Source organism: Streptomyces sp. NBC_00996, assembly GCF_045162675.1.
Classification (GTDB): Bacteria; Actinomycetota; Actinomycetes; order Streptomycetales; family Streptomycetaceae; genus Streptomyces.
Genome location: NZ_CP108723.1, coordinates 6,756,684 through 6,986,301, shown reverse-complemented (window position 1 = coordinate 6,986,301; position 229,618 = coordinate 6,756,684). Strand labels below are relative to the sequence as shown.

The window sequence follows — 229,618 nt, the reverse complement described above, 5'->3', positions numbered from 1 at the left end:
CGGCCGTACGGCGGATGCTGGAGCAGGCGCCGCCCCCGGTGCCGCCCGACCTGTACGCGGACGCCGTACGCCGTGGCGGGCGCATGCTGCGCCGCTGGACGGCGGCCCGGCGCCTGATGTGGCTGGTGCTGTTCGCCGCGGCCGTCGCCTTCATCGTCTGGGCGAGCATGGCCCGCCCGTGGGTGGAGCCGCCGTCGGAGACGACTCCACCGCTGACGGGCTGGTGACTGCCGGCCTAGCCGAGGGCCTGCTGGAGGTCCTGGAGCAGGTCGTCGACGTTCTCGATGCCCACGGAGAGGCGTACGAGATCGGCGGGAACCTCGAGCGCCGAACCGGCCGCCGAGGCGTGCGTCATGCGTCCCGGGTGCTCGATCAGGGACTCGACGCCGCCCAGGGACTCGCCGAGCGTGAACACCTTGGCGCGGTTGCAGACCTCGACGGCCGCCTCCTCGCCGCCCTCGACCTGGAAGGAGACCATGCCGCCGAACGCCCTCATCTGCTTGGCGGCGATCTCGTGACCGGGGTGCTCCGGAAGGCCCGGGTACAGCACACGCGTCACGCGCGCGTGCCGGGTGAGCATCTCGGCGACCTTGCCGGCGTTCTCGCTGTGCCGGTCCATGCGCACCGAGAGCGTCTTGGTGCCGCGCAGCACCAGCCAGGAGTCGAAGGGCCCGGCGACCGCGCCCATCGCGTTCTGGTGGTATGCCAGCTCCTCTCCGAGCGCCTGGTCGCTGACGATCAGGGCGCCGCCCACGACGTCCGAGTGGCCGCCCATGTACTTGGTCAGGGAGTGCACGACGACGTCCGCGCCGAGCGCGAGCGGCTGCTGGAGGTAAGGGGTCGCGAAGGTGTTGTCGACGACGAGCTTGGCGCCCGCCTCGCGCGCGATCTGCGCGACCGCGGCGATGTCGGTGATGCCGAGGAGGGGGTTGGAGGGCGTCTCGACCCAGACCGCCTTGGTCTTCGGGGTGAGGGCGGCTCGTACGGAGTCGGGGTCGCTGGTGTCGGCCACGGACCACTCCACACCCCACCGGGAGACGACCTTCGCGAAGAGGCGGAACGTACCGCCGTACGCGTCGTTGGGGATGACCACGTGGTCGCCGGGGCTGAGCAGCGTACGCAACAGGCAGTCCTCGGCCGCCAGTCCGGACGCGAACGCGAGGCCGCGGCGACCGCCTTCGAGGGCGGCGAGGTTCTCTTCCAGGGCGGTCCTGGTGGGGTTGGCGCTGCGGCTGTACTCGTAACCGCCGCGCAGCCCGCCGACGCCGTCCTGCTTGTAGGTCGAGACCTGGTAGATCGGCGGGACGACCGCGCCGGTGAGGGGATCGGCGGTGTTGCCCGCGTGGATCGCGAGGGTCTCGAAGTGCTGGCTGATGTGCCTGTCGCTCATGGGTCCCGAGCGTAGTGCGCCCGCGGGACCGATGACGGCCTACGCCCCCCGAAGCGCAGCCGGAACGACTGCGTCGGTGCCGCCGCGAAGGGTCTGTCCCGACCGGATCGGGGCCGCCGCGCGGGATCCTGACCGGCCGGGTCAGGGTCGCCGCGCGGGATCCTGACCGGCCGGATCGGAGCTTCCCCGGGATCCTGACCCACCAGATCGGAGCCGCCGCGAAGAAGCCGACCCGACCAGGTTGGCCAATTGTCGGACCCGTCTGGTTCGCTTGAGGCATGGAGATTCTCTGGGTGCTGATGGCGCTGGCCATGTTCAGCCTGGTCCTGCTGCCGGTATTCAGGCGCAGGCGCGCCGGTATTCAGCTGGTGTCGCCCGGCGACCCCGACGCGGCGGACCCGGCGAACTACGGGTTCCTGCGCCAGGAGGAGCTGGACATCCGCATGCCCGGCCCGGACCAGGACCTGCTGGACGTGCTGGACCTGGTACAGCGCACGCAGGACCACCGCTCCGCCTCGCAGCTGCTCGCGGGCACCGAGGTGGACGGCGAGCGGCGCTGGCAGCGGGTGCAGGCCTTCGCGGGTGCCGCGTCGCTGGAGCTGCAGCAGCGCCCCGGCGGAGTCAGCGAGACGCCCGGCGGACAGTGGCTGCGGGTGTGGCGGGCCGAGCAGCCCAAGGACGCGGGCGGCGCGGCGGTGCACGCGGAGTTCCTGGTGCAGCAGGCGTGGCGTACGTCGACGCCGGGGACGGACGAGTTCCGGATCATCATGGAGGAGGCGAAGGCGGCCTGCGGCGAGGCGGCTCTCCTCTCACCCGGTGACCCGGTCCCGTACATCATCGAGCTGTCGGTGGCCCGCGGACTCGGATACCCCCAGCCGGAGTTCGAGAAGCTCTGGCTGAAGATCCTGGACCGCGCGCCGTCCCACATGGGAGCGCACCTGGCGGCCCTGCACTACTGGTGCGAGAAGTGGCACGGCTCGCGCGAGGTGGCGTACTCGTTCGCGGAGGCCGCGGCCGCGCGTGCCCCGCAGGGGTCGCTGCTCGCCGCCATGCCGCTCTTCGCGGTCTTCGAGCACCTCCCCGAGGTGAATCTGGTCCGCAGCTTCTATCAGAGCGAGGTCGTGACCAAGGCGGTCCACGGCGCGCTCTTCGCGGTGCACGCGGCCCGCTCGGACGACCCGATGCTGGCCCACGTACGCCACCTGCTGGTGCTCTTCCTGGTCCGCAGCGAGCGCTGGTCCGAGGCCATGGACCAGCTGGTGCACGTGGACGGCCACGTCGGCGCGCTCCCCTGGACGCTGACCTCCGACCCGGCGGCGGACTACGCGATATACCGGGCGCTGGCGGTGGCGGGGTACGAGGCGAACGGCGGGAGCCCGGCCACACTGCCGCACTGAGGCCCCGGACGGCTGCCGCCCTGAGACTCCGGACGGCTGCCGCCCCGTGGCGCCCGAGGGCTGCCACACCGAGGCGTCGGAATGCCGGAGGCGGTTCACGCGTTGAGCAACACGTCCCCTCGGAACCCGTAACACCGTGGAGAGCGCATGTTCCTGCACAGCCGTACACCGCAGCTCCCGACCCCTGAGCAGGCCCTGCGCGGCCGCCCGGAGCCGATCTTCACGGTCCCCGAGCGCCACACGGTCCTCGGCACCCCGCTCCTTGGCCCCTACCCCGAGGGCCTGGAGATCGCCGACTTCGGCCTGGGCTGCTTCTGGGGCGCCGAGCGCAAGTTCTGGGAGCTCCCGGAGGGCGTGTACACGACCCTGGTCGGCTACCAGGGCGGCTCCACCGAACACCCCACGTACGAAGAGGTCTGCTCGGGGCTGACCGGCCACACGGAGGCCGTCCGCGTGGTCTACGACCCCACGAAGATCACGTACGAGCGTCTGCTCCAGGTCTTCTGGGAGTCCCACAACCCGACCCAGGGCTTCCGCCAGGGCAACGACGTGGGCACCCAGTACCGCTCCGCCGTCTACACCCACACCCCGGCCCAGGCCGCCACCGCGACCGCCTCCCGCGAGGCTTACCAGAAGGTCCTCACGGGCTCGGGCTACGGCACGATCACCACGGAGCTGCTCCCCGCGGAGGGGCGCACCTTCTACCCGGCCGAGGCCTATCACCAGCAGTACCTGGACAAGAATCCGGCGGGGTACTGCGGAATCGGGGGCACGGGCGTGAGCTGCCCCATCGGCGTAGCCAAGGCCGACGGCTGAGCCTTCGGGCATTGCTCCACCCCATCGAGCCTTCGGGCCCTGCTTCAGTCTTCGACGGGCAGTCAGCTCTGCTCGACGGGGAGATGGATGGGACCTCGCAGGACGGGGCTGGGCCGGTACGGCGGCGGGTCGGCGACCAACTGGGGCCGGTCCAGGCGACGTACCAGCTCGTTCAACGCGATCTGAGTCTCCAGCCGGGCCATCGGTCCACCGAAGCACAGGTGGATGCCGCTGCCGAACCCGAGATGCTGGTTGTCCTGCCGGTCGGGGTCGAAGCGGTCCGGATCGTCGAAGCGGTCCGGATCCCGGCTGCCCGAGGCGAGCATGAGCATGATCTGCGAGCCCTTGGGGATGACGGTGTCGGCGACAGTGATGTCGCTGTACGCCGCCCGCCACGGAATGATGTGCACAGGGGGCTCGTAGCGCAGTAGTTCCTCGACCAGCGGCACGACCAGCTCCGGATCGTCGCGCAGCCGCTGCAGCACCTGTGGGTGGCGCAGCAGCGTCAGCATGCCGTTGGCGATGAGGTTGACGGTGGTCTCGTGGCCGGCGATGAGCAGCAGGTTGGCGGTGCTGACGATTTCCTCGTCGGTCATCCGCCCGTCGGGCCCGTCATCGTTGGCCAGCCGTGTCAGCAGGTCGTCGCCCGGCCGGCCTTGGCGTTGCTCCAGCAGCCCGCCGAGGTACTGGTGCAGGTCTTTGGTGGCCTGCACGCCGTTGTCCAGTTTTTCCTTCGGGTCGGTCTTGGGGTTGTAGTCGATCGAGTCGATGATGGCGTTCACCCACAGGTGGAACCGCGGTTCGTCCTCGCGTGGCACGCCGAGCAGATGGCAGATCACAGTGACGGGGAACGGGTAGGCGAAGTCGTCGACGATGTCGATCTGCTGCTTGTCCGCGATGCCGTCGATCAGGCCTCTGACGATGGCGGTCAGGTCGGGTTCCATGCCGGTCACCAGCCCCGGAGTGTGCGGGGGGCCGAAGTGGCGCATCGCCAGACGCCGCAGGCGGTCGTGCTCGGGCGGGTCGACGTTGATGAACGACGGCGTGGTCCGTCCCTCGAGTGCGGCCATCGGCCGCGACAGGTTGCGGACGTCGGAGCTCAGGTGCGGGTCGTGCAGGATGCCCGTGAGCTCGCGGTAGGTGCTGATGACATAGCTGCCGTCCTCCTGCAGGGCCACCGGCGTCTTGCGCAGCTCGGCGTAGAGCGGGTACGGGTCGGCCCGGGAGGAGTGGTCGAGGATCCGGTGCAGTGTGTCGGGCGTCTCGGTCGTGGTCATCTCGCTTTCCCTCCTACCGGTGCTGCTGCACGGAGGTGACGCGCCGCTCACCCGGGTCATGGCCGGTGACGACAACAGTGGCGCCCTGGGCGAGCAGGGTGGGGCCGGGGAAGTCGACGGGCACCGGTTTCGCGTCGGCGGGCTCGTCGGGCGTGGGGTAGGGGGGCGGGAAGGGCGCGGCCGTCTCGATCAGCCGCCGGTAGTGGTCCAGCCACTTCGCGTTGTTGAAGCTGACAGCCGCGGTGACGCGGCCCTGGTAGCCGTATGCGGCGACGAAGCGGTGGTCGGCTACGGATCCCTGGGTGACGACGACCTCGTCGGCGTAGGTCGGTACACCGACGGACTTGATGTTGACTCCGAACTGGATCGACCAGAACGTCGGGATGGACAGGTGCGGCCAGCGGTCCGCCTGGGCGCTGACCATGTTGTGCGCCACGATCTCGGCCTGCTCCACGGCGTTGGCCCAGTGCTCCAGCGAGATGAACCGGTATTCGTAGATCGGGTTCGGGCAGCGTGCCACGTCTCCGGCGACGAAGATGTCGTCGGTGACCAGGCCGTTGAGGTCGAAGGCGCGGCAGCCCGCGTCGCAGGCGACTCCCCATACGCCCACCGCCAGTCCGGAGTCGCGCAGCCACTCGGTGTTGCGGATGCCCCCGAGCGCCACCACCGCCACGTCGGCGTCGACCGTGCTGCCGTCGGAGAAGTGGGCGCGGCGCAACCGCCCCTGCGCGTCGCCCTCCAGCTGAGTGACTTTGACACCGCAGCGCAGGTCGACGCCGTGGGCGCGCTGCATGTCCGCCGCAACCTCGCCGATCATGGCGCCGAGTCCCCCGACCAGCGGGGCCGGCGCGAGCTCGGCGACGGTCACCGGGATGTCCCGCTCGCGGCAGATGGAGGCGATCTCGGAGCCGGTGAAGCCCGCGCCGATGATCAGTACGCGGGAGGGCCCGGCGGCCATCGCCCGCTGCAGTCCGTCGGCGTCCTCGCGGGTGCGTACGACGAACACTCCGTCCAGGGCCGCCTCGGCCTCGATGGGCCAGGGCCGGGCCCGTACCCCGGTGGAGATCAGCATGCGGTCGAAGGGAACCCGGCGGCCGTCGGCGAGTTGCACGTGGTTGGCCGCCAGGTCCAGCCCGTCGGCAGGGACGCCCAGAAGCCACTCCGCATCGACGTCACGACGTCGCGGCAGCGTGGTGCCGTGGGCCGGCACCCATCCGGTCAGCACCTGCTTGGACAGCGGAGGGCGGTCATAGGGCTCGCCCAGTTCGTCGCCGATCATGGTCAATGTGCCGGTGAAACCCTCGTCGCGCAGAGCCTCCGCGGTGCGCAGTCCCGCAAGTGAGGCACCGACGATGACGATGCGGCCGTCGCGCTTGAATCCCTGCAGGGTGTCGGCGCTGCTCATGACTGCGACGCCCCCAGTGGCGCGTCCCGCTCGTCCAACTGGTCGACCAGAATGGCCTGGAGCGGGCAGGCTGCCGCGGCGCGCAGCACCTGCTCGCGCTGCGCGTCGTCGGGCTTCGGGTTGTACATCAGCGCTTCCTCGCCGTGCATCCGGAAAGCGTCCGGAGCCAGGAACGCGCACTGCGCATACCCCTGACACCGGGAAAGATCAACGACAACTTTCATCCCGAGCTCCATTTCAGGAACGCAAGGCTGCGGGCCCTGAGACAGCACCACTACGGCGCCCAAAGCGGGAGGCACGCCTTCGAAGAGGGGAATCGGGCTGTTGCTCACCCCTGCAGAATGCGAAAGGGCTGCACCACGCACGTCAAAGGTCTCCGCAGGAAGAATTGATCCTCGCGAATGCGGCCCGGGCGGGCGTCTGCAAAACCGCCCGGAGAACCTGACCTTGCCGTCAAAAGCCTATCCCGCGCCTACGTCGCCCGCACGCCGGGAAAGGGGCATGCGGACGTCGGGCAGCCCGGCAAGAGGCGAGGTTGTTGAGGTTGTTGTGGTCGCTGTCAGGGTGTGAGGATGCCGATGCCATCACCGATCAGTTTCAAGCCCAGGACGAAGAACAGGACTGCCATCACGGCGACGTTGTGCTGCGCGGCCCAGTCTTTCCAGTTGCCGAGCGTGGTCTTTGCTCGATCGCCCCCCATCAGGAAGACTCCCAGCGGGGCCAGCAGTCCGAGCGAGCCGATCAGCACGAAGATCGCCAGCGACGCGATCTGCTGCCCGACCGGAAGCCCGGCCGAAGCGATCGAGGCGCCTGCGGCGATGGTCAGCGGGGCGTTCTTGGCATTGAGCGCAGCCAGTGCGACTGCAAGCGCGAAGACCTTCAGCGGTGTGAGTCGGTCGAGCGTGGCCATCCACTTCGGCAGCTGTGCCTGCGAGGCATCCTTCGGGCGCCGATGCCACTGCCGAAGGCCGAAGAGGGCGAGCAGCACTCCCAGGGCAAGCTTGAGGCCGCCCACCCAACTGGCCGGCTGACTGTTGGCGGAGGTGCCGCCCGGCCCGACGATCGCCAGCACCACCCCGCCCAGCGCCGAGAGCCCGAGAACCCAGCCGGCGGCGAACAGTAACCCGTTGAGCCGTCCCCGGGGTGTGGCGAGTACGAGAATCATCGCGATGATCGGGAGCGGGCTGACGGCGACGGCGGCCGCAAAACCCAGGACATCACCGAGAACTTGACCCATGGCGGCCTCCAGCAGGGGATCAGAGCGATCGGACTGGACAGGGCTTGGCAGGAGTCGACCCGGCAGCCCGTACGGAGAGCCGCCTGACTGCCCTGGCCAGAGCACTGGGGCACAGAACCTTCAGACATCTCCACAGACATCGTCGACCGAATATCGCCCAGCCGCGCGATGCGGGCGCCCAAGGGGTGAGCCGCGCCGGACCACCGCGCGGCGGTCGGCCCCGCCCGCGGCGCTGCCGCCGGATTCACCACCCTGCGGGGGCAGCGCGGCGGTCGGCCCCGCCCGTGGCGCTGCCGCCCGCGGCGCTGCCGCCGGATTCACCGCCCTGCGGGGGCCTCGATGGTGAGGACACGATCGCGCAGGACGGGGAGGACGGAGCGGATCCGGGCAACTTGGACCACGACCCGGACGTGCTGACGCTGCCGGCCCTGGACTGCCATACGGGAGATGTTCCCGCCCTCAACTCCGAGGTCCCGGTGGACCACTGGGTGCTGCTCGGCACGGACGAGGCGCCGGAGGAGTGGGGCTTTCCCGTCGACTATGGCGAGGACATGCGCCACGACCTGCGGCAGTTCCTTCCCGGCACGGTGGTCGGGCGGTACTTCGACGGCACTCTGCCCAACGGGGACTTCTGCGTCAGGCACGAGGACCTGCTCGCCGGCGATCCCGATGGCCTTCCCGACCTGGATCTCCTCACGAGGACCGCGCTCTGACCGGTCAGTCGTCGCCGCTTCCGTACGGTCGGGTCAGTATCTCCAGGTTGTGGCCGTTCGGATCGTCGAAGTAGGTGCCGCGGCCGCCGTCGTTGGTGTTGATCTCGTTGACACGGCGGTGGGCCGGGTCCGCCCAGTAGGTGAGGCCGGCCGCCCTGATGCGGGCGAAGATCTCGTCGAAGTTCTCCTCCGAGACGAGGAAGGCGTAGTGCTGCGGGGTGATCGTCGCGCTCGTGTCCATGTAGTCGAGGGTGACGCCGTTGGGGATCGGGACCGGGATGAACGGGCCGTACTGCGGGCTCACCTGGAGGCCCAGGATGTCCGCGAGGAACTGGGCCGAGGCTTTCTTGTCGTGGGCGGCGACGATCGTGTGGTTCAACTCGACGGACATCGCGATGACCTCCCCGTGCGTGCCTGTACGTCGTTGTGTGCCTCGTGATTCCTTCTCCGTCCTTCCACAGTAGGCATCCCGGCCCCCTGGTCCCAGACCCCTCCCAGGAAAGCAAGGCCAGCCTTCCCTTAGGAAGGGATTGGAGTCCTGGTGGCTCCGACGGCTCCCGGAAGCTCGTCGCCGGCGCCTCAGAGGGGCCCTCCGTCGCCCCCAGTGCCGTAGCCGACCGGATGGGAGCCGGGAGCGCCGAGGACGGGGGAGTTCCCGCGGACCGTGGGACATTGGCCGGGAGCGTGCTCGCCGGACCGCTGTGGAAGTCGATGCGGGCCGTCGACACCGGGCACGCGGTGAAGGTCGACGACGACCCCTGGTACCTCAACGCCGGTCCGACCGCCGCACGGCTGGTCGTACGACAGCTCGCGGACACCCTCGGCAAGTGATACGTCACACGTGAGACGTCATACGTCGAGGTCGCCGCCCTGCTCGGCGACCCGGACGCGGACCCGCGCGCGCATCTGCGCCGCCAGCACGAGTTGCTGACCGCCCGGATCCCCGCCAGCCCGACGTTCACAGCGATGATCGGGGCTGCCGGGCCTGCTGCTGGCGGCCGCTCTGATGCTCGCGGGCGGCCCGAGCCTCGGCCCCGAGAGCCAGGGGCCGTACGTCCACCACAGGATGGACGGCCTGGCTGGCCGTCGCCCTCCTGCTCGCCGTCACCGCCGCAGCCCTCACGGTCCCCGGATCCCCGAGTCCTACGACGGGAACGCCGAGGGCGCCGACCGGCCGTACGACCCGTCGGCGCCCTCTGTGCACAAGAACCAGCGCTCAAGAACCAGCGCTCAGGAACTTAGTGCCCCAGCAGACAGCGTTCGCCCCGTCGCGACGCCCGGCCCGCTCCCCCACTGCCTCAAGGGCGTGGGAGGTGCCCCCACTCGCCGCACCGGCCGAAAGCCCAAGTACATCCAGTACGAGGACTTCCGGCCGGCACTCCCCCCAGCCTTCGGCCGGGGGGACCCCCGGAGCACGCACCGGACGCCGCTCCTTGACGGACAAATCTTGGCTGACGGGGCACTAGATCGTGGCGGTGTCGATCACGAAGCGGTAGCGCACGTCGCTGGCCAGTACGCGCTCGTACGCGTCGTTGATCTCGGAGGCGCTGATCAGCTCGATCTCGGCGCCGAAGCCGTGCTCGGCGCAGAAGTCGAGCATCTCCTGGGTTTCCCGGATGCCGCCGATGCCGGAGCCCGCGAGGGTCTTGCGGCCGCCGATCACCGAGAAGAGGTTGAGCCCGACGGGCTCCTCGGGCGCGCCCACGTTCACGAAGGCGCCGTCGGTCTTGAGGAGGGACAGGTAGGTGTCCAGGTCCAGCGGGGCCGAGACCGTGGACAGGATCAGGTCGAAGGTGCCGCGCAGCTCCTGGAAGGTCTTCGGGTCGCTGGTGGCGTAGTAGTGGTCGGCGCCCAGCTTCAGACCGTCGTCCTTCTTGCGGAGCGACTGGGAGAGGACCGTGACCTCGGCGCCCAGCGCGTGCGCGATCTTGACGCCCATGTGGCCGAGGCCGCCCATGCCGAGGACGGCGACCTTCTTGCCGGGGCCGGCGTTCCAGTGCTTGAGCGGGGAGTACGTGGTGATGCCGGCGCAGAGCAGCGGCGCGGCCTCGTCGAGGGAGATGCCGTCGGGGATGCGGACGGTGAAGTTCTCGTCCACGACGATCTTCTCGGAGTAGCCACCGTAGGTGGGCTCGCCGTCCTTGCCGACGGCGTTGTACGTGCCCACGTTGCCCTTGAGGCAGTACTGCTCCAGGCCCGCCTCGCAGTTCTCGCACTCGCGGCAGGAGTCGACCATGCAGCCGACGCCCACGCGGTCGCCGACCTTGAACTTGGTGACACCGGAGCCGACCTCGGAGACGATGCCGGCGATCTCGTGGCCCGGCACCATCGGGAAGATGGCCTCGCCCCAGCCCTCACGGGCCTGGTGGATGTCGGAGTGGCAGATACCGGCGAACTTGATGTCGATCAGGACGTCGAACTCGCCGACCTCGCGACGCTCGATGGTGGTGCGCTCCAGCGGAGCCTTGGCGGCGGGGGCGGCGTACGCAGCAACAGTGGTCATGCCGGGGGTTCTCCTAAGGAGTGGTCTGTCCTGTGCCCGGCTGCCTTCCGTCGGGCACGCGATCCAGGTTGCCCCGGCTCACAGCTTTCACCCAGGCCACAGTTCTGCGTACGTCCGCTGGTCCTATTACTGGCGGGGTCAGGCTTCTCTGCGTACGACCGTGAATACTGGACGTATGGATGAACATCCCTCTCCGGGTCCCGCGAGCGGAATGGGGCAGTCGCTGGACCGGCGTGCCGAGCTGAGCGAGTTTCTGCGCACCCGCCGGGCCCGGCTGAAGCCGGAGGACGTCGGGCTGCCGGACTTCGGCCGGCACCGTCGGGTGCCCGGGCTGCGCCGCGAGGAGCTGGCACAGCTGGCCGGGGTGTCCGTCGCCTACTACACGCGCCTGGAGCAGGGCAACGGGCGCAACGTGTCGCCCGAGGTGCTCGACGCCATCGCCCGCGCGCTGCGGCTCTCCGACGCCGAGCACGCGCATCTGACCCACCTCGCGAAGCCCAAGCAGCACAAGAAGAAGCAGACGGCTCGGCCGCAGCAGGTGCGGGGAGCCTTGCGGCAGCTGCTCGACACGTTGGACGGTGTCCCGGCGTACATCACCGGGCGGCGCTCGGACATCCTCGTCTGGAACCGGATGGCCGCGGCCGTGTTCGGGGACTGGTCGGAGCTGCCGCCGCAGGAGCGGAACTGGGCACGGATGGTGTTCCTGAAGCCCGAATACCGCGATCTGTTCGTCGAGTGGGAGCAGAAGGCGATCGACATCGTCTGTCTTCTGCGCATGGACGCGGGCTGTCATCCTGACGATCCGCAGCTCTCGGCCCTGGTCGGCTTGCTCTCCGTGAAGAGCGAGGACTTTCGGCGGCTGTGGGCCACGCACGATGTCAAGGAGAAGACCTACGGCGTGAAGCGGCTGCGGCATCCGCTGGTGGGTGACCTGGCGTTGCAGTTCGAGTCGTTCCGGTTGTCGGGCGACGGTGAGCAGGTACTGATCACGTATCACGCGGAGCCGGGGTCCGCCTCGGCGGACGCGCTGCGTCTGCTGGCGTCCTGGGGCACGGACGCGACCCGCGCGGGCGCCGCGACCCCGCCGTAGGCTTTTCGCCCCCCCTCCGCCCCTGCCCGTCCCGTACCTGGGGCTGCGCCCCGGACCTCGTTCGCACAGTTCCCCGCGTCGCTGAAAGGCGCGCGGGGAACTGCGCGAACCCACCCTCACCCCCGGTACGGCGGGGCCGCCCCCCATGTCCACTTCGGGATCGGCTGCTCCCCCGGAGGCACCGCGTCCGGCCCCGAGAAGTACACGGCCAGCCGCGTCCCCCACTCCGCGTACGCGACGAACGCGGAGCGGAACTCGGCATCGGTCGGCAGCCCCGCGTCGTCCGCCGCGTCCTGGAGGAGGTTCACCCAGCGGCGCCGCTGGGGCTCCGTGATCCCCTTGCCCAGGTGTTTGGCGACCATGTGGCCGTGCCCGCCCTGGGTTTCGGAGTACGCCGGCGGGCCGCCGAAGACCTCGCCGAGCCAGAGGGCGACATGCGCGGTGTGCTCGGGGACGAGGTCCGCGAACAGCGGCGCGAGGAGGTCGTCCTTGAGGACTTTGTCGTAGAAGACCTCCGTCAGACGTGTGAAGGCCTCGGCGCCCCCCGCCCAGGCATAGAGCGTGGGTACGGACGCTCCCGCGCCCCGCACCGTTGTCGGCTTGTAGTGGCGCATCTCCTCGATGTTGCCGATGTAGGGGCGGATCTCGGCGAGGAAGTCCGGGAAGAGCTCGGACTTGCGGAAGCCCTCGACGTGATCCTCGGTCGACGTCCATGTGATCCGCAGGATGAAGTGCTCGAAATCCTCCTCGCAGCGCGCCAGTTCGTAGTCGACGCACTGCGGGGCCGCGGCCAGTTGGGCGGCGGCCCGGGTGTAGGCGGCCAGGAACTCCGCCGACTGCTGCTCGGGAATCCGGTACCTGATGTATTCGACAGTCGAAACGGTCATGCCCCACACAAACACGGAGGGCCCGCCGGAAGCGCTCCTTCCGACGGGCCGTCCGGTCGTGTCAGCGGTCAGCGAAACCCGGCCGCCGACACCTCACGCCTCACTTGCCGTAGTACGCGTTGTAGATCGAGATCGTCGACTTGTTCCCCTTCTTGTCGGCGATCTTGGCGTGGAACGAGATGCCCTTGCCCTTCGCCGGGTTCTTGAAGGTGATCTTGCCGTTCCTGACGTCCAGCTTGGTCCACGTCTGGCCGTAGTCGTACGAGACGTACACGGACAGCGACTGGAGGTTGGAGCCCGCGGCCGCGCCCTGGACGGTGACCGGGATGGTGACCTTCCGGTCGGCGGTACCACGGCTGTCCGGACCGAGGGACGCGCCGAAGCGGGCCGTGGAGACCGGCAGCTTCGCCGTGTCGACCTTCTTGGAGCGGAACGTCCAGCTCGCGTCGATCCGCGTGGAGGCCGCGGCCACCTTCACGGAACGCTTGATGGACGTGGTCAGTTTGTAGGCCGCGTCCGCGTCCGGCACCTTGAACTGGCCGCTGCCGTCCAGTGGATCGTCGGTCTCGGCGACCTTGGTGCCGTTGCGGTACAGGGTCGTCCTGACCGAGGTGTAGAGAGAGGCGCCGGCGTGCGACTGGCCGTCGGCGAACACCGGCAGATAGCCGCTGAGGTACTTGCCGTCGCGGTAGACCCCGTAAAGACCGCCGATCTTCGGGCCGAAGACGCCGGTGTTGAACGTCTTCGTGTAGCTGTTGCCCGCCTTGAAGGTCTGCGGGTCGCCCAGGGTGTAGAAGGCCTCCGTGATCGGGAACCCCTCGGCGTCCTTGCCGCCGTACTGCTCGAAGTCGAGCCCCCACTGGACATGGTCACCGGTGGAGACGTGCAGCGTGCGCGTGCCCGGCAGCTTCTGCTCGACGGCGGTCCCGAAGGAGAAGTCGGCGGGCAGGAAACCGTACGCGGTCACCGCACCCGTCTTGCCGGAGGACGCCGCCCCCAGGTTCGTCCTCACCGTGGCCAGGTCGCTCACCTTGTAGTGCTTGACGTGCGCGCCCTGCAGCTTGGTGACCTTGCTGCCGGTGAACACGTCGTACTCGGTGTTCTCGCCCTTGGTCCACGTACCCGACCAGCTCTGGGACAGACCGGAGGAGACCGCCGGGCCGATGTGGCCGACCCGCAGGTCCTGGAAGGACTCCAGGCCCAGGCCGACGCCGACGCCCGCCGGGTCGAACATGTACGAGACCATCGCGGACACCGGCTTCGCCCGGGCGTCCGGCACCGTGATGTCGGCGGCCTTGGCCGTGCGCTGGTCAACGGTCACCGTGGTGTTCCTGGTGACGCTCAGCTTGGGCTGGACCAGCCAGTCGACGCCGCCCTCGATGGTGGTGAGGTCCTTCACCAGCTGCGAGTCGAGGATGTAGGTGCCCTTGGGCACGCGGATGGTTTCCGTGGCCCCGGTGCCCTGCGAGAAGAAGTCCCGCCCGTTGGCCACGCCCGAGTAGGCGTAGAGGTCGGTGAGGTGGATGGGCTGCTGCCCGTCACGCACGAGGTACTTCACCTTGACGTCGTACGACTCCACCTCCCGCTGCACCGCTGCTGCGGTCCGCACCGACTGGCCGCCGCCCGTGGCCGTCACATACGCCGAGTACGCGCCGTTCGTGGTGCCGCCCAGCTTGGTGTTGACGGTGACGTCGACCGAGGCCTTGCCGCCCGCCGGGACCTCGACCGTCTTCGATCCGAGCGTGAAGAAGCCCGAAGGAGCCGCCTGGCCCTTGGGGTTGGTGGCGGTCGCCGAGAGGGTCAGGGTGACGTCGGTCTTGCCGAGGTTGCGGTAGGTGAGCTGCTTGGTCACCGGCTTGTCGTCGGTGTGCGGCCACTGCTGGACGCCGAAGCTCACCGAGTTCGGGTCGGCGACCACGGACTGCTTGATCGCCTTGTCGACGGCGATACGGCCCGAACCCTGCTGGAACGGCGTGTACTTGCCGCCCTTGGCAGAGCCGGTCAGCGCGCCCTTGAGCTCGGCGAACGTCCAGTCCGGGTGCTCCTGCTTGAGGATCGCCGCCGCGCCCGCGACATGCGGGGTCGCCATCGACGTACCGGAGATCGTCAGATAGCCCGGGGGCTTCTCACCGACCTCCTTGTCGATGAGGCTGCCCGGAGCCGCGGCCGCCGTGATGTTGACGCCGGGGGCGGTCACGTCGGGCTTGATGGCGCCGTCGAGGCCGGGACCGCGGCTGGAGAAGGACGCCAGCTTGTCGTTGTCGTCGACGGCGCCGACGGTGAGCGCGTCGGCCGCGCTGCCCGGGGAGCCGATGGTCTGCTCGCCGAAGTCGCCATCGTTGCCGGCGGCGATCGCGAAGAGGATGCCCTTCTGCTCGGAGAGCTTGTTGACCTCGGCCTCGAGCGGGTCGATCTCGGGGGTGTCGCCACCGCCCAGGCTGAGGTTGACGACGTCGGCGCCCTGGTCGGCGGCCCACTCCATGCCCGCGATGATGCTGGAGTCGTCTCCGTAGCCGTCGTCGCTGAGGACCTTGCCGTTGAGGATCTTCGCGCCGGGCGCGACACCCTTGTACGTGCCGTTCGACTTGGCGCCGGTGCCCGCCGCGATCGAGGCGACATGTGTGCCGTGGCCGAACTTGTCGGTCGCGTCGGCGGAGGTGGAGAAGTTCTTGGCGGCGATCACCTGGTCCTTGAGGTCCGGGTGGGTCGAGTCGACGCCCGTATCCAGAACGGCGATCTTGACGCCCTTGCCGTCGTAGCCGGCCGCCCACGCCTTCGGGGCGCCGATCTGCGGCACCGACTTGTCCAGGCTCGCCCTGCGGACGCCGTCCAGCCAGACGTGCGCGATGCCGGAGGCCGCGCTGCCGCCGCTGGTGACCGCCGACCAGAGCTCCGCCGCGTCCTGCTTCGGCGTCAGCACCGCGTCCGCGTTCAGGGACTTCAGAGTCCGGCGGAGCGTGCCCGCCTCGCGGACGTCGGCCTTGGCGGCGGTCGCGGCTCCCTTGTAACCGACGATCAGTTTCAGGCCCTGCTTCTGGGCCTTGCGTGTGGCCGCCTTGTTCAACTCGGTGACATCGAAGAGCCGCTGGTCGAGCTTGCCGCCGGCTATCAGACGCTGGGCGTCGGCCGGCACCACGAGCGTGTGACCGTCCGTCCTGCGGATCGATACAGGTATGTGGGCGCGGCCCTTGGCCCGTTCGAAGCCGACGACGCGGCCCTTGGCGTCGACGGCCACCCGGTCGCCGGTGATCAGCGTGATGTGGTGCCGGGCCGCGAGTCCGGCCCTGGACGCGCTGCTCGCGTGCTCCTGCTTCGCGGACGCCGGGCTGGTCATTCCCGCCGCCAGAGCCACGGCGGCCGCCGTGGCGATGGTCGCCGCGCACGCTCTTTTCACTTGTCTGCGCAAGTCTCCCCCTGGAGATGAGGTCCGGGCGAATTCCCCATTCGTCCGGCCGGGGGACGTCCCGTACGCATGCGCGTGCACCCCCCGGAAAGCGCAAGTATGCCCGGGGGGTGATCGGCCGCTCAATAGAGAGGGAGCAGTGAAGAGTTGACGGACCTGTTCCGCCGAGTTCCCGCACTCCCCCCCTTTGCGCTTCCTTATGCTCCGGCGTTCTCCTTGACAGTGATCCGGCCCTTGCGGATCGTCGCAAGCCGCGGGGCCTTCTTCGCGATCGCGGAGTCGTGGGTGACCATGATGAAAGTGAGCCCGTGCTCCTTCCACATGGCTTCCAGTACGTCCATGATCTCGTCGCGCATGGATTCGTCGAGGTTTCCGGTGGGTTCGTCGGCGAGCAGCACCTTCGGCTGCTTGACCAGGGCGCGGGCGATGGCGACGCGCTGCTGCTGACCGCCGGACAGCTCGGCGGGCAGATGCCCGAGCCGTTCGGCCAGTCCCACCGACTCCAGTGCCGCGGCGGCCCGTTCACGCCGTTCCTTCGTCTTCACACCGAGGGGTACGAGGGCGGTCTCCACGTTCTCCTGGGCGGTGAGCGTGGGAATCAGGTTGAAGCTTTGAAAGACGAAGCCGATGTTCTCGCTGCGCAGCTTGGTGAGCCTCGCCTCGGACAGTTTCGCCATGTCCGTGCCGTCGAGTTCGACACTGCCCGCGGTGGGGCGGTCGAGCCCGCCGAGCATCTGAAGAAGGGTGGACTTTCCGCCACCGGTGGGGCCCTGGATGACGAGCCGGTCGCCGTCCCCGATGATCAGATCGATACCGGCGAGCGCGTCGACCGTTTCCTTGCCCCGCGCATAGCGCTTGGTGACGCCTCTGAGTTCGTACATGGTGCAACTCCTGGGATACGTAAGTACGACGCCCCCTGAGGGGGGCGCGGGGCTTATTCGACGCGGCGCAGGGCGTCCGCGGGCCGCAGCCGGGAGGCGCGCCAGCCGCCGAAGGCGCCGGCGATCAGACCGCCGGTGACGGCGAGGGCGACCGCGACGACGATGGTGTCGAGGCTGACGGGCGCGGTGAGCGCGACGTCGAGGGCCTTGGAAGCGGTCTGCCGGGCGGGACCGCCGAAGCCACCGCCACCGCCGCCGGGACCGCCGCCCGGGCCACCGCCCGAACTGCCCACCTGCGCCTGCAGGGTGGGGCTGATCTCGGTGACGACATAGGCGCCCGCGAGGCCGAGCGCGATACCGAGGGCGCCGCCGACCAGACCGTTGACGACGGCCTCGCCGACGACCTGACGGGTCACCCGGCCCGACTTCCAGCCGAGCGCCTTGAGAGTGCCGAACTCGCGCACCCGGCGGGAGACGGCCGAGGAGGTCAGCAGTCCCGCGACCAGGAACGCGGCCACGAGCACCGCGATGGACAACCACTTGCCGACGTTCGAAGCGAGGCTGGAGGCGGTCGACAGGGAACCGGAGACGGTGTCGGCGAGGTCGGCGGAGGTGGTGACCGTCGTACCCGAGATGTTCTTCTGGATGGTGCTCTTGACGCTGCTGATCTGCTGCGAGTCGGACGCCTTGACGTAGATCGTGGTGACCTTGTCCTTGGAGTCGCTGAGCGTCTGCGCCTGCTTGAGCGGGATGTAGAGGTTGGCCGCCGCGTCACCGCTGTCCGGCGTCGCGATGCCGATGACCTTGTACTTGACGCTCTTGATGGTGACCGTGCTGCCGAGCTTGAGCTTCTTCTCCTTGGCGTACGACTTGTCGGCGACGACGACCTCGGCGTCGGTCTCGGACGTCTTGAACGTACGACCGCTGGTGATCTTCGACGAGGTCAGCGGGCCCAGGGCCGGCTTGGTGACGTCGGTGCCGTAGACCGAGTAGTTGTTGACGTCGAAGTCGGCGCCGCCGCCCTTGACGGTGCCCTGGGGCGAGGGCTGGGCTCCGCCGCGGCCGCCCTGCTGGTTGCCGCCGTTCCGGTTCTGCTGGAACTGACCCCGGGTGAACTGGCCGTTGACGCGGATGACCTGGAGGCTCAGTCCGCCGACGGAGTCCGCGACGCCCTTCTGGGAGTCGACCTTGGAGACCGTCGAGGCTGCCAGGGTCTGGAAGCCCTGGACCATGACGCGGTCGCTGCTCTGCTCCTTGTCGGAGCCGTTGTCCTGGGCGTCGAAGTTGAAGCGCGGACGGTCGCTGCTGCTCGACGTGGGCGCCGCCGCCTTGGTGACCGTCATGTCCGTACCCAGCCCGTACAGCGACTGGAGGACCTTGCCCTGGGCCTTCTCCATGCCCGAGGACACGGAGCTGACCACGATGACCAGGGCGATGCCCAGGGCGAGTCCGGAGGCGACGACGAGGGCCGCCTTTCTGCGGCGGCGCAGTTCGCGCCTCAGGTAGGTGAAGAACATGGGCCGCAAGCTAGGTACGGCGCGTGATGAAGGGATAAGGCCGAAATAAGAGAACGATGAGAAGGCTGTGGCGGGCGGCGAATTCACCTGTGCGCCACCGAGGAACGCTGTGCGTCCGCCAAGACGAACGGCCCGCGCTCCTGGTGGAGTGCGGGCCGTCGTGCGGGGGGTGGGTCAGACTGCCGAACCGGCCTTCCAGGCCGCCCAGCCCAGGTTCCAGCCGTTGAGGCCGTTCTCCGGAGCGATCGTCTTGTCGCCGGTGTTCTTGACGACCACGACGTCACCGATCAGCGAGTGGTTGTAGAACCACGCGGCGGGCGTGTTCGGGTCGTTGGCACCCTTGGTGTCGGAGAGGCCGACACAGCCGTGGCTGGTGTTCACCGCGCCGAAGATGGACTTGGCGCCCCAGTAGTTGCCGTGGATGAAGGTGCCGGAGCTCGACAGACGCATGGCGTGCGGCACGTCCTTGATGTCGTACTCGCCCTTGCCGTCGTCGTTCGTGAAGCCGACCGTCGAGCCGTCCATCCGGGTCTCCTTGAACTTCTCGGAGATCACCATCTGGCCCTGGTACGTCGTGTGGTCCGGAGCGCCCGCGGAGATCGGGATGGTCTTGATGACCTTGCCGTCCTGGGTGACCTTCATCGTCTTGGTCTGGGCGTCGACGATGGAGACCTGGTTGCGGCCGATCTTGAAGGTGACCGTCTTCTGCTGCACGCCGTACACGCCGCTCGCGCCCTCGACGCCGTCGAGGTTCAGCTTGAGGGTGACGGTGGAGCCGCCGGTCCAGTAGTTCTCGGGGCGGAAGTCCAGGCGGTTGGCGTTGAACCAGTGCCCGACGACCTCCTGGCCGCTGCTGGAGGAGACGGTGATCCCCTTCTGCACCGCGGCCTTGTTCGTGATCGCCTTGTTGAAGTTGATCGAGACCGGCATGCCGACACCGACGGTGGAGCCGTCCTCCGGCGTGAAGTTGCCTATGAAGCTGTTGGCCGGGGAGACCGTCGTGAACGAGGTGTTCTCATGGGCGGTGCGACCCGCGGAGTCCTTGGCCTCGGCGGCGATCTTGTACGTGGTGGCTCGCGCGAGCTGGCCGGAGGGCTTCCAGCTCTTCTTGTCGGCGGATATCTGACCCGCGACGGCGGTGCCGGAGGCGGTCTGCATCGTGACGGACGTGAGCGTGCCCTTGCTCACGGTGACCGTCGTGCCGTTGTTGATCGAGGCGTTGTCGGAGCCGTCCTTGGGCGTGATCTCGATCTGGGCCTCGGAGGTCTTCTTGGCCGCGGCCTCGTCGACCTTGGCCTGCGACGTGCTGTCGCCGCCGTCCGATGCGCCGGCCTTGTCGCCGCCTCCGCTGCACGCAGAGAGCACCAGCACCCCGCCGAGCAGTGCGGACGCGGCCATCAGACCCTTGCGCCGCCTACTGTCCGTCATCACACGCTTCTCCATCGTCGCCGAATCACCAAAAGACACGAGAGCCCCGTAGAAACCATCAACGCTACGGCCGTTTCGTCCCGTTCCACATCTCGCGGAGGTGTGGGGCACACCACGTCCGGACAAGTGGACCGCGTGGTGCGGAGGTGGCCAGTGCGTCTACTGAGACGACGAAACCCCGGACGGCGGTTGCCGCCCGGGGTCACGTTTTCCCCAAGCCGCGTCAGCCGACTGCGTCTTCTTCGTCGTCCTCGGCAGCATCATCCTCGTCGAGGTCCCAATCCGGCGAATCGGGGTCGTAGTCGATGGGCTCGCTGCTCCAGGAGGCCTGAGCGAGGTCGATCCCCGGCACCTGGCTGACCAGGTCGAACGGATCCACCAGATACGCGAGGGCCTCGGCGGTGTCTTCCGTCACTGCGCTCTCGGCGTGCGTGCGCTCGTCGGCCGGCATGCCGGCGTCGTCGGCGATCCGGCGCAACGCGGCCTTGGTGACGGCGTCGGCGTCGTCGACTTCCAGCACCAGTTCGACACGAAGCCGCACAAACTGTGATGTCTCAGGAGTACTCATGGGACGGAGCGTACGACCCATGGGTTGCTCGACTTTCCCACGACCCGCGCCTTTCATTAGCATCGCCCCACACGGCCAATTCGCCAGCGCCACAAGGGGATCGATATTTCGTGTCCGCCGCACGTCGATCGTTGTTGACCGCCACCGCCGCGGGGACCCTCCTGGGGGCCCTGTGGTTCGTCCCGTCCGCCAGCGCGACCCAGGACGAACCCACTCCGAGCGTCTCGGCGTCAACCTCCGCGACGACGACGACCACCACCACCACCACCACCACCACCAACGCGGTGCAGATGTCCACGGAGTCCGGCGAGGGGCACGCCCAGCTCGCCGACACCGGAAGCGTCGACACGACGCCGTACATCGTCGGCGGCACGCTCTTCCTCGGCCTGGGCGCCGGATTCATCACCTATTCGGTGCGCCGCGAGCGCACGATGGCCTACTGAGCACGGTGCTGCGGCCCGGACAATCCACGGGGAATCCATGCGAGACCTGACCGAGCTGACCGACGTCGAGGAACCTGCCTGGCCGGTGCTGTCGGAGGCACTCGACACCAGCGGAGTGTCCATGGACGTGCTGCCCGGCGACCCGGCACAGGGCCGCTCCACCCTGCTCCAACTACAGGTCACCGCGCGGTCCTGGCTCGGCGGGATGGTGCTCAACTGCGGTGGGGTGGTGCTGGACAGCGGGTGGCTGCGGATCTACGGGAGCCCGGGCGCCGGTACGTCCACAGGGCTGCCGGGGGCGTCCACGGACCTGCCGAGCCTCGCCGAGGTCAACGCATTCCCCGGGCGGTTCGACCCCGCCTGGCGGCCCTTCAACGGGCTCGTCGTCGGCCACGACGTGCTGGGCGGGGTCTTCGTCATGAACGGGCCCGACCCGGAGGCGGCGGGCCGGCCCGGACGTCCCGGCGAGATCGTGTACTTCGCGCCGGACTCCCTGCGCTGGGAGGCCCTCGAAGTGGGCCACGGAGCCTGGCTCCACTGGTTCCTCAGCGAGGGCACGGACCACTTCTACGACACCCTGCGGTGGCCCGGCTGGCGCGCCGAGTCCGGAGCGCTGACCGGGCGGCAGGGGCTGTCCGTCGTGCCCTTCCTCTGGTCGGCCGAGGCCCGCCGGGACCTGCACTCGACCAGCCGCCGCGCGGTGCCGCTGGCCGAAATCATCGGCCTGCACCGGGACTTCGCCCTGAAGCTCGACTCCGTCGATCCGGGGTTCCTGGGCAACTTGTGATGCCCAGGGGGCGACGGGACCTCCCCCATCCGCAGTCGGTTCGTGGCTGGTCGCGCCCACGCGGCGGAGCCGCAGATGTCGCGGCCCCGCGCGCCCTACGGGCGCGACCCCGCGCCCCTGACGGGGCGCGGTTCACCGGATGCGCTCAGGCCGCCCTGCGTCCGCCGCCCTGTCCGCCACGCTCCGTGCGGCGCTGCGGGGCACGCCCGCGGCCGCCCGTGTCGTCACGGCGACCGGCAGCACCACCGGCACTGCCGCTACGGCGACCGGTGGCCGTGCCACCCGCCGTGCCCGCCGCGGGGCGACCACCACGGCGCGGCGGGCGGCCCTGGGCCTCCGTACCCGCGCCCGTGCCGGACGGCCGCCGGGCCCCGCCCCCGGCCCCACGCCGGGAGTTGGACCGCTGCTTCGGCTGCTCGGCAGGCTGCGGCACCTCGATGACCACCGGCACGCCGGAGGGCTCGCGTGCGCCGGTGAGGCGGGCCAGCTCCTCGTCGCTGGACTTGATACGGGCGGTGCGCGGGCTGATGCCGGCGTCCGCCATCAGACGGGTCATCTCCCGCTTCTGCTCGGGCAGTACCAGGGTGACGACGCTGCCGGACTCCCCGGCACGGGCCGTACGGCCGCCGCGGTGCAGATAGTCCTTGTGGTCGGTCGGCGGATCGACGTTGACGACCAGGTCCAGGTCGTCGACGTGGATGCCGCGGGCGGCCACGTTGGTGGCGACGAGCGCGGTGACCTGACCGTTCTTGAACTGGTCGAGGGTGCGGTTGCGCTGCGGCTGGCTGCGCCCGCCGTGCAGCGCGGACGCCCGTACGCCGCTCGCGAGCAGCCGCTTGGTGAACCGGTCGGCGCCCCGCTTGGTGTCCACGAAGAGGATGACCCGGCCGTCGCGCGCCGCGATCCGCAGGGCGACGGCCTTCTTGTCGGTCTCGTCGGCGACATGCAGCACATGGTGCTCCATGGTGGTCACCGCACCCGCCGACGGGTCGACGGAGTGCACCACGGGGTCCGTGAGGAACATCCGCACGAGCCGGTCGATGTTCTTGTCCAGCGTCGCCGAGAACAGCAGCCGCTGTCCGTCCGGCTGGACCTGCTGGAGCAGCGCCGTGACCTGCGGCATGAAGCCCATGTCGGCCATCTGGTCGGCCTCGTCGAGCACGGTGATCGCCACTTGGCCCAGCGAGCAGTCGCCCCGCTCGATGAGGTCCTTGAGCCGTCCGGGAGTGGCCACCAGCACCTCGGTGCCGCGGCGCAGCGCACCGGCCTGCCGGCCGATCGACATTCCGCCGACGGCCGTGGCGATGCGCAGGTTGACGGCGGTGGCGTACGGCGTCAGCGCGTCGTTGACCTGCTGCGCGAGCTCACGCGTGGGCACCAGGACGAGGGCGAGCGGAGCCTTGGACTCGGCCCGGCGGCCCGCGGTGCGCGCCAGCAGGGCGAGCCCGAAGGCGAGCGTCTTGCCGGAGCCGGTGCGGCCCCGGCCGAGAACGTCGCGCCCGGCAAGGGAGTTGGGCAGGGTGGCGCCCTGGATCGGGAAGGGCTCGGTGACGCCCTGGGCGGCGAGGGTCTTGGTCAGCGCGGCCGGCATGTCCAGCGCGTCGAAGGAGTCGACGGCGGGCAGCGCGGGCGTGATCGTCTCGGGCAGCGAGAACTCCTGCGGCGGCGCGACCTTGCGGGCACCGCCCCGGCCGGCGCCCCGGCCGGTGTTCCGGCCCGCGCTCCTCGCGGAGCCGCCGGTCTTCGCGGAGCCGCCGGTCTGGGCGCCGCGTGCGTTTGCCGGCCGCTTACGGACGGGACGTTCGGATCGAGTCATGCTGGATCTGGATTTCCTTCCTGGGCCCCACGGACTGCACGCACCGCGCTCACCACTCGCATGAGCATTCACAGCACGAGCCGGGACCCGCACCCGAAGGTGCGGCTCCCGGCTCTGGAAAAGCGCGTCCCGAATCAGGCGGGGACGATGTTCTCGGCCTGCAGGCCCTTCTGGCCCTGCGCGACGTCGAACGAGACCTTCTGACCCTCCAGCAGCTCACGGAAGCCGGAGCTGGCGATGTTGGAGTAGTGGGCGAAGACGTCGGGGCCGCCGCCGTCCTGCTCGATGAAGCCGAAGCCCTTTTCCGAGTTGAACCACTTCACGGTGCCTGTAGCCATTGTTTTCTCCTGAACAGGTAGAGGGCCCCATCCGGAGATGCACCGGGAAAAGCCGGAGATGCCGGTAAAACAAAACGCGCCTGCGGAAGATTCCGATCAGGCGCACAAAGTAAATGGGTACCAAAAACGTATCAACGCGACAGTATCACACCTCGGGCCGCCCTCCGGCACCGAGAGGCGCCGATGTGACGGGGGCCACCGTAGCCGACGGCGGCCCCCTCCACGTACGACGGACTGCCGCTAGGCCAGCGGACCCGTCACCGACTCCACCGCCGTCACCACGTGGCCACCGCGCACGAACGCGTCCGCGGTCTCCAGGTCGGGGGCGAGGAAGCGGTCCGAGCCGGGGCCCTGGACGCCGGCCGCGCGGACGGCCTCGATGACCGCCTGCGACGCCGGGGCGGGGGTCAGGCCCTCGCGCAGTTCGATCGCGCGGGTGGCGGCGTACAGCTCGATCGCGACGATCCGGGTCAGGTTGTCCACGGTCGTACGCAGCTTGCGCGCGGCCGACCAGCCCATGGAGACGTGGTCCTCCTGCATCGCGGAGGACGGGATGGAATCCGCGGACGCCGGTACGGCGAGCCGCTTCATCTCGCTGACCAGCGCGGCCTGCGTGTACTGGGCGATCATCAGGCCCGAGTCGACACCGGCGTCGTCCGCGAGGAACGGCGGCAGACCGTGCGAACGGTTCTTGTCGAGGAGGCGGTCGGTGCGGCGCTCGGCGATGGAGCCGAGGTCGGCGGCCGCGATGGCGAGGAAGTCGAGGACGTACGCGACCGGGGCGCCGTGGAAGTTGCCGTTCGACTCGACCCGGCCGTCCGGCAGCACGACCGGGTTGTCGACGGCGGAGGCGAGCTCGCGCTCGGCGACCGTACGGGCGTGGGCGAGGGTGTCACGTCCGGCGCCCGCGACCTGCGGGGCGCAGCGCACGGAGTAGGCGTCCTGGACGCGCGGGGCGCCGTCCTGGTGGTGCCCGGTGAGCTCCGAACCCTTCAGCACCGCCAGCATGTTGGCGGCGCTGGCGCCCTGTCCGGGGTGCGGGCGGATGGCGTGCAGCTCGGGCGCGAGGACCTTGTCCGTCCCGAGGAGGGCTTCGAGGGAGAGGGCAGCGGTGACGTCCGCCGACTTGTAGAGCGTCTCCAGGTCGGCGAGAGCCATGACCAGCATGCCGAGCATGCCGTCGGTGCCGTTGAGGAGGGCGAGACCTTCCTTCTCGCGCAGTTCGACGGGCGCGATGCCGGCCTCGGCGAGCAGCTGGCCCGCGGGCCGTACGACACCGTCCGGGCCCTCCGCGTCACCCTCACCCATGAGCGTGAGCGCACAGTGGGACAGCGGCGCCAGGTCGCCGGAGCAGCCGAGCGAGCCGTACTCGTGCACGACCGGGGTGATGCCGGCGTTGAGGACGTCCGCCATGGTCTGCGCGACCTCGGGCCGCACGCCCGTGTGCCCCGAGCAGACGGTCTTGAGCCGCAGGAACATCAGCGCGCGGACGACCTCGCGCTCCACGCGCGGGCCCATGCCGGCGGCGTGCGAGCGGACGATGTTGCGCTGCAGCTGGGCGCGCAGCTCCGGGCTGATGTGCCGGGTCGCGAGGGCGCCGAAACCGGTGGAGACGCCGTAGACGGGCTCCGGCTTGGCCGCCAGCGCGTCGACGATCTCGCGGGCCGCGGCGAGGGCCGCCACCGCCTCGTCGGAGAGCTCGATCCGGGCGCCGTGGCGCGCCACGGCGAGAACATCGGACGCGGTCACCCCGGACGTCCCCACCACCACAGTGTGCATATCCATATTCAGGAGCGTACGCAGTGAATTCGATGATGTCACTAGTGGGTCGCCGGTTTACCCCTTACTTCGACGTACGTCACAACGGGCGCCCGGGAGCAGGGCGCCGGCCAAGGTCACGGACGGGGTTCGTGACGTCCGCGGAAGCGGCGGCGCTCCCCTTCCGTGGGCGACGGCGCGTCCGCGAGACGCACGACCGGGTCGTCGGGGCCCTCGCGCCCGGCGACGACGGGCTTCGCCGCGCGCACGGCCTTGGCCCGGTACTGGGCGGCGTCGGCCAGCCGGAACAGCCGCCGCGCCGAGCGCACCGGGCCGATCGGATCCTCGGTCGAGGCGACCCCGCACGCCACTCCTTCCCCCAGCTCCATCTCGGCGGCGCGGCGGCACAGTTCGTCGGCGATACGGACGACCTCGTCCGCCGCCGGGCCCACCGCCAGCAGGCAGAACTCATCACCGCCGAGACGGGCCGCGAGGGTGCCCGGGAGCATCGCCCCACACAGGGAGAGCACCGATCCGAACCGCTCCAGGAGCCGGTCGCCGACCGCGTGCCCGCGGGTGTCGTTGACCCGCTTGAGCCCGTTGAGGTCACAGACCACGAGACTGACCACGACCCCGTCGCCCCTGTGCCGCTCGACGGCCTCGTCGAGGCGGACGTCCACGGCACGGCGATTGGCGAGCCCGGTGAGGGCGTCCGTGAACGCCAGCCGCCGGGCCTCCTCCAGACGCTCGGTCTGGGCGATCCCGGCCGCGACGACGGAGGCGAGGACGGTCGCGAAGTCGGCGTCGGCCCGGTCGAAGGCGGGGGCCGCGGCCGGGCGGGCCACATACAGCTCACCCCACGCGCGGCCGTGCAGGACGATCGGCGCGACGACGCAGCAGCCGCGGCCGCGGCGGCGCAGGGCTGCGACGCGTTGATGGCAGTACCCGGCGTGGCCGCCCGCCGGGCCGTCCGCCGTCTCCACCCAGGCATTGGGCCCGCCGCCCCCGGCCCAGCGTTCGTGCAGGAACTCGGTGATCTCCGGGAACTGGTGCACGGGGTAGGCCTCCCCGTCGGGGAACTCGTCCTCGCCCTCGGTCCGCTCGCCCACGTTGACGAGCACCCGCAGCCTGCCGAGTTCGCGCTCCCACACCGAGAGCGCGGCGAAGCTTCCGGCCAGCGCGTGACATGCGCCGAGCGCCGCGGCTCGCCACGAGTCGCGCGGGGTGTGTGCCGCCGCCATCCCCTGCGCCAGCGCCACCACGGCCCTCAGCCGTCTGTCCTCACCCATCACCCCAGGCTAGGTAAAACTGCAGCATTTCGGGACATTGATACGGCGAACAGGGGTCCGGGGCGGCGGTTCGGGGCGGGTTCTACTCCCCCGGCCACTGCGGCTTGCGCTTCTCGTTGAAGGCGGCGACACCCTCCGCCCGGTCCCCCGAGAAGGCGACGGACCGCCAGGCGGCGTCCTCGACCTCGAGCCCCGCACGGAGGTCGAGGCCCTGCCCGAGACGCAGCGCACGCTTGGCCGCCCGTAGCCCAACGGGCGAGTTCTGGGCGATGCGCGCGGCAAGCGCGAGGGCTTCCGCCCTGTCCCGCCCCTCGTCCACGAGCTCATCCACCAGCCCCAACTCCCGCGCCTCGACCGCCTCCAGCCGCCGCGCCGAGAAAATGAGCTCGGCCGCCCGCGCGGCCCCGACCCGGCGGGGCAGCAGCTGCGTACCGCCCCCGCCGGGGATCACCCCGACGGACACCTCGGGCAGCCCGACGACCGCCGTACGGTCGGCCACGATCAGGTCGCACGACAGCGCCAACTCGAACCCGCCGCCCAGCGCGAAACCGTGCACGGCGGCGACGGTCGGCATCGGCAGCTCCAGGACCCCGGTGTACGCGCCCCGCGCGACCGGGCGCTGCCGCACCAGGTCGGCGTCGGTGAACGAGTTCCGCTCCTTCAGGTCGGCGCCGACGCAGAAGGCGCGCTCATGGGTGGAGGTCAGCACGACCACGCGCACGTCGCGGTCGGCGGCGAGCGTCGCGCAGGCACCGGCGATGGACCGGGCCATGTCCGTGGACACGGCGTTCATGGCCTTGGGCCGGTCGAGGGCGAGCTCCGCGACGTACGCATGCCGCCGTACGACGACGAACTCCCCGAACCGCCGCTCGTCCCCTTGCTCCGCCATGGCACCCTCCCGGTTAACGCGGGTTAACAAACCGACGCCCCGATCATCGCAGCCGACGTCGTCCGACGAAAGCCGCCCCCCGCACCCCCGTCTCCCCGTCTCCCCGTTCGAGTGACATCCCGCCCAACTTCCGCCCGTCACCCCGAATCGGCACATAACCTGCGCACCGCCGGCGTATTCGGGGGACGCGGGCACATTGGGGAGGGACGACCATGACGAACCGAGAGACGACGCAGGTCACGAAGACCCGACCGGAGCCGCGACGCACGCATCCAACGGCGCGGCCGACGGCTCCCCGGGCGGCCTACGGCACAGCGGCGCGGCCCGCGGCCGACGACAGCCCACCGGTCCGCCCCGTCCGCGGGCGGCACCGCAGGCCCCGCCCGCGGCGGGTGCTCTTCGCCGTGGGTGGACTCGCGCTCGCCGCGGGGGTGTTGAGCTTTGTGCGGATGACGCCGGAGTCGGTGATCGGCGGTGGGGGCAGCGCGGAGGCCGAGCCGACAGGGGCGACCGTCACGGACACCGCGGGCAACGCCGTCACCACCGTCGAGGCCGTGCCCTCCGCACACCCCGACGCCGCCACGGCGACCGCCGCGATGGGCGCGTCGAGCGCGACGCCCACCGCGGGCGTAAGCGTCGTACCGACACCGTCGCCGACCACGCCCGCGTCGTTCCCCTCACCGCACGGGAGTGCCGCCGCGACCAGCGCACCGGACACCACGGGCATTCCGACCGCCCCGATGACCACGCCGCCCCCGGCCGCGACCGCTCCGGCGGCTCCGCAGCCCGCCCCGAGCACGACGACCCAGGGTCCGACCCCGCACCCGGATCCCCCGGGCGTGTGTGTGCCGATCGTCGGGATCTGTGTGAACGGTCTGGCGGCGCCGATCGGCCCTCGTTAGGACTCGGCGTCCCGGCGGGCGAGCAGCCAGGGTTCGATCACACCGAGGCCACGGACCGGGCGCTGCCACATCGGCTGGAGGGCGAAGCGGTAGGAGGGCGGTTCCTCGCCCTCCTTCTCCGCCGCGGCAGCGGCCTCGGCGGCGTCCGCCTCGGAGGCGGGCGCGTCCCCGGTGCGGATCAGTTCCTCCGCGAGGGCGCCGTCCACCAGGACCGCGTCACGGGGCGCTATGGACGTGAGGCGGCTCGCCAGGTTCACGGTGGTGCCGAACACGTCACCCATCCGTGTGGTCACCGTGCCGAAGGCGATGCCGACGCGCAGCTCCGGCATCGTCTCGTCGTTCGCCATCGTCTCGATGAGCCGCAGCGCGATCTCGGCGGCGATACCGGCGTCGTCGGCGGCGTACAGCACCTCGTCGCCGAGCGTCTTGATGAGCCGCCCGCCGTGCGCGGCGACCAGGTCTGCGGCGGTCGTCTCGAAGGCCTCGACGAGTTCGCCGAGCTCCTCCTCCTCCATGCGGCGGGTCAGCCGAGTGAACCCGACGAGGTCGGCGAAACCGACGGCGAGGCGCCGGTCGACCATCTCCTCGTCGTCGGCGGCCTGGATGACGCGGCCGGCCGAGGCGGCGAGCTGGCGCCGCCAGACGTAGACGAGGAACTCCTCCAACTCGGGCAGGAGCAGCTCGATGATCGGGTACGTCACCTCGGTGCGCGTCATCCCGGGTTCCGGCGGCTCGGTCAGTCCCTCCAGGAAGGAATCGATCTGCCACTCGGCCAGCCGGGCGGTGGTCTGCCCCGTGGAGCGCGCCACCTGGACGGCCATCGCCTCGCTGAGCAGGCCCGCCTCGACGAGACCGGAGAGTCGACGCAGCGCGAGCACGTCGGCCTCCGTGAGCGCCTTGGCCTGCCCGATGTCGGCGAAGCCCATCGCCCGCCAGAAGCGGGTGGCCAGTTCCACGGAGACACCCGCGCTGCGGGCCGCCTGGAAGGGGGTGTAACGGCGCTCGGCACCGAGGATGAGCCCCTCCAGGCGCAGCGCCAGCGGGTCACCTCCGGAGTCCGGGTCGAGGTGCACATCCACCCGGCCGTCCGTGCCGGACCGTGCGTCGGGCCCCGCTCCGGCGCCTGCTTCAACCCCGGCGAGGGATGCGTCGGTGACCGACTCGGCGGTACGGCCCGGCTCGCCGTCGGGGGCGGGGTGGGCACCCGTGTCGGAGCCGGTGTCGTCGACGGTCACGCCTGCTGCCCTTCCGATCTGCCGCGGTCAGGTATCGACCGCGCTCAACTCTACGGCAGGTGTGCGCTGGCTCACTCCTGACGCCGGGGCCGAGACCGGGAGGTTTCTCGCCCCCTCCACCCCTGCCCGTCCCGTCTCTGGGGGCTGCTGCTTCCAGCCTCCCGCCACAAGATCGCGCAGCTCTCCGCGCCGCTGAACGGGGGTCGGGACGGGCAGGGGCGACGCGGACGAGAAACCATCCCTACACCGCCCGCAGGTGCACCACGTCCCCCGCCCCCACCGGCTCCTGCACACCCTCCTCGGTGGCGATGACCAGCCGCCCGTCCCCGTCCACGGCCACCGCCTCCCCGGTGATCGACCGCCCCCCGGGCAGCTCGGCCCGGACGGAGCGGCCGAGCGTCGCGCACCCGGCGGCGTACGTCTCCTGAAGGCCGGACGCGGCCGGGTCGCCCTCGACGCCGCGCCAGCGCTCGTACCACTGCTCCAGGGAGCGGAGCACGGCCCGCAGCACGGTGTCACGGTCCGTGGACACCGCGCCCGCCAGGGCGAGGGAGCCGGCCCCGGGCACGGGGAGTTCGTCCTCGCGGAGCGTGACGTTGATGCCGATGCCGATCACCACCGCGTCGGTGCCCGCCCGCTCCGCGAGGATGCCTCCGGCCTTCCGCTCCTCCTCGCCGACGGTTACCAGGATGTCGTTGGGCCACTTGAGTGCCGTGTCGACGCCGACGGCGCGCGAGAGACCCGTCGCGACGGCGACGCCGGTGAGCAGCGGCAGCCAGCCCCAGCGTTCGACGGCGACCTGGGTGGGCTTGAGCAGGACGGAGAAGAAGAGTCCCGAGCGCGCGGGCGCGGTCCACTGGCGGTCGAGGCGACCGCGCCCGGCGTTCTGTTCCTCGGCGACGAGGACGGCGCCCTCCTCGGCCTTCCCCTCGGTGGCCCGGGCGACGAGGTCGGAGTTGGTGGATCCGGTGCGCTGGACCACCTCGACATCGCGCCAGAGCCCGTCCCCGCGGACCAGCGCCCGGCGCAGTGAGGCCTCGTTCAGCGGCGGACGATCCAGGTCGGACCATCGATTGCCGTTCGCGTTGTCGTTCGCGTCTGATGCATCTCGCGGCGTCATGCAACCCACCCTAGGTGTGGTAAACGCCGCACTGCCGAACGGTAGGCACCCCACTACGCTACGGATGAGTAGCAAGCCCCCCTTCTGAGCACCTCACCCTCACGTCCCCCTAGAGCAGGCAGGGAGCCGCATCCCGATGTCCGAGCCGGAAGAGCTGCAACACCCCGACATCCACACCACCGCGGGCAAGCTCGCGGACTTGCAGCGCCGCATCCAAGAGGCGACGCACGCCGGCTCGGAGCGCGCCGTCGAAAAGCAGCACTCCAAGGGCAAGTTGACGGCCCGTGAGCGCATCGAGCTGCTGATGGACGAGGGTTCGTTCGTCGAGTTCGACGAGTTCGCACGGCACCGGTCGACCGACTTCGGGCTGGAGAAGAACCGCCCGTACGGCGACGGTGTCGTCACCGGGTACGGCACGGTCGACGGCCGCCCGGTCGCCGTGTTCTCGCAGGACTTCACCGTCTTCGGCGGCGCCCTCGGCGAGGTCTTCGGCCAGAAGATCATGAAGGTCATGGACTTCGCGCTGAAGACCGGCTGCCCGGTCATCGGCATCAACGACTCCGGCGGCGCCCGCATCCAGGAGGGCGTCAGCGCACTGGGCATGTACGGCGAGATCTTCCGGCGGAACACGCACGCCTCGGGTGTGATTCCGCAGATCTCGCTCGTCGTCGGGCCCTGCGCGGGCGGCGCGGTCTACTCCCCCGCGATCACCGACTTCACGATCATGGTCGACCAGACCTCGCACATGTTCATCACCGGCCCGGACGTCATCAAGACGGTCACCGGCGAGGACGTCGGCTTCGAGGAGCTCGGCGGTGCGCGCACGCACAACGCGGTCTCGGGCGTCGCCCACCACATGGCGGGCGACGAGAAGGACGCCATCGACTACGTCAAGCAGCTGCTGTCGTACCTGCCGTCCAACAACCTCAGCGAACCCCCGGTGTTCCCGGAGGAGGCGGACCTCGCCCTCACCGACGAGGACCGCGAGCTGGACACGATCGTGCCGGACAGCGCGAACCAGCCCTACGACATGCACGCGGTGATCGAGCACGTCCTGGACGACGCCGAGTTCTTCGAGACGCAGCCGCTGTTCGCGCCGAACATCCTCACCGGTTTCGGGCGGGTGGAGGGCCACCCCGTCGGCATCGTCGCCAACCAGCCGATGCAGTTCGCCGGCTGCCTCGACATCGACGCCTCGGAGAAGGCCGCGCGGTTCGTGCGGACGTGCGACGCCTTCAACGTTCCCGTCCTCACCTTCGTCGACGTGCCCGGCTTCCTCCCGGGCGTCGACCAGGAGCACACGGGCATCATCCGCCGCGGCGCCAAGTTGATCTACGCGTACGCCGAGGCCACCGTCCCCCTGATCACGGTCATCACCCGCAAGGCCTTCGGCGGCGCCTACGACGTCATGGGCTCCAAGCACCTGGGCGCCGACCTCAACCTCGCCTGGCCGACCGCCCAGATCGCCGTCATGGGCGCGCAGGGCGCGGTGAACATCCTGCACCGCCGCACCATCGCGGCAGCGCCGGAAGCCGAGCAGGAGGCGACCCGGGCCCGGCTGATCCAGGAGTACGAGGACACCCTGCTGAACCCGTACACGGCGGCCGAGCGCGGCTACATCGACGGTGTGATCATGCCGTCCCAGACCCGCTCCCACGTCGTACGCGGTCTGCGTCAGCTGCGCACCAAGCGGGAATCACTTCCTCCGAAGAAGCACGGCAACATCCCCCTCTGAGCCCCCTGTGGACCCGGATCATTCTTGGGAGCAGACATGACGATCAAGGTCGTACGGGGCAATCCGACCCCGGAGGAGCTGGCCGCCGCACTCGCGGTGGTCAGGGCGCGCGCCGCGGCGGCGGCCTCCACCCCGTCCGGCGCGCCCGGCCCGCGGGACTCCTGGGCCGACCCGGCCCGCATCGCCGCGCACCGGCTACGCCGGCCGGGCCCGACGGCGTGGGGCCGCACGTACTGGCCCGACTAGTTGCGCAGCAGGTCCGCCACGGCTTCGGCCATCACCGCGTATCCCGCGTCGTTCGGGTGCAGGTGATCGCCGAAGTCGTAGGCGGGGTGCAGCCGGTCCGGATCGGCCGGATCGGCCGGCACGCGGTTCAGGTCCACCACCGCGTCCCACTCCCCCGAGCGGCGGATCCACTCGTTCACCTCGTGGCTCACCTTCGCGGCGTGCTCGCCCCAGTGGTCGGAACCGCCGAAGGGCAGCAGGGTCGCGCCGATCACCCGTAGCCCCCGGGCGCGGGCCTGGCGTATCAACTCCCGGTATCCGTCCATGAGTTCGTCGGTCTCGACGACCGGAGCGGGCCGGTACGTCGGCTGCTCGTCCGTCTCGCTGAAGCCGATGTCGTTGAGGCCCTGGAGCACGACGAGCGTGTCCACACCCAGGTGGTCGAGGACGTCCCGTCCGAGGCGGTGGACGCCCTTCTCGCCGTACCAGGCGGAGTCGTTGAGGAGCAGGTTTCCACCGATGCCCGCGTTCAGCACGGGCCGGCCGGTGCGTTCGGCGAGCGCGTCGGACCAGCGGCGGTTCGCGTCCGGGGTCGAGCCGAAGCCGTCGGTGATGGAGTCCCCGAAGAGCGCGACGGCGTCCGTACGCCCGCCCGCGTCGACCTCGACGGCCGAGAGGAAGTACCAGGACTCGGTCGCCTCACCGAAGCCCTGACCGTCGATGTCGTCGAGGCGGTTCCCCGCACCCCGGTAGCTGGTCGCGAAGGCTTGTGCATGGAAGGTCGCGGGCCCCGTGACGGCGTCGAGGTGGAGGGTGACGGCCACCGACTCCAGGGATTCCAGGGCGAGTTCGACAGGATCGCTGACGACGGGCCCGCGCGCCGCGATCTCGACACCGGTGGCCCCCTGGAAGGTGAGCCGGCGCACCGAGCCCGCCTCGACGGCGGCCGCTTCGCCCGCACGCGCCACGGTGGCGCCGGCGATCCGCAGCGCCGAGGTTCCGTACGCGTTCGAGAGCCGGACTCGGATCCGGTCGCCGCCGACGGTGAGACGTACGGCCTGACGCAGCGACTGACGCCAGAAACCCTCCCGCGACCAGTTGGGAGTGAAGCCTTCGCTGGGGAGCTGGGGCGATGCGGTCCAGGCGGTGGTGAACACGGCAGTTGCCTCCCGAAGATCCCACTAAAGGGGACCAGAGTTCCTTTAGCAATGCTCACGACCGTAGCAGGCGCTCGCCCACTAAAGAAACCCCAGCCCCATTTACACACGGCGTACGCAAGTTGAGTACGCGTACTCAGGCGCCCGGGGCCACTGCCGCCGCACGATCGAGGACATGCTGTGGTCCGACCCGGAGGACGAACCTCCCAAGGAACTCCGCGACATGCAGGACATGTTGCGGCGCCTGGGCGTTCTCATGGCGCTGGCCATGGTGCTCGCGATGATCGTCCTCGGCATCAGGTGAGGTACGCCGATACCCTGACCGCATGACCGATCAGCCGCGCCGCCGCCTCGTGCTCGCCTCGCAGTCCCCCGCCCGGCTCAACCTGCTGCGGCAGGCCGGACTCGCTCCCGAGGTGATCGTGAGCGGAGTCGACGAGGACGCCGTGACCGCGCCCACCCCCGCCGAACTCGCGCTCGCGCTGGCCGAGGCGAAGGCCTCCGTCGTGGCGGCCAAGCCCGAGGTCCAGGGCGCGCTGGTGATCGGCTGCGACTCGGTGCTCGACCTGGACGGCGAGGCGCTCGGCAAGCCCGCGGACGCCGAGGAGGCCACCGCCCGCTGGAAGTCGATGCGCGGCCGGGCCGGGACCCTACAGACGGGTCACTGCATCTACGACACGGCGGCCAAGCGCTACGCCTCCGGGACAGCGTCCACCGTGGTCCGCTTCGGCGACCCGACCGACGCCGAGATCGCCGCGTACGTCGCCTCGGGCGAACCCCTCTACGTGGCGGGTGCGTTCACGCTCGACGGCCGCTCGGCGCCGTTCATCGAGGGCATCGACGGCGACCACGGCAACGTCATCGGGATCTCGCTGCCGCTGGTACGCCGCCTGCTGGCCGAACTGGGCATCGGCATCACGGAGTTGTGGACGCCGCGGGAGAAGTGATCAGGAGGCCGACGGGGCCGGTGGAGCGGCGACCGGAGCTCCACCTCCGTTGTCGCCGTTCTTGCCGTCCTCGGGCGCGGCGTCGGCGGGGCCGCCGGTGGCCTCCCGGCGGTCGTACGCCATGAGGGTGAACACGATCAGCCCGAGCACGACCATCATGAAGGCGAACGCCCCCCAGCCCACCAGGCCCACCGTGAAGGCGCCGAGCAGGGCGTGCACGACGGCGGCGCTGATCAGCAGGATGCGGCCGAAGAGGCGAGGGGCGCGGTCCCGGAGGGCGACCAGCAGGGCCGCGAAGCCGCACGCCGCGAAGTAGAGCCCGAAGACCAGGCCCCCGACCTTCGACGACACGGACATCATGTCCGAGTCGAGACCCGCCAAGGACATGTCCTGACGGTCGACGACGACGCCGAGGAACCAGTTCAGCAGCGCGATTCCGATCGCTTCCACGAAGAGCACGATCGCCGCCACCCACGCCACCGGTCTGCGCACCACCGGTCCCCACCCACTTCCGAGTGCTGTTACCCCAAGTACGTTCGGTACATCCCGAACGCTACTAACGGGTAAACCCCCGGACAAGGGTTCTGCCGAAGGCAAAGAATCGTTGGGCCATTCGTAGGGACTCCACAAAGAAACGTTGTGGGCCGCAGCACGGAGTCACAGAGACCTTGGCCACATTGGAGGGCTAGGGTTCAGGGAAGGATTCCTGCGTGCCACGGTGCGACAAGGGATTTTGAGGGTCGGGCGAGCCTCGCATCACGCTCCGTGTGGGCAAGCTCACCATTGGGGACGGGTCGAGAAGCCGTGTCGGCAGTCCCTAAACTCGGCTTGTTTCAAGGAGGGAGCCATCGTGCGCAAGGTGCTCATCGCCAACCGTGGCGAAATCGCTGTCCGCGTGGCCCGGGCGTGCCGGGATGCCGGGATCGCGAGCGTTGCCGTTTATGCGGAACCGGACCGGGACGCTCTGCATGTCCGTGCGGCGGACGAAGCGTTCGCGTTGGGCGGTGACACCCCGGCCACCAGTTACCTGGACATCGCCAAGGTGCTGCAGGCCGCCAAGGACTCCGGCGCGGATGCCATTCATCCGGGTTACGGCTTCCTTTCCGAGAACGCGGACTTCGCGCAGGCCGTTCTCGACGCGGACCTGATCTGGATCGGCCCGCCGCCGCAGGCCATCCGCGACCTCGGTGACAAGGTCGCCGCCCGGCACATCGCCCAGCGCGCCGGTGCCCCGCTGGTGGCCGGCACCCCCGACCCGGTGAGCGGGGCCGAGGAGGTCGTCGCGTTCGCCGAGCAGCACGGCCTGCCCATCGCCATCAAGGCCGCCTTCGGCGGTGGCGGACGCGGTCTGAAGGTCGCCCGGACGCTGGAAGAGGTGCCCGAGCTGTATGAGTCCGCGGTCCGTGAAGCGGTCGCAGCCTTCGGGCGCGGCGAATGCTTCGTGGAGCGCTACCTGGACAAGCCCCGGCACGTGGAGACGCAGTGCCTGGCCGACCGCCACGGCAACGTGGTCGTGGTGTCCACCCGTGACTGCTCCCTGCAGCGCCGCCACCAGAAACTGGTCGAGGAGGCCCCCGCCCCGTTCCTCTCCGACGCCCAGGTGGCGGAGCTGTACTCCTCCTCCAAGGCGATTTTGAAGGAGGCCGGCTACGTCGGCGCGGGCACCGTGGAGTTCCTCGTCGGCCAGGACGGCACGATCTCCTTCCTGGAGGTCAACACCCGCCTGCAGGTCGAGCACCCGGTCACCGAAGAGGTCGCCGGCATCGACCTGGTCCGCGAGATGTTCCGCATCGCCGACGGCGAACCACTGGGCTACGGCGACCCCGAACTGCGCGGCCACTCCTTCGAGTTCCGCATCAACGGCGAGGACCCCGGCCGAGGCTTCCTGCCCGCCCCCGGCACCGTCACCGCCTTCGCCCCGCCCTCGGGACCGGGCGTGCGACTGGACGCGGGCGTGGAGTCCGGCAGTGTCATCGGCCCGGCCTGGGACTCCCTGCTGGCCAAGCTGATCGTCACCGGCGCCAGTCGTGAGCAGGCCCTGCAGCGGGCCGCCCGCGCGCTGGCGGAGTTCCAGGTCGAGGGCATGGCGACCGCGATCCCCTTCCACCGCGCGGTCGTCACCGACCCGGCGTTCGCCCCCGAGCTCACCGGCAGCCAGGACCCCTTCACCGTCCACACCCGGTGGATCGAGACCGAGTTCGTCAACGAGATCTCCGCGTTCGCGGCCCCCGCCGACGCCGAGACCGACGAGGAGCCGGGCCGCGAGACCGTCGTCGTCGAGGTCGGCGGCAAGCGCCTGGAGGTTTCCCTGCCGTCCTCGCTGGGCATGTCGCTGGCCCGCACCGGCCTGGCCGCCGGCGCCAAACCCAAGCGCCGCGCCGCCAAGAAGTCCGGCCCGGTCGCCTCCGGCGACACCCTCGCCTCCCCCATGCAGGGCACCATCGTCAAGGTCGCCGTCGAGGAAGGCCAGCAGGTCAACGAAGGCGACCTGGTCGTCGTCCTGGAAGCCATGAAGATGGAACAGCCCCTCAACGCCCACCGCTCCGGCACCATCAAGGGCCTCACCGCGGAGGTCGGCGCCTCCGTCACCTCCGGCGCCGCCATCTGTGAGATCAAGGACTGATCCGCAGGTCTCCCTGTGACACCCCGAAGCGCCCGGTGGACTGGACCAGCCAGTCCACCGGGCGCTTCGTTCTCCCCCGTCCCGGTGGCCCTCCCGCTGCTGCTCCGCCAAGGGACGCAAAAGGGCGTACAAAAAGGGGCGTACAAAACGATGCGCAGGGGGCCGAGCCGCAGGGACGTACTCGAAGCAGGGGCGGCTTTCGCCCAGCCCGGGGAGCCGCTCAGGGGCCCCCGATGGCATGCTGGAGCCGCTCGGGAGCCCCTGATGGCATGCTGGACCGCAGCCGCGCGGCAGGAGAGGGCAGGTGGATGCCATGGCGGGCGCGACCGCACCTGAGAGAGCGGGGACACAGGGCCCCGTGGAGCACCCCGAGGTGCCGCGCGCCATGCGTGCCGACGCCCGGCGCAACTACGAACGGCTGCTCGCCGAGGCGCGGTCCGCCTTCGCCGAGCACGGCACCGGCGCGTCCCTGGAGGACGTGGCCCGGCGCGCGGGCGTGGGAATCGGCACGCTGTACCGCCACTTCCCGAACCGGCACGCCCTCATGAGCGCTGTCTTCCAGGACGCGGTCGACGCGCTGCTGGCCCGCTCGCGCGAACTCCTCGACGCCCCTCAGCCGTGCGCCGCCCTCGTGGACTGGCTGCGCGACATCATCACCCACGCGAGCGAGTACCGCGGCCTCTCCCGCGCCCTCATGTCGGCCTCGCAGGACAACGGTTCGGACCTCGCTCGATGCAGCGGCCCGATGCACGAGGCGGGCAGCGCCCTGCTGCTCCGCGCACAAAAGGCAGGCGCGGTACGTCCTGACATCTCCATCGGCGACCTCCTCCAGCTGACCAACGCCATCGCGTTGGCGGCCGAGGAAACCCCGGACGAGCCGCAACTGGCCAACCGCCTCTTGACCCTGACGCTACGGGGCCTGAAGCCCTGAGGTGTCCTTCGGCGATTCCGGGCCACGTGAAGCCGAGCATCGCGGTCACTTCGTGGCCCACGTCTGCCCACCCCTCCGCCCTTGGGGGGAGGAGGTCAGCGGCGGCGGAGGTCGGCGACCCTGGCGCGTTCCGGTTGGGGCTGGTCGCCCAAGGCAGTGGCGCTGCGTAGCTGGGGGCCTGCGCCGGGGATCGGCTGGCCGCGGCGGGGGCCGGGGAGCGGTACGTCCCGGCGTGGCTGGCGCCCCGCCGGGACGGGATCGCCTCCCGCGCCGCCCGAGGCCGATGACCCGGCCACCGCGATCTGTACGCCCTGGTCGGCCACGGCCTGCAGTTCGGTGACCGCGCGGTCGTCGTGCCCGGGTGGCTCGTCCGTGACCAGGCGGGTGATCAAGTCGGTCGGCACGGTCTGGAACATCGTGTCGGTACCGAGCTTGGTGTGGTCGGCGAGGACGACGACCTCGGCGGCGGCCTGGACCAGCGCGCGGTCGACCGAGGCCGACAGCATGTTGGACGTGGAGAGCCCGCGCTCGGCGGTCAGCCCGCTCCCGGAGAGGAAGGCCCGGGAGACCCGCAGCCCCTGGAGGGACTGCTCGGCACCGGAGCCGACCAGCGCGTAGTTGGAACCGCGCAGGGTGCCACCGGTCATCACGACTTCCACACGGTTGGCGTGGGCCAACGCCTGGGCCACCAGGAGGGAGTTGGTGACGACGGTCAGCCCGGGCACCCGCGCGAGCCGGCGAGCCAGCTCCTGCGTGGTCGTACCCGCGCCCACCACGATGGCCTCGCCCTCTTCGACGAGACCCGCGGCGAGATCGGCGATGGCCGTCTTCTCGGCGGTCGCGAGATGCGATTTCTGCGGAAAGCCGGACTCCCGCGTAAACCCGCCCGGCAATACCGCACCGCCGTGCCGGCGGTCGAGGAGTCCTTCTGCCTCCAGTGCGCGCACGTCCCGCCGTACGGTCACTTCGGAGGTCTGGACGACGCGGGCGAGCTCACGGAGCGACACGGCTCCATTCGCTCGCACCATTTCGAGGATCAATTGGCGACGTTCTGCAGCGAACACGAAACTGACAGTAACCCCAACGACCGTCTGCTTTCAGCAGTTTGCGCCGAATAACAGAAGTTGTTCGCATGACAGGGCGCGAAGTGGTATACGCGCCCACTCGCGCCGCCTATGTCGTACGAATGGTCGACAACTCCCCGTGACCAGCGGAGAGTCGTCGATACGCCTCAGCCCTCGCCCGCGGTCTTCCGTGTGTGCAACTGCCGAGCCACCTCGGCGATCGAGCCCGACAGGGAGGGGTACACGGTGAACGCGTTCGCGATCTGTTCGACCGTCAGATTGTTGTCGACCGCGATCGAGATCGGATGGATCAGTTCCGAGGCACGCGGAGCCACGACGACACCGCCCACCACGATGCCGGTGCCAGGGCGGCAGAAGATCTTGACGAAGCCGTCGCGGATGCCCTGCATCTTGGCGCGCGGGTTGCGCAGGAGGGGGAGTTTGACGACCCGGGCGTCGATCTTGCCCGCGTCGACGTCGGCCTGCGAGTAGCCGACGGTGGCGATCTCCGGGTCGGTGAAGACGTTGGACGAGACCGTCTTCAGGTTCAGCGGGGCCACCGCGTCGCCCAGGAAGTGGTACATGGCGATACGTCCCTGCATGGCGGCGACGGACGCGAGGGCGAAGACGCCGGTCACGTCACCGGCCGCGTACACGCCGGGAGCGGTGGTGCGCGAGACCTTGTCGGTCCAGATGTGCCCGGAGTCCCTGACCTTGACCCCGGCCTCCTCCAGGCCCATCCCGCTGCTGTTCGGAATGGCGCCGACAGCCATCAGGCAGTGCGAGCCGCTGATGACCCGGCCGTCGGAGAGCGTGACCTCGACCCGGTCGCCGACCCGCTTGGCGGACTCGGCGCGGGAGCGCGCCATGACATTCATGCCGCGGCGGCGGAAGACGTCCTCGAGGACGGCGGCGGCGTCCGGGTCCTCACCGGGCAGCACACGGTCGCGGGACGAGACGAGAGTGACCTTGGAGCCGAGTGCCTGGTAGGCGCCGGCGAACTCGGCGCCGGTGACACCGGAACCGACCACGATGAGCTCCTCGGGCAGCTCGTCGAGGTCGTACACCTGGGTCCAGTTCAGGATGCGCTCGCCGTCGGGCTGGGCGTCGGCGAGCTCACGGGGGTGGCCGCCGGTGGCGATGAGGACGGCGTCGGCGGTGAGCGTCTCCTCGGTGCCGTCCGCGGCGCGTACGACGACCTTGCGCGAGCCGTCCAGGGCCTGCATGCCCTCGAGCCGGCCGCGACCGCGCAGGACGCGGGCGCCGGCGCGCGTCACCGAAGCCGTGATGTCGTGCGACTGCGCGAGCGCCAGGCGCTTCACACGGCGGTTGACCTTGCCGAGATCGACGCCCACCACCCGGGCCGCCTGCTCCATGGGTGGCGTGTCGTCGGCGACGATGATCCCCAGCTCCTCGTACGAGGAGTCGAAGGTGGTCATCACCTCGGCCGTAGCGATAAGAGTCTTCGACGGCACGCAGTCGGTGAGCACCGACGCCCCGCCCAGACCGTCGCAGTCGACGACGGTCACCTCCGCGCCGAGCTGCGCGGCCACCAGCGCCGCTTCATATCCGCCGGGTCCGCCACCAATGATCACGATCCGAGTCACGTACTCCATTGTCCCGCACGCTTCAAGGTGCTTCCGCCCAGGGGCCCGGAGTCCTTGCATCCGAGCTGCTTCTGTTACGCGAGAGGCGTACGTGTACCTGCCGTACCCTCGACCCCATGTCGCTCTACGCCGCGTACGCCGGCAATCTCGACCCGCGGCTCATGACGCGCCGCGCTCCGCATTCGCCGCTGCGCGCCACCGGCTGGCTGAACGGCTGGCGGCTGACGTTCGGGGGCGAGCACATGGGCTGGGAAGGCGCGCTCGCGACGATCGTCGAGGCACCGCGGTCCCAGGTCTTCGTGGCGCTGTACGACATCGCACCCCTGGACGAGGACTCCATGGACCGGTGGGAGGGCGTGGGCCTCGACATCTACCGGCGGATGCGCGTCCGTGTGCACACGCTGGAGGGGGAGGAGCCGGCGTGGGTGTACGTACTGAACGGGTACGAGGGAGGGCTCCCCTCGGCGCGGTATCTCGGGGAGATCGCCGACGCGGCGGAGTCTGCGGGGGCGCCCCACGACTACGTCATGGAGCTCCGCAAGCGGCCCTGCTGAGCTCTGCCCGTGCGGGGCTGCCGCGCCGCCCCGCGGCGGGGTTCGCCCAGCCGCCCGCCCGATCGGCGCGCTGACCAGGCACTCTGCTACGCCGCTCCGCGGCGGGTCTTCCCACCCGATCGGCCCGCCGAGCACGCACCGTGCTGCGCCGCTCCGCGGCGAGTTCGCCCGCCCGCCCGATCGGCCTGCTCAACAGGCCCCGCCCTTCGCCGCTCCGCGGCGCGTTTCCCGCCCGCCCACCCGTTCGGCCCCTTGAGTCGGTGCCCTCTTTCGCCGGCGTCTCCGCCCTGCCTCTCGGTGCTCCTTGTTGGAAACGACAAGACAACGATCGCAAGACCGTGAGCTCTGTCATCTACGCGCGTAGGCCCGAACCGGCTACCCTCATGCGCGTGAACGCATCTCTTCTTCCGGACGACATCCAGGGCGACCCCTACGCCGCCGCCGACGCCGCCGCCGCGCGCCTGCGTGAGCTCACAGGCGCAGAGACCCACGACGTCGCCCTCGTGATGGGCTCCGGCTGGGCGCCGGCCGTGGACGCGCTCGGCTCCCCCGAGGCCGAGCTCCAGGTCACGGAGCTGCCCGGGTTCCCCCCGCCGGCGGTCGAGGGCCACGGCGGCACGGTCCGCTCGTACAAGATCGGCGACAAGCGTGCCCTGGTCTTCCTGGGCCGCACCCACTACTACGAGGGCCGCGGGGTCGCCGCCGTCGCGCACGGCGTGCGGACCGCCGTCGCCGCCGGCTGCAAGACCGTCGTGCTGACCAACGGCTGCGGCGGTCTGCGCGAGGGCATGCGCCCCGGTCAGCCGGTGCTGATCAGCGACCACATCAACCTGACGGCGACGTCGCCGATCGTCGGGGCGAACTTCGTGGACCTCACCGACCTGTACTCGCCGCGTCTCCGCGCCCTGTGCAAGGAGGTCGACCCCACCCTGGAAGAGGGCGTCTACGCGCAGTTCCCCGGGCCGCACTACGAGACGCCGGCCGAGATCCGGATGGCGCGGGTCATCGGTGCGGACCTCGTCGGCATGTCGACGACCCTCGAGGCCATCGCCGCGCGTGAGGCGGGTGCCGAGGTGCTGGGCATCTCCCTGGTCACCAACCTCGCTGCCGGCATGACGGGCGAGCCCCTCAACCACGAAGAGGTCCTCCAGGCGGGCCGCGACTCGGCCGCCCGCATGGGTGAGCTTCTGACGCAGGTCCTGGACCGCCTGTAGGCGAGGGCAACGGGCGCGAGCGCCGTACAACGGGTTTCATCGCCCCCTCCGCCCTTACCCGTCCCTTCCTCCCGGGGCTTCGCCCCAGACCCCGTCGGGGGGCGTTGCCCTCCGGATCCCTGCCCGGGGCTCCGCCCCCGTCCCCGCCGGGGGACACCCCCAGTGCCCCCTGGGGCTCAGCCCCCAGGACCCGCCAAGGGGCGCTGCCCCGCACCCGAGCAAGGGGCCGACCCCCAGTCCCCGCTCCTCATGCGCCGCAGGGGCTGAATCTCCCGCCCGCCGGGGCCGGAGGTCTTCAGCCCGTCCGGTGTTCGGGGCGAGGCGGTTCAGGCCGATACGGGGGTCTGGGGGCGGAGCCCTCGGGGGACGGGATGGGGTAGGGGCGGCGTGGGCGGGACAAACCCGGCGCACACAGCAACGTACGAACGAAGAGAGAGGTGCACCCGAGGTGCAGGACGAACTCATCGCACGGGCCGAGGCGTGGCTGGCCGAGGACCCCGACGCGGAGACCCGTGAGGAACTCGCCGAGCTCATCGACGCCAAAGACGTCGCAGAGCTCGCCGCCCGCTTCAGCGGCACCCTCCAGTTCGGCACCGCCGGCCTCAGAGGAGAACTCGGCGCCGGCCCGATGCGCATGAACCGCTCCGTGGTCATCCGTGCCGCCGCCGGTCTCGCCGCGTACCTGAAGGGCAAGGGGCAGACGGACGGCCTCGTCGTCATCGGATACGACGCCCGGCACAAGTCCGCGGACTTCGCCCGCGACACCGCGGCCGTGATGACGGGTGCGGGGCTGCGCGCCGCCGTACTGCCCCGCCCGCTCCCCACCCCCGTACTCGCCTACGCCATAAGGCACCTCGGCGCGGCCGCCGGCGTGGAGGTCACCGCCAGCCACAACCCGCCCCGCGACAACGGCTACAAGGTCTACCTGGGCGACGGCTCGCAGATCGTTCCCCCGGCGGACGCGGAGATCGCCGCCGAGATCGACGCCATCACCGGCCTCGGCACGGTCCCGCGCCCCGACTCCGGCTGGGAAACCCTCGACGAGGGCGTCCTGGAGGCCTACCTGGCCCGTACGGACGCCGTACTGGCGCAGGGGTCGCCGCGCAGCGCCCGCACCGTCTACACGGCGATGCACGGCGTCGGCAAGGACGTGCTGCTCGCGGCCTTCGCCCGGGCCGGGTTCCCCACCCCCGTCCTGGTCGCCGAACAGGCCGAGCCCGACCCGGACTTCCCCACCGTCGCCTTCCCCAACCCGGAAGAGCCCGGCGCGATGGACCTCTCCTTCGCGAAGGCCCGCGAGACCGACCCGGACCTGATCATCGCGAACGACCCGGACGCCGACCGCTGCGCGGTGGCAGTGAAGGGGGGCAAGGAAGGAGGTGACTGGCGGATGCTGCGCGGCGACGAGGTCGGCGCGCTGCTCGCCGAGCACCTGGTGCGACGCGGAGCGCGAGGCACCTTCGCGGAGTCGATCGTGTCCTCGTCCCTCCTCGGGCGGATCGCCGAGAAGGCGGGCCTGCCGTACGAGGAGACCCTCACCGGCTTCAAGTGGATCGCGCGCGTGGAGGGTCTGCGGTACGGGTACGAGGAGGCGCTGGGCTACTGCGTCGACCCGGACGGCGTACGCGACAAGGACGGCATCACCGCCGCCCTCCTCGTCACCGAGCTGGCCTCCGAGCTCAAGGAGCAGGGCCGGACCCTCCTCGACCTCCTCGACGACATCGCCGTCGCGTACGGCCTGCACGCCACCGACCAGCTCTCGGTCCGCGTGGAGGACCTGTCGATCATCGCGAACGCCATGCGGCGCCTGCGCGAGCAGCCGCCGACGCGGCTCGCCGGTCTGGCGATCACGAAGGCGGAGGACCTCACCAAGGGCACGGACAGGCTGCCGCCGACGGACGGTCTGCGCTACACGCTGGACGGCGCCCGCGTCATCGTCCGCCCGAGCGGCACGGAGCCGAAGCTGAAGTGCTACCTGGAGGTCGTGGTGCCCGTGGGCACCCGGGACCACCTCCCCGCCGCCCACGCGAAGGCCGCCGAGCTGCTGTCGGCGATCAAGCGGGACCTGTCGGCGGCGGCCGGTATCTGACGCGTCGATACGGACCCACCGACCTGCGGGCCGTCGATACGGACCCACCGACCTGCGGGCCGTCGATACGGACCCACCGACCTGCGGGCCGTCGATACGGACCCACCGACCTGCGGGCCGTCGATACGGACCCACCGACCTGCGGGCCGTCGATACGGACCCACCGACCTGCGGGCCGTCGATACGGACCCACCGACCTGCGGGCCGTCGGTGCGGGCCCACCGACCGGTGGGTCCGCACCGGCACACCCTGATCGTTCTGTCCGGCGAGCCCGCCCAGGCACCCCCGGTCGCTCTGGCGGGTGATTTCCGCACGGCAGTTGACGCAGCGCTCCCGTGCGCTGCCGGAAGACCGAGGAACGGTTACCGGTAGCGCACCACCGAGTCCCAGGAGCTGCCGCGTGCCCTCGACCGCTTCCCGGCCGACATCCGCCCCACCCCGGAACGCCCAAAGCCGACTCGTCCCGAGGGCACCGAAGACCCCGAAGACCCGGCGCCCACCCCGGAAAGCCACTCCCGCGGCCAGAGTCCGCGCCCATCTGCACCGCGCGGCCCCCGCCCTCCTCGCCTACGCGGCCGTCCGCGTCACCGGCCTGCTCGCGCTCGCCGTGTGGGCCCACCGCCGGCACCACGGCGTCTGGCCGATCCTGGCGACACACTGGGACGCGGACTGGTACCTGGGCATCGCCGATCACGGCTACACCCACCACCTGGGCACCGCGTACGACGCGAACAACCTCGCCTTCTTCCCGCTCTACCCCGTACTGGTCAAAGCGGCCGCGGCGCTGACGCCGGGCACCCGCGCGACGACGGGATGGGCGATCGCCATCGCGTGCTCGTTCCTCGCCGCGTGGGGAATCCACTCGGTCGGCAGCCATCTGCACGGCCGCCGGGCGGGCGTGCTGCTGACCGTCCTGTGGGCGGCTCTCCCGGTGGGCCTGGTCGAGTGGATGGGCTACACGGAGTCGCTGTTCACGGCGTTCGCCGCGTGGTCGCTGTACGGGGTGCTCACCGGGCGCTGGCTGTGGGCGGGTTCGCTGGCGGCGCTGTCGGGGCTGACCCGCCCGACGGGCATCGCGGTGGCGGCGGCGGTCACCGTGGCGGCCCTGCTCTCGCTCCGCAACGGCTTCTCGGCACGCGCCCTCGCGGCCGCCGCCCTCGCCCCGGCCGGCTGGCTCGCGTACGTGGGCTGGGTCGGCCTGCGCCTGGGCCGCTGGGACGGCTACTTCGCCGTACAGCGACTGTGGCACAACGAGTGGGACGGCGGCGTGGAGACCGTGCGCCGGCTGCGGGAGGTACTCGGGGCCGACTCGACGCCCGAGCTGTTCCTGGTGATGGTGAGCGTCACGCTGCTCGCGTCGGTGGCGCTCTACGTCCTCTCCGCATGGGACCGCCAGCCGCTCCCCCTGCTCGTCTTCACCGGGGTCCTGCTGCTCATCGTCCTGGGCAGCGGCGGCGTCTACTTCCCCCGCGCCCGTTTCCTCCTCCCCGGCTTCCCGCTCCTGCTCCCGGCGGCCCTGTACCTCGCCCGCGCCTCGCCGCGTTTCCGGGCAGTGAGCCTGACGGCCGCGGTACTGGGCTCGGCCTACTGCAGCGCGTACATGGCGCTGGTGTGGCCGAGCGCGCCGTGAACCGTGGCCGCTACGGGAGCAGCACGGTCGTCGCCACCCACACCACGCCGAACACCACGGCCAGCCGCCACAACCGCCGCCCCCGCTCGCGCTCACCGCTCTCGGCGGTCGGCCGCAGGGCCGGGTCCCGCCACATGGCGGTGATCTCGGCGGCCGTCCTCTCGGGCCGGGTGGTTGTCCCGTATGTAGCCGAGCCGCCTGTGAATTCCGCGTGTGCCGACGTCCTCACGCGTGCGCCGGCGTCCTGAAGGGCCGGTCAGCCCAGCGCCAGCAGGACGGCCAGCAGGATCGCGCCCGCGATCGCGGGCCCCATCACCTCGTACGCCCACCGCACGCTGACCTCGCCCTGCGCGCCCTCGGTGGCCGCCCGGGCCTCGGACAGTTCACGCAGGTCGTCCATGATCTGGTCGGTCTGGGCGCGGGTCGGCTCGGCGTGGACCGACGACGGACGGCCGAACGCGGACGTGCGGCCGATCTGGGACATACGACCGCCGCCGTTGGCCCCCGCCGCGCCCCGTGCCTGCTGCTTGGCCACCTTCTTGCGGGCGCGCAGCGACACGGGGATCGCCCACAGCTGGTATTTCGTGCCGGAGGTGTCGACCACCTCGTTCGAGTAGCTGGAGCGCAGGGCGGCGACCTTGCCCCAGGGCAGCACGATCACGCGGAACGGGTTGCGGATGCGCAGCCGGTCCTCGTTCGCGTAGACCGCGGGGCGCAGGGTGAAGGCGGACACCAACGGGACGATGAGGATCAGCGCGGCGAGGGCCAGCCAGGGGGTGCGGCCGTGGCCCGAGATCAGCGCGTCGATGCCGAGCCAGCCCGCGATGATCAGCAGCAGGGCGCCGCCCGCGATACCGGCGGGCGACCGGTAGATCCGGTCCTTCGACTCGGGTCTCGAGGCGTCCGGTACGGGGGGCTGGGGGTCGGGGGTGCTCATGGTCCCGATTGTGCCGGACGTCTGCGGCGGGGCTGGTGGGTGGTGGGTTTTTCGCCCCCTCCGCCCCTGCCCATTCCCGACACCCGGGGGCTCCGCCCCCAGACCCCCGGTCGTCTTTTGGCAGTGCTTGGGTGGGGGCTGGTCGCAGTTCCCGGCGCCCCCCTGCGGGGCGCTCCCCGAGGGGCGGAACAACTCCCACCTCCGTACCCGGGGGTGTACAGCCGCTACGCGCGTAGATATGCTCGGCTGGTGACCATGCCCACCACTGCACACGCTGCACAAGCACTCGGCGACGTGACCGCGTCCGACAGCACGCTGCGCCGCTTCCTCCACGGGCTGCCCGGCGTCGACGCGGTCGGCCTGGAGGCGCGCGCCGCCTCGCTCGGCACCCGTTCCATCAAGACCACCGCGAAGGCGTACGCGATCGACCTCGCCATCTCGATGGTCGACCTGACGACGCTGGAAGGCGCGGACACCCCGGGCAAGGTCCGGGCGCTCGGCGCCAAGGCGGTTCACCCGGACCCGACCGACCGTACGACGCCGACCACGGCCGCGGTCTGCGTCTATCCCGACATGGTGGCCGTGGCCAAGGAGGCCGTCGCCGGCTCCGGCGTGAAGGTCGCCTCCGTCGCCACCGCCTTCCCGGCGGGCCGCGCCGCGCTCGACGTCAAGCTGGCCGACGTGCGTGACGCCGTCGCCGCGGGCGCCGACGAGATCGACATGGTCATCGACCGCGGGGCCTTCCTCGCGGGCAATTACCTGAAGGTGTACGACGAGATCGTCGCCGTGAAGGAGGCCTCGGGCGCCGCCCGCCTGAAGGTCATCTTCGAGACCGGTGAGCTCTCGACGTACGACAACATCCGGCGCGCGAGCTGGCTCGGCATGCTGGCCGGGGCCGACTTCATCAAGACCTCCACCGGCAAGGTGGCCGTCAACGCGACGCCGGCGAACACCCTCCTGATGCTGGAAGCCGTCCGCGACTTCCGCGCCCAGACCGGCATCCAGGTCGGCGTGAAGCCCGCCGGCGGCATCCGCACCACCAAGGACGCCATCAAGTTCCTGGTCCTGGTGAATGAGACCGCGGGCGAGGACTGGCTGGACAACCACTGGTTCCGCTTCGGCGCGTCCTCGCTCCTGAACGACCTGCTGATGCAGCGTCAGAAGCTGGCCACCGGCCGCTACTCCGGCCCCGACTACGTGACGGTGGACTGATCATCATGGCATCCGCATTCGAGTACGCACCGGCGCCCGAGTCCCGCTCCGTCGTCGACATCGCCCCGTCGTACGGGCTGTTCATCGACGGCGAGTTCACCGAGGCCGCCGACGGCAAGGTCTTCAAGACCGTCAGCCCGAGCACCGAAGAGGTCCTCGCCGAGGTCGCCCAGGCCGGCGACGAGGACGTCGACCGCGCCGTGAAGGCCGCCCGCAAGGCCTTCGAGAAGTGGTCGGTGCTGCCCGGCTCCGAGCGCGCCAAGTACCTGTTCCGCATCGCCCGGATCATCCAGGAGCGCTCCCGCGAGCTCGCCGTCCTGGAGACGCTGGACAACGGCAAGCCCATCAAGGAGACCCGCGACGCCGACCTCCCCCTGGTCGCCGCGCACTTCTTCTACTACGCGGGCTGGGCCGACAAGCTCGACCACGCCGGCTTCGGCGCGAACCCGCGGCCGCTGGGCGTGGCCGGCCAGGTCATCCCCTGGAACTTCCCGCTGCTGATGCTCGCCTGGAAGATCGCCCCGGCGCTCGCGACCGGCAACACGGTCGTCCTGAAGCCCGCGGAGACCACTCCCCTGTCGGCGTTGTTCTTCGCGGACATCTGCCGCCAGGCGGGCCTGCCCAAGGGCGTCGTCAACATCCTTCCGGGGTACGGCGACACGGGTGCCGCCCTCGTCGAGCACCCCGACGTGAACAAGGTCGCCTTCACCGGTTCCACCGCCGTGGGCAAGGCGATCGCCCGCCAGGTCGCCGGGACCAGCAAGAAGGTCACCCTCGAACTCGGCGGCAAGGGCGCGAACATCGTCTTCGACGACGCCCCCATCGACCAGGCCGTCGAGGGCATCGTCACCGGCATCTTCTTCAACCAGGGCCAGGTCTGCTGCGCCGGCTCCCGCCTGCTCGTCCAGGAGTCGATCCAGGACGAGCTGCTGGAGTCGCTCAAGCGCCGCCTCTCGACGCTGCGCCTGGGCGACCCGCTCGACAAGAACACCGACATCGGCGCCATCAACTCCGCCGAGCAGCTCGCACGCATCACCTCGCTCGTCGAGCAGGGCGAGGCCGAGGGCGCCGAGCGCTGGTCCCCGGCCTGTGAACTCCCCTCCTCCGGCTACTGGTTCGCCCCGACGCTCTTCACGAACGTCACCCAGGCGCACACCATCGCCCGCGACGAGATCTTCGGCCCGGTCCTTTCGGTCCTCACCTTCCGCACTCCGGACGAGGCGGTCGCCAAGGCCAACAACAGCCAGTACGGCCTCTCGGCGGGCATCTGGACCGAGAAGGGTTCCCGGATCCTGGCCGTCGCGAGCAAGCTCCGCGCGGGCGTCATCTGGTCCAACACGTTCAACAAGTTCGACCCGACCTCGCCGTTCGGCGGCTACAAGGAGTCGGGCTTCGGCCGCGAGGGCGGTCGTCACGGCCTGGAGGCGTACCTCGCCCCGTCGAGCCCGGAGGGCGAGCGATAAAGATGAGCGCAGTTGAGAAGTCCGAGCAGCAGCGTCTGAGCGTCTTCAAGACCTACAAGCTGTACGTGGGCGGGAAGTTCCCGCGTTCCGAGAGCGGCCGGGTGTACGAGGTGACCGACTCCAAGGGCAAGTGGCTGGCGAACGCACCTCTTTCCTCCCGCAAGGACGCCCGTGACGCGGTCGTCGCCGCCCGCAAGGCGTTCGGCGGCTGGTCCGGCGCGACCGCGTACAACCGCGGCCAGATCCTCTACCGCGTCGCGGAGATGCTGGAGGGCCGCAAGGAGCAGTTCGCGCGCGAGGTCGCGGACGCCGAGGGGCTGTCGAAGTCCAAGGCGGCCGCTGTCGTCGACGCCGCGATCGACCGCTGGGTCTGGTACGCGGGCTGGACCGACAAGATCGCCCAGGTGGTCGGGGGCGGCAACCCTGTCGCGGGCCCCTTCTTCAACCTGTCCACCCCGGAGCCGACGGGCGTGGTCGTCGTCCTGGCCCCTCAGGAGTCCTCGTTCTTGGGCCTGGTCTCGGTGATCGCACCGGTGATCGCGACCGGCAACACGGCGATCGTCATCGCCTCCGAGAAGTCCCCGCTCCCGGCGCTGTCGCTGGGCGAGGTGCTGGCCACCTCCGATCTGCCCGGCGGTGTGGTCAACGTGCTCTCCGGCAGGACGGCGGAGATCTCCGCTCCGCTGGCCGCACACCAGGACGTCAACGCGATCGACCTCGCGGGCGCGGACGACGTGCTCGCGAAGGAGCTGGAGATCGCGGCCGCGGACAACCTGAAGCGCGTTCTTCGTCCACAGCCTGTGGATTATTCGATGGTCCCCGGCATCGAGCGACTGACTGCCTTCCTGGAGACGAAGACGGTCTGGCACCCGACGGGTTCTCTGGGCGCCTCCGGATCGTCTTACTGAGGCGTACCGAGTTTCGGGGCCCCGATCAGTGTCCCCGGGGCCCCGTCAACGGGAGAGCCGCGCTTCCCCTCCGTCCAGGGGGAGCGCGGCTCTCTCATGTGTCGCTCAGTGCAGCAGTCCCGTCGCCTGCCCCAGGAGCGGGATGCTCCCCACCGACGAGGCCTGCGCCACCGGCCGCGTCAAGGCCTGCGAGGAGAGCGGCTTGAAGTCGGCGAGCCGGGTGCCGACCCCGTTGTCGAGCGGGTCGACCCCGGTGCCCGCCAGCGGATTGGGCTTGAGGCCCTGGACGGGGCCGGTGACGTGGCCGACCGTGCCGGTCAGGGCCGCGAGACCCGCCTGCGGGTCGATGTTGCCCATCGAGGTGGGCCGGGTGCGCATGACGTCCACGACAGGGTCCGTGTCCGCGACGGCCGGTGCGGCCGCGGCCGCACCGGCAGCGACCACGCCGACCGCGGCGGCGATGCGCGCGGTCGTACGGGCCTTGGTGGTCTGCTGGGCTGCGTGTCGCGCCATCAGGTTTCCTCTTCGAAGAGCAGAGAGCAACTGGATTTTAACGCAGAGTAGTTGCCCCGGCTCCACTTCAGGGCGGCCCAAACGGCGGATTCGCCCGTGCGGGTAAACAGGCATATCAGCGTCACTCCGCCGGGGACGCGGGACCGACCGCTACCCGCCACGTCCGGGGGCGGGCCCGGAGGAGGGGATAATGTCCTCGACGCGTCCGATGCGCGGCCGTACCAAGTCGATTCACAGAAGGTACAGAGAATTGGGTTCCCATCCCCCGATACCCACCCGCGTGGTGCTGCTCTGCGGACCCTCCGGCTCTGGAAAGTCCCTTCTCGCGGCCGACTCCGGGCTCCCCGTGCTCCGCCTCGACGACTTCTACAAGGAGGGCACGGACGCGACGCTTCCGCAGGTGGAGGGCAGCGCCGACATCGACTGGGACCACCCGCTGTCCTGGGACGCGGACAAGGCGGTCGCCGCGATCGAGGAACTGTGCCGTACAGGGCGTACGACGATCCCCGTGTACGACATCTCGCTGAGCGCTCGTACCGGCACGGAGACCCTGCGCATCGAGCGGACGCCGCTGTTCATCGCGGAGGGGATCTTCGCCGCCGAGATCGTCGAGCGCTGCCGGGAGCTGGGCGTGCTGGCCGACGCCCTGTGTCTGTCGCGGGGCCCGGTCACCACGTTCCGCCGCCGCTTCCTGCGGGATCTCAAGGAGGGCCGCAAGTCGGTGCCCTTCCTGCTGCGCCGCGGCTGGCGCCTGATGCGCGCCGAGCGCTCCATCGTGGCCCGTCAGGCCGCCCTGGGCGCCCACCCCTGCGACAAGGACGAGGCCCTGGGCCGCCTGACCGCCGCGGCCGCCGGGCGCCGCGCGACCGCCCGCCCGACGGCGGCGTAGTCACCGGCTCCCGGGGCCGCCGTTTCCGTCAGCCGCCCGGGCAGCCCGCGGTCGCGCCGGTCCAGCAGTGGGAGGACCACTTGTTGTCGTCCGAACCGCTGAAGTTGGTGGAGGAACCGGCCGGCAGACCCCAGGTGTCACCACCGGCCCACCAGCGGGCGGGCGGCCCAGGGCGGCCCGGGCGGCCCGGCCCAGTTGTCCAACTGTTGAAGTGCTCTCCCGGCAGAAGCCGGGAGATTCCTGCCTACCTTGCGGTGGCGGGCTTGACGTGACAAGCACGCCTGACGACTGCCCTCCCGGCAGCCGGGATCGCCACGTGGCCGATCCGGTACAGGTGCAAGATGTTCCGGGCTGCGTTCCAGTCGGCATTCGCCTCGAAGCCGCAGTCGGAGTTCTTGCACACGAACGTGGCCTGGTCCTCCCGGCTGCCCGGCGTGGTGAAGCCACAGGCTGAGCAGCGCAGGGAGGTTCCGGGGGCGGGAACCTTGTGGAGGGTGCCGCCGCGCTGGGCGAGCTTGTAGGTCAGCATCGTGACTGTCCTGCCCCAGGCCTCCTGGCTGATGGAGCGGTTCAGCCCGGCTTTCTGCGCGCTTCCCCGGTTCCTCGATGGTGCCCCGGGCGGACTTGACCATGTTCGTGATGGTGAGCTGTTCGACCACCACGGCGCCGTACCGCTCAGCGATACGGGTGGTGGTCTTGTGCTGCCAGTCAACGGCCCGGCGCGTGGCTCTTGCGCGGAGCTGCTCGATCTGGTCGTAGGTATGCCGCAGACGGTTGGAGCTGCGCTCGCCCGGCTTGCGGAAAATCTTGCGGTGCGCGGCCCGCTGCTCCAGGAGCAGGAGTCTTGCCTTTTCCTCGGTGTTCAGCCACTTGTCGCGGTCGGCTGTCTTGTCCGGGAGCCGGGCGGGCCGGCCGTGGTCGAAGTGGTTGCCGTCGGAGAGGGCCAGGGGCAGGTTCACCCCGGCGTCGATGCCGACCTCGGCCCCCTGGTGGGGCTCCGGGCTGGCTTCGAGGGTCTGCACGCGGAAGGCGATGTGCCAGCCCAGCGCATCCTTCACCAGCCGTGCGCCGGTGATCCGGTTCTCCTTGCTGGCCCGCTTGCCCACCGGCAGGTCCTTGGTCCAGCGGAAGCGGACCCGGCCCACCTTGGGGATGTTGACCATGCCCCAACGGCGGTGCACGCGGACGATGTTCAGGTCCCGGCCCTGCGGGATGTCCACGTTCATCACGCAGCGGATGCGGGACTTGAAGCCGGGTGCGTCGGCGCGGCTGTCCCAGCAGTTGCGCCATGCCTGGAAGTACGTCTTCAGTACCGCCTGAGCGGCCTGAGCGGGAAGGACGGCGAGCCAGTCGAGGTCCTTGCGGGACTGGCGAATCGCGGCATCGGCGGCGACCAGGGAACGCTTGTCCTTGGGGAGCATCGTCCACCAGTCGTGCAGCAGGTTCCACATGGTGCGGGCCGCGTGCGCCTGGTCGTCGACGACCCGGACCTGCGCGGGAGTCAGTGCAAGCCGGGCACGATGCCCGAACTGCCGCTCCTTCCCTGCACGTTCCGTGGTCACGCGATCACCGTATCAAATGGCCTATGTCACCACGCTGAAATCCAAATCCCGACGTACGCAGAGGACACCACGTTGTCTGGCACATCGACCGACGCCAAGGCACGCAAGCGGCGCATGGTCGAGAAGTCGGAAGCGATCGTGGCGAACGACAAGGCGGCGCGACAGCGCGAACGGCACGGCACGGCACGGCACGGCACGGCACGGCACGGCACGGGCAACGAAAAGAGGTCCAGGCGGACCCCCCGTCCGCCTGGACCTTTCTCATTTCCCCCGTGGTCCCCCGTGACCCCGTTGGTTCCCCCCGGTACTGCTCCCCCGTACTACCTGTTACCTCTTGCTTCCCCTTGCTTCCCCTCAGACCTTCAGGCGACAAGCTCCCCGAAGGACTCCTCCTCGTCACGGCCGAAGCTGAGGACCTCGTCCTCACGCATGCGGCGGAGCGACCGCCAGATGCTGGACTTCACCGTGCCGACACTGATGTCGAGGATCTCCGCGATCTCCGGGTCGGTGCGGCCCTCGTAGTAACGGAGGACCAGCATCGTGCGCTGGAGTTCGGGTAGCCGGGCGAGCGCCTGCCACAGCACGGCGCGCAGCTCGGTGCCGCGCATCGCGTCCGTGTCACCGGGCGTCTCCGGCAGTTCCTCGGTCGGGTACTCGTTCAGCTTGCGGCGGCGCCACGCGCTGATGTGCAGATTGGTCATGGTGCGGCGGAGGTAGCCCCCGACCGCGGCCTTGTCGCTGATCCGGTCCCAGGCCCGGTACGTCGAGAACAGCGCGCTCTGCAGCAGGTCCTCGGCCTCGAACCGGTCACCGGTGAGGTGGTAGGCGGTTGCGTACAGGGAGGCGCGGCGCTCCTGGACGTAGGCGGTAAACGCCGCTTCGGCATCTACAGTCTCCGACACCGAGCGACGCTCCCCCGTGCCCTCCCCGTACGCGGCTCCCCCGTGAGCCTTCCCCCCGACCGTGCCCGCAGCAGCTGCCGCCGCGGGGCTCTCCCCCGTGAACGCGTCAACCACCGTCATGTACGCGGTGTGCTGACGCCCGGTGCCGCGAGTGCACCCCCGCCCTCCCCCAAGCTCTCGACTGCGCTCGAGCAGGGAAGTACCCCCATCGGCACCGGACTTCTCCGAGCCCCGGGTGACATCGTGGAGCCGCGTGACAACTGCGCTAGTGCTGGTGCTGTGCAGCGTGTTCATCTCGCGCCCCCCGTCGTGGAGTCCCGGTTCTTCGGTTCGTTCGGTCGTGCTTCCTTGCTTGTGTCGAAAAGCTTGCCCGGGCCACTTCATGGCCGTGTCCGCCGACTGTCACAGACCTGTCACAGGGCCCATCCGCAGGCGCGTCACAGTCCGATCACAGACAAGAGCGGTACGACTACGCAGATGACCACTCGGGGGCTCACCGTCGCCCGAGAGGGGCCCTCCTTCTGTACGGGAGATGGGTGGGAGCGCTCCAACGGTCGATACCCGGCCATGACATGGGCCAGAATGACGTCCGTGCCTTCCCTGTTGCTGATCGAGGACGACGACGCCATCCGTACGGCCCTGGAGCTCTCTTTGACTCGCCAGGGACACCGTGTGGCCACTGCTGCCACCGGCGAGGACGGTCTGAAGCTGCTGCGTGAACAGCGGCCCGACCTGATCGTGCTGGATGTGATGCTGCCCGGCATCGACGGATTCGAGGTGTGCCGGCGCATCCGGCGCACCGACCAGCTGCCGATCATTCTGCTGACCGCGCGCAGCGACGACATCGACGTCGTCGTCGGTCTGGAGTCCGGCGCCGACGACTATGTCGTCAAGCCCGTGCAGGGCCGGGTGCTCGACGCCCGGATCCGTGCCGTGCTGCGGCGCGGTGAGCGCGAGGCGAACGACTCGGCGACGTTCGGCTCGCTCGTCATCGACCGCGCCGCGATGACGGTCACCAAGAACGGCGAGGATCTGCAACTGACGCCCACCGAGCTGCGGTTGCTCCTCGAGCTGAGCCGCCGCCCCGGGCAGGCGCTGTCCCGCCAGCAGCTGTTGCGTCTGGTGTGGGAGCACGACTATCTGGGCGACTCGCGTCTGGTGGACGCCTGCGTGCAGCGCCTGCGCGCGAAGGTCGAGGACGTGCCGTCCTCGCCCACCCTGATCCGTACCGTGCGCGGCGTCGGCTACCGGCTGGACAATCCTCAGTGACAGAACCGCAGGACGAGCTCCGCGGCTGGGCCGCGGCGCGCAAGGCGATCCTGTCCGGCCTGCGCTTCACCAGTCTGCGACTGCGGCTGGTCGTGGTGTTCGGACTCGTCGCACTCACGGCCGCCGTGTCGGCGTCGGGCATCGCGTACTGGCTCAACCGCGAGGCCGTGCTGACGCGCGCACAGGACGCGGTGCTCCGCGACTTCCAGCAGGAGATGCGCAACCACGCGAGCATGCTGCCGGTGCACCCCGCGCAGGACGAACTCCAGCGCACGGCCGGACAGATGGCGAACAGCAGCCAGCGCTTCAGCGTGCTGCTGGTCGCCCAGGACACGAACGGCAAGACCGTCGTCGGCAATTCCGAGCTGGACACCTTCACGCTGGAGGACGTACCCAAGTCCCTCCAGAAGGCGGTGAACAAGCAGCAGCCGCTGTCCTCGAACAACAAGTCCGCGTACCACCTCTACTGGCAGCGGATCACCGACCACGACAAGCCGTACCTCGTGGGCGGCGCGAAGGTGATCGGCGGCACCACCACCGGCTACATGCTCAAGTCCCTGGAGCCCGAGGAGAAGGATCTCAATTCGCTGGCCTGGTCCCTGGGCATCGCCACGGGCCTGGCCCTGATCGGCTCGGCGTTGCTGGCCCAGGCCGCCGCGGGCACGGTCCTCAAGCCGGTGCACCGGCTGGGCATCGCGGCCCGCCGCCTGGGCGAGGGCAAGCTGGACACACGACTGCGGGTGTCGGGCACGGACGAACTCGCCGACCTCTCCCGTACGTTCAACCACACGGCGGAGGCGCTCGAGAAACGCGTGGACGACATGAGCGCCCGCGACGAGGCGTCCCGCCGCTTCGTGGCGGACATGTCCCACGAACTCCGCACGCCGCTCACCGCGATCACCGCCGTGACGGAGATCCTGGAAGAGGAACTGGACGCGGAGACGGGCAGTGTCGACCCGATGATCGAGCCGGCCGTACGCCTCGTCGTCAGTGAGACCCGGCGCCTCAACGACCTCGTCGAGAACCTGATGGAGGTCACCCGCTTCGACGCGGGCACCGCCCGGCTCGTCCTCGACGACGTGGACATCGCCGACCAGATCACCGCGTGCATCGACGCCCGCGCCTGGCTGGACGCGGTGGACCTGGACGCCGAGCGCGGCATCACCGCGCGCCTCGACCCGCGCCGCCTCGACGTGATCCTGGCGAACCTGATCGGCAATGCGCTCAAGCACGGGGGTTCGCCGGTACGGGTGTCCGTGCGCGTGGAGGGCGAAGAGCTGATCATCGAGGTCCAGGACCACGGTCCCGGCATCCCCGAAGACGTACTCCCGCACGTCTTCGACCGCTTCTACAAGGCGAGCGCGTCCCGCCCCCGCTCGGAGGGCAGCGGCCTGGGCCTCTCCATCGCCCTGGAGAACGCGCACATCCACGGCGGCGAGATCACCGCGGCGAACGCGCCCCAGGGGGGTGCGGTCTTCACGCTGCGCCTGCCGCAGGACGCGTCGGAACTGCTCACCGACGACCTCCGCGACGCGAATGGGAACGGGCACGGGAACGGACACGGGAACGGACACGGGAGCGGGAACAGCACAGAGGACACCGCCGGATGACGACCGCACGACTCCTCCACCGCCGAGGCGCGGGACGCGCACGGCTCCTTCGCCGCCGGGGCACGGGCCCGGTGCGACTCGTGCACCTCCGTGACACGGGACGCGCACGATCCCCCCGCTCGCAGGGCGGCCGCCTCGCACGGCTCCCGCGTGTCCGGCGTCCGGCCGGTCCGGCAGGTCGGCCGCGTTCAGCGGGTCCGGCGGGTCTGCCGCGTCCGGCAGGTCCCGCAGGTCTGCCGCGTCTTCGGGGCCTGCGGCCCTGGCTGGTCGTTCCGTTGCTCGCCGCGCTGCTGGCGGGCTGCGGCATCCGGTCCACTCAGGTCCCGACGGACTTCGGTCCGGCGCCGTCGCGGGTGCCCTGTGCGCTGTCCGGGCCGGACATCTCCACCCAGTCCTCCCGAGGCGTGCCCGTCCAGGTCTTCCTCCTCTGCTCCGGGCAACTGGTCACGGTCGACCGCTCGGTCCGGATCCCGGACGGTACGGCGGAGGCGGCGCGGCGGGTCCTGGTGGCCCAGGGGCTCCTCGACGAGCTCGCCGAGACGTCCTCCGCGCCGGAGCAGCAGGCCGGGTACACGACGGACGTGCGCGGCGGTATGACGGTCAGTGGGCCCCGGGACAAGGATCCCGAGGACACGCTCCGGCTGAGCACGCCGCCCGAGGACCTCACGTCCTCCGCCCTCGCCCAGATCATCTGCACCTTCTCCGACTCGGCCGCGGCCCAGGACGACGGCTCCGTCATCCTCGGCGGCCCCGCCCCGTCCCCCCTCCTCAGCTACGAGTGCACCCCCGAGGTGCGCTCCGATCCCCTCACCAAGTCACCACCGTCGACGACGGTCGGGGGGGCGTGACGTGTCGGCGCGTTGAGTTGGTTCGCCCCCGCCGCCCCTGCCCGTCCCGTACGCGGGGGCTGCACCCCCAGACCCGCGCTCAAAAGATCGCCCGGTTCCCCGCGCCCCTCAAAGGAGCGCGGGGAACCGGGCGAAAACACACCGCCCGGAACCGATCGTGCCGCACCCCGCGTCTTGGGGGGCGTGCAGCGTCAAGGTTCAGACGGCGGCAGCGCCGTGACCCGCGTCCGTGTGGCAGGAGGTGTCCTCCTCGTCGCACACCTGGCCCTCGTCGCCTGGATCACACTGCGTCCCCTGGACGTCCCCTGGGTGAGCGCCGCCAATCTGCGGCCCTTCGCGGGCATCAGAGCCGACCTCGCACTGGGCCCGGAGGTGGCGGCCCGCCGCATCGCGGAGGGCCTGGGCCTGCTCGCCCCGCTGGGCGTCCTGCTCCCGATGGCGGGCGGCAAGCTCGCCGTTTCCCCGCTCGGCTCCCTCATCCGCACGGTCGCCGCCGGCGCCCTGCTCTCCCTGGGCATCGAGCTCCTGCAGACCGGCGTCCCGGGCCAGGTCGTGGACGTGGACTCCCTGCTGCTCAACACGGTCGGCGTGGCCCTCGCCCATCTCGCGATCGTGCCCGCCGCCAGGGCCGGGCTCCGCCGCCGGGCCGAGACCCGACGCCGCGCGGCCCTCCCCCGGGAGGACACGGCTCAGGGTCGGACCCCGACGATTCCCAGGGTCGGGATCGCACCGTAGAGCGAGGCTTGGCCCGCTTCGTCCCCGTAGCGTTGAAGACATGGAAGCCGGACACCCCGGCACTCGACGACGGTTCGCGAAGGAGCCACCATGACCGCCCTTGCCCGCCCCACCAACGGCCGCATGATCGGCGGAGTGTGCGCAGCGCTGGCACGGCGCTTCGGCACCTCCGCGACCACGATGCGCGTGCTCTTCGTGCTCTCCTGCCTGCTCCCGGGCCCGCAGTTCCTGCTCTACATAGCGCTGTGGATCCTGTTCCCGTCCGAGGACAAGGCCGCCCGCACGGCCTGGTGAGCCCAGCAGCCCTCGCACACGCGCCGGTGGGGCGCACCCAACCAGGGTGCGCCCCACCGGCGTTCGCAGAAGTGGCGGGCCTCAGCCCAGCGGAATCCCGTTCACCGGCAGACCGTGCGTAGGCAACCCATGCACCGGCAGCCCGCCGAGCAGCCCGGCCACGGGCGCGGCCGGCCCGTCGGCGAGCACCTTCGCGGCGGCGGGCTGGGCCGCGGCCAGACCCCCGCCGAGCGCGCTCTTTCCCTGGGTGAGCGCCTCACCGGCCCCCGGCAGCGCCTTGGCGACGTTCTCCGCCGGCAGCGTCTGGGTGACGGTGTCCAGCGCCGAGGAGGCGTCGGGCACGGCCGGCGCCGCGTTCGCGGCGCCCGCGCCGGCAGCGGCGAAGGCGGCACCGAGAGCGGCGACACCGAGGGTCTTGGCAGCAGACTGCTTCATTTTGAATGCGTCCTTGGATCCGTGAGACGGGGATGTGAGCGGTCCAAAAACGTAAACACGCAGAGCCGACCTCCGCAAACATCAAAAAGCGATCGAGTCATGGAGAAGGAGTGAAGACCCGGCCGCTTTCCGACCCCTCCGATCAGGTCTGATTCTCCACAGACCCCCTGGTGGCAGCAGTCTGCTGGAACAGCCATTCGGACTTCAGCTCGGCATATCCGGGCTTGATCACGTCATTGATCATCGCCAGCCGTTCATCGAAAGGAATGAATGCTGACTTCATAGCATTGACAGAGAACCACTGCATATCATCGAGCGTATAACCGAACGCCTCGACAAGGTGCTCGAATTCCCGGCTCATACTGGTGCCCGACATAAGTCGATTGTCCGTATTCACGGTCGCCCGGAAATGCAGCCGCCGCAGCAGTCCGATCGGATGAGCGGTGTACGAGTCGGCCGCGCCGGTCTGGAGGTTGGAGCTCGGACACATCTCCAGCGGGATGCGCTTGTCACGCACGTACGAGGCGAGCCGGCCGAGTTTCACGGAGCCGTCCTCGTGGACGTGGATGTCGTCGATGATGCGCACGCCGTGGCCGAGCCGGTCGGCGCCGCACCACTGCAGCGCCTGCCAGATCGAGGGGAGCCCGAAGGCCTCACCGGCGTGGATGGTGAAGTGGTTGTTCTCCCGCTTGAGGTACTCGAAGGCGTCGAGGTGCCGGGTGGGCGGGTAGCCGGCCTCGGCGCCGGCGATGTCGAAGCCGACGACACCCAAGTCCCGGTAGCGGTTCGCCAGTTCGGCGATCTCCAGGGCGCGGGCCGCATGCCGCATGGCGGTCAGCAGGGCACCCACCCTGATCCGGTGCCCGTTCTCCCGGGCGATCCGCTCGCCCTCCCGGAAGCCCTCGTTGACCGCCTCGACGACCTCTTCGAGGGTGAGCCCGGCCTCCAGGTGCTGCTCGGGCGCGTACCGGACCTCGGCGTAGACGACACCGTCCTCGGCGAGGTCCTCGGCGCACTCGGCGGCGACCCGGACGAGAGCGTCGCGGGTCTGCATGACGGCGCAGGTGTGGGCGAAGGTCTCCAGATACCGTTCCAGCGAGCCGGAGTCGGCGGCCTCGCGGAACCAGATGCCAAGCTTGTCGGGATCGGTCTCGGGGAGGCGGGAGATGGGGGCACCGCCCACGCCGTTGAGGCTGTGGGGGACCGTTTCCTGGGCGAGTTCGACGATCGTCCCGGGGCGCAGCCCCCCGTCGAGGTGATCGTGCAGCAGGACCTTGGGCGCCCGGCGGATCTGTTCCGAGCTCGGGGTGTTCTGGATCTGGCTCGTCATTTTCGCACTGTACGCCCTACGCGCGTAGATCTCCCGTTGTACGAATCCGTCGATACGTAACGGTGACCGCGCGGACGGGTGGCGTACACCGTTGCTTCTGACACTGTTCTGTCATGGCACAGCAAGCGACACCGGTTCGCAGAGCCCGGCTGGGCAGGGCGCTCGGCCCGGAACCGACGTCGGTCGGCGGAGTGGTTCTGCTGCTCCCGGGCGGCGAGGAGACCTCCGCCCGCAGACCGTCCCCCATGATGGCGACCGCCTCCGTACGCGCGTTGGGACGCCGCCTCACCCGCGCGGGACACGCGGAAGGCCTGATCACCCACGTGGTGCACTACCGCTTTCGCGGCTGGAACGGCAGCGAGGCACATCTGGCGCGCGACGCGTCCTGGGCCACCGACGAGGTCGTACGCCGCTACGGAGACGTCCCGGTGTGCCTGGCCGGCGTGGACATGGGCGGCCGCGCGGCACTGCGGGCGGGCGGGCACACGGCCGTCAACTCCGTACTGGCGCTCGCCCCCTGGCTGCCCGAGGAGGATGTGGCGGCGCGCCCCGAACCGGTGAAGCAGCTGGCCGGACGCCGTGTGCTGATCGTGCACGGCACGAACGACCACCGCACCGACCCGGAGCTGTCCTTCCGGCTCGCGGCACGCGCCAAGAAGGCCAACCGCGACGTCTGCCGCTTCGAGGTCCACTCCGACGGGCACGCGCTGCATCAGTACCGGTCGGAAGTGCTGGCGCTGGCGGAGAACTTCGTGATGGGGGCGCTGTTCGGCCGGACTTTGTCCCGCCCGCTCGAGGATGCGCTTGCCGCGCCTCCGCCGCTCGGGCTGCGGATGCCGCTCGCCTCCGGGTTCGGGAAGGCTCTGCGTCACTAGGCCGTGAGGGTCCGCGGGGTGCCGCGGACCGGTCGCGCCCACGCGGCGGAGCCGCATGTGCCACAGCCGGCGCCCCTGAAGACAGGGGCTCCGCCGCCCCCTCAGTCGGGGAGCAGATGTCCCCTCCTCGACAGCAGGAACTTCTTGAAGGCGGCCACGGGTGGGGTGTCGGGGTGGCCGTCCATCCAGGCCACCCCGATTTCGCGGACCGCGCGGGGGGCGGTGACGGTCAGCTCCACAACCCCCGGGCGGGGTACGGCAGGCGGTGGCAGCAGGGCGACCCCGAGCCCCGCGGCCACGAGGCCGCGCAGTGTTTCCGCCTCCTCGCCCTCGAAGGCGATGCGCGGTTTGAAGCCCGCCTCCTTGCAGAGGTCGTCGGTGATTCGGCGCATGCCGTAGCCGGGTTCCAGGGTCACGAAGGTCTCGTCGGCGGCCTCGGCGAGGCGGATGCGTTTGCGGGCGGCGAGGTGGTGGTCGGCCGGTACGACGAGCCGGAGTTTCTGCTCGTCCAGGCGGCGGCCCACCAGGTCGGGCGCGTCCGGCACGGGCGAGGTGAGGCACAGATCCAACTCGCCCGAACGCAGGCCCTCCAGCATCGCCTCGCCGTAGTTCTGCACAAGGCTGAAGCGGACGCGGGGATGCTCGGCGCGGAACGCGCGGATCAGGCCCGGCACCGTCTCGGACCCCATGGTGTGCAGGAAGCCGAAGGCGACCTTGCCGGTGGCCGGGTCGGCGTCGGCGCGCACCTCGTCGGCGGCGCGCTCGATCTCGGCCAGTGCCCGCTCGACGGAGCCGAGGAACGTACGCCCCGCGGCCGTGAGGGAGACGGTCCGTCCCCTGCGCGCGAACAGGTCGACACCCAGGTCCTGTTCGAGCCGGACCATGGCCCGCGACAGGGTCGACTGCGGGACCTGCATCTCCTGCGCCGCCCGGGTGACGTGCTCGGTGCGGGCGACCCCGGCGAAGTACGCGAGGCGTGGGGCGAGCAACCTCGACATGCCCGCGCTGTCTTCTGTGTCACTGTACGGTGACAGGTGAGCTTCTGACCTCCGCTGATGCGCCATGGGAACGATTATGGAGTTTCCATGCATTGGACGGATGAGTGGCGGGTCCTTAGGTTCGAAGCATGCCTTCCGCCAGTACCGGGGCGTCCGCCACCGTGGACGCCGCCACCACCGCCCCTGTCCCTTCCGCGCCGTCCGCGCCTTCGTCCGTCGATTCCCGTATGGCCCCGGGCGGGCCCGGCTACCGCCGGATGAGTTTCGCCCTCTTCCTGGCGGGTGTCGCGACCTTCGCGCTCCTCTACTCCACACAGGCCCTCCTCCCGCTCGTCTCCACGGACTTCGGGGTCACAGCGAGCGAGGCGAGCTGGACGGTGTCGGCCGCGACGGGCGCGCTGGCACTCTTCGTGCTCCCCATGAGCGCGCTGTCGGAGCGTTTCGGGCGGCGTACGTTGATGACGGCGTCGCTGACGGTGGCGGTGGCGGTCGGACTGCTGGTCCCCTTCGCCCCCTCGATCGGCGCGCTGGTGGTGCTGCGGGCAGTGCAGGGCGCTGCCCTCGCCGGACTTCCGGCGTCGGCGACGGCGTACCTGGCCGAGGAGGTCCGCCCCAAGGCCCTGATCACAGCGATCGGCCTCTTCGTGGCGGGCAACAGTGTCGGCGGGATGAGCGGTCGGGTCATCACCGGCTGGGTGGCGCAGGAGTGGGGCTGGCGGGTGGCCGTCGGCACGATCGGGATCATCGCGGTGGCCTGCGCGGTCGCCTTCCGGCTGCTGCTCCCGGCGCCCCGGCACTTCACTGCGGGCTCGCTGCGGCCGCGCGTCCTGGCGCGCACGGTCCGCGACCACCTCGCGAACCCTCTGCTGTGCCGGCTGTACGCGATCGGCGCGCTGTTCATGATGGTCTTCGGCGGGGTCTACACGGTCATCGGCTATCGCCTCACCGATGCCCCCTTCTCCCTCCCCCAGGGCGTCATCGGCTCGATCTTCCTGGTCTATCTGGTCGGTACGGTGTCGGCGTCCACGGCGGGCAAGCTCGTCGGACGACTGGGCCGGCGCGGCTCGCTCTACCTGGCGGGCGGCACGACGACCGCCGGTCTGCTGCTGTCCCTGGCCGACTCGCTTCTGCTCGTGCTGCTGGGTCTGGTCCTGATCACCGCGGGCTTCTTCGCGGGGCACGCGGTGGCGTCCTCTTCGGTGAGCCACACCGCGGTGCGTGGCCGGGCCCAGGCCTCGGCCCTCTACCAGTCCGCCTACTACGTCGGCTCCAGTGCCGGCAGCACGCTGGGGGCTGTGGCCTTTCACGCGGGTGGTTGGGCCGGCACGGTGACCCTCGGTCTGCTCGCCGTCCTCGGCGTCGTGACCATCACGGTCTTCGGCTCCCACGCGGCCCGGGCCCGGTCCCGCCGGAAGCCGGCCCTGGCCCACTGACGGCGTTCTCGCCCCCGCCGCCCCTGCCCGTCCCGTACCTGGGGCTCCGCCCCAGACCCCGTTCGCGCAGTTCCCCGCGCCCCTGAAGGGGTGCGGGGAACTACGCTTTCAGCGGGTCCGGGGGCCGAAACACACACCAGCGCAACCCCCTGCGACCTGCGCCTTTTCCCGCTCGGCACGCCATTGTCAGTGGGCTGCGGTAGCTTCCGAAGTGCCGGCGCAACGACGCGCGGGACAGAAAGCAGCCACAGGGGTGGGTTGGCTATGAGCAGCGACGGTACGGCGACGACAGACCTGGACGTCCGGCTGGAGAAGCACCGGGTCGAGCTGACCGGTTACTGCTACCGGATGCTCGGCTCCTCCTTCGAGGCCGAGGACGCGGTGCAGGACACGATGGTCCGCGCCTGGCGCAGCTACGACAAGTTCGAGGGCCGCTCCTCCATGCGGTCATGGCTGTACCGGATCGCGACGAACGTGTGCCTCGACATGCTGAACGCGGGCAACAAGAGGGCCCGCCCCATGGATCTCACCGCCCCCTCGCCGCTGGCCCAGGCGGCGCTCACCCCCCGCGCGGACAACACCTGGCTGGAGCCGATGCCGGACGCCCGCGTACTGCCGACGGTCAGCGACCCGGCCGAGGCGGCGGTCGCGAAGGAGTCGGTGCGCCTCGCCTTCATGGCGGCCCTGCAGCAACTGCCGCCGAAGCAGCGGGCCGTGCTCATCCTGCGCGAGGTCCTCGCATGGAAGGCCAGCGAGGTCGCCGAGCTGCTCGGCACCTCCGTGGCATCGGTCAACAGCGCGCTGCAGCGGGCCCGCGCCACCCTCGCCGAGAGCGACGGCACCGGTGCGGAGGCCGCCACCTCGGATCCGCTCGACGAAGAGCAGCAGAAGCTGCTGGAGCGCTATGTCGCCGCGTTCGAGGGGTACGACATGACGGCGCTGACGGCGCTGCTCCACGAGGACGCGATCATGACGATGCCGCCGTTCGATCTGTGGCTGCGCGGCACGGACGACATCACCGGCTTCATGACGACGCTGGGCGCCGCATGCGCGGGCTCCCGCCTGGTGCCGGTCGAGGTCAACGGCCTGCCGGGCTTCGCGCAGTACAAGCCCGACCCGGAAGCGGAGGGCTACACGCCCTGGGCGGTGCAGGCGCTGGAGATCTCAAAGGGGCGGATCACCGGGTTCCACTGCTTCCTGGACACCGCCCGTTGGTTCCCGCTCTTCGGGCTCCCCCTCCGACTCGATGAAGCCGGCGGAATCGATGGTGTCGAAGCGGAGGCCGACCAGGTCCAGTAGGGCACGCAGGGCGGGGTCCGGGTTCCTCAGTCGGATCCGGCCCCCGACCCGACGCGCGGTCAGCTCCAGTCTCGCCAGTACGTCGACGACGGCGAGACCGGGCGGGCCGAGCCCCGCGACATCGCAGACCACGACCCCGGCCCCGGTCGCCTCCAGCTGCGCCCGCACGTCGTCACAGAGCCGCGGCACCTCGTCACGGGTGACGGGTCCGGGCAGCACAAGTACGGCGGGTGTCGTGGCGTCCACAGTCAGTAGACCGGCCGGGAGCCGAGAACTCATCGCCGGACATGCCGAACGGGACCGATGGTCGTGCGCAGGTCCACCGATCCCGTTCGCCCAGGGGAGGCCGTGTCCATCAGCGGCCTCCCCTGGGCCTGCCCGCGTCAGGCGATTCGGTCCAGCACGATCGGGGTCGGCGCGAACTCCGTGCCCGCGGCCGCGATGTCGTAGGAACCCTCGACCGCCTGGAGCGCGTATGCGAAGCGCTCCGGGGTGTCCGTGTGCAGGGTGAGGAGGGGCCGGCCCGCCGTCACCGTGTCGCCCGGCTTGGCGTGCAGTTCGACGCCCGCCCCGGCCTGCACCGGGTCCTCCTTGCGGGCGCGTCCGGCGCCGAGGCGCCAGGCGGCGATACCGATGTCGTACGCGTCGAGGCGGGTCAGGACGCCGGAGGCCGGGGCGCTGACCACGTGCCGCTCGCGCGCGACGGGCAGCTCGGCGTCCGGGTCGCCGCCCTGCGCGGCGATCATGCGGCGCCAGACGTCCATCGCGGAGCCGTCGGCCAGCGCCTTCGCCGGGTCGGCGTCCTTGATGCCGGCCGCGTCGAGCATCTCGCGCGCCAGCGCGATGGTCAGGTCGACGACGTCCGAGGGGCCACCGCCCGCGAGGACCTCGACCGACTCACGGACCTCCAGGGCATTGCCGGCCGTCAGACCGAGCGGCGTCGACATGTCCGTCAGCAGCGCGACCGTCTTCACGCCGTGGTCCGTGCCCAGGCCCACCATCGTGGAGGCGAGTTCCCGCGCGTCCTCGATGGTCTTCATGAAGGCGCCGGTGCCGACCTTCACGTCCAGGACCAGGGAGCCCGTGCCCTCGGCGATCTTCTTGGACATGATCGAGGAGGCGATCAGCGGGATCGCCTCGACCGTGCCGGTGACGTCTCGGAGCGCGTACAGCTTCTTGTCGGCGGGGGCGAGGCCGTCACCGGCCGCGCAGATCACCGCACCCGTGGTGTCGAGGACGTGCAGCATCTCCTCGTTGGACAGCAGCGCGCGCCAGCCCGGGATCGACTCCAGCTTGTCCAGCGTGCCGCCGGTGTGGCCGAGGCCGCGCCCGGACAGCTGCGGGACGGCGGCGCCGCAGGCGGCCACGAGGGGCGCGAGCGGCAGCGTGATCTTGTCGCCCACGCCGCCGGTGGAGTGCTTGTCGGCGGTCGGGCGGGACAGGGACGAGAAGTCCATGCGCTCGCCCGAAGCGATCATCGCGGCGGTCCAGCGGGCGATCTCACGGCGGTTCATGCCGTTGAGCAGGATCGCCATGTTGAGGGCGGCCATCTGATAGTCGGCGACCTCGCCGCGGGTGTACGCGTCGATGACCCAGTCGATCTGCTCGTCGCTCAGCTCGGCGCGGTCCCGCTTGGTGCGGATGACGGAGACGGCGTCCATGGCCATGGCTTTCCTTCCGAATGAGGAGCGGCCCCTCCCTGGGATCAGTCGATCAGGAGGGGCCGCAGGGCATTACTTGGTGAGATGGCCCGGACCGAAGGCCTGCGGCAGCATCTCGGAGAGCGGCAGGATTCCGGCCGGGGTCTCCAGGAGCAGGTCGGCCCCGCCGAACTCGTACAGCAGCTGGCGGCAGCGCCCGCACGGAACGAGGATCTCGCCCCGCCCGTCGACGCAGGTGAAGTGCGTCAGGCGGCCGCCCCCGGTGTTCTGCAGCTGGGAGACCAGACCGCACTCGGCGCACAGGCTGATCCCGTACGAGGCGTTCTCGACATTGCAGCCGGAGACGATCCGGCCGTCGTCGACGAGGGCCGCGGCGCCGACCGGGTAGCCCGAGTAGGGGGCGTAGGCGCGGGACATGGCCGCGCGTGCCACCTCGCGCAGCGCCTCCCAGTCGACGGCCGCTGAACCCGCGTCGGCGGACGTCACTTGCCCTGTCCCTTCCGGTACGGCAGGCCGTCCGCCTTCGGCATCCGCAGGTGCTGCGCGGAGAGCGAGAGGACGAGCAGCGTCACGATGTACGGAGTGGCGCTCACGATCTGCTGCGGGATGGTGTCGGTGGCGGTGTACCAGACGAACATCCCCGCCGAGACCACGGCGGTGACCAGCGCGGGGACCGTCCGCTTCTTCCACAACAGGTAGGCCGCGCCGAAGACCAGCAGGATCGCGAGGAGCAGGATCAGCGCGTGCACGTTGGTGCCGCCACCGCGCAGGTTGAGGCTGTCGGTGTAGCCGAACAGGCCCGCGCCGAGGGCCAGGCCGCCCGGCATCCAGTTGCCGAAGATCATCGCGGCGAGACCGATGTAGCCGCGGCCGGCCGTCTGGCCGTCGAGGTACACGTTGGACGCGACGATCGACAGGAAGGCGCCGCCGAGGCCGGCGAAGCCGCCCGAGATGATCACGGCGAGGTACTTGTACTTGTACACGTTGACGCCGAGGGACTCGGCGGCCACCGGGTTCTCACCGCAGGAGCGCAGACGGAGCCCGAAGGCCGTGCGCCACAGCACCCACCAGGTGGCGGGGACGAGAGCCACCGCGACGACCGTCAGGGGCGACAGGTCGGTGACGAGACCGCCGAGCAGGCCCGCGATGTCCGAGATCAGGAACCAGTGTTTCTCGTTGAGCGTGTCCAGCCAGCTGGACAGTCCCGGGATGTCGAAGGTGCCCAGCGAGTCGATCGGCGGGGACTGCTTGGAGGAGCCCTGCGGCGCGTTCTCGAAGGTGAACTTGGAGAGGTAGCGAGTGGTGCCGAGCGCCAGGATGTTGATGGCCACACCGGAGACGATGTGGTTGACGTTGAAGGTCACCGTGGCGATGGCGTGCAGGACGGCGCCGAGGGCACCGCCGATGATGCCGAAGGCGACACCGGTCCACGGACCCCACTGGTAGCCGGCCCAGGCACCGAACCAGGTGCCGAGGATCATCATGCCTTCGAGGCCGATGTTGACGACGCCCGCGCGCTCGGCCCACAGACCGCCGAGGCCCGCGAGGCCGATCGGCACCGCGAGGCGCAGCGCCGTGGACATCTGCCCGGTGGAGGTGATGCCGTCCGCGCCGGTGATCAGACGGACGATCGAGGTCAGGATCAGTACGCCCGCGATGACGAGCAGGAGTACCGGAAGGGACATACGGCGGCGGCCCTTGCCGGGCTGCTGCGCCTGCGGCTTGGCGGCGGTCGCGGTGCTCATCGGGCAGCCACCTCCTTCGGGGAGTTGTTGTTGGCGGCGGCCGCGGCCAGTTCCTCACCGACCCGCTTCTGCTGGCGGCGCAGGCCCCAGACGCGTACGGCCTCGTAGGAGATGACGACCGCGAAGACGATCAGGCCCTGCATGATCGTGGCGATCTCCTTCTCGTACGCCACCGGAGTCGCGTAGTCGAGGGCCGGGGACGCCTTGTCGAGGAAGGCGATCAGCAGGGCGGCGAAGGCGATGCCGACGGGGTTGTTGCGGCCGAGCAGGGCGATGGTGATGCCGGTGAAGCCGAGTCCGGTCGGGAAGCTCAGGCTGTAGGTGTGGGCGTCGCCGAGCAGCAGCGGAAGGCCGGAGAGGCCGGCGACCGCGCCGGAGATCAGCATCGCGGTGAGCACCATGCGCTTGGCGTCGACGCCGGAGGCCGCGGCGGCGGTCTCGGAGGCGCCGGTGGCGCGCAGGTCGAAGCCGAAGCGGGTGCGGTTGAGGACGATCCAGTAGATGACGCCCATGAGGATCGCGAGGAAGACCAGGCCGTAGATCTCGCCGACGTCAGCGCCGAGGTTGATGCCCTTGACCCAGCCGGACTCCTTCATGACGCCGGTGGTGTTGTTGTTGCCGACCTGCACGCCCCAGATGTTGTCGAGGGTGAGGTAGCCGATGAGGCTGGTGGCGATCGCGTTGAGCATGATCGTCGAGACGACCTCGCTCACACCCCGGGTGACCTTCAGGACGCCCGCGATACCGGCCCAGAAGGCACCGGTGAGCACGCCGACGAGCAGCAGCACCGGGATCTGCAGGAAGGACGGCAGGGCGAGGTGCGCGCCGACCACCGCGGTCATCATCGCGGCGAGGCGGTACTGGCCGTCGACGCCGATGTTGAACAGGTTCATGCGGAAGCCGATGGCCACCGCGAGCGCCGCCAGGTAGTACAGCGACGCCTGGTTGATGATCAGCACCTGGACGTCGGAGTACGTCGCCTGCTGGAGCATCAGGGAGTACGGCTCGAACGGGTTCTTGCCCGAGGCGAGCAGCACGACCGAGGTCAGCGCGATCGCCGCGACGAGTGCGATGACCGGGCCGGCCACCGCGAGGAGCACCCGCTCCTTGTCGAACTTCTTCATCGGGCCTCGTCCTCCGGGGCGGCGCTTTCCTCTACGTGCTCCAGGTGTCCGGAGGCGGCGCCGGTCATGGCCGAGCCGAGCTCCTCCGGAGTGACGGTCGCCGGGTCGGCGTCCGCCGCGAGCCTGCCGTTGTAGATCACCCGCAGGGTGTCGGACAGGCCGATCAGCTCGTCCAGGTCCGCGGAGATCAGCAGGACGGCCAGCCCCTCGCGGCGGGCCTCGCGGATCTGGTCCCAGATCGCGGCCTGCGCGCCGACGTCCACACCGCGGGTGGGGTGGGCGGCGATCAGGAACTTCGGGTTGTGGCTCATCTCGCGCCCGACGATCAGCTTCTGCTGGTTGCCGCCGGACAGGGAGGCGGCGGTGACGTCGATGCCGGGCGTGCGGACGTCGTACTCCTCGACGATCCGGCGTGTGTCCGCCTGGGCACCCTTGATGTCGAGCCAGACGCCCTTCGCGTTGGGCTTCTCGGTGACGTGGCCGAGGATGCGGTTCTCCCAGAGCGGGGCTTCCAGGAGCAGGCCGTGGCGGTGGCGGTCCTCGGGGATGTAGCCGATGCCGTCCTCGCGACGCTTACGCGTGGACCAGGACGTGATGTCGTCGCCCAGGAAGCGGATGGCGCCGGAGTCGGCGTTCTTGAGGCCGATCAGCGCGTCGATCAGCTCGGTCTGGCCGTTGCCCTCGACACCGGCGATGCCCATGACCTCGCCCGCGTGGATGGTGAAGGTGACGTCGTCGAGGACGCGCTTGACCGCGTCGGCGGTCTCGGCCGTGTCCTGGGTGAGCAGACCGGTGGCGCTCGGCTCGGCGAGCTCGCCGAGCGAGGCGCTGCCCCTCGCGTAGACGGTGAGGGCCTCGACCTCGATCACGGGCTTGTCCGTGACGGTCGACTCGGCGGTCTCCGGGGTGGGCAGTTCGCTGCCGACCATCATCTCGGCGAGCTGACGCGGCGTGGTCTTGGAGGGGACGGCCGTACCCACCGTGGTACCCCGGCGGATGACCGTGATCTCGTCGGCGACCGACAGCACCTCGCCCAGCTTGTGCGAGATGAAGATGACGGACAGGCCCTCGGACTTGAGCTCGCGCAGGTTGTCGAAGAGTGCGTCGACCTCCTGCGGCACGAGTACGGCGGTGGGCTCGTCCAGGATCAGGGTGCGGGCGCCGCGGTAGAGGACCTTGAGGATCTCCACGCGCTGGCGGTCGGCGACACCGAGGTCCTCGACCAGGACGTCCGGGCGGACGTTCAGCCCGTAGCGGTCGGAGATCTCCTTGATCTTCTTACGGGCGGCGCCACCGATGCCGTACAGCTTCTCGCTGCCGAGCACCACGTTCTCGAGCACCGTCAGGTTGTCGGCCAGCATGAAGTGCTGGTGGACCATGCCGATGCCGCGCGCGATGGCGTCGGCGGGCGACGAGAAGGTGACCTGCTCGCCGTCGACGGCGATGGTGCCCTCGTCCGGCTTCTGCATGCCGTAGAGGATCTTCATCAGCGTCGACTTGCCGGCGCCGTTCTCACCGACGAGGGCGTGGACGGTGCCTTTCCGGACACTGAGGTGGATGTCGTGGTTGGCCACCACACCGGGGAAGCGCTTGGTGATCCTCGCCAGCTCGACCGCGGTCGACTGCGCGGTGAGCGGAGGGCTGCTGGACGCGTCGATGGCGCACTCTCCTTGGAAAAGGGGCCTATCTACGCGCGTAGCGCCCCTGCTTTAAATAGTGCCCGGACCTGATCGCACTCGATCCGCTCCGAGCATTCTGCCGCGCGAACGGGGCGCGGGCCGGTCATCCTTCCCGCACCCCGTTCCGTGGCCGTAACGCTGCCATTACAGCGTTGCCCTTGGCCATGGTTTCGACGTCTGGCTATCACCTGGTGACGACGTCTTGACCATGGCCGGCGTCATGGTCGCGTTCAGGAGGTCTTGACCGTGATCGAGCCGTCCTTGATGCCCGCCTCGGCCTTCTTCAGCGCGGCCTGCAGGTCGGCGTTGTTCTTGAACACCGGGTTCGAGTCGGCCAGGCCGACACCGCCGGTGGCGAGGCTGGCGCGGACGACGCCGGTCTTGGGCGTGCCGTCGTGCACCGACTTGGCGAGGTTGTAGACCGCGCCGGCGACATCCTTGGTGGCGGAGGTCAGGATGGAGTCCTTGTACTTCGACAGCGCGTCCTGCTTGTACTGGTCCGAGTCCACACCGATGGCCCACACCTTGTGCGCGTTGGCGGACTGGATGACGCCCTGGCCGGACAGGCCCGCAGCGGCGTAGATGACATCGGCACCGGCGTCGATCTGGCCGTCGGCGGCAGCCTTGCCCTTGTCCGGGCTGGCGAAGCCGCCCTCCTGAGGCGTCTGGGTCAGGTACTGCTTCTCGATCTTGATCTTCGGGTTGACCGACTTGGCACCCTGGACGTAACCGGCCTCGAACTTGTGGATCAGCGGGATATCCACGCCGCCGACGAAGCCGATGTGGTTCTTCTTGGTCGCCTTGGCCGCGGCCACGCCCGCCAGGTAGGAGGCCTGCTCCTCGTGGAAGACCATGTCGGAGACGTTCGCGGCCTTGTCCTGCTCGTCGTCGATGATGCCGAAGGTGACCTTCGGGTACTTCGCCGCGACCTCCTTGATGGCCGGCGCGTAGACGAAGCCGACGCCGATCACCGGGTTGTAGCCCGACTTGGCGAGCTGCTCCAGGCGCTGCACCTTGTCGGCGTCCGTCTCGCCCTCCTGCGGCTCCACGTCCGAACTGGTGTAGCCGAAGGCCTTGTCGGCCTTCTCCAGACCGGCGAACGCGGCGTCGTTGAAGGACTGGTCGCCCTTGCCGCCGATGTCGTACGCGAGACCGATGCCCTTGCTCTTGCCGCTCTCGGCGGAGGAGGAAGAACTGGTCGAGCTGCTACCACAAGCGGACACGGAGAGAGCAAGGGCTGCGGTTGCAGCGCCTGCAACCGCGATACGGGACAACCGGCGCATGGAACGAGACTCCTTTGTGCAAGCGCCCAAACCAGGCGCTGGTTCCGCCGCAGCGTAACGCGCGTAGACCAGACGGAAAACCCCTTCTGTCCGGTCCGTTATCGAGCTGTGGCCACAGAATGACAACAACGTACGGAAGCGGGGACGGGGCTTGCGGAAGGCAGGGAGGTGTTCGGGGGCGGGCCCTGGCCGGTACCTGGGCGAGGCCGGGGCAGGCCGGTTTTTCGCCCCCTTCGCCCCCACCCGTCCCTTCCTCCTGGGGCTTCGCCCCAGACCCCCCAGGGGGGCCGCCCCCCTGAACCCCCGGCGGGGACTCCGCCCCCAGCCCCACCAGAGCTCCCCCCTGGCCCCCAACGCCGGACGGGCTGAACCACCACCGGCCGGGGCCGAAAGATCGAGTCGATGCTCGACGGTTCGGCCCCGGCCGGAGATCCTCAGCCCGTCCGGCGTTCGAGGACTAGCGCGTCGGCGGGGGTCTGGAGGCGGCAGCCCCCAGGTATACGGGACGTGGGTAGGGGCGGAGGGGGCGAACAAGGGCTCGGTCACCGCGGTGGGCGCGCGGCACGCACAGGCGGGGGTGAAGCCCGAGCTTCACCCCCGCCTGCGTTCACGCATCGTCTACGTACCCTCGGGCACTCACTTCGTGTTGACGGTGACCTTGCCGTCGATGATGTCCTGCTTGGCCTTGTCGACGGCGGCGACGACGTCCGCCATGGCCTTGTACTTCGGGTTGGTGTCCGCGAAGCCGACACCACCGTTGTCGAGGCCGCCGCGGACCACGCCGGTCTTGGGCTTGCCCTCGTACACCGACTTCACCAGGTCATAGACCGCGCCGCCGACGTTCTTCAGGGCCGAGCCGAGGATGTAGTCCTTGTACTTGGCCAGCGCCGTCTGCGAGTACTGGTCGGAGTCGACGCCGATGGCCCACACCTTCTTGGACGCGGCCTCGGAGATCACGCCCTGACCGGAGAGACCGGCCGCGTGGTACAGGACGTCGGCGCCCGCCTCGATCTGGCCGCTCGCGGCGTCCTTGCCCTTGTCGGGGCTGGAGAAGCCGCCCTCCTGGGCCGTCTGGGTCAGGTACTGCTTCTCGATCTTGATCTTCGGGTTGACCGACTGCGCGCCCTGGACGTAACCGGCCTCGAACTTGTGGATCAGCGGGATGTCCACGCCGCCGATGAAGCCGATGTGGTTCTTCTTGGTCGCCTTGGCTGCGGCGACGCCCGCCAGGTAGGAGGCCTGCTCCTCGTGGAAGACCATGTCGGCGACGTTCGCGGCCTTGTCCTGCTCGTCGTCGATGATGCCGAAGGTGGTCTTCGGGTACTTCGCCGCGACCTCCTTGACGGCGGGCGCGTAGACGAAGCCGACACCGATCACCGGGTTGTAGCCCGCCTTGGCGAGCTGCTCCAGGCGCTGCACCTTGTCGGCGTTGGACTCGCCGTCCTGCGGCTCGATGTCCCGGCCGCCGATCTTGAACTCCTTCTCGGCCTTCTGGAAACCGGCGTACGCGGCGTCGTTGAAGGACTGGTCGCCCTTGCCGCCGATGTCGTACGCGAGACCGATGCCCTTGCCGGAGTACTTGCCGGACTCGTCGGAACTGCTTCCGCTGTCTTTACTGGAGCTGCCGCAACCGGCGGCGGCCAGGGCGACGACCGCTACGGTCACCGCGGCTTGGGAGAACCTCGTCCTCCGAGATATCAGACGCACAGCAAGCACCCTTCATCCCCACGGCACCGTCGCCGGACCGCATCCCCAATTCGCCGTCACCGCAGCGATTTCGGCGCACAGTAACGCGCGTAGAAGGGGAGGGGAACGGTGTTTCTCGTGGCCGTTATCGAACCGTGCCGCCACCGGGTTACGTTTGCGCGCCACCAGTTACGGCCGGGTGACGCAAGTGGATGAAACGGTATCAACGGGGGCATCGAATCAGCCACCCATCGGTATCCTCTCGGCCCCTCACGCCCCTCGCGCGCTCGGCCTGCCCGCCCTCCCGGCGACGGCCGCCATGTCAGTCCGCCGCGTCCAGCAGCGCTGCCGCCGTGAACAGCTCGACCCCGACCGTGATGGCCGACTCGTCCGCGTCGAAGTCGCCCCGGTGCAGGTCACGACTGGTCCGGTCGCCCGGCGTACGGACGCCGAGTCGGGCCATCGCGCCGGGCACGTGCTCCAGGTACCAGGAGAAGTCCTCGCCGCCGAGGCTCTGTTCGGTGTCCTCGATGGAGTGCGTCCCGCGCCGGGCGGTCATGGCGTCGCGGAGGAGTTCCGTGACGGCCGGGTCGTTGACGACCGGCGGGACGCCCCGGATGTAGTTGATCTCGGACTTGGCGCGGTACAGGTTCGCGATCTCGTCGATGGCCGCGTGCACCAGGTCGGGCGCGGCCCGCCAGGCGTCGAGGTCCAGGCAGCGCACGGTCCCGGAGAGTTCGGCGTGCTGCGGGATGACGTTGCAGGCGTGGCCGGACTCGATCCGTCCCCAGGTCACGGCGAGCCCGCTGCGGGCGTCGACCCGCCGGGCGACGAGAGCGGGTACGTCGGTCACGACGCGGGCGGCGGCGGTGACGAGGTCGGTGGTGAGGTGAGGGCGCGCGGTGTGACCGCCCGCGCCGTCGAGTGAGACTTCGAGCCGGTCGCACGCAGAGGTGATGGCGCCGTGCCGCAGACCGATGCGCCCCGCGTCCACCCTCGGGTCGCAGTGCACGCCGATGATCTGCCCGACGCCGTCGAGGACGCCCGACTCGATCGCGTCCGGGGCGCCGCCGGGCAGCACCTCCTCCGCGGGCTGGAAGATCAGCCGTACGGGCCTGGGCAGCCGCCCCTCGCGGTGCAGCTCGGCGAGGACGAGCCCGGCGCCGAGGACGACCGTGGTGTGCACGTCGTGGCCGCAGGCGTGCGCGCGGTCGGGCACGGTCGACCGGTACGCGCACTCGGTCTTCGTGTCCGGAATGGGCAGCGCGTCGATGTCGGCGCGCAGCGCGAGCATGGGCCGTACGCCGTCCCAGTCGCCGATGTCACAGATGAGGCCGGTCCCGGTGTCGAGGACGCGCGGCTTCAGGCCCGCCTGCTCCAGGCGCGCCTTCAGCGCCGCCGTGGTGCGGAACTCCTGGTTGCCGAGCTCCGGGTGCATGTGCAAGTCGCGGCGGAACGCGACAAGTTCGGCGCGCAGTGCCTCGGGCAGCGCACCGGGGAGCTGCGGGTCCCCGGGGAGATCGGCCTCGGACTCTCGGGACATCAGATGGTTCACCCTCTGAAGGGTAGGGCGACGAGGTGGCCAACTAACCCACGATCAACAAAAGATCAACCCGTTAGGGGAAGAAAACTGGCCGCGCGGCGCATAGATTTCTACGGGGATGGGTAAACTCGCCCAGCTTTCGGGGCGATTGGATCTTGCGGGGGCCTGATCACAGCCTGTCCCGATCGTCTCGCGATGCACGACACTCGGGCATCCGCGTGGATTCTCACACACAAGCGATACTACGGACTCACCCTCGGCCCAGCCCGTCCGGACCCGCCGCGCCGACGGGCGGCCGGTGAGGGGCAGGCGGAGGCCTCCATCGACGGCCGCAGTCTGCTCAGCAGTGCGGAGAGCGGACGACGGCCACCCTGCTGTCCGCCGCCGTCTTCACGTCGCTGCTCGGCCGCTTCGGCGACCAGCCCGGCAAGACGGGGTACCGTGCTCGCCGTACTCGGCGTCATGGTCGTGGGCTCCGTCCCGGCCGCCGTGACGCACTCGCTCGGGTGGCTCGTCGTCGGCCGGATTCTCCAGGGCGCGCAACGCGGTCCTCCCGCTGGCCCTGTCCGCCCTACGGGAGGAGGTGTGCCCGGCCAAGTTGCTCGGCGCCATGGCCCTCGTCATTGACCGGCGCCCCGATCACCTCGTCGAGCGGCGCGGTCGAGGCAGCCGAGGCATACCGGGCAGTCACGTCCGACGGGCCTGACGCCTCGACCGGAGGCCGGGCCCCCTCAGTCGCGGAACCATCACCGCCACACGGCTGTTGCGACACGGACCGTGAGTCCCGAGCCCGCGACGGGCACCCTGCGCACATGCAGGCGTGCGGATGCGGCGAGGAGCAGATCCCCTGGATGCTGGCGAAGTTCGGGCTGCTCGGAACGGCGGGGCTGGTGCTTGCCGGCCTCGTCCTGATGATGCTCGCGGGCTGGGCGCTGGGGTGGAGCGTTTGGTTGGTGCGGAGGCGGGGCGAGCGGACACGCCCGACTGCCGAGGACGAGGGGCTCGCGGGTTTCACCTGGCGCGATGACGAGCCGTAGGTGCCGGCCGGCGGACCGCCCTCGGCCGCCCGGCCCAGGACGAAGAGCGCGAGCAGCGCGCCTCAGCGGGCGTCGCCCGTCTCGTCCTGCTCGCCCTTCACCACCTCCTTCGAGGGCGCGACGAAGCCGGAGGTGTCCAGGTCGAAGTCGAAGGGCGCGGGCACGTGGAGCGGCCGTCCGAAGGGGACGGTGGCGCGAGAGCGGTACCCCTTCGGGGACGGGTCCCAGAAGGCGGTGATGTCTTCGGCCTGCATGTCCAGGACGAGGTAGACGGGGACTACGCGGCCATAGGTGTCCAGCTTGTCGAGCCAGTCGACGTCCTTGGTGGACGTGGAGGTCAGCTCGGCGACGAGGGAGAGGGCCGCACCGTCGGCGTGCCGACCTTCAGCTTCGAAGGCGGACTCGTCGGAGACGAAGAGGTCCGGCCCGAAACCGCGCTCGGCGGAAGGGAAGGTGAAGAGGAAGGGCGAGGTCTCCGTGACCGTCCCTTCCGGCGCGTGAGACTCCACCTGCTTTCGCAGGCTGCGCATGGGACGCAGATAGCGCAACTTCGACCACGGTGACACGACGATCTTCCCCCGGATGAGCTCGGCCCTGTAGCCGTCAGGTGTGTCCAGTTCCTCGACGATCCGGAGCATGTCCTCGAACGCTTCGGCTGTCGTGGTCGCCTCTATGGCCATCGGCCGCTCGGTCATGATGCTCACCACGGTCCTCCGCTGCTTGCAGGGCGTATCGCTGCCTCCACGGTAGCCCCGGACAGAGATACCGGCCCGGCCCCGAACCCCGTCCACCCAGACGAGGTAACTCACAGTGACAGTCCGAGCGCTTCTCGGGCAGGCGCGGCTCTCAACTCGAACCACAGCAGCTTTCCGCCCCGCCCGAAGAGGTCGTCCCCGAGCGGGAAGGCCCCCCAGTTGTCCGCCCACTGCCGTACGAGGACCAGCCCGCGACCGCCGTCGGCCTGGTCCGGCACCGAGCGCGGGGGGCGGCGTCGGCCAGGAGGCTTCTCGAAGGGTTCCGGAATGTGCGGGTCGGTGTCCCACACGCTGACGCGTACGCCGGGGGCGTCTTCACCACCGAGGGCGCGCAGCCGGAGGGCGGCGGGGCCGGGAGTGTGCAGGTAGGCGTTGGTGACCAGTTCGGACGTCAACAGCTCGGCTGCGTCGAGGAGTTCCCCCAAGCCGTACGCCGGGAGCACTGCGCGCAGGGTCATGCGGGCGATGCGCGGGGCGCGGGGGTCATGGGGCAGGTGAAGGGCGTACGACCAGGTGTGCGGCGGGGATACGGTGACCATGTCGCCTCCTTGGGGGCGGAGTCCGGTTCGCTCTTCTCCACTTCGACCCGGCGGTGGCATGCCGTGCGCATCGGGCACGCGGTGCGCTTCCGGCTTACGGGGCAAGGCAGTTGAGCGAGGCGAGTAACACCGTAGGGCGTAGCATGGTCTGCATTCCATGTTTCACAGGGAAAGCAGACCTTATTCCCTCGTGTGGGGTACCTCTGCAACATTTGCGCGGACGAGGAGAAGCAGCCGATGCCCGAGCCGAGTTCCCTGCCGACGGTGCGTCGTCGACGCCTCGGCACTGAACTGCGCCGACTACGCGAGCGAGCCGACTTGAGCGTCACCAAGGCGGCTGGGCTGCTGGGCGTTCCTCAGTCCCGCATCAGCAATATCGAGGCAGGGCGCTACGGAGTGAGCGGTGACCGTGTACGCGCCCTCGCAGACCACTACGACTGCACCGACAGCGCACTCGTCGACGCCCTCGCATCGATGACCGGCGAGCGTCGACGCGGCTGGTGGGAGGAGTACCGCGACATCCTCTCGCCGCGCATGCTGGACCTGACCGAGCTGGAGCACCACGCGACGCGGATGCGCGTCGCCCAGATCATCAACATCCCCGGTCTGCTCCAGACCACCGCCCACGCACGGGCGCTTTTCGAGCAGACCGTCCCGCAGCTCAAGCCTCACGAGATCGAGCATCGAGTGTCCCACCGGGTGAAGCGTCAGGCTGTGCTCCACCGCGACCAGCCCCCGCCCTACACGGCGGTCATCCACGAAGCGGCCCTGCGCATGCGCTTCGGAGACCTGGCCACCGCCCGGGACCAGCTGGCCCACCTCATCGAGGTGACCGACCTCGACCACATCACCCTGGCCGTCGTCCCCTTCGACAGCGGCCCGTTCCACACATCAGGCCAGGGAGTCGACTACTTCTACGGTCCGGTGCGGCAGCTAGACGCCGTCCAGATCGACACCGACCACGGAGGCGAACTCATCGACTCCCCCGCCCAGTTGGAGCGCTACCGCCTGGTCCTGGACCGCATGGAGAGCGCCGCCCTCACCCCGGCCAAGTCCCGAGACTTCATCGCCCAACTCATCCAAGACCTGTAGGAAGCCCACCGCCATGCCCGAACTTGACTGGCAAAAGTCGACGTACAGCCAGGAGGCCTCCTCCTGCATCAACCTCGCCACCGCCCCCGACGGAACGATCCGCCTCCGCGAGAGCGACGACCCGGGAGTGGCCCTCACGACCAGTCACAGCCCGCTGCGGAGCCTCATAGCCGCAGTCAAGGGGCAGATCGTGCAGCGAGACGGGTAAGGCACACAGCTCGACACCAAGTTTTGACCCTGGTGGAGCCTGGGGCTCTGTGTTCGGAGCGGCAGTCACATTGTGGATCGGTGCGACCGGCATGACGCTGAGCATCCTCCCTGGCTTCCTGTCGCCGCTTCGCACCATGCGCACATTGCCGACCAAGGAAAAGGCCGCCGAGCCGGTGCGCTGAGGATCCCGGAACCTCGCACTGGAAGGCGCCGTGTCGGCGCTCGCCGAACTGATCAAGGCGGACTTAAACCGCACTCACCGCCGACAACCGATGCACATCCCTCGCCGTCCCCGTAACTCCCGACAAGAACCCCTGCGCCCGCGGTGAGGCGTGTTCGGTCAGCCAGGTCGGGTCGATGTCGCAGACGGCGACGCGGACCTCGGTGCCGGCCAGGGCCAGCGGGAGGGTGTGGACGACCGTCGAGGGGAAGCTCAGGATCGTACGGCCGATGGGGCCGCGGCGGGCGATCAGTTCGAGGGGGAGATCGGGGCGGACTATTTCGAGGCCCGTCTCGACGGCCAGGCGGTGCAGCTTGTCGGTGCTCTCGCGGCGGTGGGCGAAGTAGCGGGTCGCGCCGTGCGTCGTGGCGAGGCTCCGCACCGCCGTCAGGTAGCGGTCCGGGTCGACCACACCCGTCTCGACCAGGGACGTGCCGACCAGGTCCGCACCCTTGGTGATGCGGGGCGGGCCGAAGCGGGCGCGGGTCCAGGAGAAGTCGTTGACGGTGATGCGGACGCCGTCCGGGGCCGAGTCGATCGGCATGGAGGAGAAGACCTCGACCGTGCGGCGGTCGTTCGGGGTCAGCCGGCGGCGCGCCGAGGCCGACACCGGGGCGAAGATCACGTCACGGGCGCCCGGACGGCCACCGCGCCGGTGCCAGCGCACCAGGCGCTCGCCGCGGGCGAGTTGGGCGACGAACTCCATCGTCGCGGTGCCGTCGTCGACCACGACCAGGTCGCGGGCGCGGGTGATCGTCAGCAACAGCTGTACGTAACGGGAGAAGGGGTCTCCCATGACGATGCGCTTGGCTTTGCGGAGCAGCGGGGCCAGGCCGCCGATCGTGTGGAAGGGGGCCGTGGTGCCGCCGCGCGCCTCCTCCCAGCGGACCTGGTGGCCCTCGTCGCGGGCCAGTTCCGCCATGCGGCGCAGCTGACCGCGGGTCATCGGGTCGTTGGGAGAGAGGACGACGAGGGTGAGCCCCGCGCCGGACACCGGCCCGGCCACCCCGGAGGCCCCCACGCCGGACACCGGCCCGGCCATCCCCAAGGCCCCCACGCCGGACACCGGCCCGGTCGCCTCGGAGGGCCCCGCGCCGGGCGCCGTGGTGCTGTGGGCATGCGCGTGCGCCCACTCCAGCACGTTCAGGAGCTGTACCGGACTCTCGACGAAGGCGAGAGTGTGGGAGCCGGCGGAACCGGCGCGGGGGCTCATCGTCGTACGACCGTCCCGTCGTAAGAAAATCAGGGCCGTCAGACCGCGACCGGCTCGCCCGCGGCCGCGGCGATCTCCGCCTCGGCGACGACGCCCGTGACGCGGCGCAGCTTCTTCATGGGGCCGAGCTCGGACTCGTAGACCTTCTTGACACCGTCGCCGAGGGAGGCCTCGATGGTGCGGATGTCGCGGACGAGGCGGGTCAGGCCCTGCGGCTCGACCGAGGCGGCCTGGTCCGAGCCCCACATGGCGCGGTCGAGGGTGATGTGACGCTCGACGAAGGTGGCGCCGAGGGCGACCGCGGCGAGCGTGGTCTGCAGGCCCGTCTCGTGGCCGGAGTAGCCGATCGGGACGTTCGGGTACTCGGCCTGCAGGGTGTTGATGACACGCAGGTTGAGCTCCTCGGCCTTCGCCGGGTAGGTCGACGTGGCGTGGCAGAGCAGGATGTTGTCCGAGCCGAGGACCTCGACCGCGTGGCGGATCTGCTTCGGGGTGGACATGCCGGTGGAGAGGATGACCGTGCGGCCGGTGGCGCGCAGGGCGCGCAGCAGCTCGTCGTCGGTCAGGGACGCGGACGCGACCTTGTGGGCCGGGACGTCGAACTTCTCCAGGAAGGCGACGGCCTCGGTGTCCCACGGGGAGGCGAACCAGTCGATGTTCTTGCTCTTGGCGTAGTCGTCGATCTGGCGGTACTCGTCCTCGCCGAACTCGACGCGGTGGCGGTAGTCGATGTACGTCATCCGGCCCCAGGGTGTGTCGCGCTCGATGTCCCACTGGTCGCGCGGGGTGCAGATCTCCGGGGTGCGCTTCTGGAACTTGACGGCGTCGCAGCCGGCCTCGGCGGCCGCGTCGATCAGCTTGAAGGCGTTCTCGAGCTCGCCGTTGTGGTTGATGCCGATCTCACCGACGACGTAGACGGGGTGACCCGGGCCGGCGGTCTTCGAACCGAACGTGCGCAGACGGGAGTTGGTGCTCATGGTGGAGAAGTTCCTTAACTGTCGAGGGAGTCGAGAGAAGGGCCGAGGATCCAGCTGGCGATCTCTCGGATCGCGCCGTCGCCGCCGGGGACGGTGGTGACCGCGCGTGCGGCGCCGCGCACGACGTCGTGGGCGCTCGCGACCGCCACGGGCCAGCCCACGAGGGCGAAGCACGGGAGGTCGTTGACGTCGTTGCCGACGTAGAGCACGCGCTCAGGCGCGATGCCCTGCTCCTCGCACCACTGCTTCAGTGCGAGGTCTTTCCGGTCGATGCCGTGGAGGACCGGGATCTGCAGCTTCCGGGCTCTGGCGGCGACTACCGGGTTCTTTTCCGTGGACAGGATCAGCATCGTCAGACCGCTCTTGCGGAGGGCGGCGATACCGAGGCCGTCCCCGCGGTGCACGGAGACGAACTCCCGTCCGTCGGAGTCGATCAGCACCCTGTCGTCGGTCTGGGTGCCGTCGAAGTCGAGGACGACCGCGTCGATGTCGTCGGCGGTCGGAAGGGCGCCCGGACGTGAGGCATCGAACAGGGGCGCCAACGCCCTTGCCCGGGCGAGGTCGTGCGGGTCGTCGATCTCCAGCACGCGGGCCGGGTCGGTGCGCACCAGTTCCGTACGCCCGAAAAAGCGGTGCTGGTGCTCGCGCAGGCCCGCCGCGTCCATGGCGTACGCGGCGCCGGTCTCCAGGAGGTCCTGGGGCCGGTCCTGACGGCGCGGACGGAAGGACTTGTCGTGGTTGACGCCGTAACCGCCCTCCGTGGTCGTGGAGTTGGCGACCTTGGTGGCGCCGCCGACCGCACCCGTGCGGGTGGTCTCGACGACCTGGGGGTCGTCCGCCGCGTCCCGCCAGATGAAGCCGTGGAACGGGGCCACTGTCAGGGCCGTGTCCGCGCCGTTCTCGACGACCGCCGCGGCGACGCCGTCGATGTCCTCGCGGACGATGAACGGGCTGGTGCACTGGACGAGGAGGACCACGTCGACCGCCGCGCCGTGCAGCGTCTCGTGGGCGTCCATGGCGTGCAGGACGGCCGCCTCGGAGGTGGCGGTGTCGCCGGCGATGGCGGCGGGGCGCAGCACGACCTCGGCGCCGGCCTCACGGGCCGCGGAGGCGATCGCCTGGTCGTCCGTGGAGACCACGACGTCCGTGACGAGCCGGGTCGCGCGGCACTCGCGCACCGCGCGGGCCACCAGCGGCACACCGCCGACCGGGAGGAGGTTCTTCGCGGGCACGCCCTTGGAGCCGCCGCGCGCGGGGATCACCGCGAGCACGCGGCGCACTGGCGCCGCTTGGCCCGCTTCGGAGTTGGTCATGCGCTGTTCTCCTTGACGAGGGAGGCGAGAAAGGCGTGGGGGGCGAGGGGTCCCAGGGCTCTGGGCTGCGTCGCTCACAGCTCGCCCATCCGCCGGATCACCGGAGCCACCCGCTGGACGCCGTGGCGGTAGGCGCCGCGGGCCGCCCTGCGCACGATCTGCCGTACGGGGCTCGGCTCCTTGTCCGCCGCGGGCGCGCCGGGCAGCGGGCTGCCGTCCGGGCCGAGGTGGTGGCGGGCGAGGATGCCGGGCAGATAGCCGGGCGCGGTGACGGGCGTGTAGTAGGGGGCGAGGGCCGGGAGCCTGTCCGCTTCCAGCAGCTCCGTGATGCGGAACCGGGCCACGTCGAAGGCCCTCTCGTAGGACCCTCCCCCAGAGGGGGTACCCCCAACGGCGACGCCCTGCCGGGCCACCCACGCCGCGTCGGGCGACGGCCGGTGTCCGGCGTCGAGCTGGTCCCAGGAGGCGAGGCAGCCCGAGCCCACGAAATGGTGGTTGCCGAGCGCCTCGCGCACCCCGAGATCGCTCAGGACGACGGTGGGGATCCGGCGGTGCAGGGACTCCAGGGCCGCCGTGGAGCTGACGGTGACCAGCAGGTCGGTGCGGTCGAGGACCTCGCCCATGTGCCCGTAGACCAGGCGGAAGTTGGCCGGCGGGTCCGCCTTCTGCACCAGCTTCTGGTAGGGCAGCTCCTCGATGTGCGTGGTGTGCTCGCCCGGCTTGGAGCGCAGCTTCAGCAGGACCTCGCGGTCCGGGTGCAGCCGTGCGTGCTGGATCAGCCGGTTCAGCAGGTACGTACGGTCCTTGCGGCTCTCCGGTACGGAGGGCTGGGCGGCGAACACGACCGTGTACGGGTCGTGCCCCCCGGCGGGGTACGCCGTGCCGCCCAGGAAGGGCAGTGCGACCTCGGTCACCGACGAGGCGTCGGCGCCGACTCCTTCGTACACGGCCCGGAAACTGTCCGCGTCCTGACGGGAGTTGGCGAGGACGAGGTCCGCACCATGCCGTAGCAGCAGACCGTCGGCGAGCTTCTCGTAGACGACACCGACATAGCCGGTGACGATCACGGGCCGCTTCTCGCGCCCCTCCCAGGCGTGTGCCAGGCCGTGCAGCATCGCCTGGACGGCGCCGCCGACGAGGGCGAGGACCAGTACGTCGTACTGCTCCTTCGCCATCTCGCGCAGGAATTCGACAGCGGTGACCTCGCGGAGGGAATCCGCGCGGACGCCGACTTCTTCGAGCTGGCGGGCGGTGGGAGTGGCACGGCCGCGCAGGAGGAATCCGTCGAGGCGGATGTCCGATTCGGCAGGAGAAATACGGTTCGCGGTGAGCGAACCCCATTTCCACCGAGTATCGGAATCCGCGAGGACGGCGACCCGCAGGGACTTCGTGGTACTTGCTGGCACGCCCAAGACGCTAGGAAGCCATTTCGAGTTGCGGCCCAACCTGAATGCAACAAAGGGTTAACAGCACATCGACGAATGGCGAATCGGGCCGGTTACGCACGGCAAAAAAGCCTGGTTCACAGCTTCGCCACGCGCCGTTCACCTGACATCAAGCCGCCGGTCAAGACGAATGCCGGGCCGCCGCCTAACGTCACGTGGGTGGTCAAGCTCTCCGTCATCGTGCCGTTCTACAACGTGCAGCAATATGCGCCCGACACCCTGAAGAGCCTGCGTGCGAACGCTCGCGCAGACTTCGAATTCATTCTCGTCGACGACTGCTCGCGCGACGAGACACCGGACATTCTCGCGCGCGCGGAGCGCGAGCTCCCGGGCGCGGTGTATGTCAGACACGAGAAGAACGGAGGACTGGCCACCGCACGCAACACCGGGATCGACAAGGCGCGCGGCGACTACCTCACGTTCCTCGACGGGGACGACTGGCTCGCCCCCGGCTATTACGAGCAGCTCCTCGCCTCCATCGAGGACTTGGGCTGCGACTTCGTCCGTACGGACCATGTCCAGTGCACCGCCCGAGCCCGCACCATCCACCGCGTTCCGCACGGCCGGCGGGGAGTGGTGATGCATCCGCGCGACGCGATCCTGCCCGCCGACCGGTCCACCTCCGTCGACTACGCCTACGCCTGGGCGGGCATCTACCACCGCCGGCTGGTCGACCGCGGCCTGCTCCACTTCACCGACGGGCTGCGTACGGCCGAGGACCGGCCGTGGATCTGGAAGCTGCACCGGGAGGCGGAATCCTTCGCCACGGTGGGGCTGCTCGGCGTGTTCTACCGGCGTGGCGTAGCCTCCTCTCTCACCCAGATCGGTGATGTGCGTCAGCTCGATTTCATTCGCGCGTTCGACCAGGTGGTGGCCGAAACCGCCACGGACCGTGACGCGGAAAAACTCCTGCCCAAAGCCGTGCGCACGTATTGCGCGATTATTTCCCATCACCTGGGATCCATCGAAAGGTTCGAGCCAGCGGTGGCACGGAAACTCAAGTCGATGAGCGCAGTCGCCCTGCGGCGCATGCCGCAGGACGTGCTCGACGACGCCCTCGACTCGATGGATGTCCAGCGCGCCACGCGCCTGCGCCGGCTGCGCCGCCGTCCCGCTCCGGCCGCGGGGGTGGCCGCGTGACCACCCAGATCTTCATGGCGTCCACGCTGTACGGCACGGCCACGCTCGCCGCTGCCCTGGACACCGAGTGTTTCGCGCCGGCCGACCGGCGCATCCTGCTCGCCTCCAACAACGCGGCGACACCCGAGACGACGCCCGGCGTGGACGAGATGCCCGGCTTCGAGCGGCTGCGCGGCCGCTTCGACGACGTGATCTCCTGGAACGAGACCATCTCCCCCTTCCACCCCGGCGGTTGGGCCCCGCGGCTCGACGACGTCCCCCTGTGGGAGCGGCATCTGCGGCTCGCCTGGAACCTCGGCGACGACGACATCGAGCTGGCCGTCGAGTCGATCCAGGTGAACCCGGCGCTCGGCATCGCGCAGATCTTCACCGGCGCGCCCGTCACCGTGTACGCCGACGGTCTGATGAGCTACGGCCCCACCCGCAACAAGATCGACCCGCTGGTCGGCACCCGGGTGGACCGGCTGCTCCACCTGGACCTGGTCCCCGGCCTCAAGCCGCTGCTCCTCACGGAGTTCGACGTCGAGCCGGAGATCGTGCCCACGGACGCCTTCGTGAAGGTCCTCGCCGAACTCGTCGACACCGGTGACGCGTTGCCGTCGATCGACGAACCGGCGCTGCTGCTCGGCCAGTACCTCTCCGCGCTGGACATCCTCACCGCCGAGGAGGAGGAGAACCTCCACGTACGGATGCTGAAGGGCGCCCTCGCACTCGGTCACACCCGTGTGGTGTTCAAGCCGCACCCGTCGGCCCCGGCCCGCTGGTCGCGGCTGCTGGAGAAGGAGGCCGAGAGGCTAGGTGCCGACCTCACCGTCCTTGACACCCCGGTCCTCGCCGAGGTGCTCTACCAGCGGATGCGCCCCGCCCTGGTCGTCGGCTGCTTCTCCACCGCACTGCTCACGGCGTCCGCGCTGTACGGCCTGCCGGTCGCCCGCATCGGCACCGAGTCGCTGCTCGACCGCCTCACGCCGTACGAGAACAGCAACCGCATCCCCGTCACGATCGTGGACACCCTGTTGCCCGAGCTGTCCGACAAGGCGGCGGTCACCGAGCAGCGGCGCGGTCTGGACGTCACGGCCCTGACCGGACTCGTACGCGCCGTTGGATTCGCCATGCAGCCGAAGATCTACCCGGACCTGCGCAAGGCCGCCGAGGACTATCTGACGCGCCATCTGAACCAGTACACCTGGCGGTACTTCAAGCGCCGACGGCTCACTTCCCTGGCGCTGCCCGGCGCGGTCCCCTCGCAGCTCGCCTTCATTCCACGCAACGCGACGGTACGCCGCGTGGCGCGCCGCGCCCGGTCGTTGAAGCGGGCGACGCTCGGATGACCGCCTCCGCCGCGGCGTCGGCCTCCACGTCCGCTCCGGCGGACACCACGCTCCCGAAGTCCGCGCCGGAAACCGGTGCGGACGGAGTCCCGCCCCGGATACTGCCCCGGGCGCACGCGCCACGCCTGCGTGCGCTCGACGGACTGCGGCTCATCGCCGCGCTGATGGTAGCCGCGTACCACTACGGCGGCCGCGACGGCGAGGTCGCGCAGGCGTGGGGCAGTTCCGCGAAGCACCAGTTCCCCATGCTCCACTCGTACTTCGCGTACGGCTGTCTGGGCGTCCAGGTCTTCTTCGTGATCAGCGGTTTCGTGATCTGCATGAGCGGCTGGGGCCGGCCTCTGCGGTCGTTCTTCGCTTCCCGCGCCTCCCGTCTGCTTCCCGCGTACTGGGCGGCGATCATCATCGTGACGGCTGTGTTCGCGCTGCCCGTGGTCGCGTACAAGGCGGTCTCGCCGAGCGACGCCCTGGTGAACCTGACGATGCTCCAGCAACCCCTGGGTGTGGACCGGGTGCTGGGCGTCTGCTGGACGCTGTGGGCCGAGGTCCGCTTCTACGCCCTCTTCGCCCTGTGCATCGTCCTGCCGGGCGCCAACCGGCAGCGGGTGATCCTCTTCTGCGCGGGCTGGACGCTGGCGGCCGCGTTCGCGCAGGCCGCGAACGAGCCCCTGCTGAACATCGTCCTGATGCCGGAGTACGCGTCGTACTTCATCGGCGGCGTCGGCCTCTACCTGATCCACCGCGACCGGCGCGACGCCTACGCCTGGGGCATCGTCGGGGTCAGCTGGCTGATCGGCCAGCACTACGCCGTGGTGAAGCTGTGGCACGCCCCGAACCCGGACTTCTTCTCCTACCGCTCGTCGTTCGGCATCATGCTGGTCGTCACGCTCGGCTATGTGGCGGTGGCCGCCATCGCACTCGGCTGGCTGAACTGGGCGAACTGGCGCTGGCTGAGCGTCGCCGGCGCCCTGACGTACCCCTTCTACCTGGTCCACGAACACCTGGGCTGGGTCGTCATCAAGGCCTACCACCAGACGTTGCACATCCCGTCGTACGGCACGTTCCTGCTGACGGTCGCCACGATGCTGCTGGTGGCCTGGCTGCTGAACCGGTACGTGGAGAAGTGGCTGACGCCACGGCTGCGCGCGGAGCTGAACCGTAGGCCCCTCCCGAGCCGCCAGGGCTAGACGGTGCCTGCGTCGCGCTCCACAGCGCGGCGCAGGCACCCGCGCCTCTCCTCACTACCTTCTGGAGTCCGTGGCGGCTCGTCAGGCCACTTGCCGTGGAGCGGTCCGGAAAAGCGCATGGCGGCCCGTGCAGCGAGCCCGGTCGCGGCGCAGGGCGTCGGAGAACACAGGTACGACATGCCAGCCAAGGCTCCTGAGAATCCCGAATGCCGGCTCATGCCGACTCCGGACGGCTAAATTCCACCAATCCAATTCGCACATCGCACCCGGCATCGATCTGGGTTCATTGCCTTGTTCCACCGCCGACTCCGGCGGCACCGCAAACCGCCACCGCCACCGCTACCGCCACCGCCACCGCCACCAGGACTCTTCGGTCAACTGACCCCGTACCGCGCCTCGATCCCCGCGATCACCAGCGCCAGCCCGTCTTCGAAGTGCCGTTCGTAGTCCTCGAAGATCTCCGGGCCCGCCGCGGCCGACAGGGGGAAGTCGGCCATCCGGCCGGCGCGTTCATCGACGTCGTAGCCCTCGCGGCGCTCGCCCGGCAGGGGCTGGACGCCCTGTTCCTCGGTGACGAAGCCGAGGGTGTACAGGTAGGCGGTCGTCGTCGCGCGGACCGCCTGGGCGAGGGTGAAGCCGGCGTCCGTCAAGAGGCGCAAGGTCCGCTCCATCTCGACGGCGTGCAGGGTGCCGGTGAAACGGGAGCCGCTGAAGACCTTCGCGCCGTCGCGGTAGCTCAGCAGCGCGGCGCGCAGTGCGCGGTTGGCCGTCAGGAGGCGCTGTTGCCAGGTGGCGTCGGGGGCGGGCGGGGCTTCCTCCACCATCCGGCGGTACATCTCCGTCGCCATCTCGTCCAGCAGCTCCTGCTTGTTCTTGAAGTGCCAGTAGAGCGCGGGCGCCTGCACGTTCAGCTCCTTGGCGATCGCCCGGAGCGTGAGGCCGTCGAGACCGACCTCGTTCAGCAGGCGCAGGGCGGTCTCGACGACCTGTTTCTTGTCCAGCTTGGGGGATCTCTGGGTAACCACGCTTGACAGTTTAACGGCGTTAAGGGCATGCTCCGGGCATCGAACTTAACAGCGTTAAGGAGGCTGCCGTGAACGAGACTGTCGTGAACACGGACGCAATCATCGGCACCGACGGAATCGGCACCACGGACGTACTCGTCGTCGGCGCCGGCCCCACCGGACTCGCCCTCGCCGTCGACCTGGCCCGGCGCGGGGTGGACGCACTCGTCGTGGAGCGGGCCGAGGGACTGTTCCCCGGGTCGCGCGGCAAGGGGATCCAGCCCCGCACGATGGAGGTCTTCGACGACCTCGGCGTACTGGACGCGATCCGCGCGGCGGGCGGCACGTACCCGGTCGGAATGACCTGGCAGAACGGCAAGCGGGTGGGCGAGCACCAGATGTTCGACCCTGCCGAGGCGAGCGGCGATTCGCCGTACGCCGAGCCGTGGATGGTGCCGCAGTGGCGCACGCAGGAGATCCTGTTCGAGCGGCTGGCGGAGCTGGGCGGAAAAGTCGCCTTCGGACGGGAGGTCACCGGTCTCACGCAGGACGAGGACGGCGTGACGGTGGAGTTCGCCTCCGGCGGCCCTGTCCGCGCCCGCTACGCCGTCGCCGCCGACGGCGGCCGTTCGGCGGTGCGCCGCGCGCTCGGGATCGGCATGGCCGGGGAGACCGTGGACCCGAAGCCCATGCTGGTGGCGGACGTCCGGATCACCGGGCTCGACCGCGACAACTGGCATGTCTTCCCGCCGCGCGGGGACGACGACGGGTTCCTCGCGATCTGCCCGCTGGCGGGGACGGAGGACTTCCAGGTCGTGGCGCAGTTCCCGGAGGGCACGGACGTCGACCTCTCCCTCGACGGCATCCGCAAGGTCGTCGACGCCCGCTCGCACCTGTCTCCCGACGACGTGACCGAGGTGCGCTGGGCCTCGGACTTCCGGCCGCGCGCCGCGATGGCGGACCGCTTCCGCGCCGGGCGGGTGTTCCTCGCCGGGGACGCCGCGCACGTCCACTCCCCCGCGGGCGGCCAGGGCCTCAACACCAGCGTCCAGGATGCCTACAACCTGGGCTGGAAGCTCGGAGCGGTGCTGCGCGACGGGGCCGCCGAGTCCCTGCTCGACTCCTACGAGGAGGAGCGGCTGCCCGTCGCCGCCGGCATGCTCGGCCTGTCCACCCGGGTGCACCGCGGCGAGGTCCGGCGCGGCGCGGCCACGCGGCAACTCGGGCTCGGCTACCGGGGCCGCTCGCTCGCGGTGGAGACCCGCGCGGGCCTGCCCGACGACGCCCTGCAGGCGGGCGACCGCGCCCCGGACGGCGTCCGCGACGGCGTCCGCCTCTTCGACGCGTTCCGGGGCCCGCACTGGACGCTGGTGACGGTCGCCACGGACACGACGCTGCTGCCGCTCCCCGCCGTCGACACGGTGCGGATCGCCTCCTACGAGGCGTACGGGGCCGGGGTCTTCCTCGTCCGGCCCGACGGTTACGTCGGCTGGGCGGGCGCTACGTTGCAGGGGCTGGCGGAGTACGCCACCCTCGTGGGTCTCTCCTAGGCGCTGGCCAGCGTGAGCTTCACGGCGAAGCCGAGGAAGAGGGCGCCGGCGGCGGTCGTGGCGCCCGCGGAGAGCCGCTTGCGCCGGCGGAAGGCCGCCGCCAGCTTCGTACCGCTGAATATCAGCGCGGTGAGGTAGAGGAAGCTCGCCAGCTGGGCGAAGGCGCCGAGGACGACGAAGGAGAGGGCGGGGTAGGCGTACCCCGGGTCCACGAACTGCACGAAGAAGGCGACGAAGAACAGGATCGCCTTCGGGTTGAACAGGCTGACGACGAACGCCCGCCGGTACGGCCGCTCATCGGTGGCAGCGGGGGCGGCGTCCTCGCGGACGGTCTTCTCCCGCCGCGTCCGCCACATCCCCCAGGCAGCCCGCAGCATCCCGACCGCCAGCCAGCTCAGATATCCGGCCCCCGCGTACTTCACGATCCCGAACAGCACGGCGTTCGCCTGCAGCAGAGAGGCGACACCCGCCGCCGACAGCGTCATCAGCACGGTGTCGCCGCACCAGACGCCCGCCGCGGCGGTGTAACCGGCCCGCACTCCGCGCCGGGCGGCCACGGAGAGGACGTACAGGGAGTTGGGGCCGGGGAGCAGGACGATGAGCACCAGACCTGCGAGGTAGGTGGGGAGATCGATGACGCCGAACATGGAAAGGAGTGTCGCACGGGGGTACGGCACTCCGGTTCCGGGTTTCGGAGGGTGGGACGGGTCGGGCGGGCGAGTCAGTCGTCGCCGTCGAGGAGGGTGTCGACGGCGAGTTCGAGGGTGACTCCGACGGATTCGGGGACGGGGACGGTCTGGCCTCGCTTGAAGCGCCGAGGATCGGGGTACTTGCCGTCGACCGGGTCGGTGCAGAGGAGGACCTCGTCGTGCTTGCGGTCGGCGATGAGGTAGGCGGGGATGCCGGCCTGGGCGTAGCACTCGACCTTGACGTGGAGGTCGTCGGACCAGTTCGACGACGTTACTTCGACAATCAACCGGAAGACGTTCGGGGCGTAGCAGTTCTTTTTGACGAGAGCATCTCGGAAGTCCTCGTCCACCACCGAGAAGTCCGGGACCGCGAAGTCATCGGGCAGGGTGGGCAACCACAAACCGATGCCTTGGACATACCTGAGTCCTGCCTTCCTAGCCCCGGCTCCGCCGATTACCTCGACCAACCAAGTCAATGACAGCGCGTGCGAACCGTCCGGCGGCGGTGTCACGATGAGCCTCCCCTGGAGAATCTCCACGCGGCGGCCAGGCAGTGCACGGGCAAGCAGGTCAGCGGCTTCGCCCACGGTCAGCTCGCCCACGGTCAGCTCCTGCTGCAGTACGGCCATGGCGTCCTCCTTTTCGGGGCTCACTCTTCACGAGCGTAACCGGGAACGGACGGATTCCGCCCCCGATCACTCATTCGGAGGAATCTCCCAGGTCAGAACGCATCCGACGGCACGTAAGTCCCCCAGATCTCCCGCAGCGCGTTGCACACCTCGCCGACCGTCGCGCGGGCGCGGAGGGCGTCCTTCATCGGGTAGAGGACGTTGTCCGTGCCCTCGGCGGCCTTCTTGAGGTCGGCCAGCGCCGCGTCCACCGCCGTCTGGTCGCGCTCCGCGCGCAACTTCGCCAGCCGCTCCGCCTGCTGGGCCTCGATCGCGGGATCCACCCGCAGCGGCTCGTAGGGCTCTTCCTCGTCGAGCTGGAAGCGGTTGACGCCGACCACGACCCGCTCGCCGGAGTCGGTCTCCTGGGCGATGCGGTAGGCGCTGCGCTCGATCTCGTTCTTCTGGAAGCCGTGCTCGATGGCGTTGACCGCGCCGCCGAGGTCCTCCACCTTCTGCATCAGTTCGACCGCGGCGGCCTCGACGTCGTCGGTCATCTTCTCGATGACGTACGAGCCCGCGAAGGGGTCCACCGTCGCCGTCACATCCGTCTCGTACGCCAGGACCTGCTGCGTCCGCAGGGCCAGCCGCGCGGACTTGTCGGTCGGCAGCGCGATCGCCTCGTCGAAGGAGTTCGTGTGCAGCGACTGCGTGCCGCCGAGCACCGCGGCCAGGCCCTGGACGGCGACACGGACCAGGTTCACCTCCGGCTGCTGCGCCGTCAGCTGCACGCCCGCCGTCTGCGTGTGGAAGCGCAGCATCAGGGACTTGGGGTTCTTCGCGCCGAACTCGTCCTTCATCACCCGGGCCCAGATCCGGCGCGCGGCGCGGAACTTGGCGACCTCCTCCAGGATCGTCGTGCGGGCGACGAAGAAGAAGGAGAGCCGGGGGGCGAAGTCGTCCACGTCCATACCGGCCGCGACCGCCGTACGGACGTACTCGATGCCGTCGGCGAGCGTGAACGCGATCTCCTGTGCGGGCGACGCGCCCGCCTCCGCCATGTGGTAGCCCGAGATCGAGATCGTGTTCCACTTCGGGATCTCGGCCTTGCAGTACTTGAAGATGTCCGCGATCAGGCGCAGGGAGGGCTTCGGCGGGAAGATGTACGTCCCGCGCGCGATGTACTCCTTGAGCACGTCGTTCTGGATCGTGCCCGTCAGCTGGTCGGCCGGTACCCCCTGCTCCTCGCCGACCAACTGGTACATCAGCAGGAGCAGCGCCGCGGGCGCGTTGATCGTCATGGACGTGGAGACCTTGTCCAGCGGGATGCCGCCGAACAGGATCCGCATGTCCTCGACCGAGTCGATCGCCACGCCCACCTTGCCGACCTCACCGTGTGCGATGGCGGCGTCCGAGTCGTGGCCCATCTGGGTCGGCAGGTCGAAGGCGACCGAGAGACCCATCGTGCCGTTGGCGATCAGCTGCTTGTAGCGGGCGTTCGATTCCACGGCCGTACCGAAACCGGCGTACTGCCGCATCGTCCACGGACGGCCCGTGTACATCGACGGGTACACGCCACGGGTGAAGGGGTAAGAGCCCGGCGCGCCCAGCTTCTCGGCAGGGTCCCAGCTCTCCAGCGTCTCCGGCCCGTACACCGGTTCGATGGGCAGACCGGACTCGGATTCGCGCGCCATGTGCTGTGCCTCCCGCTGATGCTACTGACTAGTAGGACCCGACCCTCGCGACGGACTGTAGTCGCGGCCGTGCGACCGGTGGAGTGGCCCACGCTGGGACCTTCCTCACAGACCGCTTCACGGACCTGTTGCATGGTCTCGCTCTCCACCATGCCGCCTAGTTCGCAACCGGTCACGCGCGGGGAGCATCTCAGGTGACACATCGCCGAAACGGGGGGCCGGATGCGTACGACAGGTATGACGAAAGGTATGAAGAGATCACTGGCCGCGGTCGCGGCTCTCGTCGCGGTGAGCGGATGTACGGCACAGGCCGTGGACACGCACGGGAAGACGCCGCCGCACGCTCCGGCCGGCCCTTCGGCCACGTCCACACCGACGCACACGCCCACGTCCACCTCCACGCCCGAGGACGGCAAGCCCGACGCCCCCGCCCCCAAAGTCCTGTGGTCCCGTGGCGACAAGGGCACCGACATCCGTGAGCTCCAGGCCCGGCTGCACCAGGTCGCCTGGCTCATCACCGCGCCGACGGGGACGTACGACGCCCCGACGGTCGACGCGGTGAAGGGCTTCCAGGGCAAACGGGGCCTGCCGCGCACCGGCCGACTCGACACCGTCACCTGGGAGCGGCTGCGGAGGATGACGCACAAGCCGGCCGCCTGGGAGCTCTACCCGTACGGCGGGCAGCCGGCCGCGCCGCCGGACCCGCGCTGTATGACGGGCCGCGTGCTGTGCGTCAGCAAGACCAGCCGCACCCTGCGCTGGATGATCGACGGGAGGACGGTCTCGACGATGGAGGTGCGGTTCGGCTCGCAGTACACGCCGACCCGCGAGGGTGTGTTCAGCGTCTACTTCAAGTCGCGCCACCACGTGTCGACGATCTACCACACGTCCATGCCGTACGCGATGTTCTTCAGCGGCGGCCAAGCGGTCCACTACTCCTCGGACTTCGCGGCCCGGGGCTACTACGGCGCCTCGCACGGCTGCGTCAACGTCCGGGACGAGGGGAAGATCGCCGCGCTGTTCGCGCAGGTCCGCAACGGGGACAAGGTCGTCGTCTACTGGTGACCGACCGGCCCGGCGGGGAGAGCGGAGAAGGAGAGTGGGGCGCGGGCGGGACCGGGGGAACGTGTCCCGCCCGCGCCATTGCACAGAGCCATGGGTACGGGGGGAACCCCGGCTCCGTGCTACGGCCGATGACCAGTCGGCTCACCCATTACTGCGCCACGGCGGCCGAAAACGTCACACCCGAGCCGGAGAAACTTCAGAGAATTACGAAACAGCAGGTCAGCGAGGTGCCGTGCGGTTCGGCAGCTGATGAGGCCCGCGGTTCGGCGACCGGTGAGAGCTCGCGGTTCGACAGCCGGTGAGAGCTCGCCGATTCGGCGACGGGTGAGAGTTCGCGGTTCGGCGACCGGTGAGAGCCCCCGGTTCGGCAGCCGGCGAAAGCCCGCGTTCGGCGGCCGACGAGAGCTCACGACTCAGCCACCGGTGAAGGCTCGCGGCTCGGTCACCTGCGCGAGCTCGCAGTTCGGCAGCCGGCGAAAGCCCCCGGTTCGGCAGCCGGTAAGAGCTCACGACTCAGCCACCGGTGAAGGCTCGCGGCTCGGTCACCTGCGCGAGCTCGCAGTTCGGCAGCCGGCGAAAGCCCCCGGTTCGGCAGCCGGTAAGAGCTCACGACTCAGCCACCGGTGAAGGCTCGCGGCTCGGTCACCTGCGCGAGCTCGCAGTTCGGCAGCCGGCGAAAGCCCCCGGTTCGGCAGCCGGCGAGAGCTCACGACTCAGCCACCGGTGAAGGCTCGCGGCTCGGTCACCTGCGCGAGCTCGCAGTTCGGCAGCCGGCGAAAGCCCCCGGTTCGGCAGCCGGCGAGAGCTCACGACTCAGTCGCCGGCGAGAGGACCCAGCAGGCTGTACGTCGGGGACGGCGCCGGGGTCGTGATGGTCTTCCTCGGCAGCAGCGGGCTCAGGGCCGGGGCCGAGGGCGACGGGGTGAGGATGCCGCCGTTGTCCTGGTGGTCGTTGCCGCCCGGCAGTATGTGGTTGCCGTCGTCGTCACCGCCCTGGTCGCCCTGATCCCCGTGGTCGCCATGGTCCGTGCCCTTGTCGTCGCCGTCGCCGTACTGGCCCGCGGAGCTGCCGTCCAGCCGGTCCAGAAGGCCGCGGCAGTACGTCCACACCCGGCCGCTGCCGCCCGCGACGTCCTCCAGGGCGCGCCTGCGGCCCGCGTCCAGATCCTTGCCGTCGAGGACATCCCGGCAGGACGAGCGGGTACGGCGCCACCAATCGTGGGTGCGGCCGGACTTACCGGTGCTGTCCGAGCGCGGCTGCCCGCTGGCGGCGCCACCGGCCGCATCGTCGTTCGGGGAATCCTCGCCGGACGGCCCACGCGTGGTGCCATCGGGCGTCGGTGCCTGGGAGCCGCCGTTCCCCGAAGCCCCGGGGGACGGCGAGACGAGCGGCCGATCCGGTGTCACGGCAGCCGTGACCGAGGCGGCAGGGCCGGGACGCTCATTACTGAACGGAGTCGGCAGCACTCCGGTTCCGGCCGCGACGGCGACCCCGCTGAGCATCCCGGCGGCCAGCGCCGCGGCGAGTCCGAAGCGGGTGGGGCGTCCCCAACGGGCCCGACGCCGGCTCCCGGCGACACGTCCGAGACGTACCAGACCGGCGTCGGAAGCATGGGCCGCGGGGTGCGCGAGGCCACGGCGGCCGAGCTGGGCGGGCTCGTTCTCCCGGCCCGTGCGCGCCTTGCGGAACGCGGCCAACGCTGCTGCCTCGCCCGGGAGTTCGGCGCTGCTCAGCGCGGGTCCGGCGCCGAGCGCGCCGAGCGCGTCGGCGAGTCGGTCCGCCTGCTCGCGGGTGTCGGCGTCGACGGCTTCCAGCGGCTCTCCGCGCAGCAAACGCTCCGCGGCATCGCGGTCCAGCCATCTGTACTGCTCGTCGGCCATCACATGTCCTTCTGCGTCCGCGAACGCAGATGCGTCACACCCGCCGACGTTACCGCGCGTGTGCGCGAGCCTCTTTGTGGGGGAACGGCGTCGAGCGCGCCGGCGGATTCCGGATCCCCGCCGAGCAGCTCCGCGAGCCGCTTCAGGCCGCGGTGCGCCGCCGTGCGGACGGCGCCGGGGCGCTTGCCGAGGGTCTCGGCGGCGGTCTTGGCGTCGAGGCCGACCACGACGCGCAGCACGACGGCCTCCGCCTGGTCCTGCGGGAGCTGGGCGATGAGCGAGAGGGTGCTGTCGGTGGCGAGCGCCTCGATGGCCTCGCCCGCGGTGTCCGACTCGGCGGCCTTCCCGGTCAGTTCCGTCTCGTCGCCGCCGATCGCGGGGCGCCGCCCGCGCATCCGTATGTGGTCCAGGGCGCGGTTGCGGGCGATCCGGGCCGCCCAGCCGCGGAACCGGTCCGCGTCCCCGCTGAACCGCTCCAGGTCCCGGGCGATCTGCAGCCAGGCCTCGGACGTGACGTCCTCCGCGTCCGGGTCACCGACCAGCGTCCGTACGTATCCGAGCAGCCGTGGGTGCACCGCGCGGTACACAGTCCGGAACGCGGTCTCGTTCCCGTCCTGTGCCGCAAGCACCGCGGCGGTCAGCTCCGCGTCGTCCCCCAGCACCGCGCCCCTCTTTGCGCCTCGACCGGCGCCGCTCTCGCGGACCGCGTCCGCACCTCTTTGCGCCCCAACCGGCGCCGCTCTCGCGGACGTGGTGGATCGCCATCGTGGTTGCTCAATTGATGGTTGCGGTCGTGGGTCCTTCGTCGGTCCGTCCCTGGTCCGCGCCGCGGCGCGATTGGCACGTTACGGCGTGAAACCGCTCCCCGTCCATGTTCGTACAGCATGCAACTATCTCGTGACGGAGCGAGGTGTGACACAAAACGCAGCCGCGGCGCTGTAGAGAGTACGGGCCGCCGCGCGGCCCGTGCCGCGCGACGGCCGGGGCCTCTCCTGTGGGGGGTGGCGGCCTCGGCCGTTGCCATCGGCGAGGGCGGAGGGCGCGCGTGGCCGCGCCGAAGGAGCCCTCCGGCGCGACTCTCCCGGATCCGGCCTGTGGCTCTACGGCCGGCGGCCCTTGGCTCTACGGCCTGCCCTTGGACCTCGTCGGCTTGGGCGTCGGTGACGACGCCGGGGTGGCCGCGGACGTGGCGGCCGGGCTCGGCGTGCTGTCCGCCTTCTTCGTTTTCCCGTTCGGGAGCTCGGTGTCCTCACTCAACTGCTCGGCGCAGTACGCCGCGACGTTCTCCTCGCCGCCCGCGGCGGTGATCAGCCGCTGCCAGGCCGTCGAGTTCAGGGCGTTGCCCCGGCCCTTGACCGATTCGTACGCCCGGCAGTGGGCCTCGGTGTCCTGAGCCTGGGAGGGGTGGGCGGAAGGGCCGGCCTGCGCGGAGGTGCCAGGGGCGGAGGAACCGGAAAAGTCGGGCCCGGTGGACTCGGGGGCAGACCGGTCCGGGGCGCTGCTCGACGGCTCGGTCCTGCTCCGATCGTCCGTGTCGTCGTCCGACGACGAACCGATGGCCGCGACGGCGACCCCGCCCAGCGTCAGACTCGCCAGCAGCACGGCGAACGTGGCCTTCAGGGAGCGACTCACCCGTCGCTGCTCGCGCGGCCGCCAGTCGTCCCGCCGCCGGGTACGCGCGGCGTGCGCACCCTCGTCCCGCGCGGCGCGGAAGGCGGCGACGGCCTGCGCCTCCGCCTCGGCGTCGTTCGCACGGCCGCGCATGGCGGCGGCGAGCAGCATTTCCAGAGCGGGTACGTCCGAAGCGGGCGCCTGAGGAGCCGAGGTCTGTGAATCCGGCGTCCGCGGAACCCTCCGGCCGGGCTCTTCATTCAAGTGACGCGTCGGATGCGCGACCCGACGGTCGGAGGATCCGCCGTCGCTGTGTCGTTCACCCATGTCCGGTTCCATTTCCCTCTCTGCCCGACGGCGTCCTGCCGTTCGGTGACTTCTTGCCGTTCATCCCGACTCCCCCAGCGTCCGGGGTCGCTCATCCGTCACACCTTGGGCGCCGAGCTGCCGCGCGAGCCGCTTCAGGCCGCGGTGGGCGGCGGTGCGCACCGCGCCCGGCCGCTTGCCCAGCACCCGTGCCGCCGCGGGCCCGTCGAGACCGACCACGACCCGCAGCAGCACGGCCTCGGCCTGGTCGCGCGGCAGCCGCGAGACCAGCTCCAGGGCGTACTCCGTGGAGAGGGTCTCCATCGCCTCGTCGTGCGTGCTGTGCCTGCCGGGCAGCTCCAGCAGGTCCTGTTCGATCGCGGTCCCCCGGGGCCGTACCTTCAGCCGCCGCAGATGGTCCAGCGCCCGGTGCCGGGCGATGGTCGCGGTCCAGCCGCGGAACCCGGCGCCGTCCCCGCGGAACCGTCCCAGATCCCGCGCGATCTCCAGCCACGCGTCGGACGCCACGTCCTCCGCGTCGTCGCCGACGATTCCCCGCAGATACCCGAGCAGTCCGGGCTGCACGATCCGGTACGCGACCGCGAAGGCGGCCTCGTCGCCCTCCTGCGCCCGCGCGACGGCCACGCCCAGTTCCCGGTCGTACGCCTGCACGCGGCGGGATTCCCCTCCCTGGCCCAACACTGTCCTCGTTCGTACCGAGTTCGCCCGAATTCCCACTGCCGACACGGCCGGTCGCGTCGACACCCCCATGGTCATCAGCGCCAGGCCGCACAGAAATGTCACAGCGAGTCAGACGTCTCACCCGAAGCAAGCCCCGGGTCCGGCCCGATCACCACGTGCGGCTCAGGCGGACCGCCGGCCGCAGGGCACCGCCCGGGCCGCCCGCCCGTGCAGTTGCAGGTACAGCATCCGTACGGACTCCTGCTCCCCGGCCTCGAAACGTTTCACGACCTTGCCGAGCGGATTCCACACACGTCCGTCCGACATCCGTACGCCGACTGGCTGGCCGAACAACTCCCGCTGGTCGGCGTCGAACTGGACCCACTGCGCCCCGGCGCGCCGCACGAGCACTTCACCGGTGTAGGCACCGAGCCCGAACAGCACGTGCTGTACGGCGGCTCGCTCGGACTTTCCCTTCCGCACCCCGTCGACGATGAAGTCGACGACCCGCAGGCTGTTCACGGAGTAGTCCAGCGGCAGCCGGTTCCGCGCCGTGATCTGCCGCACGAACTGCGCCGCGTGCCGCCGCATCCACACCTCGGCCGGCGTCCGCTCCTCCATGACTCCCCGCACCCCGTCCCCATGTCCACATGACCCCGTACTCCCGGGGCACACATCCGGGGCGCGGCCACGCCCCGGTCCACCAGACCCAGCGGGACGAGGGCGCCGAACATCACATGCGGCGTGCGTGACGAACGTCATGGGGCGAGGCTCTCGGCTTCGTACAACTATTCGCTTCACTTGGGCGTCTGACGGTGCTTCACGCGCCGCCGAGGGCTCCGGAACCGTCTCGGCCGTGCCGGCCGGACCGTGACCCGGTCATCCCGGCGATCAGCCGATGGCGATGCGCGGATGCCCGCCCGGCTTGATCCAGGCCATGATCCGGTCCATCGTCGCGCGCGGCACGGAGACACAACCGGCCGTCGCTCCCTGCCCGTTGACGTGCAGGAAGATCCCGGCACCGCGACCGGGCGTCGCCGGCCAGCGGTTGAAGTTGATGACGAGCGCCTTGGCGTACTGGGTCGGGTAGTTGACGAGGTGTTCGCTGCCCCGGTCGCCGGTTTCGGTGAGCGGGAAGTCGGCGCCCTCCGCCGTGTGCATCGAGTTGTAGTACTTCGACTGCGGGTCCTCCACCCACCAGTGGCTGGAGTTGACCCGCGTGTACGGCATGCTCGTCCCGCCCGCCTCGACCCCGAAGCCCTCGGTGATCGTGTAGGTCCCGGTGGGCGTGGTGTACGTGCCCTGCTTCCTCGTGGCCCCGTCGACGACGCCGTTGGAACCGACCCGCGCGGCACCGTCGGAGAGGACTGCCTTCCAGCCGGAGGAGCCCTTGGCCCAGGTGGTCACGGTCGCGTACGAGCCGTTCGACTTGACGGTGATCAGCTGGGTCGAGTCTCCGGGGCTGACCGGCACGGGGAAGTTCGGGGCGGCGGCTGCACCGGTCGTCCCTGTCCCTGAGCCGGTGCCGGTGCCCGTACCGCCGCTGCCCGCTGTGGCACGGGAGGCGCCCGCCGACGAGGCCGATGCACTGGTGGAGGGCTTCGGGGACTTGGTGGCAGACGCGGAGGCGGAGGCGGACGGGGACTCGGAGGCACTGGCCGAGCGGCTCGGCGCGGCGGACGAGCCGGCCCCGCCCGCCTGCACGGTCTCGGAGCCGGACGCATCCTCCCCGCGATCGTCCTGACCACCTTGGTGACCGCAAGCGGACGCCATGACCATCACACCGGCGGTTGCCGCGGCCACGGCAACAGTGGAGAGCTTGCGCATATGGGATGAGGGCAGCACGAAATGACCCTTCGGGCGAGGGGGAAATGGGCATGGCCGACGAGTACTCGGCGGAATCGGCCCGGTTATATAGCAGGCTTACGACGAGATGCGAGCCTGAGAACCTAACGGACCTATTGCCATCTCTCCGAATGAATCACCCTCTGGGTTCATCGATCCACCGATCGGCCGCTGTCACACCCCCCGGGCATGCTGTCCGCCATGGACGACCTCATAGGCACCCAGACGCCGGGCCGCCGGATCACGGACCCCGCCGAGTCCCTGCGTGCGCTGGAACGGGCGGTCCCCGGACTCGTCGGCCTCCGCCGCCCCGAGCCCGCCACACTCGACTGGGCGTCGCTGGAGGGCGGGCTGGGCACGGCGCTTCCCGCGGACCTGAAATTGCTCGCCGCCCTCTACCCCACCTTCGCCCTCGGCGACTTCCTGCTCGTCGGCCTTCCCGAGCCGGACGAGGAGCACCACCGACTGCGCGGCATCCGCAGCTCCCTCGAAATCGTCCAGGCCTGGTGGGATTCGGACATGTCCATCGGCCTGCGCCCGCACCCCGCCCCCGGTGGCCTGCTCCCCTGGGCCGAGTCGAACGAGGGGGACATGCTCCTGTGGACCACGACCGGCGCGACCCCCGACGACTGGCCGGTCACCGTCGCCTCCCGCAACGGCGGCTGGTGGCATTACACGGGCGGCGCCGTCCAGTTCCTGACCGAGTGGCTGGACGGCACCTTGGATCCGTGGGCGTTGCCTCCGCTCACGCCCGAGATCACCCCGTGCTGAGCGTCACGCCGCGTGTAACTGTTCCGGGCATCGGCACGCTGGGAAGGACGTGATCATCGATGTGACGTACGGGGAGGACTGGGACGCCGCGTCCCGGACGGTTCTCGGCCCGATGAGCAGACAGCGGGCCATGACCCGGGACGCCGCCGGCGAGCAGTACGCCGTCGTGCTGCGCGAGGAGGGGCGCCCGCAGCCCGTCGCCGTACTGCACATCGCCTGGGCGCACGGCTACTTCGGCGTCTGGGCGTACGACGACCGGGGCCGACGCACCCGCGAAGTGGACATGCGCCGCCTGGAGCCCAAGCGTCTCTTCCTGCGCCACCTCGGGCAATGGCGCTACGACAGCGAGGACATGCCGGAGTTCGCGGAGCAGGCGGGACGGGTCCGGGTCGACCTCTACCCGGACGGTCGCGGCCGCAAGGTGTCCGAACCGCGGGGAAGCGGAGGCGGCTCCCGGCACACCATGGCCGGCATGCCGGACGAACAGCGCTGGGTACCGGCACCCGAGTTCGGTGCCTGGGGGTGGACGGTCGCTCTCGTGACCGACGGGCAGTTCCCGGACGACTTGCGGGAAGCACCGGAGACGAATCCGACGCCCCTCGCCACGGCCTTCGCCGTCGCGAACTGGCGGCCGCCCGCTCCCCTCCGCCCCCGCCACCTCGACGGTGTGTTCACGCTCGGCACGCGTTTCTCCCCGCCGTACGACGGCGAAGCGGGCCGGTACGTCGTCCAACGCGTCATCGACGCCGGGGTGTTGCGCCTCCCGACAGGCCAGGTGATCGCCTGCGACCCGGACTGGATCACTCCCGGCAAGCCCTTCACGGTCGCCTTACCACCCGGCGACTACCGTGCAGAGATCGCGACCGCCGCCTACACGAGCGCGTACGAGGACACGCCGGTCCACATCGAGGAGTACACCGCGACACGTGTCCTCATCTCCGAAAAGTCCACGGTGACATGGGAGCTGGCCCTGCGTCCCGGCGAGGACCCGCGCACCCTGCGGGACGGCGAGTTCTACGGCTTCGGCGTGGACAGCGGCACCGGCTGCTTCGTGGACGCCGCGGCGGCCCCCCGGCTCACCGGCCGCGAGAACACGCTCGCCCAGAACCCCGGCCCCGACGGCATCCTCGTCCGCGACGACCCGGAGTCCGGCGGCAGCCTCATCGCCTACCCCAGCGGCCTGGGCGACGGCACCTACCCGGTGTGGATCGGGCGCGACGCGGACGGCGAGGTCACGTGCTTGATCGCCGACATGCTGATCCTGGGCCACCAGGAACTGCTGAACGACTGACCGGACCAGGGATTCAATGCTGGAGCGGCCGAAGCACAGCACGCACGGCCGCCGCGCCACGCACGGCCGCCGCCACGGACGCGACCGCCGGAGAGCCCCATGCATCCGCCGCCTGTGCACGGCGGCAGCCTCGGCACAGCACCTCGTCCGCCACGGGGCGGAACAGGAGCGCCTGGACGTGGTCCCCCTCGCACTCCCGCATCTGCGCGACTCGGGGCGTCGGCGCAGGCGCGGCGGCGACGGGAGTGACTACGGGTGGGATCTCCCGGAGCACATAGCGCACCAGCCCGCCGGGCCGGTGGATGAACTGCCCCTGCCCGGGCAGACAGCGCCGCACCTGCTCCCGCACGTCCGCCACCGTGTGCCCGCACGCCAGCCACTCCGCGGCCAGCGCGGCGAGTTCCGGCAGTATGCCGCGGGGTACGTGAAGCCTCGCGTCCAAGTCGCCCAGTGACTCGATGAGTTGGCGGGCGGTGGCCTGCTGCTCGGAGGTGGCCGTGGCCGTGGGTGCCGGATGGTGGGAGGTGTTCTCCGGAACGGGGGGTTCTGGATGACGACCGACAGCCCGACCGGTCGGCTCACCGACGGCCGGAGACCCGTCCGTCGGAACCGAGCCCGGTGCGGCCACCTGCGCCGAGGCCCTTGACGCCGCCGCTTCCTCCCCGCTGAGCGGCACATTCGACACGAGCTGCACGGTGGACCACAGCCCCCGCACCCCCTGCTCCCGCCACTCGTGGAAGTACCCCTCCACGATCAACTCCCGCTTGGCACGCAGGAAGGCGCACTTCCCGATCCCGGCGCGCGCCGCGGTTCGCGACAATGCCTCGTCGGCACCTTCCGGCAGCGACAACTGCCAGGCCAGCAGCCGTACGGCGTCGGAGGACAGGCGGGGATGGCGGATGATGTCGTTCGAGACCTGCGTGAAGAAACGGGCAGGCGCGATAGCATGACGAAGCATTTTCCGGTGGCTTCTTCCACTGGTGATGAAGGCCCTCGAAGCTGGTTGCACCCGGCAACGAGGGCCGCCTCATTTCCCGTACGACGTCCCGACTTCCCGTACGACGCGGCAAACAAGGCGAGCTGTCGCGCTCACCGTACATCAACTTCCGTACACGCACGGTCACTTCATGTGAGCGCACCTCGGGCACTCACACGGCGGGAAACGGCCGGCCGATTCGATCGGCGGCGCCTCGCGCCCGGGCTGATAGACGGTCCGCGGCCCCCAGGTCCGACCGCCGTCCCGCGAGACCCTGAGCGTGATGTACGCGCCAACCTCGTCGCCCTCCACCTCGTCCATTCTCCAACCCGCCTCTCACGTTCTGTGCAGTTCCGATCACACACTGGGGTGGCGGGAGTGGGCCTGCACGCGTTGATGGAGGGCTTTGTCTCGCTGATGTGGTTCGAAGACCTGCCGCCAATCGCGTACGTGGAAGGCTTGAAAACGGGCCGGGTACTGGAAGTCCCATCCGTGGTGCGCCAGTGTCAGGCCGTCTACGATCACGCTCTGGGGGATGCGTTGTCACACCGCGCGTCCCTGGCCCTGATCAGGTCCATCGCGGAGGAATACGAGCATGCGTAGCAGTGAGCCCGTCAGCATCCCCGACGCCTCGGTCGTGCCAATGTGGCGCAAGTCCAGCTACAGCGGGGGCGACAGCGGCGAGTGCCTCGAAGTGAACGATTCCCGCCCCGCCCATGTCCCCGTCCGCGACAGCAAGAACCCGCACGGACCGGCCGTCGTCTTCACGGCCGGCGCGTGGACGGCGTTCGTCACGGCGGTCAGGACGGCCTCCGTCTCCCCCCATCACGACTGAGTGGCAGGGGCTCGGTCCTGTCCGCGCCGTCAGGCACAGCAGAACCCCAGAACCCGTGCCGGTTCCCTCACCATACGAGCCGCCACTGACAACGCCCCTTGTTCGGGGCTTCACTTCCCATCCGCGCAGGGCCACCAGTCGACGTCCTCGGTCGAGAAGTCGCCGATGGAGACGTCGTGCAGGAGGGACGCCCAGAACGAGCCCTCCGCCGCGAAGCAGGTGGGGTCGATATGCCGGACGAGCGCCTCCAGCCGGGTGGAGACGCGTGTGTACTCCTCGGCCCCCGCGCCCGCCCCGTAGAAGGGGAACTCCCCCTCTGCCGCCTCCAGACAGCGGACGAATTTCCGAAGCCCCGAGTTGACCGGCCACACAGGATCACCCGCCTCGGTCCCGAAGTGAACCGTTCCGGCGTCCATGTCGAGCACGAAGCACTCGTCGTCGGTGTAGTTGCCGAGCACCACGTACCGCTGGGGTCCCTGAACCCACGCCGCGACCTTGCTGGTGGGCTCGACGGAGGTGAAGAGCAGCGACCGCTTGGGCAGCCCTTCGTCCATCAGGAATCGACGGCTCTCCCTGTGCGTGAGGGCAGCGCATCGATCCGCAGGCCATCGAAGGCGATCGGCCCAGCACATCAGGTTTGCTCCCGCCGTCAGTTCTGGTTCACGGGCCAGACCGCCGCCGGGTCGCAGTGGGTCGGGCAGGCCTGCAGATAGACCTCGTTGCCGAGGAACAGGAGGTAGGTGTCGGCGTGGATGGTGTAGGGCTGCTCCGGCAAGCCGGGATGGACGTCGAAAGACCAGTCCTCCGGCACCTGGCAGAGGTACACCAGATCGGCGCCGCACGCGCACCGGTAGTACTCGGGATACTGCGCCCAGGACGGCGTACCGCCCACCTTGAACCCGGGGGCTCCTCGCCCATGCCTGTCGAGGGTGTCCGCAAGAGGCCGCAGCGTCAACGGCAGGGCGCGCACCGATGGTTCGCGATCCGGTGTCGGCCGCACCGCGTGGCGCTGGAGCAGCACACGCCAGAACGGACGCGGGTAGGGCGGCTGCGGAGCGTCCCAGTACGCGGGCACGAGCCGGCCGTCGTCGGTCAGCTCAGGGTCGGACGCGTCGTTGTGAGCGCGGCAGTGGAAGACCAACAGGTGGTCTCCACCGAACTGCTCCACGTTCAGCGGTATGTCGAACTGGAAGAACAGCGCCAGCCGCTCACCGCAGAAACACTCGGGCCACTCCTCGCCGTCGTCGAGAAAGGGCCAGCCCCCCACCGAGTTCCGCGCGGGCCGGTCCAGCGGCTCGGCTCCGATGTCGATCGCGTAGCCGGGCAGCACCGCCCGCATCTCGCTCACTTCGTTCTCGAACATCCGCTCTCCTCAAGGTTGCTGTGGAAGTAGCTCCGCCTGCACTCATCAGGCTGCTTCCCTTGCTGCTGCGGCGCCGGAGGGCAGGGCCACGCTTCCGGCGAACACGCCACGGTTGTCGGCGCGCACCTCCTGGCTCACCGTGATGTCACCGCCCCGGTACGGGATGAGGAACGTGTACGCATAGCGGTGCGAGGTGAGCCGGTAGCCGTGTGCCGCGTCCAGGTCCCATGTCTCGGTGAGGCTCTTGAGCGTGATCTGGCTGTCGGTCGCCGTCACCCCGGCATCCCGCAGCTGAACCAGCGCGGGCTCCATCTCCCGCACCGCCCACTTCAGCGCGGGACGGCTACGGGCAGCCGACAACTGCCAGCCCGAAGCGGCGACCTGAAGCCGTACGTCAGCCCCGCCCGCCCCGGTACGACTCACCTTCGCGCTCTTGGCGTACGCCGCGAACGCGTCCAGGTCGGCCACGGGATCCTCGACGTCATTGGCGATGTCGCGATCGGACAGCGGCCCCTTCTTCCACGCCTCGCCGCCCTCCTTGACGTAACCGGTGCCGCCGGCGACGTACACCACCTCGGACTTGCGGACCCCCTTGCCGGTGGTGATCGTGCCGGTCTGCTGGAGCGCCTCAGGGGCGGTGGTGCGGTGCGCGGTCGCGGTGTACGTGGCGGTGGACGGCGCCTGCCCCGCCATGACGAGGGACTCGCTGCCGTGCAGGGCGAACGTCCACCCCTTCTCGGCGCTCATGGCCTGCCGGGCCCGGGCGACGAACTGCGCGGCCGTTCTCGGCTTCGGCGCGGACGGGGGACGCGATGTCCTCTTCGGCTCGGGCTGGGCCCGCGCTGTCCGCGAGGACCCGTGGCTCCCCGACGACTTCCGGCTGCCGTCCTTCGGGGAACACCCGGCTACGGTCACGGCAGCCGCGACCAGCGAGACGACGACAGTACGGCGCCCACGCGCGCTGAAACGTATTCCGGACGGCACGAAGCAACCCTTCGGCAGGTTCGACAGGGACGGGGAGTGCGATGGCGGCCCGGTTATACAGCAGTTTCGCGACCGGATACGAGCACGGGAACCTTCCGGACGAATCGCCCGATCGCCCTCAGGGCTGAACGACCGTTGTCACGCGTCCGTCGTCGACCTGTTTGCCCCCGCTCTGCTGGTGCCACGTCCGGTAGCCCGCAGTCTCACCCCCGGTCACCAGGATGCTGACCACCGCGAGCACCATGCCTACGACCGCGCGTCCTCCATCTTGGCGGGGACCGGCCACGCGTCCACCGGGCCGTCCGTGACCTGGCGGCGTCCCGCGCGGCCGCGGCCTCGCTGCTGACCGGCCCGAACACGGGCCCGGGCGGTGCCGGAATGATCCGGCACGGCCACTGTCACCGAAATCGCCGCAAGGCCCGCGTCCCACGCACAGCAGTGCGCCGAAGTTCCCGTCGTTGTCCCGTCGGCCCGGAAAAGCCGCCGGATTGCGCGCCTCGACCGTCATGGCGAAGCCGACCCCCGCAGGTCATTCCGATTCGAGGATCGGCGGTCACCCGTCGATATCCTCGGCCGCGAAACCGCTTTTCGCCGAGACCTGATGCCCGATTCTTCGTTTCGTGCGGGACGAGCGGGCAGGTCGTAGCGACGTCGGTCGACTACGGCCGAGGCTGGGTGAACAAGCCTGGCTCGGTCTCGGTCAGGATCCCGCGGCCGGCCAGCCGCTTGAGCTTGAGGCGGACGTTGTTGATGTTGTTGGGCGAGAACGCCACGTCCATCGCCTCGCACACCTGCCGCGCACGCAGCGGATGGTCGGCCGCGGTGAACACCGCCATGATCTGCTGGTAGGCCGGATGGTCCGGCAGTCTCGGGGCCGGCGGCGCGGGTGGTTGCGGGTCGGGCAGCTCCAGCAGTGTCTTGCGGGTGATCCGGACTTCTTCGGCAGCCCGGACGAGTTCGTCCTAGGCGACCGAAGCGACGACTCCGAGGAGAGCGGCAGCCGAGAAGAGAGCGGACAGAGCGCTGTAGGTCTGACTGATCGAACTCAGCCGGTCCCAGTCCTTTCCATCAAGAGCCACTAACTCCAGCAAGTACGGGGTAGCCAAGATCGCGGTGAGCGTGACTGCGCCGGCCAGCCACCATGCGCCCCGCGTTCGCTGCCGAGTCTGCATGGCCTCGCGGCCTTCCCCCGCTAGCGGTCTTTGAGGCCATCATCGACTCTGCTGCGCAATTCGTTCAGGCGGAGAGTCGGTAGCTGAGCCGTTCGAGTCTGCTGTTGTGGCGGGTGCGGTCGAGTGGGCCGGTGGTCCAGTGGGCGTCGAGTCTGACGATGTTGAGTGCGGTGGCGGAGAAGGCGTGTTGGAGGCGGACTTTCGGCAGGCCGCGGTAGCGGGCCTGGCGGATGCCGGTGATGTCGAGGGCCTGGTTGATGGTGCCCTCGACGCCGGCGCGGAGGGCGTACTTGTTCTTCCAGGTGTCGGTCTTCTGTTCGGCGCGGGCCCGGGCGAGGTTCTCGTGGAGTTCCTCGGGCCGCAGGGTGAGCATGCGTCGTCCGAGTTTCGAGGCGGTGCACTGCTGCTGGAAGGGGCACTCGCGGCAGGTCAGGACGCTGAAGGTGATCACGATGGCGTCCTTGCCATGCTGCTTGACGGGGTTCCGGTGGGAACTGGTCCGGCCGGCGGGGCAGCGGACCTGGCGAGTCTTCCAGTTGATGGTGAAGGTGGTCTTGCCGAAGCCGGCGGCGGCCTTGGCCTGCGCGGAGCGGTCCAGGAGGACCGGGGTGACCATGTGGACGCCCTGCTTCATGGCCTTGGTGATCAGGTCGGCCGACGGGTAGCCGGAGTCAAGGTAGTGCTCGGCCGGCTTCACCCCGTGCTCGGCGAGCTTGTGCTGGATCGGCGCGGTCGCCTTCACGTCCGGCACCGTCGCGTCGGTGGTGTGCACATCGGTGATCAGGTTCGGCATCACCCCTGTCCCGGCGTCCGTGTCGGTGTCGGTGTCGGGGAGTGTGGTGCAGGTTTCCGTGAGATGGATCTTGTAGCCGCACCAGAAGAGATCGTCGCCCTTGGCCGCCCAGCGTGCGTCCGCGTCGTAGGGGGAGGCCAGGCGGAGTTGACCGGGCGGGACGCCGTCGTCAGCGTCCCGCTTCTTGATCACCTGCCGTCCCCGGGCGTCGCTGCGGATGATGTAGGTCTGCACCAGGACCTGCCGCAGCAGGGCCACGGCCTCGATCTCACGGACCCACGCCGGGGTGTCAGCAGCCCAGGCGGCCTGGCACAAGGCGACGGCGTCCTGGCCGAAGACCTGGGCGAGGCGATCACGCTTGGCCTGCGAGGGAGGCATCTTCCAGCCGTCGATCCTGGGCCCGTACCGCTCGGCGAACTCCGTCACGTCGATCTGCCCGGCCAGCCAGGCCGGGGCCGCGACCGCGAGGGCCTCCAGAGCCGCCCGCACACTCTCGCCTGCCAACTCCAGGCGGTTCAAGTCCCGCACCGCGCTGATCACATGGGTGGAGTCGGTTCGCTGCTTACCCCCGGCCGCCACCAGGCCGGCGTCCTTGCAGTGCTGAAGGAGCCGGTCGAAGACCACCCGTTCCATGCCGCTGTCCGCGAGCCGTGCCCGGAACCGGCACAGCACACTGGCGTCGAAGCCGATGTCCGTCAGTTCCACCCCGAGCGCGTACTTCCAGTCGATCGCCCGCACCGCCATCGCCGCGGCCTGCCGGTCCGTCAGGTCCTCCGCGAACTGCAACACCGTCACCAGCGACAACGCCCTCGGCGACAATCCCGGCGCCCCGCGCACCCCGAACGCCTCCGCGAACGGCTCATCAGCGAAGACCTCCGCGAGGCGGTCCCGCACACGTATCGCCAGGCTCCCCTTCGGGAATGCCGCCCGGGCCACCATCACGGTCTGCTCCGGGAGCTCCGGCAGCCCCACGCCCTACCGCCTCCATGGCCGCACAACAGAAGAAGCGACCTCAGAAACGATCACCGCCGACCCGCCCTCACCCCCGCAGCAAATTGCGCAGCAGAGTCACCACTCCCGCCAAAGCTCTCACCCTCACGGAGAGTTGACTTCACCGAGTCCGTTTTGGGTCCGGCGGGGCCATGACGGTTTATCAGCCGCAGACCGTGCGAAGGAAGTGATCGGCGTCCTCGGGTTCGCCCAGCCGTCCTACCTCCAGCCAGGAGCCGTCGGTAAAGCGGATCCGGAAAGTGGCGAATCCGCGCGGCTGGCCCGCCTCGCCTTCGACGCGGACCTGATCGAGGGGGAACTCCGCGACGGTCAGGAAGTCGTCAGCCTTGGTGGGCGACAGCCGACGGCGAGGGGACGTGGCGATACAGACGCGGTCGCGGGCCAGCATGACCAGGCGTTTGGGGTTGGGTGAGTGCCCGTACCAGCGCAGCAGCAGCTGGCCCGCGGTCAGGTTCCAGTCGCCGTCGAAGACGCCGTCGGTCGAGTCCTGCCGGCGATCGCGGGCACGGCCGCGGCCGGAGGGGGAGGGGCGGGCGTCGAGCGGAGTCTGCGGCTGCCCGGCCTGCGGTCCGCGGCTCCGTCGCGGCCGGAACACCCGGTCGAGTCGGGCGTCCAGCTTGTCGATCAGCATCATCGGGATGACGACGAAGAAGAACACTACGGCCCCGACGTACAGCAGCCAGTGGTGGCCCGGCTTCAGTCGTCCCTTACCTGCCGCGCGGTGCACGTCTTTGGGCGGTGTGGGGATGGGCTTGTGGATCTCGCACCAGACCAGGGCCACGGGCTCCTCGCCCAGTATCTTCCGGGCCCGCCGATGTACCGCGCGCTTCGCCATGCTGAAGATCCTAGAACGAGCCTCTGCCTTACCGATCGGGCGGGGAACTAACGGCGTGGTGTACGACAGTGATCGCGGTCTGAGCCGGAACGCAGAGTGAGCCGCACGGGTTGGTGTTGTTGTGACGCAATGCCTGGCCCGTGCGGCTCTCTCGCATCGTATCTGCACAGGCATCTCGCGTCGTCGACTCGGTGCGCTCATCGTGGAGTTGGCGCCCGGGTGGATGGCGCGGGAGGACTCGCGGCAGGAGTTATCTAGGGTGAATCGCCGTTGTGGCAGGTCAGAGCTTGATCGCCGTGTCAGGCAAGTCAGGCAAGTTGCTCGACGTTGGGTAGCGCGGCGAGCCGCCGACAGGGATCAGGCCATCGAGGAATCGACGACGAACTGGGACGCGGGGCATCGCTTCGAACTCGTCTCGTGAGTCGTCGTTCAGCACCGTGCGCGTATCAGGTGACGGATGCTCAGCGATGGCTGGGCCCGCCGGTCAGTCGATCCCTTCGATGATGCGGAAGTCGCGCTCGAAGCCGTCAGGGAGGGCCACCAGCGCCTTCTGGTATGACTCGCTCTCGTATGCCGCGACCGCCTGTTCAAAGCCGTCGAACTCGATCAGAATCACGCGTTCCGTGATTCCGGCCTCGTGGGCGACGACTCGACCGCCAACGGGAGACAGGACGCGCCCGCCCCCAGCCCGGACAGCCAGACCCGCCAGCTCGTTGTAAGCAGTCAGCCTCTCAGGGTTGGAAATGACGGGGTAGACACTGACCCAGTAGCCCTTGGCCATGGAAACCTCCTGTGTTCGGCCGGACGCGTCCGACTTCGAATTGACACTCAGATCGATCGATCCCGGCGACGGGTACTGCGGTCAGCTGAATCGTCGTATGCGCAGGTTAGGACTTGATGTGCGGCCGAGGGAAAGACCGGTACGGGATAGACTCAGAACGCATCGTTATCAATCGGCAGGGAGGGCACGTGGCGCCGGATACGGTGAGCCTGCGGTACTTCCTGGTGCTGGCGCAGGAGTTGAACTTCACCCGCGCGGCCGCACGGATCGGTATCGCACAGCCCGCACTCAGCGCCCGGATGCGCCGATTGGAGGCGGAACTCGGTACGGCCCTGCTGGTCCGCAACACGCGTAGCGTCGTATTGACCACGGCCGGTGCGGCTTTGGCGGAGTCCGCGCCGCCCGCGCTGGCGGCGCTGGACCGGGCATGGGACACCGCCCGGAGCGCGGCGGCCGGTGAACTGGGCACGCTGCGCATCGGATACAGCCTCAGCACCGGGGCCGAGACGGCACCGGCCCTGGTGGACAGGCTGATTCGCGGCAACAGCGGACTCGAGGTCGGCGCGGTCCCGATGGCGACACCGGAGATCTCCCCCGCGGTCGCCGACGGCCGCATCGATGCCGGGATCACCCGTGGTGAACAACCGGGCCGTGGCGTGCGCCGGTTCCTGCTGCGGCGTCAGCGCATCGGGGTCCAGCTGGCGCAGCACCATCCGCTGGCCGAACACCCGGAGATCGAGATCGCCGACGCGGCCGCGTATCCGCTGCGACTCCCGGACCGTGCGGCCAACCCCGTGATCCACGATCAGCTGTCCGCGCTGTTCCGGCACACCCGACCACACCCCCGATTCCACACGCCCGCAGTCTCTTTCGACATGTCTCAGCGCGACCTGCTCGACGGGGTCACCCTCGCCCCGGCCGGAGAAGCCGCAGCCACGGCACAACCGACCGGTCTCACTTGGCGACCGCTGCGGGGCGCGCCCAGCCTGACGATCCACCTGGTCCTCCCACGCGAGCAGTCGCCACTACACCGCCGCATCCGTGACATCGCCAAAACCCTGGCGCACGAGCTGCACTGGCTGCCGGACTGATGCACAAGAGGTCAAGCGAGACGGACGCCTGCGGTGCCGAGGCCGAAGACCTTGCGCCCGGCGGACTTCGCGATGATAACGCCGGAAATCTTGCTGAATGTCCGACACGACCTCACTACGCCGGCGGATCAGCATCCGAAAGCCCGAGCACGAACGCGCCTTCGAGGTACTTGCCGAGCGGCTGTACCAAGCACTCCAACGGACCCGAGCCGACTGGGCTGCCGACTGCGCGCGATGGCACCGAGACCACGAACTTGCCTAACAGACCCTTGGATATCGGTCAGGCAAGTTCGCTCCGGAGTACTTGCCTGACTTGCCTGACACCTGCTGGGCACCCTAGATAACTGCGGGAACGTCGAGGTCACGAGCGTCTGCGAGCCGAGGGCGGCGGGCCGGACCATCAGCTGGTCTTCACCGATCGAGTGATCGCGACGCTGGTGATCCTGCGGTTCCAGCTCCCGCACGCCGCCCTGGCCCTCTTCTACGGCGTGGACCGTTCCACTGTCACCCGCGCCGTCCATGAGATCCGTCCGCTGCTGGCGGCACGTGGTTTCGCGGTGCCCGGCGAAGCCGGGGTACGCCTTCACACGCTGGCCGACGTCTTCGCCTACGCCGCCCCCGGCAGACGTCGAAACGCTCACCCGCCAGGTCACCGAGCTGGAGCAGCAGATCCTCGACCTCCGCGCGGAGCTCGCCGAACGGGACGAGGACCTCACCGCGGCACGGGCAGCCAACCGCGAGCTGATGGCCCAGGTCAACCGCTGACCGCATCATCGCCGTCAGAAGCTGTGCCACACACCTCTCTATTGGCAGGTCACAGCGTTCCGAGTGGTGAACTGGCCGATAATCTCGGAGGTGTCAGCTCCGACTCGGCGGCGACGAGATTCCGCGCAACCCCTTGTAAGGAACGGGTTGGCCAGTGCGGGCGTCGAGCAGGGCGCGGTCGTCCACGGGTCGGGCCAGTTTCACCGTCACCTGCTGCATCCTCGCCCGTTTGGTGCAGGTACCGCCGTCCCTGTGGTCCTTGACGGTGGCAGACAGCACGACACTGCCGCGCGTCTCCAGCACGTCCACCTTGGCGCCGTCGTCGCAAACACTATGGAGGGCGACTACGGCCACCGAGCGCCCGTCTGCGGCGATCCTCACGAGCCGGTTGAGCGGATACCCGGGGATGTCACGGGCGGCCTTGATCGGCGCAGGGGGAAGTTTCGACGGGACGGCCGCTGCCTGTTTGAGGGGGGTGGCATAGCCGTCCAGGGTGAAAAGCCAGGCCGGGACCGTTGCCGGTCCGCGGCTGGTGGCCATTGTCATCTCGCCCAGTTTTGCCCCGGTCACCGTGAGGTGCGGTTCTCCGCTGGCGTGGGCGCCGGCCAGGGTCTTGTACGACACGTCCGCACCCATCAGCGGCCGGGTGCGTGAGTCACCCCCGGCCCACGTCACCTGGCCGTCCTTCGGCCCGGTGCTGGGCAACTCACCTCTCAGGACGAAGTTCTGGTTCTCGTAAGCCTGCTTGTCATCCTGGCTGCGCAGGCCGCCGCGCGGCAGCTGGATCGCTTCCCCCATGGGGTAGTAGCCGGCCCGCCACGCGGCAGCTGCGGCCGAGCCGTCCCAGGCCGCAGCGACCTGCCGGGCACGGTCTGCAAGTACATCCGTGTCACCGCCGACAGCCGCCTTCTGGCTCCCGCAACCGGAGACGGCCGCCAAGCCCACAGCGGACAAGGTAACCCCGGCAAGCAGACTGACCGAGCGCGATGCCCTGATACGCATGTGTCCCCCCGGACGAACGGAGCGGCAGCTAGCTGTTCTGTCCTTGTGACGTGACCGGGCCAGAACGGGTTTCACCGGTTGCGGCAGCTGAACAGGGCGGTGCCGTCAGTAAACGTGAAGGCCGCGCTCATTCAGCACGGTCTGCACCTGCGTGAAGTAGTTCCGGTAGGTTCCGCTGGAGTCGGAGTTGCATACGGTTTCACCGGTGCCGCCGGAGAGAAGGCCCAAAGCCGTGGTTCCGTTGAGTGCCGGCCCACCGCTGTCGCCGCCCAAAGCACAGTTGTCCGTCTCCATCATGCTATAAAGCGTCTTGCCTTCGAGGCTGACGGTCACGCTCGTCTTGGTGACGTTGCCCGTCGTGTCCTGGCTGCTGACGCCGATCCGGTCGATGTGCTCCCCCTCCGCGGGGTAACGGGAGTTGTCGATCTGGTGATAGATGCCACCCCAGTACCGCACGGTCCCGAGCGGGTTGATGTCGGGGCCGTCCGCCTTGATCGTGGCCCAGTCGCAGCCGCGCGTGGCCCCGTCACAGTATCCGCTGGTGCCAGTCCCGAAGTTGTACGCGGTCTGGGTGCCGATCTTGGTGCCGTTCCAGTCCATGTACCAGGTGTTGCCGGTACCAGGCACGCAGTGGCCAGCAGTGAGCGTGTAGATCGTCCCCGAGGAGTTCTTGGTGTTGAACCCGGCACTGCACAGCCAGCCGCTAGAGGTGATCCCGTTGCCGCCGCCAGGTTGGTGGCCTTGAACTTCAGCTTGCTGTCGACCCTGTCGATGCGTATCGCACCTGGGTGAGCCGCCGCAATCTTCTCTATTCTGGCCCGGCTGGCGGCCGGCATCCCATCGAAGATCTCGGCTTGGACCTGCCCCATAAAGGGGAGTTGATGAACAACGCGACTGACCAATCACAGTCGCCGCCAGACCGCTACCCCTTCGGCCCGCGACACCTGTCGTACACCTGTCACACGCTGCCGAGCTGGGCGATCGTCGCGCTTCGCTAACCTTCAACCGAGCCACCCCTAGCTAGGGCCTGTCTGGAGTCGTGATCTCGTGGGCCCCCGGCTCGGGAGGGTCGGGGACCTTGGAGTAAAACGGTGGGGTGTCTCGACCTCAACTTTCCGATGATGAGTGGGAGTTCATCTCCCCGTTCCTGCCCAATGCCGTTGCTTGAACTCGTCAAGCAGTTCGCAGTGACGCCGGAGGGGCGCGGTCGTTGGGCCCGGCATGCATCCTTGGGTGGGGTTGTCCGATCATGTGCGACTGGGGGTGGTGACCCGGTGGGTGACTCCGGAACTGGTCGCCGAGGTGCTGGAGAAGTGCCGGGTCCGGGACAAGAAGCCCGGCGCGCTGCCGGCCGGGTTCATGGTCTACTTCACGCTTGCCCTGGCGCTGTTCCAGCAGGACTCCTATGACGATGTGGCGGAGCAACTGGTGGGCGCCATCCGGGAGTTGAGCGGGAGCATCCCGAACAAGTCCTCGTTCACGCGGGCGCGCAGGCGTCTGGGAACGCTGGTCCTGGAGGCCGTCTTCCGTGAGCTGGCCGACCCGTTGGCCCCCGTCGGCCTGGAGGGCTCCTTCTACCGCGGGATGCGGCTGGCCGCGGTGGACGGGTTCGTGCTGGACGCGCCGGACACACCGGCCAACCGGGCCGCGTTCGGTGGGCCGGTCAAGAACGGCCAGCCGGCGGGATTCCCTCAAGTGCGGGTGGTGACACTGGCCGAGTGTGGCACGCACGCGCAGATCGACGCGGCGGTGGGCGGATTCAACGGCGGTGAGCGGGAGTTGGCGATCACTCTGGCGACCTCGGCGAGCAAGATGCTCGTCATCATGGACCGGGGCCTGCCCGGGGTCGAGTTATGGAAGGCCTATCTCGGATTCGGGGCCCATCTGCTGATCCGGGCTCGCTCGCCGGTGGCGCACCGGCCGGTTGAGTATCTGCCCGACGGGACGTACCTGGGGAGGATGAACCTGGGCGGGCAGAAGGGCGCGCATCCTGGCGGGGTGCTGGTCCGGGTGATCGAGTACCGCGTCGACGGCGGCGAGGTGGTCAGGCTGTTGACTGATCTGTTGGACCCGGTTGCGTATCCGGCGGCGGAGTTGGCAGGGCTCTACCATGCCAGGTGGGAGGCGGAGTCGGCGTTCCGGCAGATCAAGACGTTCCAGCGCGGGCCGGTCGAGGTCCTGCGCTCGGGAGACCCGGATCTGGTGCGGCAGGAGGTCTGGGCGCACCTGGTTGTGCACCACTGCCTCACGCGGGTCATCATGTGTCTGGCCGACGACAACGGCATCAACCCGGACCGGGTCTCGTTCGTCAAGGTCCTCAAGCACACGCGGCGCAGCGTGGTCCGACAGCGCGCGGATACACCCAAGAAGATCAAGAAGTTCCTGGCCGTGCTGGCGGCGAAGGTGCGCCGGAAGCTCGACAACGGCGCCAGGCGCCTGCGCGAGGCGGACCGGCACCTCAAACGGCCGGACTCGAAGTACTCCTCGAAACTCTCCTACCGGATCAACACCCGAGACCGGCAACCGACACGGCGGATCACAGCCAAGGCCATCACGTTGCACACCGCGATAGTCCAGTAATCAAGCAACGGCATTGGCCCGGTAGGCGCCGATGGTGACATCGTTGGCGTTGGTGGTGTGCGCCTGGTCGAAGTACATCTCCAGACGCGCCGAATCGATCTTCGTGCCCGACGGGATCTCACTCAGCGGGAACTTGACCAGCGAGCGCGAGATGCCCGTGTCGGTCTTGCCCGCCGACAGCTTCCAGGTGGTGTTGAAGTTCGTCGACGCCTGGTCCGACAGGACCATCGTGTCCTGCGAGTCGGTCGGCGACGGCGCGATGGTGATTGTCGGGTCGATCACGACCGGATACTGCCGCGCCTTGGCGGCCAGCCACTTCGCATCCGGGGTGACCGTCAGCTTCCAGGACTTGCCGTCCTTCGTGAGCTTCTGGCTGACCTTCGTGCTGTACGTCTTCCCGAAGACGGACCTGTCCGCCTTCTTCGCATCCGTCATGTACGGCGCCGGAATCACCAGCTCCGGCGTGTGCGGCAACTCGCCGTACAGCGCGATCGAACCGTCCTTGCGCGCCTTCGGCACCAGCCCGTCGGTATCCAGCGTGAAGGTGAACTTCAGCGGACCGGTGGGGCGTTCGGTGAGGGTGATGTTCTCCTTCACCCGGCCGGGGCCCACCGCGTACTCCAGGTCCGTACCCTGCGCCACGTCCTCGTACGTGACCGTGGAGCCCTTGGCCTTCGGCTTCAGCGAGCCGGGCTTCAGCGAGCCGTCCGCGCCGTCGAGACCGAGGGTGACCGAGCGGCCGTCGGGAGCCGCGAAGCGCACCAGCCGGTCGGCGTCCTTGCCGAACCAACTACGCCCGTTGTTGGTGGTGTTGGAAAACTCGAAGCCCTTGGCCGCGCTCTCGCGGACCGCCGTGTCGATCGACTTCCAGGTCGCCTTCTTGCCGGTGCCGTTGCGGTAGGACGTCGGCACCGCAGACAGCTCCGCCTGGACCCGCCCGTCCGACATCTGCCAGAAGCGCGCGTTCGACGTACGCTTGCCCGTCAGCTCCCTGACCCGCTTGGCCTTCGGGGCGTTCCTGCCCTTCGGCAGCTTCTGCCGGTCTGCGATGTCCAGCTCGTCGTGGGACGGAGGCTTGGCGTGCCCTCCGCCGTCATCGTCCGAAAACCACCCCTTGAGCGTGTCGACGAATCCCTTGCCACCGGAGCCTTCCGAGGACGAGGCGGCATAGGCGAATTGCGGCATCGCGGTACTTACAACCGCGGACACCACAAGACAGGAGATCACTCTCCCGTATCGGACTTTCACGTCCAATGCCCTCTCTATTGCGGCGCGACCCCCATTCCGACCTTTCGCGCGCGTGTGACGCACCTGCCGAATGCGGGCACGCCGAACCACCAGCCGGGGCATTTCCCGGCCGGTCCTGAACGAACGGCCTTTCCTTCTTTCCTGTGAACCGACTTTGCGGCAGGCCGAGTTCTAATCAGATGGTCGAGGCCATGTCAACGGAGGTAACAATGCGGACACTCCCCCCGATGCGGGCCAGGGGTGGCGAACCGGGCGACCGATTGGTCGGATATTTCCTGTCGTTGGATCGGACCGCGCTCCGTGCGGTATAACCGCCCGGTTCTTCAGCGCCCGCATTCGTTCCCGGAATGCGCGCCGATCCGAAAGCGGGAGCGCCATGCCATCGACACAGAAGCCGGACGACGCCGACACCCCGGAAGTCGCCGACACGCAGGAAACCGCCGATACCGCGGAAGCCGCCGATACCGCGGAAGCCGCCGATACCGCGGAAGCCGCCGGTACGCCGGAAGCCGCCGATACCCCGGAAGCGACCGAGGACAATTCGCCGGAACCATCCGGGGAAAAGGGCTTGAAGGGCACGGACCTCCGTGGAATTGCCGTCGGCGGCGTCCTCCTCGCCGCCTGCGCCGGACTCGTCGTCTACGGCGTGCTCAACACCGCCGAGAAGCCGAAGCAGCACCACGTGCCGACCGCCGCGGTGACGTACGAGGTCGAGGGCGACGGCACGGCCGACATCACGTACCAGGCGCGCAGCGAGTCCGGGGACGCCGTGGTGGCGGACGGGGTCACGCTGCCGTGGAAGAAGACCGTGAACGTGCCGCTCGGCAAGGCGCCCCTCGTGACCATCACCCTCGGCGAGAAGGGCGGGCGGGCCAGCTGCCAACTCGCCGTTCGCGGCAAGCACGTCCAGACCGCCACCGCCTTCGGGAAGTTCGGGCGCGCCACCTGCCAGGGCGAACTGCCCGCGCCGGAGCCGTCGGACGCCAACGCCGCCGGCCAGGAGGGCAGCTGATGGGGCCCGCGGCCCGGGGCGCGGTCCGCGTCGCGCTCGCCGCCGCCGTCGTCCTCAGCGCGGTCGCTCTGTCCGAGCGCACCGGGACGACCGCCGTACACACCACGGCTCCCCGGGGCGCCCTGCGCACCGTGGCCGTGCCCGCCGGCGCCGATCCCGCGCGCCGCGTGCTGCCCGCACGGACGACCGAACCGTTCCGCATGGTCGGCGTCACCTGGTCCGACGCGCGGACCGCGCTCGGCGGGACGGCGCAGATACGCACCCGCAGTGCCACGACCGGGCGCTGGTCTCCGTGGCGCGACCTCGAACTCGACGTCCATGCACCGGAGTCGGGGCCTGAGCACGCCGCCGACGGTCTGCGGGGCGGCACCCAGCCGTTGTGGGTCGGGCCCTCCGACGGTGTGCAGGCGCGGATCACCGGCGCGAAGCTGCCCGCCGGGCTCCGGGTCGACCTGGTCGATCCCGACTCGGGGGCGAAGGAGTCGGCACCCGCCCCGGCCGGGGCGGCGACCGCCGCCGGTCAACCCGACATCGTCCCCCGCTCCGGATGGGGCGCCGACGAGTCGATCGTCGCGGACCCGCCGACGTACACGACCGACACGAAGGCCGTGTTCGTGCACCACACCGCGGGCACCAACGACTACACCTGCGCAGAGTCGGCGTCGATCATCCGCGGCATCTTCGTCTACCACGTGCAGAGCAACGGCTGGAACGACATCGGCTACAACTTCCTGGTCGACAAGTGCGGGACAGTCTTCGAAGGCCGGGCGGGCGGCGTCGACAAGCCGGTCTACGGCGCGCACACCTACGGCTTCAACACCGACACCAGCGGCGTGGCGGTCCTCGGCGACTACAACACCGCGACCGCGCCGCAGGCCGTGCGCGACTCCGTCGCGAAGCTCGCCGCGTGGAAGCTCGGGCTGTACGGGATCAACCCGTCCGGCACCGTGGTGATGGCGGCCGGTGCCGACAACGGCAAGTACACGCAAGGGCAGTTGGTGACCCTCAACCGCATCTCCGGTCACCGTGACGGCTATCCGACGGAGTGCCCGGGCACGAACCTTTACGGCGACCTGCCCGCGATCCGTGCGCTCGCCGCGGCGGCCAACTCCCCGGCCCCGACGGGTGACATGAACCGCGATGGCCACGCCGACCTGGCCGCGGGCGTCCCGAAGGCCACGGCGAACGGGCTGGCCACTGCCGGGCAGGTCACCGTCGTACCGGGCGCGCGCTCGGGCCCGTACGCCGGGAACAAAGCCGTGATCACCCAGGAGTCGGACGGTGTGCCCGGCGGCTCGGAAGCGGGCGACGGTTTCGGATCCGCCACCGCCTACGGCGACTTCGATCACGACGGCTACCAGGATCTCGTCGTCGCCTCGCCGGGCGAGGAGGTCACCGCGGGCGCGAGCGACGAGGGCGCGCTGAGCCTGCTGCGCGGCACCGCGAACGGCCTCGCCGGGCAGGCCGGGATGGTCAACGAGCCCAGCGGGGTGCGGGCGAGCGGCGCCCGCTTCGGAGCCGCCCTGGCGACCGGAGACTTCGACGGGGACGGCGGCGACGACATCCTCGCCGTGGCGCCGGGCTCGGCGCGGGCCTGGGCGATCGACGGCGCGGACCGCACGTTCTCCGCACCCGTCCAACTGGCCTCCGGCGGGGGTGCGTTGAGCGAGGCGGACATCGCGACCGGCGACTTCGACCACGACGGCTACGAGGACGCCGCCCTCACCTTCCGTACCGCGGGCGGCACCACGCCTCTCGTCGTGCTGCGCGGCTCGGCGACCGGGCTGCGCACCGACGCACCGGCCGTTCTCGACGGTGCCGGTGGGCGGGCGCTCGCCTCCGCGGACCTGAACGGCGACGGGTACGCCGACCTGGCCGTGGGCCGCCCCGACGTGGGCGACGGCGGGGAGATCTCCACGTTCCACGGCTCGGCGGACGGGCTCACCACCACCGGGGCGCCGGTCCTCGGCCGGGGCGCGGTCCCCGGCGGCGAGTCCGGTGACCGGCTGGGCGCCTCGCTCGCGGCAGGTGACACGGACGGCGACGGCTACGCGGACGTCCTCGCGGGTGCGCCGGGCGAGGACGTGGGGACGGCGGCCGACGCGGGCGCGGCCCTGCTGCTGCACGGCGGCCCCGACGGTCTCACGGCCACCGGCGCCGAGGTCTACGACACCGACCTCGCCGGGGTGCCGGGCGCCGCCGAGACCGACGACCGGCTGGGCTCGGCGGTCGCGCTGGCCGACCTGACGGGCGACGGTGCCCCGGACCTCGTGCTCGGCGCCGACGGCGAGAACACGGGCGACGGGACCGTCCTGACGCTGAACGGCGGTCCGGACGGGGTCGTCCCGGAGAGCGGCGCCTACTACGGGACGACCGCGCTCGGTACGTCCACCGCCGCGGGCATCGGCGGCGTACTGGCGAGGTGAGCGGCCGGGACCGGGCGGCGCACGCGCGAAGCGAGCACCGGCGCCACGAGCGGCGGCGAAGCGACCACCGGTGCCGCCGCCCGGTCCCGGAGTGATGTACGGCACATCCAGCGCCGTGATGTTTTGCAATTCCCGTGCGCTGTAAAGGAAGCCACCCCTGATGCGGGTGGGTCAGTTGTGAAGGTTCTCTAGGGGTGGGACATTTGAGTCGCAGGACGACCCATGCGTACAAGCCGCTGAGTCTGAAGCGGAGAGCGTGGCTGACCATCGGGGCAGTCGTGCTGGGAGGCGCGGGAGCGGTCACCTACGCCGTCGCGAACCCGTCCGACGGACCGGACCAGGACGGCAAGGGCCGCAAGCCCGCGATCCACACGGTGAAGCTCAAGGACAAGGGCGCCGGCCGCAAGGGCCTGGACAAGCAGGACACCGACCGGTTCAGCGCCGTGCTGCTGACCTGGAGCGACCCGGACGCGAAGCCGAAGGGCACGCCCGAGGTGCGCTACCGGGAGAAGGACAGCGGGGAGTGGTCGGGGTGGCTGAAGCTCCCCGACGACCCGTTCTCGGCCGACGGCAAGGAAGCCGAGCGGGCCGGAACCCGCGGCGGCACCGCGTCCCTGTGGACCGGTGACGCGGACGGCGTCGAGGTGCGCGTGGTCGGCGCGGACGGCACCGCTGCCAAGGGCCAGCCGTCCGGGATGGACGTCAGGCTGCTCGACCCGGGCACCGATCCGGCGGGTTCGACGACTAGCACGGAGCCTGCCGCGTTCGTGGCGGAGACCACGCCCCCGGCGACCGACTCGGCGACCCCGACCGACACGGTGTCCCCGACCGACACGGCCTCGCCCACCGACTCGGCGACCCCGACGGACCCGTCGCCGCCCACCGACACCACGTCGCCGAGCGCGAGCCCGTCCGACACTGCCTCCGCCTCGCCGTCGCCCTCCAGCACGGTGCCCGCGCCGCGCCCGTCGACGGTCGTCAAGCCGCCGGTCATCACCCAGGCCGAGTGGGGCGCGTCGACGGACTACGACGGCACCCCGGAGTACGGCACGGAGATCAAGGCCGCCGTCATCCACCACACCGGCGTCGACAGCGACAACAAGCTCTCCTGCGGCGAGTCGCGCGCCCGGCTGCGCACGATCCAGCAGGAGCACTTCTCGCGCGGCTACTACGACATCGGCTACAACTTCGTCGTCGACCGGTGCGGCCAGATCTTCGAGGGCCGCAGCGGCGGCATGGACCTGCCGGTGATCGGCGCGCACGACGTCGGCTTCAACACCAACACGGTCGGCATCTCCTACATCGGCAACTACGAGAGCGCCCAGCCGAGCCGCGCCGCGCTCGACGCCATCGCCCGGATCGTCGCCTGGAAGTTCGGGATGTACGGCATCGACCCGACCGGCAAGGTGACGCTGACGTCCGGCATGGACGCGGGTGTCGACGGCAACAAGATCGCGAAGGGCGCGTCCATCACGCTGCCGCGCGTCTTCGGCCACCGTGACACCAACTACACGGCATGCCCCGGCGCCAACCTCTATCCGAAGCTGCCTCTGATCGCCGCGCTGGCGAAGAATCCGGGCATCTCGCACGCCCTCGCCACCTCCGACTACAACCGCGACGGCATCAGCGACCTGGTCGCCGGTACGCCGAGGACGAGCAGCGGCGTCGGATCGGTCACCGTGGTCCCGGGCGGGCTCGACGGCCCGGTCACGGCGTCGAAGGTGACCCTCACCCAGAGCAGCCCGGGCGTCCCCGGCTCCTCCGAGGCGGGCGACAACTGGGGCGCGGCCACCGCGTGGGGCGACGTCAACGGCGACGGGTACGCGGACCTCGCGGTCGGCGCGCCCGGCGAGGACGACACGAGCGGCCACACCGACCGCGGTGCCGTCACCGTCCTGTACGGGCCCGGCCTCACCTCCGGCTTCTCGTACACCACTTCCGGAGTGACCCGCACCGGCGCCAAGCTGGGCTCGACCGTCACGGTCGGCGACTTCAACGGCGACGGCAAGGCGGACGTGTTCGCCGCGGGCACCGGCAAGGGCGGCAACTGGAACGCCCACCTGACCGGCGGCGCCACCCAGACCGGCACTCTCACCACGTCGACCAGCGCGATCGCGTACCCCGATGCGACGACCGGCGACTTCAACCGGGACGGTTACGCGGACGTCGCCCTCAACTACCGTGACGCGGGCGGCATCGGCCGGGTCACCTGGTTCAAGGGCGGCGCGGCGGGCCTGACGAAGGTGTCCACGCTCAGCGTCAAGGGCGGCCGCTCCATCGCGGCGGGCGACGTGAACGGCAACGGCTACGACGACATCGTCATCGGCCAGCCGTACACCTCCGAGTCCGGCGCCCACAAGGGCGGCCAGGTCACCATGGTCCCCGGCACATCCACCGGCTTCACCACCACCGGTATGACGACGATCCACCAGGACACCACGGGCGTTCCGGGCACGGGCGAGTCGGGCGACGGGCTGGGCGCCTCGGTCTCGGTCGGTGACTACGACGCCGACGGGTACGCGGACGTCCTCGCGGGCATGCCGGGCGAGGACCTCACCCGCGACTCCACCAACCGCTCCAACGCGGGCATGGTCGAGCTCATCAAGGGCACCTCGGCCGGTCTCACCGGCAGCGGTGCGCGCGGCTTCACGCAGGACACCAGCGGCATCCCGGGCGTCACGGAGACCAACGACATGCTGGGCTCGGCCGTCAGCCTGACCGACCTCTCCGGGTACGGCCGCGCCGACCTCACGATCGGCGCCAAGGGCGAGAACAGCTACGAGGGCACCCTGCTCCACCTGCCCAGCGGCAGCTCCGGCATCTCCATCTCCGACGCCGTCTACTACGGCAGGAGCGCACTGGGCACCCCGGCGGGCGCCCACCTCGGCGAGGTGCTCACGCCGTAGAGCCGTAGGTGTGACGTCCACAGCGCCCGGTGCGCTGGAGGGGTGTGGACGCTTTCCGGTCGCCACGGCCGAAAGCATCCACACCCCTCGGCCCGCGCGCCGTGCCGCTCCGACTCCCCCCGGGACCGGTACGGCGTGGGGTACGCGGACGGCCGTACGCTCCCGGCGTCACCCGGCGCTCTCGGCCACCTCCGGCACCCGCTTCGCGTGCCCCTCGGGCACCGGTACACGCCTGGCGTCCACCACGACCCCGGCGATCAGCGCCGCCAGCAGCAGAGACGCCATGGCCCACCACGTGGCGACGTTGAAGCCGTGCACAGCGGCGTGGGAGGCGAGGGCACGACGGTCCACCCCGGGCCCGGCGTGCGCGGTCGCGTACCGCGTCGTCACGCTCGCGGCGATCGTGTTGAGCAGTGCCGTGCCGATCGAACCGCCCACCTGCTGGGCGGTGTTGAAGGTGGCGGAGGCCGCACCCGAGTCGCGCGGGGCGACGCCTCCCGTGGCCAGCGAGACGCAGGTCATCATGGCCGTACCCATGCCGAGGCCGAGCATCAGCATGCCGGGCAGGACGTGGGAGGCGTACGCCGGTTCCACGCCGACCTGCGCGACGAGCGCCAGAGCGCCCGCGGCGAGCAGCAGCCCGGGGACGATCAGGGTGCGCGGCGGGACCCTGTTCAGCAGCCGGGCCGCGACCTGCGTGGAGCCGGTGATCATGCCGACGGTGATGGGGAGATAGGCGAGCCCGGTCTTCAGCGGTGAGTACCCGAGGACGCGCTGGAAGTAGTACGTGAGGAAGAGGAAGACCCCGAACATCCCGATGGTGACGAAGAGGATGGTCAGGAACGCCCCGACGCGCTGTCGGTCCCTCACCACCGACACCGGCAACAGCGGCACGCGGGCGCGGGTCTGCCAGAGGGCGAACAGGCCGAGAAGCACGACCCCGGCGGCGAGCAGCCCGAGCACCAGCGCGTCACCCCAACTCCGCGACTCCGCCTCGGAGAAGCCGTACACCAGCGAGAGCATTCCGGCGGAGCCGAGCAGCGCGCCCGGCACGTCGAGGTGGGCGTCCTCGTGCCGACCGCCGCTGTCGAGCAGCACCCACGCGCCGGCGAACGCGACGAACGCGATCGGGACATTGACGTACAGGCACCAGCGCCAGTCCAGGTACTGCGTGAGCAGGCCGCCGGCCAGCAGCCCGATCGCCGCGCCCGCGCCGACGATCGCGCCGAACACGCCGAAGGCCTTGCCGCGTTCCTTGGGGTCGGTGAACGTCGTGGTGAGCAGCGACAGCGCGGAGGGGGCGAGCAGCGCGGCGAACACGCCCTGCAGGGCGCGCGCCCCGAAGAGCATCCCGGAGCCCGTCGCCGCACCGCCCAACGCGGACGCCGCCGCGAAGCCCAACAGGCCGATCATGAAGGTGAGTTTGCGCCCGGCGAGGTCGGCGACCCGGCCGCCGAGCAGCAGCAGCCCGCCGAAGGCGAGCGTGTACGCGGTGATCACCCACTGCCGGTTCCCGTCCGACATGCGCAGATCGATCTGGGCGGACGGCAGAGCGATGTTCACGATGGTCATGTCGAGGATGACCATCAACTGCGCGAGTGCGATGACGACCAGCGCCCACCAACGGCGGTTGTCGGCCATGAGGCCTCCCCAGTCCGGCGAATGCCCCCATGTTCACTCCGGAGCCAACCGTTCGGGAACGGCCGCGTGCCTTAAGAGCAGGCAATCTCGGCGGGCCTGGCCCGGGCCCTCGCTACCGCGTGGCCTCCCGGCACAGCAGCCGCAGCGAACCGTCGCCCGCGTAGCAGCGCCGGGCCTCCTCGATCGGGTCCCACAGCCGCCCGTCCGGGGTACGCAGCCAGTGGTCACCGCCCGTCTCCCACCACTCCGCGCCGGTGTACCGGGCGATGACCTCGCCGGCGTACGCGCCGAAACCGCGCAACACGGTCTCCACGGCGGCGTACGGCGCCCCGTCCCGGCGTATCTCCTCGATCAGCCGGTCGACGCGCCACAGGCTCTGCGCCGAGTAGTCGAGGCGCAGCCGGGCACCCTCGCGCATCGTCGCGACCGCGTCCGCCGCCCAGCGCATCGGCTTCGCCGCAGCTGAGGGCCTGGTTTCCTGAGTTGCGTTCACATCGGGAAGAGCGCCCTCGGGACGGAATTCGTCACCCGTCCCGGCGGTGTTCGCGACACCGGCTCAGGACCGCCATCTCCACCGCAGGACGGTCACAGGAATCTCGCAGGGAAACAGGTTTACGCCTGCACGCGGCGAGCCGCGTCATGTCCTTCCCCGAGCCCGGCGCGACACCACCGCTCGCAGCACCCGCCGCCCCTCCGTCGACACGTCCAGCGCCGGCCGGAGTCCGCCCGTGCCGCGGCCTGCGAGCAGTTCCAGGATGGCGACCTGGCGGCGCAGTTCGGCGGCGACGAGGGGCGACATGCCGTCCGTACGCCCCTCGCGGCGGGCCGTCACACACGACTCGCCGTCGTCGGCGGCGTCGAGGAGCCGGTGGATCTGCAGGGCCGCCACGGAACAGGCGTCGGCCCAGGAGCGCAGTTCGGGCGCCGACGGCTGCGCGGGAACGGCGCCGAGCATGCGGCGGGCGAGTACAGCGGCCTCGTCCTCCTCGGTGACGGCCGGCTCGGGGGCGTCCGCGTCGAGCTTGGCGCGCACCTGCTCCAGGCGTTCGCCCCACGCGCCCCACGCGTCCGGCTCCGCCAGGCTCGCCCACAGGGGCCGCAGGATGTCGTCATCGCCGCCCAGCAGAGGTACGCACCGATCCAAACAAGCCAGACCGCTCGCCGCCAGGCCTCGCTCGTCGGCCTGAGCGATCAGTTCCACCAGGCTCATCACGCCTCCCTCGAAATCCCTCGACAGGGCGCCTGTTTCTAACGGAGCCCGCACCTCCCCTTACTGCGTGCGACGGACCAGGAGTGTCACAGCGGCACCACACCGAGCCGGTCGAGGAACTGGAAGAAGAGGTTTTCGGCCAACGGGTCGGGGTCGGCGGTCAGCACCTCGAGGAGGGGCTCGGCGGCGATGGCGTGCCCGGCCTCGGCCGCCCAGGAGACGGCCCGGGCGGCGGCGTCGGCCGGCTCCAGGAAGTAGTCGTCGACGCCGAGTTCGTCCTCGCCGCCGACGTAGCCGGCCATCGCCTGCCGTGCCAGACAGGCCGTCCACACGCCACTGTCCGGCGCGGCCGCCTCGACGGCCACGCAGTCGCTGTCCATGACGTACCCGAAGAGCGCGGGCGTGCCGGTCTCCCGGGCGAGCGTGTTCATGTTCCCGATGTCACCGTCACCGCTCGGGTACTCCCACACCTGCCAGCCATCGGGCGCCGCGGTCCGCAGCACCATGCCCCGCGCCCCGGCGAGCGCCTCCAGCTCCGCGAGCGGGCGCTCGCTTCTGCCCACGACGTAGTAGCCCCAGTAGCCCATGCCGGTTCCCCCCGGTGTCTCGTCGGCTCACGGTTCGGCTGGCAGTTCAGCTCGGGCCGAATACACCACAGGGTCACGGGAGTTGGCCAGCGAAACGGACGATTCGGTCGGGTCCCCGTCGGCCCCGTCGGATGCACGTCGGAGTCACGCCGGGGTCCCACGTCCGCGCCGGTCGGGTCCGGGCCGCGCCCTGAGCGCCTCAGACTCCGACGGGAAGCGGCCCCCGGTGCGTTCTCGTTCTGCATGCGGGTCAGCCGCAGCACCACGAGGATCGCTAAGATCACGGCCGCGACGTAGCCGCCCGAGTCCGGACGGTTCGCCGGCTTCCCGAGTCGGCGCAGACGGTCCGCCGGCCTGTCGAAGCCGGCCCAGTCGGTCCGCCGGCCTCCTGCAGCCGGCCCCGGCGGTCCTGCCGGCGCCCTGCAGTCAGCCCAGCCGGTCCGCCAGCGTCCTGAAGTCGGCCCAGGGCAGCGTCGGTGTGCGCGGATCCCACAGTTTCTGGATCATCGCGCGCAGCGGCATCCTGATCCCCGCCGCCACCTGGTCCTGGGTCTGCGCGGCCGAGCGATCGCACCACACCGCGAAGACGCCGCCGAGGATCTGTGCGTCGTACTTGGCGGGGACCGCCGTCGTGCCTCGCACCACGAGCGGGGTCCACTGCTCGTAGATGCGCTGCCCGGTCGGGTAGACGAAGGTCTGCGGCTGCCCGAGCACGTAGTAGAGGAACTCGTCGTTGTAGTTGATGAGCTTGCGCCCCGCGCTCAGGTATTCGACCGGCGGCCGGGCCCCGATCTCCTTGCCCGTCCAGTACGCCACCTGCACGTCATCGTCCACCTGGACCGTGCCCCCGCGGAAGAACCCGTCGTTCCAGGCCCGCGGGGTCCGGTCGTGCCCGCGCACCACCGCGGCACGGTCGTTCAGCCAGCCGGTCGCCAGGTCGGCAACGCTCGCCCCGGAGCCGTACGCCTTCGTGGCCGCGGCGGCCAGCTGCGGATACGACGCCGCCGGGTTCGCCACCGTCAGCGCCTGGTACTCGTCGCCGCCGATATGCCAGTACGCGCCGGGGAAGAGACCCGCGTACTCGTTCAGCAGTTGGTCGACGAGGGTCGCCGCGGCGGGCTTGGAGATGTCGACGGCACCCCGTGTGGGGACCCCGTTGACGTTGCGCAGCTGGAGGTCGGGATGCGCGGCGAGGACGGCACCCAGATGACCGGGTGAGTCGATCTCGGGGACGACGGTGATGTGCCGACTCGCCGCCAGGTCGATGATGCTGCGCACCTCCGCCTTGCTGAGGTGTTCCTTCGACACGATCTCGGGATGCGTGTCCGACTGGATACGGAAGCCCTGGTCGTCGGAGAAGTGCAGCCCGAACTGGTTGAACTTCAGGTCGCCCAGCTCCCGGACCCGGTCCTCGATCCAGGCCGCCGTGAAGTGCTTGCGCGCGATGTCGAGCATGAAACCGCGCTGCGGCTTCGCGGGCCGGTCGCGCACGACGCCCTCGGACGCCGTACCGCCGCCGTGCACCTCCTGCTTGAGGGTGCGCGTGCCGTAGAAGACGCCGGTGTCGGTGGGGGCGGTTATCGTGACCCGCCGGTCCTTGACGGTCAGGGTGTACGACTCCGGGCCCGCGGATCCTTTGTCCAGACCCAGCTCGACATCGCCGTCCCTGGCCTTCGTCTCCCCCGCATACGTCAGCTTGAGCTCCCCCGCGAGCAGCTGCCCCTCGTCGGAGAGGCCGGCGTCGTCCACTACGACGCGGGCCCCGGTGGCGGGGCGCCAGCCGGGGCCGCGGGCCGGCGTGTGCTCGCGTACGGCCGGTATGGTGCGCGGGGTCTGGGACAGCGGGTACGTCCGGGTCGGCGAGGGAGAGGGCGTGGCCCTGGCCGGCGTCGTGGGCGAAGCGGCGGACCTGGCGGCCGACGGCACGCTCGCTCCCGTGGGCTCGCCGTCGCCGCCGGAGGGCCACAGCGCGACGCTCGCGGCGACGGCACCGGCCGCCACCACGCCCGCCGCTATCAGCGTCGGCCGTTTTCTGCTCCGCGCCGGCGCCCGCCGCCTGCCCGTGCTCACCGCATCACGCCCTTCGCCTCGGCCGTCAAGGTCCACTTCCCGTCGTAGACGTCGTACACCTCGTAAATGAACCTAAGCCCCCACCCTCGCCCTCGCAGCCGCAGTCCACCGCACGTTTCGAAACTCTCCCGTACGGGTGAAATTTCGGGCATCGATCGGACAGCTGCTGACACTTCTCGATAGCGTGAGCAGCACAACTCTCACTTCTTCCCCTGCCGACACACACGTGACGTCCACACGTCCACGGGCGTCACAGGATCCGGATCTCCGGATCCAGCGTCGCCCCCACCTCCCTCCCACCGCCGAGGACCCACGCTGCCTTCGCACCGTCTCCCACGCCTCCCCGGCCAGGTCGCCCTCCCCGAGCAGAAGAACGCGGCGCCGTCCCCGGCCGGCCTGGAGGGGTTCAACTCCGCACCCGCCGACACGGTCGTGCACGTCCTCCTGACCTGCTGCCGCAGCCTGCGCTGGGCCCATCGCCTGGCCGACCACCGGCCCTACCCGGACCTGGACGCCCTGCTCGCCGCGGCCGACGAGGCGGCGTACGACCTGACGCCCGCCGACCTCGCCGAGGCGCTGGCCGGCGAGTCGCTCACGCTGCTCCCGGACGCCACGTACTCCGCCGCCCACACCGCACTCAGCGCCGCGCACGCCGCGTACGAGAGCCGATTCGGGCATGTGTTCGCGATCTGTCTGGACGACGCGACCCCCGAGGAGGCCCTCGACCAGGTACTCGTCGCCATCCGATCACGGTTGACCAGCGATCCGGAGGAGGAACGGGTCACCACGGCGGACGAGCTGCGCCGCCTGGCGAAGGGCCGTCTGAGCCGCCTGGTGCGCCACTCTTTCGGGTCATCCGTGCCGGAGCGCCCCCTTTAGGGCTACGGGGCTGTGACACGTACGGCTGCGCCTCGTGGGCGGGAGCAACCACGCACAACACGCACCGGGCAGACAGCCCGAAGCTCCCCCACCTCACCCGTTAATAGCCCGAACGTGCCTGTTTGATTGCCAGTTTGATCACATAGATAGGGCCGCTGTAAGCGTTCCGACAACACGTCGCTACGATGGCCAGGGCCGGTGGACCGTACCCGGCCGGGCCGACCGACACAGAAGCCGGCAGGCCCCAATCCCCGCTCCCGGAGGGTTCTTCCGTGCCGGCTGGAACGCTGTACCGCGGCCGGGAAGGAATGTGGTCCTGGGTGGCTCACCGAGTCACCGGCGTCCTCATCTTCTTCTTCCTGTTCGTACACGTGCTGGACACCGCTCTCGTCCGTGTCTCCCCCGAGGACTACGACAAGGTCGTGTCCACGTACAAGACGCCGATCGTCGCGCTGCTGGAGTACGGCCTCGTGGCCGCCATCCTCTTCCACGCGCTCAACGGCCTGCGAGTCATCGCCGTCGACTTCTGGTCGAAGGGCCCGCGCTACCAGAAGCAGATGCTCTGGTCCGTCGTCGGTATCTGGGTCGTGCTGATGGCCGGGGCCCTGTACCCCGTCCTCGGTCACGCATTCCGCGAAGTCTTCGGGAGCTGACGCAGATGTCCACCACTGAAACCGCCGCTTCCGGCATCGGCCCCGTCGAGGGCGCGGACGCGTTCTCGGCGTACAGCGTCGACAACCCGGCACCGCTCATCGAGGCCCCGCGCAAGCGCACCAAGAAGACCCCGAAGTCGACCCGCGGCAACTTCGAGATGTACGGCTGGCTGTTCATGCGCCTGTCCGGCATCGTCCTGGTCGTCCTGGTCATCGGCCACCTGCTCATCCAGCTCGTCCTCGACGGCGGCGTCTCCAAGATCGGCTTCGCCTTCGTGGCCGGCCGCTGGGCGAACCCCTGGTGGCAGGTCTGGGACCTGGCCATGCTGTGGCTCGCCATGCTGCACGGCGCCAACGGCCTGCGTACCGTCATCAACGACTACGCGGAGCGTGCGAACACGCGCCTGTGGCTGAAGGGCCTGCTGTACACCGCCACGGTGTTCACGATTCTGTTGGGCACGCTGGTGATCTTCACCTTCGACCCGAACATCCGCTAGGCACGGGGCTGAGGCAACCACCATGAAGATCCACAAGTACGACACCGTCATCGTCGGCGCCGGCGGCGCCGGCATGCGCGCCGCCATCGAGGCGACGAAGCGCAGCCGCACCGCCGTGCTGACGAAGCTCTACCCCACCCGCTCCCACACGGGCGCCGCGCAGGGCGGCATGGCCGCCGCGCTGGCCAACGTGGAGGAGGACAACTGGGAGTGGCACACCTTCGACACCGTCAAGGGCGGTGACTACCTGGTCGACCAGGACGCCGCCGAGATCCTGGCGAAGGAGGCCATCGACTCGGTCCTCGACCTGGAGAAGATGGGCCTGCCGTTCAACCGGACGCCCGACGGGACGATCGACCAGCGCCGCTTCGGCGGTCACTCCCGCAACCACGGCGAGGCCCCGGTCCGCCGGTCCTGCTACGCCGCGGACCGCACCGGCCACATGATCCTCCAGACGCTTTACCAGAACTGCGTCAAAGAGGGTGTGGAGTTCTTCAACGAGTTCTACGTCCTCGACCAGCTGATCATCGAGGTCGACGGTGTCAAGCGCTCGGCGGGCGTCGTCGCCTACGAGCTCGCGACCGGCGAGATCCACGTCTTCCAGGCGAAGGCCGTGATCTACGCGTCCGGCGGCACCGGCAAGTTCTTCAAGGTGACGTCCAACGCGCACACCCTGACGGGTGACGGCCAGGCGGCGGTCTACCGTCGCGGGCTGCCGCTGGAGGACATGGAGTTCTTCCAGTTCCACCCGACCGGCATCTGGCGCATGGGCATCCTGCTGACGGAGGGCGCCCGTGGTGAGGGCGGCATCCTCCGCAACAAGGACGGCGAGCGCTTCATGGAGAAGTACGCGCCGGTCATGAAGGACCTCGCGTCCCGTGACGTCGTCTCGCGCTCCATCTACACCGAGATCCGCGAGGGCCGCGGCTGCGGTCCCGAGGGCGACCACGTCTACCTGGACCTCACCCACCTCCCGCCGGAGCAGCTGGACGCCAAGCTGCCCGACATCACGGAGTTCGCCCGTACGTACCTCGGCATCGAGCCCTACACGGACCCGATCCCGATCCAGCCCACCGCGCACTACGCGATGGGCGGCATCCCGACGAACGTCGAGGGTGAGGTCCTGTCGGACAACACCACCGTCGTCCCGGGCCTGTACGCCGCCGGTGAGGTCGCGTGCGTGTCGGTGCACGGCGCCAACCGCCTGGGCACGAACTCCCTCCTGGACATCAACGTCTTCGGACGTCGTGCGGGCATCTCGGCCGCCGAGTACTCGGCGAAGGCCGACTACGTCGAGCTGCCCGAGGACCCGGCCTCCCAGGTCGTGTCGCAGGTCGAGCGCCTGCGCAGCTCCACGGGCACCGAGCGGGTCGCCGACATCCGTCGGGAACTGCAGGAGTGCATGGACGCCAACGTGATGGTGTTCCGCACCGAGCAGACGATCAAGACGGCCGTGGAGAAGATCGCGGAACTCCGCGAGCGCTACCGGAACGTCTCGATCCAGGACAAGGGCAAGCGGTTCAACACCGACCTCCTTGAGGCCATCGAGCTGGGCAACCTGCTCGACCTGGCCGAGGTCATGGCCGTCTCCGCGCTGGCCCGCAAGGAGTCGCGCGGCGGTCACTACCGCGAGGACTACCCGAACCGCGACGACGTCAACTTCATGCGCCACACCATGGCGTACCGCGAGGTCGGCGACGACGGCACCGAGTCCATCCGTCTCGACTACAAGCCGGTCGTCCAGACCCGCTACCAGCCGATGGAGCGTAAGTACTGATGGCTACCCCTGTTATGGACAAGGCGGAGGCGGCCGGCCGGCCCGAGCCCGGTTTCGCCGACTCCCCCTACATCACGGTCACCTTCCGCATCCGCCGCTTCAACTCCGAAGTCTCGGCGGAGGCGGCCTGGGAAGACTTCCAGCTGGAGATCGACCCCAAGGAGCGTGTCCTCGACGCCCTCCACAAGATCAAGTGGGACCAGGACGGCACCCTGACCTTCCGCCGCTCCTGCGCGCACGGCATCTGCGGCTCGGACGCCATGCGGATCAACGGCAAGAACCGTCTGGCGTGCAAGACGCTGATCAAGGACCTCAGCCCCGAGAAGCCGATCACGGTCGAGCCCATCAAGGGCCTGACGGTCCTGAAGGACCTCGTGGTCGACATGGAGCCGTTCTTCCAGGCGTACCGCGATGTGATGCCCTTCCTCATCACGAAGGACACGAACGAGCCCACGCGGGAACGCCTTCAGTCGGCCGAGGACCGCGAGCGCTTCGACGACACGACGAAGTGCATCCTCTGCGCGGCCTGCACGTCCTCGTGCCCGGTCTTCTGGAACGACGGCCAGTACTTCGGCCCGGCCGCCATCGTGAACGCCCACCGCTTCATCTTCGATTCGCGTGACGAAGCGGGCGAGCAGCGCCTCGAGATCCTCAACGACAAGGACGGCGTGTGGCGCTGCCGCACGACCTTCAACTGCACGGACGCCTGCCCGCGCGGCATCGAGGTCACGAAGGCCATCCAGGAAGTGAAGAGGGCGCTGATCACGCGCCGCTTCTGACCAACGGCTTCCTGGTCGTACGTCCCTGAGGGTCTCGCCCCGGTCTCCGGACCGGGGCGAGACCCTTCGCCGTACGAGGGCTACAGCTGGCTCAGGATGGTCGGGTCGGTGATCTCCGTGTCCTTGGCGAGCAGCATCGCCTTGCGGCCCGGGTGTCGCGCGGCTGCCCTTCCACCAGCTCCGTGTCCTGGAAGTTGTGGAGCAGGTGCACGATGCGGCGGCGGGTGGCCGTACCCGGTTCCAGTTCGTGGTACCGGGCGGCCAGGCAGTGCACCAACGCGACCTGGAAGTTGCCGTCCGCGGCACGCACGGCGTCGACGACCTTGCGGCCCTCCCAGCCCCAGTGGTCGTCGACCATCTCGGCGAGCGCGAGCAGTTCGGGTACGAGCCGCTCGGTGTCCTCGGTGGCGATCAGGCCGAGGATGTCGCCGACGAGCCGGGCGTACGCGGAAGGTGACGTGATCATCAGCCGCCCATCAGCGCGACGAGCTTCAGAAACGTGACCTCGGTGCCGAGTGCGAGCTCGATCTCCTTGTCGAGGTCGGTGACTTGCCGGTCCCCGACCAGCACCAGAAACCCATTCCCAGCGAAGGCCGTGAGCGCCGGCTCGGTCTGCGCCTCGGGGTCTATCCGCCGCGGCGTCCGCAACGCGTACCCGTTCAGCACGCGCTCGGTGTCCTGCGGCTGCACCAGCCCCTGTCCAGGCTGCTGCTCCGCAAGGGAATCGCGGCAAGTGGTGGCGGAGTCGATCTGAACTCCCTGGCATCCGCCGCCAATTCCTCGGGCGGGGCCGACACCGAGTACGGCGCCTCGGGCTGGTCCAGCAGCAGCGTGCCGCTCCTGATCGGCACACCGGATGTCAACGGGGACTCCGTCCCTGATGTCTGGGCCGTGCGGTCCGACGGGTCCGTGCGGTTCTACGCCGGTGGAAGGCGACGCTGCCCGGGGCCGGGACCGAGGCCATCGCGCCCGCGGGCCATTGGAGAACGCGGCGCCATCGGCTGAGGGCGCGATGCGGGGGCCGGACCAGGGGGGAACCTACCCTTTCGGCCCCCGCAATGGCTCCTACGCGGGCTCCGAACCGCCTCGCCGCCGGTTGATGGCCGTCAGGTCGATCTCGATCTCGAAGGGGACGGTGATCTTCAGGCGGTCATGGAAGATGCCGGTGAGGGCGTAGGCCTTGGTGGCCGGGTCGAGTTCGTAGACGTACACGAAGGGCAGGCCCTTGTTGTCGTCCTCCTCGACGCGCCAGAAATGCCGCACCCCTGCCTCCGCGTACTTGTGGGGCTTGACCTCGCGGTCGCGCTTGCGCGAGTCGGGGGAAACGACCTCGACGGCAAGGACGATGTCCTCCGGCTCATACCAGGTCTGGTCCGGGCCTGTGTTCGCTTCCATCGGGAAGACCAGGACGTCCGGCTCAGGCCGGTTCTTGGCGTCCAGTTTGATCGTCATTTCCCGCATGACGTCGAGATGGTCCGGGGCCTGCTCCAGGAGGCTGTTCTCCAGCAGGCGCATGCAGCGTCCGTGGAAAGCGGTCTGCGGACTCATGAAGACGAGACTCCCGTCGATCAACTCCGTGTGCGGCGGGAGGCCCGGAATCCGGTCGAGGTCGTCCGCGGTCCAGCCCTCGGGGGGCGGGATCGGCCAGCGGTACGACGGCTCGTCGTCCAGGCCCTCGTCCATCCCGTTCTCGGATGCGGCGCTCATCGGTGCTCCCATGCGACGGAGTCTCGCCTGTCTCTTCAGCCTACCCAGGGGGGAATGTCACCCGCCTCCCCCCAACGAGTGACCCCCACGGTCAGCCCCCAAGCCCCCCGAAGGGACCCTCCTTAATCTGATGGCATGTCAGATGACGTGTCATACGAGCTGCTCGGATTCGACAACGTTCTGCTGCCCGTCGGGGACCTCGGCGAGGCCGTGGCGTTCTACGAGCGGGCCGGGTTCCCGGTCGCGTTTCGGCTCGACGAGGCCGGGATCGCGCTGCTGAAGGTGGGCAAGGAGACACCCGGGGTGCTGTTGCAGCAGGACGAGGAGCTGAGTCATCGGCCGCCACCGTGGGCCTCGCCGCGGGTGTGGCTGGAGGTGCGGGACGCCCGGGCCGCGGCGGCCGCCCTCGCGTCGGCCGGTATTCAGCCGCTCGACGCCCCGTTCCCCGTGGCCACCGGATGGACCGTCGAGATCGCCGACCCCTGGGGCAACGTCATCGGTCTCACGGACTACGGCAAGCGGCCCGAGCTCGGACGTCGGGGGTGACCACCCACTCGACTTGAACATGTTCAAAAGCGGGGCTACATTCTTTCTCGACAGCGTTTTGAACGCGTTCAAGAAGGGGTGGGGACATGGACCTCACAGTCGTCGCGTATGTCATCTACCTGCTGGTCAGCATCGCGCTGACCATCTGGGTGGCGCGCACGCTGAGCCACAACGGGCGGATCTTCCTGGCCGATGTGCTGCACGGCAACGAGAAGCTCGCCGAGGCCGTCAACCACCTGCTGGTGGTGGGCTTCTACCTGGTCAACCTGGGCTTCGTCGCGCTCTATCTGAACCAGGACACCGAGATCGACAACGCCCGCGGGATCTTCGAGGCCCTGTCGACCAAGCTCGGTGTGGTGCTGCTCGTGCTCGGGGTCATGCACCTGGGGAACGTGTATGTACTCAACAAGATCCGGCGGCGGGGAGTGATGGAGCGGGAGCAGATGCCGCCCGTCGCGCCGACGGATTGGATCGTGCCGACGGCCGGGGCGTGACCTCGATGACCGGCTTCGCGGCCACACGGGACCGGGGCGCGCGCGTCCCGGTTCTCGGGCTCACCGTGCTGTACGACGCGCAGTGCTCGCTGTGCACCTTCTTGAAGGACTGGCTCGGCAAGCAACGGCAGTCGGTGCCGCTCCGGCTCGTGCCGGCCGGGTCCGACGAGGCGCGGCGCCGCTTCCCGGGGCTCGATCACCGGGCCACCCTCGGCGAGATCACCGCCGTGGGGGACGGCGGGCAGGTCTACGAGGGCGCGGCCGCCTGGGTCGTCACCCTGTGGGCACTGCGTGAGCACCGGCCGCTCGCCCATCGGCTGAGCACCCCGGCCGGCGCCCGTCTCGCGAAGGGCGCGACGCTCGCCGCCGCCAAGTGGCGGGAGACCCACACCGCCGACCGGTGGAGTGGCAACGCCTATGGGTGGGGGGACGGGTGGCGTTACGACCCGAGCGCTGGATGGACGTACGAGGCTCCCGCCTGCGACAGCGGCAACTGCTCGACCGGTTCCACTCGTTAGGCTCGTCCTCGTGCCAGCACCAACAGACAGCCCCGGTCAGGACAGCTCCGGCTCCGACGTGGTCCCCGAAAAAGGTCCCGACAAGACGCACGCCAAGAGCGAGCACACCCGTGCCCTGATCCTGGAGACGGCGATGCGGCTGTTCCAGGAGCGGGGGTACGACAAGACCACCATGCGGGCCATCGCCAAGGAGGCCGGGGTCTCCGTCGGCAACGCGTACTACTACTTCGCCGGCAAGGAGCACCTGATCCAGGGCTTCTACGACCGGATCGCCGCCGAGCACCAGGTGGCGGCGCGCGAGGTGCTGGATCGCGAGACGGATCTGGAGGCCCGGCTCGGCGGGGTGCTGAAGGCGTGGCTGGACATCGCCACCCCGTACCACGAGTTCGCGGTGCAGTTCTTCAAGAACGCCGCCGACCCGGACAGCCCGCTCAGTCCCTTCTCCCCCGAGTCGGAACACGCGCGCGTGGAGGCCATCAGCGTCCACCGGGAGGTGCTGGCCGGGGCGAAGACCAAGGTGCCGGAGGAACTCCGGGACGCGCTGCCCGAATTGATGTGGCTCTCCCAGATGGGGCTCGTCCTGTACTGGGTCTTCGACCGGACCGAGGGACGCGAGCGCAGCTACCGGCTCGCCGAGCGCGGGGCCCGGCTGACCGCGCGGGGCGTCGTGCTGGCCCGCTTCCGCGTTCTGCGGCCCCTCGTCCACGAGGTGCACGAGCTGTTCACGGACTTCCTGCCGGGGATGACCAAGGCCCTGCCCGATCCGGCCAAGAAGAACTCGTCCCAGGGGGCCCGTTCAGAAAACGGGCCCCCTAGGAGACTCAGCAAGCGCCGAGCCTCAGGAACCGACGAGTCTCGGTAGGCGATGAGGCCCAGTAGCCGACGAGCCTGGGCAAGAGACTCAGTTCACCGCGTCGACTTCCCCCTCCGCCAACTCCACGTCGTACACCAGCGGGCCGTCCTCCACGACCACGTGCCGTGCGCGGGCCCCGTACGACGCCGCCGTGGCCGCCAGGAGGTACGTACCCGGCGCGGGCACCGACACGATGTACGAGCCGTCCGCCAGCGAGCCGGCACGGTCCAGTTGGCGCCCGCCCTTGGACAGGAGGGTCACCACCGCACCCTCGACCGGATCGCCGTCGGCGGTGCGGATGAAGCCGTGGACAACCGAGGCGCCGCCCTCCGCGGGAAGCTCCTCCAGGGTCTCCTCCTTCGGCTCCACCGCCAGATGCGGCAACCGCTTCTCGAGGCCGGCCGGCAGCCACCAGTTGGACTTGCCGAGCAGATGCATCGCCGCCGGCACCAGGGCCGTACGGAGAATGAAGGCGTCGAGGGCGACGGCTGCCGCCAGGCCCACGCCCGCCATCGCGGCCCCCGAGTCGCCGCTCAGGACGAAGGCAAGGAAGACGCAGACCATGATGAGCGCCGCGCTGTTGATGACGCGGCTCGTCTCCGTCAGCCCGACCCGCACCGCGCGCGCGTTGTCCTTCGTGTGCACCCACTCCTCGTGCATCCGGCTCACCAGGAACACCTGGTAGTCCATCGAGAGGCCGAAGAGGAGGGACAGCATGATGACGGGCAGGAAGGCGTTGATCGGCCCCTCCTTGCCGAGGCCGAGCAGGTCGAGGCCCCATCCCCACTGGAAGATCGCGGTGAGGACGCCGAAGGAGGCCGCCGCGGCGATCAGGTTCATCAGCGCGGCCGTCAGCGGCACCACGAGGGAGCGGAAGGCGACCAGCAGGAGCAGGAAGCCGAGACCGATGATCGTGGCGATGAAGAAGGGCAGCCGGTCACCGGTGATGGAGGCGAAGTCCTTGGAGACGGCCGTCACGCCACCGACGTGGGCTTGAGCGCCCGCGCCGGGGATCACCCGGTCCCGTAGCGTGTCGATGAGCTGGTCGGTCTTCTCCGACTGCGGCGAGGTCGTCGGCACCACCTGGATCACCGTCACGCCCCGCGCGGGCGGCAGCGCGGCGACCCGGGCGACTCCGGCGGTGTCACCGATGCCCTTCACCAGGCTGTCCGTGTCGCCGCTGGACACGACCACCTGCAAGGGGCCGTTGAAACCGGGCCCGAAGCCCTCGGCGAGCAGGTCGTACGCCTTCCTGGTCGTCGTCGAGGCGTCGTCGTTGCCCTGGTCGGTGGCGCCCAGCCGCAGTGACAGCACGGGCAGCGCGAGGACGGCCATGACGACCACGGCCAGGGTGGCGATCGTACGAGGGCGCCGCTGGACGCTCGCCGACCAGCGCGCCGCGGCACCGCTCGCCCGCTCCGGCTCGGGCCCTCCCCCACTCTCGGCTTCGCTCGACCGGGCGGTGCCCCCAGCCTCCAGCTTGCGCCGCTGGCGGCGGCTGAGCACCCGGGTGCCGAGCAGACCGAGCAGCGCCGGCAGCAGGGTGACCGCCGCGAGCACGCTGAAGACGACGGTGAGCGAGGTGCCGATGACCACACCGTCCAGGAACCGCAGGTTCGTCACCAGCATCCCGGCGAGCGCGATGCACACCGTGCCGCCCGCGAACAGCACCGCCCGACCGGAGGTGTTGAGGGCGGTGACCGTCGACTCCTCCGGTTTCATGCCGCGCAGGATGCCGCGTCGGTGCCGCGTCACGATGAAGAGCGCGTAGTCGATGCCCACACCGAGCCCGATGAGGGTGGCGAGCAGCGGGGCCAGGTCGGGGATGTCGGTGGCGTGGCTGAGCAGCTGGGTGGAGAACAGGCCGGTGCCGACGCCGAACAGGGCGATGGCGATCGGCAGCAGCATCGCGAACAGTGAGCCGAAGGCCAGGAACAGGACGACGGCCGCGGCCAGGATGCCGACCATTTCAGCGAGTCCGGTGGGCGGTTCCTGCACCCGCTGGATCGCCTGACCGCCCAGCTCGACATGCAGACCGCCGCGTTCGGCGTTCTGCGCGGTGTCGACGACGTCCTGCACCAGTTCCTTGGGGACGGCGTTCGCCTGCTCCGCGAAGGTGATCTGGGCGTACGCGATCTTGCCGTTCCGGCTGATCTGCGCCGCGCCCCGGTCGCCCGAGTACGGGCCGGCCACGTCGCCGACGCCCTTCATCTTCCCGATCTCGTCGAGTACGGGCTGGATCCTGGACCGTACGGACTGGTCCCGGACCGTTCCCTCGTCGACCTTCCACACCACCGTGTCGGTGTCGCCCGCACTGTTCGGGAACGCCTTCTCCATCAGGTCGTACGCGCTCTTGGAGTCCGTATTCGGAAGGGAGAAGACATTCGCGTAGTCCGTGCCCGCGGTGGAAGCCGCGAAGCCCAGTCCGAACAATGCCGCCACCCACAGCAACAGGACCACCAGCCGGTGCCGATAGCACCACCGTGCCAATGTCGCCACGCTCAACGCTCCTTAGTCGGTCGGTTGGTCCCCCAGGTCCTGGACAACAGGATTTCCGGGGGCACGCGCGCGTGGACACGCAGTGGCCATGACTCTCAAGGAACTCCAAAGGGCGGACGCCCCTCGCTGTCAGTGCCGGTGCGGATACTGGGGACATGACCGGTCACGAGGGAGCCACCGTGCTCGTCGTAGAGGACGAGCCGAGCATCGCGGACGTCCTGGCCATCGCCCTGCGCTATCACCGTTTCGAGGTGATGACGGCGGGCACCGTCCGCCAGGCGCTCACGCTCGCCGAGCGCACCCGCCCCGACGCCGCGCTGCTCGACGTGATGCTCCCGGACGGCGACGGCCGGGCGCTCGGCCGTGAACTGCGGGTACGGCAGCCCGACCTGGCCATCGTCTTCCTCACCGCACGGGACGCGCCCGCCGAGATCGTGGGAGCGCTCGGCTTCGGCGACGACTACATCACCAAGCCGTTCAACATCGACGAGGTCGTCGCCCGGATCACGGCCGTACTGCGCCGCACCCGCGCGGACGACGTCCTGCCGCAGCGCCCGCCCCTGCGATACGGCGACCTGGAACTGGACGAGACGACGTACAGCGTCCATCGCGCGGGCCATACGGTGGAGCTCACGCCGACCGAGTACGCCCTGCTGCGCTTCCTGGTCCGCAACGGCGGGCGGATCGTGCCCAAGGAGCAACTCCTGCGCCACGTGTGGCAGTACGAGCACTCGGCCGAGTCGACCGTCGTGGAGACGTACATCAGCTATCTGCGGCGCAAGCTCGAACCGCTGGGGCCGCCGGTGATCCAGACGCGGCGGGGCGTCGGATACGGGCTCGCATGACAAGCCTGCCTCGTCTGAAGATCCCGGGCCGCGTGAGGATGCCGGCGCGTCTGAAGATCCCGGCGCGCGTGAGGCCCCGGCGCCCGCTCTGCCGGCACGGTGTCCATTCTCTCCGGGGCCAGCTGACGCTCGCGAACGTGGGGCTGCTGGCCCTGGGCATAGTGGTGGCGACCGCCGTGAGCCTGATGGGCATGCGGCACTATCTGCTCGACCAGATCGACACCGAGCTCGTCAAGACCCGGGAGTCGCTCGGCAGTTCGCAGCTCACCATGCAACAGATCGACTCACTGAGCGCGCTGGCATTCGTACGCGACCGCATGCTGCCCCCCACGGACGAGTCACCGAAACCGGACTCGATCTTCACGGCCGTCGACAGGACCGGGAAGGCCGTCGCCATAGCCGGCTTCAAGCCGACCAGTACCCAACGAGCCCTGGCGGCCGCCGTGCACGACCCGCACGCCCTCGCTGCCGACAGCGAACCGCACGACGTCACGGTGCACGGCGCCGCCTACCGGGCGACCGGGGTCCGGCTCGCCGACGGCACATACGTGCTGCTTGCCACCTCGACCGACGCGCTGCACAAGGGCATCGCGAAGGCGCTCAAGCTCGATGTGACCATCGGCACGCTGCTGTTGGCGCTGCTCGCCTGCCTGACGATGTTCAGCGTACGGCGTCGGATGCGGCCGTTGGAGGACATGGTGGAGACCTCCTCGGCGATCGCCGAGGGGGATCTGACCCGGCGTGTGCCCTCCAGCCACCATCCGACCCAGGAGGTCGAGCAGTTGCGGCTCGCCCTCAACTCGATGCTCCACCAGGTCGAGTCGGCGTACCGGACGCGCGAGCGCAGCGCCGCCCAGCTGCGCCGGTTCGTCGGCGACGCCTCGCACGAGCTGCGCACGCCGCTGTCGGCAATACGCGGCTATCTCCAGCTCTACGAGAAGGGGATGCTGACCGATCCGGCCGAGCGCAAGCGGGCCTGGGACCGGATGAACGGGGAGGCCGACCGCATGGGCCGGCTCGTGGACGAGCTGCTCACCCTGGCCCGCCTCGATCAGCGTCCCGAACTTCGCTTCAGGAACGTCGACTTGAGCCGCCTGGTGCGGGACGCGGCCGAGGATCTGCGGGCCCAGCAGCCGGGGCGCCCGGTGAGCGTGGGCGCCGACGGCACGCTGCTCGTGCAGGCCGACGAGTCGGGGCTGCGCCAGGTGCTCGGCAATCTCGTGGGCAACGTACGCACCCACACGCCCGCCGAAGTGCCGGTGCGGCTCGGTCTGGAACGCGCGGACGGTGTCGTACGGCTGTGTGTCACGGACGAGGGTCCGGGGCTCCCGGAGGAGGACGCGGCACGCATCTTCGACCGGTTCTTCCGGGCAGGCGGCGGCGCGGGCAGCGGGCTCGGCATGGCGATCGTGCACGGTGTGGTGGCGGCACACGGGGGCGAGGTGGCGGTACGGACGGCACCGGGCGAGGGGCTGGTGGTGACGGTGACGCTGCCGGCACGGTGACGCTCGCGCTGTTCGGTGCGGTGACGCTCGCGCTGTTCGGTGCGGTGCGGCTCGCCCCTCCGCGCGGGCGCTCACGCCGCCGGTGCGGTGACGCTCGCGCTGTTCGGTGCGGTGGGGCTGGCCCCCTCGGCGCGGGGGCTCACGCCGCCGGCGCGGTGACGCTCGCGCTGTTCGGTGCGGTGCGGCTCGCCCTCACAGTGTGGTGCGGCTCGCCCTTTCGACGCGGGCGCTCACGCCGCCGGTGCGGTGACGCTCGCGCTGCTCGGTGCGGTGCGGCTCGCCCTCACAGTGTGGTGCGGCTCGCCCTTTCGACGCGGGCGCTCACGCCGCCGGTGCGGTGACGCTCGCGCTGTTCGGTGCGGTGCGGCTCGCCCTCACAGTGTGGTGCGGCTCGCCCTTTCGACGCGGGCGCTCACGCCGCCGGTGCGGTGACGCTCGCGCTCCCCGCGCGATGACGGTGACACTCCCTGCGCGGTGCTGCCACGCTTTCGGCACGGTGCCGCCACGCTTCAGGCGGGGTGACGGCCCGGCGCGGTGACCTGCTGAAACCGACTTGGGAAGAAGCTGACCTGGATGATTGAACACGGGCCGCCGCGGCACCGTACACAGATTCAGATACAGATGAAGGCGGCCCCGACGTCCCCAGCCTGGTCCGCCGCGCCACCACCGGGCTTCGCACGGAAGGACCGCCGGGTTGTCGTTCAACACGAGCTCTCGACAGCTGCCGAACACGGACGAGATGCCTCCGGAGGCGAGGCCTGTGCCGGAGCCGCCCGCGCCCGCCCCGGGTGCGGGTGAGACCACGGCCGAAGCCACCTCGCGTGAGCGTGAAGCCGCGCCCGAGGCCACGTCCGGTGAGCCCGAAGCGCCGGTCGAAGCCACCCCTGGCGTCACGGAAGCCCCGGCCGAAGCAGCCTCCAACGACACCGAAGCCACCCCCGGCCTCCCGGAAGCCCCGGCCGAGGCAACCTCCACTGACACCGAAGCCACGCCCGAAACCACCCCCGGCGACGCCGAAACCCCGGCCGAAGCAGCCTCCAACGACACCGAAGCCACCCCCGGCGACGGGGAAGACCCGGCCCCGGCATCGGACGGCCCTGAAGCCCCGGCCGAAACCGCTCCCACTGCCACCCCTGGTTCCGCCGCCTCCCCCGTCCACGGCCGGCGGCGCTGGCGCGGCTGGCGTGAGAAGTACCCCGTCGCGGCCCGCACCCTGGCATGGACGACCACCGGTCTGGCCGCCGCGCTCGTGCTGTTCGCGCTGCTCATGCCGAGCAAGATCGACGACTTCAGGCCCGCCGAGTTCGCCCGTATCCCGGTGGAGGCCATCTTCGGCGCGGCCGTACTGATCGTCCTGCCGCGCAAGCCGCGGATCGCCGTGGCGGCGCTCGCCGGGCTGAGTCTCGGCGCGCTGACCGTCCTGAACTTCCTCGACATCGGCTTCTACGAATACCTCGGACGAGGATTCAACGTCGTCCTCGACTGGACGCTGTTCGGCGACGCGCAGGCGTACCTTCAGGACACGATGGGCAAGAAGGGCGCCCTCGGCATCGTCGTCGTGGTCGTACTGATCGTGCTCGCCGTGCTCGCCCTCATGACGCTGTCGGTCGTTCGGCTGGGCAACCTGCTGGCCCGGTACACCGAGAGGGCGACGCGCACGACGCTGGTGATGGCCATCGTCTGGGTCACCTGCGCGGCGCTCGGCGTGCAGTTCACCGGCGTGCCGTTCGCCTCCGAACACACCACGCTGGTCGTCCAGGACCGTGCCGAGCGGGTGCGGAACACGATCCGGGACGAGGCGGCGTTCGCGAAGATCGCCAAGAAGGACGCCTTCGCCGACACCCCGCCGGACCAGCTGCTGACGGGGCTGCGCGGCAAGGACATGATGATCACGTTCATCGAGAGCTACGGCCGCAGCGCGATCGAGGACCCGGTCATGGCGCCGGGCGTCGACGCGACGCTCACCGCCGAGAACGAGAAGCTGACCAAGGCCGGTTTCGCGGCGAAGAGCGGCTGGCTCACCTCGGCGACGTACGGCGGAAGCAGCTGGCTGGGTCACTCCACTTTCCTGTCCGGTCTGTGGATCAACAACCAGCAGCGCTACCGCACCGTCACGGCAGGGGACCACCTGACCCTCCCCGGCGCCTTCAAGAAGACGGGCGACTGGGACACGGTCGGGGTCATGCCGGGCGTCCAGAAGGCCTGGCCGGAACAGAAGTTCTACGGCATCGACAAGCTCTACGACTCCCGCGACCTCGGCTACAAGGGACCGAAGTTCAGCTGGTCGACCATGCCCGACCAGTACGCCCTGACCGCGTTCGAGCGACTGGTGCACGGCAAGAAGCACGACAAGCCGCTGATGTCGACGATCATCCTGACCTCCAGCCACCAGCCCTGGGCGCCGATCCCCAAGACGGTCCCCCAGGACCAGGTCGGCAACGGCTCGATCTACGACGCCATCCAGAAGGCCGGCAAGAAGCCCGCGGACATCATCACCGACTCGACCAAGTCCAAGCAGGAGTACGGCAAGTCCATCCAGTACTCGGTGACCAGCCTCATCGACTACCTGGTGAAGTACGGCAACAAGGACACCGTGCTCGTCTTCCTCGGCGACCACCAGCCCATCGCCCGGGTCAGCGGCAACAACGCCAGCCGTGACGTGCCGGTCTCGATCGTCGCCAAGGACCCGAAGGTGCTCGACAAGATCGCCGACTGGGGCTGGACGGACGGCCTGCAGCCCCAGCACGACGCGCCGGTCTGGAAGATGAGCGCGTTCCGCGACCGCTTCCTGACGGTGTACGGCTCCACACCCAGGCCGTGAGTCACGTGGCCGCGGCCACCAGCGCCCACGCCGTCTTCCCGTAGCGTCCCCGGCTCCACACCCCCCACGCCACGGCGATGTTCTCCACGAGATGGAGCCCGCGGCCGGTCTCCTCCCAGTCGGCGACCGGCCGCAGACCGGGTTCGGCAAGGCCCTCGTCGGAGACCTCGATGAAGCAGGACCCGTCGGCGAGGGCCGTTACAGCGACCTCGAACTCCCTTTCAAGAAGCGGTCCCCGTGGCGCACCACGTCGGCCGCCGGTTCGGAGACGGGAAGCACGACGTCCTCGAGGGCCGGGGCGTCGGCACGGTGACCTCAGTCGGCGAGATGGTCCCGCACCCTGCGCCGAGCGAGACCGACGGACGCCGGATGCCGCGGCGGCGGGAAGGAGCTGCGTCTCACCACATCCACTCCTCACCCCGCACACATTTCCGACACGGTGCTGTGTTGGGTAGGAGCGCGATGTCACCGGGGCGGGTTTCCACCCCGCGGGATCACGTCGGTTGTCATATCCAGCTCAGCCGCCAGAGGCGGAACACACCGGTCCCGTCCGACAGATACTGACCGCCCCCGACGTCCTCGCTGGTGAGTACATACTCCTTGCGCTGCCACAACGGAATCAGCGGAACGTCCTGAGCCACGACTTCCTGAAGCTGCCGGAAGGAGTCGTCCGCGAGGCTGCGCTCCTTGTACTCCTGAGTGGCCAGAACCAGCCGGTCGGCCGCCTTGCTGCTGTAGCCGTTCTTCATGCTGTTGCCGGTGCCGACGAGCGGGGCGCCGAAGGTGTCCGGGTCGGGATAGTCGGCGACCCAGCCGACGGCCCACGCGTCCAACCGCCCCTGGGCGTACTGCTTCTGGAATTCGGTCCACTCGTAACCCTTGGTCTCCACCTTGAACAGACCGCTCGCCTCCAGCTGCCGCTTGAGCTCGGCGGCCTCCTGCCCCGCGGCGCCCCGCCCCTGGCCGTACCCATAAGTGAAGTGGACCGGCAACTGCACCCCGGCCTCGGTCATTGACACTTGGTTTTCGTGACCAAGTTCCGGCACAAGGTGTTCAAGGATGCTCATCTTCGGCGCATGGAGGAGATCATGCGGGCGGTCTGCGCGGACTTCGAATGCGAACTGGCGGAGTTCAACGGCGAGGACAACCACGTCCACCTCCTGGTGAACTTCCCGCCCAAGGTCGCCGTGACCAAGCTGGTCAACTCCCTCAAAGGGGTCTCCTCCCGACGCCTGCGCCAGGAGTTCCCCGACCTGGTGCGGCACTACTGGCGCGCCAACAAGCTCTGGTCCGGCTCCTACTTCGCCGGCACCGTAGGCGGCGCCCCCCTGAACATCGTGAAGCAGTACATCGAGCAACAGAACCGCCCCGCCTGAACCAAGCACCGCCCGGCTCCGCCAGGTTGAATGCTCCAGCGCTCCGCGCCGCACAGTTTCCTGCTCCGCAGGCACGCCACCGCGACACTCCGCGTCGCTATCGCGAGATTCGCTTCACCACCGGCCTGAAGGCCGATGCACTGCGAATAAGTCCCGGTAGCGCAGCACGATGGGCCGGCCGGTCTCCTTGACGGCACCCTTGTACTTCGGGTTGACCGCGAGCACGGCCTGCTTGTTCTTCGTGTACGTCTTCAGCAGAGAAAGCCCGGTGCCGTCGGCGCCGGTGCCGGTGCGCAGGGTGCGCTTCGGGTAGCGGGTGTGGTCGACGATCGAATCGGCGCCGGTGGCCACCTTGAACGGGAAAGTGGCGTCGGGCGAGGACAGATGGAAGGTGACGGTGAGACCGTCCGCGTCGACCGAGCCGAGGGTGGAGAAGAGGGACGTGGGCCCCACCAGGGAGTTGATGCGCTTCACCCGCTCGAAGGAGAACTTCACGTCCTCGGCGGTCATCCCGCGCCCGCTCGGAAAGGTCAGGTCGTCGCGCAACGTACACACCACCGGGCGGTGTCAGGGCGTCTCCGCCTGTCGCACTGCCTGCAGAAGTGGTTCCGGGCCTCTCCCGCCGGGAGCTCCAGTGACCCGACGACTCACCCCGCACGACGCTCGCCTCGTCGACCGATTTCGTCAACTTCACAGATACGTCGGTCAGTTGGCTCACCGCCTCAGCGCCCAGGCCAATCACGGAGCAGCGCCTCGCGCACATGGCCGATCCCCGCATCCCGTTGCTCACGCGCCCCGGTTGGATACCGCTGCGTCCGCTGCCGCCGCACGATGTCCATCTGCACCACTCCGCGCTGCGCACGGACACCTTCGCCGCGGCCAGGAGGCGACTGGCGGAGAACCGGCCACCCCTTGACGCCGACGAGCACAGCCGCGTACCGCGGCACCTTGGCCCGGCCGGCACGGCTTCCCACGGGTTCATGACACCGCGCGCCCCGTTCCGACCAGAGGCCCGGCAGAGGTCTGCCCTCGGCTCAGGCCTGCCGCGAAGCCAGCTCCACGACCGTGATGTCCGAGGGAGCACCCACCCGGGTCGGCGGCCCCCAGGCCCCCGCACCCCGGGACACGTACAACTGCGTGTCCCCGTAACGCTCCAGCCCGGCGAGCGTCGGATTGGCGGCGCCGGCGATGAAATTCCCCGGCCACAACTGCCCGCCGTGCGTGTGCCCGGACAGCTGAAGATCGACTCCGTGCCGCACGGCCTCATGAATCTGCACCGGCTGATGCGCGAGCAGCACACACGCCCGCGATGTGTCCCGGTCCCCGAGCGCCTTGCCGAAGTCGGGCCCCTGCCCCTCGCTCTCCCCCTGTACGTCGTTCACGCCGGCGAGATCGAATCCGGCCAACTCGGTACGCGCGTTCTCCAGAGGATGGATCCCCAGCTCCCGTACTTCTCGGACCCACTGCTCGGCCCCGGAGAAGTACTCATGATTACCCGTGACGAAGTACGACCCGAAACGCGACCGAAGCCGTGCAAGCGGCGCAGCCGCCGGGCCGAGGTCCTTCACGCTGCCGTCGACGAGATCGCCGACCACCGCGATGAGATCGGGCTGCGTGGAGTTGATGGTGTCGACGACCTTCTGGGCAAAGCCGCGCCCCAGCACCGGCCCCAGATGAATGTCGCTGACGACAGCGATCCGAAACCCATGAGCCGACCGCGGCAACTTGGCCAACGGCACCGTGACCCGCTTCACCCTGGGCCCCCGCAGAACGCCGTAGGTCCCGTACCCCACGGTCCCCACAGCGGCAGCCGCAGCCGCCCCACCCACGACCCGGGAGACGAAGAGCCGACGCGAGGGGGAACCGGTGCTCGACGGGGGACGGCCCGCACCCGCCGATCCGGCCGAAGGGGACGCGCCGGAAGGTCCGCCCGCAGCGGCCGGCGCGTCAACACCGGCCTCTTGGAACCCGGCCGATTCCGCGCCGGACCGAGGACGGATGCTCCGGCGCGGCCCCGACTCACCCTCGACGGCAGGGACGGACGAGACGGCTGCCGCAGCGGCACCGCCGGACGAGACGGCAGACACAGAGGCACCGCCGGACGAGACGGCAGACACAGAGGCACCGTCGGACGAGACGGCAGACACAGCCGAGTCGGCACGCGCAGGCAAGACGACCGCCCGCCGCTCGACCACCCGCCGCACCACCGACCGTACGAGTTCCCCCACCACCAGCGCGAGCACCAGGTAGATCGCCAGCGCCATCCACAGGAACCCAGGCCAGGCCAGCACCCGCTGAAGCCAGAACGGCGCCCCGGCCCGCTCACTCGCGACGGCCCCGAACATCAGCAGGGGCCCGGCGACGAAGACGGCCGCGCCCACCCGACGGGCCACCCCGGGCCCTGACGTGGTGTCGCGCACCAGGCGCCGCCACGCGTACCAGTGCAGCGCGCCGAGCACGGCCGGCGCAACCACGCCCACCAGCACAAAGACGATGACCATGACGCCGTATCCCCCGGTTGCCGTATCCGCGTTATGACGTCTGGCGCAAAGCGCGCACCCCGCGCAACCCGATCACGCCGACGACCGTCCCCAAGACAAAGGAGACGACGGCGAGCGTCAGGTGCACCCAGAAGTACGCCGTCGGATCCCCCGCGTCGTTGAACGCGAGCCCGCTGCCGTCCTTCCACAGGTTCTTGACGAAAGTGATCCAGATGACCCAGCTCCACACCCCGAAGGCGAGCAGGAACCAGGAGACGGGGCGGCTGAGCTTCATGGGTCCAGTATCACCGCCGTCGGCCGGGACCCGGCGCCGGGGTGGGGAGGGTGATAGGACTTCACGCCCCACGCCCTGTACTTTCTCGACCGTGCCTGCCACCGAAAAGACCGCCAAGCGATCCTTGCTGGTCACTTCCGCCACCCTGTTGTCCCTTTCGCTCGCCGCGCCCGCGTTCGCGGACGCGAGCCCGACAGCGAGTCCGACCACGACCCCGTCGGCCACTCCCCCGGCGAACATGTCGACCGTCGGCGGCGAGCGGCTGGGCCAGGCCGGCACGCAGGTGAATCTCGGCACCGGCGCTCCCGTCCTGCCCAAGGACCTCACCGCGCGCTCCTGGATCGTCGCCGACGCCGAGTCCGGCGACATCCTGGCCGCCCACAACGCGCACTGGCGGCTGCCCCCGGCGAGCACCCTGAAGATGCTGTTCGCCGACACGGTGCTGCCGAAGTTCCCCAAGACGATGAAGCACAAGGTGGTCTCCTCCGACCTCGCGGGCATCGGCGCGGGCTCCAGCATGGTGGGGATAAAGGAGAACGAGACCTACACCGTCCACGATCTGTGGCTCGGCGTCTTCCTGCGCTCCGGCAACGACGCCGTGCACGTGCTGTCCCAGATGAACGAGGGCATCGACCAGACGGTCAAGGACATGCAGGCGCACGCCGAGGAGCTCCAGGCCCTCGACACGCACGTGGTCAGCCCGGACGGCTACGACGCGAAGGGCCAGCTGTCGTCGGCGTACGACCTGACGCTGTTCGCCCGCTCCGGGCTGCAGAAGAAGGACTTCCGGGAGTACTGCTCGACGGTGCGGGCCGAGTTCCCGGGCGAGACCACAAAGAACGAGAAGGGCAAAACAGACCGCGGATCCTTCGAGATCCAGAACACCAACCGCCTCCTGACCGGCGACAGCGACATCTCCACGTACCAGGGCATCGCGGGCGTGAAGAACGGAAACACCACCAACGCGGGCGCCACCTTCACCGGTGTCGCCGAGCGGGACGGCAAGGTGCTGCTCGTCACGGTCATGAACCCGGAGAAGAACGAGCACAACGAGGTCTACAAGGAGACCGCGAAGCTCTTCGACTGGGGCTTCCAGGCCACGGGCAACGTCGAGCCGGTGGGTGAGCTGGTGCCGCCGCGGAGCATCGACACCACCGCGCAGCCGGGCGCGAGCGCCTCCAGCCCCGGCGCGGACGACGCGTCCCCGAAGCCGGTGGCGGCCGCCTCCGCCGCGAAGGGCGGTTCGAGCGGCATCGGCATGGCGCTGGCCATCACGGGCGGCTCCCTCGTCCTGCTCGCAGCAGGTGTCTTCCTCGTCAACCGCCGCTGGCCGCTGCCGGATCTGATGCGCCGTCGTCGCTGACCACCTGGGCCGTCGGGTCCGCGTGGTCCGGCCGGACCGCGTGGTCCGTCGGGACCGGCGGGACCGATCGACCCGCCCGGTCCGCCCGGTCCGCCCGGTCCCGCCGGTCCGCCGGGTCCGATCGATCCGCCGGGTCCGATCGATCCGCCGGGTCCAGCGGGGACTCATCGCTCTGCGTCGCCGTCCAGGAGGCGCAGAACAGCAGCAGTTTCGCGGTGAAGTTGATCCACAGCAGCAGCGCGATCGGCACCCCGAACGCGCCGTACATGCTCTTCGCCGCGACACCCCGCATATAGCCGCTGAGCAGCAGCTTGAGCAGCTCGAACCCGGCGGCTCCGATCAGCGCGGCGACGATCAGCCGACGCCGCGGCGGCTGGACGCCGGGCAGCAGCGTGAGGAGGTACAGCAGGAGCAGGAAGGCGGCGAGTACGGCGACGGCGAACGCGGCGGCCCGCAGCAGCGCGCTCCCCCAGCCGTGCTCGTCGATGCCGAGCTGCCGGGTCGTCCACCCCACCGCCGTGGACGCCACGGTGGAGGCGGCGACGGTGACGAGCGCGGCGCCGCCGAGCCCGACCAGTACGCCGCCGTCCTTGAGCTTGCGCAGGAAGGGGTTCTCCTCGCTGTCGGGCAGCTCCCAGACCGCGCGCAGGCACTCCCGCATCGACCCGACCCAGCCGATGCCGGTGAACAGCAGGACGGCGCCCGCGATCAGGCCGATCGTGCCGGCGTTCTGGACGAGGCCTTGGATGTTCAGCTGGTCGGAGATACCGGGAACCTGCTCGGCGAGCTTGTCCTGAAGGTCCTTCTGCTGGCTGGTGCTGAGCGTGGCGGCGGCGATCGCCGCGCCGACGGTCAGCAGCGGGAAGAGCGCCACGAAACTGATGAAGGTCATCGCGGCGGCGAGCCGCGTCCACTTCACCCGGTCCAGACGCTCGTACGACCGCCACGCGTGCGTGGCCATCAGGCGGGAGACCAAGGGCCCCACGCCGGGAAGCTTTTTCAGCCAGTCCATGATCCGACTCTGCCCTCGCCTCGCACACCTCGAACGCCCCGGAAAACCAATGTCCGAGTACCCCAAAAACGCAGGACAGTGGCGAGCGCCATGCCGATTCCGGCGCCCGAGACGGTGTCCGCGCGCTGCGAGGTGAACCCGAGGCCGTAGTGGCTGACGGCGATGCACAGCAGCTGGACGAGGGCGCCCGCGACGTTCACCGCGAAGAAGATCAGGTACTGGCGCGGGCCGCGCGCGGTCGTGTGCCGATAAGTGCCGAGGGCGTTGCCCGCGTATGCCACCGAGCAACCCGCGACGAAGCTCAGCGCCTTGGCGGTCAGCGGGTCGAGGCCCATGGGGCCGCGCAGCCAGGCGAAGAGGCCGAGGTCGGCGGCGTAGGCGAGGATTCCGGTGGTGGCGAAGCCGAGGAGTTCCTGCGCGAGTCGCATCCGGGCGACGGGCTTGTGAGCGACCGGCTCCGGGACAACCGGCTCCGGGACAACCGGTTTCAGTGAGACCGGCCCTTGGACGACCGGCTTCCCTGACGCCGGCTCCCCCGAGACCTGCCCCTCGGCGACGCTCACCAGTTCGCCACGGCGAGGCCGTACATCGCCAGCCACACCAGACCGATGAGCGCGAGCGCACGGTCGTGAAGGACCACGTCCTCGGGCTCGCCCGCCGTGCCCCGGTCGGCGAAGACGGCGTACCGCAGGATGGCCAGGATGAAGGCGACCATGGACAACTGCCGCCAGGGCAGCAGACCGGCGCTGGGCACGCCGCCCTCCTCCAGGGCCCACAGGCAGTAGCCGAGGACGGAGACTCCGGCGGCCAGCTGCCAGACGAAGCGCAGGTAGCCGGTGGTGTACTCGGTGAGCAACGCGCGCGTGGCGCCCGCTTTCCCGGCCATCTGCACGGCCTCGGAGTAACGCTTCGCCGACACCATGAACAGCGCCCCGAAGCCGGTGGTGATCAGGAACCAGCGCGAGAGCGGGATGCCGAGGGCGAGACCGCCGATCATCGCGCGCATGAGGAACCCGGTCGTGACGACGGCGAGGTCCACCACCAGGACGTGCTTCAGGCTGACGCAGTACGCCAGTTGCATGCCGATATACGCCGTCAGCAGCGCGGCGACGGCCGGCGAGCAGAGCCAGGCGGCGGCGCCCGGCGCGAGGAGCGCGAGGGCGCCCCCGACCGCGTACGCGGCCGCGACGGGGACCTGGCCCGCGGCGACCGGGCGGTGGCGCTTGACCGGGTGGGCGCGGTCGGCGGCGGCGTCCCGGGCATCGTTGATCAGGTACACGGCGGCGGCGCAGGCCGTGAACAGCACGAAGACGAGCGCGAGTTGGGTGCACGCGTGCCGGGAGAGAAGCTGGCCCGCGGCGGCCGGAGCCGCCACCACCAGCAGGTTCTTCACCCACTGTCGGGGACGGGTGGTCTTGAGCAGGCCCCGGACGACGCCGGTGACACCCTTCGCGGATGCCGCAGCGGCCGGTGCGCGCTCCAGGAGTGCCGTGCGCTCAGTCATTGACCGACCCCGACCCAGCGTGCGCCCAGGCGGGCTGTCAGGGCCCCCAGGGCGGCTCCTGCGGCGATGTCGGACGGGTAGTGGACCCCGACGACCATCCGCGAGACGCACATCGCGGCGGCGAGCGGGGAAACCACATGCGCGCCGAGCGCGCCGTAGGCGACCGCCGCGGCCGCCGCGGACGTGGCGTGCGAGCTCGGGAAGGAGTGCCGTCCGGCCGTGCGCACCAACGGCACCACATGCGCGGGGCGCGGGCGGCGCACGATCCGCTTCACCCCCATGCTGACGAGGTGCGCGGTAGTGGTGAGCGCCGTCGCGCGCAACCAGGCGCCCCGCCGTTCACGGTCGACGGCCGCCCCTGCCAGCCCCGCCGCAAGCCACAGCGCGCCGTGTTCCCCGCTCCAGGACAGGGCACGCGCGACTGCCGCGACGCGCGGATCCCTGCCGCACTCGTGGACTGCCGACAACAGTCGGCGATCCATGCCGTCGAACCCGCGGTCCATGCCGTCGAGCCGGCGGTCCCTGTAGTCATGGTCGTCAAGGTCGTCCATGTGATCTCACTCTTCTAGGGAGTGGCCGCAGAATTACGGCAATGTAGGACGACATCCCATTAATCACCCATTTCGGTGAGGAGCCGTGAGGGCCGGGGAGATTGGGGCGTTATGCACCCTTACCGACGCTACGGTCACCGTCATGCCTGCCGACACCGTCTCCGTCACGGGTTGGGGCCGCACCGCCCCGACCACCGCCCGTCTGGTCCACCCGCGCACCTACGAGGAGGCGGCGGCGGCCGTCCGGGGGTGCGGGACACGCGGAGGCATCCCCCGGGGCCTCGGACGGGCCTACGGGGACGCCGCGCAGAACGCGGGCGGAGCCGTGCTCGACATGACGGGCCTGGACCGGATCCACGCGATCGACGCGGACGGCGGCACCGTCCTGTGCGACGCGGGGGTGTCCCTGCACCGGCTCATGGAAGTCCTGCTCCCGCTCGGCTGGTTCGTGCCGGTCACGCCCGGGACCCGCTACGTGACCGTCGGCGGCGCGATCGGCGCGGACATCCACGGCAAGAACCACCACGTGTCGGGCTCGTTCGCGCGGCACGTTCTCTCCTTCGAGCTGCTGACCGCGGACGGCGCAATCCATACGGTCGGCCGGGGCACGCCCCTCTTCGACGCCACCGCGGGCGGCATGGGCCTGACCGGTGTGATCCTCACGGCAACCGTCCGGCTCCAGCCCGTCGCGACCTCGCTGATGTCCGTCGACACGGAACGCGCCGCGGACCTCGACGACTTGATGGCCCGCCTCGCCGCCACGGACCACAACTACCGGTACTCGGTGGCCTGGATCGACCTGCTCGCGCGCGGGACGTCGATGGGGCGCTCGGTGCTGACCCGCGGCGATCACGCGCCGCTGGACGCCCTGCCCGCACGCGCGCGTAGGCACCCCCTGGCGTTCCGCCCCGCGCAGTTCCCGTCCGCGCCCGCCTTCCTGCCGGAGGGACTCCTGGGGCGCGCGACAGTGGGCATCTTCAATGAGCTCTGGTACCGGAAGGCACCACGCGCGCGCGGCGGAGAGCTGCAGAAGATCTCGACCTTCTTCCACCCCCTCGACGGGGTGCCGCACTGGAACCGCGTCTACGGGCGGGGTGGCTTCGTGCAGTACCAGTTCGTCGTCGGATACGGACAGGAGGAGGCCCTGCGCCGGATCGTGCAGCGCATCTCCGTACGCCGCTGCCCGTCCTTCCTCGCCGTCCTGAAGCGCTTCGGAGAGGGCGATCCGGGCTGGCTGTCCTTTCCCATGCCGGGCTGGACCCTCGCCCTGGACATCCCCGCGAACCTGCCGGGGCTCGGCTCCTTCCTCGACGAGCTGGACGAGGAGGTGGCCGCGGCCGACGGGCGGGTGTACCTCGCCAAGGACGCGCGGCTGCGGCCCGAGCTACTGGCCGAGATGTATCCGCGCCTCGGTGAATTCCGTTCCCTGCGACGGGAGTTGGACCCCCGAGGCGTCTTCACCTCGGACCTGTCCCGCCGCCTCGGTCTTTAGTCCCCTCGGTCTTTGGCCCCCTCGGTCTTTGGCCCCCTCGGTCTTTGGCCCCCTCGGTCTTTGGCCCCCTCGATCCTTGACCTCCTCCGCCTCCGGCCCCCGCGCTCCGCAGTCCCTCCGATCTCCCCTCGCCCCCGTCTCTGGTCGCACCAGCCCCTAGGAGCTGTCATGAAGGACGCCTTCGGTCTCCCCCAGTCCCTGCTGATCCTCGGCGGCACGTCCGAGATCGCGCTGGCCACCGCGCGCCGTCTGATCGTCCGGCGCACCCGCACGGTGTGGCTCGCGGGACGCCCGTCCCCCGCCCTGGAGCAAGCCGCCGAGCAACTGCGCGGGATGGGCGCGGACGCCCGTACCGTCGCCTTCGACGCCCTCGACTGCGAGTCCCATGAGACCGCGCTCGGCAAGGTCTTCGCGGAGGGCGACGTCGACATGGTGCTGCTGGCGTTCGGCGTGCTCGGCGACCAGGCGCGGGACGAGAACGAGCCCGTGTCGGCGGTACGAGTGGCGCAGACCAACTACACGGGCGCGGTGTCGGCCGGTCTGGTGTGCGCGCGGGCCCTCCAAACACAGGGACACGGCTCCCTGGTGGTGCTCTCCTCGGTCGCCGGCGAGCGCGCCCGGCGCTCCAACTTCATCTACGGCTCCAGCAAGGCGGGCCTGGACGCCTTCGCGCAGGGCCTGGGCGACGCGCTGCACGGCACGGGCGTGCACGTGATGGTCGTACGCCCCGGGTTCGTCCGTACGAGGATGACGGCGGGCCTGCCCCAGGCGCCCCTGGCCACCACTCCGGAGGCGGTCGCGACGGCCGTGGAGACGGGGCTGCGACGCCGGTCGGAGACGGTGTGGGTACCCGGAGCGCTGCGCCTGGTGATGGCGGCGCTGCGGCACGTACCGCGACCGGTGTTCCGGCGGCTGCCGATCTGATGATCCGGGACCGCCGGCCGGTGGGCTGCCGATCCCACCTCCGCCAAGGGGTCGTGCCGGCGGAGCCTACTGCCGGTCGCACAGGAGGATCCTGCCGCGGAGTGTCCTAGCGGGCCGGCAGCGTGGTGTCCCGCTCCGGGGCGCCCGCCTGAGGGGGCACCACGGCGCTGCCGAAGGCGAACTCGCGCAGCTTGCGCCAGACGCCGTCCGCGCCCTGTTCGTAGAGGGCGAACCCGGTGCAGGGCCACTCGGCCTCGTACCCGGACAGCGCCTCGTAGGCCCGGTCCATCGACTCGTCATCGATGCCGTGCGCCACCGTGACGTGCGGGTGGTACGGGAACTGGAGGTCACGCGCGACCGGCCCTGAGGCGTCCCGGACCTGCTTCTGCAACCAGGTGCAGGCTTCGGCACCCTCGACGACCCGCACGTACACGACGGGCGACAGGGGGCGGAAGGTGCCCGTGCCGGACAACCGCATGGGGAAGGGGCGCCCGGTGCCCGCGACCTCGACGAGATGCGCCTCGATCGCCGGCAGCGCCGAGTCGTCGACCTCCGTCGGCGGCAGCAGCGTGACGTGCGTGGGGATGCCGGAAGCCGCGGGGTCGCCGAAGCCCGCGCGCCGCTCCTGGAGCAGGCTGCCGTAAGGCTCCGGGACCGCGATCGACACGCCGATCGTTACGGTCCCCACGTCGTCTCCTGTCGTTGTTTCGAAGGTTCGCTGTCTTTGAAGGTCCGGTGTCTTCGCGCGGGCAGGGGTGGCTGCTCGGCCTGCCCGGCTTTCGACTGTACGGCGGTGCGGCCCGCCGGCGGCGGTCGTAGGAGTGTCGCGCTCGTCTCGTACTCACTGCCGAACGGGCTGTGGTAGGGGCTGCCGTGCCTCTGCGTACGACAGCGGTTTCGGCTGTCGTACGCAAAGGCCCCGGCGGTCAGTGCTTGGCGGGGAGGAAACCGACCCTGTCGTACGCCTGGGAGAGCGTCTCCGCGGCGACGGCACGCGCCTTCTCGGCACCCTTGGCCAGGATCGAGTCGAGCGTCTCCGGGTCGTCCAGATACTGCTGGGTGCGCTCCCGGAACGGCGTCACGAAGTCCACCATGACCTCGGCGAGGTCCGTCTTGAGCGCACCGTAGCCCTTGCCGGTGTACTTCTGCTCCAGTTCCTCGATACCGGTTCCGGTGAGGGTCGAGTAGATGGTCAGCAGGTTGCTGATACCCGGCTTGTGCTCCGTGTCATACCTGATGACGGTGTCCGTGTCGGTGACCGCGCTCTTGACCTTCTTGGCGGTCGCCTTCGGCTCGTCGAGCAGGTTGATGAGGCCCTTGGGAGTCGACGCCGACTTGCTCATCTTGATCGTCGGGTCCTGGAGATCGAAGATCTTCGCCGTCTCCTTGAGGATGTACGGCTTCGGGACCGTGAACGTCTGGCCGAAGCGGCCGTTGAAGCGCTCGGCGAGGTCACGCGTGAGCTCGATGTGCTGGCGCTGGTCCTCGCCGACAGGGACCTCGTTGGCCTGGTACAGCAGGATGTCCGCGACCTGCAGGATCGGGTACGTGAAGAGGCCGACGGAGGCGCGGTCGGCACCCTGCCTGGCGGACTTGTCCTTGAACTGCGTCATGCGGGACGCCTCGCCGAAGCCGGTGAGGCAGTTCATGATCCAGGCCAGCTGGGCGTGCTCGGGGACGTGACTCTGCACGAAGAGCGTGCAGCGCTCCGGGTCGAGACCGGCGGCGAGCAGCTGCGCGGTGGCGAGCCGGGTGTTGGCGCGCAGGTCCGCGGGGTCCTGCGGAACGGTGATCGCGTGCAGGTCGACGACCATGTAGAACGCGTCGTGGGACTCCTGCAGGGCCACCCACTGGCGGACGGCGCCGAGGTAGTTGCCGAGGTGGAACGAGCCTGCGGTCGGCTGGATTCCGGAGAGCACGCGGGGACGGTCAGAGGCCATGGGGCCATTCTCTCAGGTGTCGGGGCCCGGTCCGGAACTGGTCGGAAACAGATGTGACACAGGTGGGAACCGATCGGCCTCGGGCGGTGTAGCAAGAGTGTGAGGACGCGGGAGGGGGGCCGCATCGTCGTCGACGAGGCCGTGGTGATCGCACGCGTACGCGCCGGTGAGCCGGAGGCGTACGCGGAGCTGGTCCGTGCCCACTCGGGCATCGCGATCAGGGCGGCCAGGGCGCTGGGGGCGGGTGCGGACGCGGAGGACGTGGTGCAGCAGGCCTTCATCAAGGCGTACTGCTCGCTGGGGCGCTTTCGGGACGGCGCGGCGTTCAAGCCGTGGCTGCTCTCGATCGTCGCCAATGAGACGAGGAACACAGTGCGGACGGCGGTGCGCCAGCGGACGCTGGCCGGCCGGGAGGCCGCGTTCGCGGAGGCGGACCCGCTGATACCGGAATCGGCGGACCCGGCGGTCGCGGCGCTGGAGATAGAGCGCCGCGCGGCGCTGCTGGCCGCCCTGGACCAGCTGAGCGAGGAGCACCGCCTCGTTGTCACGTACCGCTATCTCCTGGAGATGGACGAACCGGAGACGGCCCAGGCCCTGGGCTGGCCGCGCGGCACGGTGAAGTCCCGCCTCAACCGCGCCCTGCGCAAGCTGGGCCGGCTGCTGCCGGACTTCGAACCCGGAGAGCCTCGGGAAGGGGGTGCTGAGCATGAGTGAGTCGTACGGAGAGGGGGACGCGGAGCCTTCCGGTGACCGGGGTCAAAGTGGCCGTGAGGGTGTCTCGCGCCTGCCCGCGGAGCTGCGGGCGCTCGGGCGTTCGCTGGACCAGCCCTGGGCGGCCGGGAGCGAGTCGATGGTCGAGCGCGTGTTGGAGCAGATTCTCGCCGAGCGGATCCCCGTCCCGGTGGCCGAGCCCCGGAGACCGGGCGAGCGGCTCCGGGCGGTGCGCCGCTGGGCGCGCGTGCGCTGGCGCGCGCTGACCGCGGGGCTGTGCGGTGTGCTGACGGTCCTCGTGCTCACGCCCCCGGTGCGCGCCGCCGTCATCGACTGGTTCGGCTTCGGCGGGGTCGAGGTGCGGTACGACCCGTCGGCGGTGCCCTCGCCCGGGGCCCGGGTGCCGGGGTGCGGTCCTTCGCTGACCTTGGCGCAGGCGGGGCGACGGGCGGGGTTCGAACCTCTCGTGCCCGGCGCTTTCGGGACTCCGGACGCGGTGACGGTGACACGCGAGCCGAAGGGGCGGCTCCGGATGAGTCTGTGCCGGCGCGAGCACGGGCACACGGTCCGGCTGGACGAGTATCCGGCGAGCCTGGACCTCGGCTTCTCGAAGACGGTACGGGAGCCACCGGAGTGGGTGTCACTGGGCGGAGACGAGGACTACGGCAATCCGGCGCTGTGGTTTCCGAAGCCGCATCTGCTGAGCTTCTGGCTGATCGACGCGGACGGCGACCGCTTCACCCGCTCCGAGCGGACGGCGGGGCCCACGCTGCTGTGGATGCACGAGGGCGAGGTGACCCTCCGGCTCGAGGGGGTGGCGTCCAAGGCGCGCGCAGTGGAGATCGCGAAGTCTCTGAAGTAGCCGGAATTCTGGTCGGTGGCGAGTGGGAACCCCGGCGGTTCGAGCGGTGTACCAGAAGTGACACACGGCGTGCGGGCGGGCCGCACGTGGATCGACCGGCTGGTTGGGGGTTCGGATGCGCAGGCTTCGTGAACTGCTCGCGTTGATGGGGGCGTTGGCGGTTTCCCTCGCGGCGATGCTGCTGTGGGCACCGTCCGCGATGGCCGGCGGCCCGACGAGCGTGCTGGTGGTCTCGCCGGAGAGCGCGGAGACCACGGCGTTGTACTACTCGGAGGAGGAGTACGGGCAGTTGATGCGCCTGCTGGGCGAGCCCGGCTCGGGCACGCGCGAGGAGCCGCCCGGGCTGGGAGCCGCCGGCGGACATCAGCTCAATGTCACATGGCTGGTCCATGACGTGTCGCCGTGGCGGGTCGACCGCGTCTATCCGGACTCCCCGCGGAGCAAGGACGTCTGGATACACACGACAACGGACCTGCCGAGTATGAACGGCTACTGGCACAGGGCGGAGCACCCGGCCCAAGTGCGGGCGCTGTTCAAGAAGCTCGACGTACTGGGCAAGCCGTCGCCCAAGGGCGGCGGGGAAATCTTCCCGGCCCCCTGGCAGACGCCGGAGGGCTCCCACACCGCACCCGCCCCCGCACCCACCGAACAGGCCCGCACCACGACCGCCGCAGGTGCCACGGCCGACGACGGCACCGACTGGTGGTGGGCGATACCGGGGGCAGCGGCCGGAGCGATGCTGGCCCTGGTGCTGCGGCCGCTGGTCGCCGGGGTACCGGGAGCTCGGCCTCTGGGCAGGCGAGAGCGCGAGACGGAGCCTCGGCAGGAGCTTCGGGACGTGTGACGTGCTGGGTGCGCGAGGGGACGCGGGACGCACGAGGGGACGGATGACGAGGGGACGGATGACGAGGGGGACGGATGAAGGGGAGCACGGACGACGGGGGCCGGATGAGGTTCCGGGTCGGACGGACGAGTGCGAGGTCATGGCTCCTGTCTCTGGCTTCCGTGGCGCTGGCCGCGCTCGGTGCACCTGGGGCCCACGCCTCGACGGGCACCGCTTTCTACGCGACGGCCGACACCCCGGATGTGGCCGTGGTCATCGCCGGTGACACGGGGCGGACGACCACCCTGCGCTCGGGGGAGGAGGACTTCGTACGGCTCTGGCGGTTGCTGTCGCCCAGGTACACGGGGACGGAGCGGGTGCCCGAGGCCTGGGTGGCGGGCCACTTCCCGAAGGTGCGAGCCACGGTGATCTGGGGGCTGACCGGGGTCGGGGGCTGGCCCCGGACCCAGAGGGCGCCCGGCGGCGATGTCGCCATCGAGCGCCAGGACCAGGTGTTCGTCGCCGCGGACGGGACGCCGTGGGTGCGCTCGGATCCTTCACCCGACGTGGAGGACGACGACATCCGCTGGCATCGGGCACCGCGCTCGGTATTCGAGCAGTTGGCGGAACAGGGGAGGCTGTTCGGCTCCGGAAGCACATCGATGGCCGACACGGACCCGCATGCGGTGGAGCGTGCGAGGTGGGCGATACCCGGGCTGGCGGCCGGCCTGGTGATCGGAGTCGGCGGCACCCTTGTGATACGCGGCGCGGCGGCCCGGCAGAAAGCTGCCGGACCGCCGCGGGAACCACGACAGGAGCTGATCGACTTGTAGCCCCGGTGAGGTACCGGGTGCGTCAGCCGAGGTCGATCTCCGGGTAGAGCGGGAAGCCGGCGAGCAGGTCGGTGGCGCGGTGGGCGATCTCGTCGGAGATCTTCGGGTCCAGGACGTGCTGGGCCTTGGACGGGCTGCCCTTGGCCGTCGTGCCGGGCTCGGCGGCGGTGAGGACGCGGTCGATCAGACCGGCGATCTCGTCCATCTCGGCCGTGCCCAGACCACGGGTGGTCAGCGCGGGCGTGCCGATACGGATGCCGGAGGTGTACCAGGCGCCGTTCGGGTCGGCGGGGATGGAGTTGCGGTTGGTGACGATGCCCGAGTCGAGCAGTGCGGACTCGGCCTGGCGGCCGGTGAGGCCGTAGGAGGAGGCGACGTCGATCAGGTTGAGGTGGTTGTCGGTGCCGCCGGTGACCAGAGTGGCGCCGCGGCGCATCAGGCCCTCGGCGAGGGCGCGGGAGTTGTCGACGACGGCCTGGGCGTAGTCGCGGAACTCGGGGCGACGCGCCTCGGCGAGTGCGACGGCCTTGGCGGCCATGACATGGGGAAGGGGGCCACCGAGGACCATCGGGCAGCCGCGGTCGACCTGCTCGGCGAGGGTCTCGTCGCACAGCACCATGCCGCCGCGCGGGCCGCGCAGTGACTTGTGCGTGGTGGTGGTGACGATCTGGGCGTGCGGGATCGGGTCGAAGTCGCCGGTGAGGACCTTGCCCGCGACCAGACCGGCGAAGTGCGCCATGTCGACCATCAGGGTCGCGCCGACCTCGTCGGCGATCTCCCGCATAATGCGGAAGTTCACCAGGCGGGGGTAGGCGGAGTAGCCGGCGACGATGATCAGCGGCTTGAAGTCACGGGCGGAGGTGCGCAGGGCCTCGTAGTCGATGAGGCCGGTGGCGGGGTCGGTGCCGTAGGAGCGCTGGTCGAACATCTTGCCGGAGATGTTCGGGCGGAAGCCGTGGGTGAGGTGGCCTCCGGCGTCCAGGGACATGCCGAGCATGCGCTGGTTGCCGAAGGCATGGCGCAGCTCGGCCCAGTCGGCCTCGGAGAGGTCGTTGACGTTGCGGACACCGGCCCGCTCCAGGGCGGGGGCCTCGACGCGGGCGGCGAGGACGGCCCAGAAGGCGACGAGGTTGGCGTCGATGCCGGAGTGCGGCTGGGCGTAGGCGTGCTCGGCGCCGAAGAGTTCGCGGGCGTGCTCGGCCGCGAGGGCCTCGACGGTGTCGACGTTGCGACAGCCGGCGTAGAAGCGGCGGCCGATGGTGCCCTCGGCGTACTTGTCGCTGAACCAGTTGCCCATGGCCAGGAGGGTGGCCGGGGAGGCGTAGTTCTCGGACGCGATCAGCTTGAGCATGTCGCGCTGGTCGGCGACTTCCTGGCCGATGGCGTCGGCGACGCGGGGCTCCACGGCCCGGATCACGTCGAGAGCGCTGCGGAAGGCGGTGGATTCGGTGGAAAGGGGCTCTGGCATGACGGCCTCCGGACGTGGCGTTCAGCGTTCACGGGTCGGCCCAGGCGCACGGCACACAGTTGCTGGAGCCGCTCCCCGATGGTCGGTCCCATCCCAGCGCGCCAGTCACGGCCCCGTCGATCAGCCTACCGGGCGCGCCGGACGGCCGGGTTCCCGAGTCCACCATGCGAGCGACGATAGGAAATAGGCCACAAGCCACCCGCCGCTCGCGGGCATCACTCCCCCGTGCTCGGGAACGCGCGCCCCTCGTGCCGCACGTCAAGAAACGGAGACCCCGTGACCGCTACGGAGACGACGAAGGCGTTCATCGCCTCGGCCGACGCGCACAGCGCGCACAACTACCACCCGCTGCCGGTCGTCGTGGCGACGGCGGACGGGGCCTGGATGACGGATGTCGAGGGGCGCCGCTTCCTCGATCTGCTGGCCGGATACTCGGCGCTGAATTTCGGACATGGCAACCGGCGGCTGCTCGACGCGGCGAAGGCGCAGCTGGAGCGGGTGACGCTGACGTCGCGGGCGTTCCATCACGACCGGTTCGCTGACTTCTGCCGGGAACTGGCGGCACTGTGCGGCATGGAGATGGTGCTGCCGATGAACACGGGCGCGGAGGCGGTGGAGACCGCGGTGAAGACGGCCCGGAAGTGGGGGTACCGGGTCAAGGGCGTCCCGGACGGCAGGGCGAGGGTCGTCGTGGCCGGCGACAACTTCCACGGCCGTACGACGACGATCATCAGCTTCTCCACGGACCCGGAGGCGCGGGCGGACTTCGGCCCGTTCACGCCGGGCTTCGACATCGTGCCGTACGGGGATCTGGCGGCGCTGCGCGAGGCGGTCACCGAGGAGACGGTCGCCGTGCTGTTGGAGCCGATTCAGGGCGAAGCGGGGGTTCTGGTGCCGCCGCCCGGCTATCTCCAGGGGGTGCGGGAGGTGACGCGGGAGCGGAATGTCCTGTTCATCGCGGACGAGATCCAGTCGGGCCTGGGCAGGACCGGGCGTACGTTCGCCTGTGAGCACGAGGGTGTGGTGCCCGACATGTATGTGCTCGGCAAGGCGCTCGGTGGTGGGGTCGTCCCCGTCTCGGCCGTGGTGTCGTCCAGCGAGGTGCTCGGGGTGTTCCGGCCCGGGGAGCACGGGTCGACGTTCGGGGGGAATCCGCTGGCCTGTGCGGTGGCGCTGGAGGTGATCGCGATGCTGCGGTCGGGCGAGTTCCAGCGGCGGGCCGCCGAGCTCGGCGAGCATCTGCACCGCGCGCTGGCCCTGCTGACGGGCACCGGCCATGTCACACAGGTGCGCGGGCGCGGTCTGTGGGCGGGGATCGACATCGCCCCGGCCTACGGCACCGGGCGGGAGATCTCCGAGAAGCTGATGGACCGGGGCGTTCTCGTCAAGGACACCCACGGCGTCACGATCCGGATCGCCCCGCCCCTGGTCATCAGCAAGGAGGACCTGGACTGGGGGCTCGCCCAGCTCCGAGGCGTGCTGGGGGCGTAGTCGGTTCGGGCTCTCGCTCTCGGGCTCTCGGGCTCTCGGGCTCTCGGGCTCTCGGGCTCTCGGGCTCTCGGGCTCTCGGGCTCTCGGGCTCTCGGGCTAGAGGATGACGTGCGGCAGGAAGCGGGCGCGGCCGCCGCCAGGCACATGTGGTGCAGTCACCATCGACCCGCGCCCCGGAAGGCGTCGTACGCGCTCAGCCGCCGGAGCTGCCCATGCCGCGGCCGAAGCCGCTGCCGTGGCCACCGCCGCTCGAACTGCCGGATCCCTTGCGGGGCTTGGTGAAGGAGCCGCCGTCGACCCAGCCGCTCTTCTTCTTGCCGCCGTAGTACCAGGAGCCGTTGGCCGACGTCTTGGTGGACTTGCAGTTCTTGTCGGCGACGACCTTGTAGCCCTTGGTGAGGTTGTAGCTGTCGCGGTCGACGCAGCGCTTGTCGGGGTCCGAGGAGCAGGCGGTGAGCGCCGCCGCGAGGAGTCCCATACCGCCGAGCTCGACGGTGCCTGAGCGCAGTTGCCGTCGAGTGTCTGCCATGTCCGCTCCCCCGTTGTCGCCGCTGTTTCCGAGCGGTGTGCGCGTGTTCTGTTCAGTTCATTCACCTGCCGAAGGTGATCAGATTAGAGATCGCTTACGGAAACCCCGCAGTGACCCCCCGCGATTCACCGTCCCCTACAGTCACGTCGTGCTCTTCGGAATGATGTGCGCCCTTGGCGCATCGGTCTGCTTCGGTACGGCGACGGTGTTGCAGGCGATGGCCGCGCGCGCGGCGGCCGACAGCGGGCCGGGCGGCGACACGGCGCTTCTGCTGCGGGCGCTGCGGCAGTGGCGGTATCTGGCGGGGCTCGCGCTCGACGGGGTCGGGTTCTTGCTGCAGATCGCCGCGCTGCGGTCGATTCCGATCTACGCGGTCGGGGCGGCGCTCGCCGCGAGTCTCGCCGTGACGGCGGTGGTGGCCTCGTGGCTGCTGCGGGTGCGGTTGAGCCGGGTCGAGTGGGGCGCGGTGGGGGTGGTGTGCGCGGGGCTCGCGATGCTGGGGCTTGCGTCCGGGACGGAGGGGGAGGTGGCGGGGTCCACCGCATTGAAGTACGCGATGTTGGGCACGGCCGTCGCCGTGCTGCTGTTGAGCCTCGTGGGCGGGCGGTTGCCCGAGCGGGGACGGCCGCTCGCGCTCGGGCTGGGTGCCGGGTTCGGGTTCGGGGTGGTCGAGGTGGCGGTGCGGCTCATCGACGACCTCGATCCGGGGGCGTTGCTGGGCAATCCGGCGACGTATGCGCTGCTCCTTGGTGGAGGGGCGGCGTTTGTGCTGCTCACCTCGGCCTTGCAGCGGGGTTCGGTGACGACGGCCACCGCCGGTCTGGTCATCGGGGAGACCATCGGGCCCGCGGTGGTGGGGGTGGTGTGGTTGGGGGACCGTACGCGGGAGGGGCTGTCGTGGCTGGCGATTCTCGGGTTTGCGGTGGCCGTGGCGGGAGCGCTGGCGCTGGCGCGGTTCGGGGAAGCGCCCGGCGAGGAGCCGTAGGGAGGCGAAACCTCCCCTGTCTCAAGGCAGCACCCGGCACAGCGCGTCCAGGGCGCCCGACCACGCGTGGTCGGGCGGTGTGCCGTAGCCCACGACCAGCGCGTCCAGGGGCTCGGGGACCGCGTCGGGATGGCGGTAGCGCGACAGGCCGTGGACGGCGAGACCCTGCCAGGCGGCGGCCTGGACCACCGACTGTTCGGTCCCCGGGGGGAGTTCGAGCACGGCGTGGAGACCGGCGGCGATGCCGGTGGCGTGGACGGCGGGGGCCCGGGTCGCGAGGGCGGCGACAAGGGCGTCGCGGCGGCGCCGATAACGGAGCCGGGCGGCGCGGACGTGTCGGTCGTACGCTCCGGAGGTGAGGAACTCGGCGAGGGTCAGCTGGTCCAGGGCACCGGTGCTCCAGCCCCCGCCGCCCTTCAGGGAGACGACCTCGTCCGCGAGCGACGGGGGCAGCACCAGCCAGCCCAGGCGCAGCGCGGGGGCCAGCGACTTGCTGGCGGTGCCCAGGTAGACCACGCGGTCGGGGTCGAGGCCCTGCAGCGCGCCGACCGGCTGGCGGTCGTAGCGGAACTCGCCGTCGTAGTCGTCCTCCAGGATCAGGCCGCCGGTGCGGCGGGCCCAGTCCACCACCGCGGCCCGGCGGTCCGGATGGAGCGGCACGCCCATGGGGAACTGATGAGCGGGGGTGAGCAGGACGGCTCGCGCCCCCGACAAGTCGCTTGTGCGCGTGCCCAGTTCATCGAAGGGAAGCGGCGTCGTGCGCAGGCCCGAGCAGTGCGCAAGGTTCCAGTGGACGTCCAGGCCGTACGACTCCACGGCGAGGGCGCGCAGGCCCCGCTGCCGCAGCACCGCGCCGAGCAGTGTCAGGCCGTCCGAGAACCCGGAGCAGATCACGACGCGCTCCGGGTCGGCCCGTACGCCCCGGGCACGGGAGAGGTAGCCCGCGAGGGCGGTGCGCAGTTCGAGGCGGCCTCGCGGATCGCCGTAGCCGAGGGCGTCGTGCGGCGCGGCGGCCAGCGCGCGACGGGCGGCCTTGAGCCACGCGGTGACATGCACACCAAGGACGCGCTCGCGGCGGGCGAGAGCGTCGAGCGGATCGTGCAGCTGAGCGCGTGGGAGGAGTCGGAGCACTTCTACACGGAGAAGGAGCTCGCGGCGATCGCACTGACCGAGGCGGTCACGGTCCTGACGGACGGATTCGTGCCGGCCGAGGTGTACGAGCGCGCCGCCGCGCACTTCGACGAGACCGAGCTGGCCCAGCTGATCGCCGCGATCACGGTGATCAACGCGTGGAACCGGTTCGGCGTGACCTGCCGCCTCGTTCCCGGGCACTACCAGGCGGGGCAGTACAAGTGACGGCAACCCCCGCGACGGCGCGGCCGACATCGCTCCGGGCGTTACGGACCACGGCGGGGAGCACGGAATGGTGAGCGAGGTCGTGAGCAAGGCCGCGAGGTTCCGTGCGCTGCACCAGGGCCGTCTCCCGGGCGAGCCGCTGGTCCTGCCCGGCCCTTGGGACGCCGCGAGCGCGCGGGTGTTGGCGGACGCCGGGTTCCCGGCGCTCGCCACCCCCAGCGCCGAGGTCGCCGCGTCTCTCGGGTACGAGGACGGGGCCACACCGGCCGACGAGATGTTCGCGGCGGTCGCGCGGATCGTACGGGCCGTCGACGTGCCCGTGTCCGCGGATGTCGAGGGCGGGTACGGGATCGCACCCAAGGAGCTGATGGAGCGGCTGCTGGAGGCGGACGCGGTCGGCTGTAACCTTGAGGACTCCAACGGGGGTGTCCTCAAGGACCCGCACGAGCACGCCGAGTGGCTGGCCGAGGTGCGGTACCCGGCGGGCGACCGGCTCTTCGCCAACGCCCGGACCGACGTCTTCCTCCGCGAGGTCACCGATCCCGAACGGGCCGTCGAACGGGCCGTCGAGCGAGCCGCGTCGTACCTCGCGGCCGGCGCGGACTGCGTGTATCCGATCGGCGCCCCGGCCGACGTACTGCCGCTGCTGCGGTCCGGTATCCAGGGACCGATCAACATGTACGCCCGGCCGGACGGCGAGGGCCCCTCGCCCACCGCACTCGGTGAACTCGGGGCCACTCGGGTCACGTTCGGGCCCGGCCTCCAGCGGCGGGCCGTGGATGCGCTGCGGGAGATCGCCGCGGAGACGAGGAGTTCGTCCCCGGCCACCCCATGACAGGGCGCCGCCGGGCCGTTACTTCGGCAGCCAGGCCTTCCAGACGTCCGGGTTGGCCTTGACCCATTGCTCGGCGGCCTTCTCCGAGCTCATCTTCTTGTCCGCGATCAGCGCCGCGACCTCGTTCTGCTGCTCGTTGGTCCAGTTGAAGTTCTTCAGGAACTGGGCCGCTTCCTTGTTGCCCTTGGTGAAGTCGGCACCGAGATACTTCTGCAGCGGGGTCTCGGCGTAGCCGCACTCGATCTTGGCCGCGTCGGCGTCGCAGCCCTCCTTGAACGCGGGCAGCTTCACCTCGACCAGGTCGAGCTGGGAGTTGAGCCACTGCGGCGTCCACCAGTAGCTGATGAACGGCTTCTTGGCCTTGTAGCTCTCCTTGATCTGGGTGATCTGCGCGGCCTCGGAGCCGGCGTAGACCGTCTTGAAGTCCAGGTCCAGGTTCTTGATGAGCGCGTCGTCGTTGGTGGTGTACGACGGCGAGCCTTCGAGGAGCTGGCCCTTGTCGCCGCTCTCCGCGGTCTTGAAGAGGCTCGCGTACTTGTTGAGGTTCTTGTAGTCGGTGATGTCCGGGTGCTCGTCGACGAGGTACTTCGGCACGAACCAGCCGATGTGGCCGGTGACGCCGAGGCCGCCGCCCTCGACGACGGACTTCTTGTCGTCGACGTACAGCTTGACCTTCTTCGGCGCGCCGCCCCAGTCCTCCAGGATGGCGTCGGCCTTGCCGCTGTTGAGCGCGTCGAACGCGACCGACTCGTCGAGCTGGGTGAGCTTGACCTTCGTGTCGAGCTCGTTCTCGAGGATGTACTTGGCGACGGCCGCGTTGGCCTCGGCGCCGACCCACGACGGGACGGCGATGGTGACCGTGCCGGAGCTGCCCGACGAGTCGGTCTTGGCGGCGCCGCACGCGCTCAGTCCGGTGACGCCGAGGACGACGGCGGTGGCGGTGGCGGCGCGGAGGAGATGCTTTCTGTTCTTCATGTGACCGTTTCTCTTGGTTTCGGACAGGCAGGGGTTTCTGCCGGACGGGGACGGACGGCGGACGGACCGCGGGCGGGTGCCGGGCAGGGGGCGGAGGGCGGGGGGCGGGCTAACGGGTACTGCTCCGTTTGCCCGGGCGCTGTGTGGCGCGGTCCAGGACCAGGCCGAGCAGCACGATGGCGACGCCTGCGGTCAAGCCGACGCCGAGCTGGCTCTTCTGCAGGCCGAAGACGACGTCGTAGCCGAGTGCGCCGGAGCCGACGAAACCGCCGACGATGACCATGGCCAGCACCAGCACCACGCCCTGGTTGAGCGCGAGCATCAGCGCGGGCCGGGCCAGCGGCACCTGCACCTGGCGTATCTGCTGGAAGGTGCTCGCCCCCATGGAGCGGGCCGCCTCCAGCGTGGCGGGGTCGACCTGGCGCAGGCCCTGCGTGGTGATCCGGACGACCGCGGGCAGCGCGTACAGGACGGCCGCGGCGACGGCGGCGGAGCGGCCCACGTTGAACAGGGCCACCACCGGGATCAGGTAGATGAACTGCGGCAGGGTCTGCATGGTGTCCAGGACGGGGCGCAGGACGCGTTCCACCAGCGGCACCCGGGCGGCCACCACGCCGATGGCGAAGCCGAGCACGAGCGTGACGACGACACCGGCGATCGCCTGCGACAGGGTGTCCAGGGAGTTGTCCCACACGTCGATCACGCCGACGCCGGCCATCGCCAGGGCGGCCGTGCACATCGCGCCCCAGCCACCGGCGAGCAGGGCGAGGACGGCGGCCAGCAGGACCAGCAGCCACCACGGCGTCGCGGTCAGGGTGTCCCGCATCGGGTTGAGCACCCAGGTGGTGAAGTTGTCCGCCCAGGTGCGGGTGCCGCCCAGGACGGGCACGCCCTCGGCCATGTGGCTGGTGAACCAGTCGACGGCGTCGTTGACGGGCTGGGCGATGTCCACGTGCCAGGCCTCGGGCCACTCGGGGATGAACACCAGCCAGCCGGCCACACCCAGCGCGGCGCCCGTGCCGGCCGTCAGGGTCCAGGCCCGCCAGCCGTGCAGCCAGGAGGAGCCGGCCGGGGCGGCGCCCTCGCCCAGCCGTTCACCGGCGACGGCGGTGGTGCGGTCCAGCCAGATGGCGAGCAGCACGATCGGGATGCCCGCGGCGAGCGCTGAGCCGACGTCCACGGTGGACAGCGCGCGGAACACTTCCTCACCGAGGCCGCCGGCGCCGATCACCGACGCGATGGTGACCATCGACAGGGCCATCATGATCGTCTGGTTGAGGCCGAGCAGGATCTCCTTGCGGGCCAGCGGCAGCCGCGCGGTCAGCAGCCGCTGCACCGGACTGGCGCCCAGAGACTCGGCGGCCTCCATGACCCCCTGGTCGGCGCTGCGCAGGCCGAGCGCGGTGAGCCGGGCCATCGGCGGGGCCGCGTAGATGATCGTCGCAATGAGCGCGGACGGCACGCCGATGTCGAACAGCAGCACCAGCGGCAGCAGGTACGCGAACGCGGGCATGATCTGCATGGTGTCCAGAACCGGCCGCAGGATCCGCTCGAAGCGGTCCGACAGGCCGGCGCCCAGGCCCAGCAGCGCGCCGATCACGGCGGAGACGGCGACCGCGACCGACATCAGGGCCACGGTCTCCATAGTGGCTTCCCACATGCCCAGCAGGCCGGACACCGCGAAGGCGGCGAGCGTGACGCCGGTGAGCTTCAGCCCGCGCTTGCTGCGCAGGCCGCCGATGCGCCAGGACAGCAGCACGGCGGCCGCGATCACCGGGAGCCAGCCGAGGGTCTCCAGCAGGTCGCCCACCCAGGCCACCGAGTCGTCGGCCCAGTTGCTCAGGTGCAGCAGGAAGTAGAGGAACACCGGGTTGGTGTCCCGGTTCTGCACGACCCAGGTGTAGGCGTCGTCCAGGGGCGTCTTGATGTCGACGGTCAGATCGGACGGCCAGGCTCCGCTCCCCCACAGCACGATGGCGAGCGGCACCAGCACGGCCGCGGCAACCAGCAGCGGCAGCAGCCGGCGCACCAGGGGGTGTGTCAGCGGCGACGGGCGCTCGGCGGAGGCGGTTTCCTTCGCCGGCTCGACCGGGGTCGGCGGCGGGGCGGGGGTGACGACGGCACTCATGCGGTCCACCCCCGGGTATGGCTGACCGCGGCGGTGTTCCTGCGTGTACGGCGCATCACGCGGCCGCCTCCTCGCGGTCGAGGCCGGCGACGACCCGCAGCAGTGCCGCGTGGTCCACAGTGCCCAGGCAGCGGCCGTCCTCCGTCACACAGGCGGCCTTGCCGGTGCGGGCGACGGTCTCGATGGCCTTGACGACGACCGTGTCGGGGGTGAGGGCGCCGGGGTGCTCGGGGCCGTCGCAGGCGCCGGGGCGCATGGCGGTGCGCACGGTCATGACCTGCTCGCGCGGCACGTCGCGGACGAAGTCGCGGACGTAGTCGTCGGCGGGCGAGCCGACGATCTGCTCGGGGGTGCCGAGCTGCACGATCTCGCCATCCCGCATCAGCGCGATGCGGTCGCCGACACGCAGCGCCTCGCTGAGGTCGTGGGTGATGAAGACCATGGTGCGGCCCTCTTCGTGGTGCAGGCGGATGACCTCCTCCTGCATGTCGCGCCGGATCAGCGGGTCGAGGGCGCTGAACGGCTCGTCGAAGAGCAGCACCTCGGGGTCCGAGGCAAGCGCGCGGGCGAGGCCGACGCGCTGCTGCTGGCCGCCGGAGAGCTGGCCGGGGCGGCGCGTCTCCAGGCCTTCGAGGCCGACCTTGGCGACCATCTCCGCGGCCCGCTCGCGCCGCTGGGCCTTGGGCATGCCCTGGATCTCCAGGCCGTAGGCGACGTTGTCGAGGACGGAGCGGTGCGGCAGCAGGCCGAAGTGCTGGAACACCATGGCGGCGCGGTGCCGGCGCAGTTCGCGCAGCCGGTTCTTGTCCATGGCGAGAACGTCCTCGCCGTCGATCTCCAGCGTGCCGGAGGTCGGCTCGATGAGCCGGGTCAGGCAGCGTACGAGGGTGGACTTGCCGGAGCCGGACAGGCCCATGACGACGAAGACCTCGCCCCCGCGCACATCGAAGGAGACGTCGCGGACGGCGGCGGTGCAGCCGGTGGCGGCGCGCAGCTCGGTCTGGGACAGGCCCGCGAACTCCGGGTTGCCGGGGACGCGGTCGGCCTTGGGGCCGAAGACCTTCCACAGGTTGCGCACGCCGAAGACGGGCGGCGTCCCGGCCGCGTCGGCAGGGCCGTTCTCCTTGCCGAGGTCGGGCTTGTGGGGGGTGGGTGTGCCGCTCATCAGGCGTTGTTCCCTTCACTGGTGACGGCCAGTAGCTCGGCCGCCTTCTCGCCGACCATCAGGACGCCGATCATCGGGTTGACCGCGGGCAGGGTCGGGAAGACGGACGCGTCCACGACTCGCATACCCTCCAGGCCTCGCACCTTCAACTCGGGGTCCACGACGGCGAGTTCGTCGTCGGCAGCGCCCATCCGGCAGGTGCCCGCCGGGTGGTAGACGGTGTGGTGCGCCTTGCGCAGCAGTTCGCCGAGCCGCTCGTCGTCGGTGACGTCGGGTCCGGGGAAGACTTCCCGCTTCAGCCAGCTCGCGAACGGCTCGGTGCGGGCGATCTCCCGGGCGATCTTCACGCCGTCGACGAGGGTCTGCGCGTCATAGCCGTCCTCGTCGGTGAAGTAGCGGAAGTCGAGGGCGGGCTTCTCGTCCGGGTCGGCCCTGGTCAGGTAGACCCGGCCGCGGGCGCGGGACTTGGGGATGTTCGGCGTCATCGACACGCCGTGCTCGGGGCGTTCGTAGCCCAGTCGCTCGGGGTTGTCGGTGAAGGGGATCTGGTAGAAGTGGAACATCAGGTCGGGAAGGTCCTGCGAGTCGTCCCGGCGCACGAACAGCGCGGCGTCGGAGTCCATCGCGGAGTTCCCCGGCAGCGGCCGGTCCGTCTCCCACACGATCACCGACTCGGGATGGTCCTGGAGGTTCTCGCCGACGCCCGGCAGGTCGTGCACGACCGGGATACCGAGGGCTTCGAGGTCCTTCTTCGGTCCGATGCCGGACAGCATGAGCAGCCGCGGCGAGTCGATCGCCCCGGCGCACACCACGACCTCGCGGCGGGCGCTGATCAGCTGCTCGGCGCCGTCCTTGGTGCGCACCCGCACGCCGGTGGCGCGCTTGCCGCCCAGCTCCAGCTTGTACGCCCAGGTCTCGAGCAGCAGCGTCAGGTTCGGGCGGTCGCCGGCCTCCATGTGGGGGTGGAGGTAGGCGACGGAGGCCGAGGAGCGCTTGTTGTTCTCCGGGTGGTAGGCGAGGTCGAGGAAGCCGACGCCCTCGTGGAAGGGCTTGTCGTTGAAACCGACCACCTCGGGGATGCCGGTGGCGGTCCTGGTCGCCTCGATCCAGTCCTTGGCGATGGCGTTCTGGTCCTTGTCGGCCACGCGCACGATGTTGTTGCGCAGCCGCGCGTAGTAGGCCTCCATCTGCACGGCGCCCCAGCCGGTGGCGCCCGCCGCCTCCCACTCGTCCCAGTCGGACGGCAGCGGCTTGAAGGCGATCAGCGTGTTGTGGGACGAGCAGCCGCCGAGCACCCGGGCGCGGCTGTGCCGGATGTGCGAGTTGCCGCGCGGCTGCTCGGTCGTCGGGTAGTCGTAGTCCAGCTCTCCGCCGAGCAGGCCCATCCAGCGGCGCAGGGTGAGGACGTCCTCGCGGTCGACGTCACTGGGGCCGCCCTCGATGACGGCGACGGTGACGTCCGGGTTCTCGGTGAGGCGGGATGCGATGACGGAGCCCGCCGTGCCGCCGCCGATGACGACGTAGTCGTACGTGTTCTCGTGCTGGGACATGAAGTGGTGCTCCTCTGGGGCGTGCAAGGTGCGGCGCGCAGTGGTGGTGGGGGGACGGGGGGCGGCGGCTTCAGCCGCGGAAGGGCTTCAGCCGGCGAACCAGCGGACCGGCTTCGGCGCGAGGTTCTGGTACACGTGCTTCGTCTCGCGGTACTCGGCGAGACCGGCGGGCCCGAGCTCGCGCCCCACCCCGCTCTTGCCGAAGCCGCCCCACTCCGCCTGCGGGAGATAGGGGTGGAAGTCGTTGATCCAGACGGTGCCGTGCCGCAGCCGTCCGGCGACGCGGCGGGCGCGGCCCGCGTCGGCGGTCCATACGGCGCCGGCGAGCCCGTACTCGGTGTCGTTGGCGAGCGCGACGGCCTCGTCCTCGGTGCGGAAGGTCTCCACCGTGAGGACCGGCCCGAAGACCTCCTCGCGGACGACCCTCATCTCGCGGTGGCACTGGTCGAGGACGGTCGGCTCGTAGAAGTACCCGGTGGCGGGCCGGACCTCGGACGGCTCGGGCCGCTTGCCGCCCGCCCGCAGCACCGCGCCCTCGGCCAGCGCGGAGGCGACGTAGGCCTCGGTCTTCTCACGCTGCTGCTCGGAGACGAGCGGCCCGCACTCCACTTCCTTCTCGGTACCGCGCCCGAGCCTGATCCTTTCGGCCCTGCGGGCGAGTTCGGCGACGAAGCGCTCGCGCACGGACTCCTCGACGATGAGGCGCGACCCGGCGGAACACACCTGACCGCTGTGGATGAAGGCGGCGTTGAGCGCCTGGTCGACGGCGGTGTCGAAGCCTTCCTCGGTGGCGCAGGCGTCGGCGAAGACGACGTTCGGGTTCTTGCCGCCGAGCTCGAGGGCGATCTTCTTGACGCTCACGGCGGCGGCCTGCGCGACCTTCGTACCGCTGATGAGGCCGCCCGTGAACGAGACGAGGTCGACGTCGGGGTGTTCGGCGAGGCGGGCGCCGACCGTGTGCCCCGGCCCGGTGACGATGTTGGCGACTCCGGCGGGCAGCCCGGCCTCGGCCAGCAGCTCGATCAGCGCGATGCTCGTCAGCGGAGTGATCTCACTGGGCTTGACGACGAACGTGTTCCCGGCGGCGAGCGCGGGCGCGATCTTCCAACTGGCTTGCAGGAGCGGGTAGTTCCAGGGCGTGATCATCGCGCAGACGCCGACGGGCTCGTGCACCACGACGCTGTGGATGTCGTCGGAGCCCGCGTCCACGACCCGTCCGCCACCCTCGCCCACGACGAGATCGGCGAAGTACCGGAACGCGTCGGCGACACAGTCGATGTCGACGCGCCCCTCCTCAACGGTCTTGCCCGCGTCGCGGCTCTCCAGGAGCCCGAGCTGTTCACGATCACGTACGAGGAGATCGGCGACGCGACGCAGAAGCGCGGCGCGTTCGGCCACCGGGGTGTGCGGCCACGGGCCCGTGTCGAAGGCGCGACGGGCGGCCTCGACGGCCGCGTCCGCGTCCCTCTCGTCACCCTCCGCGACCACGGCGAACGGCTTGGCATCGGCGGGATCGAGGATCTCGCGGGTGGCACGGGAGACGGCTTCGCGCCACTCGCCGCCCACATGAATGGTCTGTCGTGCCTGCTGTCCGGCCATGATCGGTGTTGCCTTCCGTTCCTGTTCAGTGCCCCTGCGTCACACGCGTGTCACCCTCGGGGGCCGGGAGCACCTGCCCCCCGGCCCCGGATGCATGCACAACCCGTGACCAAAAGTGCGCCGGGTCACTGAAAAAGGGTTGGAAATACGGCCAAATCACCCGAAGCGGATGTCGAGAGTGATCGGCGCCCCGGAGGAAGGGGACGCGACATTCCGGGAGAAGGGCTCCGACACGCCGCTCACGCATTTCCTCCGACCCGTGGACACCCCTGTTTCCTTTGACTAAAGTCAAAGAAATATGGAGCCAGTGTCAGCGAACCACGTGAAGGCGCTGCGGCGGTTCAACCGCTACTTCACGCGCCGCATCGGTGTACTCGACGATCACTACCTCGGCCAGGACCGGCCCCTCGGCGAGGCACGGCTGCTCTTCGAGATCGGGCACGACGGCGCCTCATTGCGGGAGCTCAGGAGCCGACTCGGCCTGGACGCGGGATACCTGAGCCGGATGATCCGGGCGCTGGAGGCGCAGGGTCTCGTACGGGTGAGCGTGCATCCCACGGACAGCCGGCTGCGGATGGCGGAGCTCACGCCGGCCGGTCTCGTCGAGGTCAAGGAGCAGAACCGGCGGGCCAACGGGCTGGCCGAAGGGCTGCTGAGCGGTCTCGACGCACGTCAGCGCGACGAACTCACCGCCGCCGTCGCCGTCGCCGAGCGGCTGTTGCGGCTGGCCGCGATCACCGTGGAGCTCGTCGACGGCGCCTCCCGCGACGCCCGGGACTGCCTCGCCGGGTACGCCGCCGACATCGACGACCGGTTCCCGGAAGGCTTCGACCCTGCCGCCCTCGTACGGCCCCATGAGGTGTCGGGGGACTCGGGCGCCTTCCTGGTCGCGTACGAGGAGGGGCGGCCCGTGGGCTGCGGGGCGCTGCGCCGGCTCGCATCCGGGGTGGGCGAGATCCGGCATGTCTGGGTGCGCCCCGTGGCCCGGCGGCTCGGCCTCGCGCGGCGGATCCTCCTCGGCCTGGAGCGGCAGGCCCTCGAACGGGGGTACGAGGTCGTACGGCTGGACACGCACGCGGTGCTCACGGAGGCGCAGGCGATGTACCGGGCATGCGGCTACACGGAGATCCCGCGCTACGACGAGAACGTGTATGCCGCCCACTGGTTCGAGAAGCGGCTGCCCCACGCCTCGGACCAGGAAGTGCGCGCGGCCGTCCGCCGGGGAACCGCTCACGGCCGTCCGCCCCGCCCGTGAACCACTCACGGCCGTCCACCCCACCCGTGAACCACTCACGGCCGTCCACCCCACCCGTGAACCACTCACGGCCGTCCACCCCACCCGTGAACCACTCACGGCCGTCCACCCCACCCGTGAACCACTCACGGCCGTCCACCCCACCCGTGAACCACTCACGGCCGTCCACCCCACCCGTGAACCACTCACGGCCGTCCGCCTATGACCTGCTCGCGCAGTCGACACCGGTGGGGCAGAAGGAGTTCAGGGCCGTGGCGAGCGTGCCGGTCATGTCCTCGCCCTCGGGACCACTGGCGTTGATCGCGTACAGCGTGCCGTCGACTGCCGTGAAGCGGTGGTCGATGACCTGAGTGGCTCCGTGCTGCTCGCTGTCGTAGCGGTAGGTGACCTCCGTCCAGTCGGGGCCCGTCCGCCGGTCCAGGAGCTGGTAACCCGAGAGCTGCTGCCAGATGGCCTCGGCCTGGTCCAACGACTCGGTCAGGGAGCTCTCCTTGACCTCGAACAGCATGAGCCTGCTGCTGCCACCGGGGGCCGTGTACGTGACGACCGGCGCCAGCTTGCCCTGGACCTCCTTGCGCGCCCACCCCTGCGGCACGTCCACGGTGTAACCGACGGGGTCGACCGCCCGGCTGTACCCGGGCGACGGCCCCGGGGCAGCGGACTGGACCGGATCGGCGTAGGTGTCCTGGTTCCCTGACGTGTAACCGTTCTCCGACGAGGGAGAAGTGTGCGTGGCCGTGACGGTCACCGCCGGCCGTGTCGCGCCGGAGTCGGCGTGCCCCGCCGAGTCCTTCCTGGTCAGCGCCCACACTCCGCCTCCCACACCACCCGCGAGGAGCGCCACTACGACGATCACCACAAGGAGCCGGCGCGAGTCCGCGGTCCCCCGACCGGGCCCGGACGGTGGTGGTGGCTGCGGTGGCGGTGACGGTACGGGTGCCGGAGCCGGGGGCGGATACCAGTCCGGTCGAACGAGCCCCGACTGGGTCGGCGCGGACGCCCACCACTGCTGCTCCGCGTCCGGCGGCGTCCCGCCGGCGCCGGCGGCATCCCGGGCTCCGCCGCTCTCGCCCCCGCCGGCACCGTCGTCGATCCACCGCTGACGGTCCGCGTCCCACCGTTGCGCCACCTCGTCGCCCCCGCTCCCACTCCGGTTCCGCTAGCCCGCGAGCTGCGCGATCACCTGCACCACGGCCGCCGTCGACGCCAGCCCCGCCACCGCCACGGCGGCGGTCTCCAGGCGCATGCGCAGCCGGCCGAGCCGCGCCGGATCCGCCCGGCCCGTTCGCTCGATCTCCCCCTGCACGACGGCGAGTTCGCCGTCGAGCCCGGTCGTGGCATCCGTCTCCGTGAGCAGCCGCAGATGCTCGCGCAGAGTGCGGACGGCGTCCAGGAGGGCCGCCGTCGTCTCGTCGGCGGCGGTCGCGCGCGGTGCCTCGTGGTAGGCGGCGCTGCCGTGGTCACCGAAGTTCACCGCGCTGCGGTTGATCCGGTCGACCCGTCCGCCTGTGCTCTCGCTCATCCCTGCTCCCCCTCGTGGTACGACGCGCCGCCACTGCCTGTGGAGACGGCGCTCTTGGTGATGCGTCCGACCGCGGTACCGCCGCTCATCTGCCCGATGAACTGGCCACCCGCGGCGACGTTGACGATGTGCTGCTCGAAGCTCCCTGTCTCGCAGCCGCTGCGCCGCAGCGCCTCGCGCACCCCGCTCGCGATGCGGTCCTGGACGGTCTTGATGTAGCGGCTGACGTCCATCTCCTGGAAGAGCGACAGCCGATCGGTGCTGCCCAGTTCCCGGATGGACACCAACGGCGCGTCGGGCGGAGCCTCTTCGGGACGGCCCAGCCAGACGCGCAGGCACTGGACGAGCGTGCGCAGCGCGGAAAGCCCTGCCACGACGCCCGTCGCCGGGGCGGACAGCAGCGTCCGCACCACCTCGCGCCCGGTCTCACCCTCCCGGGCGGCCGCGATGAGGTCCACCCGCCGGTACTCCTCGTCGATCGGCCCCAGCACGTGCGGCACGACCTCGAGGACCAGCATGCCGCCCTGCGTGTGCACGCGGACCAGCACCGAGACCACCACCTGCTCGTCCCAGGCGCCGACCCTGACGCGCAGGAAGTGACGGCGCGCCTCACCGCCCTCGTCCACCGCCCCGTCGAGGTGCTGCCGGGCCGACGAGGGCTCGTACACCCCTTCGTGCCGGCCCACGCCGTACGGCAGGTAGACGAACTCCTCCACCTCCAGGTCCTTGAGCCGGTCCCGGCTGGTGCGCGCGGCGGACTCGCGCAGCGCCTCGAGCTTCGGCACGACCAGATCGAGAATCTGACGGTTGGTCAGTCTCACCTGGGCCGGGAGTCCGTTCGTCACTCCGTCACCCAGGGGGTCCGGCAGGCTCCCGTTCCAGCCTTCGCGCGGCTTCTTGGCCGGAGTGATCTCCATCGCGAACGACCAGGGCTCGTAGGGCTTTCCGGCGCCGACGAAGGGCCGGTAGGCATCGTAGAGCGCGACGGAGGCATGCTGCTCCCAGGTGACGGCCTGCGCGACCCGGAGCTGACGCTCGCTTCCCCTGGGCAGCGCCACCGACGTCCGGGCGAAGGCATCCCGGGCCAGTTCGACGCGCATGACCTCGGCCACCTGGGAGCGGTGGATACCGATCACGAAGGTCAGCAGGAGCGGGAACAGCACCAGGAACGGATCGTGGCCGATCCCGACGAGGGCATAGCCCCAGTAGCCGAGTTCCATGGCCCGCGCCACGAAGGTGAACCCCCAGGCGGTCGCCCGGCGCGGCAGGTGGAGGCGGCTGGTCTCGGCCCGGCTCACGGCGTACATCGTCATGCCCCACCCGGACGCGGCCCGCGCGAACCACAGGAGAATGCAGACGGCCGCGTAGTACAGGACGGCTACGGCGCCGAACAGCGCCCCGAAACCGCCGAGTCCGGAATCCGACCGAACCATCTCCACCAGGAAGAAGACGACCCAGATCACGAGCAGCGCGATCCCGGTCGAGGCCTCCTTCCGGCGCGCTCGCAGCGCATGGGCCAGCACGGCGACGACGTCGACACCGAGCGACGGCGCCGCGGGGCGCTCTTCGTGCCCGATGAGTTCGTCGATGACCCGCGCCCGGAAAACCGTGTCCAGATGCGCCCCGGCACACAGCAACCGTGTGGCCTCACTGTGCGCGTACCGTCTCTGCGATCCCGCCATTGGGACCCACCCCCGCCGTGCTCCCCCGGCCACGCCCCCGTTTCCCCGGCGGACCGTACGTCCCGACGATAGCGAGGGTTACTCCCGCTGGACCCCCTTTTATGGCGACAAAGTACGTACGTTCGATACGTACTTTCCGTACGCACGCCTCAGCCCCCACCCGGGTTACCGGGCAGGGGCTGATGTGGTGCGAGAGGGGCTCAGATCATCAGATCAGGCCGAGGGCGCGGACCGCGTCGCGCTCCTCCTCGAGCTCCTTCACCGACGCGTCGATGCGGGCGCGGGAGAACTCGTTGATGTCCAGGCCCTGGACGATCTCGTACTGGCCGTCCTTCGTGGTGACCGGGAAGGAGGAGATGAGACCCTCCGGGACGCCGTACGAACCGTCCGACGGGATCCCCATGGAGGTCCAGTCGCCGTCGGCGGTGCCGTTGACCCAGGTGTAGACGTGGTCGATGGCGGCGTTGGCGGCGGAAGCGGCGGAGGACGCGCCCCGGGCCTCGATGATCGCCGCACCGCGCTTCGCGACGGTCGGGATGAAGTCCTCGGCCAGCCACTTCTCGTCGTTGACGACCTCGGCGGCGTTCTTGCCGGCGACCGAGGCGTGGAAGATGTCCGGGTACTGGGTGGCGGAGTGGTTGCCCCAGATGGTGAGGCGCTTGATGTCCGCGACCGTCGTGCCGGTCTTCTTCGCGAGCTGGGTCAGCGCGCGGTTGTGGTCCAGGCGGGTCATGGCCGTGAAGCGCTCGGCGGGTACGTCCGGGGCGGCGGCCTGGGCGATCAGCGCGTTGGTGTTCGCCGGGTTGCCGACGACCAGGATCTTGACGTCGTCCGCGGCGTGGTCGTTGATGGCCTTGCCCTGCGGCTTGAAGATGCCGCCGTTGGCCTCCAGGAGGTCGCCGCGCTCCATGCCCTTGGTGCGGGGGCGGGCGCCGACGAGCAGACCGACGTTCGTGCCGTCGAAGGCGACGTTCGGGTCGTCCGTGATGTCGATGCCCTGAAGAAGCGGGAAGGCGCAGTCGTCGAGCTCCATGGCGGTGCCCTCGGCGGCCTTCAGCGCCGGCGTGATCTCCAGGAGGCGCAGCTTGACCGGCACGTCCGCGCCGAGCAGCTGGCCGGAGGCGATGCGGAAGAGCAGGGCGTAACCGATCTGGCCGGCCGCGCCGGTGACGGTGACGTTCACGGGAGTGCGGGTCATGGCGTTCTCCGTATGACAGCTGGCGGTGGGGCGTCCCTGCCCCGGGTGCAGGATCTTCCCTGCGTCCGCCGCGATGATCGATCAGGGGTACCGATGATCGATCTCTTGGCGTCAAGAGAGATCCGCCGTCAGGCTATCGCGCATCCGGGACCCCCGACGTCCGGGTCCGTGTGGCCCACCCCACAGAACCCCCCCGAGAGGCGGCCGCCCGGCCCGGGAGAGGGGGCGGGGCGACCGCCTGTGGGGGTACCGAGGTCCGGCCCGGAAGGGGGTGACTCCTCCCGGACGGCTCCGGATCCCGTGGGGGTACGGTGCGCCTGCCCCGGAGCGGTGCGGCCAATCCCTGCCGGGGGACGCTTTTTTCGCCCCCTCCGCCCCTACCCGTCCCGTACCTGGGGGCTGCGCCCCCAGACCCCCGCTTCGGCCTGAACGGCCTCGTCCTCAAACGCCGAACGGGCTGAAACGCCGGGCGGAAGGGAGCCGACGGGGTGGGTGGAACACACCCGCAGCCGTCGACGCACGCCCCCGGCGGAAGAGGCCGCACGCCCGCCCGCAGTGGCAACGCACGCCCCACCCACCCACCCACAGTCGCCGACGCACGGGAGGGGCCGTGACGGTACATCACATGCCCCGTCGCTTACGTGGTTGCCGACAGGCCGAGCTGTGAAGCCCAAGCGATCTGCCACCGGCGACGGGGCGGATGCACCGGCACGGCCCCGCCCCACCCACCGACGGAAGGCGAAACCACCCACCGCCGCAAACCCCACCCCGACCCGAGCCCCACCCACCGGCGGAGCACGCGACGGCACACCGCGACGCGCCGCGCCGCTACTTCGTGCAGCCCTTCTGGCCCGACTTCAGCGTCGCGCACGCCGTCGCGTCACCGGCGTCCTTGACCGCGACCATCGGGGTGTACGCGTCGGTGTCCGCGATGACCGACCCGGTCTGCTTGGCCGCGCTGCCCGACGACACCTCGACCCGGTCGCCGAGCGCGGCCTGGGTGATCCGGGCCCAGGCGGCGCCACAGATCTCGCTGTAGCGCACCTCGACGAGGGTCGTTCCGACGGTGACGCTGGTGGTGGTCTTGGCCAACTCACCGCCGCAGCCCATGTTCTCCGGGTCCTTGCCGGTGCAGCCCGCGCCGCTGCACTTCACCCCGGCCGGCAGGTCGGGATTGACGCCGGCCGAGGTCGAGGGCGTCTTGGGTGTGTCGCCCGCGTTCTTCTTGTCTCCGCCACTGGTGAGGTAGAGGGCCACCGCGATCACCACGAGCGCGCCGACGATCCCCGCGAGGAACATCGTGAGCCGCCGCCCCCGCCGCGCCCGCCGCGCCCCGCCCCTCGACCCCGCGGCGCCCGGCCGCGCGTCCTGCGGCGGCCCCCCGGCCGGCCGGGCCGGTCCGGCCGACGCCGAGGGACCGAACTGCCCGCCCCCGTCGTTCGGCGAGGCGACAGCCCCCCAACCGCCGCCGCGCCCCGCACCAGCGGACGAGGGCCCCCCGGACGAGGTCCCGCCGGACCCCGAACCGCCGCGCGAGCCGCCCCCGTACGCCGAAGCCCCGTACGAAGACGACTCCCCCGCGTCCGGACCGGATGGCTGCGACGGCACGGACGGCGCCGACGGCGGCACCGTCGGCGAGACCCCCGCGGGCCCGGCGATCCCGGGCGTCGCGGTCGCGTTGCCGCCCTTGCGCGCGGCCTGCCGGCCGTTGCTCCCCTTCGCCGGAGTCGGCCCGAACTCCCCGAGCGCGGCACGCGCCTGGGAGATCCGGATCGCCTCCATGGTCATGTCGTGGCGCATCTCCGAGCGGCTCCAGGCGCGCTCGGCGAGCTCCCACATGGTCGTCAGATGGATGGGGCTGGTCCCGGTCACCTCGGCCAGCGCGACGATCGCACCCTTGGGCGCGAGCAGCCGCCCGTTGAGGTAACGCTCCCAGGACGTCTTGCTGTAGCCCGTGCGGTCGGCCACGGCGGCAATGCTCAGCCCGCTCCGGTCGACGAGCCGACGCAGCTGGCTGGCGAACTCCCTGACCTGCGGATCGAGTTCATCCGGCAAGGCCCTCCAACGAGGCATTGCTTCCCCCCTCTTTCCCCCGTACGTGCACGACTGTTCTCCCCGCGCGTGGCCCCCTCCGCCGAGTCCCCGTTCTGGCTACCCACAGGGATGCGCTCGGTCAGGATCTCAGTTCCCGGGTTGGGGGCGCACGGGAGCATTCGGGCCAGGGCATGCACCGTTGCACGCCCGCTGGGCTGCGGTCCAGTGTCCCACCGGCACCATGTGCGACCGGTCGAACCCCTGGCCTCCGCGCGGGACGTCCCGGACCGTCCCGATTGCTCACGTTAACCCGGCTGTTGTAATGGATCAGTACATATCCCTGAACTTGTCAAGACATCGACACAACGACAACACAGGCGTGACCTCAGGGACCCCGGGAGCCCTCAGCTCACCCGAGGGTGACGGCTCCGACCACGGTGACGAGAAGGAGGGCGAGCAGAAGCAGGGCGGCGTAGAGCGGCAGGCGGCCCATGGAGGCTCCGGACGACGACACGTCGGGCGGCGGCGCGTCCCACCACGGAAGCGTGGGGTCGTCCTCGTACACGTCGGCAACGGCCCCATCCGCGGACGAACCGCCGAGCGCGAGCCCACCCCCGGACGATCCACCGGACACCGGACCGCCGGACACCGGACCGCCGGACACCGAACTGCCGGACGCCGGACCGCCGGACACCGAGTCGGCACCCATCGGCACCCGGGGCCAGACCTCCACCGCCAACTCCCAGCGCACGCCGAAGCGTTCCGTGTCCTCGGACGCGAGACCCGCGACCCGGCACAGCGCGGCGACGGCCTGCCGGGGTGGCGGCTGTGTCGCGTTGAGGTAGCGCTGCCAGGAGGACTTGCTGTACGCGGTGCGTGCGCCCAGGGCGACCAGGCTCAGGCCGGTGCGGTCCTTGAGCTGCCGCAGCTGCTCGACGAAGTGGCGCACCTCCGGCGGCAGTTGCTCCGGCAGCGGCTGCCAGGAACCCATCGCTGACCTCCCTCGGCGTTCCCTGAGCGAGGGACGACACCGGGCGGCGGGACGGTTCCAGTGAAGGGTCGGCGGCGCCGCCCGGCGGACGGTTCCCGGCACACGGCACGGACCCCGTAGCGGAATGGTCACTTCCGTGCCACAGCGAACTGCCAGGTGTTGAACAGCCTGTTCCCGTGCACAAGTGTTGACCCCGGGCGGAACACCCGCCCGATCACGGCCCGTCCTTACTCGGGGGAGAGGACGGGCCGCGGTCATGTCCGGGGTGTCCCGGCCGCGTCCGGGCACAGGCCGCGATCGCGCCCTTTCGGCCGACGGCGGCCGCACTCACCCGCGAGGCCTGACGACCGCCTCGGCGAGGATGCGCTCGGTGGCCTGGATGCCGTTGGTGCCGGGCATCCGGATGTCCATCAGGATCACGTCGGGCCGGGTCTGCGCGGCGAGCCGCACCGCCTCGTCGCCGTCCCCCGCCTCCCCGACGACCTCGATGCCGGGCGCCGCGTTCAACAGCCCCACGAGACCGGCCCGGACCAGGTCTCCGCGGCGAGGGCTACGCCAACGGGAAGTGGTGCAACTACGACACGAAGATCACCGGGACGGTCCACGACACCACGTCCGACGGCCGCTGCCCGCTCGTCCGCGGCCTGACGCGCGGTGGCGGGTACGTCGACAGCGACTGGGCGGGCCCGAAGGGCGACTCCTCACCGGTACGGCTCTACGCCCTCAGCGGCAAGTCCTTCCACCAGCTCCGGATGAAGTACATCGACTGCTGAGCGCCCGCCCGAAAAGCACGGTGGCCCGCGTCCTTCGGGGGAGGCGCGGGCCACCGTCGTACGCAAGGGGCCGGAGCTCGGAGCCGAAGGCTCAGCGCTCCGCGCTCAGCGGACCGTGAAGTGCAGGGTGTCGTCCAGGAACGGAATCTCCAGCAAAGGGTCGGGCTGAGCCATCAGCGCGAGCAGCACGATGGCCACGCCCAGCACGCCGTACGTGAGCATGTCGGTGAAGCGGGAGCGGACCGCCAGCATGCCCACGCTCGGCAGCGTCCAGCGCATCACCGCGCCCGCAAGGAGCGCTGCGCCGATAAGAATCATCCCGTACCGGAACACGTCGAGCGCGGTCAGCAGCAGGCCGAGCCCGACGGCCGACAGCACGGTGAGGATCGGCCACTGACGCGCGGGCGCCGGGGCGTCCCCGGGCGCCGCCCGGCCGCCGCCCTCGGGCCTCGCGGTGTCCCGGGTGATCCTCGGGAAGCGCCGCGTGGTGCGCCGCGGCTTCCCCTCGGCGTCGGGCGCGCTGACGGCGTCGATGGCGGTCGGTTCGTCACCGGCGTTCACGGCATGCCGCACGGCCGCCTCCGCATCCCGTACGGCCGACTCGGCGCCGGCCTTCCGCGCGCCGCGCGCCTCGCTGCTCTCGGAACCGCCCTCAGCCGACACTGCGCTCCGCCGCTTCCACCACGTTGACGAGCAGCTGGGCGCGGGTCATCGGGCCCACGCCGCCCGGGTTCGGGGAGATCCAGGCGGCGACCTCGGCGACGTCCGGGTGGACGTCACCGACGATCTTGCCCTCGGCGCTGCGCGAGACACCGACATCGAGGACGGCGGCGCCCGGCTTCACGTCCTCGGCCCGGACGAGGTGCGCGGAGCCCGCCGCGGCGACGATGATGTCGGCGCGCTTCAGGTGCGCGGAGAGGTCACGGGTGCCGGTGTGACACTGGGTGACCGTAGCGTTCTCACTGCGTCGCGTCAGCAGCAGCGGCATCGGGCGCCCGATGGTCACACCACGGCCGACGACCACGACCTCGGCGCCCTTGATCTCCACGCCGTAGCGCCGGAGCAGGGTGAGGACACCGTTGGGGGTGCACGGCAGCGGGGCCGGCTCGTTCAGCACGAGTCGCCCGAGGTTCATCGGGTGCAGACCGTCCGCGTCCTTGTCGGGGTCCATCAGCTCCAGGATGCGGTTCTCGTCGATGCCCTTGGGGAGCGGCAGCTGGACGATGTAGCCGGTGCAGGCGGGGTCCTCGTTCAGCTCGCGGACCACCGCCTCGATCTCCTCCTGCGTGGCGGTGGCGGGCAGTTCACGCTGGATGGAGGCGATGCCGACCTGAGCGCAGTCGCGGTGCTTGCCCGCGACGTACTTCTGGCTGCCGGGGTCGTCCCCGACCAGGATCGTCCCGAGGCCGGGCGTGACGCCCTTCTCCTTCAGGGCCGCCACGCGGGCGGTCAGGTCGGACTTGATCGCGGCTGCGGTGGCCTTGCCATCGAGAATCTGGGCGGTCATGCCCCCCATCCTCCCGGATGACCCGGTCCTGGTTCCAATCCGGGCACCCCGCGGCCTTCCCGCGCCCCCGCCGGGGCCTCACCGCACGGCTTCGGCCACCTTCCGGCGCCCGTTTCGACCGTATCGGGCCATGATCACCGATGTTGCACTTGCACAACACATAAGGAATGCGGCTGGACAAGTAAGAGTCGGCTAAAGAACGATGAGCAGACAGTGCCGCGGGCAGTACCGGGGGGACGGACCGCTCTGTAGAAATTCCTCCGAACCGTGCCGCGCGTCGTCCCCGCACCAGGCAACGGAGGAAAACCCGCCATGAGTTTCGGCGACCCGAACAACCCTTACGGGCAGCCGCCCCAGCAGCCCCCCGCCGCTCCGCCGGCCGCTCCCGGCTACGGCTACCCACAGGCCCCGCCCGGCGTACCGCCGCAGGGCTACGGCTACCCGCAGCAGCCGGCCTACCCCGGCTACCCGGGCGGCAACCAGATGCTTCCGCAGTCGATGCCGGGGCTTCTGGTCACGGCGCGCGTGTTCCTGTTCATCATCTCCGCAGTGCAGATCCTGGCGGCTCTGGGCTGGTTCTACTTCGCCGCCATCGCCAACGACGTGTCCAACGCGGCGGACCGCTACAGCTCGTCGTCCGACGATCCGTTCAGCTCGTTCAGTGACGGTGCCGGCATCGCCTCGGGCGTCCTGGTGGTCATCGGCCTGGTCGCGGCGGCTCTCGCGGCCCTCTCGATCACCCTCGGCGTGAAGTTCGGCAAGGGCGCCCAGGGCATCCGCATCACCACCGTCATCTACGGTGCGCTCGGCGGGATCGTCGGTCTGATCTTTCTCTTCGTCGGCCTCGACTCCGGAATGGCCTCCGCCGTCATCTTCCCGCTGATCTGGGTCGTCTTCGCCGCCATCATCACGGCGGCGCCGGTCGTGCCCAGCGGCACCGCCTGGTTTGCGCGCCCGCGTTACTGAACAACCCCACGGCACGAACAACCCTGCGCCACTGAACAGCCCGGCGTCACTGAACAGTTCACGCCATTCACTCCAAGGGCCGTGTCTCACCCTGCACAAGGGGGGACACGGCCCTGGTGCGTCTGCCTACCCTGAATCCCGTAGCCGCGCGTGCCTGATCGCCGCGATGCTGAAGTCCGAGAGCAACTTCGATGCCCATCTCTCCGATCCCGCCATGGACGAGTACGGAATCGCCCGCTGGACTCCGCGCGTACTGCGCCACGACGGAAAGCCGACGCCGGAGATCCCCAAGCCTCCCTTCACGCCCGCCCAGTCCATCCCGGCCATGAGCCGCTATCTGTGCGCGATCGCGCCGCGGCTCAAGCCGGGCCGGGACGGCGACGGACAGGTGCTGGTCGCCGCCGCGTACCGGACCTCGTACAGAAAAGTGAACGAGGCGGGCGGAGTCCCCCGAAGTACCGCTCGTACGCCGACCGCGTCGCCCACTACCTCAAGGAGTACACCGTTCCTGGAGACTGAGCGGTGATGAATCCTGTTGCCAGGACTCATGCTCAGCCGCATGCCCCGAACGGTGTTGGGCACGCTGGTCTCCCGCGTTCGCTCCGTGTCCGGGCCCAGCGCATCGTGTGCGCGGTCCGGGAATGCGGGGGCGGGTTCCCTCACGCCCGAGGCTGCCCGGTCGGGCCTGGGCGGTCCGATGCCCCACACGATCACTCCGGTCGTGTGGGGGCGGTGCCGTCCGTCGCCGGATCGGGTGCCCTTGGGCGCGCCTGCCGATCGCGATGCTCGCCGCATCGTGACGGCTGGTCTTGCGGGTCGTACTGGTGAGGGGCTTTTGCCAGTACTGAGCGCCCCACCGGGAAGTGTAGGCCGGGTCCACCGCGATGATCGCGATAGCCGTGGCGTCGGCCATCGCCGTCAGGCGGGCGCGCAGTCTGCCAGTAGGCATGCCGGAGATGAGCTGCCTGAACCGCCTCTTGCGGCCGTGCTTCTCCCTGGTCTTCTCCGCCGTGAAGTCCAGGTCCTCGATGGCGATGGCCTTCACGCCGCAGGTCCTGGCCCAGTTCAGCAGCCTCGACAGAGCATGGCGGACCTGGGCGTCACTGTGACTGACGGAACCGCTCAAGTCGTAGAAGAAGCGGCGCGGGTTGCCGACGGGGTTGCCGTGCCGGTCGAGTCGCCAGGCGGCGAGGTGATCGGCGTTGGTATCCACCCCGATCACACCGTGCGCGATGGCCGCGTCCAGCGGGATCGCCGGGGCGGGCATGTACTGCCAGGATGCGGTCAGGTACCAGCGGTCCCGCGCGACATCCAGGTGGATGCGGTAGGCGACGGCCCGGTTGGCCTCCACACGGTCGGCCCACTCGGGGCCCCGGTGCGGAAAGGCGACGCGGGCAGCAAGGACGTACCGGCCGCGAGGGGCGTTCGCCAGCCCGGCCAGCGGGGCGGGCAGCTTGATGCTCACCTCGCCGTCCGGGGTGACGCGGATGGTCTCGTTCCCGTACCGCTTGCCCGACTCACCGTCCGCCGCGAGGAACCACCGCTCCGCCTCCCACCGCGCCCGCCACTGCGTCTCGGTGAGCCGGGCATCGGCGAGGTGGTGCCGGGTGTTCAACAGGCGCTTGCCACCGCGCACCACGTGCACCCGCCCGGCCTGCGAGTCCTCCAAGACCGCCGCGTGTCGGGCCTCCAGCGCGGCCAACCGACGCGACTTGGTATGCCACTCCCCTGCGGACCGGTAGCCGCCCGGAGCATCCCTGGATCCCCTCTCGCCCACGGGCAGCGACAGGCGGTGCCGGATCGTCTGGATCCCGGCCACAAGACTCTGAATGTGCGCCGCCTGGCAACGCCGGGACAGCGCCCACTGATCATGCGACGCCTTGGTGATCGCCCCGGCCCACCGGGACGACGACAACGGCGTCAGCTCCCGCTTGCGCGCCGCCCACGTGTCCGCAGAGTGCTCCAGCCCGTCGGCGCACCGCGCCTTGAGATCCCGCGAGGCGAGCGTGCCCAGGTGCGCGCCGACCAGCCGCAGCACCCTCTCGTCCTCAACCGTGAGGTGCTTGAGCCGATCGCGCACCGCCACACCCGACGGCCCTGCAGCGACAAACGGATCAGCCGGCACCCGCAGACCCGAAACCGACCGCTCCGCCCTCCCGCGCACCACACCCACCCCCGCTCCACCCTCTGATCCGCTTGTCACACAGGACAACGAACAGCACTGGGAAAGGTCACTTGTTCTTGTCCCGAATATCCAAGCGGTCCATCCGTCGCAACCCAGCGGAGCAAGCAACGCTCGCCCCGACATACCCCTACACGGCAATACGCAAGGAACAGCCACCAATGGAACGCCTCGCCCGGGAAGGCGCGACCTTGAGAGTTCCGAGGTACCGGCGCCCTGCCGCCCCTGGGACGGTGAACGCACATCACCACAGCAGGTGGACCGGCCCGTTGTGCACGTACGTCATCGCTGGGGGGACACAGCGAAACTCAAGAAGCCCGTCGCGACGCTCTTCGCGGCGACCGCCCTGCTTGCCCGCTCGACAGTGGTGGCCTCCGCCGCGACGGCGGGGCCCGACTTCCGTGCCGAGGCTCTCGCCCCCGGACGCACGAACGCCCAGGCGACGAAGCTGCAGCAGCGGGTCGACGCCGTCCTCGCCGGGCACCCCGGCGGCCGCCAGGTCTCCGCCACCCAGGTCAAATACGACGGCCTGAACGTCACGGTCGACCCCAGCGGCAAGAACTCCACCAAGTCGGCCGACCTGAACTGTGCTTACGGACACCTGTGCATGACCGTTAGGGGCACCAACTTCGACTTCTACAAGTGCCAGACCTGGACTGTTAGCAACTGGACCGGCGACGGCCCGTTCAACAACAACCAGACGCCCGGCACGGTCGCCAAGTTCTACAACCAGGACGGCAGCGTCCGCTGGACGTCGACGGCGTACCAGAGCGGGACGTCGACGTGGGACCCGATCTACTCGCTCCGCCCGTGCTGATCTGACAGGCCTGCATACAGGCGGCCTCCGGCTCCCTCGGGGGAGGGCCGGAGGCCGCGGCGTTGCTGGACAGGCTCAGTGGAAGAAGTGGCGCGTCCCCGTGAAGTACATCGTGATGCCGGCCTTCTTCGCGGCCTCCACGACCAGCTCGTCACGGACCGAACCGCCGGGCTGGACCACGGCCTTGACACCCGCCTCGACGAGGATCTCCAGGCCGTCGGGGAACGGGAAGAACGCGTCCGAGGCGGCGTACGAGTCGCGCGCACGCTCGGCGCCCGCCCGCTCCACCGCGAGCTTCGCGGAGTCGACGCGGTTGACCTGGCCCATGCCGACGCCGACCGAGGCACCGTCCTTGGCGAGCAGGATCGCGTTGGACTTCACCGCGCGGCAGGCCCGCCAGGCGAAGGCCAGCTCGTCGAGCTCGCCCTCGTTCAGGGCTTCGCCGGTGGCGAGGGTCCAGCTCCGCGGGTTGTCGCCGTCGGCCTGGAGGCGGTCGGTGACCTGGAGCAGCGCGCCGCCGTCGATCTGCTTGACCTCGGTCGGGTTCGCGGGCGCCTTGTGGGCCCGCAGCACGCGGATGTTCTTCTTCTTGGTGAGGGCTTCGAGGGCGCCGTCCTCGTACTCGGGCGCCACGATCACCTCGGTGAAGATCTCCGCGACCTGCTCCGCCATCTCCTTCGTCACCGGCCGGTTGACCGCGATGACGCCGCCGAACGCGGACAGCGGGTCACAGGCGTGCGCCTTGCGGTGCGCCTCGGCGACGTTGGACGCGACCGCGATACCGCACGGGTTGGCGTGCTTGATGATCGCGACGCAGGGGTCCTCGTGGTCGTACGCGGCACGGCGCGCGGCGTCCGTGTCCGTGTAGTTGTTGTACGACATCTCCTTGCCGTGCAGCCGCTCGGCCTCGGCGAGACCGCCCGTGCCGTCGACGTACAGCGCGGCGCCCTGGTGCGGGTTCTCGCCGTAGCGCAGGGTGTTCTTGCGCTCGTAGGTGTGACCGAGGAAGTCCGGGAAGCCGCTGTCGTCGGCCGCGGCGTAGTCGTCCGCGAACCAGCTCGCCACCGCCACGTCGTACGAGGCGGTGTGCTGGAAGGCCTCGGCGGCGAGCCGCTTGCGGGTACGGAGGTCGAAGCCACCGGTCTTGACGGCGGAGAGCACGTCCCCGTACCGCGCCGGGCTGGTCACCACGGCAACGGACGGGTGATTCTTGGCCGCGGCCCGGACCATCGAAGGACCGCCGATGTCGATCTGCTCGACACACTCGTCGGGCGTCGCGCCCGAGGCGACGGTCTCGCGGAACGGGTAGAGGTTGACGACGACGAGGTCGAACGGCTCGACACCGAGCTCTTCCAGCTGACGCCGGTGATCGGGGAGCCGCAGGTCGGCGAGGATGCCCGCGTGGACCTTCGGGTGCAGGGTCTTGACGCGGCCGTCCAGGCACTCGGGGAAGCCGGTCAGCTCCTCGACCTTGGTGACGGGGACGCCGGCGGAGGCGATACGGGCGGCGGTGGAGCCGGTGGAGACCAGCTCGACGCCGGCTTCGTGCAGCCCGCGAGCCAGCTCCTCGAGCCCGGTCTTGTCGTAGACGCTGACGAGCGCCCGGCGAAGGGGCCGCTTGTTGCTCTCGGCGGTCACTGGATAACTACCTTTCGTCCCTCAATGCGATAGCCGTTACGGGCGAGCCGCCCCACGACATCGACGAGCAGCGTTCGCTCGACTTCCTTGATGCGCTCGTGCAGAGCGTTCTCGTCGTCCTCGTTCCGGACCTCCACCACGCCCTGAGCGATGATCGGTCCGGTGTCGACGCCGTCGTCGACGAAGTGGACGGTGCATCCGGTGACCTTCGCGCCGTACGCGAGCGCGTCGCGCACGCCGTGGGCCCCCGGGAAACTGGGCAGCAGGGCGGGATGCGTGTTGACGAAGCGCCCACCGAACCGGGCCAGGAATTCCTTCCCCACGATCTTCATGAACCCCGCGGAGACGACGAGGTCGGGCTCGTGGGCGGCGACGGCCTCGGCGAGAGCGTGGTCCCACTCGTCCCGGCTGTCGTAGTCCTTGACCCGGTGGACGAAGGTGGGGATGCCGGCCCGCTCGGCGCGCGCAAGCCCCTCGATACCGTCCCGATCGGCCCCGACGGCCACGATCTCGGCTCCATAGGCCTCGGTGCCATGGGTCGCGATGGCATCGAGCAGTGCCTGCAGATTCGTACCTGATCCGGAGACCAGCACGACGAGGCGCTTGGCCTTGGCCACGACGGGGCCCTTTCTCGGGGGAGCGTTTGTACGGTCGTACGAATGCTTCGTGCCCCGGGATACGGGGAAGTCTACGAAGCGGTCGACCGTCAGCAACGATACCGGCACACCTGGCGGCCCCCACGGGACGGGGGCGTGGCCGGAAGGTAGCGTCTGGGGAGGATCCACCCGGGAACACCGTCCACCACGGGGGAACGCCCTGCGCATGCGGGACGTTGACCTGTGACGAGCACGAAAGGCTCGGGGCACGGGCCCTGGGTGCGATCGTCCCGGGTCCTGGGCCTTGGGCGGACGTGCGAGCTCGGGGCGTGTACCCGGGGTGCGACGCTCGGGGCGCGAGTCCTGGGGGACGAAAATCCTGGGTTCGAGCCCGAGGGTAAGAAGCTCGGGGCGTCAGCCCGGGGTACGACGCTCGGGACGCCAGTCCTGGGCATCGAAAATCCTGGGCGCGAGCCCGGGGGCAGAAAGCCCTGGACGCGAGCCCGGGGTACGACGCTCGGGACGCCAGTCCTGGGCATCGAAAATCCTGGACGCGAGCCCGGGGGCAGAAAGCCCTGGACGCGAGCCCGGGGTACGACGCTCGGGACGCCAGTCCTGGGCATCGAAAATCCTGGGCGCGAGCCCGGGGGCAGAAAGCCCTGGACGCGAGCCCGGGGGCAAGGAGCTCGGGGCGTCAGCCCGGGGCTCGACACCTGGGGCGCGAGCCCGGGGTGAAGAAGCTCGGGGCGCGTCGCGAGCACGATGCCGTGTGGACACGCCGCCCGCCAGAACCACCAAGGGGAAGACGCACACCTGATGCCGGACCGCAGTCTCCGACTCCCTCCGCTGCTGCTGCGCGAGCAGCGCCCTTCGCCCACCCCGCCGCGGTCGAGCGGGGACGCGCCCGCGGACAGGAACGGCTCCGCGGGTGGACGCGGCTCGGCGGGCGGGAACGGCTCCTCGGACGATCGGGGTCCCGACGCTCCTGCCACTCCCCCCTCGAACTCCGACGACAATCCGTTCGCTCCGCCCCCGGAGGGCACGCCCGACCGGCCGTGGCAGCCGAGGCGGCCCGCGAGCGGGCAGGGAGCGGACGGCAGCGGTGGGGGCGACCAGAGCGGGCAGTCCCCGTGGGGCAGCCAGTGGAGCGACCGGCAGCCCGGGCCTTCGAGCGGCGGCCGTTTCGGTGACAGGCCCGGAGCGCCACAGGGACAGGGCGGTCCGGAAGGACCCGGCGGCGGTCCGGGCAGCGGCATGCGCTGGGACCCGACGGATCCGGCTCAGCGCCGCGCGCGCTATGCCCTGCTCGCCGGGATGTGGGCGTTCTTCTTCGCCCTCTTCAGCTGGCCGTACGTGGCGCTGTTGCTCGGCGCGCTCGCCCTGTACTGGGGTGGCAGCGCGCTGCGTGCCAAGCCCCGGACTCCGAATCCGGACACTCCGGCGCCCGATCCGAACTCCCGCCCCCAGACGACCGCCGCGGTGAGCGGGCTCGTCACCGCCTCGCTGGCCATCGTCATGGTCGCGGCGGCCTTCGCCGCGCAGCTCGTCTACAGCGACTACTACTCCTGCACGAACGACGCCCTGACCCACGCCGCGAAGCAGTCCTGCAACGACCTCCTCCCGAAGGACCTCCGGGGCCTGCTGGGAACACACGGCTGACGGCAGGCGCCGGGCGGCGGTTTTCGCCCCCTCCGCCCCTACCCGTCCCGTACCGGGGGCTGCCGCCCCCAGACCGGTGCAGCGGGCGGCGCCCCCCCCCCCGGCGGGGTCTGGGGCGGAGCCCCAGGGGACGGGAATGGGTAGGGGCGGAGGGGCGGGAAAACACCCCCTGTGAACCCTCAGACGGAGTCCGGCGGCTCCGGAGGCGTGGACGCCTCCTTGAGCGCCTCCCAACGGGCCTCGCGGCGCAGGTCCTCGTGCCAGGGGGAACCCGTGACGTCGTCCGGAAGGAAGACATACGGTTCGCAGGGCTCGAGCGAGGAGTCCAGCACCCCCGGATGGGGTTGAGCGGCGGCGGGCGGCACCGTCGCCGTCGACACATCGGCCGACGACCGCCGCGCCCGTGACGACCACGGCAGCCACGAGGGCCACGACGGCCGCGGCATCCGAACGACCCGCCCGGCAGAAGACGTACCCGGCCGAGCCTCCCGAAGCCGCCACCCCCGCACCCCCACCGCCACAGGAACCCCCACCACCCCGGTCCACACCACCGCCACAGGCCCCACCTGCCACCACACCGGACCGAAGTGGGCGAGCGCCGCCATCCCGAGCGCCCCCCCGGCCAGCCCGGCCAGCACCGCGAGCGCGACGCCGCACAGCCCGGCGGCCAGCACGACCGCGGCGACCACCCGCCCCCGGGACCAGCCCGCATCCCCCGCCCCGGAACCGGGCACGGCCGCCGCCACCACGAACCACGCCACCGTCACCCCCGCGGCCACCGGTACCGCCCCACTCGCCCAGCTCAACGGCCCCCCAGCCCCCGGCACCGCCGCCAACAGCGGGAACGCGGGCAGCAGCGACCCCGGCGCAGCCCCCGACAGCGGCCCCACCACATGCCCGGCACCGAGGACGACCCCGGGCCCGAGCCCGTACGCCGCCCCCCACACCGCCGCGTTCGGCACGAGAGCGAGGCAGAGCAGCAGCACGGCGAACCGCCCCGACCACACATCGGTGAGCTGCAGGAACGAGTCGCGAGCCGTCCCTCCGTGCCACACCAGCGACGCCGCCACGAGCAACGCCCCGCCCCCGACAAGCACCGCCACCCCGGCTCCGGCCGCCCGCATCACACCGCCGAGGAACCGGGGAGCCTCCGGTGCCACGGAATCGGGGGCGCCGACGGAACGACGTACGCCGGAAAGCGGCAGCGCCGCCGGGACCCGTCGCATCCAGGGCGGCATCGGCCCCCGCGGACGCCCGTAGGCCGTCCACACCCCCGCCCCCGCCGCCCCGAGCGCAAGCAGCGGCAGGCACACCGCGGTCCACGCCCAGGAAGGCCGCAACGCGCCGCCCGAGGCATACAGCGCGGCGGCCGTGCCGACGGACAGATAGCCCATGACGACCCCGGCCCACGCCGTGCGCGGCCCCGCCTCGGACTCGGCGTCGGACGCGTCGCGCCCCGCCCGGTGCAGCAGCCACACCGGCAGCACGAGAAGCAGCAGCGGTGTCACCCCCACCGGCATGGGCAGGCCCGACAAGGTGTCGGTGCGGATCAACTCCACACCGTGGGCGAGGAGCCAGAGCGCCGCGGCCACGTGCAGCGCCCCTTCGGGCCCGCTGTCCGGGTACGGCGAGCCGATCCACAGCACCATGACGAGGACGGCGAACGAGCCGAGCCCGAGCCCCGCAGCGAGGGCGCCACCCATGAGGCTGGCGGCCAGTCCGGGGGAACGGTCGCGCATCCGGGTGAGCAGGGGCGACAACGACAGCCTGCGGTCGGTCATTTGGGTCACGGATCTCATGCTCCCAACGACACGCGCTTTCTCGTCGTAACAGGCGAACCCCGGATGTGTCGCTCAATATGCATCTATGTACTTTTTCGTACGAAAGGGCACCCTGTGGAGTCCGGCATGACACGGAGCCCTGCTACCCCGCTGCCGGCCCCCGAGGAGCGCCGCCGTCTCCGCGAGGCCCAGTCACTGACCCAGGCCGAGGTCGCCTCCAGACTGGGCGTCACCCGTGTGACGGTGCGCTCCTGGGAGACCGGTCGTACGACGCCGCGTGGCCGCAAGCGAGAAGCGTACGCACAGCTGCTGACCGAGCCGGCGTGCGCGGAGCCCGAGGTGACCGTCCGTCACGAGCAGGCCGTTCCGGCGCCGGTGGGTGTCGGCGTCTCGCCATCCTCCCCCGCGGAGAAGCCGTCCGAGGAAGCGGAATCCGCGCTGCCCACTGCCGCGCTGACGCCCGCTCAGGCCTTCGACGCCCTCTACGCGTTCTGCGCCCCCGCCCTCGTACGGCAGACATATCTGCTCACCGGGCGCCGCGAGCTGGCGCGTGAGTCCGTGGAGCGGGCCTTCCAACTGGCCTGGCACCGCTGGCCCGAGGTGGCCGTGGACCGGGATCCGGCCGGCTGGGTGCGGGCGGCCGCGTACGAGTACGCGCTCTCCTCCTGGCACCGGATGCGGCTGCGCCACCGGCACCCGGAGGCACCGCCCGCCGACGCTGCCGACCGCGCGCTGCTCGATGTACTCCTGAAGCTGCCGCCGGTGTACCGGCGCACGCTCCTGTTGTACGACGGTGTGGGCCTCGACCTGCCGGAGACTGCGGCCGAGACGGAGGCGAGCACGCCCGCCGCGGCCAACCGGCTGCTGCACGCGCGGAAGGCCGTCGCGGCGCGCATGCCGGAGCTGGCGGTGCCGGAGGAACTGCACCAACGGCTCGCCGAACTCGCGAGCACGGAGCGGCTGCGGGCGGCGAAGCCCCAGAGCGTCCGCTGGCACGGCGAACGGCGCGCCCGTCGCTGGACCCGCGCGGCCATCGCCTTCACGGTCCTGCTCATCGGCACCACGGCCCTGACGCTCCGCTCGGCCCCGGACCACTACGAGGCCCCCCTGTCCCCGCCCGAAACGGTCCACGGAGTACCACCCCGCGTCGCCCCGGGCCCCCTCTCCCCGCCCCAACTGAAGCTTCGCACCAAGCTCAAGTCGGAAACGGCAAGCGGCCCGGAACGGCTGGTCCCCGACAGCAGGTGACGCGACGGCCGACCGTCCGATCCGTTGCCGCTGTGGGCCATCGCCCCGCAGGGCGATGGGGGTCGGTCTCCTGCTCGGGCCAAGCCGAGAGCTGGGGGGGGAGGGTGGGCACAGCCACCAACGCCGGGCGCCTTGCAAGGAGGCTCCCGCCCCGGAAACGCGAGTGGGCCCGCACCCCGGCAAGGGGTGCGGGCCCACTGGACGTTCAGCCCAGCAGAGCGTCAGCCCGCAAGGATCTCGCGCGCAAGCTTCGCCGTCTCGGTCGGCGTCTTGCCGACCTTGACGCCGGCGGCCTCGAGGGCCTCCTTCTTCGCGGCGGCCGTACCGGAGGACCCGGAGACGATGGCGCCGGCGTGGCCCATGGTCTTGCCCTCGGGCGCGGTGAAGCCGGCGACGTAGCCGACGACCGGCTTGGTCACGTTGGCCTTGATGAAGTCCGCGGCCCGCTCCTCCGCGTCGCCACCGATCTCACCGATCATCACGATCAGGTCGGTGTCGGGGTCGGCCTCGAACGCGGCGAGCGCATCGATGTGCGTGGTGCCGATGACCGGGTCGCCACCGATGCCCACGGCGGACGAGAAGCCGATGTCACGGAGCTCGTACATCATCTGGTACGTCAGCGTGCCGGACTTCGAGACCAGACCGATGCGGCCCGGCTTCGTGATGTCGCCCGGGATGATGCCGGCGTTCGACTGGCCCGGCGTGATGAGACCGGGGCAGTTCGGGCCGATGATGCGGGTCTTGTTGCCCTTCGACTTCGCGTACGCCCAGAAGGCGGCGGAGTCGTGGACGGCGATGCCCTCGGTGATGACGACAGCGAGGGGGATCTCCGCGTCGATCGCCTCGACGACGGCGGCCTTGGCGAAGGCCGGCGGCACGAAGAGGACGGACACGTTGGCGCCGGTCTTCTCCATGGCCTCGGCGACCGTGCCGAAGACGGGGATCTCGTGGCCGTCGATCTCGACCGACGTGCCCGCCTTGCGCGGGTTCACGCCACCGACGATGTTCGTGCCGTCGGCCAGCATGAGCTTGGTGTGCTTCATGCCCGTGGCACCGGTCATGCCCTGGACGATGACCTTGCTGTCCTTGTTGAGGAAGATAGCCATGGCTGTGGTTTTCCCTCGTCCCTTACTTGGCCGCGGCCAGCTCGGCGGCCTTGTCGGCCGCGCCGTCCATGGTGTCCACGCGCTGCACGAGCGGGTGGTTGGCGTCCGACAGGATCCTGCGACCCAGCTCGGCGTTGTTGCCGTCCAGACGGACGACCAGCGGCTTGGTGACTTCCTCGCCCTTGTCGGCGAGCAGCTGCAGCGCCTGGACGATGCCGTTGGCGACCTCGTCACAGGCGGTGATGCCACCGAAGACGTTGACGAAGACGGACTTGACGTCCGGGTCGCCGAGGATGATCTCCAGACCGTTCGCCATGACGGCCGCGGAGGCGCCGCCGCCGATGTCGAGGAAGTTGGCGGGCTTCACGCCGCCGTGGTTCTCACCGGCGTACGCGACGACGTCCAGGGTGCTCATGACGAGACCCGCGCCGTTGCCGATGATGCCGACCTCGCCGTCGAGCTTGACGTAGTTGAGGTTCTTGGCCTTGGCGGCGGCCTCGAGCGGGTTGGCCGCCGCGTGGTCGACGAGCGCCTCGTGCTCCGGCTGGCGGAACTCGGCGTTCTCGTCCAGCGACACCTTGCCGTCGAGCGCGATGACGCGGCCGTCGGCGACCTTGGCGAGCGGGTTCACCTCGACGAGGAGGGCGTCCTCCTTGATGAAGGTGTCCCACAGCGTCACCAGGATCTCGGCGACCTGCTCCGCGACCTCGGCAGGGAACTTCGCCTGGGCGACGATCTCGCGGGCCTTCTCGATCGAGACGCCCTCATTGGCGTCGACCGGGACCTTCGCGAGGGCCTCGGGGTTCTCCTCCGCGACGACCTCGATCTCCACGCCGCCCTGGACGGACGCCATGGCGAGGAAGGTGCGGTTGGTGCGGTCGAGGAGGTACGAGACGTAGTACTCCTCGGCGATCTCCGGAGCGGTCTCGGCGATCATCACCTTGTGGACCGTGTGGCCCTTGATGTCCATGCCGAGGATGTCCGTCGCGCGGGCGACGGCCTCGTCCGGGGTGGCGGCGAGCTTCACGCCACCGGCCTTGCCACGGCCACCGACCTTCACCTGGGCCTTGACGACGGACTTGCCGCCAAGACGCTCGGTCGCCTCGCGGGCTGCCTCAGGCGTGTCAATGACTTCACCGGCCAGCACCGGTACACCGTGCTTGGCGAAGAGGTCCCTCGCCTGGTACTCGAACAGGTCCACGCGCGTCCGTCCCTATCAGTGATCTCGCGGTTCGTTGGATGCGTGGGCGTGCCGCGAAGGGCAACGTGACGTCCGCTGTCACAAGGGTGGCGCACACGGTGTCCGAGCGCGCGGCATGTCCGTCTCGCAGGTTATCGCCGCCGGGTGCGGGTCCCTAAATCGCAGATCACACATGAGCGGTGATACCTGTCACAGAGCAGGGCCTCACCAGGCTGGGGTTTGCCTGGTGAGGCCCTTTGAACAGCCCCTGGTACGGGGCTCAGGGCCGGGTGGTCCCCACCCCAATGGGGACCACCCGGCCCCACCGCGGGGTTCCGGTCGCACGGACCGACGGCTTTCGGCCGTTCGGGGCCGTCGCCCTGCGGAGTCGGTCGGATGCCGTACGTCGGCTTCGCCGGATGTCGCCGTACGGCACATGGGGGAAGCGTCAGATGCTGTACGCGCCGTACTGCGCGTCCTGCACGTAGCTCGGCGCGACCGACCGGGCCACGCCCTGGACGCCACCGACGGCGTTGCCCGCGAGGGGGCCGCCGGTCGCCTCGACGGTTCCGTTCAGGCCCTGGGCGAAGGGACCGACCTGGCCGACGAAGCCGCCCGCGAACGGGGCGACCTGGCCGACGGTGTGGTCGGCGAACGGCCGCACATCGCCCGTGACGCCGTACGACAACCCGGTGGCGCTGCCCTCGACGCCCGCCACGACCGGCTGCACGAAGTCGACGACCGGCTGCACCGCGCCGGCCACATCCCCGGCGAAGGGCTGCACGTCGTCGGTGACGACACCCTGCGCGAACGGGGCCACCGGGCCGGTGACGCCGTACGCCAGCGTCCCCGCGTCGCCCACGACGCCGCCCGCGAAGGGCTGGACGTCGCCGGCCACGCCGTACGCCAGCACACCCGCGTCCCCGACGGCCTGACCGGCCACCGGGACGACGCCGTGCACGGCGGTCGCCGCGACGGGCGGCAGGGCGGAGGCGGCCGTGTCACCGACGACCTGGCCGGCGAGACCTCCGGCCAGCGGCTGTACGTCACCGGCGGCGCCGTACGCCAGGGTGCTCGCGTCACCCGTGGCACCGTGCGCCAGGGTCGTCGCGTCCGCCGTGGCGACGTGCGCCAGGGCCGCGGCGTGACCGGCGGCGTCGTACGCCAGCGTGGTCGCGTTGCCCACGGCGCCGTACGTCAGCGCAGTCACGTTGCCGACGGCGTGGTCCACGACCGGGGTGACGCCGTGGACGGCGGTGCCGGCGACGGGCGGCAGCGCGGCGGCCGCGGTCTCGCCGACCATCGGGACCGCGATGCCGGTGGCGGTGCCGACGGCGCCCTGGACCGCACCCTGGACCCGTGCGGGCGCACCGGTGACCGTCGTGCCCGCGGTCCGCTGCGCGGTGGCGACGGTCTGCTGTGCCTTCGTCTGCACGGCGGACGGCACCCCGGCGGCGGTGCGCTGGACGGCGGCGAGCTTGGTCTGCGCGCCCGCGAGGGCCTGCTCCATCTCCGGAGCGAAGGCGGAGAGCGGGCCGAAGAGGTAGTCGATCTCGTCCTGCGGAGCGCCGGCATCGGCGACCGTCTCCTCGGCCTTGCCCGTCACCCGGTCGGCGACGGCGGTCTTCGTCTGCGAGAGGTGGTTGACGGAGGGGACCTTGGCGTCGACGTAGCGGCGGGCGTGGTCGGCGGTCCTGGTCGTCGCGGTGGTGGCGGTCTTCTTGACGGTGGCGGTGGCGTTGTCGGCCGTGGACCGGGTCTTGGCGGCCGCGTCCGTGACGGTCGAGGCCGCGCCGTCGGCGGCGGTGCCGCCGGTGACGCCTTCGGTGACGCCGGAGACCGTGCTCTGCACGTCGCTCGTCACGTTCCCGACGACGCCGTCGACGGTGCCGGTGACCGAGCCGACGGTGTCCGGGACGTCGAGGCCGACGTCGGGAGTGGCCAAGGACGACGCGGGCAGCTCGTCCGCGCTGGCGACGGCGGAGCCGAGCGCCCACGCGCCGGTGACACCGGCGGCTATGACGATGGAACGGCGGATGTTCTTGTTCATGCGTACGTCAGATCCTTCGGGATTCCGAGAGTTCGGGACATTCCGGTGAATTCCGGGGGCGTCCGTCCGGGGATCGGAGGGGTGTCCGGACGGCGGGCAGACCTGTTCCGCCCCCGCGCGGCAGGTCGTTCAGCGGGGGAAGGGCTGCCCTAGCCGGGGAAAACGGGAATGTCCCGGTACCTGTCCCGGGTCTCGGCCGCGGTGATGACCGCGGAAGCGCCGGGCGCGAGCCGCAGCGGCGCCCGGTGGTTCGAAGTGACGGCATGCGGATCGCCGTGCCGCGGCGGGCCGTTGTCGACCGCGAACTGGTTGCCCAGCGCGCCGGTCGGGTCGCCGGGGGGTGCCTGGCGTGCGGGCGCCTGTTCCGCTCGGGTGCCGCCGTGGTCGCGGCTCGCGGCGACCCCATCGGTGTCGGCGGCGGGACCACTCGGCCCGTACCAGGCGTCGGCGGGTGCGTCCGAGCGACGCGCCGCCTTGTCCTGCTCGTCCGCGGCGGCCGGCCGCTGGGCCACCCCGCTCGACGGCTGCGGGGCCGAACCGACGGGCGCAGTCCGCGCACCCGCACCGGGGATCGCGGGCAGGTCGGGGAGTCCCGGCACGGACGGCAGTACGTCCGGCGGGGTTGCACGCAGTCCGCCGGTGACCGTCTTCACCGCGTCACCGATCGGCCGTACGGCGGTGTCGGCGGCCGGCTGGACGAGGTCGCCGACGGACTCGCCGACATGGCGAACGGCGTCGGTGGCCGACTGTCCAACTTGGCGAACGGTGACGGCGGTCGGCTGTCCGACATGGCGAACGGTGTCGGTGACGTGCGTGACGGCACTCGTCCGGTTGGCGCCGGCCTCGGGGGCCGACGTGCCCGCTGTCACCACCCGATCCGCCGTGCTTCTCGCCGACTGCACGACCCCCGCCGCAGTCGTCGGCACCGCCCCGTCGGCCGCGTGCGCCTTCTCCCCGCAGAGGAACCCGAGTACGAACAACCCACCCACCAGCAGCACCACTTGCAGCGCACGCCGACCGGCCGCCGTACGCATCACGCGCACAGCGGCACCGGGCAGTGCGACTGAGGGGGTCAAGAGGGGGAGGATCCTCCCGTACGAAGGCAAGAGACGGCTCTGAGGCCGCGTCGATCCTCGCACGGGACTCCCGAGGTTGCGCAAGCCCCCTGTTACCGATGGGTATTCATGTCCGGATTTTCGCTTCCTCTCACCTGGTGTCCGGTATCGGCAGCGGACGCTTCTCGATCGCCGCAGCCATCACCTCGGGAAACAGATCGGGCGTGCACGCGAACGCCGGTGCGTCGAGGGCCCCGAGCGCCGCCGCATGCTCATGGTCGTACGCGGGCGCCCCCTCGTCGGACAACGCGAGCAGCGTCACGAACTGCACCCCCGAAGCCTTCATGGCCGCCACCCGCTTCAGCATCTCGTTGCGTATGCCTCCTTCGTAGAGGTCGCTGATGAGCACGACCACCGTGTCGGCGGGCCGGGTGATCTGCGACTGGCAGTACGCGAGTGCTCTGTTGATGTCCGTGCCACCGCCGAGCTGGGTGCCGAAGAGGACGTCGACCGGGTCGTCGAGCTGGTCGGTGAGGTCGACGACGGCTGTGTCGAAGACGACGAGCCGGGTGGCGATGGACCGCATCGACGCGAGCACCCCGCCGAACACGGACGCGTAGACGACGGACGCCGCCATCGACCCCGACTGGTCGATGCAGAGGATGACCTCTTTCCTCACGGACTGCGAGGCCCGGCCGTAGCCGACCAGCCGCTCGGGCACGATCGTGCGGTACTCGGGCAGGTAGTGCTTCAGGTTCGCCGCGATCGTGCGGTTCCAGTCGATGTCGTGGTGGCGGGGGCGGGTGATGCGGGCGCTACGGTCGAGGGCTCCGGTGAGCGTGGCCCGGGTGCGGGTGGCGAGCCGCTTCTCCAGGTCCTCGACGACCTTGCGCACCACGGCCCGCGCCGTCTCCTTCGTCGTCTCCGGCATGGCCTTGTTGAGGGAGAGGAGGGTGCCCACCAGGTGCACGTCGGCCTCCACCGCCTCCAGCATCTCGGGCTCCAGCAGAAGGGTGGACAGCCCGAGCCGGTCGATGGCGTCGCGCTGCATGACCTGGACGACGGAGGAGGGGAAGTACGTCCGTATGTCCCCGAGCCAGCGCGCGACCGACGGCGCCGACGCCCCCAGCCCCGCCGAACGGTCCCGCCCCGCCTGTGCCTTGCTCCCCTTCCCGTAGAGCGCGGTGAGCGCCCCGTCCATCGCGGCGTCCTGCCCGGCGAGCACACATCCGGTGCCATCCGCCTCGTCCCCGCCGAGCACGAGCCGCCATCGGCGGAGCCGCTCTCTCGCTGCGCCGGGCGCACCGGGCGCGTCGGGCGCACCGCTTGCGCCGGTCGCGTCGTTCATTTCGCTCGCGTTCACGGGTGCGGTCATCGGGGGACCCCCACAAGGTCGTTGCCATCGCCGACGTGATCGTCACCGGCGTGGTCGTCACCGGTGTCGGATTCGCCCGGCCCGAGCAGCAGACGCAACACCGGCAGTACAGCGTCCGTGCGCTCGGGGTCGAGGTCGGGGGCGAACCCGGGTATCCCGGAGCCGGCGACCGCCGTGCTCCCGCGCGTTCCCGGCCCACGCCGGACCAGCTCGCCCAGCGTCCTGCGCACCCCGGCCTCGTACGCCGAGAACGTCCGCCGCAGCAACGGCAGCACATCGGTGAACGCCTCCGCCGGCACTCCGGTCAGCCACGCGTCCACCAGTGCGAGCAACCGCTCGTCGTGCACCAGCAGCATCCCGCCCCCGGAACCGCCGCCGACGAAGCCCTCGATCCACGCGGCCGCGTCTGCGGGTGCCGTCCCCGGCGACAGCACGAGCCCCATGAGCCGGGCGGCCTCGTCCTGCGCCAACTCCCCCTCGTCCAGCAGCAGTCGTACGGCCCGTCCGCGAATCACCCCTGGCACGGTGTCGCGCCCGGCCAGCACCCGGAGCACGGCGTGCCAGCGGCCGCGGATACCGGTGGAGGACGGTGTGCGGCGGGCATCCTGCGCGGTACCGCTGAGCGATCGCGGGTCGGCGGCTGACGCCGCGGCCGTCTCCCACAGGAGCGTCACGGCCCCGTGCACCGCGTCCACATGGCGTCGCATCTCCTCGGCGGCCTCGGTGTCGAGGGCCGCGCAGCCCGGTGGGAGGCCGACGAAGATCCGCTCGGCGAGGCCCGCCGCCACGTCGGTGAGGGCATGGGTGTCCGTGCCGCGCACATCGCCGTAGCGCAGGGCGCGGACCAGGGCGGGCAGGGCCTGGGCGAGGTGGCCGACGTCCGCCTCGAGGGCGGCCCGGTCGGCGAGGACCCGCATCACCACGGGCAGCGCGTCCGGAAGTCCGGCCAGCAGACAGCGCTCGGCGAGTGCGGTGACATCGGCCAGCGCGTGCGCGGCGACGGCGTCCGCCTCGGCCCTGGCCGTCGCCGCGGCCGGCACCGTCGTGCCCCACACGCCGGCCTCCGCGACCCGCACCGACAGCTCCGGCTCCCAGCGCAACCGCCAGGTCTCCCGGAACGTGCCAGTGCTGCCCCGCGACACCGTGGGCTCGCCCCACTCGACGCCGAGCAGCCGCAACCGGTGAAGCAGCCTGCTGCGCTCGGCGTCGGTCTCCTTGCGCAGGTCGAGCTCCAACTCCCGCTCCGACGCCTCCGGTTTGAGGCGCAGCCGCCGCTGGAGCCGCGCGAGGTCGCGCTGCAAGGGCACCGCGGGGGCCGAATCCGGCACCTCCCCCATCACATCGCCGACCACGAGCCGGTCCCGCACGAGCGCCAGCGGCACGTCCGAGCCCTCGCACATCACGGCCCGTACGGCGTCGGTGGTCTCGGTCAGCCCCGGCAGCGGGCGGCCGCGCATCGCGGCGAGCGTGTCGGCCAGCCGCACCGCTTCGATGACGTGCGCGGACGAGACCATCCGGTCCTCGTCGCGGAGCAGCCGGGCCACCTTGGTCATCCAGCGCTCGACGGGACGGTCGGGGGCGCTGAACAGATGCCCGTACCAACCCGGCGAGTCGATGCCCGCGCCGTACCCACTGACCCGGGACAGCCGCCGATAGGTCCACGGCACCCACGTCAGGTCGGCCTTCGCCTTGGGGAGCCCCTTGAGCAGCGCCCGGTCCGCGCCGACGGCGGTCCTCCCCCGCAACGCGGGCACATGCCAGGCCCCGCACACCACGGCCACGCCGTCCCCGAACTCCCGCTCCGCCGCCCGCACCTGGAGCCGCATGTACGCCTCCCGCACCGGGTCGCGGTCGTGTCCTGCGACCCCGTACGCCTCCCGCAGCGCCCCCATCGCCTCCTCGAGCACGGCGAACGGTGCGAACGGATCGCTCCCGGCCTCGCTTCGGTGCTCGACCACGTCCTCCCACCAGCGCTCGGGGTCGTCATAACCGGCCGTTTCGGCGAGTACCGCGAGGGGGTCGATCCGTACGGCCGCCTCGACGGGCCGGCCGGGATCGGCGGGCGGCGCATCCCCCGGGTCGCCCTCCTGATCGAGCTCCTCTTTGCCCCATGCCAGCGTGTGGGTCGCCGGGAGATCGATGAAGCGGGCCGGGACTCCGCTCTCCAGGGCCCACCGGACCGCCACCCACTCCGGTGAGAACTCGGCCAGCGGCCAGAAGGCCGAACGGCCGGGCTCGTCCACGACGTGGGCGAGGAGGGCGACCGGGGGCCGCATCTCCTTGTCGGCGGCCAGCGGGATGAGCGCGTCCGCCTCCGGAGGGCCCTCGATGAGCACGACCCGGGGCGCCGCCGCCTCCAGGGCGGCCCGCACGGCCCTCGCCGACCCCGGGCCGTGATGCCGCACCCCCAGCAGCAACGGCCCTCCGGTGACGTCCGTCATGCGCTCACCTCCCGGCACGCCCGGTAGAAGTCCTTCCAGCCGTCCCGCTCGCGGACGACCGCCTCCAGATACTCCTGCCAGATGACGCGGTCGGCCGCCGGATCGCGGACGACGGCGCCGAGGATGCCGGCGGCGACGTCGCTCGCCCGCAGGACGCCGTCGCCGAAGTGGGCGGCCAGAGCGAGGCCGCCCGTGACGACGGAGATCGCCTCGGCGGTGGACAGCGTGCCGCTGGGCGACTTCAGCTTCGTACGCCCGTCGGAGGTGACCCCGGCGCGCAGCTCGCGGAAGACGGTGACGACGCGGCGGATCTCGTCGATGCCGTCGGGCACGGCGGACAGGTCGAGGGAGCGGCCGATCTGGTCGACACGACGGGAGACGATGTCGACCTCGGCTTCGGCACTCTCCGGCAGCGGCAGCACCACCGTGTTGAAGCGACGGCGCAACGCACTGGACAGTTCATTGGCCCCGCGGTCGCGGTCGTTGGCCGTCGCGATCAGGTTGAAGCCACGGACGGCCTGCACCTCCTGCCCCAACTCCGGTATCGGCAGGGTCTTTTCCGACAGGATCGTGATCAGCGTGTCCTGTACGTCCGCCGGGATGCGGGTCAGCTCCTCGACGCGGGCGGTCATGCCCTCGGCCATGGCCCGCATGACAGGGCTCGGCACGAGCGCGTCCCGGCTCGGCCCGTGCGCGAGCAACTGCGCGTAGTTCCAGCCGTACCTGATCGCCTCCTCCGGGGTGCCGGCCGTGCCCTGCACAAGCAGGGTCGAGTCGCCGCTGACCGCCGCGGCCAGGTGCTCGGACACCCAGGTCTTCGCGGTGCCGGGCACGCCGAGCAGGAGCAGGGCGCGATCGGTGGCGAGCGTGGTGACGGCGACCTCGACGATGCGACGCGGGCCCACGTACTTGGGTGTGATCACTGTGCCGTCAGGCAGGGTGCCGCCGAGCAGATACGTCGCGACGGCCCACGGCGACAGCCGCCAGCGCGCCGGGCGGGGCCGGTCGTCCTGCACGGCCAGCGCGGCGAGTTCGGCGGCGAAAGCGTCTTCGGCATGCGGCCGCAGCGCCTCGCCCGCCTCGCTCGCCCTCGCTCCCGCGCGCTCTCCCGCAGGCGTAGGAACGGACGTCGGTTCAACGGACACGGACATGGCTCGGTCCCCCTCCAGCTCGGCCGGTTCGGATCTGGTTCCACCGTGCACCACGCCACTGACAATCGGCTCTGACCTGCGCGAATGCGTTCGCGAGGGCCGATTGTCAGTGGCGGGATCTACCTTCGATGGCATGACTCAGCAGGCGGTGCGCTGGACAGCGGATCAGGTGCTGGCACTGGCGCCTGACGTCGCGTCACGCAGGGCGGGAAGCGAACTCGGCGCGGCCGGGCCGTGGTCGGAGGCAGGCAGTTCTGACGAGGGGACGGTATGGGGACTGTGCAGGGGAAGTGGCAGCAAGCCGTATCGGACGGTCATCGACATAGCGGACTCCACGGGGCCCGCTTACCAGTGCAGTTGTCCGAGCCGAAAGTTCCCGTGCAAGCACGCGCTGGGGCTGCTGCTGCTCTGGGCGGGCCCGGACGGCACGGTGCCGCGCGGTCAGGCACCGGACTGGGCGGAGCGGTGGACAGAGGGGAGAAGAGAGCGCGCGCAGGAGCAGAGGACGGCGGGCGGGGCATCTGGAGCCGCGTCGTCGGGTGATCCGGAGGCGGCTCGGCGCAGGGCGGAGCGACGGGCCGAGCGGATCACCGCGGGGGCCTCGGAGTTGGAGCAGCGGCTGACCGACCTACTGCGCGGCGGCCTCGCCTCCGCCGAGCAGACGGGGTACGGGCTGTGGGAGGAGACGGCGGCCCGGATGGTCGACGCGCAGGCACCCGGTCTGGCCGCGCGGGTGAGGGAGTTGGGGTCGATCCCGTCGTCCGGTCCGGGCTGGCCGGTGCGGCTCCTTGAGGAGTGCGCGCTGCTCCACCTTCTCGACCAGGGCTGGCTGCGGCGCGAGCGGCTGCCGGACGGCCTTGCCGCGACCGTTCGTTCACGGGTGGGGATTTCCGGTTCGGCGGACGGTCCGCCGATGCGGGACCGCTGGCTGGTCCTCGCCCAGTACGACACGGCGGATGCCCGCCTCACAACGCGCAGGATCTGGCTGCACGGCGCGGTGTCCGGCCGCACGGTCCTGCTCCTTTCCTACGGGGCGGCGGGCCGCGCACCGGAGTTGGCGTTGCCGGTGGGGCTGGCCTTCGAGGCGGAGGTGTCCGCGTACCCGGGCGCCGGGCAGCTCCGAGCGGCGCTGGGCGATCGGTTCACGCCTCCCGCGCCCACGGCGATACGGCCACCGGGGCTGACCACGTCCCAGGCGACCGCCCGCTACGGAGAGGCCCTGCGGGCCGACCCCTGGCTGGACTCCTGCCCGGTCACCCTGGATCGCGTCGTCCCCACCCCGGACGGCGACTCCTGGCAACTCGCTGACTCCGATGGTGACTTGGCCCTGCCCCTCACCCCCTCCGCCCGGTCCCGTCCCGACCTGTGGCGTCTCGTCGCCCTCTCCGGCGGCGCCCCCGTCACGGTCTTCGGTGAATGCGGCCACCGCGGCTTCACTCCACTGACGGCCTGGGCACAGGAGGGCACGGGGGACGCGGTGCCGCTGTGCTGACGGCTCCGACCGCGGTGAACCGATGACCTCTTCGACCGCACCGACCAGCCCGACGATCTCCGTACGGAAAGGACGCTCATGAACACGACCTCGGCCTTTGCGGGCGCGCCCGCCGGTGGTACCTGGGAGGAGCTCGTCACGGTGGCGTTGCTCGGAACCGAGCGGCGCACTCCTCCGGGATGGGCGCCGGGGCGGGAGGCGCCGGTGGCGTTGTTGGACGCGGCCGCCGTGGAGACGCTGCGGCGGCGGGCCGGGGTGCGGCCGGCGCGGGCGGCGGCCCGTCCGGAGCCGGCGGCGCGGGACCCCCGGCCGGCCCTGCCGCCCGCCGCGGCACGCCGGCTGGCGCTGCTGCTCGCGGACCGGCCCGGCACCGGAGGCGCCGGCCGCAGAGGGACGGCACCGGACCTGATGGAGCTGCTGCCCCAGTGGCTGACCCTGGCGAACGAGCGCGGATTCGCGGCGCCCCCGGAGGCCCTGCCCGCGCTCCTAGACGCGGCCCGCGGACGCACCGATCTACGACCCGCGGCCCTGGCCTTCGCCGGGCCCCGGGCACTGTGGCTGGCGCGGCTGAAGCAGGACTGGCGGTTCGCGCTGCGCTCCTCACCGGGCGGCGGCGCCGCGCTGCCCGGCCCGGAGGAGACCGAGCGCGTACAACAGCTGTGGCAGGAGGGATTGTTCGCCGAGCGGGTCGCGCTGCTTTCGGCGATACGGGCCAAGGACCCCGCCGCCGCACGCGAGTTGCTGGCCACCACGTGGGCGACGGAGCGGGCCGAGGACCGACTGATGTTCCTCGACTCGTTGCGGTCGGGGCTGTGCCCGGACGACGAGCCGTTCCTGGAGCGGGCGCTGGCCGACCGCAGCCGCAACGTACGGGCGACGGCGGCGGAGCTGCTGTCCGCGCTGCCCGGTTCCGCGCTCGCGGCACGGATGGCGGCCCGGGCCGGTTCGTGCGTCGCGGTCGACCGTACGGGGGTCACGCCCACGATCGTGGTCGAGGCGCCGCACGAGTGCGACGCGGGCATGGAGCGGGACGGCGTGGTGCCGAAGGCTCCGGCCGGGCGGGGCGAACGGTCGTGGTGGCTGGGCCAGTTGGTCGAGGCCGCGCCGCTCGGGACCTGGCCGGAGCGGTTCGGGGGGCGTACCGCGCAGGAGATCGTGGCGCTGCCCGTGGCCGACGACTGGCGGGCCGAGCTGCATGCCGCGTGGTGTCGGGCGGCCGTGCGCCAGCGTGATCCCGGGTGGTCCAGGGCGCTCCTCGGGGCACCCTCCGCGCCGGAGGCCGGTGGGCCGGGGGCGGTGTCACTGGCCGAGCGGTCCAAGCTGCTCGCCACGTTGGGGGCCGGTGAGCGGGCCGAGTGGGTGGCGGGGTTCATCGGTACGCACGGGTTGTCCGAGGCGTTTCAGCTGCTCGGGGTGTGTGCGGTGCCCTGGGCGGGGGCCTTGGGGTGGGCGGTGGTGGACGCGCTCAATATCGCGCGGGACGCCGGGAGTTATCCGTGGAGCTTCAGTGGGGTGATGGGGCTGGCCGAGCGGTGTCTCGACCCGGTGGAGGCCGTGCGGCTCGCTGGGCTCACTTCGATTCCCGACGAGCCGGAGAACGCGGCGCCGGGGGCCGGCGGCTACTGGGCCGAGGCGTTCCAGCGCCTCGTCACCACTCTGCGCCTGCGCGCGGCCATGGCGTCGGAGCTTGCGGTGCCGTGAGGGTTTTCGTCCCGGCCGCCCCTGCCCATTCCCGTATCTGGGGGCCTTCGCCCCTCCAGACTCCCCTGGGTCGCTTTTCGGCTGCGCGCCGGTGGAGGCTTGCCGCACAGTTCCCCGCGCCCGTGAAGGGGCGCGGGGAAGGCCCCGGTGCTACGCCTCGGCCGGCTGCCTCACATTCGCCCGTACCCAGTCCACGATCGACGCCGTCGTCGCCCCCGGCGTGAAGATCTCCGCGACGCCCTTCTCCTTGAGGGGCGCGATGTCCGCCTCGGGGATGATGCCGCCGCCGAAGACCTTGATGTCCTCCGCGTCGCGCTCCTTGAGGAGCTTGATCACGGCCGCGAAGAGCGTGTTGTGGGCACCGGAGAGGATCGAGAGGCCGATCGCGTCGGCGTCCTCCTGGATCGCGGTGTCGACGATCTGCTCGGGGGTCTGATGGAGCCCGGTGTAGATGACCTCCATACCGGCGTCGCGCAGTGCCCGCGCGATCACCTTGGCCCCGCGATCGTGGCCGTCGAGCCCCGGCTTGGCCACCACCACGCGGATCGGACCGGCTGCCACACCCATCACTGCCTCCATGAACCGACTACATCAACCTGTACCGACTATCGAATACCGATACATAGCATTAACTACCGAATACGACACATATCGCACATTCCGCTGCTCACCGCACCGGATGCGCCCCTGCGGCACGGGCACCCCGAGCCTTACCGGCCGAGGAAGTGAACGAACGTTATCGCCAGCATCCCGCAACCGGCAGTTTCGCGGTGGAGACCGAGGGGGAAATCACACACTGGGACAAGTTAGCCGCGCACCGTTCCGCGTCCCGCGGCACACGCGCCGCATGGACCTGCGGCACACGGGCCACGGCCGGAGCCTGCGCAAGGAGAGCCGCGATCAGGTGGCCTCACCACCGCGACGTCAGCGGGACACCGTGACGGTGGGGCACATCGGCGAGGCCACGACAGCGGGGAGCCACGCCAGCACAAGGACGACGGGACGACGAAGACGGCTCCGGGCCGCCGCCGGGCTCCACCGCCCACGGCCTCGAGCCGCGTCACACCCCTCGGCAAGGCACCCCGTAGCGTAATCGGCGTCTCACGCGCCGCACACGCACCGTCGGTCACCGCCGTCACCGCCACCGTGGCTGTCCACGAGGGCACACGGGGGACAGAGCGGTCCTGCCGCGTGCCGACTGGAGGTCGGCCATGAAGGTCACCAGGGCAGCGTTGCCCCTTCTCCCCCTCTGTCAGCGTCTGTTTCCGTGCAGACTGGTAGGACTCTCGGTGACTCTCCTGAAGGCGACGGCCCTGGAGATCGCGATCCTCGCCGGACACCTCCTCCTCTACCCCTCCGGTATCACCCCGGAGCGCCGCACCGCCCCCGCACTTCCCTCGCCCGACGCCGCCCGGCTGCCCACCGAGGCCAAGCCCCCGGTCGTCCTGCTGCACGGCTTCATCGACAACCGCTCGGTCTTCCTCCTGCTGCGCCGCAACCTCGCCCAGCACGGCAGGCAGCACGTCGAGTCGCTCAATTACTCCCCGCTCACGTGCGACATCCGCACCGCCGCCGAGCTGCTCAGCCGGCACATAGAGGAGATCTGCGAGCGCACGGGCCACGATCAGGTGGACATCGTCGGGCACAGCCTCGGCGGACTGATCGCGCGCTATTACGTGCAGTGCCTGGGCGGCGACACCCACGTACGCACCCTGGTCACACTCGGCACCCCGCACTCGGGCACTCGTGTGGCCCCCTTGATGAACGCGCACCCGATCGTCCGCCAGATGCGCCCGGGCTCCGAGGTGATCGAGGAGCTGAGCATGCCCGCACCGGGCTGCCGCACCCACTTCGTCAGCTTCTGGAGCGATCTCGACCATCTGATGGACCCGCTGGAGACGGCCTGCGTCGACCACCCGGACCTGCTCGCGCAGAACGTACGCGTGAGCGGCGTCGGCCATCTCGCCCTGCCCGTGCACCCCGCCGTCGCGGCAGGGATACGGCAGGCGCTCGACGCCGACGAGACAGGAATCGGCGCCGCCGCCCAGACCGACGGCCTGACAGTGGCGTAAACAGCCGCCGCACAGCCGCCTGACACCCCCGCGACTTCGAACGTTCATCGAACGCCAGGCCAAGGCCGTGCCCACACTTCCCCGAAACACGGCCGAATGCCCGTTTCCTGCGAGGAGGAAACCTGCCGAAGATTGTCGCGCCCGCGTACCGCCGGGTACAGTCACCGCACTGCTCTGCCAGCCCCTGTTGTCGAGGCGAAAGAGAAGTTGGTGAACGACCGTCACCCGTCGGGGACCGTAACTCCCCCGGCTCCGGCTTCCGATGCCGCCTCGGCGCTCTACGCGTCGTACGGCGGGCAGGAAGCCCAGTACGGCGACTTCACCACGTACGACGGCTACACCGCGAACGGTTTTGACGCCGGCGCCACCGGTACGGCTACCGGCGCCTACGCGACCGCGAGCTTCGAGACCGACCCCCTCTTCGGCGACATGCCGGGCAACAGCACCGGTTCGTACGACACCACGCAGTGGAGCACCGGCAGTCACCAGACGCTGAACTACGACCCGTACGCCGCGCAGCACCAGGCCGCGTACGACACCGGAAGCTACGCAACGACCACGTGGGCGGCCGGTTACCAGCAGCTCGCCGACATCCCCGCGCAGCATCCGGGCCCCGAAGCCTCGGGCCAGTGGGACGCGACCGCCTGGCTGCAGCCCGAGCAGCCGCTCGACGGGACCCAGCAGTGGACCATCCCGGCCCAGGGCACGGGCGCGTACGACGCCACCCAGTGGAACACCGCCGCCGGCCACGACCCGTACCAGGCGTACGAGCACCCGCAGCCCGACGCGTACGAACAGCAGCACCCGCAGCCCGAGTCGTACGAGCAACAGCACACACAGCCCGAGTCGTACGAGCAACAGCCCGAGTCCTTCGACCAGCAGGCGACCGCCACCTTCGAGCAGGTCTCGTACGAGCAACCCGTCGCCGACGAGGACGAGTTCGAGACCGCGGACGACAGCGGTGAACAGCACGAGACGCCGCTGCTCGACGACATGGAAGAGGTCATCCCGGCCCCCCGCGCCGCGTCGCGGGCCGGTTCCCGCTCCCGTCGCCGCAGCCCCGCGAAACGTTCCGCTCTGCTGACCGTCGCCGTGCCCTCGGCCTGTGTGATGGGGGTCGCCGGGATCGCCGCCGCCTCCGTGGGCAGCATCGGCGGGGACGACAGCAAGGACACGACGGCCAGCGCGGCCGACGCGACCTCGGTGAAACCCTCCGCCGCCAACAACAAGCTGGACACCCAGCTCCAGAGTCTCTCCGCGGGCGCCGACGACTTCGCAGACCGGGCCAGCCGGACGCAGGAGCGTATCGACCTCAAGGCCGAGCAGGAAGCCCAGAAGAAGAAGGCGGCGGAGGAGGCGGCCCGCAAGGAGCGGCTGCGCCCGAAGTTCGTGCTTCCGGTGACGCAGAAGGGGCTCAGTGCCTACTTCGGTCAGGCCGGCATCAACTGGATGTCCGTGCACACGGGCATCGACTTCCCCGTCTCGTACGGCACGACCGTGATGGCCGCGACCGACGGAACCGTCCGCACGCAGTGGAACAGCGCGTACGGGAACATGGCAATCGTCACCGCGAAGGACGGCACGGAGACGTGGTACTGCCACCTCTCCAGCTACAAGGTCGCCTCAGGCACCGCCGTGAAGGCCGGCGACCCGATCGCCTTCTCCGGGAACTCCGGCAACTCCACCGGTCCGCACCTGCACTTCGAGGTCCGCCCGGCCGGCGGTTCGGCGATCGACCCGCTGCCGTGGCTGCGCAGCCACGGCCTGGACCCGACGTAGGACGTAACGGTCCGCCGGGCCCCACCGCCCCGTACCGGCTACAGCTTCTCCACCGGCGCGTACCGCAGCAGCAACCGCTTCGGCTTCGCCTCGCCGAAGTCGATCGTCGCCTCCGCGTTCGCCCCCGTCCCCTTCACGCCGACGACGGTCCCGAGACCGAACTGGTCGTGGGTGACCCGGTCCCCGATCGCCAGCGAAACGACCGTCTTCTCGGAGACACCGCGGCGCGTCGCGAACCCGGAGGCACCCGAAGCCGCGGACCGCGACCGTGAGGACGACAGCGACGCAGCGACACCCGAGACCGGACCCGACGACACGGGAGCCATCGCACCCGTGCGCTTCCACTCCAGGTGCGCGTCCGGGATCTCCTCCAGGAAGCGGGACGGCGGGTTGTACGAGGGCTGCCCCCAGGCACTGCGCATGGACGACCGGGTGAGATACAGCCGCTCCCGCGCGCGCGTGATGCCGACGTACGCCAGGCGCCGCTCCTCCTCCAGCTCCTTCACCTGCCCCAGCGCGCGCATGTGCGGGAAGACGCCGTCCTCCATGCCGGTCAGGAAGACGACGGGGAATTCGAGGCCCTTGGCGGTGTGCAGCGTCATCAGCGTGATGACGCCGTTGCCGTCCTCCTCGTCGGGGATCTGGTCGGAGTCCGCGACGAGCGCGACCCGCTCCAGGAAGTCGGAGAGGCCGCCCGCGACCTCTCCCTCACCCGCCTCCTGCTCGAACTCCAGGGCCACGGCGGCGAGTTCCTGGAGGTTCTCGATACGGGTCTCGTCCTGCGGGTCGGTGGACGCCTGCAACTCGGCCAGATAGCCGGTGCGCTCGAGGACCGCCTCCAGGACCGTGGCCGGGCCGGCGCCCGACTCGACGATCGTGCGGAGGTCTTCCATGAGCGTGTTGAACCGCTTGACCGCGTTCGTCGAGCGCGCCGCCATCCCGTACGCCTCGTCGACGCGGCGCAGGGCCTGTGGGAAGCTGATCTTCTCGCGCTGCGAGAGCGCGTCGATCATCGCTTCCGCGCGCTCGCCGATGCCGCGCTTGGGGACGTTGAGGATGCGGCGCAGCGGGACCGAGTCCTCGGGGTTGGACAGCACCCTGAGGTACGCCAGGACGTCCCGGACCTCCTTGCGCTCGTAGAAGCGGACGCCGCCGACGACCTTGTAGGGCAGGCCGACGCGGATGAAGACCTCTTCGAAGACACGGGACTGCGCGTTCGTACGGTAGAAGACCGCGACGTCGCCCGCCTTGGCCTCGCCCGCGTCGGTCAGACGGTCTATCTCGTCGGCGACGAACTGCGCCTCGTCGTGCTCGGTGTCGGCGACATAGCCCGTGATGTTCGAGCCCGCGCCCGCATTGGTCCACAGGTTCTTGGGGCGGCGGGATTCATTGCGCTCGATGACCGCGTTGGCGGCGGACAGGATCGTCTGCGTGGAGCGGTAGTTCTGCTCGAGCAGGATCGTCGTCGCGTCCGTGTAGTCCTCCTCGAACTGGAGGATGTTGCGGATGGTCGCGCCGCGGAAGGCGTAGATCGACTGGTCGGCGTCACCCACGACGCACAGCTCGGCAGGGCCGAGGTCGTCCTCGCGGGACGGTTCGTCCTCGGCGCGGGCGCCGCGCGCCGGGCCGACGAGCTCCCGCACCAGCGCGTACTGCGCGTGGTTGGTGTCCTGATACTCGTCGACCATGACGTGGCGGAAGCGGCGGCGGTAGTGCTCGGCGACGTCCGGGAAGGCGCGCAGCAGGTTGACCGTCGTCATGATCAGGTCGTCGAAGTCGAGCGCGTTGGCCTCGCGCAGCCGCGACTGATACATCGCGTACGCCTGAGCGAGGGTCTTCTCGAAGCCGTCGGTGGCCTGGGCCGCGAAGTCCTCCTCGTCGATCAGCTCGTTCTTCAGGTTCGAGATCTTGGCGCTGAACGACTTCGGCGGGAAGCGCTTGGGGTCGAGGTCGAGATCACGGCAGACGAGTGCCATCAGACGCTTGGAGTCGGCGGCGTCATAGATCGAGAAGGAGGAGGTGAAGCCGAGCTTCTTGCTCTCGCGGCGCAGAATCCGCACACACGCGCTGTGGAAGGTCATCACCCACATCGCGCCCGCACGCGGGCCGACGAGGTGCTCGACGCGCTCCTTCATCTCGCCCGCGGCCTTGTTGGTGAAGGTGATCGCGAGGATCTGGCCGGGGTGGACATTCCGCTCGGCCAGCAGATACGCGATCCGGTGCGTGAGCACGCGGGTCTTGCCGGAGCCCGCGCCGGCCACGATGAGCAGCGGGGAGCCGGAGTGCACCACGGCCGCGCGCTGGTTCTCGTTCAGCCCGTCCAGTAGTGCCGCGGAGTCCACGGCAGGCCGGTGGGCGCCGTCGCGGTAGTACGCGTCCCGGTCCGGGGGCACGTCGAACTTCCCGCCGAACAGATCGTCCGGAACGGGCTCCGGCACGTGATCGTCCTCGGGCGGCGGCGGGGGTTCTTCCTCGTGGGCCCGTGAGGGCTTGAGGTCCGCCAGGAAGCTGTCATCAAAGAGGCTGCTCATCGCTCTCCGAGTCTAGGCGGCCGCACTGACACCCCGCCGCCACCCTGAAAACTCGACCGGATCTCGTGACACGGATCGGAACTCGATCGGGTGGGTCTCATGGCACGGTCTCGGGAGCCGACGATCTTCCAGTGGCGGCCGCCCGCGGTCTTCCTACCTTCCGGAATCGCCTCGTCACCTTCGGTGATCGACCGAGCCGGGCGTACAGACCTTGAGGAGAGACGGCCACCAGGTCGCCGCTCACCGCCTCACGACCTCGACACCTCACCGCCTCAGCGCCTCACCGCCTCGACACCCCAGCGCCTCAGCGCCTCAGCGCCTCAGCGCCTCAGCGCCTCAGCGCCTCAGCGCCTCAGCGCCTCAGCGCCTCAGCGAGAATCTTGCGGCCGTCGGGGGGTGCGGAGCCGCCGCCCCGGAAGACCTCGGCGACCGCTGCCGCGATGCCGATAACCAGACGGACGTCGCCACTCCGGACAACTCACCACAGACCATTCCGGATTGACTGCGCGGAGTGATGCCCAAGGTCAAGGTCACAAAAATGTATCGGGCATATCGCACATCAAACTTCACAGGAGCCACACGCGTTGGCTACCGTGCCGGGCAGGCCGCTCGACACCCACCGGCGAACGACGCCGGGCCGTGCGGCCTCCGCTCAATCCGGTGCGCCCCCGTGGCAGCCGGAGCCGGGGACCCAACCGACCTTGGGGTGAATCGGTCCAACTGCCTTGTGGGGCAAGGACCGTAGGGCAAACCTTCCGGATCCACCCGCCCGAACCCGACAGCTAACTCGGTAGGCGGATGACGGAAGGAGTCGCCTCTCTTGGCGTCGCACCGCAAATGGCGTCCTACGGGTACGCGCGTAGCAGGCATACGGACCCCCGCCCTCGCGACGGCGGCTCTCACCTCCGTCGCCCTGCTCTCCCAGACGGCGAACGCCGCCCCCTCGGCCGAACCGAAGCCGAGCCTCGAAGAGGTCGAGAAGAAGGTCAACGACCTCTATCACCAGGCCGAGACGGCCACCGACAAGTACAACGCGGCCAAGGAGAAGACCTCCAAGCAGCGCAAGCAGGTCGACACCCTCCTCGACGATGTCGCCAAGCGCACCGAGAAGCTCAACACCGCGCGTGAGGAGCTCGGTTCGTTCGCGGCGGCGCAGTACCGCACCGGGGCCGCCGCCCCTGACACCGCGACCCTCCTGCTTGCCGACAACCCGCAGGACTACTTCGACCAGACCCAGCTGATGAGCCGTCTGACCACCCGCCAGAAGGCGGCCGTCGACGACTACATCACCGAGCAGGCCGCCACCACCAAGAAGCGCACGGAGGCCGCCAAGAGTCTGGAGACGCTGACCAGCTCGCAGACCGCGCTCAAGACGTCCAAGGCAGACGTTCAGCACAAGCTCACCGAGGCCCGCGAACTGCTTTCGAAGCTGACCGCCGAGGAGAAGGCGCGGCTGGCGGCGATCGAGAAGAAGAAGCAGCAGGAGGCCGCGCGCAAGGCGGCGGAGCTGGCGCAGCAGCAGGCCGCCGCCGAGGCCGCGAAGAAAGCGGCCGCCCAGCAGGAGTCGTCGTCGAGCACCACGACCGGCTCGTCGGACACCACGACCGGCTCGTCGAGCTCGACGACCACCGACTCCTCGTACGCGACGAAGGCGGCGAAGGCTCTCGCGTTCGCCCGCGCGCAGATCGGCAAGCCGTACGTCTGGGGGGCGACCGGCCCGGACTCGTACGACTGCTCGGGCTTCACCCAGGCCGCCTGGAAAGCCGCCGGCGTCTCGCTGCCGCGCGTCACCTACGACCAGGTGAACGCCGGCACGACCGTCCCGCTCTCCGACGCCCAGCCCGGTGACCTCGTCTTCTTCTACGACGATGTCAGCCACGTCGGCCTGTACATCGGCAACGGGATGATGATCCACGCGCCCAAGCCGGGAGCGTACGTCCGCGAGGAGTCGATCTACTACGACGGCACGTCGGCGATCCACAGTGTGGTGCGCCCGGCGTAAGCAGTTGTAGGGCCGCTTTAGATCTGTCAGATTCTCAGCGATCTGTCGTCAACTTGTCGTCTGCGACAGATCGCTGAGAATCGCTCCGTAGAGTGACTCTCGGCCACTCACAGCATTCTTGCCCTCCCCGGATGCATGGGACGCCGCAGCCAATGGGCAGTCTCGGCCGGGATCACCTTCTGTGTCCCTTCGGTTACGTATATCGGGGGTGGCGGTGTCGTACGTCTCGGTTCGAGAGCCAATGGCTGAGGCCAGAGCTGTGGAGGTCCGCTACCGCCAGGCAGACGGGGTCTTCGCGGAGACCTCGTGGGATCTGCTGGTGAGTGAAGAGGTAGCGGCCGGGCTGCCGGTGCGGGAGTTCCGCTGGTACAAGGGGCGTCGGCACTACTCGGGCTGGTACCACGCGGTGACGGGCGATCGTCTGGTGGCCTACGAGAGCCGTTTGGAGCTCGCCCGCATCTTGCTGGCGGATTTTGCCCAGGATGTGGTCGGGATTGCCGCTCAGCCGTTCCAGGTAAGCGGGGACGACGGAGTCCGCATCCGTCGGCACGTACCGGATCTGCTGCTGACGCATGCGGACGGGCTGGTCACAGTGGTGGACGTCAAGGCTCCGTACCGTGTGGACGTACCGGAGGTAGTGGCCCAGTTCGACTGGATGCGGAAGCTGTGTTTGCTGCGAGGCTGGGCTTTCGAGGTGTGGGCTGGCGCCAGTCCTGTCCTCGTGGAGAATGTCCGGTTCCTGGCCGGCTACCGGCGGCCTGAGCGTGTCGCGGTGCGCCTGGCTGCGGAGGTGCTGGAAGCCGCCCGAGTGCAGGCGAACGTCGGCGGGATCGAGAGGGCGTTGGCGGCACGGCATCCTGCGGAGCTCGTCCGTCCGGCGCTATTGCATCTGGTGTGGTCCGGTGCCCTGTCGGCGGATCTCTCGCGTCCGTTGAGTGCGCAGACTCCGGTTCGCCTCACGGATGGGCAGGATCAGGGGGGATGAGAAGTGCCGCCGTTGCCGTGTTTCCCGGCTCTCGGCTGGTCTTCTGCGGCGATGTCGTCGAAGTGGTCGAGTTCAATCACCTGGGTGTGACGATCCGCAATACGCGGACCGGTGAGTTCTCCACCGTCTCGGTGGGACGTCTGGCGGCAGGCTCGCAGCCGGTGGATACCGGACCACTGCCCAGGGCCGATGACAGTGCTGGCCTCGTGCTGGCGTCGTTGTCCCGGCAGCAGCGGGATGAGGTCAGCGAGCGGGCCAGGCATATCCGTGAGGTCCTGACCGGCTACCGTTCTGGCTTTGCTGAGGGTGCTCGGCCCGGTGAACCGCGCGACGAGTTCTCCGAAGCACGGTCGTTGACGCAGCGGGTCGGGGCCAAGGCCGCCGAGCTGAAGGTGTCGGCGCGGACGGTGGAGCGGTGGGCCGCTGCCTATCAGGCGGGCGGCGAGGCCGCGTTGGTCGACACCCGCCTGCTCAAGAGGCGAGGTTCTCGCGTCGATCCGCGTTGGGACGAGGCTGTCAACATCGCGCTCGCGGAGTACGTCACAGCGTCGACGCCGACACGGTCGGCGGTGCTGAAGCGGGTCCAGGCTTGGTTGGAGGAGTCGTACGGCGCGGGGGTGGTGCCGCTGCCATCGAACGCGACGGCTTACCGGCGGCTGGAGGAGTTGAGCAAGGGAACGAACGCTCTGTCGGGCAGCGCGAAGGCAAGGCGCTCGATCGCTGACCGCCCCAAGGGGGTCTATGGGCGGCTGCGGGCCACCAGGCCCGGTGAGTACGTGGTGCTGGACACGCAGGATCTGGACGTCTTCGCGATGGAACCGGTGACCTGCCGCTGGGTGAGGGCTCAACTGACGGTCGCTTGTGCACGGCTGGTCACTGACCGAGTACGTTGCGCCGGTGATGCAGAGATCTGGCTGGACGGTGCACTACACCAGCCGCGACGTCGACCGGCCCGGTTCTGGGCCGTCCTGGCTGCGTGACCTGCCCGATGACCTGATGTCGTGGCTCGACGAGGTCGGTCTCCCGGACGGGCTGCCGTTCTTGCTGTCGCCTCGATTCGAGTACGACGTGGTGCTCAACTCGTACTTCCATCGGGTGGATCTGATCGACGCGCCGTGGAACAGCAACGCCAACCGGGCCCGGGCACTCGCGGGTTACCTGAACTTCCTGCACCGCGCCCGCGGCGGGAAGTCGTGGCGGCAGGCCACCGAGGCCGATCATCTGGCGTTTCATCGGTGGCGGCGCCGCGATCCGGCGGGTCCGCGGGTGGCGGGCGGCACCTGGAGCCAGGAGGTCGCGCACGTCAACCAGTTCTTCGAATGGGCGGTACGGCAGAACCAGCTCGGCGCCGTGCCGATCCCGCATCGCTCGCGACGGCCCGCGCCGCTGGGGACGTTCGCGGGTACGCCGGCGGCCCGCGAGGAGGAGACGGTCCCCGCGACCTACGCGCATGACGAGGGCGGCGAGCGGATCGAGTGGCTCCCGCCAGCTTCCTACCGGCTCTGGCGGGACGTGGGCCTGCGCGGATACGGGGCTGACGGCCTGCCCACGGACCGGTTCAAGGGCCGCTGGTCGGCGAGGAACGCGACGTTCACAGATCTCATGGTCCGCACCGGCATGCGGCTGTCCGAGCAGTCCCACCTGACCACGATGGAGATGCCGGTCCGGTCCGAGCTGGGCGGCTACCAGCGGTTCTGGCTGCCCGGAGCGATCGCGAAGTACTTCTCCGCCCGCTGGATCTACGTCCCGCACAGCGTGGTGCGCGACCTGGCCGCCTACGCGGAACTGGACCGCGCGGAGGTGGTCGAGGACGCCCGCGCGGCCGGACGCTACCGGCGGTGGCGCCGCCCGCTGGTGATTGATGATCCGTCACATCCGCAGCTGGTGCGAGTGACCGGCGGCGGTATCCGCCGGGCGGTGAACCTGCGCGAGCTCAAGCCGATGGAACGGCGCCGGCTGCTGGTGGAGACCGCGGACGGCCTGGAGCCGGCGTTGTTCTGGCTCGGCGAGGACGGGCAGCCGCTGGCGGTTTCGACCTGGAAGAGCATCTTCGCCGACGCCAACGACCGCTGTCGGCACCAGCGGATCGCCCTGTCATGCCATGCCCACCTTCTGCGGCACGGTTTTGCCGTGGTGACCTTGGAACAGCTCCAGCGCGGCCACATCGCGGCCCTGGCCGAGCTCAACGAGGCCCAACGCGGCCACTACACCCGCATCTTCGGAGACCCGCTCGACTGGGTCCGCCGCAGACTCGGACACCGGTCCGTCCTCACCACGGCCATTTACCTGCACGCTCTGCAGGAGCTGGAGATGGAGACGCGGATGGCGCTGGTCCCCGACACCTGGGAGGACCCGCGCGACACCCCGCTCCAGCGGATCGGCGACGACATGCCGCCGTTGGCCGAGGCGATGGAGGCGATCGAATGACCCGGCACGGACGCGGCAGCACCGGCCCCAGCCGACCCTCTGCCCTACCGCAGGGAACCTACGATCCTTCCGAGCCGGTGCGTGAACTGCCTGACGGGAGACTGGTGGTGGCCTTCCACGGCGATGATGACCGCCGCCGAGTCTTCGATATCTCCCGGCTCCCGCTGCCCGGTTGGCATCAGCCCCTGGCGGCGGCGGTCGCCGAGCGGACCGGCCCCGGCGGAGGGCTCCGCACGTTCTCCGCAGCGACCACCGGCTGGGGAGCCCAGAGCCGACTGGTGAAGTTCCTCGCCTCCCTCCCGCAGCCTCCGACCAGCCCGGACCAGCTCACGCCCGACCATCTGGAAGCCTTCCACGACCACCGGGCCAACTCGACACCGACCACGGCACTGCGGGACCTGGGCGAGGCCCGGATGCTGTTCACCCTGACCTCCCTGCGCGACAAGGTCACCGCTGAAGTCCTCGACCACGTTCAGCGGCGCCTGCCCACACCCCGCACACCCGAACCCGCGACCGCAGCCCCCGATGCTGAGAATCCCCCGGCCAGTGCGAAGCGGCTGACCAGCGGCTACTCCGACGGAGAACTGGAGCGGCTGCTGGCCGCGCTGCGGGCGGACGCCGCCAAGATCCGCGACCGCATCCGGGCCGGCGAGGACCTGCTGCGTCGCTACCGGGCCGACCCGCTCGCCCTGGACGAGCGCGACCAGGACCTGGGCCGGATGCTGGAGCAGATGGCCGCCACTGGCCAGGTGCCCACGCCTGCCGCGGTCCGGCCCAGTCCTTTCTGCCCCGAGCGTCAGGAACTGGCCGGGCGGCTGTTCCTGAGGCTGCGGGACCTGTCGCCGCTGATGCTGCTCCAGGCGGCGCTCTCGGAGCGCAACGGCGAGACCATCAAGGAACTCCCGGTCCGACACCGCGTGCTGGAGGGCCGGGCGGTCGAGCTGGTCATCGTCAAGCGGCGCCGGGGCGCAAGGCGCTGGTTCGAGACCGTGACCTGGGAGATCGGGGCCCCGGGCCGCGAACTGCACACTCCGGGCGGGTTCTACCTCCTGCTGCTGGAGCTGACGGCCCGCAGCCGTCAGCGGTGCACCTCTCCGCTGCTGTGGTCCGTTTGGCGCAACGGTCACGGGGCCGGGCTCGGCGTCGCGGACGACCACTTCGCACCGTTCCAGGACTCGCTGAGCTGCACGTCCGTCCTGCCGACAGCATGGGCGGCGAACCGGTCCCGGCCCTTGCTGGCCGATCCGCAGCCCTCCACCGGAGCTGAGGGAGCATCACCTGCGACGGCCGTCCCGAGGCTGCCGCTGCAGGTCAGCTTCAATCGGGTCAAGACCAGCATGGAGGTGCGACGCACGAAGCGGATGGGCGGCCACCTGCCGTCGGCCGCCAAGTCCAACAGCATGCCGGTGCTGTTCCGCAACTACCTCAGCGGGGATCCGGTCATCACCGCCTGGGCGGAGGAAGTCCTCGGCGAGGCCCTCATCGACGCCGAACAGGCCGCGCGCCAGGCCCACGACCGAGCAGTGCAAGCAGCCGGCGGAGGTCCCCGCGTCCTGAACGGACCGGTCGACACCTCGGCCTTGCAGGACAGCGGGCTCAGTCCGGCCATGGCCGGCAAGGCCGCAGCCGGCGACCTCGACACCGGCTGGACCGCCTGCGCCGATCACGACCGGCACCCCTTGACCCAGGAACCGTGCCAGGTCACTTTCCTCGACTGCTTCCACTGCGGGAACTGCCTGGTCACCCGCGACCACTTGCCCCGCCTTCTCGGTCTGCTCGACGCCCTGGCCCAGCGCCGCCGCGAACTGGCCGAGGACGTCTGGTGGGTGCGTTACGGCCCTGCCTGGGTGGCTGTCCGCCAGGACATCCTCGCCAAGTTCACTCCCGCTGAGCTCCAGCAGGCCCAGGTCGACAAGCCGCACGATGCGCTGCTCGACCTGGTCGAGAACCCTTGGGAAATGCCGTGACCACTGCCCTGTCCACTCTGGCCGTCGTCCCCTCGACTCCGCGGCCCCGCACCGTGGAGGCCGATCCGTTCGTCCTCCACGGCCGCCGCCTGCGCGCCAGCGCGGTGTTGGAGGACACCTCACGCTTCAGCGACGATGTCTGGGTCCTGGGCCCGGCGATGCTCAAGAAACACGAGCGCCGGTTCATCCTCGACTTCACCCTCGTCCCCGCCATCCACCGCCAAGCCGCGAAGGAGCTTTGCTACGCGATGCTGTCCGGGACTGTCCCGGCAGGCGAGGACCCGCCCGCTGTCGGCAGCATCCGCACCGCCTTCACCGAGTACGTCCGGTTCCTGCGCTGGGCCGCCGTTCGCACCACGCGCCTGGATGCCCTGGCTGGACGGGACCTTGAGGACTTCCAGCGCTTCCTGATCCAGTCACTGCCCTCGTCTGACGCCCGTCAGAGGGCCCGCGGGGCAGTGCGCAAGTTCTGGATCTGGCGAAACTCCCTGCCGTCGGACGCCCTTCGGTTCGACCCCCGGCACCTCGACGGATGGAGTGAGCCCAAGGCAAACGGCGGTGAGAACGCCACCGCACGGATCCCCGAAGAGGTACTCGGGCCACTGTTCGTCTGGGCTTTGCGCTTCATCGATGAGTTCTCCGCCGACATCCTGGCCGCGGACCGCTTCTGGCGGACCCCCATGGCAGCGCCGGCCGAGCCTCACGTCTACGGCGCCCTGCCCGTCCAGCTGCGGGCCTGGCTGGACGAGCACATCGCGGCACGGCGCCCGCTGCCCGGCTGGCGCGGCGAGCCCAGCACCACCGGGGTCGCCGAGGCGCTGGGCCGCAACCCGATCTCGCTCGGCCGCTACCGGCATCTGATCGAGGAGGCCGCCTCCATCGTGGGACTCACCCCCCAGACCGTCGGCGACCGGCCCATCTGCGGCCGCCTCGACGGCGAGCCGTGGATCGGAGCGATCCTGGCCGACCACACCGAGCCAGACAGCCTCGCCGCCTTGGCCCGCATGCTGCAGGACGCCTGCTACCTGGTCCTTTCCTTCCTCTCCGGCGCTCGCGACAGCGAGATCAAGCACCTCAAACGCGGTGGGCTGAGGACCGAGTGTGACGCGGACGGGACGCCCTACCGCTGGAAGATGCACAGCCTGGCCTTCAAATCCGAGGACGACCCCGCCGGCGTCCCGGCCGTCTGGAGCATCGGGGAACCCGCTGCCCGGGCCATCGCCGTCCTGGAGCAGTTGCAGCCACCCGGCACCGACTACCTCTTCGCCCGCCTTGCGCACAGTCCCGGAGTCAAGCGCAATGCCGTCAGCCAGGTGCTGACCAGCGGAGCCACCAACGCCCGCCTGAACACGTTCGCCGCCTGGATCAACGACTATTGCCAGCGCCACGACCGCACCGATGGCATCCCCTTGGTCAACCAGCAGCCCTTCCGTCTGAAAAACAGCCAGCTCAGGCGCACTTTGGCTTGGTTCATCGCGCGCCGCCCCGGTGGCGTCATCGCCGGCGCCTTGGCCTACCGGCACCACTGCATCCAAGTCTTCGAAGGCTATGCGGGCACCAGCGACTCGGGCTTCCGCGCCGAGGTCGAGAGCGAGCAGGCCCTCGCCCGCGGCGAGCACCTCATGGCCGCGATCGACGCCCACGAACACACCCACCTCACCGGCCCCGCCGCCGACGAGGCCGCCCGCCGTCTGGAGACCTTCGGCGAACGCGCCCGCTTCCAGGGGACGGTCGTCCTGGACGACAACCGACTTCGGCGCCTCATGGCCAAGCACGACCCAGCCGTCTATCCCGGGCAGTACATCACCTGCGTCCACGACCACGCCAAGGCCCTGTGTGAACGCGCCCGCCACCGCCGCAGCGAAGGACTCCCCGACCACGGCGGCTGCAAGCCCCTGGCCTGCCGAAACGTCGCCCTCACCCCTGAGAAAACCGTCGCCTGGCAACGTGAGATCGACCGCATCACCCGCCGCCTGACCACCCGCCCGGCCCTT

198 protein-coding genes, 14 pseudogenes and 2 riboswitches (2 of these 214 only partly in view) are annotated in these 229,618 nt (G+C 70.3%); of the genes and pseudogenes, 94 read left to right on the top strand and 118 right to left on the bottom strand.

Features of this window, described 5'->3' with window-relative positions:
• A protein-coding gene (locus tag OG390_RS32855; protein ID WP_399089134.1) for a hypothetical protein crosses the window boundary here: on the top strand, positions 1-227 show its 3' portion. Its footprint begins 22 nt before the window's first position; the window shows 227 of its 249 coding nt (coding positions 23-249); the start codon falls outside the window, past its left edge; its stop codon occupies positions 225-227.
• 8 nt (positions 228-235) lie between these two features.
• Here OG390_RS32855 and OG390_RS32850 read toward each other — a convergent pair whose 3' ends face one another.
• Complete coding sequence (locus OG390_RS32850; protein ID WP_406172990.1) at positions 236-1,390, bottom strand: cystathionine gamma-synthase; 1,155 nt, start codon at positions 1,388-1,390, stop codon at positions 236-238.
• 278 nt (positions 1,391-1,668) lie between these two features.
• Here OG390_RS32850 and OG390_RS32845 point away from each other — a divergent pair, with 278 nt between their 5' ends.
• Positions 1,669-2,787, top strand: a complete 1,119-nt coding sequence (locus OG390_RS32845; protein WP_406172989.1) for a hypothetical protein — start codon at positions 1,669-1,671, stop codon at positions 2,785-2,787.
• Positions 2,788-2,934: 147 nt separating this feature from the next.
• Positions 2,935-3,603: a peptide-methionine (S)-S-oxide reductase MsrA gene (gene msrA, locus OG390_RS32840; RefSeq protein ID WP_406172988.1), complete on the top strand. Its 669-nt coding sequence runs from the start codon at positions 2,935-2,937 to the stop codon at positions 3,601-3,603.
• A 62-nt stretch (positions 3,604-3,665) separates the two neighbouring features.
• On the opposite strand, the gene OG390_RS32835 is transcribed toward msrA, so the two are convergent.
• From OG390_RS32835 to OG390_RS32820, 4 genes are all read right to left on the bottom strand, one after another.
• On the bottom strand, positions 3,666-4,880 hold the full coding sequence (locus OG390_RS32835) for a cytochrome P450 (protein WP_406172987.1): 1,215 nt from the start codon (positions 4,878-4,880) through the stop codon (positions 3,666-3,668).
• 13 nt (positions 4,881-4,893) lie between these two features.
• Entirely contained in the window at positions 4,894-6,285 is a 1,392-nt protein-coding gene (locus OG390_RS32830; protein ID WP_406172986.1) for an NAD(P)/FAD-dependent oxidoreductase, read from the bottom strand.
• Positions 6,282-6,509 (bottom strand): ferredoxin, encoded by a 228-nt coding sequence (locus tag OG390_RS32825; RefSeq protein ID WP_399089167.1) that lies wholly within the window; start codon positions 6,507-6,509, stop codon positions 6,282-6,284. The genes OG390_RS32830 and OG390_RS32825 overlap by 4 nt, the downstream gene beginning before the upstream one ends.
• A 335-nt stretch (positions 6,510-6,844) precedes the next feature.
• Complete coding sequence (locus OG390_RS32820; RefSeq protein WP_406172985.1) at positions 6,845-7,522, bottom strand: GAP family protein; 678 nt, start codon at positions 7,520-7,522, stop codon at positions 6,845-6,847.
• A gap of 284 nt (positions 7,523-7,806) precedes the next feature.
• Between OG390_RS32820 and OG390_RS32815 the strand changes: the two genes are divergently transcribed.
• The gene (locus tag OG390_RS32815; RefSeq protein ID WP_406172984.1) at positions 7,807-8,235 is read left to right on the top strand and encodes a hypothetical protein; all 429 of its coding nucleotides are present in this window, start codon (positions 7,807-7,809) and stop codon (positions 8,233-8,235) included.
• A gap of 4 nt (positions 8,236-8,239) precedes the next feature.
• On the opposite strand, the gene OG390_RS32810 is transcribed toward OG390_RS32815, so the two are convergent.
• On the bottom strand, positions 8,240-8,626 hold the full coding sequence (locus OG390_RS32810; RefSeq protein WP_406172983.1) for a VOC family protein: 387 nt from the start codon (positions 8,624-8,626) through the stop codon (positions 8,240-8,242).
• Between the two features lie 281 nt (positions 8,627-8,907).
• Here OG390_RS32810 and OG390_RS32805 point away from each other — a divergent pair, with 281 nt between their 5' ends.
• Positions 8,908-9,066 carry a hypothetical protein gene (locus OG390_RS32805; protein WP_406172982.1) on the top strand — a complete coding sequence of 53 codons (159 nt, stop codon included), beginning with the start codon at positions 8,908-8,910 and terminating at the stop codon, positions 9,064-9,066.
• 27 nt (positions 9,067-9,093) lie between these two features.
• Positions 9,094-9,181: pseudogene (locus OG390_RS32800) on the top strand (MerR family transcriptional regulator); the annotation flags it as partial.
• 516 nt (positions 9,182-9,697) lie between these two features.
• Here OG390_RS32800 and OG390_RS32795 read toward each other — a convergent pair.
• A complete protein-coding gene (locus tag OG390_RS32795) occupies positions 9,698-10,738 on the bottom strand; it encodes an NAD(P)-dependent alcohol dehydrogenase (protein ID WP_406172981.1) in 1,041 nt (346 codons plus the stop codon).
• 175 nt (positions 10,739-10,913) lie between these two features.
• Between OG390_RS32795 and OG390_RS32790 the strand changes: the two genes are divergently transcribed.
• Entirely contained in the window at positions 10,914-11,828 is a 915-nt protein-coding gene (locus OG390_RS32790; protein ID WP_406172980.1) for a helix-turn-helix transcriptional regulator, read from the top strand.
• Positions 11,829-11,944: 116 nt separating this feature from the next.
• On the opposite strand, the gene OG390_RS32785 is transcribed toward OG390_RS32790, so the two are convergent.
• The 6 genes from OG390_RS32785 to OG390_RS32760 form a co-directional block, all read right to left on the bottom strand.
• Positions 11,945-12,715 (bottom strand): group II truncated hemoglobin, encoded by a 771-nt coding sequence (locus OG390_RS32785; RefSeq protein ID WP_406172979.1) that lies wholly within the window; start codon positions 12,713-12,715, stop codon positions 11,945-11,947.
• Between the two features lie 100 nt (positions 12,716-12,815).
• Positions 12,816-16,109, bottom strand: a complete 3,294-nt coding sequence (locus tag OG390_RS32780) for a S8 family peptidase (protein WP_406172978.1) — start codon at positions 16,107-16,109, stop codon at positions 12,816-12,818.
• A gap of 206 nt (positions 16,110-16,315) precedes the next feature.
• Positions 16,316-16,999, bottom strand: coding sequence for an ABC transporter ATP-binding protein (locus OG390_RS32775; RefSeq protein WP_406172977.1), 684 nt, complete (start codon positions 16,997-16,999; stop codon positions 16,316-16,318).
• A 53-nt stretch (positions 17,000-17,052) separates the two neighbouring features.
• Complete coding sequence (locus OG390_RS32770) at positions 17,053-18,516, bottom strand: ABC transporter permease (RefSeq protein ID WP_406172976.1); 1,464 nt, start codon at positions 18,514-18,516, stop codon at positions 17,053-17,055.
• Between the two features lie 174 nt (positions 18,517-18,690).
• Positions 18,691-19,944: an Ig-like domain-containing protein gene (locus OG390_RS32765; protein WP_406172975.1), complete on the bottom strand. Its 1,254-nt coding sequence runs from the start codon at positions 19,942-19,944 to the stop codon at positions 18,691-18,693.
• A 223-nt stretch (positions 19,945-20,167) separates the two neighbouring features.
• Positions 20,168-20,533 carry a hypothetical protein gene (locus tag OG390_RS32760; protein ID WP_406172974.1) on the bottom strand — a complete coding sequence of 122 codons (366 nt, stop codon included), beginning with the start codon at positions 20,531-20,533 and terminating at the stop codon, positions 20,168-20,170.
• A gap of 89 nt (positions 20,534-20,622) precedes the next feature.
• Here OG390_RS32760 and OG390_RS32755 point away from each other — a divergent pair, with 89 nt between their 5' ends.
• On the top strand, positions 20,623-20,955 hold the full coding sequence (locus tag OG390_RS32755) for a hypothetical protein (protein WP_406172973.1): 333 nt from the start codon (positions 20,623-20,625) through the stop codon (positions 20,953-20,955).
• A gap of 37 nt (positions 20,956-20,992) precedes the next feature.
• The gene (locus OG390_RS32750; protein WP_406172972.1) at positions 20,993-21,742 is read left to right on the top strand and encodes a DUF2625 family protein; all 750 of its coding nucleotides are present in this window, start codon (positions 20,993-20,995) and stop codon (positions 21,740-21,742) included.
• A gap of 145 nt (positions 21,743-21,887) precedes the next feature.
• Here the strand turns inward: OG390_RS32750 and OG390_RS32745 are convergent, their stop codons facing one another.
• The 5 genes from OG390_RS32745 to OG390_RS32725 form a co-directional block, all read right to left on the bottom strand.
• Entirely contained in the window at positions 21,888-23,558 is a 1,671-nt protein-coding gene (locus OG390_RS32745) for a DEAD/DEAH box helicase (RefSeq protein ID WP_406172971.1), read from the bottom strand.
• Between the two features lie 134 nt (positions 23,559-23,692).
• The gene (locus OG390_RS32740; RefSeq protein WP_168510673.1) at positions 23,693-23,896 is read right to left on the bottom strand and encodes a cold-shock protein; all 204 of its coding nucleotides are present in this window, start codon (positions 23,894-23,896) and stop codon (positions 23,693-23,695) included.
• 240 nt (positions 23,897-24,136) lie between these two features.
• Positions 24,137-25,675: a histidine ammonia-lyase gene (gene hutH, locus OG390_RS32735; protein ID WP_406177987.1), complete on the bottom strand. Its 1,539-nt coding sequence runs from the start codon at positions 25,673-25,675 to the stop codon at positions 24,137-24,139.
• Positions 25,676-25,791: 116 nt separating this feature from the next.
• Positions 25,792-26,943, bottom strand: coding sequence for a diguanylate cyclase domain-containing protein (locus OG390_RS32730; RefSeq protein WP_406172970.1), 1,152 nt, complete (start codon positions 26,941-26,943; stop codon positions 25,792-25,794).
• Between the two features lie 82 nt (positions 26,944-27,025).
• A complete protein-coding gene (locus OG390_RS32725) occupies positions 27,026-27,832 on the bottom strand; it encodes an enoyl-CoA hydratase/isomerase family protein (protein ID WP_406172969.1) in 807 nt (268 codons plus the stop codon).
• Positions 27,833-28,044: 212 nt separating this feature from the next.
• Here OG390_RS32725 and OG390_RS32720 point away from each other — a divergent pair, with 212 nt between their 5' ends.
• Positions 28,045-28,734, top strand: coding sequence for a hypothetical protein (locus OG390_RS32720; RefSeq protein WP_406172968.1), 690 nt, complete (start codon positions 28,045-28,047; stop codon positions 28,732-28,734).
• On the opposite strand, the gene OG390_RS32715 is transcribed toward OG390_RS32720, so the two are convergent.
• A complete protein-coding gene (locus OG390_RS32715; protein WP_406177985.1) occupies positions 28,731-29,813 on the bottom strand; it encodes an adenylate/guanylate cyclase domain-containing protein in 1,083 nt (360 codons plus the stop codon). The two genes, OG390_RS32720 and OG390_RS32715, sit on opposite strands and share 4 nt — an antisense overlap.
• 397 nt (positions 29,814-30,210) lie before the next feature.
• Positions 30,211-31,089, bottom strand: coding sequence for a biotin--[acetyl-CoA-carboxylase] ligase (locus tag OG390_RS32710; protein ID WP_406172967.1), 879 nt, complete (start codon positions 31,087-31,089; stop codon positions 30,211-30,213).
• A 136-nt stretch (positions 31,090-31,225) separates the two neighbouring features.
• Between OG390_RS32710 and OG390_RS32705 the strand changes: the two genes are divergently transcribed.
• Both OG390_RS32705 and OG390_RS32700 read left to right on the top strand, forming a co-directional pair.
• Positions 31,226-32,824: an acyl-CoA carboxylase subunit beta gene (locus tag OG390_RS32705; protein ID WP_399089229.1), complete on the top strand. Its 1,599-nt coding sequence runs from the start codon at positions 31,226-31,228 to the stop codon at positions 32,822-32,824.
• 36 nt (positions 32,825-32,860) lie between these two features.
• Positions 32,861-33,070, top strand: a complete 210-nt coding sequence (locus tag OG390_RS32700) for an acyl-CoA carboxylase epsilon subunit (RefSeq protein ID WP_399089232.1) — start codon at positions 32,861-32,863, stop codon at positions 33,068-33,070.
• Here the strand turns inward: OG390_RS32700 and OG390_RS32695 are convergent.
• Positions 33,067-34,206, bottom strand: a complete 1,140-nt coding sequence (locus OG390_RS32695) for an SGNH/GDSL hydrolase family protein (RefSeq protein ID WP_406172966.1) — start codon at positions 34,204-34,206, stop codon at positions 33,067-33,069. The genes OG390_RS32700 and OG390_RS32695 overlap by 4 nt on opposite strands.
• Positions 34,207-34,381: 175 nt before the next feature.
• Here OG390_RS32695 and mmpB point away from each other — a divergent pair, with 175 nt between their 5' ends.
• Both mmpB and OG390_RS32685 read left to right on the top strand, forming a co-directional pair.
• A complete protein-coding gene (mmpB, locus tag OG390_RS32690) occupies positions 34,382-34,510 on the top strand; it encodes a morphogenic membrane protein MmpB (protein WP_268240534.1) in 129 nt (42 codons plus the stop codon).
• Between the two features lie 22 nt (positions 34,511-34,532).
• Positions 34,533-35,153, top strand: a complete 621-nt coding sequence (locus OG390_RS32685; RefSeq protein ID WP_406172965.1) for a Maf family protein — start codon at positions 34,533-34,535, stop codon at positions 35,151-35,153.
• On the opposite strand, the gene OG390_RS32680 is transcribed toward OG390_RS32685, so the two are convergent.
• A complete protein-coding gene (locus OG390_RS32680) occupies positions 35,154-35,648 on the bottom strand; it encodes a hypothetical protein (protein WP_406172964.1) in 495 nt (164 codons plus the stop codon).
• 355 nt (positions 35,649-36,003) lie between these two features.
• On the opposite strand from OG390_RS32680, the gene OG390_RS32675 reads away from it, so the two are divergent.
• Together OG390_RS32675 and OG390_RS32670 are read left to right on the top strand one after the other, a co-directional pair.
• Entirely contained in the window at positions 36,004-37,776 is a 1,773-nt protein-coding gene (locus OG390_RS32675; RefSeq protein ID WP_406172963.1) for an acetyl/propionyl/methylcrotonyl-CoA carboxylase subunit alpha, read from the top strand.
• 313 nt (positions 37,777-38,089) lie between these two features.
• Positions 38,090-38,707, top strand: coding sequence for a TetR/AcrR family transcriptional regulator (locus OG390_RS32670; protein ID WP_406177983.1), 618 nt, complete (start codon positions 38,090-38,092; stop codon positions 38,705-38,707).
• A gap of 95 nt (positions 38,708-38,802) precedes the next feature.
• On the opposite strand, the gene OG390_RS32665 is transcribed toward OG390_RS32670, so the two are convergent.
• A complete protein-coding gene (locus OG390_RS32665) occupies positions 38,803-39,771 on the bottom strand; it encodes a DeoR/GlpR family DNA-binding transcription regulator (protein ID WP_406172962.1) in 969 nt (322 codons plus the stop codon).
• A gap of 167 nt (positions 39,772-39,938) precedes the next feature.
• The gene (locus tag OG390_RS32660; RefSeq protein WP_406172961.1) at positions 39,939-41,387 is read right to left on the bottom strand and encodes an NAD(P)H-quinone dehydrogenase; all 1,449 of its coding nucleotides are present in this window, start codon (positions 41,385-41,387) and stop codon (positions 39,939-39,941) included.
• 107 nt (positions 41,388-41,494) lie between these two features.
• On the opposite strand from OG390_RS32660, the gene OG390_RS32655 reads away from it, so the two are divergent.
• From OG390_RS32655 to OG390_RS32640, 4 genes are all read left to right on the top strand, one after another.
• On the top strand, positions 41,495-41,932 hold the full coding sequence (locus OG390_RS32655) for a gamma-glutamylcyclotransferase (RefSeq protein ID WP_189191684.1): 438 nt from the start codon (positions 41,495-41,497) through the stop codon (positions 41,930-41,932).
• A 389-nt stretch (positions 41,933-42,321) separates the two neighbouring features.
• Positions 42,322-43,146, top strand: a complete 825-nt coding sequence (locus tag OG390_RS32650; RefSeq protein WP_406172960.1) for a purine-nucleoside phosphorylase — start codon at positions 42,322-42,324, stop codon at positions 43,144-43,146.
• Positions 43,147-43,594: 448 nt separating this feature from the next.
• Positions 43,595-45,235, top strand: a complete 1,641-nt coding sequence (locus OG390_RS32645; protein WP_406172959.1) for a phospho-sugar mutase — start codon at positions 43,595-43,597, stop codon at positions 45,233-45,235.
• 400 nt (positions 45,236-45,635) lie between these two features.
• Positions 45,636-46,865 (top strand): hypothetical protein, encoded by a 1,230-nt coding sequence (locus tag OG390_RS32640; RefSeq protein WP_406172958.1) that lies wholly within the window; start codon positions 45,636-45,638, stop codon positions 46,863-46,865.
• Between the two features lie 10 nt (positions 46,866-46,875).
• Here the strand turns inward: OG390_RS32640 and OG390_RS32635 are convergent, their stop codons facing one another.
• Positions 46,876-47,094, bottom strand: coding sequence for a hypothetical protein (locus OG390_RS32635; RefSeq protein ID WP_406172957.1), 219 nt, complete (start codon positions 47,092-47,094; stop codon positions 46,876-46,878).
• A 27-nt stretch (positions 47,095-47,121) separates the two neighbouring features.
• Positions 47,122-47,802 (bottom strand): PH domain-containing protein, encoded by a 681-nt coding sequence (locus OG390_RS32630; protein WP_406172956.1) that lies wholly within the window; start codon positions 47,800-47,802, stop codon positions 47,122-47,124.
• A gap of 255 nt (positions 47,803-48,057) precedes the next feature.
• Between OG390_RS32630 and deoC the strand changes: the two genes are divergently transcribed.
• The 3 genes from deoC to OG390_RS32615 are packed head-to-tail and all read left to right on the top strand — an operon-like array spanning position 48,058 to position 51,385.
• On the top strand, positions 48,058-49,014 hold the full coding sequence (gene deoC / locus OG390_RS32625) for a deoxyribose-phosphate aldolase (RefSeq protein WP_406172955.1): 957 nt from the start codon (positions 48,058-48,060) through the stop codon (positions 49,012-49,014).
• 5 nt (positions 49,015-49,019) lie between these two features.
• Positions 49,020-50,477 carry an aldehyde dehydrogenase family protein gene (locus tag OG390_RS32620; RefSeq protein ID WP_406172954.1) on the top strand — a complete coding sequence of 486 codons (1,458 nt, stop codon included), beginning with the start codon at positions 49,020-49,022 and terminating at the stop codon, positions 50,475-50,477.
• Positions 50,478-50,479: 2 nt separating this feature from the next.
• Positions 50,480-51,385, top strand: coding sequence for an aldehyde dehydrogenase family protein (locus tag OG390_RS32615; RefSeq protein WP_406172953.1), 906 nt, complete (start codon positions 50,480-50,482; stop codon positions 51,383-51,385).
• Positions 51,386-51,490: 105 nt separating this feature from the next.
• Here the strand turns inward: OG390_RS32615 and OG390_RS32610 are convergent, their stop codons facing one another.
• On the bottom strand, positions 51,491-51,898 hold the full coding sequence (locus tag OG390_RS32610; RefSeq protein WP_406172952.1) for a hypothetical protein: 408 nt from the start codon (positions 51,896-51,898) through the stop codon (positions 51,491-51,493).
• Positions 51,899-52,106: 208 nt separating this feature from the next.
• Here OG390_RS32610 and OG390_RS32605 point away from each other — a divergent pair, with 208 nt between their 5' ends.
• A complete protein-coding gene (locus OG390_RS32605; protein ID WP_406177981.1) occupies positions 52,107-52,787 on the top strand; it encodes a uridine kinase in 681 nt (226 codons plus the stop codon).
• Between the two features lie 244 nt (positions 52,788-53,031).
• On the opposite strand, the pseudogene OG390_RS32600 reads toward OG390_RS32605, so the two are convergent.
• Positions 53,032-54,292 (bottom strand): annotated as a pseudogene (locus tag OG390_RS32600) (RNA-guided endonuclease InsQ/TnpB family protein).
• A 419-nt stretch (positions 54,293-54,711) separates the two neighbouring features.
• Positions 54,712-55,545: a SigE family RNA polymerase sigma factor gene (locus tag OG390_RS32595; protein ID WP_406172951.1), complete on the bottom strand. Its 834-nt coding sequence runs from the start codon at positions 55,543-55,545 to the stop codon at positions 54,712-54,714.
• Positions 55,546-55,842: 297 nt separating this feature from the next.
• Here OG390_RS32595 and afsQ1 point away from each other — a divergent pair, with 297 nt between their 5' ends.
• The 5 genes from afsQ1 to OG390_RS32570 all read left to right on the top strand — a co-directional run bounded on the left by afsQ1 (position 55,843) and on the right by OG390_RS32570 (position 60,007).
• Entirely contained in the window at positions 55,843-56,520 is a 678-nt protein-coding gene (gene afsQ1 / locus OG390_RS32590) for a two-component system response regulator AfsQ1 (protein ID WP_099505496.1), read from the top strand.
• Positions 56,517-58,130: an ATP-binding protein gene (locus OG390_RS32585; RefSeq protein ID WP_406172950.1), complete on the top strand. Its 1,614-nt coding sequence runs from the start codon at positions 56,517-56,519 to the stop codon at positions 58,128-58,130. Before afsQ1 ends, OG390_RS32585 begins: the two co-directional genes overlap by 4 nt.
• Positions 58,131-58,363: 233 nt before the next feature.
• The gene (locus OG390_RS32580) at positions 58,364-58,978 is read left to right on the top strand and encodes a hypothetical protein (RefSeq protein ID WP_406177979.1); all 615 of its coding nucleotides are present in this window, start codon (positions 58,364-58,366) and stop codon (positions 58,976-58,978) included.
• A 183-nt stretch (positions 58,979-59,161) separates the two neighbouring features.
• A complete protein-coding gene (locus tag OG390_RS32575) occupies positions 59,162-59,713 on the top strand; it encodes a VanZ family protein (protein WP_406172949.1) in 552 nt (183 codons plus the stop codon).
• A gap of 90 nt (positions 59,714-59,803) precedes the next feature.
• Positions 59,804-60,007 carry a PspC domain-containing protein gene (locus tag OG390_RS32570; protein WP_399076799.1) on the top strand — a complete coding sequence of 68 codons (204 nt, stop codon included), beginning with the start codon at positions 59,804-59,806 and terminating at the stop codon, positions 60,005-60,007.
• Between the two features lie 81 nt (positions 60,008-60,088).
• Here OG390_RS32570 and OG390_RS32565 read toward each other — a convergent pair whose 3' ends face one another.
• Complete coding sequence (locus OG390_RS32565; RefSeq protein WP_406172948.1) at positions 60,089-60,442, bottom strand: ATP-binding protein; 354 nt, start codon at positions 60,440-60,442, stop codon at positions 60,089-60,091.
• 142 nt (positions 60,443-60,584) lie between these two features.
• Entirely contained in the window at positions 60,585-61,772 is a 1,188-nt protein-coding gene (locus OG390_RS32560) for an adenosine deaminase (protein ID WP_406172947.1), read from the bottom strand.
• A gap of 113 nt (positions 61,773-61,885) precedes the next feature.
• On the opposite strand from OG390_RS32560, the gene OG390_RS32555 reads away from it, so the two are divergent.
• The gene (locus OG390_RS32555; protein WP_406172946.1) at positions 61,886-62,647 is read left to right on the top strand and encodes an alpha/beta hydrolase; all 762 of its coding nucleotides are present in this window, start codon (positions 61,886-61,888) and stop codon (positions 62,645-62,647) included.
• A gap of 101 nt (positions 62,648-62,748) precedes the next feature.
• Here the strand turns inward: OG390_RS32555 and OG390_RS32550 are convergent, their stop codons facing one another.
• Positions 62,749-63,711, bottom strand: coding sequence for a LysR substrate-binding domain-containing protein (locus OG390_RS32550; protein WP_406172945.1), 963 nt, complete (start codon positions 63,709-63,711; stop codon positions 62,749-62,751).
• A gap of 62 nt (positions 63,712-63,773) precedes the next feature.
• On the opposite strand from OG390_RS32550, the gene OG390_RS32545 reads away from it, so the two are divergent.
• Together OG390_RS32545 and OG390_RS32540 are read left to right on the top strand one after the other, a co-directional pair.
• Complete coding sequence (locus OG390_RS32545) at positions 63,774-65,078, top strand: MFS transporter (RefSeq protein ID WP_406172944.1); 1,305 nt, start codon at positions 63,774-63,776, stop codon at positions 65,076-65,078.
• A 264-nt stretch (positions 65,079-65,342) separates the two neighbouring features.
• Positions 65,343-66,377 carry a sigma-70 family RNA polymerase sigma factor gene (locus OG390_RS32540; protein WP_406172943.1) on the top strand — a complete coding sequence of 345 codons (1,035 nt, stop codon included), beginning with the start codon at positions 65,343-65,345 and terminating at the stop codon, positions 66,375-66,377.
• Between the two features lie 39 nt (positions 66,378-66,416).
• Here OG390_RS32540 and OG390_RS32535 read toward each other — a convergent pair.
• The 9 genes and pseudogenes from OG390_RS32535 to OG390_RS32495 form a co-directional block, all read right to left on the bottom strand.
• Positions 66,417-66,656: pseudogene (locus OG390_RS32535) on the bottom strand (STAS domain-containing protein); the annotation flags it as partial.
• 104 nt (positions 66,657-66,760) lie between these two features.
• Entirely contained in the window at positions 66,761-68,044 is a 1,284-nt protein-coding gene (locus tag OG390_RS32530) for a thymidine phosphorylase (RefSeq protein WP_406172942.1), read from the bottom strand.
• Between the two features lie 66 nt (positions 68,045-68,110).
• The gene (locus OG390_RS32525; RefSeq protein ID WP_406172941.1) at positions 68,111-68,524 is read right to left on the bottom strand and encodes a cytidine deaminase; all 414 of its coding nucleotides are present in this window, start codon (positions 68,522-68,524) and stop codon (positions 68,111-68,113) included.
• Positions 68,521-69,783: an ABC transporter permease gene (locus OG390_RS32520; RefSeq protein ID WP_406172940.1), complete on the bottom strand. Its 1,263-nt coding sequence runs from the start codon at positions 69,781-69,783 to the stop codon at positions 68,521-68,523. The genes OG390_RS32525 and OG390_RS32520 overlap by 4 nt, the downstream gene beginning before the upstream one ends.
• Positions 69,780-70,907, bottom strand: a complete 1,128-nt coding sequence (locus OG390_RS32515; RefSeq protein WP_406172939.1) for an ABC transporter permease — start codon at positions 70,905-70,907, stop codon at positions 69,780-69,782. Before OG390_RS32515 ends, OG390_RS32520 begins: the two co-directional genes overlap by 4 nt.
• On the bottom strand, positions 70,904-72,565 hold the full coding sequence (locus OG390_RS32510; protein WP_406177977.1) for an ABC transporter ATP-binding protein: 1,662 nt from the start codon (positions 72,563-72,565) through the stop codon (positions 70,904-70,906). Before OG390_RS32510 ends, OG390_RS32515 begins: the two co-directional genes overlap by 4 nt.
• 251 nt (positions 72,566-72,816) lie before the next feature.
• The gene (locus tag OG390_RS32505; RefSeq protein WP_406172938.1) at positions 72,817-73,869 is read right to left on the bottom strand and encodes a BMP family protein; all 1,053 of its coding nucleotides are present in this window, start codon (positions 73,867-73,869) and stop codon (positions 72,817-72,819) included.
• 636 nt (positions 73,870-74,505) lie between these two features.
• On the bottom strand, positions 74,506-75,534 hold the full coding sequence (locus OG390_RS32500) for a BMP family protein (protein ID WP_406172937.1): 1,029 nt from the start codon (positions 75,532-75,534) through the stop codon (positions 74,506-74,508).
• Positions 75,535-75,877: 343 nt separating this feature from the next.
• Entirely contained in the window at positions 75,878-77,098 is a 1,221-nt protein-coding gene (locus OG390_RS32495; RefSeq protein ID WP_406177975.1) for a M20 family metallopeptidase, read from the bottom strand.
• An 812-nt stretch (positions 77,099-77,910) separates the two neighbouring features.
• Between OG390_RS32495 and OG390_RS32490 the strand changes: the two genes are divergently transcribed.
• The gene (locus OG390_RS32490; protein ID WP_406172936.1) at positions 77,911-78,135 is read left to right on the top strand and encodes a hypothetical protein; all 225 of its coding nucleotides are present in this window, start codon (positions 77,911-77,913) and stop codon (positions 78,133-78,135) included.
• A gap of 62 nt (positions 78,136-78,197) precedes the next feature.
• Here OG390_RS32490 and OG390_RS32485 read toward each other — a convergent pair whose 3' ends face one another.
• Positions 78,198-78,830 (bottom strand): Uma2 family endonuclease, encoded by a 633-nt coding sequence (locus OG390_RS32485; RefSeq protein WP_406177973.1) that lies wholly within the window; start codon positions 78,828-78,830, stop codon positions 78,198-78,200.
• 110 nt (positions 78,831-78,940) lie between these two features.
• Complete coding sequence (locus OG390_RS32480) at positions 78,941-79,429, bottom strand: ATP-binding protein (RefSeq protein ID WP_406172935.1); 489 nt, start codon at positions 79,427-79,429, stop codon at positions 78,941-78,943.
• A 237-nt stretch (positions 79,430-79,666) separates the two neighbouring features.
• Between OG390_RS32480 and OG390_RS32475 the strand changes: the two genes are divergently transcribed.
• Together OG390_RS32475 and OG390_RS32470 are read left to right on the top strand one after the other, a co-directional pair.
• Positions 79,667-80,521 carry a helix-turn-helix domain-containing protein gene (locus OG390_RS32475; RefSeq protein ID WP_406172934.1) on the top strand — a complete coding sequence of 285 codons (855 nt, stop codon included), beginning with the start codon at positions 79,667-79,669 and terminating at the stop codon, positions 80,519-80,521.
• Between the two features lie 13 nt (positions 80,522-80,534).
• Entirely contained in the window at positions 80,535-80,729 is a 195-nt protein-coding gene (locus OG390_RS32470; protein WP_406172933.1) for a DUF397 domain-containing protein, read from the top strand.
• A gap of 247 nt (positions 80,730-80,976) precedes the next feature.
• Here the strand turns inward: OG390_RS32470 and OG390_RS32465 are convergent, their stop codons facing one another.
• The 4 genes from OG390_RS32465 to OG390_RS32450 all read right to left on the bottom strand — a co-directional run bounded on the left by OG390_RS32465 (position 80,977) and on the right by OG390_RS32450 (position 85,860).
• A complete protein-coding gene (locus OG390_RS32465) occupies positions 80,977-82,164 on the bottom strand; it encodes a hypothetical protein (RefSeq protein WP_406172932.1) in 1,188 nt (395 codons plus the stop codon).
• A 38-nt stretch (positions 82,165-82,202) separates the two neighbouring features.
• Positions 82,203-83,141, bottom strand: coding sequence for an N-acetylneuraminate synthase family protein (locus tag OG390_RS32460; protein WP_399076830.1), 939 nt, complete (start codon positions 83,139-83,141; stop codon positions 82,203-82,205).
• Positions 83,142-83,155: 14 nt separating this feature from the next.
• Positions 83,156-84,454: a cytidylyltransferase domain-containing protein gene (locus OG390_RS32455; protein WP_406172931.1), complete on the bottom strand. Its 1,299-nt coding sequence runs from the start codon at positions 84,452-84,454 to the stop codon at positions 83,156-83,158.
• A gap of 74 nt (positions 84,455-84,528) precedes the next feature.
• A complete protein-coding gene (locus OG390_RS32450; RefSeq protein ID WP_406172930.1) occupies positions 84,529-85,860 on the bottom strand; it encodes a DUF6716 putative glycosyltransferase in 1,332 nt (443 codons plus the stop codon).
• 198 nt (positions 85,861-86,058) lie between these two features.
• Between OG390_RS32450 and OG390_RS32445 the strand changes: the two genes are divergently transcribed.
• Genes OG390_RS32445 through OG390_RS32435 form a run of 3 tightly spaced genes read left to right on the top strand, consistent with a single transcriptional unit; the run spans position 86,059 to position 89,557 of the window.
• Positions 86,059-87,039 carry a glycosyltransferase family 2 protein gene (locus OG390_RS32445; protein WP_406177971.1) on the top strand — a complete coding sequence of 327 codons (981 nt, stop codon included), beginning with the start codon at positions 86,059-86,061 and terminating at the stop codon, positions 87,037-87,039.
• Positions 87,036-88,370, top strand: a complete 1,335-nt coding sequence (locus tag OG390_RS32440) for an alpha-2,8-polysialyltransferase family protein (RefSeq protein WP_406172929.1) — start codon at positions 87,036-87,038, stop codon at positions 88,368-88,370. Before OG390_RS32445 ends, OG390_RS32440 begins: the two co-directional genes overlap by 4 nt.
• Positions 88,367-89,557, top strand: coding sequence for an acyltransferase family protein (locus tag OG390_RS32435; RefSeq protein WP_406172928.1), 1,191 nt, complete (start codon positions 88,367-88,369; stop codon positions 89,555-89,557). Before OG390_RS32440 ends, OG390_RS32435 begins: the two co-directional genes overlap by 4 nt.
• 374 nt (positions 89,558-89,931) lie before the next feature.
• Here OG390_RS32435 and OG390_RS32430 read toward each other — a convergent pair whose 3' ends face one another.
• Positions 89,932-90,582, bottom strand: a complete 651-nt coding sequence (locus OG390_RS32430) for a TetR/AcrR family transcriptional regulator C-terminal domain-containing protein (protein WP_406172927.1) — start codon at positions 90,580-90,582, stop codon at positions 89,932-89,934.
• A gap of 68 nt (positions 90,583-90,650) precedes the next feature.
• Here OG390_RS32430 and OG390_RS32425 point away from each other — a divergent pair, with 68 nt between their 5' ends.
• Positions 90,651-92,111: an FAD-dependent oxidoreductase gene (locus OG390_RS32425; protein WP_406172926.1), complete on the top strand. Its 1,461-nt coding sequence runs from the start codon at positions 90,651-90,653 to the stop codon at positions 92,109-92,111.
• Here the strand turns inward: OG390_RS32425 and leuE are convergent.
• The 3 genes from leuE to OG390_RS32410 form a co-directional block, all read right to left on the bottom strand.
• Positions 92,108-92,758: a leucine efflux protein LeuE gene (leuE, locus tag OG390_RS32420; RefSeq protein WP_406172925.1), complete on the bottom strand. Its 651-nt coding sequence runs from the start codon at positions 92,756-92,758 to the stop codon at positions 92,108-92,110. The two genes, OG390_RS32425 and leuE, sit on opposite strands and share 4 nt — an antisense overlap.
• Before the next feature lie 74 nt (positions 92,759-92,832).
• Positions 92,833-93,402, bottom strand: coding sequence for a Uma2 family endonuclease (locus tag OG390_RS32415; protein ID WP_406172924.1), 570 nt, complete (start codon positions 93,400-93,402; stop codon positions 92,833-92,835).
• 119 nt (positions 93,403-93,521) lie between these two features.
• A complete protein-coding gene (locus OG390_RS32410) occupies positions 93,522-95,102 on the bottom strand; it encodes a methylmalonyl-CoA mutase (RefSeq protein ID WP_406172923.1) in 1,581 nt (526 codons plus the stop codon).
• A gap of 249 nt (positions 95,103-95,351) precedes the next feature.
• Between OG390_RS32410 and OG390_RS32405 the strand changes: the two genes are divergently transcribed.
• A complete protein-coding gene (locus OG390_RS32405; RefSeq protein ID WP_406172922.1) occupies positions 95,352-96,167 on the top strand; it encodes a L,D-transpeptidase family protein in 816 nt (271 codons plus the stop codon).
• Positions 96,168-96,980: 813 nt separating this feature from the next.
• Here the strand turns inward: OG390_RS32405 and OG390_RS32400 are convergent.
• From OG390_RS32400 to OG390_RS32375, 6 genes are all read right to left on the bottom strand, one after another.
• Positions 96,981-98,048 (bottom strand): hypothetical protein, encoded by a 1,068-nt coding sequence (locus tag OG390_RS32400; RefSeq protein ID WP_406172921.1) that lies wholly within the window; start codon positions 98,046-98,048, stop codon positions 96,981-96,983.
• A complete protein-coding gene (locus OG390_RS32395) occupies positions 98,048-98,710 on the bottom strand; it encodes an RNA polymerase sigma factor (protein ID WP_399076854.1) in 663 nt (220 codons plus the stop codon). The genes OG390_RS32400 and OG390_RS32395 overlap by 1 nt, the downstream gene beginning before the upstream one ends.
• Before the next feature lie 460 nt (positions 98,711-99,170).
• On the bottom strand, positions 99,171-99,830 hold the full coding sequence (locus OG390_RS32390) for a hypothetical protein (protein WP_406172920.1): 660 nt from the start codon (positions 99,828-99,830) through the stop codon (positions 99,171-99,173).
• 216 nt (positions 99,831-100,046) lie between these two features.
• The gene (locus tag OG390_RS32385) at positions 100,047-100,664 is read right to left on the bottom strand and encodes an RNA polymerase sigma factor (protein ID WP_399076858.1); all 618 of its coding nucleotides are present in this window, start codon (positions 100,662-100,664) and stop codon (positions 100,047-100,049) included.
• Between the two features lie 165 nt (positions 100,665-100,829).
• On the bottom strand, positions 100,830-101,267 hold the full coding sequence (locus OG390_RS32380; protein ID WP_406172919.1) for a hypothetical protein: 438 nt from the start codon (positions 101,265-101,267) through the stop codon (positions 100,830-100,832).
• Between the two features lie 270 nt (positions 101,268-101,537).
• Positions 101,538-102,119 (bottom strand): L,D-transpeptidase family protein, encoded by a 582-nt coding sequence (locus OG390_RS32375; RefSeq protein WP_406172918.1) that lies wholly within the window; start codon positions 102,117-102,119, stop codon positions 101,538-101,540.
• A gap of 49 nt (positions 102,120-102,168) precedes the next feature.
• On the opposite strand from OG390_RS32375, the gene OG390_RS32370 reads away from it, so the two are divergent.
• The 3 genes from OG390_RS32370 to OG390_RS32360 all read left to right on the top strand — a co-directional run bounded on the left by OG390_RS32370 (position 102,169) and on the right by OG390_RS32360 (position 104,553).
• On the top strand, positions 102,169-102,390 hold the full coding sequence (locus OG390_RS32370) for a hypothetical protein (RefSeq protein ID WP_406172917.1): 222 nt from the start codon (positions 102,169-102,171) through the stop codon (positions 102,388-102,390).
• Positions 102,391-102,692: 302 nt separating this feature from the next.
• Positions 102,693-103,262, top strand: coding sequence for an SMI1/KNR4 family protein (locus tag OG390_RS32365; protein ID WP_406172916.1), 570 nt, complete (start codon positions 102,693-102,695; stop codon positions 103,260-103,262).
• A 49-nt stretch (positions 103,263-103,311) separates the two neighbouring features.
• The gene (locus OG390_RS32360; RefSeq protein WP_406172915.1) at positions 103,312-104,553 is read left to right on the top strand and encodes a DUF4241 domain-containing protein; all 1,242 of its coding nucleotides are present in this window, start codon (positions 103,312-103,314) and stop codon (positions 104,551-104,553) included.
• 13 nt (positions 104,554-104,566) lie between these two features.
• Here the strand turns inward: OG390_RS32360 and OG390_RS32355 are convergent, their stop codons facing one another.
• Positions 104,567-105,511, bottom strand: coding sequence for a hypothetical protein (locus tag OG390_RS32355; RefSeq protein WP_406172914.1), 945 nt, complete (start codon positions 105,509-105,511; stop codon positions 104,567-104,569).
• A 396-nt stretch (positions 105,512-105,907) separates the two neighbouring features.
• Between OG390_RS32355 and OG390_RS32350 the strand changes: the two genes are divergently transcribed.
• Both OG390_RS32350 and OG390_RS32345 read left to right on the top strand, forming a co-directional pair.
• On the top strand, positions 105,908-106,132 hold the full coding sequence (locus tag OG390_RS32350) for a Scr1 family TA system antitoxin-like transcriptional regulator (RefSeq protein ID WP_406172913.1): 225 nt from the start codon (positions 105,908-105,910) through the stop codon (positions 106,130-106,132).
• Complete coding sequence (locus tag OG390_RS32345; RefSeq protein WP_406172912.1) at positions 106,125-106,364, top strand: DUF397 domain-containing protein; 240 nt, start codon at positions 106,125-106,127, stop codon at positions 106,362-106,364. The genes OG390_RS32350 and OG390_RS32345 overlap by 8 nt, the downstream gene beginning before the upstream one ends.
• Positions 106,365-106,474: 110 nt before the next feature.
• Here the strand turns inward: OG390_RS32345 and OG390_RS32340 are convergent, their stop codons facing one another.
• The 7 genes from OG390_RS32340 to OG390_RS32310 form a co-directional block, all read right to left on the bottom strand.
• Entirely contained in the window at positions 106,475-106,996 is a 522-nt protein-coding gene (locus OG390_RS32340) for an SUKH-4 family immunity protein (protein WP_406172911.1), read from the bottom strand.
• 17 nt (positions 106,997-107,013) lie between these two features.
• A complete protein-coding gene (locus OG390_RS32335; protein WP_406172910.1) occupies positions 107,014-107,727 on the bottom strand; it encodes a hypothetical protein in 714 nt (237 codons plus the stop codon).
• 45 nt (positions 107,728-107,772) lie between these two features.
• Positions 107,773-108,474: a hypothetical protein gene (locus tag OG390_RS32330; RefSeq protein WP_406172909.1), complete on the bottom strand. Its 702-nt coding sequence runs from the start codon at positions 108,472-108,474 to the stop codon at positions 107,773-107,775.
• A gap of 896 nt (positions 108,475-109,370) precedes the next feature.
• Positions 109,371-109,547, bottom strand: a complete 177-nt coding sequence (locus OG390_RS32325) for a hypothetical protein (protein WP_406172908.1) — start codon at positions 109,545-109,547, stop codon at positions 109,371-109,373.
• 400 nt (positions 109,548-109,947) lie between these two features.
• Positions 109,948-111,648 (bottom strand): IS1182 family transposase, encoded by a 1,701-nt coding sequence (locus OG390_RS32320; RefSeq protein WP_406172907.1) that lies wholly within the window; start codon positions 111,646-111,648, stop codon positions 109,948-109,950.
• A 181-nt stretch (positions 111,649-111,829) separates the two neighbouring features.
• On the bottom strand, positions 111,830-112,522 hold the full coding sequence (locus OG390_RS32315) for a hypothetical protein (RefSeq protein ID WP_406172906.1): 693 nt from the start codon (positions 112,520-112,522) through the stop codon (positions 111,830-111,832).
• A gap of 484 nt (positions 112,523-113,006) precedes the next feature.
• Positions 113,007-113,303, bottom strand: coding sequence for a DUF1330 domain-containing protein (locus OG390_RS32310; RefSeq protein WP_406172905.1), 297 nt, complete (start codon positions 113,301-113,303; stop codon positions 113,007-113,009).
• Positions 113,304-113,491: 188 nt separating this feature from the next.
• On the opposite strand from OG390_RS32310, the gene OG390_RS32305 reads away from it, so the two are divergent.
• The 3 genes and pseudogenes from OG390_RS32305 (at position 113,492) to OG390_RS32295 (ending at position 115,159) form a co-directional block, all read left to right on the top strand.
• Entirely contained in the window at positions 113,492-114,394 is a 903-nt protein-coding gene (locus OG390_RS32305) for a LysR family transcriptional regulator (RefSeq protein ID WP_406172904.1), read from the top strand.
• Positions 114,395-114,816: 422 nt separating this feature from the next.
• Positions 114,817-114,885: pseudogene (locus OG390_RS32300) on the top strand (hypothetical protein); the annotation flags it as partial.
• Positions 114,886-114,913: 28 nt separating this feature from the next.
• Positions 114,914-115,159, top strand: coding sequence for a hypothetical protein (locus tag OG390_RS32295; RefSeq protein ID WP_406178387.1), 246 nt, complete (start codon positions 114,914-114,916; stop codon positions 115,157-115,159).
• A 93-nt stretch (positions 115,160-115,252) separates the two neighbouring features.
• On the opposite strand, the gene OG390_RS32290 is transcribed toward OG390_RS32295, so the two are convergent.
• Positions 115,253-116,161 (bottom strand): hypothetical protein, encoded by a 909-nt coding sequence (locus OG390_RS32290; protein WP_406172903.1) that lies wholly within the window; start codon positions 116,159-116,161, stop codon positions 115,253-115,255.
• A 105-nt stretch (positions 116,162-116,266) separates the two neighbouring features.
• Positions 116,267-116,761: a S1 family peptidase gene (locus OG390_RS32285; RefSeq protein WP_406172902.1), complete on the bottom strand. Its 495-nt coding sequence runs from the start codon at positions 116,759-116,761 to the stop codon at positions 116,267-116,269.
• Positions 116,762-117,382: 621 nt separating this feature from the next.
• Between OG390_RS32285 and OG390_RS32280 the strand changes: the two genes are divergently transcribed.
• Positions 117,383-118,741: an IS4 family transposase gene (locus OG390_RS32280; RefSeq protein ID WP_406172901.1), complete on the top strand. Its 1,359-nt coding sequence runs from the start codon at positions 117,383-117,385 to the stop codon at positions 118,739-118,741.
• Here OG390_RS32280 and OG390_RS32275 read toward each other — a convergent pair whose 3' ends face one another.
• Positions 118,742-119,950: a DNRLRE domain-containing protein gene (locus tag OG390_RS32275; RefSeq protein WP_406172900.1), complete on the bottom strand. Its 1,209-nt coding sequence runs from the start codon at positions 119,948-119,950 to the stop codon at positions 118,742-118,744.
• A 415-nt stretch (positions 119,951-120,365) separates the two neighbouring features.
• Between OG390_RS32275 and OG390_RS32270 the strand changes: the two genes are divergently transcribed.
• The 3 genes from OG390_RS32270 to OG390_RS32260 all read left to right on the top strand — a co-directional run bounded on the left by OG390_RS32270 (position 120,366) and on the right by OG390_RS32260 (position 126,333).
• On the top strand, positions 120,366-121,001 hold the full coding sequence (locus OG390_RS32270; protein WP_406172899.1) for a hypothetical protein: 636 nt from the start codon (positions 120,366-120,368) through the stop codon (positions 120,999-121,001).
• A complete protein-coding gene (locus tag OG390_RS32265; RefSeq protein WP_406172898.1) occupies positions 121,001-123,427 on the top strand; it encodes an FG-GAP-like repeat-containing protein in 2,427 nt (808 codons plus the stop codon). Before OG390_RS32270 ends, OG390_RS32265 begins: the two co-directional genes overlap by 1 nt.
• Positions 123,428-123,630: 203 nt before the next feature.
• Positions 123,631-126,333, top strand: coding sequence for an FG-GAP-like repeat-containing protein (locus tag OG390_RS32260; protein WP_406172897.1), 2,703 nt, complete (start codon positions 123,631-123,633; stop codon positions 126,331-126,333).
• Positions 126,334-126,501: 168 nt separating this feature from the next.
• Here the strand turns inward: OG390_RS32260 and OG390_RS32255 are convergent, their stop codons facing one another.
• From OG390_RS32255 to OG390_RS32235, 5 genes are all read right to left on the bottom strand, one after another.
• Complete coding sequence (locus OG390_RS32255) at positions 126,502-127,974, bottom strand: DHA2 family efflux MFS transporter permease subunit (RefSeq protein ID WP_406172896.1); 1,473 nt, start codon at positions 127,972-127,974, stop codon at positions 126,502-126,504.
• A gap of 112 nt (positions 127,975-128,086) precedes the next feature.
• Positions 128,087-128,422: a hypothetical protein gene (locus OG390_RS32250; protein WP_399076888.1), complete on the bottom strand. Its 336-nt coding sequence runs from the start codon at positions 128,420-128,422 to the stop codon at positions 128,087-128,089.
• A 189-nt stretch (positions 128,423-128,611) separates the two neighbouring features.
• Entirely contained in the window at positions 128,612-129,184 is a 573-nt protein-coding gene (locus OG390_RS32245; RefSeq protein ID WP_406172895.1) for a hypothetical protein, read from the bottom strand.
• 86 nt (positions 129,185-129,270) lie between these two features.
• Complete coding sequence (locus OG390_RS32240) at positions 129,271-129,771, bottom strand: hypothetical protein (protein WP_406172894.1); 501 nt, start codon at positions 129,769-129,771, stop codon at positions 129,271-129,273.
• A gap of 426 nt (positions 129,772-130,197) precedes the next feature.
• Positions 130,198-131,775 carry a beta-N-acetylhexosaminidase gene (locus OG390_RS32235; protein ID WP_406177969.1) on the bottom strand — a complete coding sequence of 526 codons (1,578 nt, stop codon included), beginning with the start codon at positions 131,773-131,775 and terminating at the stop codon, positions 130,198-130,200.
• A gap of 381 nt (positions 131,776-132,156) precedes the next feature.
• Here OG390_RS32235 and OG390_RS32230 point away from each other — a divergent pair, with 381 nt between their 5' ends.
• The 5 genes from OG390_RS32230 (at position 132,157) to OG390_RS32210 (ending at position 136,426) form a co-directional block, all read left to right on the top strand.
• Positions 132,157-132,720 (top strand): 2-oxo-4-hydroxy-4-carboxy-5-ureidoimidazoline decarboxylase, encoded by a 564-nt coding sequence (locus OG390_RS32230; protein WP_406177967.1) that lies wholly within the window; start codon positions 132,157-132,159, stop codon positions 132,718-132,720.
• A 272-nt stretch (positions 132,721-132,992) separates the two neighbouring features.
• Entirely contained in the window at positions 132,993-133,373 is a 381-nt protein-coding gene (gene sdhC / locus OG390_RS32225; RefSeq protein ID WP_121405616.1) for a succinate dehydrogenase, cytochrome b556 subunit, read from the top strand.
• Between the two features lie 5 nt (positions 133,374-133,378).
• Complete coding sequence (locus OG390_RS32220) at positions 133,379-133,870, top strand: succinate dehydrogenase hydrophobic membrane anchor subunit (RefSeq protein WP_399076894.1); 492 nt, start codon at positions 133,379-133,381, stop codon at positions 133,868-133,870.
• A gap of 22 nt (positions 133,871-133,892) precedes the next feature.
• On the top strand, positions 133,893-135,647 hold the full coding sequence (gene sdhA / locus OG390_RS32215; RefSeq protein WP_406172893.1) for a succinate dehydrogenase flavoprotein subunit: 1,755 nt from the start codon (positions 133,893-133,895) through the stop codon (positions 135,645-135,647).
• Positions 135,647-136,426: a succinate dehydrogenase iron-sulfur subunit gene (locus OG390_RS32210; protein ID WP_406172892.1), complete on the top strand. Its 780-nt coding sequence runs from the start codon at positions 135,647-135,649 to the stop codon at positions 136,424-136,426. Before sdhA ends, OG390_RS32210 begins: the two co-directional genes overlap by 1 nt.
• 91 nt (positions 136,427-136,517) lie before the next feature.
• Here OG390_RS32210 and OG390_RS32205 read toward each other — a convergent pair whose 3' ends face one another.
• Both OG390_RS32205 and OG390_RS32200 read right to left on the bottom strand, forming a co-directional pair.
• Complete coding sequence (locus OG390_RS32205; RefSeq protein ID WP_406172891.1) at positions 136,518-136,892, bottom strand: hypothetical protein; 375 nt, start codon at positions 136,890-136,892, stop codon at positions 136,518-136,520.
• Positions 136,892-137,116, bottom strand: a complete 225-nt coding sequence (locus OG390_RS32200; protein ID WP_406178385.1) for a hypothetical protein — start codon at positions 137,114-137,116, stop codon at positions 136,892-136,894. The genes OG390_RS32205 and OG390_RS32200 overlap by 1 nt, the downstream gene beginning before the upstream one ends.
• Positions 137,117-137,128: 12 nt before the next feature.
• Here OG390_RS32200 and OG390_RS32195 point away from each other — a divergent pair.
• A pseudogene (locus OG390_RS32195) lies at positions 137,129-137,418 on the top strand (hypothetical protein); the annotation flags it as partial.
• A gap of 73 nt (positions 137,419-137,491) precedes the next feature.
• On the opposite strand, the gene OG390_RS32190 reads toward OG390_RS32195, so the two are convergent.
• Positions 137,492-138,133, bottom strand: a complete 642-nt coding sequence (locus OG390_RS32190; RefSeq protein WP_406172890.1) for a Uma2 family endonuclease — start codon at positions 138,131-138,133, stop codon at positions 137,492-137,494.
• Between the two features lie 135 nt (positions 138,134-138,268).
• Here OG390_RS32190 and OG390_RS32185 point away from each other — a divergent pair, with 135 nt between their 5' ends.
• From OG390_RS32185 to OG390_RS32170, 4 genes are all read left to right on the top strand, one after another.
• Positions 138,269-138,679, top strand: coding sequence for a VOC family protein (locus OG390_RS32185; protein WP_406172889.1), 411 nt, complete (start codon positions 138,269-138,271; stop codon positions 138,677-138,679).
• An 86-nt stretch (positions 138,680-138,765) separates the two neighbouring features.
• Positions 138,766-139,173, top strand: coding sequence for a hypothetical protein (locus tag OG390_RS32180; protein ID WP_406172888.1), 408 nt, complete (start codon positions 138,766-138,768; stop codon positions 139,171-139,173).
• Positions 139,174-139,178: 5 nt separating this feature from the next.
• A complete protein-coding gene (locus OG390_RS32175) occupies positions 139,179-139,691 on the top strand; it encodes a thiol-disulfide oxidoreductase DCC family protein (RefSeq protein ID WP_406177965.1) in 513 nt (170 codons plus the stop codon).
• Positions 139,692-139,701: 10 nt separating this feature from the next.
• Entirely contained in the window at positions 139,702-140,553 is an 852-nt protein-coding gene (locus OG390_RS32170; RefSeq protein ID WP_406172887.1) for a TetR/AcrR family transcriptional regulator, read from the top strand.
• A gap of 39 nt (positions 140,554-140,592) precedes the next feature.
• On the opposite strand, the gene OG390_RS32165 is transcribed toward OG390_RS32170, so the two are convergent.
• The gene (locus OG390_RS32165; RefSeq protein ID WP_406177963.1) at positions 140,593-143,034 is read right to left on the bottom strand and encodes an MMPL family transporter; all 2,442 of its coding nucleotides are present in this window, start codon (positions 143,032-143,034) and stop codon (positions 140,593-140,595) included.
• Positions 143,035-143,198: 164 nt separating this feature from the next.
• On the opposite strand from OG390_RS32165, the gene OG390_RS32160 reads away from it, so the two are divergent.
• The 3 genes from OG390_RS32160 to OG390_RS32150 all read left to right on the top strand — a co-directional run bounded on the left by OG390_RS32160 (position 143,199) and on the right by OG390_RS32150 (position 148,214).
• Positions 143,199-143,888: a response regulator transcription factor gene (locus tag OG390_RS32160; RefSeq protein ID WP_399076911.1), complete on the top strand. Its 690-nt coding sequence runs from the start codon at positions 143,199-143,201 to the stop codon at positions 143,886-143,888.
• Between the two features lie 38 nt (positions 143,889-143,926).
• Entirely contained in the window at positions 143,927-145,393 is a 1,467-nt protein-coding gene (locus OG390_RS32155) for an ATP-binding protein (protein WP_406177961.1), read from the top strand.
• Between the two features lie 760 nt (positions 145,394-146,153).
• Positions 146,154-148,214: a sulfatase-like hydrolase/transferase gene (locus tag OG390_RS32150; protein ID WP_406172886.1), complete on the top strand. Its 2,061-nt coding sequence runs from the start codon at positions 146,154-146,156 to the stop codon at positions 148,212-148,214.
• 1 nt (position 148,215) lies between these two features.
• On the opposite strand, the pseudogene OG390_RS32145 reads toward OG390_RS32150, so the two are convergent.
• Positions 148,216-148,619 (bottom strand): annotated as a pseudogene (locus tag OG390_RS32145) (ATP-binding protein).
• Positions 148,620-148,720: 101 nt separating this feature from the next.
• A pseudogene (locus OG390_RS32140) lies at positions 148,721-149,227 on the bottom strand (ABC transporter substrate-binding protein); the annotation flags it as partial.
• A gap of 6 nt (positions 149,228-149,233) precedes the next feature.
• On the opposite strand from OG390_RS32140, the gene tnpA reads away from it, so the two are divergent.
• Entirely contained in the window at positions 149,234-149,590 is a 357-nt protein-coding gene (gene tnpA / locus OG390_RS32135) for an IS200/IS605 family transposase (RefSeq protein WP_406172885.1), read from the top strand.
• 156 nt (positions 149,591-149,746) lie between these two features.
• On the opposite strand, the pseudogene OG390_RS32130 reads toward tnpA, so the two are convergent.
• The 3 genes and pseudogenes from OG390_RS32130 to OG390_RS32120 form a co-directional block, all read right to left on the bottom strand.
• A pseudogene (locus OG390_RS32130) lies at positions 149,747-150,142 on the bottom strand (ABC transporter substrate-binding protein); the annotation flags it as partial.
• A 482-nt stretch (positions 150,143-150,624) separates the two neighbouring features.
• Complete coding sequence (locus tag OG390_RS32125; RefSeq protein WP_406172884.1) at positions 150,625-152,091, bottom strand: metallophosphoesterase; 1,467 nt, start codon at positions 152,089-152,091, stop codon at positions 150,625-150,627.
• Positions 152,092-152,122: 31 nt separating this feature from the next.
• Positions 152,123-152,365 (bottom strand): SCO4848 family membrane protein, encoded by a 243-nt coding sequence (locus tag OG390_RS32120; protein WP_399076921.1) that lies wholly within the window; start codon positions 152,363-152,365, stop codon positions 152,123-152,125.
• A gap of 91 nt (positions 152,366-152,456) precedes the next feature.
• Here OG390_RS32120 and OG390_RS32115 point away from each other — a divergent pair, with 91 nt between their 5' ends.
• Entirely contained in the window at positions 152,457-153,728 is a 1,272-nt protein-coding gene (locus OG390_RS32115; RefSeq protein WP_406172883.1) for a D-alanyl-D-alanine carboxypeptidase family protein, read from the top strand.
• On the opposite strand, the gene OG390_RS32110 is transcribed toward OG390_RS32115, so the two are convergent.
• From OG390_RS32110 to OG390_RS32095, 4 genes are all read right to left on the bottom strand, one after another.
• Complete coding sequence (locus OG390_RS32110) at positions 153,682-154,740, bottom strand: YihY/virulence factor BrkB family protein (RefSeq protein ID WP_406172882.1); 1,059 nt, start codon at positions 154,738-154,740, stop codon at positions 153,682-153,684. The genes OG390_RS32115 and OG390_RS32110 overlap by 47 nt on opposite strands.
• Positions 154,728-155,168: a GtrA family protein gene (locus OG390_RS32105; RefSeq protein ID WP_406172881.1), complete on the bottom strand. Its 441-nt coding sequence runs from the start codon at positions 155,166-155,168 to the stop codon at positions 154,728-154,730. Before OG390_RS32105 ends, OG390_RS32110 begins: the two co-directional genes overlap by 13 nt.
• 131 nt (positions 155,169-155,299) lie before the next feature.
• Complete coding sequence (locus tag OG390_RS32100; RefSeq protein ID WP_406172880.1) at positions 155,300-156,244, bottom strand: decaprenyl-phosphate phosphoribosyltransferase; 945 nt, start codon at positions 156,242-156,244, stop codon at positions 155,300-155,302.
• Positions 156,241-156,747, bottom strand: a complete 507-nt coding sequence (locus tag OG390_RS32095) for a phosphatase PAP2 family protein (RefSeq protein ID WP_406177959.1) — start codon at positions 156,745-156,747, stop codon at positions 156,241-156,243. The genes OG390_RS32100 and OG390_RS32095 overlap by 4 nt, the downstream gene beginning before the upstream one ends.
• A 190-nt stretch (positions 156,748-156,937) precedes the next feature.
• On the opposite strand from OG390_RS32095, the gene OG390_RS32090 reads away from it, so the two are divergent.
• A complete protein-coding gene (locus tag OG390_RS32090) occupies positions 156,938-158,287 on the top strand; it encodes an FAD-binding protein (protein ID WP_406172879.1) in 1,350 nt (449 codons plus the stop codon).
• A gap of 168 nt (positions 158,288-158,455) precedes the next feature.
• A complete protein-coding gene (locus tag OG390_RS32085) occupies positions 158,456-159,211 on the top strand; it encodes a decaprenylphospho-beta-D-erythro-pentofuranosid-2-ulose 2-reductase (protein WP_406172878.1) in 756 nt (251 codons plus the stop codon).
• 106 nt (positions 159,212-159,317) lie between these two features.
• On the opposite strand, the gene OG390_RS32080 is transcribed toward OG390_RS32085, so the two are convergent.
• Positions 159,318-159,899: a 2'-5' RNA ligase family protein gene (locus OG390_RS32080; RefSeq protein WP_406172877.1), complete on the bottom strand. Its 582-nt coding sequence runs from the start codon at positions 159,897-159,899 to the stop codon at positions 159,318-159,320.
• Positions 159,900-160,137: 238 nt separating this feature from the next.
• A complete protein-coding gene (gene trpS, locus OG390_RS32075; RefSeq protein WP_406172876.1) occupies positions 160,138-161,151 on the bottom strand; it encodes a tryptophan--tRNA ligase in 1,014 nt (337 codons plus the stop codon).
• 99 nt (positions 161,152-161,250) lie between these two features.
• Here trpS and OG390_RS32070 point away from each other — a divergent pair, with 99 nt between their 5' ends.
• From OG390_RS32070 to OG390_RS32055, 4 genes are all read left to right on the top strand, one after another.
• On the top strand, positions 161,251-161,865 hold the full coding sequence (locus tag OG390_RS32070; protein WP_406172875.1) for an RNA polymerase sigma factor: 615 nt from the start codon (positions 161,251-161,253) through the stop codon (positions 161,863-161,865).
• Positions 161,858-162,724, top strand: a complete 867-nt coding sequence (locus OG390_RS32065) for a hypothetical protein (protein ID WP_406172874.1) — start codon at positions 161,858-161,860, stop codon at positions 162,722-162,724. Before OG390_RS32070 ends, OG390_RS32065 begins: the two co-directional genes overlap by 8 nt.
• Before the next feature lie 115 nt (positions 162,725-162,839).
• Positions 162,840-163,568: a hypothetical protein gene (locus OG390_RS32060; RefSeq protein ID WP_406172873.1), complete on the top strand. Its 729-nt coding sequence runs from the start codon at positions 162,840-162,842 to the stop codon at positions 163,566-163,568.
• 74 nt (positions 163,569-163,642) lie between these two features.
• Positions 163,643-164,380 carry a hypothetical protein gene (locus OG390_RS32055; protein ID WP_406172872.1) on the top strand — a complete coding sequence of 246 codons (738 nt, stop codon included), beginning with the start codon at positions 163,643-163,645 and terminating at the stop codon, positions 164,378-164,380.
• 22 nt (positions 164,381-164,402) lie between these two features.
• On the opposite strand, the gene OG390_RS32050 is transcribed toward OG390_RS32055, so the two are convergent.
• Complete coding sequence (locus tag OG390_RS32050; RefSeq protein ID WP_406172871.1) at positions 164,403-165,848, bottom strand: glycine hydroxymethyltransferase; 1,446 nt, start codon at positions 165,846-165,848, stop codon at positions 164,403-164,405.
• Between the two features lie 31 nt (positions 165,849-165,879).
• Positions 165,880-165,967: riboswitch (ZMP/ZTP riboswitch) on the bottom strand.
• 157 nt (positions 165,968-166,124) lie between these two features.
• Here OG390_RS32050 and rocD point away from each other — a divergent pair.
• Positions 166,125-167,339 carry an ornithine--oxo-acid transaminase gene (rocD, locus tag OG390_RS32045; RefSeq protein ID WP_406172870.1) on the top strand — a complete coding sequence of 405 codons (1,215 nt, stop codon included), beginning with the start codon at positions 166,125-166,127 and terminating at the stop codon, positions 167,337-167,339.
• A 193-nt stretch (positions 167,340-167,532) separates the two neighbouring features.
• On the opposite strand, the gene OG390_RS32040 is transcribed toward rocD, so the two are convergent.
• Entirely contained in the window at positions 167,533-167,868 is a 336-nt protein-coding gene (locus OG390_RS32040) for a hypothetical protein (RefSeq protein ID WP_406172869.1), read from the bottom strand.
• A 160-nt stretch (positions 167,869-168,028) separates the two neighbouring features.
• On the opposite strand from OG390_RS32040, the gene OG390_RS32035 reads away from it, so the two are divergent.
• Positions 168,029-168,853 (top strand): hypothetical protein, encoded by an 825-nt coding sequence (locus tag OG390_RS32035; protein WP_406177957.1) that lies wholly within the window; start codon positions 168,029-168,031, stop codon positions 168,851-168,853.
• A gap of 21 nt (positions 168,854-168,874) precedes the next feature.
• Here OG390_RS32035 and OG390_RS32030 read toward each other — a convergent pair.
• Positions 168,875-169,894: pseudogene (locus OG390_RS32030) on the bottom strand (PLP-dependent aminotransferase family protein); the annotation flags it as partial.
• A gap of 6 nt (positions 169,895-169,900) precedes the next feature.
• On the opposite strand from OG390_RS32030, the pseudogene OG390_RS32025 reads away from it, so the two are divergent.
• Positions 169,901-170,209, top strand: a pseudogene (locus OG390_RS32025) (carboxymuconolactone decarboxylase family protein); the annotation flags it as partial.
• 67 nt (positions 170,210-170,276) lie between these two features.
• A complete protein-coding gene (locus OG390_RS32020; protein ID WP_406172868.1) occupies positions 170,277-171,044 on the top strand; it encodes an isocitrate lyase/phosphoenolpyruvate mutase family protein in 768 nt (255 codons plus the stop codon).
• Positions 171,045-171,062: 18 nt separating this feature from the next.
• Here OG390_RS32020 and OG390_RS32015 read toward each other — a convergent pair whose 3' ends face one another.
• The 5 genes from OG390_RS32015 to OG390_RS31995 form a co-directional block, all read right to left on the bottom strand.
• On the bottom strand, positions 171,063-172,019 hold the full coding sequence (locus tag OG390_RS32015) for an ABC transporter substrate-binding protein (protein ID WP_406172867.1): 957 nt from the start codon (positions 172,017-172,019) through the stop codon (positions 171,063-171,065).
• A gap of 109 nt (positions 172,020-172,128) precedes the next feature.
• Positions 172,129-174,147 (bottom strand): ABC transporter permease, encoded by a 2,019-nt coding sequence (locus OG390_RS32010; protein WP_406172866.1) that lies wholly within the window; start codon positions 174,145-174,147, stop codon positions 172,129-172,131.
• A gap of 55 nt (positions 174,148-174,202) precedes the next feature.
• A complete protein-coding gene (locus tag OG390_RS32005) occupies positions 174,203-175,312 on the bottom strand; it encodes a glycine betaine/L-proline ABC transporter ATP-binding protein (protein WP_406172865.1) in 1,110 nt (369 codons plus the stop codon).
• Positions 175,312-176,862, bottom strand: coding sequence for a GMC family oxidoreductase (locus OG390_RS32000; RefSeq protein ID WP_406172864.1), 1,551 nt, complete (start codon positions 176,860-176,862; stop codon positions 175,312-175,314). The genes OG390_RS32005 and OG390_RS32000 overlap by 1 nt, the downstream gene beginning before the upstream one ends.
• Positions 176,863-176,949: 87 nt before the next feature.
• On the bottom strand, positions 176,950-178,461 hold the full coding sequence (locus OG390_RS31995; protein ID WP_406172863.1) for an aldehyde dehydrogenase family protein: 1,512 nt from the start codon (positions 178,459-178,461) through the stop codon (positions 176,950-176,952).
• A 298-nt stretch (positions 178,462-178,759) separates the two neighbouring features.
• Here OG390_RS31995 and OG390_RS31990 point away from each other — a divergent pair, with 298 nt between their 5' ends.
• The gene (locus tag OG390_RS31990; protein ID WP_406172862.1) at positions 178,760-179,716 is read left to right on the top strand and encodes a GNAT family N-acetyltransferase; all 957 of its coding nucleotides are present in this window, start codon (positions 178,760-178,762) and stop codon (positions 179,714-179,716) included.
• A 199-nt stretch (positions 179,717-179,915) separates the two neighbouring features.
• Here OG390_RS31990 and OG390_RS31985 read toward each other — a convergent pair whose 3' ends face one another.
• The 4 genes from OG390_RS31985 to OG390_RS31970 all read right to left on the bottom strand — a co-directional run bounded on the left by OG390_RS31985 (position 179,916) and on the right by OG390_RS31970 (position 184,118).
• Positions 179,916-180,845: a hypothetical protein gene (locus OG390_RS31985; protein ID WP_406172861.1), complete on the bottom strand. Its 930-nt coding sequence runs from the start codon at positions 180,843-180,845 to the stop codon at positions 179,916-179,918.
• 30 nt (positions 180,846-180,875) lie between these two features.
• Positions 180,876-181,238, bottom strand: a complete 363-nt coding sequence (locus OG390_RS31980; RefSeq protein ID WP_406172860.1) for a hypothetical protein — start codon at positions 181,236-181,238, stop codon at positions 180,876-180,878.
• On the bottom strand, positions 181,235-182,920 hold the full coding sequence (locus OG390_RS31975) for a hypothetical protein (RefSeq protein ID WP_406172859.1): 1,686 nt from the start codon (positions 182,918-182,920) through the stop codon (positions 181,235-181,237). The genes OG390_RS31980 and OG390_RS31975 overlap by 4 nt, the downstream gene beginning before the upstream one ends.
• Before the next feature lie 208 nt (positions 182,921-183,128).
• Positions 183,129-184,118: a malate dehydrogenase gene (locus OG390_RS31970; protein WP_399076976.1), complete on the bottom strand. Its 990-nt coding sequence runs from the start codon at positions 184,116-184,118 to the stop codon at positions 183,129-183,131.
• Between the two features lie 311 nt (positions 184,119-184,429).
• On the opposite strand from OG390_RS31970, the pseudogene OG390_RS31965 reads away from it, so the two are divergent.
• A pseudogene (locus OG390_RS31965) lies at positions 184,430-184,587 on the top strand (cobyrinic acid a,c-diamide synthase); the annotation flags it as partial.
• Between the two features lie 359 nt (positions 184,588-184,946).
• Here OG390_RS31965 and OG390_RS31960 read toward each other — a convergent pair.
• The 5 genes and pseudogenes from OG390_RS31960 to OG390_RS31940 form a co-directional block, all read right to left on the bottom strand.
• Positions 184,947-186,191, bottom strand: a complete 1,245-nt coding sequence (locus OG390_RS31960) for a DUF2690 domain-containing protein (protein ID WP_406172858.1) — start codon at positions 186,189-186,191, stop codon at positions 184,947-184,949.
• Between the two features lie 370 nt (positions 186,192-186,561).
• Complete coding sequence (locus tag OG390_RS31955) at positions 186,562-187,143, bottom strand: helix-turn-helix domain-containing protein (protein ID WP_406172857.1); 582 nt, start codon at positions 187,141-187,143, stop codon at positions 186,562-186,564.
• Positions 187,144-187,488: 345 nt separating this feature from the next.
• Positions 187,489-187,677, bottom strand: a pseudogene (locus OG390_RS31950) (response regulator transcription factor); the annotation flags it as partial.
• Between the two features lie 344 nt (positions 187,678-188,021).
• Positions 188,022-188,489: a DUF3017 domain-containing protein gene (locus tag OG390_RS31945; protein WP_406177955.1), complete on the bottom strand. Its 468-nt coding sequence runs from the start codon at positions 188,487-188,489 to the stop codon at positions 188,022-188,024.
• Between the two features lie 79 nt (positions 188,490-188,568).
• Positions 188,569-189,423, bottom strand: a complete 855-nt coding sequence (locus OG390_RS31940) for a bifunctional methylenetetrahydrofolate dehydrogenase/methenyltetrahydrofolate cyclohydrolase (RefSeq protein ID WP_399076982.1) — start codon at positions 189,421-189,423, stop codon at positions 188,569-188,571.
• A 312-nt stretch (positions 189,424-189,735) separates the two neighbouring features.
• Between OG390_RS31940 and OG390_RS31935 the strand changes: the two genes are divergently transcribed.
• Together OG390_RS31935 and OG390_RS31930 are read left to right on the top strand one after the other, a co-directional pair.
• A complete protein-coding gene (locus OG390_RS31935) occupies positions 189,736-190,389 on the top strand; it encodes a hypothetical protein (protein ID WP_406172856.1) in 654 nt (217 codons plus the stop codon).
• A gap of 154 nt (positions 190,390-190,543) precedes the next feature.
• Positions 190,544-190,908: pseudogene (locus OG390_RS31930) on the top strand (lytic transglycosylase domain-containing protein); the annotation flags it as partial.
• Here the strand turns inward: OG390_RS31930 and OG390_RS31925 are convergent.
• Positions 190,880-192,553, bottom strand: a pseudogene (locus OG390_RS31925) (IS200/IS605 family accessory protein TnpB-related protein). The pseudogenes OG390_RS31930 and OG390_RS31925 overlap by 29 nt on opposite strands.
• Positions 192,554-192,842: 289 nt before the next feature.
• Between OG390_RS31925 and OG390_RS31920 the strand changes: the two are divergent.
• Positions 192,843-193,388, top strand: coding sequence for a hypothetical protein (locus OG390_RS31920; RefSeq protein ID WP_406172855.1), 546 nt, complete (start codon positions 192,843-192,845; stop codon positions 193,386-193,388).
• 75 nt (positions 193,389-193,463) lie between these two features.
• Here the strand turns inward: OG390_RS31920 and purH are convergent, their stop codons facing one another.
• Both purH and purN read right to left on the bottom strand, forming a co-directional pair.
• Positions 193,464-195,026 carry a bifunctional phosphoribosylaminoimidazolecarboxamide formyltransferase/IMP cyclohydrolase gene (gene purH, locus OG390_RS31915; protein ID WP_406172854.1) on the bottom strand — a complete coding sequence of 521 codons (1,563 nt, stop codon included), beginning with the start codon at positions 195,024-195,026 and terminating at the stop codon, positions 193,464-193,466.
• A complete protein-coding gene (gene purN, locus OG390_RS31910) occupies positions 195,023-195,643 on the bottom strand; it encodes a phosphoribosylglycinamide formyltransferase (protein WP_406172853.1) in 621 nt (206 codons plus the stop codon). The genes purH and purN overlap by 4 nt, the downstream gene beginning before the upstream one ends.
• Positions 195,644-196,438: 795 nt before the next feature.
• On the opposite strand from purN, the gene OG390_RS31905 reads away from it, so the two are divergent.
• Positions 196,439-197,281, top strand: a complete 843-nt coding sequence (locus OG390_RS31905) for a hypothetical protein (RefSeq protein WP_406172852.1) — start codon at positions 196,439-196,441, stop codon at positions 197,279-197,281.
• 179 nt (positions 197,282-197,460) lie between these two features.
• Here the strand turns inward: OG390_RS31905 and OG390_RS31900 are convergent, their stop codons facing one another.
• On the bottom strand, positions 197,461-199,080 hold the full coding sequence (locus OG390_RS31900) for a DUF6350 family protein (protein ID WP_406172851.1): 1,620 nt from the start codon (positions 199,078-199,080) through the stop codon (positions 197,461-197,463).
• 108 nt (positions 199,081-199,188) lie between these two features.
• Here OG390_RS31900 and OG390_RS31895 point away from each other — a divergent pair, with 108 nt between their 5' ends.
• Positions 199,189-200,310 (top strand): sigma factor-like helix-turn-helix DNA-binding protein, encoded by a 1,122-nt coding sequence (locus tag OG390_RS31895; RefSeq protein WP_406172850.1) that lies wholly within the window; start codon positions 199,189-199,191, stop codon positions 200,308-200,310.
• A gap of 221 nt (positions 200,311-200,531) precedes the next feature.
• Here OG390_RS31895 and sucD read toward each other — a convergent pair whose 3' ends face one another.
• The 7 genes from sucD to OG390_RS31860 form a co-directional block, all read right to left on the bottom strand.
• A complete protein-coding gene (gene sucD, locus OG390_RS31890; protein WP_406172849.1) occupies positions 200,532-201,416 on the bottom strand; it encodes a succinate--CoA ligase subunit alpha in 885 nt (294 codons plus the stop codon).
• A 22-nt stretch (positions 201,417-201,438) separates the two neighbouring features.
• Complete coding sequence (sucC, locus tag OG390_RS31885; protein ID WP_369248679.1) at positions 201,439-202,617, bottom strand: ADP-forming succinate--CoA ligase subunit beta; 1,179 nt, start codon at positions 202,615-202,617, stop codon at positions 201,439-201,441.
• A 427-nt stretch (positions 202,618-203,044) separates the two neighbouring features.
• Positions 203,045-204,646, bottom strand: coding sequence for a hypothetical protein (locus tag OG390_RS31880; RefSeq protein ID WP_406172848.1), 1,602 nt, complete (start codon positions 204,644-204,646; stop codon positions 203,045-203,047).
• Positions 204,647-204,795: 149 nt separating this feature from the next.
• Positions 204,796-205,722 carry a hypothetical protein gene (locus OG390_RS31875; protein WP_406172847.1) on the bottom strand — a complete coding sequence of 309 codons (927 nt, stop codon included), beginning with the start codon at positions 205,720-205,722 and terminating at the stop codon, positions 204,796-204,798.
• A gap of 130 nt (positions 205,723-205,852) precedes the next feature.
• Positions 205,853-207,049: a vWA domain-containing protein gene (locus OG390_RS31870; RefSeq protein ID WP_406177953.1), complete on the bottom strand. Its 1,197-nt coding sequence runs from the start codon at positions 207,047-207,049 to the stop codon at positions 205,853-205,855.
• A gap of 23 nt (positions 207,050-207,072) precedes the next feature.
• Positions 207,073-209,517, bottom strand: a complete 2,445-nt coding sequence (locus tag OG390_RS31865) for a DUF5682 family protein (protein ID WP_406172846.1) — start codon at positions 209,515-209,517, stop codon at positions 207,073-207,075.
• A complete protein-coding gene (locus OG390_RS31860) occupies positions 209,514-210,668 on the bottom strand; it encodes an AAA family ATPase (protein ID WP_406172845.1) in 1,155 nt (384 codons plus the stop codon). The genes OG390_RS31865 and OG390_RS31860 overlap by 4 nt, the downstream gene beginning before the upstream one ends.
• Before the next feature lie 133 nt (positions 210,669-210,801).
• On the opposite strand from OG390_RS31860, the gene OG390_RS31855 reads away from it, so the two are divergent.
• Positions 210,802-212,160, top strand: coding sequence for an SWIM zinc finger family protein (locus OG390_RS31855; protein ID WP_406172844.1), 1,359 nt, complete (start codon positions 210,802-210,804; stop codon positions 212,158-212,160).
• Between the two features lie 78 nt (positions 212,161-212,238).
• Complete coding sequence (locus tag OG390_RS31850) at positions 212,239-213,861, top strand: DUF5691 domain-containing protein (protein ID WP_406172843.1); 1,623 nt, start codon at positions 212,239-212,241, stop codon at positions 213,859-213,861.
• A 150-nt stretch (positions 213,862-214,011) separates the two neighbouring features.
• On the opposite strand, the gene OG390_RS31845 is transcribed toward OG390_RS31850, so the two are convergent.
• A complete protein-coding gene (locus OG390_RS31845) occupies positions 214,012-214,428 on the bottom strand; it encodes a cobalamin B12-binding domain-containing protein (protein ID WP_362502576.1) in 417 nt (138 codons plus the stop codon).
• A 644-nt stretch (positions 214,429-215,072) separates the two neighbouring features.
• Between OG390_RS31845 and OG390_RS31840 the strand changes: the two genes are divergently transcribed.
• Positions 215,073-215,933 (top strand): esterase/lipase family protein, encoded by an 861-nt coding sequence (locus OG390_RS31840; protein ID WP_406172842.1) that lies wholly within the window; start codon positions 215,073-215,075, stop codon positions 215,931-215,933.
• A 210-nt stretch (positions 215,934-216,143) separates the two neighbouring features.
• Positions 216,144-217,712, top strand: coding sequence for a peptidoglycan DD-metalloendopeptidase family protein (locus tag OG390_RS31835; protein WP_406172841.1), 1,569 nt, complete (start codon positions 216,144-216,146; stop codon positions 217,710-217,712).
• Positions 217,713-217,750: 38 nt separating this feature from the next.
• Here the strand turns inward: OG390_RS31835 and pcrA are convergent, their stop codons facing one another.
• Positions 217,751-220,243: a DNA helicase PcrA gene (gene pcrA / locus OG390_RS31830; protein WP_406172840.1), complete on the bottom strand. Its 2,493-nt coding sequence runs from the start codon at positions 220,241-220,243 to the stop codon at positions 217,751-217,753.
• A gap of 639 nt (positions 220,244-220,882) precedes the next feature.
• A riboswitch (cyclic di-AMP (ydaO/yuaA leader) is annotated at positions 220,883-221,056 on the top strand.
• A gap of 7 nt (positions 221,057-221,063) precedes the next feature.
• Between pcrA and OG390_RS31825 the strand changes: the two genes are divergently transcribed.
• The 6 genes from OG390_RS31825 to OG390_RS31800 all read left to right on the top strand — a co-directional run.
• A complete protein-coding gene (locus OG390_RS31825; RefSeq protein ID WP_406172839.1) occupies positions 221,064-222,245 on the top strand; it encodes an NlpC/P60 family protein in 1,182 nt (393 codons plus the stop codon).
• 259 nt (positions 222,246-222,504) lie between these two features.
• On the top strand, positions 222,505-223,230 hold the full coding sequence (locus OG390_RS31820; RefSeq protein ID WP_406172838.1) for a TnsA-like heteromeric transposase endonuclease subunit: 726 nt from the start codon (positions 222,505-222,507) through the stop codon (positions 223,228-223,230).
• Entirely contained in the window at positions 223,227-224,210 is a 984-nt protein-coding gene (locus OG390_RS31815) for a helix-turn-helix domain-containing protein (protein ID WP_406172837.1), read from the top strand. Before OG390_RS31820 ends, OG390_RS31815 begins: the two co-directional genes overlap by 4 nt.
• Positions 224,131-225,657 (top strand): integrase, encoded by a 1,527-nt coding sequence (locus OG390_RS31810; protein WP_406177951.1) that lies wholly within the window; start codon positions 224,131-224,133, stop codon positions 225,655-225,657. Before OG390_RS31815 ends, OG390_RS31810 begins: the two co-directional genes overlap by 80 nt.
• Before the next feature lie 77 nt (positions 225,658-225,734).
• Positions 225,735-227,624, top strand: coding sequence for a hypothetical protein (locus tag OG390_RS31805; RefSeq protein WP_406172836.1), 1,890 nt, complete (start codon positions 225,735-225,737; stop codon positions 227,622-227,624).
• On the top strand, positions 227,621-229,618 hold the 5' portion of the coding sequence (locus OG390_RS31800; protein WP_406172835.1) for a hypothetical protein. The gene runs 90 nt beyond the window's last position; 1,998 of the gene's 2,088 nt are visible here — the first part of the coding sequence; its start codon is at positions 227,621-227,623; the stop codon falls past the right edge of the window. Before OG390_RS31805 ends, OG390_RS31800 begins: the two co-directional genes overlap by 4 nt.

Excerpts from the sequence above, each read along its gene's own strand:
- OG390_RS32850 (WP_406172990.1), bottom strand. The coding sequence starts at position 1,390 with ATGAGCGACAGGCACATCAGCCAGCACTTCGAGACCCTCGCGATCCAC.
- OG390_RS32845 (WP_406172989.1), top strand. The coding sequence starts at position 1,669 with ATGGAGATTCTCTGGGTGCTGATGGCGCTGGCCATGTTCAGCCTGGTC.
- msrA (WP_406172988.1), top strand. The coding sequence starts at position 2,935 with ATGTTCCTGCACAGCCGTACACCGCAGCTCCCGACCCCTGAGCAGGCC.
- OG390_RS32835 (WP_406172987.1), bottom strand. The coding sequence starts at position 4,880 with ATGACCACGACCGAGACGCCCGACACACTGCACCGGATCCTCGACCAC.
- OG390_RS32830 (WP_406172986.1), bottom strand. The coding sequence starts at position 6,285 with ATGAGCAGCGCCGACACCCTGCAGGGATTCAAGCGCGACGGCCGCATC.
- OG390_RS32825 (WP_399089167.1), bottom strand. The coding sequence starts at position 6,509 with ATGAAAGTTGTCGTTGATCTTTCCCGGTGTCAGGGGTATGCGCAGTGC.
- OG390_RS32820 (WP_406172985.1), bottom strand. The coding sequence starts at position 7,522 with ATGGGTCAAGTTCTCGGTGATGTCCTGGGTTTTGCGGCCGCCGTCGCC.
- OG390_RS32810 (WP_406172983.1), bottom strand. The coding sequence starts at position 8,626 with ATGTCCGTCGAGTTGAACCACACGATCGTCGCCGCCCACGACAAGAAA.
- OG390_RS32795 (WP_406172981.1), bottom strand. The coding sequence starts at position 10,738 with ATGACCACTGTTGCTGCGTACGCCGCCCCCGCCGCCAAGGCTCCGCTG.
- OG390_RS32790 (WP_406172980.1), top strand. The coding sequence starts at position 10,914 with ATGGATGAACATCCCTCTCCGGGTCCCGCGAGCGGAATGGGGCAGTCG.
- OG390_RS32785 (WP_406172979.1), bottom strand. The coding sequence starts at position 12,715 with ATGACCGTTTCGACTGTCGAATACATCAGGTACCGGATTCCCGAGCAG.
- OG390_RS32775 (WP_406172977.1), bottom strand. The coding sequence starts at position 16,999 with ATGTACGAACTCAGAGGCGTCACCAAGCGCTATGCGCGGGGCAAGGAA.
- OG390_RS32770 (WP_406172976.1), bottom strand. The coding sequence starts at position 18,516 with ATGTTCTTCACCTACCTGAGGCGCGAACTGCGCCGCCGCAGAAAGGCG.
- OG390_RS32765 (WP_406172975.1), bottom strand. The coding sequence starts at position 19,944 with ATGACGGACAGTAGGCGGCGCAAGGGTCTGATGGCCGCGTCCGCACTG.
- OG390_RS32760 (WP_406172974.1), bottom strand. The coding sequence starts at position 20,533 with ATGGGTCGTACGCTCCGTCCCATGAGTACTCCTGAGACATCACAGTTT.
- OG390_RS32750 (WP_406172972.1), top strand. The coding sequence starts at position 20,993 with ATGCGAGACCTGACCGAGCTGACCGACGTCGAGGAACCTGCCTGGCCG.
- OG390_RS32745 (WP_406172971.1), bottom strand. The coding sequence starts at position 23,558 with ATGACTCGATCCGAACGTCCCGTCCGTAAGCGGCCGGCAAACGCACGC.
- OG390_RS32740 (WP_168510673.1), bottom strand. The coding sequence starts at position 23,896 with ATGGCTACAGGCACCGTGAAGTGGTTCAACTCGGAAAAGGGCTTCGGC.
- hutH (WP_406177987.1), bottom strand. The coding sequence starts at position 25,675 with ATGCACACTGTGGTGGTGGGGACGTCCGGGGTGACCGCGTCCGATGTT.
- OG390_RS32730 (WP_406172970.1), bottom strand. The coding sequence starts at position 26,943 with ATGGGTGAGGACAGACGGCTGAGGGCCGTGGTGGCGCTGGCGCAGGGG.
- OG390_RS32725 (WP_406172969.1), bottom strand. The coding sequence starts at position 27,832 with ATGGCGGAGCAAGGGGACGAGCGGCGGTTCGGGGAGTTCGTCGTCGTA.
- OG390_RS32720 (WP_406172968.1), top strand. The coding sequence starts at position 28,045 with ATGACGAACCGAGAGACGACGCAGGTCACGAAGACCCGACCGGAGCCG.
- OG390_RS32710 (WP_406172967.1), bottom strand. The coding sequence starts at position 31,089 with ATGACGCCGCGAGATGCATCAGACGCGAACGACAACGCGAACGGCAAT.
- OG390_RS32705 (WP_399089229.1), top strand. The coding sequence starts at position 31,226 with ATGTCCGAGCCGGAAGAGCTGCAACACCCCGACATCCACACCACCGCG.
- OG390_RS32700 (WP_399089232.1), top strand. The coding sequence starts at position 32,861 with ATGACGATCAAGGTCGTACGGGGCAATCCGACCCCGGAGGAGCTGGCC.
- mmpB (WP_268240534.1), top strand. The coding sequence starts at position 34,382 with ATGCTGTGGTCCGACCCGGAGGACGAACCTCCCAAGGAACTCCGCGAC.
- OG390_RS32685 (WP_406172965.1), top strand. The coding sequence starts at position 34,533 with ATGACCGATCAGCCGCGCCGCCGCCTCGTGCTCGCCTCGCAGTCCCCC.
- OG390_RS32670 (WP_406177983.1), top strand. The coding sequence starts at position 38,090 with ATGGCGGGCGCGACCGCACCTGAGAGAGCGGGGACACAGGGCCCCGTG.
- OG390_RS32660 (WP_406172961.1), bottom strand. The coding sequence starts at position 41,387 with ATGGAGTACGTGACTCGGATCGTGATCATTGGTGGCGGACCCGGCGGA.
- OG390_RS32655 (WP_189191684.1), top strand. The coding sequence starts at position 41,495 with ATGTCGCTCTACGCCGCGTACGCCGGCAATCTCGACCCGCGGCTCATG.
- OG390_RS32630 (WP_406172956.1), bottom strand. The coding sequence starts at position 47,802 with ATGAGCACCCCCGACCCCCAGCCCCCCGTACCGGACGCCTCGAGACCC.
- deoC (WP_406172955.1), top strand. The coding sequence starts at position 48,058 with ATGCCCACCACTGCACACGCTGCACAAGCACTCGGCGACGTGACCGCG.
- OG390_RS32620 (WP_406172954.1), top strand. The coding sequence starts at position 49,020 with ATGGCATCCGCATTCGAGTACGCACCGGCGCCCGAGTCCCGCTCCGTC.
- OG390_RS32615 (WP_406172953.1), top strand. The coding sequence starts at position 50,480 with ATGAGCGCAGTTGAGAAGTCCGAGCAGCAGCGTCTGAGCGTCTTCAAG.
- OG390_RS32610 (WP_406172952.1), bottom strand. The coding sequence starts at position 51,898 with ATGGCGCGACACGCAGCCCAGCAGACCACCAAGGCCCGTACGACCGCG.
- OG390_RS32605 (WP_406177981.1), top strand. The coding sequence starts at position 52,107 with ATGCGCGGCCGTACCAAGTCGATTCACAGAAGGTACAGAGAATTGGGT.
- OG390_RS32595 (WP_406172951.1), bottom strand. The coding sequence starts at position 55,545 with ATGAACACGCTGCACAGCACCAGCACTAGCGCAGTTGTCACGCGGCTC.
- OG390_RS32570 (WP_399076799.1), top strand. The coding sequence starts at position 59,804 with ATGACCGCCCTTGCCCGCCCCACCAACGGCCGCATGATCGGCGGAGTG.
- OG390_RS32565 (WP_406172948.1), bottom strand. The coding sequence starts at position 60,442 with ATGAAGCAGTCTGCTGCCAAGACCCTCGGTGTCGCCGCTCTCGGTGCC.
- OG390_RS32560 (WP_406172947.1), bottom strand. The coding sequence starts at position 61,772 with ATGACGAGCCAGATCCAGAACACCCCGAGCTCGGAACAGATCCGCCGG.
- OG390_RS32555 (WP_406172946.1), top strand. The coding sequence starts at position 61,886 with ATGGCACAGCAAGCGACACCGGTTCGCAGAGCCCGGCTGGGCAGGGCG.
- OG390_RS32550 (WP_406172945.1), bottom strand. The coding sequence starts at position 63,711 with ATGGCGCATCAGCGGAGGTCAGAAGCTCACCTGTCACCGTACAGTGAC.
- OG390_RS32545 (WP_406172944.1), top strand. The coding sequence starts at position 63,774 with ATGCCTTCCGCCAGTACCGGGGCGTCCGCCACCGTGGACGCCGCCACC.
- OG390_RS32540 (WP_406172943.1), top strand. The coding sequence starts at position 65,343 with ATGAGCAGCGACGGTACGGCGACGACAGACCTGGACGTCCGGCTGGAG.
- OG390_RS32530 (WP_406172942.1), bottom strand. The coding sequence starts at position 68,044 with ATGGCCATGGACGCCGTCTCCGTCATCCGCACCAAGCGGGACCGCGCC.
- OG390_RS32520 (WP_406172940.1), bottom strand. The coding sequence starts at position 69,783 with ATGAGCACCGCGACCGCCGCCAAGCCGCAGGCGCAGCAGCCCGGCAAG.
- OG390_RS32515 (WP_406172939.1), bottom strand. The coding sequence starts at position 70,907 with ATGAAGAAGTTCGACAAGGAGCGGGTGCTCCTCGCGGTGGCCGGCCCG.
- OG390_RS32505 (WP_406172938.1), bottom strand. The coding sequence starts at position 73,869 with ATGCGCCGGTTGTCCCGTATCGCGGTTGCAGGCGCTGCAACCGCAGCC.
- OG390_RS32495 (WP_406177975.1), bottom strand. The coding sequence starts at position 77,098 with ATGTCCCGAGAGTCCGAGGCCGATCTCCCCGGGGACCCGCAGCTCCCC.
- OG390_RS32490 (WP_406172936.1), top strand. The coding sequence starts at position 77,911 with ATGCAGGCGTGCGGATGCGGCGAGGAGCAGATCCCCTGGATGCTGGCG.
- OG390_RS32485 (WP_406177973.1), bottom strand. The coding sequence starts at position 78,830 with ATGACCGAGCGGCCGATGGCCATAGAGGCGACCACGACAGCCGAAGCG.
- OG390_RS32480 (WP_406172935.1), bottom strand. The coding sequence starts at position 79,429 with ATGGTCACCGTATCCCCGCCGCACACCTGGTCGTACGCCCTTCACCTG.
- OG390_RS32475 (WP_406172934.1), top strand. The coding sequence starts at position 79,667 with ATGCCCGAGCCGAGTTCCCTGCCGACGGTGCGTCGTCGACGCCTCGGC.
- OG390_RS32470 (WP_406172933.1), top strand. The coding sequence starts at position 80,535 with ATGCCCGAACTTGACTGGCAAAAGTCGACGTACAGCCAGGAGGCCTCC.
- OG390_RS32465 (WP_406172932.1), bottom strand. The coding sequence starts at position 82,164 with ATGAGCCCCCGCGCCGGTTCCGCCGGCTCCCACACTCTCGCCTTCGTC.
- OG390_RS32460 (WP_399076830.1), bottom strand. The coding sequence starts at position 83,141 with ATGAGCACCAACTCCCGTCTGCGCACGTTCGGTTCGAAGACCGCCGGC.
- OG390_RS32455 (WP_406172931.1), bottom strand. The coding sequence starts at position 84,454 with ATGACCAACTCCGAAGCGGGCCAAGCGGCGCCAGTGCGCCGCGTGCTC.
- OG390_RS32435 (WP_406172928.1), top strand. The coding sequence starts at position 88,367 with ATGACCGCCTCCGCCGCGGCGTCGGCCTCCACGTCCGCTCCGGCGGAC.
- leuE (WP_406172925.1), bottom strand. The coding sequence starts at position 92,758 with ATGTTCGGCGTCATCGATCTCCCCACCTACCTCGCAGGTCTGGTGCTC.
- OG390_RS32410 (WP_406172923.1), bottom strand. The coding sequence starts at position 95,102 with ATGGCGCGCGAATCCGAGTCCGGTCTGCCCATCGAACCGGTGTACGGG.
- OG390_RS32405 (WP_406172922.1), top strand. The coding sequence starts at position 95,352 with ATGAAGAGATCACTGGCCGCGGTCGCGGCTCTCGTCGCGGTGAGCGGA.
- OG390_RS32400 (WP_406172921.1), bottom strand. The coding sequence starts at position 98,048 with ATGGCCGACGAGCAGTACAGATGGCTGGACCGCGATGCCGCGGAGCGT.
- OG390_RS32390 (WP_406172920.1), bottom strand. The coding sequence starts at position 99,830 with ATGCTGCTCGCCGCCGCCATGCGCGGCCGTGCGAACGACGCCGAGGCG.
- OG390_RS32380 (WP_406172919.1), bottom strand. The coding sequence starts at position 101,267 with ATGGAGGAGCGGACGCCGGCCGAGGTGTGGATGCGGCGGCACGCGGCG.
- OG390_RS32365 (WP_406172916.1), top strand. The coding sequence starts at position 102,693 with ATGGACGACCTCATAGGCACCCAGACGCCGGGCCGCCGGATCACGGAC.
- OG390_RS32355 (WP_406172914.1), bottom strand. The coding sequence starts at position 105,511 with ATGCTTCGTCATGCTATCGCGCCTGCCCGTTTCTTCACGCAGGTCTCG.
- OG390_RS32345 (WP_406172912.1), top strand. The coding sequence starts at position 106,125 with ATGCGTAGCAGTGAGCCCGTCAGCATCCCCGACGCCTCGGTCGTGCCA.
- OG390_RS32340 (WP_406172911.1), bottom strand. The coding sequence starts at position 106,996 with ATGTGCTGGGCCGATCGCCTTCGATGGCCTGCGGATCGATGCGCTGCC.
- OG390_RS32335 (WP_406172910.1), bottom strand. The coding sequence starts at position 107,727 with ATGTTCGAGAACGAAGTGAGCGAGATGCGGGCGGTGCTGCCCGGCTAC.
- OG390_RS32330 (WP_406172909.1), bottom strand. The coding sequence starts at position 108,474 with ATGAGCGCCGAGAAGGGGTGGACGTTCGCCCTGCACGGCAGCGAGTCC.
- OG390_RS32325 (WP_406172908.1), bottom strand. The coding sequence starts at position 109,547 with ATGGCGGTGTTCACCGCGGCCGACCATCCGCTGCGTGCGCGGCAGGTG.
- OG390_RS32315 (WP_406172906.1), bottom strand. The coding sequence starts at position 112,522 with ATGGCGAAGCGCGCGGTACATCGGCGGGCCCGGAAGATACTGGGCGAG.
- OG390_RS32310 (WP_406172905.1), bottom strand. The coding sequence starts at position 113,303 with ATGGCCAAGGGCTACTGGGTCAGTGTCTACCCCGTCATTTCCAACCCT.
- OG390_RS32295 (WP_406178387.1), top strand. The coding sequence starts at position 114,914 with ATGAGATCCGTCCGCTGCTGGCGGCACGTGGTTTCGCGGTGCCCGGCG.
- OG390_RS32290 (WP_406172903.1), bottom strand. The coding sequence starts at position 116,161 with ATGCGTATCAGGGCATCGCGCTCGGTCAGTCTGCTTGCCGGGGTTACC.
- OG390_RS32285 (WP_406172902.1), bottom strand. The coding sequence starts at position 116,761 with ATGGACTGGAACGGCACCAAGATCGGCACCCAGACCGCGTACAACTTC.
- OG390_RS32280 (WP_406172901.1), top strand. The coding sequence starts at position 117,383 with ATGCATCCTTGGGTGGGGTTGTCCGATCATGTGCGACTGGGGGTGGTG.
- OG390_RS32270 (WP_406172899.1), top strand. The coding sequence starts at position 120,366 with ATGCCATCGACACAGAAGCCGGACGACGCCGACACCCCGGAAGTCGCC.
- OG390_RS32265 (WP_406172898.1), top strand. The coding sequence starts at position 121,001 with ATGGGGCCCGCGGCCCGGGGCGCGGTCCGCGTCGCGCTCGCCGCCGCC.
- OG390_RS32255 (WP_406172896.1), bottom strand. The coding sequence starts at position 127,974 with ATGGCCGACAACCGCCGTTGGTGGGCGCTGGTCGTCATCGCACTCGCG.
- OG390_RS32250 (WP_399076888.1), bottom strand. The coding sequence starts at position 128,422 with ATGCGCTGGGCGGCGGACGCGGTCGCGACGATGCGCGAGGGTGCCCGG.
- OG390_RS32245 (WP_406172895.1), bottom strand. The coding sequence starts at position 129,184 with ATGAGCCTGGTGGAACTGATCGCTCAGGCCGACGAGCGAGGCCTGGCG.
- OG390_RS32240 (WP_406172894.1), bottom strand. The coding sequence starts at position 129,771 with ATGGGCTACTGGGGCTACTACGTCGTGGGCAGAAGCGAGCGCCCGCTC.
- OG390_RS32220 (WP_399076894.1), top strand. The coding sequence starts at position 133,379 with ATGTCCACCACTGAAACCGCCGCTTCCGGCATCGGCCCCGTCGAGGGC.
- sdhA (WP_406172893.1), top strand. The coding sequence starts at position 133,893 with ATGAAGATCCACAAGTACGACACCGTCATCGTCGGCGCCGGCGGCGCC.
- OG390_RS32210 (WP_406172892.1), top strand. The coding sequence starts at position 135,647 with ATGGCTACCCCTGTTATGGACAAGGCGGAGGCGGCCGGCCGGCCCGAG.
- OG390_RS32205 (WP_406172891.1), bottom strand. The coding sequence starts at position 136,892 with ATGATCACGTCACCTTCCGCGTACGCCCGGCTCGTCGGCGACATCCTC.
- OG390_RS32190 (WP_406172890.1), bottom strand. The coding sequence starts at position 138,133 with ATGAGCGCCGCATCCGAGAACGGGATGGACGAGGGCCTGGACGACGAG.
- OG390_RS32185 (WP_406172889.1), top strand. The coding sequence starts at position 138,269 with ATGTCAGATGACGTGTCATACGAGCTGCTCGGATTCGACAACGTTCTG.
- OG390_RS32180 (WP_406172888.1), top strand. The coding sequence starts at position 138,766 with ATGGACCTCACAGTCGTCGCGTATGTCATCTACCTGCTGGTCAGCATC.
- OG390_RS32175 (WP_406177965.1), top strand. The coding sequence starts at position 139,179 with ATGACCGGCTTCGCGGCCACACGGGACCGGGGCGCGCGCGTCCCGGTT.
- OG390_RS32160 (WP_399076911.1), top strand. The coding sequence starts at position 143,199 with ATGACCGGTCACGAGGGAGCCACCGTGCTCGTCGTAGAGGACGAGCCG.
- OG390_RS32155 (WP_406177961.1), top strand. The coding sequence starts at position 143,927 with ATGCCGGCGCGTCTGAAGATCCCGGCGCGCGTGAGGCCCCGGCGCCCG.
- OG390_RS32125 (WP_406172884.1), bottom strand. The coding sequence starts at position 152,091 with ATGGTCATCGTCTTTGTGCTGGTGGGCGTGGTTGCGCCGGCCGTGCTC.
- OG390_RS32120 (WP_399076921.1), bottom strand. The coding sequence starts at position 152,365 with ATGAAGCTCAGCCGCCCCGTCTCCTGGTTCCTGCTCGCCTTCGGGGTG.
- OG390_RS32110 (WP_406172882.1), bottom strand. The coding sequence starts at position 154,740 with ATGGACTGGCTGAAAAAGCTTCCCGGCGTGGGGCCCTTGGTCTCCCGC.
- OG390_RS32105 (WP_406172881.1), bottom strand. The coding sequence starts at position 155,168 with ATGCGACTCGCGCAGGAACTCCTCGGCTTCGCCACCACCGGAATCCTC.
- OG390_RS32100 (WP_406172880.1), bottom strand. The coding sequence starts at position 156,244 with ATGACTGAGCGCACGGCACTCCTGGAGCGCGCACCGGCCGCTGCGGCA.
- OG390_RS32095 (WP_406177959.1), bottom strand. The coding sequence starts at position 156,747 with ATGGACCGCGGGTTCGACGGCATGGATCGCCGACTGTTGTCGGCAGTC.
- OG390_RS32090 (WP_406172879.1), top strand. The coding sequence starts at position 156,938 with ATGCCTGCCGACACCGTCTCCGTCACGGGTTGGGGCCGCACCGCCCCG.
- OG390_RS32085 (WP_406172878.1), top strand. The coding sequence starts at position 158,456 with ATGAAGGACGCCTTCGGTCTCCCCCAGTCCCTGCTGATCCTCGGCGGC.
- trpS (WP_406172876.1), bottom strand. The coding sequence starts at position 161,151 with ATGGCCTCTGACCGTCCCCGCGTGCTCTCCGGAATCCAGCCGACCGCA.
- OG390_RS32065 (WP_406172874.1), top strand. The coding sequence starts at position 161,858 with ATGAGTGAGTCGTACGGAGAGGGGGACGCGGAGCCTTCCGGTGACCGG.
- OG390_RS32060 (WP_406172873.1), top strand. The coding sequence starts at position 162,840 with ATGCGCAGGCTTCGTGAACTGCTCGCGTTGATGGGGGCGTTGGCGGTT.
- OG390_RS32055 (WP_406172872.1), top strand. The coding sequence starts at position 163,643 with ATGAAGGGGAGCACGGACGACGGGGGCCGGATGAGGTTCCGGGTCGGA.
- OG390_RS32050 (WP_406172871.1), bottom strand. The coding sequence starts at position 165,848 with ATGCCAGAGCCCCTTTCCACCGAATCCACCGCCTTCCGCAGCGCTCTC.
- OG390_RS32040 (WP_406172869.1), bottom strand. The coding sequence starts at position 167,868 with ATGGCAGACACTCGACGGCAACTGCGCTCAGGCACCGTCGAGCTCGGC.
- OG390_RS32035 (WP_406177957.1), top strand. The coding sequence starts at position 168,029 with ATGATGTGCGCCCTTGGCGCATCGGTCTGCTTCGGTACGGCGACGGTG.
- OG390_RS32020 (WP_406172868.1), top strand. The coding sequence starts at position 170,277 with ATGGTGAGCGAGGTCGTGAGCAAGGCCGCGAGGTTCCGTGCGCTGCAC.
- OG390_RS32015 (WP_406172867.1), bottom strand. The coding sequence starts at position 172,019 with ATGAAGAACAGAAAGCATCTCCTCCGCGCCGCCACCGCCACCGCCGTC.
- OG390_RS32010 (WP_406172866.1), bottom strand. The coding sequence starts at position 174,147 with ATGAGTGCCGTCGTCACCCCCGCCCCGCCGCCGACCCCGGTCGAGCCG.
- OG390_RS32005 (WP_406172865.1), bottom strand. The coding sequence starts at position 175,312 with ATGAGCGGCACACCCACCCCCCACAAGCCCGACCTCGGCAAGGAGAAC.
- OG390_RS32000 (WP_406172864.1), bottom strand. The coding sequence starts at position 176,862 with ATGTCCCAGCACGAGAACACGTACGACTACGTCGTCATCGGCGGCGGC.
- OG390_RS31995 (WP_406172863.1), bottom strand. The coding sequence starts at position 178,461 with ATGGCCGGACAGCAGGCACGACAGACCATTCATGTGGGCGGCGAGTGG.
- OG390_RS31990 (WP_406172862.1), top strand. The coding sequence starts at position 178,760 with ATGGAGCCAGTGTCAGCGAACCACGTGAAGGCGCTGCGGCGGTTCAAC.
- OG390_RS31980 (WP_406172860.1), bottom strand. The coding sequence starts at position 181,238 with ATGAGCGAGAGCACAGGCGGACGGGTCGACCGGATCAACCGCAGCGCG.
- OG390_RS31975 (WP_406172859.1), bottom strand. The coding sequence starts at position 182,920 with ATGGCGGGATCGCAGAGACGGTACGCGCACAGTGAGGCCACACGGTTG.
- OG390_RS31970 (WP_399076976.1), bottom strand. The coding sequence starts at position 184,118 with ATGACCCGCACTCCCGTGAACGTCACCGTCACCGGCGCGGCCGGCCAG.
- OG390_RS31960 (WP_406172858.1), bottom strand. The coding sequence starts at position 186,191 with ATGCCTCGTTGGAGGGCCTTGCCGGATGAACTCGATCCGCAGGTCAGG.
- OG390_RS31955 (WP_406172857.1), bottom strand. The coding sequence starts at position 187,143 with ATGGGTTCCTGGCAGCCGCTGCCGGAGCAACTGCCGCCGGAGGTGCGC.
- OG390_RS31940 (WP_399076982.1), bottom strand. The coding sequence starts at position 189,423 with ATGACCGCCCAGATTCTCGATGGCAAGGCCACCGCAGCCGCGATCAAG.
- OG390_RS31935 (WP_406172856.1), top strand. The coding sequence starts at position 189,736 with ATGAGTTTCGGCGACCCGAACAACCCTTACGGGCAGCCGCCCCAGCAG.
- OG390_RS31905 (WP_406172852.1), top strand. The coding sequence starts at position 196,439 with ATGCCGGACCGCAGTCTCCGACTCCCTCCGCTGCTGCTGCGCGAGCAG.
- OG390_RS31900 (WP_406172851.1), bottom strand. The coding sequence starts at position 199,080 with ATGAGATCCGTGACCCAAATGACCGACCGCAGGCTGTCGTTGTCGCCC.
- OG390_RS31895 (WP_406172850.1), top strand. The coding sequence starts at position 199,189 with ATGACACGGAGCCCTGCTACCCCGCTGCCGGCCCCCGAGGAGCGCCGC.
- sucD (WP_406172849.1), bottom strand. The coding sequence starts at position 201,416 with ATGGCTATCTTCCTCAACAAGGACAGCAAGGTCATCGTCCAGGGCATG.
- OG390_RS31880 (WP_406172848.1), bottom strand. The coding sequence starts at position 204,646 with ATGAACAAGAACATCCGCCGTTCCATCGTCATAGCCGCCGGTGTCACC.
- OG390_RS31870 (WP_406177953.1), bottom strand. The coding sequence starts at position 207,049 with ATGAACGACGCGACCGGCGCAAGCGGTGCGCCCGACGCGCCCGGTGCG.
- OG390_RS31865 (WP_406172846.1), bottom strand. The coding sequence starts at position 209,517 with ATGACGGACGTCACCGGAGGGCCGTTGCTGCTGGGGGTGCGGCATCAC.
- OG390_RS31860 (WP_406172845.1), bottom strand. The coding sequence starts at position 210,668 with ATGTCCGTGTCCGTTGAACCGACGTCCGTTCCTACGCCTGCGGGAGAG.
- OG390_RS31855 (WP_406172844.1), top strand. The coding sequence starts at position 210,802 with ATGACTCAGCAGGCGGTGCGCTGGACAGCGGATCAGGTGCTGGCACTG.
- OG390_RS31850 (WP_406172843.1), top strand. The coding sequence starts at position 212,239 with ATGAACACGACCTCGGCCTTTGCGGGCGCGCCCGCCGGTGGTACCTGG.
- OG390_RS31845 (WP_362502576.1), bottom strand. The coding sequence starts at position 214,428 with ATGGGTGTGGCAGCCGGTCCGATCCGCGTGGTGGTGGCCAAGCCGGGG.
- OG390_RS31840 (WP_406172842.1), top strand. The coding sequence starts at position 215,073 with ATGAAGGTCACCAGGGCAGCGTTGCCCCTTCTCCCCCTCTGTCAGCGT.
- pcrA (WP_406172840.1), bottom strand. The coding sequence starts at position 220,243 with ATGAGCAGCCTCTTTGATGACAGCTTCCTGGCGGACCTCAAGCCCTCA.
- OG390_RS31815 (WP_406172837.1), top strand. The coding sequence starts at position 223,227 with ATGAGAAGTGCCGCCGTTGCCGTGTTTCCCGGCTCTCGGCTGGTCTTC.
- OG390_RS31810 (WP_406177951.1), top strand. The coding sequence starts at position 224,131 with ATGCAGAGATCTGGCTGGACGGTGCACTACACCAGCCGCGACGTCGAC.